Origin of the sequence: Bradyrhizobium sp. G127 (assembly GCF_021502575.1) — a bacterium.
In the GTDB taxonomy this organism is placed as follows: domain Bacteria; phylum Pseudomonadota; class Alphaproteobacteria; order Rhizobiales; family Xanthobacteraceae; genus Afipia.
Genome location: NZ_JAKFGN010000003.1, coordinates 1 through 227,030, shown reverse-complemented (window position 1 = coordinate 227,030; position 227,030 = coordinate 1). Strand labels below are relative to the sequence as shown.

226 protein-coding genes, 2 tRNA genes, 4 pseudogenes and 1 riboswitch are annotated in these 227,030 nt (G+C 61.6%); of the genes and pseudogenes, 88 read left to right on the top strand and 144 right to left on the bottom strand.

Annotation, left to right across the window (positions count from 1 at the left end):
- Positions 1-53: 53 nt before the first annotated feature.
- Positions 54-692 carry a GNAT family N-acetyltransferase gene (locus tag LVY71_RS20650; protein ID WP_235101798.1) on the bottom strand — a complete coding sequence of 213 codons (639 nt, stop codon included), beginning with the start codon at positions 690-692 and terminating at the stop codon, positions 54-56.
- An 83-nt stretch (positions 693-775) separates the two neighbouring features.
- Positions 776-988: a DUF1127 domain-containing protein gene (locus LVY71_RS20645; RefSeq protein ID WP_235101797.1), complete on the bottom strand. Its 213-nt coding sequence runs from the start codon at positions 986-988 to the stop codon at positions 776-778.
- 115 nt (positions 989-1,103) lie between these two features.
- Here LVY71_RS20645 and LVY71_RS20640 point away from each other — a divergent pair, with 115 nt between their 5' ends.
- The 6 genes from LVY71_RS20640 (at position 1,104) to LVY71_RS20615 (ending at position 12,052) form a co-directional block, all read left to right on the top strand.
- Positions 1,104-2,054, top strand: a complete 951-nt coding sequence (locus LVY71_RS20640; protein ID WP_235101796.1) for a transcriptional regulator GcvA — start codon at positions 1,104-1,106, stop codon at positions 2,052-2,054.
- 187 nt (positions 2,055-2,241) lie between these two features.
- A complete protein-coding gene (locus LVY71_RS20635; RefSeq protein WP_235101793.1) occupies positions 2,242-4,389 on the top strand; it encodes a methyl-accepting chemotaxis protein in 2,148 nt (715 codons plus the stop codon).
- 275 nt (positions 4,390-4,664) lie between these two features.
- Positions 4,665-5,750 (top strand): biotin synthase BioB, encoded by a 1,086-nt coding sequence (gene bioB, locus LVY71_RS20630; RefSeq protein ID WP_235101792.1) that lies wholly within the window; start codon positions 4,665-4,667, stop codon positions 5,748-5,750.
- A gap of 130 nt (positions 5,751-5,880) precedes the next feature.
- On the top strand, positions 5,881-6,945 hold the full coding sequence (locus LVY71_RS20625; protein ID WP_235101791.1) for an MBL fold metallo-hydrolase: 1,065 nt from the start codon (positions 5,881-5,883) through the stop codon (positions 6,943-6,945).
- A gap of 186 nt (positions 6,946-7,131) precedes the next feature.
- Complete coding sequence (hemA, locus tag LVY71_RS20620; RefSeq protein ID WP_235102192.1) at positions 7,132-8,358, top strand: 5-aminolevulinate synthase; 1,227 nt, start codon at positions 7,132-7,134, stop codon at positions 8,356-8,358.
- A 184-nt stretch (positions 8,359-8,542) separates the two neighbouring features.
- Positions 8,543-12,052, top strand: coding sequence for a hybrid sensor histidine kinase/response regulator (locus tag LVY71_RS20615; RefSeq protein WP_235101790.1), 3,510 nt, complete (start codon positions 8,543-8,545; stop codon positions 12,050-12,052).
- Between the two features lie 48 nt (positions 12,053-12,100).
- Here LVY71_RS20615 and LVY71_RS20610 read toward each other — a convergent pair whose 3' ends face one another.
- A complete protein-coding gene (locus LVY71_RS20610; RefSeq protein WP_235101789.1) occupies positions 12,101-12,775 on the bottom strand; it encodes a response regulator transcription factor in 675 nt (224 codons plus the stop codon).
- 279 nt (positions 12,776-13,054) lie between these two features.
- On the opposite strand from LVY71_RS20610, the gene LVY71_RS20605 reads away from it, so the two are divergent.
- Positions 13,055-14,716: an MFS transporter gene (locus LVY71_RS20605; protein ID WP_235101788.1), complete on the top strand. Its 1,662-nt coding sequence runs from the start codon at positions 13,055-13,057 to the stop codon at positions 14,714-14,716.
- Positions 14,717-14,809: 93 nt separating this feature from the next.
- Here the strand turns inward: LVY71_RS20605 and LVY71_RS20600 are convergent, their stop codons facing one another.
- Positions 14,810-15,322 (bottom strand): hypothetical protein, encoded by a 513-nt coding sequence (locus LVY71_RS20600; RefSeq protein ID WP_235101787.1) that lies wholly within the window; start codon positions 15,320-15,322, stop codon positions 14,810-14,812.
- A gap of 48 nt (positions 15,323-15,370) precedes the next feature.
- Complete coding sequence (locus LVY71_RS20595; protein ID WP_235101786.1) at positions 15,371-15,994, bottom strand: 2-hydroxychromene-2-carboxylate isomerase; 624 nt, start codon at positions 15,992-15,994, stop codon at positions 15,371-15,373.
- A gap of 279 nt (positions 15,995-16,273) precedes the next feature.
- Between LVY71_RS20595 and LVY71_RS20590 the strand changes: the two genes are divergently transcribed.
- From LVY71_RS20590 to LVY71_RS20570, 5 genes are all read left to right on the top strand, one after another.
- Positions 16,274-16,657, top strand: a complete 384-nt coding sequence (locus LVY71_RS20590) for an AtpZ/AtpI family protein (protein ID WP_235102191.1) — start codon at positions 16,274-16,276, stop codon at positions 16,655-16,657.
- A 131-nt stretch (positions 16,658-16,788) separates the two neighbouring features.
- Positions 16,789-17,538 carry a F0F1 ATP synthase subunit A gene (locus tag LVY71_RS20585; RefSeq protein ID WP_235101784.1) on the top strand — a complete coding sequence of 250 codons (750 nt, stop codon included), beginning with the start codon at positions 16,789-16,791 and terminating at the stop codon, positions 17,536-17,538.
- A gap of 64 nt (positions 17,539-17,602) precedes the next feature.
- The gene (locus LVY71_RS20580; protein WP_006022884.1) at positions 17,603-17,830 is read left to right on the top strand and encodes a F0F1 ATP synthase subunit C; all 228 of its coding nucleotides are present in this window, start codon (positions 17,603-17,605) and stop codon (positions 17,828-17,830) included.
- A 65-nt stretch (positions 17,831-17,895) separates the two neighbouring features.
- The gene (locus LVY71_RS20575) at positions 17,896-18,453 is read left to right on the top strand and encodes a F0F1 ATP synthase subunit B family protein (protein WP_235101782.1); all 558 of its coding nucleotides are present in this window, start codon (positions 17,896-17,898) and stop codon (positions 18,451-18,453) included.
- 5 nt (positions 18,454-18,458) lie between these two features.
- Complete coding sequence (locus LVY71_RS20570) at positions 18,459-18,941, top strand: F0F1 ATP synthase subunit B family protein (RefSeq protein WP_235101780.1); 483 nt, start codon at positions 18,459-18,461, stop codon at positions 18,939-18,941.
- Positions 18,942-19,016: 75 nt separating this feature from the next.
- Here LVY71_RS20570 and LVY71_RS20565 read toward each other — a convergent pair whose 3' ends face one another.
- The 13 genes from LVY71_RS20565 to coxB all read right to left on the bottom strand — a co-directional run bounded on the left by LVY71_RS20565 (position 19,017) and on the right by coxB (position 30,289).
- Positions 19,017-19,685: a hypothetical protein gene (locus tag LVY71_RS20565; protein WP_235101779.1), complete on the bottom strand. Its 669-nt coding sequence runs from the start codon at positions 19,683-19,685 to the stop codon at positions 19,017-19,019.
- A gap of 94 nt (positions 19,686-19,779) precedes the next feature.
- Positions 19,780-20,367, bottom strand: coding sequence for a GNAT family N-acetyltransferase (locus LVY71_RS20560; protein WP_235101778.1), 588 nt, complete (start codon positions 20,365-20,367; stop codon positions 19,780-19,782).
- A gap of 104 nt (positions 20,368-20,471) precedes the next feature.
- Positions 20,472-20,825, bottom strand: coding sequence for a YbaN family protein (locus tag LVY71_RS20555; protein ID WP_235102190.1), 354 nt, complete (start codon positions 20,823-20,825; stop codon positions 20,472-20,474).
- A 70-nt stretch (positions 20,826-20,895) separates the two neighbouring features.
- Entirely contained in the window at positions 20,896-22,185 is a 1,290-nt protein-coding gene (locus LVY71_RS20550; RefSeq protein ID WP_235101777.1) for a M16 family metallopeptidase, read from the bottom strand.
- Positions 22,182-23,600, bottom strand: coding sequence for a threonine synthase (gene thrC, locus LVY71_RS20545; protein ID WP_235101776.1), 1,419 nt, complete (start codon positions 23,598-23,600; stop codon positions 22,182-22,184). Before thrC ends, LVY71_RS20550 begins: the two co-directional genes overlap by 4 nt.
- A gap of 133 nt (positions 23,601-23,733) precedes the next feature.
- Positions 23,734-24,516 (bottom strand): SURF1 family protein, encoded by a 783-nt coding sequence (locus LVY71_RS20540; protein ID WP_235101775.1) that lies wholly within the window; start codon positions 24,514-24,516, stop codon positions 23,734-23,736.
- Positions 24,513-24,902, bottom strand: a complete 390-nt coding sequence (locus LVY71_RS20535; RefSeq protein ID WP_235101774.1) for a DUF983 domain-containing protein — start codon at positions 24,900-24,902, stop codon at positions 24,513-24,515. Before LVY71_RS20535 ends, LVY71_RS20540 begins: the two co-directional genes overlap by 4 nt.
- 76 nt (positions 24,903-24,978) lie before the next feature.
- Positions 24,979-25,836 carry a cytochrome c oxidase subunit 3 gene (locus LVY71_RS20530; RefSeq protein ID WP_235101772.1) on the bottom strand — a complete coding sequence of 286 codons (858 nt, stop codon included), beginning with the start codon at positions 25,834-25,836 and terminating at the stop codon, positions 24,979-24,981.
- A 62-nt stretch (positions 25,837-25,898) separates the two neighbouring features.
- On the bottom strand, positions 25,899-26,513 hold the full coding sequence (locus LVY71_RS20525) for a cytochrome c oxidase assembly protein (protein ID WP_235101771.1): 615 nt from the start codon (positions 26,511-26,513) through the stop codon (positions 25,899-25,901).
- A gap of 19 nt (positions 26,514-26,532) precedes the next feature.
- Positions 26,533-26,715, bottom strand: a complete 183-nt coding sequence (locus LVY71_RS20520; RefSeq protein ID WP_235101770.1) for a cytochrome c oxidase system small membrane protein — start codon at positions 26,713-26,715, stop codon at positions 26,533-26,535.
- Positions 26,712-27,653: a heme o synthase gene (locus tag LVY71_RS20515; RefSeq protein WP_235101769.1), complete on the bottom strand. Its 942-nt coding sequence runs from the start codon at positions 27,651-27,653 to the stop codon at positions 26,712-26,714. The genes LVY71_RS20520 and LVY71_RS20515 overlap by 4 nt, the downstream gene beginning before the upstream one ends.
- A gap of 76 nt (positions 27,654-27,729) precedes the next feature.
- Positions 27,730-29,346, bottom strand: coding sequence for a cytochrome c oxidase subunit I (gene ctaD, locus LVY71_RS20510; protein ID WP_235101768.1), 1,617 nt, complete (start codon positions 29,344-29,346; stop codon positions 27,730-27,732).
- A gap of 97 nt (positions 29,347-29,443) precedes the next feature.
- Positions 29,444-30,289, bottom strand: a complete 846-nt coding sequence (coxB, locus tag LVY71_RS20505; RefSeq protein WP_235101767.1) for a cytochrome c oxidase subunit II — start codon at positions 30,287-30,289, stop codon at positions 29,444-29,446.
- Positions 30,290-30,753: 464 nt separating this feature from the next.
- Between coxB and LVY71_RS20500 the strand changes: the two genes are divergently transcribed.
- The 3 genes from LVY71_RS20500 to lepB all read left to right on the top strand — a co-directional run bounded on the left by LVY71_RS20500 (position 30,754) and on the right by lepB (position 33,593).
- Positions 30,754-31,293, top strand: coding sequence for an invasion associated locus B family protein (locus tag LVY71_RS20500; protein WP_235101766.1), 540 nt, complete (start codon positions 30,754-30,756; stop codon positions 31,291-31,293).
- Positions 31,294-31,382: 89 nt separating this feature from the next.
- Entirely contained in the window at positions 31,383-32,822 is a 1,440-nt protein-coding gene (gene tldD, locus LVY71_RS20495; protein WP_235101764.1) for a metalloprotease TldD, read from the top strand.
- Positions 32,823-32,825: 3 nt separating this feature from the next.
- Positions 32,826-33,593, top strand: a complete 768-nt coding sequence (gene lepB, locus LVY71_RS20490) for a signal peptidase I (protein ID WP_235101762.1) — start codon at positions 32,826-32,828, stop codon at positions 33,591-33,593.
- A gap of 26 nt (positions 33,594-33,619) precedes the next feature.
- Here the strand turns inward: lepB and LVY71_RS20485 are convergent, their stop codons facing one another.
- The 5 genes from LVY71_RS20485 to LVY71_RS20465 all read right to left on the bottom strand — a co-directional run bounded on the left by LVY71_RS20485 (position 33,620) and on the right by LVY71_RS20465 (position 37,233).
- Positions 33,620-34,111, bottom strand: a complete 492-nt coding sequence (locus LVY71_RS20485; RefSeq protein ID WP_235101760.1) for a hypothetical protein — start codon at positions 34,109-34,111, stop codon at positions 33,620-33,622.
- Entirely contained in the window at positions 34,111-34,467 is a 357-nt protein-coding gene (locus LVY71_RS20480; protein WP_235101758.1) for a DUF6152 family protein, read from the bottom strand. The genes LVY71_RS20485 and LVY71_RS20480 overlap by 1 nt, the downstream gene beginning before the upstream one ends.
- A gap of 75 nt (positions 34,468-34,542) precedes the next feature.
- Positions 34,543-35,115, bottom strand: a complete 573-nt coding sequence (locus LVY71_RS20475; RefSeq protein ID WP_235101757.1) for a PAN domain-containing protein — start codon at positions 35,113-35,115, stop codon at positions 34,543-34,545.
- A gap of 141 nt (positions 35,116-35,256) precedes the next feature.
- The gene (locus LVY71_RS20470) at positions 35,257-36,627 is read right to left on the bottom strand and encodes a glutamate--cysteine ligase (protein WP_235101756.1); all 1,371 of its coding nucleotides are present in this window, start codon (positions 36,625-36,627) and stop codon (positions 35,257-35,259) included.
- A 99-nt stretch (positions 36,628-36,726) separates the two neighbouring features.
- Positions 36,727-37,233, bottom strand: coding sequence for a MarR family winged helix-turn-helix transcriptional regulator (locus LVY71_RS20465; RefSeq protein ID WP_235101755.1), 507 nt, complete (start codon positions 37,231-37,233; stop codon positions 36,727-36,729).
- A 140-nt stretch (positions 37,234-37,373) separates the two neighbouring features.
- Between LVY71_RS20465 and gstA the strand changes: the two genes are divergently transcribed.
- Positions 37,374-37,988: a glutathione transferase GstA gene (gene gstA, locus LVY71_RS20460; RefSeq protein ID WP_235101754.1), complete on the top strand. Its 615-nt coding sequence runs from the start codon at positions 37,374-37,376 to the stop codon at positions 37,986-37,988.
- A 75-nt stretch (positions 37,989-38,063) separates the two neighbouring features.
- On the opposite strand, the gene LVY71_RS20455 is transcribed toward gstA, so the two are convergent.
- The 3 genes from LVY71_RS20455 to LVY71_RS20445 all read right to left on the bottom strand — a co-directional run bounded on the left by LVY71_RS20455 (position 38,064) and on the right by LVY71_RS20445 (position 43,369).
- Entirely contained in the window at positions 38,064-40,277 is a 2,214-nt protein-coding gene (locus tag LVY71_RS20455; RefSeq protein WP_235101753.1) for a 3-hydroxyacyl-CoA dehydrogenase NAD-binding domain-containing protein, read from the bottom strand.
- Positions 40,278-40,287: 10 nt separating this feature from the next.
- Entirely contained in the window at positions 40,288-41,496 is a 1,209-nt protein-coding gene (locus LVY71_RS20450; RefSeq protein ID WP_235101752.1) for an acetyl-CoA C-acetyltransferase, read from the bottom strand.
- 79 nt (positions 41,497-41,575) lie between these two features.
- The gene (locus LVY71_RS20445; protein WP_235101751.1) at positions 41,576-43,369 is read right to left on the bottom strand and encodes an acyl-CoA dehydrogenase C-terminal domain-containing protein; all 1,794 of its coding nucleotides are present in this window, start codon (positions 43,367-43,369) and stop codon (positions 41,576-41,578) included.
- A 121-nt stretch (positions 43,370-43,490) separates the two neighbouring features.
- On the opposite strand from LVY71_RS20445, the gene LVY71_RS22995 reads away from it, so the two are divergent.
- The 4 genes from LVY71_RS22995 to LVY71_RS20425 all read left to right on the top strand — a co-directional run bounded on the left by LVY71_RS22995 (position 43,491) and on the right by LVY71_RS20425 (position 49,596).
- On the top strand, positions 43,491-44,261 hold the full coding sequence (locus LVY71_RS22995) for a TetR/AcrR family transcriptional regulator (RefSeq protein ID WP_235101749.1): 771 nt from the start codon (positions 43,491-43,493) through the stop codon (positions 44,259-44,261).
- Between the two features lie 183 nt (positions 44,262-44,444).
- Entirely contained in the window at positions 44,445-47,687 is a 3,243-nt protein-coding gene (locus tag LVY71_RS20435; protein ID WP_235101748.1) for a tetratricopeptide repeat protein, read from the top strand.
- A 203-nt stretch (positions 47,688-47,890) separates the two neighbouring features.
- Entirely contained in the window at positions 47,891-48,817 is a 927-nt protein-coding gene (locus LVY71_RS20430; RefSeq protein WP_235101747.1) for a sulfite exporter TauE/SafE family protein, read from the top strand.
- Positions 48,814-49,596: a TIGR02186 family protein gene (locus tag LVY71_RS20425; protein WP_235101746.1), complete on the top strand. Its 783-nt coding sequence runs from the start codon at positions 48,814-48,816 to the stop codon at positions 49,594-49,596. The genes LVY71_RS20430 and LVY71_RS20425 overlap by 4 nt, the downstream gene beginning before the upstream one ends.
- Here the strand turns inward: LVY71_RS20425 and LVY71_RS20420 are convergent.
- On the bottom strand, positions 49,593-50,924 hold the full coding sequence (locus tag LVY71_RS20420; RefSeq protein WP_235101745.1) for an Nramp family divalent metal transporter: 1,332 nt from the start codon (positions 50,922-50,924) through the stop codon (positions 49,593-49,595). The genes LVY71_RS20425 and LVY71_RS20420 overlap by 4 nt on opposite strands.
- Positions 50,925-50,990: 66 nt before the next feature.
- Complete coding sequence (locus LVY71_RS20415; RefSeq protein WP_349629916.1) at positions 50,991-51,545, bottom strand: DMT family transporter; 555 nt, start codon at positions 51,543-51,545, stop codon at positions 50,991-50,993.
- 193 nt (positions 51,546-51,738) lie between these two features.
- On the opposite strand from LVY71_RS20415, the gene LVY71_RS20410 reads away from it, so the two are divergent.
- From LVY71_RS20410 to pdeM, 3 genes are all read left to right on the top strand, one after another.
- Positions 51,739-52,956, top strand: coding sequence for an ABC transporter substrate-binding protein (locus LVY71_RS20410; RefSeq protein ID WP_235101744.1), 1,218 nt, complete (start codon positions 51,739-51,741; stop codon positions 52,954-52,956).
- Between the two features lie 70 nt (positions 52,957-53,026).
- A complete protein-coding gene (locus tag LVY71_RS20405) occupies positions 53,027-55,588 on the top strand; it encodes a ligase-associated DNA damage response DEXH box helicase (RefSeq protein ID WP_235101742.1) in 2,562 nt (853 codons plus the stop codon).
- A gap of 6 nt (positions 55,589-55,594) precedes the next feature.
- A complete protein-coding gene (gene pdeM / locus LVY71_RS20400; RefSeq protein ID WP_235101741.1) occupies positions 55,595-56,287 on the top strand; it encodes a ligase-associated DNA damage response endonuclease PdeM in 693 nt (230 codons plus the stop codon).
- A gap of 3 nt (positions 56,288-56,290) precedes the next feature.
- On the opposite strand, the pseudogene LVY71_RS20395 reads toward pdeM, so the two are convergent.
- Positions 56,291-56,716, bottom strand: a pseudogene (locus LVY71_RS20395) (LysR substrate-binding domain-containing protein); the annotation flags it as partial.
- A gap of 11 nt (positions 56,717-56,727) precedes the next feature.
- On the opposite strand from LVY71_RS20395, the pseudogene LVY71_RS23095 reads away from it, so the two are divergent.
- Positions 56,728-56,873, top strand: a pseudogene (locus tag LVY71_RS23095) (EamA/RhaT family transporter); the annotation flags it as partial.
- On the opposite strand, the gene LVY71_RS20390 reads toward LVY71_RS23095, so the two are convergent.
- On the bottom strand, positions 56,857-57,798 hold the full coding sequence (locus LVY71_RS20390; protein WP_235101740.1) for a class I SAM-dependent DNA methyltransferase: 942 nt from the start codon (positions 57,796-57,798) through the stop codon (positions 56,857-56,859). The pseudogene LVY71_RS23095 and the gene LVY71_RS20390 overlap by 17 nt on opposite strands.
- Positions 57,799-57,880: 82 nt before the next feature.
- Between LVY71_RS20390 and LVY71_RS20385 the strand changes: the two genes are divergently transcribed.
- The 4 genes from LVY71_RS20385 to LVY71_RS20370 all read left to right on the top strand — a co-directional run bounded on the left by LVY71_RS20385 (position 57,881) and on the right by LVY71_RS20370 (position 62,329).
- Positions 57,881-58,930: a ligase-associated DNA damage response exonuclease gene (locus LVY71_RS20385; RefSeq protein WP_235102189.1), complete on the top strand. Its 1,050-nt coding sequence runs from the start codon at positions 57,881-57,883 to the stop codon at positions 58,928-58,930.
- Complete coding sequence (locus LVY71_RS20380) at positions 58,927-60,603, top strand: cisplatin damage response ATP-dependent DNA ligase (RefSeq protein ID WP_235101739.1); 1,677 nt, start codon at positions 58,927-58,929, stop codon at positions 60,601-60,603. Before LVY71_RS20385 ends, LVY71_RS20380 begins: the two co-directional genes overlap by 4 nt.
- Before the next feature lie 67 nt (positions 60,604-60,670).
- Complete coding sequence (locus LVY71_RS20375; protein WP_235101738.1) at positions 60,671-60,976, top strand: DUF6460 domain-containing protein; 306 nt, start codon at positions 60,671-60,673, stop codon at positions 60,974-60,976.
- 57 nt (positions 60,977-61,033) lie between these two features.
- Positions 61,034-62,329: an MATE family efflux transporter gene (locus LVY71_RS20370; protein WP_235102188.1), complete on the top strand. Its 1,296-nt coding sequence runs from the start codon at positions 61,034-61,036 to the stop codon at positions 62,327-62,329.
- Here LVY71_RS20370 and LVY71_RS20365 read toward each other — a convergent pair.
- A complete protein-coding gene (locus tag LVY71_RS20365) occupies positions 62,304-63,398 on the bottom strand; it encodes a quinone-dependent dihydroorotate dehydrogenase (protein ID WP_235101737.1) in 1,095 nt (364 codons plus the stop codon). The genes LVY71_RS20370 and LVY71_RS20365 overlap by 26 nt on opposite strands.
- Positions 63,395-63,739: a DUF952 domain-containing protein gene (locus LVY71_RS20360; protein WP_235101736.1), complete on the bottom strand. Its 345-nt coding sequence runs from the start codon at positions 63,737-63,739 to the stop codon at positions 63,395-63,397. Before LVY71_RS20360 ends, LVY71_RS20365 begins: the two co-directional genes overlap by 4 nt.
- Positions 63,740-63,957: 218 nt before the next feature.
- Between LVY71_RS20360 and LVY71_RS20355 the strand changes: the two genes are divergently transcribed.
- Positions 63,958-64,584 (top strand): S24 family peptidase, encoded by a 627-nt coding sequence (locus tag LVY71_RS20355; protein WP_235101735.1) that lies wholly within the window; start codon positions 63,958-63,960, stop codon positions 64,582-64,584.
- A gap of 9 nt (positions 64,585-64,593) precedes the next feature.
- Here LVY71_RS20355 and ybaK read toward each other — a convergent pair whose 3' ends face one another.
- From ybaK to LVY71_RS20335, 4 genes are read right to left on the bottom strand one after another with little or no spacing between them, the layout of a single operon-like run.
- The gene (gene ybaK, locus LVY71_RS20350; RefSeq protein ID WP_235101734.1) at positions 64,594-65,067 is read right to left on the bottom strand and encodes a Cys-tRNA(Pro) deacylase; all 474 of its coding nucleotides are present in this window, start codon (positions 65,065-65,067) and stop codon (positions 64,594-64,596) included.
- Between the two features lie 25 nt (positions 65,068-65,092).
- Positions 65,093-66,730, bottom strand: a complete 1,638-nt coding sequence (locus LVY71_RS20345; RefSeq protein ID WP_235101733.1) for a lysine--tRNA ligase — start codon at positions 66,728-66,730, stop codon at positions 65,093-65,095.
- A gap of 25 nt (positions 66,731-66,755) precedes the next feature.
- Positions 66,756-67,406 (bottom strand): Pr6Pr family membrane protein, encoded by a 651-nt coding sequence (locus tag LVY71_RS20340; RefSeq protein WP_235101731.1) that lies wholly within the window; start codon positions 67,404-67,406, stop codon positions 66,756-66,758.
- Positions 67,407-67,421: 15 nt separating this feature from the next.
- The gene (locus tag LVY71_RS20335) at positions 67,422-68,345 is read right to left on the bottom strand and encodes a transporter substrate-binding domain-containing protein (protein ID WP_502797613.1); all 924 of its coding nucleotides are present in this window, start codon (positions 68,343-68,345) and stop codon (positions 67,422-67,424) included.
- A gap of 93 nt (positions 68,346-68,438) precedes the next feature.
- Here LVY71_RS20335 and LVY71_RS20330 point away from each other — a divergent pair, with 93 nt between their 5' ends.
- On the top strand, positions 68,439-70,484 hold the full coding sequence (locus LVY71_RS20330) for a glycosyltransferase family 2 protein (RefSeq protein ID WP_235101727.1): 2,046 nt from the start codon (positions 68,439-68,441) through the stop codon (positions 70,482-70,484).
- On the opposite strand, the gene LVY71_RS20325 is transcribed toward LVY71_RS20330, so the two are convergent.
- Together LVY71_RS20325 and LVY71_RS20320 are read right to left on the bottom strand one after the other, a co-directional pair.
- Positions 70,468-71,058, bottom strand: a complete 591-nt coding sequence (locus LVY71_RS20325) for an SCO family protein (RefSeq protein WP_235101726.1) — start codon at positions 71,056-71,058, stop codon at positions 70,468-70,470. The genes LVY71_RS20330 and LVY71_RS20325 overlap by 17 nt on opposite strands.
- A gap of 170 nt (positions 71,059-71,228) precedes the next feature.
- Positions 71,229-71,702, bottom strand: a complete 474-nt coding sequence (locus tag LVY71_RS20320; protein ID WP_235101725.1) for a hypothetical protein — start codon at positions 71,700-71,702, stop codon at positions 71,229-71,231.
- A 271-nt stretch (positions 71,703-71,973) separates the two neighbouring features.
- Between LVY71_RS20320 and LVY71_RS20315 the strand changes: the two genes are divergently transcribed.
- Positions 71,974-73,632 (top strand): FAD-binding dehydrogenase, encoded by a 1,659-nt coding sequence (locus tag LVY71_RS20315; RefSeq protein ID WP_235101724.1) that lies wholly within the window; start codon positions 71,974-71,976, stop codon positions 73,630-73,632.
- Positions 73,633-73,672: 40 nt separating this feature from the next.
- Here LVY71_RS20315 and LVY71_RS20310 read toward each other — a convergent pair whose 3' ends face one another.
- Positions 73,673-74,035 carry a PRC-barrel domain-containing protein gene (locus tag LVY71_RS20310; RefSeq protein ID WP_235101723.1) on the bottom strand — a complete coding sequence of 121 codons (363 nt, stop codon included), beginning with the start codon at positions 74,033-74,035 and terminating at the stop codon, positions 73,673-73,675.
- A gap of 140 nt (positions 74,036-74,175) precedes the next feature.
- The gene (locus LVY71_RS20305) at positions 74,176-75,780 is read right to left on the bottom strand and encodes an AMP-binding protein (protein ID WP_235101722.1); all 1,605 of its coding nucleotides are present in this window, start codon (positions 75,778-75,780) and stop codon (positions 74,176-74,178) included.
- Positions 75,781-75,849: 69 nt separating this feature from the next.
- Between LVY71_RS20305 and LVY71_RS20300 the strand changes: the two genes are divergently transcribed.
- Positions 75,850-76,419 (top strand): PadR family transcriptional regulator, encoded by a 570-nt coding sequence (locus tag LVY71_RS20300; RefSeq protein ID WP_235101721.1) that lies wholly within the window; start codon positions 75,850-75,852, stop codon positions 76,417-76,419.
- Here the strand turns inward: LVY71_RS20300 and LVY71_RS20295 are convergent, their stop codons facing one another.
- From LVY71_RS20295 to LVY71_RS20285, 3 genes are all read right to left on the bottom strand, one after another.
- Positions 76,420-77,427: a 2-dehydropantoate 2-reductase gene (locus tag LVY71_RS20295; protein WP_235101720.1), complete on the bottom strand. Its 1,008-nt coding sequence runs from the start codon at positions 77,425-77,427 to the stop codon at positions 76,420-76,422.
- 34 nt (positions 77,428-77,461) lie between these two features.
- Positions 77,462-78,640 carry an NADH:flavin oxidoreductase/NADH oxidase gene (locus LVY71_RS20290; protein WP_235101718.1) on the bottom strand — a complete coding sequence of 393 codons (1,179 nt, stop codon included), beginning with the start codon at positions 78,638-78,640 and terminating at the stop codon, positions 77,462-77,464.
- Positions 78,641-78,681: 41 nt separating this feature from the next.
- A tRNA-Gly gene (locus tag LVY71_RS20285) sits at positions 78,682-78,755 on the bottom strand.
- Positions 78,756-78,891: 136 nt separating this feature from the next.
- On the opposite strand from LVY71_RS20285, the gene LVY71_RS20280 reads away from it, so the two are divergent.
- From LVY71_RS20280 to LVY71_RS20265, 4 genes are all read left to right on the top strand, one after another.
- Positions 78,892-79,482, top strand: a complete 591-nt coding sequence (locus tag LVY71_RS20280) for a methylated-DNA--[protein]-cysteine S-methyltransferase (RefSeq protein ID WP_235101717.1) — start codon at positions 78,892-78,894, stop codon at positions 79,480-79,482.
- Positions 79,483-79,491: 9 nt separating this feature from the next.
- Entirely contained in the window at positions 79,492-80,343 is an 852-nt protein-coding gene (locus tag LVY71_RS20275) for a helix-turn-helix transcriptional regulator (RefSeq protein WP_235101716.1), read from the top strand.
- A gap of 25 nt (positions 80,344-80,368) precedes the next feature.
- Positions 80,369-80,728 carry a VOC family protein gene (locus LVY71_RS20270; RefSeq protein WP_235101715.1) on the top strand — a complete coding sequence of 120 codons (360 nt, stop codon included), beginning with the start codon at positions 80,369-80,371 and terminating at the stop codon, positions 80,726-80,728.
- 338 nt (positions 80,729-81,066) lie between these two features.
- Positions 81,067-82,278 carry an EAL domain-containing response regulator gene (locus LVY71_RS20265; protein ID WP_235101714.1) on the top strand — a complete coding sequence of 404 codons (1,212 nt, stop codon included), beginning with the start codon at positions 81,067-81,069 and terminating at the stop codon, positions 82,276-82,278.
- A gap of 9 nt (positions 82,279-82,287) precedes the next feature.
- Here the strand turns inward: LVY71_RS20265 and LVY71_RS20260 are convergent, their stop codons facing one another.
- From LVY71_RS20260 to LVY71_RS20250, 3 genes are all read right to left on the bottom strand, one after another.
- The gene (locus tag LVY71_RS20260; RefSeq protein WP_235101713.1) at positions 82,288-83,721 is read right to left on the bottom strand and encodes an MATE family efflux transporter; all 1,434 of its coding nucleotides are present in this window, start codon (positions 83,719-83,721) and stop codon (positions 82,288-82,290) included.
- A gap of 127 nt (positions 83,722-83,848) precedes the next feature.
- Positions 83,849-85,639 carry an acyl-CoA dehydrogenase family protein gene (locus LVY71_RS20255; protein ID WP_235101711.1) on the bottom strand — a complete coding sequence of 597 codons (1,791 nt, stop codon included), beginning with the start codon at positions 85,637-85,639 and terminating at the stop codon, positions 83,849-83,851.
- Positions 85,640-85,795: 156 nt separating this feature from the next.
- On the bottom strand, positions 85,796-86,902 hold the full coding sequence (locus LVY71_RS20250) for a 2'-deoxycytidine 5'-triphosphate deaminase (protein WP_235101709.1): 1,107 nt from the start codon (positions 86,900-86,902) through the stop codon (positions 85,796-85,798).
- A 98-nt stretch (positions 86,903-87,000) separates the two neighbouring features.
- Positions 87,001-87,080: riboswitch (SAM riboswitch) on the top strand.
- 70 nt (positions 87,081-87,150) lie between these two features.
- On the opposite strand from LVY71_RS20250, the gene LVY71_RS20245 reads away from it, so the two are divergent.
- Complete coding sequence (locus tag LVY71_RS20245) at positions 87,151-88,368, top strand: O-succinylhomoserine sulfhydrylase (RefSeq protein WP_235101707.1); 1,218 nt, start codon at positions 87,151-87,153, stop codon at positions 88,366-88,368.
- Positions 88,369-88,497: 129 nt separating this feature from the next.
- Here LVY71_RS20245 and LVY71_RS20240 read toward each other — a convergent pair whose 3' ends face one another.
- The 3 genes from LVY71_RS20240 to LVY71_RS20230 are packed head-to-tail and all read right to left on the bottom strand — an operon-like array spanning position 88,498 to position 91,426.
- On the bottom strand, positions 88,498-89,394 hold the full coding sequence (locus LVY71_RS20240) for an SGNH/GDSL hydrolase family protein (RefSeq protein ID WP_235101705.1): 897 nt from the start codon (positions 89,392-89,394) through the stop codon (positions 88,498-88,500).
- Positions 89,395-89,426: 32 nt separating this feature from the next.
- On the bottom strand, positions 89,427-90,197 hold the full coding sequence (locus LVY71_RS20235) for an SGNH/GDSL hydrolase family protein (protein ID WP_235101704.1): 771 nt from the start codon (positions 90,195-90,197) through the stop codon (positions 89,427-89,429).
- Positions 90,194-91,426: an OpgC domain-containing protein gene (locus LVY71_RS20230; RefSeq protein WP_235101703.1), complete on the bottom strand. Its 1,233-nt coding sequence runs from the start codon at positions 91,424-91,426 to the stop codon at positions 90,194-90,196. Before LVY71_RS20230 ends, LVY71_RS20235 begins: the two co-directional genes overlap by 4 nt.
- Positions 91,427-91,674: 248 nt before the next feature.
- Between LVY71_RS20230 and apaG the strand changes: the two genes are divergently transcribed.
- Entirely contained in the window at positions 91,675-92,067 is a 393-nt protein-coding gene (apaG, locus tag LVY71_RS20225; RefSeq protein WP_235101702.1) for a Co2+/Mg2+ efflux facilitator ApaG/CorD, read from the top strand.
- Here the strand turns inward: apaG and LVY71_RS20220 are convergent.
- From LVY71_RS20220 to LVY71_RS20210, 3 genes are all read right to left on the bottom strand, one after another.
- Positions 92,064-93,071: an Hsp33 family molecular chaperone gene (locus LVY71_RS20220; protein WP_235101701.1), complete on the bottom strand. Its 1,008-nt coding sequence runs from the start codon at positions 93,069-93,071 to the stop codon at positions 92,064-92,066. The genes apaG and LVY71_RS20220 overlap by 4 nt on opposite strands.
- Before the next feature lie 171 nt (positions 93,072-93,242).
- Entirely contained in the window at positions 93,243-94,169 is a 927-nt protein-coding gene (gene argF, locus LVY71_RS20215) for an ornithine carbamoyltransferase (RefSeq protein WP_235101700.1), read from the bottom strand.
- Positions 94,166-95,389 carry an aspartate aminotransferase family protein gene (locus tag LVY71_RS20210; protein WP_235101698.1) on the bottom strand — a complete coding sequence of 408 codons (1,224 nt, stop codon included), beginning with the start codon at positions 95,387-95,389 and terminating at the stop codon, positions 94,166-94,168. The genes argF and LVY71_RS20210 overlap by 4 nt, the downstream gene beginning before the upstream one ends.
- Positions 95,390-95,944: 555 nt before the next feature.
- On the opposite strand from LVY71_RS20210, the gene LVY71_RS20205 reads away from it, so the two are divergent.
- Entirely contained in the window at positions 95,945-96,454 is a 510-nt protein-coding gene (locus LVY71_RS20205) for a GcrA family cell cycle regulator (protein ID WP_235101697.1), read from the top strand.
- 127 nt (positions 96,455-96,581) lie between these two features.
- Here the strand turns inward: LVY71_RS20205 and LVY71_RS20200 are convergent, their stop codons facing one another.
- The 5 genes from LVY71_RS20200 to LVY71_RS20180 form a co-directional block, all read right to left on the bottom strand.
- The gene (locus tag LVY71_RS20200; RefSeq protein ID WP_235101696.1) at positions 96,582-97,907 is read right to left on the bottom strand and encodes an ATP-binding protein; all 1,326 of its coding nucleotides are present in this window, start codon (positions 97,905-97,907) and stop codon (positions 96,582-96,584) included.
- Between the two features lie 106 nt (positions 97,908-98,013).
- Complete coding sequence (locus LVY71_RS20195) at positions 98,014-99,075, bottom strand: lysylphosphatidylglycerol synthase domain-containing protein (protein ID WP_235101695.1); 1,062 nt, start codon at positions 99,073-99,075, stop codon at positions 98,014-98,016.
- A 162-nt stretch (positions 99,076-99,237) separates the two neighbouring features.
- Positions 99,238-99,744: a DinB family protein gene (locus LVY71_RS20190; protein WP_235102187.1), complete on the bottom strand. Its 507-nt coding sequence runs from the start codon at positions 99,742-99,744 to the stop codon at positions 99,238-99,240.
- Positions 99,745-99,755: 11 nt separating this feature from the next.
- A complete protein-coding gene (locus tag LVY71_RS20185; protein WP_235101694.1) occupies positions 99,756-100,058 on the bottom strand; it encodes a hypothetical protein in 303 nt (100 codons plus the stop codon).
- A 142-nt stretch (positions 100,059-100,200) separates the two neighbouring features.
- The gene (locus LVY71_RS20180) at positions 100,201-101,595 is read right to left on the bottom strand and encodes an OmpA family protein (RefSeq protein ID WP_235101693.1); all 1,395 of its coding nucleotides are present in this window, start codon (positions 101,593-101,595) and stop codon (positions 100,201-100,203) included.
- 204 nt (positions 101,596-101,799) lie between these two features.
- On the opposite strand from LVY71_RS20180, the gene LVY71_RS20175 reads away from it, so the two are divergent.
- The 5 genes from LVY71_RS20175 (at position 101,800) to atzF (ending at position 108,270) form a co-directional block, all read left to right on the top strand.
- On the top strand, positions 101,800-102,858 hold the full coding sequence (locus LVY71_RS20175; RefSeq protein ID WP_235102186.1) for a polysaccharide deacetylase family protein: 1,059 nt from the start codon (positions 101,800-101,802) through the stop codon (positions 102,856-102,858).
- 197 nt (positions 102,859-103,055) lie between these two features.
- Positions 103,056-103,859 carry an SDR family NAD(P)-dependent oxidoreductase gene (locus LVY71_RS20170; RefSeq protein WP_235101691.1) on the top strand — a complete coding sequence of 268 codons (804 nt, stop codon included), beginning with the start codon at positions 103,056-103,058 and terminating at the stop codon, positions 103,857-103,859.
- A gap of 251 nt (positions 103,860-104,110) precedes the next feature.
- Positions 104,111-104,806, top strand: a complete 696-nt coding sequence (locus tag LVY71_RS20165) for a cysteine hydrolase family protein (RefSeq protein WP_235101690.1) — start codon at positions 104,111-104,113, stop codon at positions 104,804-104,806.
- 9 nt (positions 104,807-104,815) lie between these two features.
- Positions 104,816-106,396 carry a regulator gene (locus LVY71_RS20160; RefSeq protein WP_235101689.1) on the top strand — a complete coding sequence of 527 codons (1,581 nt, stop codon included), beginning with the start codon at positions 104,816-104,818 and terminating at the stop codon, positions 106,394-106,396.
- 74 nt (positions 106,397-106,470) lie between these two features.
- Positions 106,471-108,270, top strand: coding sequence for an allophanate hydrolase (gene atzF / locus LVY71_RS20155; protein WP_235101688.1), 1,800 nt, complete (start codon positions 106,471-106,473; stop codon positions 108,268-108,270).
- 190 nt (positions 108,271-108,460) lie between these two features.
- Here atzF and LVY71_RS20150 read toward each other — a convergent pair whose 3' ends face one another.
- Positions 108,461-109,141: a Fe2+-dependent dioxygenase gene (locus LVY71_RS20150; RefSeq protein ID WP_235101687.1), complete on the bottom strand. Its 681-nt coding sequence runs from the start codon at positions 109,139-109,141 to the stop codon at positions 108,461-108,463.
- A gap of 118 nt (positions 109,142-109,259) precedes the next feature.
- Positions 109,260-111,515 carry a TonB-dependent receptor gene (locus LVY71_RS20145; protein ID WP_235101686.1) on the bottom strand — a complete coding sequence of 752 codons (2,256 nt, stop codon included), beginning with the start codon at positions 111,513-111,515 and terminating at the stop codon, positions 109,260-109,262.
- A 242-nt stretch (positions 111,516-111,757) separates the two neighbouring features.
- Between LVY71_RS20145 and LVY71_RS20140 the strand changes: the two genes are divergently transcribed.
- From LVY71_RS20140 to LVY71_RS20090, 11 genes are all read left to right on the top strand, one after another.
- On the top strand, positions 111,758-112,945 hold the full coding sequence (locus LVY71_RS20140; RefSeq protein WP_235101685.1) for a PepSY-associated TM helix domain-containing protein: 1,188 nt from the start codon (positions 111,758-111,760) through the stop codon (positions 112,943-112,945).
- Between the two features lie 280 nt (positions 112,946-113,225).
- On the top strand, positions 113,226-115,295 hold the full coding sequence (locus tag LVY71_RS20135; protein ID WP_235101684.1) for a TonB-dependent receptor: 2,070 nt from the start codon (positions 113,226-113,228) through the stop codon (positions 115,293-115,295).
- Positions 115,296-115,557: 262 nt separating this feature from the next.
- Positions 115,558-116,469, top strand: coding sequence for a tonB-system energizer ExbB (exbB, locus tag LVY71_RS20130; protein ID WP_235101682.1), 912 nt, complete (start codon positions 115,558-115,560; stop codon positions 116,467-116,469).
- Between the two features lie 4 nt (positions 116,470-116,473).
- Positions 116,474-116,905: a TonB system transport protein ExbD gene (gene exbD, locus LVY71_RS20125; RefSeq protein WP_235101681.1), complete on the top strand. Its 432-nt coding sequence runs from the start codon at positions 116,474-116,476 to the stop codon at positions 116,903-116,905.
- A gap of 30 nt (positions 116,906-116,935) precedes the next feature.
- Positions 116,936-117,685 carry an energy transducer TonB family protein gene (locus tag LVY71_RS20120; RefSeq protein ID WP_235101680.1) on the top strand — a complete coding sequence of 250 codons (750 nt, stop codon included), beginning with the start codon at positions 116,936-116,938 and terminating at the stop codon, positions 117,683-117,685.
- Positions 117,686-117,959: 274 nt separating this feature from the next.
- The gene (locus LVY71_RS20115) at positions 117,960-119,366 is read left to right on the top strand and encodes a cytochrome ubiquinol oxidase subunit I (RefSeq protein WP_235101679.1); all 1,407 of its coding nucleotides are present in this window, start codon (positions 117,960-117,962) and stop codon (positions 119,364-119,366) included.
- A 10-nt stretch (positions 119,367-119,376) separates the two neighbouring features.
- Positions 119,377-120,387: a cytochrome d ubiquinol oxidase subunit II gene (gene cydB, locus LVY71_RS20110; protein WP_235101678.1), complete on the top strand. Its 1,011-nt coding sequence runs from the start codon at positions 119,377-119,379 to the stop codon at positions 120,385-120,387.
- On the top strand, positions 120,384-120,515 hold the full coding sequence (locus LVY71_RS20105) for a DUF2474 domain-containing protein (RefSeq protein ID WP_235101677.1): 132 nt from the start codon (positions 120,384-120,386) through the stop codon (positions 120,513-120,515). Before cydB ends, LVY71_RS20105 begins: the two co-directional genes overlap by 4 nt.
- Positions 120,516-120,677: 162 nt before the next feature.
- Positions 120,678-121,937 carry an amidohydrolase/deacetylase family metallohydrolase gene (locus tag LVY71_RS20100; protein ID WP_235101676.1) on the top strand — a complete coding sequence of 420 codons (1,260 nt, stop codon included), beginning with the start codon at positions 120,678-120,680 and terminating at the stop codon, positions 121,935-121,937.
- 224 nt (positions 121,938-122,161) lie between these two features.
- Positions 122,162-122,758, top strand: a complete 597-nt coding sequence (locus LVY71_RS20095; protein WP_235101675.1) for a L,D-transpeptidase — start codon at positions 122,162-122,164, stop codon at positions 122,756-122,758.
- A gap of 57 nt (positions 122,759-122,815) precedes the next feature.
- Positions 122,816-123,865 carry an amino acid ABC transporter substrate-binding protein gene (locus LVY71_RS20090; RefSeq protein WP_235101674.1) on the top strand — a complete coding sequence of 350 codons (1,050 nt, stop codon included), beginning with the start codon at positions 122,816-122,818 and terminating at the stop codon, positions 123,863-123,865.
- A 36-nt stretch (positions 123,866-123,901) separates the two neighbouring features.
- On the opposite strand, the gene LVY71_RS20085 is transcribed toward LVY71_RS20090, so the two are convergent.
- The gene (locus LVY71_RS20085; RefSeq protein WP_235101673.1) at positions 123,902-125,041 is read right to left on the bottom strand and encodes an acyl-CoA dehydrogenase family protein; all 1,140 of its coding nucleotides are present in this window, start codon (positions 125,039-125,041) and stop codon (positions 123,902-123,904) included.
- Between the two features lie 144 nt (positions 125,042-125,185).
- Positions 125,186-126,370, bottom strand: a complete 1,185-nt coding sequence (locus tag LVY71_RS20080; protein WP_235101672.1) for an acyl-CoA dehydrogenase family protein — start codon at positions 126,368-126,370, stop codon at positions 125,186-125,188.
- 181 nt (positions 126,371-126,551) lie between these two features.
- Here LVY71_RS20080 and LVY71_RS20075 point away from each other — a divergent pair, with 181 nt between their 5' ends.
- A complete protein-coding gene (locus tag LVY71_RS20075) occupies positions 126,552-127,100 on the top strand; it encodes a carboxymuconolactone decarboxylase family protein (protein WP_235101671.1) in 549 nt (182 codons plus the stop codon).
- 63 nt (positions 127,101-127,163) lie between these two features.
- Positions 127,164-127,685 (top strand): VOC family protein, encoded by a 522-nt coding sequence (locus LVY71_RS20070; protein WP_235101669.1) that lies wholly within the window; start codon positions 127,164-127,166, stop codon positions 127,683-127,685.
- A 75-nt stretch (positions 127,686-127,760) separates the two neighbouring features.
- On the opposite strand, the gene LVY71_RS20065 is transcribed toward LVY71_RS20070, so the two are convergent.
- The 3 genes from LVY71_RS20065 to LVY71_RS20055 form a co-directional block, all read right to left on the bottom strand.
- Positions 127,761-129,017 (bottom strand): MFS transporter, encoded by a 1,257-nt coding sequence (locus LVY71_RS20065; RefSeq protein ID WP_235101668.1) that lies wholly within the window; start codon positions 129,015-129,017, stop codon positions 127,761-127,763.
- Between the two features lie 224 nt (positions 129,018-129,241).
- The gene (locus tag LVY71_RS20060) at positions 129,242-130,381 is read right to left on the bottom strand and encodes a hypothetical protein (protein ID WP_235101667.1); all 1,140 of its coding nucleotides are present in this window, start codon (positions 130,379-130,381) and stop codon (positions 129,242-129,244) included.
- Between the two features lie 288 nt (positions 130,382-130,669).
- Positions 130,670-131,323 (bottom strand): glutathione S-transferase family protein, encoded by a 654-nt coding sequence (locus LVY71_RS20055; protein WP_235101666.1) that lies wholly within the window; start codon positions 131,321-131,323, stop codon positions 130,670-130,672.
- Positions 131,324-131,505: 182 nt separating this feature from the next.
- Here LVY71_RS20055 and LVY71_RS20050 point away from each other — a divergent pair, with 182 nt between their 5' ends.
- On the top strand, positions 131,506-132,729 hold the full coding sequence (locus tag LVY71_RS20050) for a polyhydroxyalkanoate depolymerase (protein WP_235101665.1): 1,224 nt from the start codon (positions 131,506-131,508) through the stop codon (positions 132,727-132,729).
- 27 nt (positions 132,730-132,756) lie between these two features.
- On the opposite strand, the gene LVY71_RS20045 is transcribed toward LVY71_RS20050, so the two are convergent.
- From LVY71_RS20045 to LVY71_RS20030, 4 genes are all read right to left on the bottom strand, one after another.
- Entirely contained in the window at positions 132,757-133,926 is a 1,170-nt protein-coding gene (locus LVY71_RS20045) for a mandelate racemase/muconate lactonizing enzyme family protein (protein WP_235101664.1), read from the bottom strand.
- 114 nt (positions 133,927-134,040) lie between these two features.
- Positions 134,041-134,397, bottom strand: coding sequence for a DUF1496 domain-containing protein (locus tag LVY71_RS20040; protein WP_235101663.1), 357 nt, complete (start codon positions 134,395-134,397; stop codon positions 134,041-134,043).
- A gap of 144 nt (positions 134,398-134,541) precedes the next feature.
- Positions 134,542-135,738 carry an ABC transporter substrate-binding protein gene (locus LVY71_RS20035; RefSeq protein ID WP_235101662.1) on the bottom strand — a complete coding sequence of 399 codons (1,197 nt, stop codon included), beginning with the start codon at positions 135,736-135,738 and terminating at the stop codon, positions 134,542-134,544.
- Between the two features lie 140 nt (positions 135,739-135,878).
- Positions 135,879-136,151, bottom strand: a complete 273-nt coding sequence (locus LVY71_RS20030) for a DUF7662 domain-containing protein (RefSeq protein WP_235101661.1) — start codon at positions 136,149-136,151, stop codon at positions 135,879-135,881.
- A gap of 238 nt (positions 136,152-136,389) precedes the next feature.
- On the opposite strand from LVY71_RS20030, the gene LVY71_RS20025 reads away from it, so the two are divergent.
- The 3 genes from LVY71_RS20025 (at position 136,390) to LVY71_RS20015 (ending at position 138,954) form a co-directional block, all read left to right on the top strand.
- Positions 136,390-137,265: an SDR family oxidoreductase gene (locus LVY71_RS20025; RefSeq protein WP_235101659.1), complete on the top strand. Its 876-nt coding sequence runs from the start codon at positions 136,390-136,392 to the stop codon at positions 137,263-137,265.
- Between the two features lie 335 nt (positions 137,266-137,600).
- Positions 137,601-138,236 (top strand): class I SAM-dependent methyltransferase, encoded by a 636-nt coding sequence (locus LVY71_RS20020; protein ID WP_235101658.1) that lies wholly within the window; start codon positions 137,601-137,603, stop codon positions 138,234-138,236.
- A gap of 82 nt (positions 138,237-138,318) precedes the next feature.
- On the top strand, positions 138,319-138,954 hold the full coding sequence (locus tag LVY71_RS20015) for a TetR family transcriptional regulator (protein ID WP_235101657.1): 636 nt from the start codon (positions 138,319-138,321) through the stop codon (positions 138,952-138,954).
- Positions 138,955-139,054: 100 nt separating this feature from the next.
- On the opposite strand, the gene LVY71_RS20010 is transcribed toward LVY71_RS20015, so the two are convergent.
- Positions 139,055-141,388: a xanthine dehydrogenase family protein molybdopterin-binding subunit gene (locus LVY71_RS20010; RefSeq protein WP_235101656.1), complete on the bottom strand. Its 2,334-nt coding sequence runs from the start codon at positions 141,386-141,388 to the stop codon at positions 139,055-139,057.
- Positions 141,389-141,594: 206 nt separating this feature from the next.
- Between LVY71_RS20010 and LVY71_RS20005 the strand changes: the two genes are divergently transcribed.
- Positions 141,595-143,700, top strand: a complete 2,106-nt coding sequence (locus tag LVY71_RS20005; RefSeq protein ID WP_235101655.1) for a molybdopterin-containing oxidoreductase family protein — start codon at positions 141,595-141,597, stop codon at positions 143,698-143,700.
- A gap of 23 nt (positions 143,701-143,723) precedes the next feature.
- On the opposite strand, the gene LVY71_RS20000 is transcribed toward LVY71_RS20005, so the two are convergent.
- Genes LVY71_RS20000 through LVY71_RS19990 form a run of 3 tightly spaced genes read right to left on the bottom strand, consistent with a single transcriptional unit; the run spans position 143,724 to position 145,434 of the window.
- A complete protein-coding gene (locus LVY71_RS20000) occupies positions 143,724-144,500 on the bottom strand; it encodes a sulfite exporter TauE/SafE family protein (protein ID WP_235101654.1) in 777 nt (258 codons plus the stop codon).
- A 41-nt stretch (positions 144,501-144,541) separates the two neighbouring features.
- Complete coding sequence (locus tag LVY71_RS19995) at positions 144,542-145,078, bottom strand: rhodanese family protein (protein WP_235101653.1); 537 nt, start codon at positions 145,076-145,078, stop codon at positions 144,542-144,544.
- Positions 145,079-145,098: 20 nt separating this feature from the next.
- A complete protein-coding gene (locus LVY71_RS19990) occupies positions 145,099-145,434 on the bottom strand; it encodes an ArsR/SmtB family transcription factor (RefSeq protein ID WP_235101652.1) in 336 nt (111 codons plus the stop codon).
- A 93-nt stretch (positions 145,435-145,527) separates the two neighbouring features.
- On the opposite strand from LVY71_RS19990, the gene LVY71_RS19985 reads away from it, so the two are divergent.
- Positions 145,528-146,412 carry an MBL fold metallo-hydrolase gene (locus LVY71_RS19985; protein ID WP_235101650.1) on the top strand — a complete coding sequence of 295 codons (885 nt, stop codon included), beginning with the start codon at positions 145,528-145,530 and terminating at the stop codon, positions 146,410-146,412.
- Between the two features lie 13 nt (positions 146,413-146,425).
- Here the strand turns inward: LVY71_RS19985 and LVY71_RS19980 are convergent, their stop codons facing one another.
- The 3 genes from LVY71_RS19980 to LVY71_RS19970 form a co-directional block, all read right to left on the bottom strand.
- A complete protein-coding gene (locus LVY71_RS19980) occupies positions 146,426-147,946 on the bottom strand; it encodes an acyl-CoA synthetase (RefSeq protein WP_235101649.1) in 1,521 nt (506 codons plus the stop codon).
- Between the two features lie 66 nt (positions 147,947-148,012).
- On the bottom strand, positions 148,013-149,197 hold the full coding sequence (locus tag LVY71_RS19975; protein WP_249788624.1) for an ABC transporter substrate-binding protein: 1,185 nt from the start codon (positions 149,195-149,197) through the stop codon (positions 148,013-148,015).
- 134 nt (positions 149,198-149,331) lie between these two features.
- Positions 149,332-150,306: an NAD(P)H-dependent flavin oxidoreductase gene (locus LVY71_RS19970; protein ID WP_235101648.1), complete on the bottom strand. Its 975-nt coding sequence runs from the start codon at positions 150,304-150,306 to the stop codon at positions 149,332-149,334.
- 110 nt (positions 150,307-150,416) lie between these two features.
- Between LVY71_RS19970 and LVY71_RS19965 the strand changes: the two genes are divergently transcribed.
- Entirely contained in the window at positions 150,417-151,316 is a 900-nt protein-coding gene (locus LVY71_RS19965; protein ID WP_235101647.1) for a LysR family transcriptional regulator, read from the top strand.
- Between the two features lie 55 nt (positions 151,317-151,371).
- Here LVY71_RS19965 and LVY71_RS19960 read toward each other — a convergent pair whose 3' ends face one another.
- From LVY71_RS19960 to LVY71_RS19935, 6 genes are all read right to left on the bottom strand, one after another.
- Positions 151,372-152,088: an outer membrane protein gene (locus LVY71_RS19960; protein ID WP_235101646.1), complete on the bottom strand. Its 717-nt coding sequence runs from the start codon at positions 152,086-152,088 to the stop codon at positions 151,372-151,374.
- Positions 152,089-152,354: 266 nt separating this feature from the next.
- Positions 152,355-152,444 (bottom strand) — tRNA-Ser (locus tag LVY71_RS19955).
- A 154-nt stretch (positions 152,445-152,598) separates the two neighbouring features.
- Entirely contained in the window at positions 152,599-154,047 is a 1,449-nt protein-coding gene (locus LVY71_RS19950) for an alpha,alpha-trehalose-phosphate synthase (UDP-forming) (RefSeq protein ID WP_235101645.1), read from the bottom strand.
- 355 nt (positions 154,048-154,402) lie between these two features.
- Positions 154,403-156,241, bottom strand: coding sequence for a glycoside hydrolase family 15 protein (locus tag LVY71_RS19945; protein WP_235101644.1), 1,839 nt, complete (start codon positions 156,239-156,241; stop codon positions 154,403-154,405).
- A complete protein-coding gene (gene otsB / locus LVY71_RS19940; RefSeq protein WP_235101643.1) occupies positions 156,238-157,050 on the bottom strand; it encodes a trehalose-phosphatase in 813 nt (270 codons plus the stop codon). Before otsB ends, LVY71_RS19945 begins: the two co-directional genes overlap by 4 nt.
- 3 nt (positions 157,051-157,053) lie before the next feature.
- Positions 157,054-158,541, bottom strand: a complete 1,488-nt coding sequence (locus LVY71_RS19935) for an MFS transporter (RefSeq protein ID WP_235102184.1) — start codon at positions 158,539-158,541, stop codon at positions 157,054-157,056.
- Between the two features lie 615 nt (positions 158,542-159,156).
- On the opposite strand from LVY71_RS19935, the gene LVY71_RS19930 reads away from it, so the two are divergent.
- The 3 genes from LVY71_RS19930 to LVY71_RS19920 all read left to right on the top strand — a co-directional run bounded on the left by LVY71_RS19930 (position 159,157) and on the right by LVY71_RS19920 (position 162,900).
- On the top strand, positions 159,157-159,642 hold the full coding sequence (locus tag LVY71_RS19930; RefSeq protein WP_235101642.1) for a (2Fe-2S)-binding protein: 486 nt from the start codon (positions 159,157-159,159) through the stop codon (positions 159,640-159,642).
- 88 nt (positions 159,643-159,730) lie between these two features.
- Positions 159,731-162,082, top strand: a complete 2,352-nt coding sequence (locus LVY71_RS19925) for a xanthine dehydrogenase family protein molybdopterin-binding subunit (RefSeq protein WP_249788622.1) — start codon at positions 159,731-159,733, stop codon at positions 162,080-162,082.
- A gap of 17 nt (positions 162,083-162,099) precedes the next feature.
- Positions 162,100-162,900 carry an FAD binding domain-containing protein gene (locus LVY71_RS19920; protein WP_235101640.1) on the top strand — a complete coding sequence of 267 codons (801 nt, stop codon included), beginning with the start codon at positions 162,100-162,102 and terminating at the stop codon, positions 162,898-162,900.
- A gap of 65 nt (positions 162,901-162,965) precedes the next feature.
- Here the strand turns inward: LVY71_RS19920 and LVY71_RS19915 are convergent, their stop codons facing one another.
- Positions 162,966-163,382, bottom strand: a complete 417-nt coding sequence (locus tag LVY71_RS19915) for a DUF1236 domain-containing protein (protein ID WP_235101639.1) — start codon at positions 163,380-163,382, stop codon at positions 162,966-162,968.
- 262 nt (positions 163,383-163,644) lie between these two features.
- Here LVY71_RS19915 and LVY71_RS19910 point away from each other — a divergent pair, with 262 nt between their 5' ends.
- Positions 163,645-165,711, top strand: coding sequence for a DEAD/DEAH box helicase (locus LVY71_RS19910; protein ID WP_235101638.1), 2,067 nt, complete (start codon positions 163,645-163,647; stop codon positions 165,709-165,711).
- A 22-nt stretch (positions 165,712-165,733) separates the two neighbouring features.
- Here the strand turns inward: LVY71_RS19910 and LVY71_RS19905 are convergent, their stop codons facing one another.
- The 7 genes from LVY71_RS19905 to LVY71_RS19875 all read right to left on the bottom strand — a co-directional run bounded on the left by LVY71_RS19905 (position 165,734) and on the right by LVY71_RS19875 (position 174,293).
- Positions 165,734-166,177 (bottom strand): PTS sugar transporter subunit IIA, encoded by a 444-nt coding sequence (locus tag LVY71_RS19905; RefSeq protein WP_235101637.1) that lies wholly within the window; start codon positions 166,175-166,177, stop codon positions 165,734-165,736.
- A gap of 54 nt (positions 166,178-166,231) precedes the next feature.
- The gene (locus LVY71_RS19900; RefSeq protein ID WP_235101636.1) at positions 166,232-166,921 is read right to left on the bottom strand and encodes a response regulator transcription factor; all 690 of its coding nucleotides are present in this window, start codon (positions 166,919-166,921) and stop codon (positions 166,232-166,234) included.
- Positions 166,918-169,635 carry a DUF4118 domain-containing protein gene (locus LVY71_RS19895; protein ID WP_235101635.1) on the bottom strand — a complete coding sequence of 906 codons (2,718 nt, stop codon included), beginning with the start codon at positions 169,633-169,635 and terminating at the stop codon, positions 166,918-166,920. Before LVY71_RS19895 ends, LVY71_RS19900 begins: the two co-directional genes overlap by 4 nt.
- Positions 169,636-169,672: 37 nt before the next feature.
- A complete protein-coding gene (locus LVY71_RS19890) occupies positions 169,673-170,275 on the bottom strand; it encodes a K(+)-transporting ATPase subunit C (protein WP_235101634.1) in 603 nt (200 codons plus the stop codon).
- Positions 170,276-170,286: 11 nt separating this feature from the next.
- Positions 170,287-172,407: a potassium-transporting ATPase subunit KdpB gene (kdpB, locus tag LVY71_RS19885; protein WP_235101633.1), complete on the bottom strand. Its 2,121-nt coding sequence runs from the start codon at positions 172,405-172,407 to the stop codon at positions 170,287-170,289.
- Positions 172,408-172,431: 24 nt separating this feature from the next.
- Positions 172,432-174,135 carry a potassium-transporting ATPase subunit KdpA gene (kdpA, locus tag LVY71_RS19880; RefSeq protein ID WP_235101631.1) on the bottom strand — a complete coding sequence of 568 codons (1,704 nt, stop codon included), beginning with the start codon at positions 174,133-174,135 and terminating at the stop codon, positions 172,432-172,434.
- Positions 174,136-174,203: 68 nt separating this feature from the next.
- A complete protein-coding gene (locus tag LVY71_RS19875; protein ID WP_235101630.1) occupies positions 174,204-174,293 on the bottom strand; it encodes a K(+)-transporting ATPase subunit F in 90 nt (29 codons plus the stop codon).
- A 480-nt stretch (positions 174,294-174,773) separates the two neighbouring features.
- Between LVY71_RS19875 and LVY71_RS19870 the strand changes: the two genes are divergently transcribed.
- Complete coding sequence (locus tag LVY71_RS19870) at positions 174,774-175,235, top strand: hypothetical protein (protein WP_235101629.1); 462 nt, start codon at positions 174,774-174,776, stop codon at positions 175,233-175,235.
- 45 nt (positions 175,236-175,280) lie between these two features.
- Here LVY71_RS19870 and modD read toward each other — a convergent pair whose 3' ends face one another.
- A complete protein-coding gene (gene modD, locus LVY71_RS19865; protein WP_235101628.1) occupies positions 175,281-176,138 on the bottom strand; it encodes a ModD protein in 858 nt (285 codons plus the stop codon).
- 151 nt (positions 176,139-176,289) lie between these two features.
- Here modD and LVY71_RS19860 point away from each other — a divergent pair, with 151 nt between their 5' ends.
- A complete protein-coding gene (locus LVY71_RS19860) occupies positions 176,290-177,003 on the top strand; it encodes a DUF2478 domain-containing protein (RefSeq protein ID WP_349629915.1) in 714 nt (237 codons plus the stop codon).
- On the opposite strand, the gene LVY71_RS19855 is transcribed toward LVY71_RS19860, so the two are convergent.
- Positions 176,972-177,178: a TOBE domain-containing protein gene (locus LVY71_RS19855; protein WP_235101627.1), complete on the bottom strand. Its 207-nt coding sequence runs from the start codon at positions 177,176-177,178 to the stop codon at positions 176,972-176,974. The two genes, LVY71_RS19860 and LVY71_RS19855, sit on opposite strands and share 32 nt — an antisense overlap.
- Positions 177,179-177,203: 25 nt before the next feature.
- On the bottom strand, positions 177,204-177,374 hold the full coding sequence (locus LVY71_RS19850) for a hypothetical protein (protein WP_235101626.1): 171 nt from the start codon (positions 177,372-177,374) through the stop codon (positions 177,204-177,206).
- 23 nt (positions 177,375-177,397) lie between these two features.
- Between LVY71_RS19850 and LVY71_RS19845 the strand changes: the two genes are divergently transcribed.
- Entirely contained in the window at positions 177,398-177,952 is a 555-nt protein-coding gene (locus LVY71_RS19845) for a peroxiredoxin (RefSeq protein ID WP_235101625.1), read from the top strand.
- A gap of 7 nt (positions 177,953-177,959) precedes the next feature.
- Positions 177,960-178,505: an alkylhydroperoxidase, AhpD family gene (ahpD, locus tag LVY71_RS19840; RefSeq protein WP_235101624.1), complete on the top strand. Its 546-nt coding sequence runs from the start codon at positions 177,960-177,962 to the stop codon at positions 178,503-178,505.
- 45 nt (positions 178,506-178,550) lie between these two features.
- On the opposite strand, the gene LVY71_RS19835 is transcribed toward ahpD, so the two are convergent.
- From LVY71_RS19835 to nifH (LVY71_RS19790), 10 genes are all read right to left on the bottom strand, one after another.
- Positions 178,551-178,847, bottom strand: a complete 297-nt coding sequence (locus LVY71_RS19835; RefSeq protein ID WP_235101622.1) for a ferredoxin family protein — start codon at positions 178,845-178,847, stop codon at positions 178,551-178,553.
- Between the two features lie 45 nt (positions 178,848-178,892).
- Positions 178,893-180,200 (bottom strand): FAD-dependent oxidoreductase, encoded by a 1,308-nt coding sequence (locus tag LVY71_RS19830; RefSeq protein ID WP_235101621.1) that lies wholly within the window; start codon positions 180,198-180,200, stop codon positions 178,893-178,895.
- A gap of 11 nt (positions 180,201-180,211) precedes the next feature.
- Entirely contained in the window at positions 180,212-181,318 is a 1,107-nt protein-coding gene (locus tag LVY71_RS19825; RefSeq protein WP_235101620.1) for an electron transfer flavoprotein subunit alpha/FixB family protein, read from the bottom strand.
- Between the two features lie 12 nt (positions 181,319-181,330).
- Positions 181,331-182,176, bottom strand: a complete 846-nt coding sequence (locus tag LVY71_RS19820) for an electron transfer flavoprotein subunit beta/FixA family protein (protein ID WP_235101619.1) — start codon at positions 182,174-182,176, stop codon at positions 181,331-181,333.
- 279 nt (positions 182,177-182,455) lie between these two features.
- Entirely contained in the window at positions 182,456-182,806 is a 351-nt protein-coding gene (nifW, locus tag LVY71_RS19815) for a nitrogenase stabilizing/protective protein NifW (RefSeq protein WP_235101618.1), read from the bottom strand.
- A gap of 15 nt (positions 182,807-182,821) precedes the next feature.
- The gene (gene cysE, locus LVY71_RS19810) at positions 182,822-183,613 is read right to left on the bottom strand and encodes a serine O-acetyltransferase (protein WP_235101617.1); all 792 of its coding nucleotides are present in this window, start codon (positions 183,611-183,613) and stop codon (positions 182,822-182,824) included.
- A 7-nt stretch (positions 183,614-183,620) separates the two neighbouring features.
- Positions 183,621-184,823, bottom strand: coding sequence for a homocitrate synthase (gene nifV, locus LVY71_RS19805; protein ID WP_235101616.1), 1,203 nt, complete (start codon positions 184,821-184,823; stop codon positions 183,621-183,623).
- Positions 184,824-185,132: 309 nt separating this feature from the next.
- The gene (irr, locus tag LVY71_RS19800; RefSeq protein ID WP_349629914.1) at positions 185,133-185,639 is read right to left on the bottom strand and encodes a Fur family transcriptional regulator Irr; all 507 of its coding nucleotides are present in this window, start codon (positions 185,637-185,639) and stop codon (positions 185,133-185,135) included.
- A gap of 5 nt (positions 185,640-185,644) precedes the next feature.
- On the bottom strand, positions 185,645-186,334 hold the full coding sequence (locus tag LVY71_RS19795; RefSeq protein ID WP_235102181.1) for a nitrogen fixation protein NifQ: 690 nt from the start codon (positions 186,332-186,334) through the stop codon (positions 185,645-185,647).
- 133 nt (positions 186,335-186,467) lie between these two features.
- Entirely contained in the window at positions 186,468-187,373 is a 906-nt protein-coding gene (gene nifH, locus LVY71_RS19790; protein WP_235101570.1) for a nitrogenase iron protein, read from the bottom strand.
- Between the two features lie 436 nt (positions 187,374-187,809).
- Between nifH (LVY71_RS19790) and LVY71_RS19785 the strand changes: the two genes are divergently transcribed.
- Complete coding sequence (locus LVY71_RS19785; RefSeq protein WP_235101614.1) at positions 187,810-188,244, top strand: response regulator; 435 nt, start codon at positions 187,810-187,812, stop codon at positions 188,242-188,244.
- An 11-nt stretch (positions 188,245-188,255) separates the two neighbouring features.
- Positions 188,256-188,639, top strand: a pseudogene (locus tag LVY71_RS19780) (ArsC/Spx/MgsR family protein); the annotation flags it as partial.
- A gap of 138 nt (positions 188,640-188,777) precedes the next feature.
- On the opposite strand, the gene LVY71_RS19775 reads toward LVY71_RS19780, so the two are convergent.
- The 3 genes from LVY71_RS19775 to LVY71_RS19765 form a co-directional block, all read right to left on the bottom strand.
- Complete coding sequence (locus LVY71_RS19775; protein ID WP_235101612.1) at positions 188,778-189,134, bottom strand: (2Fe-2S) ferredoxin domain-containing protein; 357 nt, start codon at positions 189,132-189,134, stop codon at positions 188,778-188,780.
- Positions 189,131-189,466 carry a Grx4 family monothiol glutaredoxin gene (gene grxD, locus LVY71_RS19770; RefSeq protein ID WP_235101611.1) on the bottom strand — a complete coding sequence of 112 codons (336 nt, stop codon included), beginning with the start codon at positions 189,464-189,466 and terminating at the stop codon, positions 189,131-189,133. Before grxD ends, LVY71_RS19775 begins: the two co-directional genes overlap by 4 nt.
- A 71-nt stretch (positions 189,467-189,537) precedes the next feature.
- Entirely contained in the window at positions 189,538-189,771 is a 234-nt protein-coding gene (locus LVY71_RS19765; RefSeq protein ID WP_235101610.1) for a BolA/IbaG family iron-sulfur metabolism protein, read from the bottom strand.
- 263 nt (positions 189,772-190,034) lie between these two features.
- On the opposite strand from LVY71_RS19765, the gene LVY71_RS19760 reads away from it, so the two are divergent.
- From LVY71_RS19760 to LVY71_RS19735, 6 genes are all read left to right on the top strand, one after another.
- On the top strand, positions 190,035-190,883 hold the full coding sequence (locus tag LVY71_RS19760; protein ID WP_235102180.1) for a xanthine dehydrogenase: 849 nt from the start codon (positions 190,035-190,037) through the stop codon (positions 190,881-190,883).
- Positions 190,880-191,383: a tetratricopeptide repeat protein gene (locus LVY71_RS19755; protein WP_235101609.1), complete on the top strand. Its 504-nt coding sequence runs from the start codon at positions 190,880-190,882 to the stop codon at positions 191,381-191,383. Before LVY71_RS19760 ends, LVY71_RS19755 begins: the two co-directional genes overlap by 4 nt.
- A 121-nt stretch (positions 191,384-191,504) precedes the next feature.
- Positions 191,505-191,801, top strand: a complete 297-nt coding sequence (locus LVY71_RS19750) for an iron-sulfur cluster assembly protein (RefSeq protein WP_235101608.1) — start codon at positions 191,505-191,507, stop codon at positions 191,799-191,801.
- Positions 191,802-192,010: 209 nt separating this feature from the next.
- Complete coding sequence (locus LVY71_RS19745; protein WP_235101607.1) at positions 192,011-192,781, top strand: dienelactone hydrolase family protein; 771 nt, start codon at positions 192,011-192,013, stop codon at positions 192,779-192,781.
- Positions 192,782-193,248: 467 nt separating this feature from the next.
- Positions 193,249-193,494, top strand: a complete 246-nt coding sequence (locus LVY71_RS19740) for a hypothetical protein (protein WP_235101606.1) — start codon at positions 193,249-193,251, stop codon at positions 193,492-193,494.
- A gap of 29 nt (positions 193,495-193,523) precedes the next feature.
- Positions 193,524-193,763: a hypothetical protein gene (locus LVY71_RS19735; protein ID WP_235101605.1), complete on the top strand. Its 240-nt coding sequence runs from the start codon at positions 193,524-193,526 to the stop codon at positions 193,761-193,763.
- A 45-nt stretch (positions 193,764-193,808) separates the two neighbouring features.
- On the opposite strand, the gene LVY71_RS19730 is transcribed toward LVY71_RS19735, so the two are convergent.
- The 4 genes from LVY71_RS19730 to LVY71_RS19715 form a co-directional block, all read right to left on the bottom strand.
- Positions 193,809-194,237, bottom strand: a complete 429-nt coding sequence (locus LVY71_RS19730) for a group II truncated hemoglobin (RefSeq protein WP_235101604.1) — start codon at positions 194,235-194,237, stop codon at positions 193,809-193,811.
- Positions 194,238-194,321: 84 nt separating this feature from the next.
- Complete coding sequence (locus LVY71_RS19725; RefSeq protein ID WP_235101603.1) at positions 194,322-194,489, bottom strand: hypothetical protein; 168 nt, start codon at positions 194,487-194,489, stop codon at positions 194,322-194,324.
- Between the two features lie 25 nt (positions 194,490-194,514).
- Positions 194,515-194,823 carry a DUF6156 family protein gene (locus LVY71_RS19720; RefSeq protein ID WP_502797609.1) on the bottom strand — a complete coding sequence of 103 codons (309 nt, stop codon included), beginning with the start codon at positions 194,821-194,823 and terminating at the stop codon, positions 194,515-194,517.
- A gap of 55 nt (positions 194,824-194,878) precedes the next feature.
- Complete coding sequence (locus LVY71_RS19715; protein WP_235101601.1) at positions 194,879-195,325, bottom strand: Rieske (2Fe-2S) protein; 447 nt, start codon at positions 195,323-195,325, stop codon at positions 194,879-194,881.
- A 252-nt stretch (positions 195,326-195,577) separates the two neighbouring features.
- Between LVY71_RS19715 and LVY71_RS19710 the strand changes: the two genes are divergently transcribed.
- Positions 195,578-195,862, top strand: coding sequence for an aldehyde dehydrogenase (locus LVY71_RS19710; RefSeq protein ID WP_235101600.1), 285 nt, complete (start codon positions 195,578-195,580; stop codon positions 195,860-195,862).
- Between the two features lie 109 nt (positions 195,863-195,971).
- Here LVY71_RS19710 and LVY71_RS19705 read toward each other — a convergent pair whose 3' ends face one another.
- From LVY71_RS19705 to LVY71_RS19620, 18 genes are all read right to left on the bottom strand, one after another.
- Positions 195,972-196,196 (bottom strand): hypothetical protein, encoded by a 225-nt coding sequence (locus LVY71_RS19705; RefSeq protein ID WP_235101599.1) that lies wholly within the window; start codon positions 196,194-196,196, stop codon positions 195,972-195,974.
- Between the two features lie 17 nt (positions 196,197-196,213).
- Complete coding sequence (locus LVY71_RS19700) at positions 196,214-196,522, bottom strand: 2Fe-2S iron-sulfur cluster-binding protein (protein ID WP_235101598.1); 309 nt, start codon at positions 196,520-196,522, stop codon at positions 196,214-196,216.
- 23 nt (positions 196,523-196,545) lie between these two features.
- On the bottom strand, positions 196,546-197,736 hold the full coding sequence (locus tag LVY71_RS19695; protein WP_235102179.1) for a DegT/DnrJ/EryC1/StrS family aminotransferase: 1,191 nt from the start codon (positions 197,734-197,736) through the stop codon (positions 196,546-196,548).
- A gap of 21 nt (positions 197,737-197,757) precedes the next feature.
- Positions 197,758-198,015: a DUF6129 family protein gene (locus LVY71_RS19690; protein WP_502797608.1), complete on the bottom strand. Its 258-nt coding sequence runs from the start codon at positions 198,013-198,015 to the stop codon at positions 197,758-197,760.
- A gap of 55 nt (positions 198,016-198,070) precedes the next feature.
- A complete protein-coding gene (locus LVY71_RS19685) occupies positions 198,071-198,430 on the bottom strand; it encodes a DUF3024 domain-containing protein (RefSeq protein ID WP_235101596.1) in 360 nt (119 codons plus the stop codon).
- Positions 198,431-198,444: 14 nt separating this feature from the next.
- Positions 198,445-198,684 (bottom strand): nitrogen fixation protein NifZ, encoded by a 240-nt coding sequence (locus tag LVY71_RS19680; RefSeq protein WP_235101595.1) that lies wholly within the window; start codon positions 198,682-198,684, stop codon positions 198,445-198,447.
- Positions 198,681-199,001 (bottom strand): nitrogen fixation protein NifZ, encoded by a 321-nt coding sequence (locus tag LVY71_RS19675; RefSeq protein ID WP_235101594.1) that lies wholly within the window; start codon positions 198,999-199,001, stop codon positions 198,681-198,683. The genes LVY71_RS19680 and LVY71_RS19675 overlap by 4 nt, the downstream gene beginning before the upstream one ends.
- Complete coding sequence (locus LVY71_RS19670) at positions 198,998-199,771, bottom strand: 4Fe4S-binding leucine-rich repeat protein (protein ID WP_235101593.1); 774 nt, start codon at positions 199,769-199,771, stop codon at positions 198,998-199,000. The genes LVY71_RS19675 and LVY71_RS19670 overlap by 4 nt, the downstream gene beginning before the upstream one ends.
- Positions 199,761-200,300 (bottom strand): hypothetical protein, encoded by a 540-nt coding sequence (locus LVY71_RS19665; RefSeq protein ID WP_502797607.1) that lies wholly within the window; start codon positions 200,298-200,300, stop codon positions 199,761-199,763. Before LVY71_RS19665 ends, LVY71_RS19670 begins: the two co-directional genes overlap by 11 nt.
- Positions 200,301-200,314: 14 nt before the next feature.
- Positions 200,315-200,629 (bottom strand): HesB/IscA family protein, encoded by a 315-nt coding sequence (locus LVY71_RS19660; protein ID WP_235101592.1) that lies wholly within the window; start codon positions 200,627-200,629, stop codon positions 200,315-200,317.
- A 10-nt stretch (positions 200,630-200,639) separates the two neighbouring features.
- Positions 200,640-200,864: a 4Fe-4S binding protein gene (locus LVY71_RS19655; RefSeq protein WP_235101591.1), complete on the bottom strand. Its 225-nt coding sequence runs from the start codon at positions 200,862-200,864 to the stop codon at positions 200,640-200,642.
- A 35-nt stretch (positions 200,865-200,899) separates the two neighbouring features.
- Positions 200,900-202,462 (bottom strand): nitrogenase cofactor biosynthesis protein NifB, encoded by a 1,563-nt coding sequence (gene nifB / locus LVY71_RS19650; protein ID WP_235101590.1) that lies wholly within the window; start codon positions 202,460-202,462, stop codon positions 200,900-200,902.
- Positions 202,463-202,743: 281 nt separating this feature from the next.
- On the bottom strand, positions 202,744-203,610 hold the full coding sequence (locus LVY71_RS19645) for an SIR2 family NAD-dependent protein deacylase (RefSeq protein ID WP_235101589.1): 867 nt from the start codon (positions 203,608-203,610) through the stop codon (positions 202,744-202,746).
- Entirely contained in the window at positions 203,610-203,831 is a 222-nt protein-coding gene (gene nifT / locus LVY71_RS19640; RefSeq protein WP_235101588.1) for a putative nitrogen fixation protein NifT, read from the bottom strand. The genes LVY71_RS19645 and nifT overlap by 1 nt, the downstream gene beginning before the upstream one ends.
- The gene (gene nifS, locus LVY71_RS19635; RefSeq protein ID WP_235101587.1) at positions 203,828-205,036 is read right to left on the bottom strand and encodes a cysteine desulfurase NifS; all 1,209 of its coding nucleotides are present in this window, start codon (positions 205,034-205,036) and stop codon (positions 203,828-203,830) included. Before nifS ends, nifT begins: the two co-directional genes overlap by 4 nt.
- A gap of 23 nt (positions 205,037-205,059) precedes the next feature.
- Entirely contained in the window at positions 205,060-205,350 is a 291-nt protein-coding gene (locus LVY71_RS19630) for a NifU family protein (protein ID WP_235101586.1), read from the bottom strand.
- A gap of 75 nt (positions 205,351-205,425) precedes the next feature.
- On the bottom strand, positions 205,426-205,746 hold the full coding sequence (locus tag LVY71_RS19625) for a HesB/IscA family protein (RefSeq protein ID WP_235101585.1): 321 nt from the start codon (positions 205,744-205,746) through the stop codon (positions 205,426-205,428).
- A gap of 158 nt (positions 205,747-205,904) precedes the next feature.
- A complete protein-coding gene (locus tag LVY71_RS19620; protein ID WP_235101584.1) occupies positions 205,905-207,608 on the bottom strand; it encodes an ATP-binding protein in 1,704 nt (567 codons plus the stop codon).
- A 144-nt stretch (positions 207,609-207,752) separates the two neighbouring features.
- Between LVY71_RS19620 and LVY71_RS19615 the strand changes: the two genes are divergently transcribed.
- Entirely contained in the window at positions 207,753-208,367 is a 615-nt protein-coding gene (locus LVY71_RS19615) for a hypothetical protein (protein ID WP_235101583.1), read from the top strand.
- Here LVY71_RS19615 and LVY71_RS19610 read toward each other — a convergent pair.
- Both LVY71_RS19610 and LVY71_RS19605 read right to left on the bottom strand, forming a co-directional pair.
- Complete coding sequence (locus LVY71_RS19610; RefSeq protein ID WP_235102177.1) at positions 208,364-208,816, bottom strand: Rieske (2Fe-2S) protein; 453 nt, start codon at positions 208,814-208,816, stop codon at positions 208,364-208,366. The two genes, LVY71_RS19615 and LVY71_RS19610, sit on opposite strands and share 4 nt — an antisense overlap.
- An 11-nt stretch (positions 208,817-208,827) precedes the next feature.
- Entirely contained in the window at positions 208,828-210,468 is a 1,641-nt protein-coding gene (locus LVY71_RS19605) for a flavin monoamine oxidase family protein (protein WP_235102176.1), read from the bottom strand.
- Between the two features lie 229 nt (positions 210,469-210,697).
- On the opposite strand from LVY71_RS19605, the gene LVY71_RS19600 reads away from it, so the two are divergent.
- From LVY71_RS19600 to LVY71_RS19585, 4 genes are all read left to right on the top strand, one after another.
- Positions 210,698-211,153, top strand: a complete 456-nt coding sequence (locus LVY71_RS19600) for a hypothetical protein (RefSeq protein WP_349629922.1) — start codon at positions 210,698-210,700, stop codon at positions 211,151-211,153.
- A gap of 86 nt (positions 211,154-211,239) precedes the next feature.
- On the top strand, positions 211,240-212,097 hold the full coding sequence (locus tag LVY71_RS19595; RefSeq protein ID WP_235101581.1) for a sulfurtransferase: 858 nt from the start codon (positions 211,240-211,242) through the stop codon (positions 212,095-212,097).
- A 24-nt stretch (positions 212,098-212,121) separates the two neighbouring features.
- Positions 212,122-212,385 (top strand): hypothetical protein, encoded by a 264-nt coding sequence (locus LVY71_RS19590; protein WP_235101580.1) that lies wholly within the window; start codon positions 212,122-212,124, stop codon positions 212,383-212,385.
- A gap of 2 nt (positions 212,386-212,387) precedes the next feature.
- The gene (locus LVY71_RS19585) at positions 212,388-212,702 is read left to right on the top strand and encodes a hypothetical protein (RefSeq protein ID WP_235101579.1); all 315 of its coding nucleotides are present in this window, start codon (positions 212,388-212,390) and stop codon (positions 212,700-212,702) included.
- Between the two features lie 58 nt (positions 212,703-212,760).
- On the opposite strand, the pseudogene hspQ reads toward LVY71_RS19585, so the two are convergent.
- The 10 genes and pseudogenes from hspQ to nifH (LVY71_RS19535) form a co-directional block, all read right to left on the bottom strand.
- A pseudogene (gene hspQ / locus LVY71_RS19580) lies at positions 212,761-212,931 on the bottom strand (heat shock protein HspQ); the annotation flags it as partial.
- Positions 212,932-212,946: 15 nt separating this feature from the next.
- A complete protein-coding gene (fdxB, locus tag LVY71_RS19575) occupies positions 212,947-213,234 on the bottom strand; it encodes a ferredoxin III, nif-specific (RefSeq protein ID WP_235101578.1) in 288 nt (95 codons plus the stop codon).
- A gap of 19 nt (positions 213,235-213,253) precedes the next feature.
- A complete protein-coding gene (locus LVY71_RS19570) occupies positions 213,254-213,454 on the bottom strand; it encodes a CCE_0567 family metalloprotein (protein WP_235101577.1) in 201 nt (66 codons plus the stop codon).
- Between the two features lie 8 nt (positions 213,455-213,462).
- On the bottom strand, positions 213,463-213,933 hold the full coding sequence (locus tag LVY71_RS19565) for a NifX-associated nitrogen fixation protein (protein ID WP_235101576.1): 471 nt from the start codon (positions 213,931-213,933) through the stop codon (positions 213,463-213,465).
- A gap of 8 nt (positions 213,934-213,941) precedes the next feature.
- A complete protein-coding gene (gene nifX, locus LVY71_RS19560; RefSeq protein ID WP_235101575.1) occupies positions 213,942-214,337 on the bottom strand; it encodes a nitrogen fixation protein NifX in 396 nt (131 codons plus the stop codon).
- 18 nt (positions 214,338-214,355) lie between these two features.
- Entirely contained in the window at positions 214,356-215,744 is a 1,389-nt protein-coding gene (gene nifN / locus LVY71_RS19555) for a nitrogenase iron-molybdenum cofactor biosynthesis protein NifN (protein WP_235101574.1), read from the bottom strand.
- A gap of 8 nt (positions 215,745-215,752) precedes the next feature.
- Positions 215,753-217,429 (bottom strand): nitrogenase iron-molybdenum cofactor biosynthesis protein NifE, encoded by a 1,677-nt coding sequence (gene nifE, locus LVY71_RS19550; RefSeq protein ID WP_235101573.1) that lies wholly within the window; start codon positions 217,427-217,429, stop codon positions 215,753-215,755.
- Positions 217,430-217,551: 122 nt separating this feature from the next.
- Positions 217,552-219,111 (bottom strand): nitrogenase molybdenum-iron protein subunit beta, encoded by a 1,560-nt coding sequence (nifK, locus tag LVY71_RS19545; protein ID WP_235101572.1) that lies wholly within the window; start codon positions 219,109-219,111, stop codon positions 217,552-217,554.
- 76 nt (positions 219,112-219,187) lie between these two features.
- Positions 219,188-220,690, bottom strand: a complete 1,503-nt coding sequence (nifD, locus tag LVY71_RS19540) for a nitrogenase molybdenum-iron protein alpha chain (RefSeq protein ID WP_235101571.1) — start codon at positions 220,688-220,690, stop codon at positions 219,188-219,190.
- 83 nt (positions 220,691-220,773) lie between these two features.
- Complete coding sequence (gene nifH / locus LVY71_RS19535; protein WP_235101570.1) at positions 220,774-221,679, bottom strand: nitrogenase iron protein; 906 nt, start codon at positions 221,677-221,679, stop codon at positions 220,774-220,776.
- 405 nt (positions 221,680-222,084) lie between these two features.
- Between nifH (LVY71_RS19535) and LVY71_RS19530 the strand changes: the two genes are divergently transcribed.
- A complete protein-coding gene (locus tag LVY71_RS19530) occupies positions 222,085-222,504 on the top strand; it encodes a response regulator (RefSeq protein ID WP_235101569.1) in 420 nt (139 codons plus the stop codon).
- Between the two features lie 54 nt (positions 222,505-222,558).
- Entirely contained in the window at positions 222,559-223,011 is a 453-nt protein-coding gene (locus tag LVY71_RS19525) for a SufE family protein (RefSeq protein ID WP_235101568.1), read from the top strand.
- A gap of 10 nt (positions 223,012-223,021) precedes the next feature.
- Here the strand turns inward: LVY71_RS19525 and LVY71_RS19520 are convergent, their stop codons facing one another.
- The 5 genes from LVY71_RS19520 to LVY71_RS19500 all read right to left on the bottom strand — a co-directional run.
- The gene (locus LVY71_RS19520) at positions 223,022-223,372 is read right to left on the bottom strand and encodes a nitrogen fixation protein NifZ (protein WP_235101567.1); all 351 of its coding nucleotides are present in this window, start codon (positions 223,370-223,372) and stop codon (positions 223,022-223,024) included.
- Entirely contained in the window at positions 223,369-224,610 is a 1,242-nt protein-coding gene (locus LVY71_RS19515) for a cysteine desulfurase (protein ID WP_235101566.1), read from the bottom strand. Before LVY71_RS19515 ends, LVY71_RS19520 begins: the two co-directional genes overlap by 4 nt.
- A gap of 4 nt (positions 224,611-224,614) precedes the next feature.
- A complete protein-coding gene (sufD, locus tag LVY71_RS19510) occupies positions 224,615-225,946 on the bottom strand; it encodes a Fe-S cluster assembly protein SufD (RefSeq protein WP_235101565.1) in 1,332 nt (443 codons plus the stop codon).
- Positions 225,947-225,951: 5 nt separating this feature from the next.
- A complete protein-coding gene (sufC, locus tag LVY71_RS19505) occupies positions 225,952-226,710 on the bottom strand; it encodes a Fe-S cluster assembly ATPase SufC (protein WP_235101564.1) in 759 nt (252 codons plus the stop codon).
- Positions 226,711-226,747: 37 nt separating this feature from the next.
- A partial coding sequence (locus LVY71_RS19500) for a SufD family Fe-S cluster assembly protein (RefSeq protein WP_235101563.1) occupies positions 226,748-227,030 on the bottom strand: 283 nt, incomplete at its 5' end.

Below are 227,030 nucleotides of genomic sequence, written 5' to 3'. Positions count from 1 at the left end.
TCCGCGACACTATTCGATCCAGCCAACAGCACACAAGCGAGGCGGCGCGGCGATCAGCCAGCAGCCTGCAACGCGCCCTTCAGCGGCCAGCCGGCGGCAGCCGCCTGTTTCCAGCTTTCGCAGGGGATTTCAGCCGCACGATGCAGCGGCTTCTCGAAACGAGCCAGTCGCCAATCATTCGGCGCCTGCGCGAACGAATAGCCGAGCTTGCGCGCGAGACCGATCATCTGATCGTTGTTGCGTAGCGTCTCTCCGAACAGCCGTTGCGCGCCCAGCGCGGCCGAGCGGCATTCGAGATTCGCCATCATCGCCGCACCGATCCCCTGGCCCTGCCAGCGGTCGCCGATCGACAATCCCATTTCGCCGTCTCCCGTTTCCGCGTCAAAGCTGTAACGGGCTTCGCCAACGATGGTGTCGACGCCATCGACCTTCATATCGGCAACGACGGCGAAGCTATTGCCTTCACCCACATGCAGCGCCTTGTCGAGTTCGGACGGCGGCAGCTCGCTCGCAGCCCCTAACAGGCGATTGTAACGCGAACGCGTCGACAGCGACCGGAAATAATCCAGCAGCGCATCCGCATCGCGCAACTCCAGGAAGCGCACAGCCAGCGTCTTGCCGCCTTTCAGCCGAAGCACATCGGTATAGCGGCCAAGGTTACTCAGAGTGAAGCGATCCGCAGCGGCGAGCATGGCACGGCTCCGTCGATAAGGTGTGAGGATCATGAGAAAAATGCGGGCCCGATTCGGAGGAACGGATCAGGCTCGCGCGCAGTTCACGCCTGCCAGAACGGCTTGTTGGCCTCACAGGCGAAATCACTCCAGCTTGCACCGACATCGTGGAAGTCCTTGTCGGAGAGCTGGGTCAATTCCACGCGGCGCTGGTAGCGCTGCCGCCAGGTGTGCAGCACATCCGCAATCGAGGTGAGCGGGTGAGCGAAGAAATCATGATGATGATTTGTCATCAGATCGTTGGTGCAGATGGACATGATAGCCTCCTAAAAACGAATTCGATGCTTGCAATATCGGAGTGAAAAGGCTTGTTGACAAACGACAGCTTGTCCTCCTTATTATGATATAATCTCATGTATAGAGGGGTATCAAATGACCGCCAGACTGCCCTCCCTGAACGGCTTGCGCGCCTTCGAGGCCGCCGCGCGGCACTTGTCCTTCACCAAGGCGGCAGCGGAGCTGAACGTTACCCAGACCGCCATCAGCCATCAGATCCGACGGCTGGAGGAAGAACTCGGCCTCCGGTTGTTCGTCCGCCAAAGCCGCGCGCTGGCGCTGACCCCGCAGGCCGCCGAGTACCTGCCCAGCATCCGTGCTGCATTTCAGGACCTGCGCACCGCCACCGACCGGCTGCTGCGCACCGGCAACGACCGCGTGCTGACGGTGAGCACGCTGACCTCGCTTGCGGTGAAGTGGCTGCTGCCGCGGCTGTCGCCGTTTCAGGAACAGCATCCGGAGATCGACGTCCGCATCACCACCTCGACCGAACTGGTCGACTTCCGCAGCAGCAATGTCGACGCCGCGATCCGCTATGGGCGCGGACAATGGCCCGGGCTGCGCGCCGAGTGGCTGATGGCCGAGGATCTGTTTCCGGTGTGCAGCCCGAAGCTGATGACCGGCGAGCGCGCGCTGTTGAAACCGGAGGATCTCTCACGCGTCACGCTGCTGCATACCGCGACGACGCGGGACGACTGGCGCATATGGTTGACCGCGGCTGGTCTGCCGGTAGAGATCGCGCAAAGCCCGGGCATGACATTCGATCTGGCGTTCATGACCGTGCAGGCCGCCATCGACGGCCTCGGCGTCGCCATGGGTCACACGGCCTATGTCGCCGACGATATTGCCAAAGGACGTCTCGTCGTCCCGTTCGACATCGTGACGCCGTCCGCGGGCTACTACTTCGTCACGCCGCAGGACCAGGCCACGACGCCAGCCATCGGCGCATTCCGTGAGTGGCTGATCGAGACCGCAAAGATGCGGCCGGTGCCGGACGCGATCCGCACGGGCGGAATGATCTCAGGTCAACCTGTCGCAGCGCCTTAACGAAACGTAAACACCGCGCGGCGCGGATCGCGATCTGCTGCACATACTGCGCTGCGGGCGGGCGTCTGCATTGCAGATCTGCGCGAAATTTTTGGCAGAAAACTCCCCCGGTTCCCGAAATTTTTAACCAGCCGTCCCGATACTGCCGCCGCATGTACATCTGCGGAATGCGGGGGCTAGAACAGCTATGGGTTGGAAACTTGGTTTCGGAAAAAAAATGTTTCGCTTCAAGATGCCGAGCCTCGCGCTCGGCGTTCGGGGAAGCCTTTTTCTTGCCTTCGCGGTCATCGCGGGCATGGCGATCATCATCAGCGTCAGCGCCAGTGTGATGCTGGGCCAGCTCGGCGGCATGATGAATACCCTCAGCGGACATGATATTCCGCGCCTCGCAGCCAGCCTTCAGCTCTCGGCGCAGAGCACCAGCCTCTCCAATCAGGGCCAGGCCCTGCTCGGCTCAGACAGCGATGCAACGCTGAAAGAGCGTACCGCTGAAATGCAGAACACCCAGCGGATCGTTGCGGAGAAACTGGCCGAGATCGCGCGGCTCGGAGCCGACAAGCCGGTCATGGACGCGATGACCGAAACCAGCAAGAGCATCGGCGATATGGTCGGCAGCATCGGAGCCGCCGCGAAGGAACGGCTCGAGGTGGCGGCAATGCGTGAGACCCAGGCCGCCGCCTTGCGCAAGGCGCATACCGAATTCCTGTCCGCAGCAACCCTTGCCATGCTCGATGCGCAGACCCAGATGAACGCCATTCTGGGGTCCGCCAACTTCTCGCAGAGCGATGCACTGGATGCGGCGCGGGCGATCGACCTGCTCGGTAACGTCATCACCGACAGCAACCTGATGGCATCCGACCTGACCGCGGCTCTTGCCGCGCCGAGCAGCGATGCTCTGGCAGCGCTTCAGGAAGCTTTCGAGGCGAAGAAGAAAAGCGCACTCTACAAACTCGGCAATATGAAAAAGGATGATCCCGGCGAAACGATCCGTGAGCCGCTGCTCAAGGTTATCGCGCTGTCGGAAGGCAAGATGGGTGTCTTCAAGGTTCGCCAGAAGGAGATGGACACCAACGAATACGGCCAGCTGATCGTTGACGAAACGCGCAAGCTGAATCGCGGCCTAGAAATGAGCGTCAAGAAGCTCGTCGAGGACGTGCAGGCCCATACCACCGAGGTCACCACCCAGGCTGGTAGCCAGATCACGCTGGCGACGATGGTGATGCTGGCACTCGGCGCACTTACGCTGGTCGGATCCGCGGTGTTCGTCTGGCTCTATGTCGGCCGCAATATCCTGGGCCGCATCCGCAACCTGCAAGATGTGATGCGCCGGTTGTCCGAGGGCGATCTGGAAGCCGAAGTCCGGCGCAGCCGCCAGCAGGATGAAATCGCCGTCATGGCTGGCTCGCTGGAAGTGTTCCGCGAAAGCATGATCCGCTCACGCACCCTCAGCAGCGAACAGGATCTGGATCGCGCTGCCAAGGCCGAACGCGCCTCGCGCATCGAAACCCAGATCATGCACTTCGAAGACAAGGTCCGTGCGGCGCTCGACAGCCTGATGACGTCCGCCAACACCATGCAGTCGACAGCGGAAAGCATGTCCACCAGCGCCGAGCATTCCAGCGCGCTGGTAAGCACCGTCGCGTCCGCGGCGGAGGAGACTTCGGTCAACGTGCAGACCGTGTCGGCCGGCACCGAAGAGCTGTCGTCGTCGATCCAGGAGATCGGCCGTCAGGTTTCGAACTCGACCAAGATCGCCGCCAACGCCGTCAGCGAAGCGGGCAAGACCGATGCGACCATGCAGGGCCTCGCCGAAAACGCCAACCGCATCAGCAGCGTCGTCGACCTGATTCAGGAAATCGCATCGCAGACCAACCTGCTCGCGCTCAACGCCACCATCGAGGCGGCCCGCGCGGGTGAAGCCGGCCGCGGTTTCGCGGTCGTTGCATCCGAAGTGAAGAGTCTCGCCGAGCAGACGGCGAAAGCGACCGACGAAATCCGCGCGCAGATCTCCAGCATGCAGAACGTCACGGCGTCCGCGGTCGGCGCGATCCGCAGCATCGGGTCCACCATCGGCGAGATCAACGAGGTCACCACCGCCATCGCCGCCGCCGTCGAGGAACAGGGTGCGGCAACGCGCGAGATCGCCCGCAACATTCAGCATGCCGCGAGCGGCACCTCGGAAGTGTCGAGCAACATCGTCGGTGTCAGCCAGGCCTCGATCGAGGCGGGCACCGCGGCGACCGAGGTGCTCAACGCATCGGGCGAGCTTCGCCGCGAAGCGGATATCCTGCGCGCCGAGGTTGATGCCTTCCTGCTCAATATCCGGGCCGCGTAGTCGTCCACACGCGGAACATCAGCATTTTCCGGCCGGGCCACACCCGGCCGGAAACTCCAGAACACTCACGAATCCTGCTCGCAAATCACTGCCCGTTCTTGTGGTTACACGCTGCATGGCGGCCTCGCATGGCAGGCGCAGCCGGTCAGATTGACTCTTTTTGGCCTCCATGCTCCCTGCTAGAGTCTTACAAGCGGAACAATCGGGATTGCTATCGTGGTCGCGCTGTTCCTGACGAAACGGGACTTGATGTCCCGCATGCAAGGGGTTAGCGCATGAGCATAGTGCCGGGTTCGGATGTGAAAGGTGGAACGATCGGGCGCGATGCGCTGACCGAGCCGCGCAACGACTGGACGCGCGCCGAAGCACAGGCGGTCTATGATCTCCCCTTCTCCGACCTGATCTTCCAGGCGCAGAGCATTCACCGCCGCAACTTCGATCCCAATCATGTCGAGACTGCGAGCCTGCTGAGCATCAAGACCGGCGGCTGCCCGGAAGATTGCGGCTACTGTTCGCAAAGCGCCAAATATGACACCGGCCTCAAGGCCACGAAGCTGATGGAACACGACGACGTCGTCGAGACCGCAAAGCGCGCAAAGGAAGCCGGCGCGGAACGCTTCTGCATGGCGGCGGCGTGGCGCAATCCGAAGGACAAGGATCTCGACAGGGTTTGCGAGATGGTCAGCGCCGTGAAGGATCTCGGCATGGAGACCTGCGTGACGCTCGGCATGCTGACCGACAGCCAAGCGAAGCGGCTGCACGATGCCGGCCTCGATTTCTACAACCACAACGTCGATACCTCGCCGGAGTTTTACGGCAACATTATCACCACGCGCACCATGCAGGATCGCATCGACACGCTGGCGCATGCCCGCGAAGCCGGCCTCAAGGTCTGCTGCGGCGGCATTATCGGCATGGGCGAGCAGGTCGACGACCGGCTCGGCATGCTGGCGCTGCTGGCCAACCTGCCCGAGCATCCGGAGAGCGTTCCGATCAACATGTGGAACGAGGTCAAGGGCGTGCCGGTCAACGACACCGCCGAGCGGCCCGATCCGATCGCGCTGGTGCGCATGATTGCGGTCGCGCGCATCATGATGCCGCGCAGCGTCGTTCGCCTGTCGGCCGGCCGTCAGTACATGACCGACGAGTTGCAAGCGTTGTGCTTCGTCGCCGGCGCGAATTCGATCTTCATCGGCGACGTGTTGCTGACCACGAGAAATCCACAGACCGAACGCGACGCCAACCTGCTGGATCGCCTCGGCATCAATTCGAAGCTCGACGACGTGAAACACGACGGCCATAGCCATGCCGCCGCAAAGCCTGCCGCTGCCGTATCGGTCAGCGGCGCAGCCGCGTCCTGAGCTGTTTCAAACGCCGGAACTGGTTGCCTGCATGGCAACCATGCCGCTGTAACTCGCAATTCGCCAATTTCAGCTAGCGCGGCGGGATTTGCCGCGTTAAGCCGGATCAGAAAAACGCGATTGCGAGACGATGAACAGCAGCACCGCCACATTGACCGCAGCCTCCGACGGCTTGCGCTATCCGGTTGAAACGCCGCCCAGGCCGGACGAAGCGATCGAACTCGCGCCCGGCTTGATCTGGGTGCGGCTGACATTGCCGTTTCGCCTCAACCACGTGAACATCTATCTGCTCGCGGACGGCGACGGCTGGACCATGGTCGACACCGGCATCGGCAATGACGCCACTATCGCGGCATGGACGACGCTGTTCGACGGTCCGCTCAAGGGCTTCAAGATCACACGGCTGATCGTTACCCACGCGCATCCCGATCATGTCGGACTGGCGGGATGGATCGTCGAACGTTTCGGCTGCGCGCTCCACATGTCGCAAGTCGAATATTTGCAGGCTGCCTATCATCAGCATCGCGGGTCACCCGAACGCAAGCTGGCGCAGCGGATGTTCTTCCGCCGTCACGGTATGGACGAAGAAATCACCGAGGCGCTGCTCGGCCGTGGCCAGGATTACCTGACGCGGGTGTCAATCCTTCCCGCATCCTATAGCCGCCTGTCCAAGGGCGACGACATCACGATCGGCTCGCGGCACTTCAAGGTCATCACCGGCGGCGGCCACGCCCTCGATCAGGTGATGCTGTATTGCGAAGCCGACAACATCTTCCTCTCGGCGGATCAGGTGCTGAGCAAGATCTCGCCGAACGTCAGCGTATGGGCGGTTGAACCGGACGCGAATTCACTGGGCGAGTATCTCACCTCGCTGGCGGAGCTTGAACAACTGCTGCCGGACGATGTGCTGGTACTGCCGGGTCACGGCGTTCCATTCTACGGCGTCACCACCCGCATCCGGCAGTTGGCCGATCATCACGAAGAGCGGTGTCAGTTGATCGCCGAGGCCTGCCGCACATCGCCGAAGACATCGGCCGAACTGGTGCCGGTCGTCTTTCACAAGCACGTGCTGGACGCCCACCAGACCGGCTTCGCCGCCGGCGAGCTGATCGCCCACGTCAACCACATGCTGGCGCACCGTCGCCTGAAGTCTAGTCTCGGCGCGGACGGCGTGCTGCGCTTCTCGGCCACATGACTGGAACGACAAGCTGATTGACTGCAATTAATCGCGCGTTGATCTGGATCAGCGTTTTGCAGCATACGAGACCGGCGAAAACGGCCTCGACACCCAACCTGGAAAAGCTCTAAAAAGAGCCCGCGCGCGACAGAAGACCCCCCGGGCCGGCTGCCGTAATCCGGTCCCTTATCCAGGGTTTTCATGATGGATTACAATAAGTTCTTCGACGACGCCCTCGGACGCCTGCATGACGAGCGTCGCTATCGCGTTTTTGCCGATCTGGAACGCATCGCAGGCCGTTTCCCGCATGCTGTGTGGCACTCGCCGAAGGGCCAGAGCAACATCGTGATGTGGTGCTCCAACGACTACCTCGGCATGGGCCAGCACCCGAAGGTCGTCGGCGCGATGGTCGAAACCGCGACCCGCACCGGCACCGGTGCCGGCGGCACCCGCAACATTGCCGGCAACAACCATTCACTGATCCAACTCGAGCAGGAATTGGCCGATCTGCACGGCAAGGAAGCTGCGCTGGTTTTCACCTCCGGCTACGTCTCCAACCAGACCGGCATCGCCACCTTGGCGAAGCTGATTCCGGACTGCCTGATCCTGTCCGACGCGTTGAACCACAACTCGATGATCGAGGGCATCCGCCAGTCCGGCGTGCAGTACATCGTGTTCCGCCATAACGACGTCGCGCACCTTGAAGAATTGCTGCGCGCAAATCCGGGCCGCCCGACGCTTATCGTGTGCGAAAGCCTCTACTCGATGGACGGCGACGTCGCGCCGCTGGCGAAGATTTGCGATCTCGCGGAGCGCTACGGCGCAATGACCTATGTCGATGAAGTTCATGCGGTGGGCATGTACGGCCCGCGCGGCGGTGGCATCGCCGAGCGCGACGGCGTGATGCACCGGATCGATATTCTCGAAGGCACGCTGGCCAAGGCGTTCGGCTGCCTCGGCGGCTACATCGCGGGCAACGCCAAGATCATCGATGCGGTGCGCTCTTATGCGCCGGGCTTCATCTTCACTACCGCGCTGCCGCCTGCGATCTGCTCGGCCGCGACCGCCGCGATCAAGCATCTGAAATCATCGTCGTGGGAGCGCGAGCGTCATCAGGACCGCGCAGCGCGCGTCAAAGCCATTCTCACGGCGGCCGGCCTGCCGGTGATGTCGAGCGACACGCATATCGTGCCGCTGTTCGTCGGCGATCCTGACCGCTGCAAAAAGGCCTGCGATCTCTTGCTGGAACAGCACGGCATCTACATTCAGCCGATCAACTATCCCACCGTGCCAAAGGGCTCCGAGCGCCTGCGTATCACGCCATCGCCCTATCATGACGACGGCCTGATCGATCAGCTTGCCGAGGCCTTGGTCCAGGTCTGGGAGCAGCTCGATCTGCCGCTGCACGCCAAGGCGCTGGCGGCCGAATAAAGCCCAAGCCGGACGCGCAGCGCATGGGCCGCAAGTCCGAATAACCGATACAGCCAATACAATCATAGGTTGCATTGGCTGATTCTCAAAATCCCCCTGCGGCCGCCAACGGCGCATGGATGCACCTAACAGCAGACCGGGCTAAGGTCTCCGCCGAGGGCGCTTGCCCGCGAGGGAGCAATCGATGCTGCATGACTGGGGCGTGATCGCAGCCGCGTTCGGCTACATCGGGCTTCTGTTCGTCGTCGCCAGTTATGGCGAGCGGCTAACGCAGGTTCAGCGCGGCCGTCTCGGGACGTTCATCTATCCACTGTCGCTGGCGATCTATTGTACCTCGTGGACGTTCTTCGGCTCGGTCGGATTGGCGACGCGGACCAGCGTCGAATTTCTCGCGATCTATGTCGGGCCGATCCTGATGATCGCGTTCTGCACGCCGCTCCTAATGCGCGTCATTCAACTGGCGAAATCGCAGAACATCACCTCGATCGCCGACTTCATCGCCGCCCGCTACGGCAAGAGCCAAGCCGTCGCCGCGACCGCCGCCGGCATCGCTATCATCGGCTCGGTGCCCTACATCGCGCTTCAGTTGAAGGCCGTTGCATCCTCGCTGGAAACGATCCTGAATCAGGATCAGGACGTCTCCAGTATTCCCTATATCGGCGACATCGCCTTCATCGTCACCATTACCCTCGCCGCCTTCGCGGTGCTGTTCGGCACGCGGCAGACCGACGCCACCGAACACCAGCACGGGCTGATGCTGGCGGTGGCGACGGAATCGCTGGTCAAGCTGGTGGCATTCATCGCGGCGGGCGTCTTCGTAACCTTCATCATGTTCGGTCCCACCGACTTGTGGGAACGCGCAATGAAGACGCCGGAGGCGGTGCGCGCCATCGAAGCCACGCCTTCGGTCGGCAACTTTCTCGCCATGACGCTGCTGTCGTTTCTGGCGATCATGCTGCTGCCGCGGCAATTCCACGTCAGTGTCGTCGAGAACTCGACTGAGGCCGAGGTGCGCCGCGCGCGCTGGCTGTTCCCGCTCTACCTGATTGCGATCAACCTCTTTGTGATTCCCATCGCCATCGCCGGCCTTGTGACCTTTCCGTTCGGCGCATCCGACAGCGACATGTACGTGCTGGCGCTGCCGATCTCGGCGGGCGCGACAACACTTAGCGTGATCGTGTTCGTCGGCGGCCTGTCCGCCGCCACGGCGATGGTCATCGTGGAATGCGTGGCGTTGGCGATCATGGTGTCGAACGACATCATCGTGCCGCTGGTGCTGAAGCGGCGGCCGGCTTCGCAGGGCGGCAAGGCCAATTTCGGCGGCTTCCTGCTCAAGGTCCGCCGCGTCGCGATCTTCGCCATCATGGCGATGGCATATCTCTACTATCACGCGCTGGGCAACGCACAGCTCGCAGCGATCGGGTTGCTATCGTTCGCCGCCGTGGCGCAGCTTGCGCCGGCATTTTTCGGCGGCCTGTTCTGGCGGCGCGCCACCGCGCGCGGCGCGATGGGCGGCATGCTGATCGGCTTTGCGGTGTGGGCCTACACGCTGTTCCTGCCGAGCTTCGCCGACGTCGATCCGCTCGGCGCGATCTGGCTGAAGCAAGGGCTGTTCGGCATCACGGCCCTGCGGCCGCAGGCGCTGCTCGGCACCGAAATGGCGCCGCTGATTCACGGCGTGCTGTGGAGCCTGTCGCTCAACATGCTGACCTATGTCGTGCTGTCGCTGTGGCGCCAGCCGACTTCGATCGAGCGGGTTCAGGCCGACCTGTTCGTGCCCAACGAACTCGCGCCGATCGCGCCCAATTTCCGGCGCTGGCGAACCACGGTGACGGTGCAGGATCTGCTCAGTACGGTGGCGCAATATCTCGGACCCGAGCGCGCGCTGCTATCGTTCGAGACCTTCGCCACGACCCATCACATCGACATCGACCGCGCGGCCCCCGCCGACTTCCGCCTGCTGCGTCATGCCGAACACCTGATCGCTTCCTCAATCGGCGCTGCTTCGTCGCGGCTGGTGCTGTCGCTGCTGCTGCGCAAGCGGGCGGTGTCCGCAAAGGCCGCACTGAAGCTGCTCGACGATGCCCACACCGCGCTGCATTTCAACCGCGAGATGTTGCAGACGGCGCTCAATCACGTCCGTCAGGGCATCGCGGTCTTCAACCCCGAACTCCAGCTCATCACCTCGAACCGGCAGTTCGGCGAGATTCTCGATCTGCCCGCGCAATATGCCCAGATCGGCATTCCGCTGATCGAGATCATCGAGTTCATCGGCAGCAATGGACAGGCCATTCCCGATGCCGACCGATCCGTGCTGCAACGCCGGCTCGCTGCCTATACCACGGAGGGCGAACCCTATCTGGAACGGTTGAGCGACCGGAACATGGTGGTCGAGGTCCGCGCCAATCGTATGCCGGGCGGCGCGCTGGTCATCACGTTCTCCGACATCACGCCGAGTTTCGAGGCGGCGGAAGCCCTCGAGCGCGCCAACGCGACACTGGAAAAGCGCGTCCGCGAACGCACCGAGGAACTGACCCGGCTCAACAGCGAACTGGCGCTGGCCAAGAGTACCGCGGAGGAAGCCAATATTTCCAAGACCCGCTTCCTCGCCGCGGCCAGCCACGACATTCTGCAGCCGCTCAACGCGGCGAGGCTATACGTCACCAGTCTGGTGGAGCGGCAGGACGGCGGCGAAGACGCCCGCCTTGTCGGCAATATCGACGACTCGCTGGAGGCCATCGAGGAAATCCTGGGCGCGCTGCTCGACATCTCGCGGCTGGATTCCGGCGCCATGACGCCGTCAATCTCCAGCTTCCGCATGAGCGACCTGATGCGCTCTCTCGAAGTGGAATTCACGCCGATCGCGAAGGCCAGAAAACTGAAGCTCACCTTCGTGCCCTGCTCGCTGCCCGTCACATCGGACCGCGTGCTGCTGCGGCGGTTGCTGCAAAACCTGATTTCAAACGCCATCAAATATACGCCCAAGGGCCGCGTCCTGGTCGGCTGCCGCCGCAAAGGAAAATCCCTGCAAATCAGCATCTACGATACCGGCCTCGGAATTCCGGTCCTGAAGCGCACGGAAATCTTCAAGGAATTTCACCGTCTCGATCAAGGCGCCCGGATCGCGCGCGGCCTTGGGCTCGGATTATCGATCGTGGAACGCCTCGCCCGCGTGCTGAACCACGGCATCGCTGTGGATTCAAACCGCAGTGGCGGATCGCGCTTTTCCGTGACGATGCCGATCGCCAAGACCGTCACCCATACGGCGGCGCTGTCCGGCGCGAACATCTCCACCAAGGCACCGATGAGCGGCACGCTGATTGTCTGTATCGAGAACGACCGCGCCATTCTCGACGGCATGAAGACGCTGCTGACCGGCTGGGACGCCAAGGTGATCGCGGCGGTGGATCCAGCCTCGGCCGCGGAAGCCATCGCCGCCACCGACGAACGCATCACCGGTCTGCTGGTCGATTATCATCTCGACCGCGGTAACGGCATCGCCGCGATACGCGACATCCGCCAGCGTTTCGGCGAAAACATTCCGGCCATTCTGATCACCGCGGACCGCAGCCCCCATGTCCGCGACGCGGCGCGCGAGGACGGCATCGTGGTGCTCAACAAGCCGGTGAAACCGGCAGCCTTGCGCGCGCTGCTTGCACAATGGCGAGCGCAGCAGATGGTGGCCGCGGAATAGCATATCGCCGCCATTGCCGTTCATCCTGAGGTCACAACGCAACAGCACTCACTGCGTGGTGTCGGCCTGATTCCACTGCCCGCCGGAGATTTTTGCAGCGGCGATCACGGCCTGCGTCCGGCTTTCGACGCCGAGCTTTTGCAGAATGGCGGAGACATGCGCCTTGATGGTGGCTTCCGAGACGCCAAGCTCGTAGGCGATCTGTTTGTTGAGCAGGCCTTCCGACAACATCATCAGCACGCGCACCTGCTGCGGCGTCAGTGTCACGAGACGGTCGCGCAAACGTGTCATGTCGGGGTCTGCGGCCGCGGCAAGATCAATGTCGTCGGGCACCCAGACGTCACCATTCATCACCTTGCCGATGGCCTCGCGCAGCGTCTCGACGCCGAACCGCTTGGGGATGAAGCCCGACGCGCCGAAATCCATCGAACGGCGGATGGTGCCGACATCGTCGCTGGCCGAGACGATGACCACGGGAATCGCCGGAAACTGCGCCCGCAGGTAGATCAGTCCGGAGAAACCGCTGATGCCCGGCATCGACAGATCGAGCAGGATCAGATCGACGTCGGATTCGCGATCGAGCAGCGCCGTCAATTCCTCGAACGATCCGGCCTCGTCGATGCGCGCGGACGCAACAACGCTCGCGACAGCTTGTCGCAGAGCGTCGCGGAAAAGCGGGTGATCGTCGGCGACGACAAGATGCGTGCTGGAAACGATGCTCATCTATCCTGCTGGCAAGAGCTGATTGTGCCCAAAGGCCGCGTGGAGTTTGAGTGTTTACCGTAGCGGTAAGTCTTGCAACCCCAAGACGGAAATGACCTTAACGGACGGGGATTGTGCACTGCAAGGTACATGCAGCAGATCCTGTGCGCTGGCCGAAAGTCTTATAGGGCGATGTTTCACGCCGATGTTACCGTATTTGCGAACTCTCGTGCTTTGGAACCGGCGAAAGAACGGCGCGCAGGAGCGAATTTTTCAGCAACACGTTTGGGGAGCATTGAAATGGCCACCATGACTACGACCTCGCCGCGCACGGGGGGCATGACGAAGGACGAACGTTTCGTCATCTTCGCCTCATCGCTCGGCACCGTTTTCGAATGGTACGACTTCTATCTTTACGGCTCACTGGCCGCGATCATCGGCGCGCAGTTCTTCAGCGCCTATCCGCCGGCCACCCGTGACATCTTCGCGCTGCTGGCATTCGCCGCCGGCTTCCTGGTTCGTCCGTTCGGCGCCATTGTGTTCGGTCGTATCGGCGACATCGTCGGCCGCAAGTACACCTTCCTCGTCACGATCCTTATCATGGGTCTGTCGACCTTCATCGTCGGCCTGCTCCCGAACGCGGCTACCATCGGCATCGCGGCCCCGATCATCCTGATCGGCCTTCGCCTGCTGCAGGGCCTCGCACTCGGTGGCGAATACGGCGGCGCCGCGACTTACGTCGCCGAGCACTCGCCTCCCGGCAAGCGCGGCTACTACACCTCGTTCATCCAGACCACGGCAACGCTCGGCCTGTTCCTCTCGCTGCTCGTGATCCTGTTCACCCGCACGATCCTCGGCGAGCCTGAATTCGCCGCATGGGGCTGGCGCATTCCGTTCCTGCTTTCGGTGGTGCTGCTCGGTGTGTCCGTCATCATCCGCCTCAAGCTGAACGAATCGCCGGTGTTCCAGAAGATGAAGGACGAGGGCAAGGCGTCGAAGGCGCCGCTGACCGAAGCCTTCGCCAACTGGAGCAACGCCAAGATCGTGATCATCGCGCTGCTCGGCGGCGTGATGGGTCAGGGCGTGGTCTGGTACACGGGCCAGTTCTACGCGCTGTTCTTCCTGCAATCGATCCTCAAGGTCGACGGTTACACCGCCAACCTGCTGATCGCCTGGTCGTTGCTGCTCGGCACCGGCTTCTTCATCGTGTTCGGTGCACTGTCGGACAAGATCGGCCGCAAGCCGATCATTCTGGCAGGCTGCCTGATCGCGGCTCTCACCTTCTTCCCGATCTTCCGCATGATCTCGAGCAACGCCAACCCGGCGCTGGAAAAGGCCATCGAGACGATCAAGGTTGAAGTTGTGGCCGATCCGAAAGGCTGCGGCGATCTGTTCAATCCGGTCGGCACCCGCGTTTTCAGCGCGCCGTGCGATACCGCACGCGCCTTCCTCGCCCAGTCATCGGTCAAATACTCGACCACAGCGGGTGCGGCTGGCTCGGGCGTGAAGGTGACGGTAAACGGCAAGGAAGTGCCTTACACCGACGCCAAGACCTCGAACCCGGCAGTCGCTGCTGCTGTCGCGGACGCTGGCTATCCCAAGGCCGGCGCGGCTGGCATTGTGAAGATGTCGAATCCGTTCGATATCTTCCGGCCGCAGGTCGCTGCACTGATCGGGCTTCTGTTCATCCTCGTGCTCTTCGTCACCATGGTGTACGGCCCGATCGCGGCAATGCTGGTCGAACTGTTCCCGACCCGCATCCGCTACACCTCGATGTCGCTGCCCTACCACATCGGCAACGGCTGGTTCGGCGGTTTGTTGCCCGCGACATCGTTCGCGATCGTGGCATCGACCGGCGATATCTATGCAGGTCTCTGGTACCCGGTGATCTTCGCACTGATCACGGTGGTGGTTGGCTTCTTCTTCCTGCCGGAAACCAAGGACGTCGACATCACCAAGTAATGGTTTGAGGATCAGACGGCTCGCGCCGCCTGATCCTTTCCTTCCAAATCAGAACGGCCGCGGGGCAATCCGCGGCCGTCTTTTTTGGGCTTGTCAAATTCCTTCAGACAACCGTTTCTGAAGGCGCAGGGCCATCTCGATCAGCCGGTCCCATACGCGATCCATCAGAGCGAGCAGCTTCTCGTGCTCCGGCGGCAACTGCAGCTCGACCTTCTTGTCCGGTGACGCTTTGCCTTCGGGCGTTGCCTGCGCGCTTTTCTTCGAATCTTCCTTCGCGAGCGGCGCCTCGGTCTTGCCGCTCACGGTGTCGCGCCGAGCAAGTTCGTCCGTCAGCCGTTTGTTGTCGATCTGAAGTCGGCCGATCTCGGCATCGAGCGCCGTGCGCTCGTCGGGCACAACACGGCAGGTCCAGCCATTTTTGTTGGCGCAGGTGGATACCGTGCCGGTGCGGGTATCGAGCCGCAGGAATCCGTCGGCGACCGGCGACAGCGTGAAGCGGCCGTTGTCGGTGTCGGGCGCCGCCTGCGCGCGCGCTTCAGCGCTGAACATCAGCGCCGTCAACGCGGTTGCGGCGACGCCTTGAACAATCATCGTCCTGGGATGCATTGCTCCCTCATCGCGATAAGCCGCATTGCGATAAAGCTGCGCGTTGGCCTACACGTCAGATGTGTAGGCTTTGCGTCCGGATTTCAACGCGTCGGCCAGCAATTCGATCCTGTCCTGTCCCCAGAAAACCTCGCCGTCGAGCACCCAGGCGGGCGAGCCGAACACGTCGGCCGCGATCGCATCCTGACGATTCTGATCGTAGAGCTTCTCGATCTCATCGGATGGCGAGCGCGCCACCAGTTTTGCACCGGGCAGACCTGCTTCATCCGCCACGCGTGTAATGGTCGCCGCATCCGCCAGATCGAGTTGCTGTTCCCATATTCCGATGAAGGCGCGGCGCACGAACGGCTCGGGGTCCAGCCCCGCCAGGATGGCGGCAATCACCACGCCGTCGGCCAACCGCGCGTTAAGCGGCCAATATTGCGGCCTGATATGAAAATTCAGGCCGCGCTTATCGCGCCAGCGCTGCAATTCCATCAGCCGATAGCGCTGCCGCGCCGGATGGCGCTTGGCCAGCGGCAATCCGCCGGTTTCGGAAAACAGATCGACCAGAACCACCGGCTTGTAGTTGACCTTCAACTCCTGCGCGGTGGCAACGTCATGAAACAGTGCGTGTCCGATATAGGCCCATGGCGACTGAAGCGAGAAATAGTAGTCAATCTGGCGCGCCATCGGCCCTCCGGCTGCAAAGATTCGGTGAATTGAGAAACCAGCATAGCGGACCCAAATGGCGTCTGCGAGCATAGCAGTGCACATCGCATTTATCGCAGTGCGGCGAGTGCGCGCAGCGGATGAAATTTTTCCGGAATTTCATGCAATATTTCAATATGATACATAGCAATCAGGCAATCTTGACTTGACCACAGGCCGTCAGTATGGTCCGCGCGGTTTCCGTGGGTGGCGGGGCGTTTTTCTCTGAAATCGCGCGACGGGGCATGGGTGTCGACAGCAATGGCGAACGGCACACGTGAAAATGGTCGCAGCGAAGGGGAACGAGACGAACCGCCAGCCGACGAAGCTGCGCTCTCCGCAAGGCTCGACCGTCTGAATCATCGGCTTTCCGAAGTCCGGAAAGATCGCAAGAACCAGACCGATCAGTCAGGAAGCGGGGCTGCCTCCTCCAACGCATCCGCGATGGCACGGGGGTTTCGCCTCTCCTCCGAATTGATTGCAGGCGTCCTTGTCGGAGCGGTCATCGGCTGGGGCATCGACCGTCTGTTGTCGACATCCCCTTGGGGTCTGATCGTGTTTTTTCTGCTCGGCTTCACCGCCGGCGTAATCAACGTGATGCGGGCAGCCGGCGTTGCCAATCGCGACGCGTCCGACCGCTCCTGACAGGATCCGGCGTCCGATCCGGGAATCGCTCTTGGAATTTCAGCCAGTTCCCGCTGGCGGATACGAATGGCCGGCCTTGCCGGTAACGATGCAAAGCCGGCTTGCCGGCAAACGATGAAAGACGAACGCGGATGGCCGATCCGATCCATCAATTCGAGATCCACAAGATCTTCACCCTTGGCCATATCGGCAACCAGGAGATCGCGTTCACTAATTCATCGGCCTACATGCTTGGCGCAGTCGCCATCATTTCGCTGTTGATGTTGGGGGGCAGCGCAGGCCGCCGCCTCGTTCCGAACCGCTTCCAGTCTCTCGCCGAGCTATCCTACGAATTCGTGGGCAATACCCTGAAAGAAAGCGTCGGCGCAGAGGGCATGAAGTTCTTCCCCTTCGTGTTCTCGCTGTTCATGTTCATCCTGACCGCGAATCTGATCGGCATCATTCCCTACACCTTCACCGTGACCAGCCACCTCATCGTGACGCTGGCGCTGGCGCTGATGGTGTTTCTCACCGTGCTGCTCTACGGCCTGTACAAGAACGGCTTCAAATTCTTCAAGCTGTTCGTCCCGTCGGGCATCCCGATGTACATCCTGCCTCTGATCATGGTGATCGAGGTGATCTCGTTCCTGTCGCGGCCGGTGTCCCATTCCGTGCGTCTGTTCGCAAACATGCTGGCGGGTCACATCACCCTCAAGGTGTTTGCGGGCTTCGTCACATCGCTGAGCGCACTCGGTGCTCTCGGCATCTTCGGTTCGGTGTTGCCGCTGGCGATGACGACCGCGCTCACCGGCCTCGAGCTTCTCGTGGCTTTCTTGCAGGCCTACGTCTTCACCATCCTGACCTGCATCTACCTCAACGACGCACTTCATCCGGGCCACTGACATCAAGACATTGACCGGGTTTCACTCATCCACTGACACCAACACCCCTAGAAGGAGTTTTACTATGGATCCAGTTGCAGCAAAGTACATCGGCGCCGGCATTGCATGTCTCGGCATGGGCGGCGCAGGTATTGGCGTCGGCATGATCTTCAGCCAGTTCCTCAACGGTGCGCTGCGCAACCCCTCCGCTTCGCAGGGCCAGTTCGCCAACCTGATCTTCGGCTTCGCCGTGACAGAAGCGCTCGGCATCTTCTCGCTGCTGATCGCGCTGCTGCTGCTGTTCGCCGTCTGATTTCAGATGACGTGTTCGCCGCGGCCCTGTTGATGCGCCGCGGCTAACACTTACAGGAGACGCTCATGGCGACGGGTCAGGGCACTGCAAAGGGCGCGACCGCCCACACCGAGGCAGACGGTCATGGCAAGGCGGGTTTCCCTCCTTTCCAAAAGGAGACGTTTGCCTCGCAGCTGGTGTCGTTCGCGATCGCCTTTGCGCTGCTTTACTTCATCGTGTCGAAGTTCGCGCTTCCGCGCGTCGGCGGCATCATCGCTAACCGCGAAGGCGTGATCGAGAACGATCTCGCCCAGGCGCAGAAGCTGAAGGACGAGTCGGATGAGGCCCTGAAGGCTTATGAAACCGAGCTCGCCAATGCACGCGCACGGGCTCAGGCCATCGGCTCCGAGACCCGTGACAAGCTGAATGCGCAGGCCGAAAGCGACCGCAAGGCACTGGAAGCCATTCTGGCCGCCAAACTCGCCGATGCGGAAAAGACCATCGCCGCAACCCGCACCACGGCGATGGGTAACGTCCACTCGATCGCATCGGACGCGGCTGCGGCCATCGTTCAGCGCCTCACCGGCGTCGCACCCGACAGCAAGACCGTCGATAGCGCGGTCGAAGCGTCCTTGAAGGGATAACGACGATGTTCGAAGCAGAATTCTGGGTCGCCATCGCCTTCCTGATCCTGATGGGCGTGTTCGGCTATTTCGGCGTTCACCGCACCATCCTGACGGCGCTCGACCATCGCCGCGACCGCATTCAGAAGGAACTCGACGACGCCCGCCGCCTCAAGGACGAGGCGGCGAAGCTGGTCGAGGAATATCGTGCGCGCCGCGCCAGCGCCGAACGCGAAGCACAGGACATCGTCACCAGCGCCAAGGCCGAGGCAGAACGTATCGCAGCCGAAGCCAAGGCGAAGATGGAAGATTTCGTCGCGCGCCGCACCAAGACCGCGGAGAGCAAGATCGCCCAGGCCGAAAACCAGGCGATCGCCGACGTCCGCGCCGCCGCGGCCGAAGCCGCCGTAACTGCTGCGTCCTCGATCATGGCGCAGTCGGTCAAGGGTTCGGTCGCCGACGACCTGATCGCCAAGGGCATCCAGGACGTTCGCGGCAAGCTGAACTGACACCTCGCCCTTCAACAAAAAGCCGGCCGCATTCGTTGCGGCCGGCTTTTTGTTTGGGCCGGAGAATGTTCGGGCTTATTTCTTCTTCCTGCCGCGCGCCGGCTCGGGTTTCAGTGCAGCCGGATCGAAACCGATATAGAACACGTATTTGTCGTTCGCAGTCTCGGTGGGCGTCGGATAGGTAATGTCTTCGGCGACAAGGCTGAACTCGGTGTTCTCGCCTTCCATCGTCACGGTGGTCCGGATCGCCTTGGTGGTGATGACCTTCTCCGGCGCTCCATCCTCCACGACGGCAACGCGCATGGGAACGTCGACGGTGGGCGGCGCGCCCGCAGGCCCGGCAATGATCCGGCCAACGATTCCAATCCGCGCCGTGATCTGTCCGCCCTGCAGATTGCAGTCGCGCGCCGTGCGCGTAATCGTCCCCTGATAGCGCAGATCGCTGCCGGAGGCCGGTTTGCCCGGCAGCCCGACCGAGAGAGTAGATGCGCCGAACCGGATCGCCACACTGGGACAGGTCAGATCGCTGTTCTCGGTCGCCTGCGTCGACGGGCTGGATGCCGTGCTGGCTTCCTGGGATTTCGAGCCGAATAACTGGCTGAACCTGCTGCCGAACGAGGATCCCGACGAACTCCCGCCCGACGAGCCGAACATGCTGCCGCCGCCGCAACCCGACAGCGCAGTGCTTGCCGCGACCGCCAGCGCAGCCACCGCTGCGCGCTTCAAACGCCTGTCACCCGCCATCATATGTCCCGTCGATCCCCGCCGATCCGTGACGGCCTTATAGCAGGGCAAAGACGGCGAACCAAAGGCGCTGCATTGCCTGGTGACGCGCTGGTTAACCGCGAAAATCCTCGTCCAGCAGGCCATAGAGATAATGGTCCTGCCAGACCCCGTTGATGCAGAGATAGCGCCGCGCCAGCCCTTCGCGGGCGAAGCCGCATTTCTCCAGCACGCGGATCGACGACTGATTGGTCGGGATGCAGGCGGCCTCGACACGGTGCAGGTTGAGTTCACCGAACAGCGTGGGCAGCAGCACGCGCAGCGCCGCGGTCATGTAGCCCTTGCCCGCATGGGGCTGACCGATCCAGTAACCGACCGTGCCGGCTTGCACGATCCCGCGCCGCACATTGGCGAGGGTCACGCCGCCGATCAGCGCGCCATCGTCTTCACGAAACACCACGAAGGGATAGGCCCGGTCCTCGGCGACATCTTCTGCGTAGCGGCGCAGGCGGCGGCGAAATCCCGAACGGGTCAGATCGTCGGATGGCCAGATCGGCTCCCACGGCGTCAGGAACGCCCGGCTGATCTCGCGCAGCTCACTCCACTGAGCATAGTCAGCCATTTGCGGCGCGCGCAGCAGCACGCCGTGTCCGCGCGGCGCGAGTGCGGGTGCCGTCGTCGAGGGTAAGCGAAACAGGGCCATGCCGGACCCTCCTTCCCGTATCCGGGCGCAGATGACGCGTCCGGTCAGTTCCCTTTACCACAATTCGCCGCTCAATCCGAGCCAGGCTGGGGACCCGCTGTATTCTAGGAAGGCCTTGAAAACACATAAGCGAGGCCCGCCAGCATCAGGGCGGCAACGGCCGCCGTGAGCGGGAGGCCGGGACTGCCCGCTATCTGAAACAAAGTGAAACCCAAAATCATGCCGGCCAGTGCGGCCAATTTAGCCTTGCGGGGAATGGCGCCCCGGGACCGCCAAGCCGACAGGAGCGGCCCGAAGCGGCGATGAGCCAGCAGCCAATTTTCAAACCTGGGAGAGGAACGCGCGAAACATGCCGCCGCCAGGATCAGGAACGGCGTGGTCGGCAACACCGGCAGAAACGCGCCAATGAAGCCAAGCGCGACAAAGAAAAACCCGAGACCGAGGAAGAGGGCCCGCATAAAACGCGGGGAACGAGAACCGTTGCCTGGGGGATCGCTGCTCACGCCATCACGTGCCAAAGCGGTGGCGTCAGTGCAGCAACGCCTTGGCCTTCGGACGCGCCAGTCCTTCGGCGATGCTCACCGCGGTGTCGAGGCCACGGCCGCTGCCGAGCGCGACCACCGCCGGACGGCTGCGGCTGAGCAGACCGCGCGCTGCATGGCGCGTCGATTCAATAGTTACCGCATCGATCCGCGCCACCAGTTCTTCCGACGTCAGCGGGCGCCCGTAAGCCAGAATGTGCCGTGCCATCTGCTCGGCGCGGGTGCTGCAGCTTTCCAGCCCCATCAACAGGCCGGCCTTCATCTGCGCCTTGGAGCGAGCGATTTCCGCTTCGGTCAGAGTCTCGACCGCGTTGTTCATCTCGTCGACGATGACCTCCACCATCTCCGGTGCGTCTGAGGGATCGGTCCCGGTATAGAGTCCAAAGAAACCGGTGTCGGAATAGGCCGCGTGGAATGTGTAAATTGAATAGCAAAGCCCGCGCTTCTCGCGCACCTCCTGAAACAGCCGTGACGACATGCCGCCGCCGAGGATGTTCGTAAAGACCTGAAGGCTGAACAGCCCGAGATCGGACTGCGGCAGGCCTTCGAGCGCCAGCGTCAGGTGCGCCTGTTCGAGATCGCGGTGAATGACGCGGGTGCCGCCTTTGCCGAACATTGCAGGCGTCGGCTTCGGCGCGGGCGTGCCATCGAAACTGGCGAAGCGCCGCTCGGCTTCGGCAACCACCTGCTGATGATCGACGGCACCGGCGGCGGCGACCACCATATCGGGGCCGCGATAGTGCCGCGACAGATAGCCATGCAGATTGTCGCGATCGAACGCCGCCAGCGTCTGCGCCGTGCCCAGCAGCGAGCGGCCCATCGGCTGATCGGGGTAACACATTTCACTGAGGTGCTCGAAGATCACATCGTCCGGCGTATCCTGCGCCGCGCCGATCTCCTGCTCAATCACGCTCTTCTCGCGTTCGAGTTCATCTGCGTCGAACGATGGGTTGGCGAGAATGTCGGAGAGCACGTCGAGCGCCAGCGGCACATCGTCCCTCAGCACGCGCGCGTAATAGGCGGTAGTCTCGGTGGAGGTCGCTGCGTTGAGGTCGCCGCCCACGGCCTCGACCTCTTCGGCGATCTCGCGCGCGGTGCGGCTCGTCGTGCCCTTGAAAGCCATGTGTTCCAGAAGGTGCGACATGCCGTGCTCGTCCGGCTTCTCGTCGCGGCCGCCGACGCCGGTCCAGACGCCGAGTGCCGCAGTCTCGAGATGCGGCATGGTGTCGGTGACCACCGTCAGTCCGGAGGGCAATTTGGTAATGTTGACGCTCATCCGGCTATTCCCTGCTTCGCGGCCCGGCTCACCAAGAGAATGAACCGTTCGACCTCGGTCTGATCGTTCTTCATGACCTTGATGTGTTCGGACTTTGTCATCAAGCCATCGAGCCACGCCGGCAGCGCCGGACGCACCCCGCAGGCCGCCTCGACGGCATCGGGGAACTTGGCCGCATGGGCGGTCGAGAGCACGATGTTGGGCACCGTGGACACCGGCTTGTCCTGATCGGCCACCGCCAGCGCAACCGCAGTGTGCGGATCGACCAGTTCGCCGGCTTCGCGCCATGCGGCGCGGATCGCAGCGCTGGTCTCTTCCTCGTCAGCGCGGCCGGCGTCGAAATCCTCGCGCACCTGTTTCAGAACGGCATCGCTCAGCACGAAGCGTCCCGACTGCGCCAGCGAGCCCATCAGCGCGCGCACGGCAGCGCTGTCGCGGCCGGTGGCCTCGAACAGCAGCCGTTCGAAATTCGACGAGATCTGAATGTCCATCGATGGCGACGTGGTGGCGTGAACCTGCTTCACCTCGTAGATGCCGGTCTTGAGCGTCCGCACCAGAATGTCGTTGACGTTGGCGGCAATGCGCAGATGCCGAACCGGAAGCCCCATCCGCTTGGCGACATAGCCTGCGAAGATGTCGCCGAAATTTCCCGTCGGCACGGTGAAGTCGACTTCGCGCGCCGGCGCTCCGAGTGCCACCGCCGAAGTGAAATAATACACCACCTGGGCCACAATGCGCGCCCAGTTGATCGAGTTCACACCGGACAGCGACACCGAATCGCGGAACTTGTGGTGATTGAAAAGGCCCTTCACGATGCCTTGGCAATCGTCAAAGGTGCCTTCGATCGCGAGTGCATGAACATTCGCCGCGCCGCTGGTGGTCATCATGCGCCGCTGCACATCGGAAATGCGCCCATCAGGAAATAGCACGATGAGATCGGCGTTGTCGCGGCCGGCAAACGCATCGACCGCGGCGCCGCCGGTGTCACCCGAAGTTGCGACAACAATGGTGGTGCGCTGGCCACGCTTGGCCAGCACATGATCCATCAGCCGCGACAGCAACTGCATCGCGACGTCCTTGAACGCAAGCGTCGGGCCGTGAAACAATTCGAGGACGAAGCGATCCGGCGCAATCTGGCTGAGCGGCACCACCGCCGGATGGCGGAACGTGGCGTACGCTTCGACCGCCATGCGGCCAAGATCGGCTTCGGAAATCTCATCCGCAACGAAGGGGCGGATCACCTCCACGGCGACTTCCCAGTAAGGACGCCCAAAAAATCCGGCGATGGTCTCCCGGCTGAGCTGCGGCCAGACCTCCGGCACATAGAGCCCGCCGTCACGGGCAAGCCCGGTCAGCATCACGTCGCAAAAGCCAAGCCGGGGAGCCTCGCCCCGGGTCGAAATATAGCTGGTCAAGCGATCCTCCAAAGGCGGGAGCCTTACTCAAGCCTTTGATAATGATGGATTAATAACTTCACCGAGGTGAAATCGAGCTGCACCATATCGGCTGCGATCCGGCTTCACAAGGAAACCGACCCGCCCTTTTCGCTCAGGCTAAATCCCGGCGGCGGCCTCTGACCCAGAATCCGAAGGCAATGGCCACCACCAGCGCGAGGCCGAACCACGTAATCGCATACTGCAGGTGATCGTCCTTGAGGTGGATCTGCAAGGGCCCGGGCTTGGGCACACCTGACGCGGGGACGGGCGATTCGAGATCGATGTAGAACGGCGCGACCTCGCCGTCCCGGCTCCAGCCGAGCGCCTCCCCCATGGCAAGATGATCGCGCGAGAACCACAGGCGCTTCGTGGTGTCCGGCTGTGGCGTGAACCAGCCGGGGCGTTCTGAAAAACGGATGTAGCCGGTCAGTTCAACCGGCGCGCCGGTCACAAGCCGCGTCACCGCACGATCCTGCTGCGCGCGATCCTGCATTGTGTTCTGCACGAAGCCCGCATTGATGACGACGATACGGCCGTCCGCCAGCCGCGCCGGCATAAACGCCCAAGTGCCCGGTCCGGCGACGTCGTCCCGCACGGCCGAGCCGGAACTGTAGACCATCACATCCAGCCTGGACTCAAAGGTCGCGCTGAAACGAACCCGCAGAAATTCGTCTTGTGCAGGCGTGAGTGCAGACCAACGGGCGGGAGGCGGCAATGCAGCGGGCGCGCCTGCGAGTCGCTCGGTCAGGGCAGCGATCAGGGCGCGCTTCTCGTCCTTGCGGCGAAGCTGCCAGACGCCGAGGCTCGCCAGCACCGACACCATGATCAACGCGATCACCGCGAGACCGAAGATGCCACGCGAGCGCGGGGGCTTGGCTGCCGTCGCCGGATTCATTTCGGTTTACGCGCGACGAGTTGCCCTTCGGCAGCCTTGTGATGATATTGCAAGGCGATCAGAAGCGCCTTCATCGATCGCAGCGGCAGCAACGTCGTAGCCAGAATCAGCGGCCCCCACAGCGCCGCATGCACCCAGAACGGCGGCTGGTATTTGATTTCCACGACCAGCGCCGAACCGACGACGATGAAGCCGGCAATCATGATGATGAAGACCGCGGGGCCGTCGCCGGCATCGATGAACGCGTAATCGAGACCGCAGACTTCGCAGTCCGGCCGCAACGTCAGAAAGCCGGAATAGAGCCTGCCCTCGCCGCAGCGCGGGCATTTGCAGGTCAGACCTCGCATGGCCGTCTGCGATAACGTCGCGGGAACGTGCTCTGTCATACGCGTCACTCTCTTCCAAGAAAAAGGGCGGCACGGTGGCCGCCCTTCCGAACATCATGAGCAGCCTGCACGCACGTCAGTGCGCGCCATGCGCCATGGTCGATGCGCCGTGGCCCCAGACGTAGATGCAGATGAACAGGAACAGCCAGACCACGTCGACGAAGTGCCAGTACCAAGCGGCAAATTCGAAGCCGAGGTGCTGCTTCGGCGTGAAGTGGCCCGCATAGACGCGGAACAGGCACACCAGCAGGAAGATGGTGCCGACCAGCACATGGAAACCGTGGAAGCCGGTCGCCATGAAGAAGACGGAGCCGTAGACATTGCCCGCGAAACTGAACGCAGCGTGGCTGTACTCATAGGCCTGCACGCAGGTGAACAGCGCGCCGAGCACCACGGTAATGATCAGGCCCCACTTCAGGCCCTTGCGATCATTCTCAAGCAACGCGTGATGCGCCCAGGTCACCGTGGTGCCCGAGGTGAGCAGGATCAGTGTATTGAGCAGCGGCAGATGCCACGGATCGAACGTCTCGATGCCCTTCGGCGGCCAGACGCCGCCGAACAGGGCCTCGCGCGTGGCGTGAACCGGATCGGCCGGGAACAGCGCGGCGTTGAAATAGGCCCAGAACCACGCCACAAAGAACATCACTTCGGAGGCGATGAACAGGATCATGCCATAGCGATGGCTGAGCTGGACCACGCGGGTGTGATCGCCCTTGTGCTGGGCCTCCCGGATGATGTCGCCCCACCAGCTCGCAAAAGTGTAAAGAACACCGATGGTGCCAATGCCGAACACGATCGGTGCGCCCGCGAACATGTGATGCATCCATGCGACCGCACCCAATGCCATGACGAAGGCCGAGAGCGAGCCGACGGCCGGCCACGGGCTCGGATCGACGAGATGATAATCGTGGTGTTTGGCTTGGCCCGTTGCCATGTGGTCTCTCCGTGATGCCGGTATCATCCGGCGCGTGTCGCAGTTATAGCCGAAAACTCAGATCAAAGGTTGCCCTTGCGCTTGTCCGCCTCCGTCGCCGCGAGCGGCTTCGGCGCAGGCTCCTTCACAGGGTAGAACGTATAGGACAAGGTGATGGTGTTGAGATCGTCGTACTCGCGATCAGCCGCCAGCGCCGGATCGACGTAGAACACCACCGCCATCTCGCGCTTCTCGCCGGGCGCGAACGACTGCTCCGTGAAGCAGAAGCAATTGATCTTCTGGAAGAACGCGCCGACCGTCAGGGGCGCAACATTGTAGGCGGCAACGCCCGAGGTCGAGCGGGCGGCCTGGTTGGTCACGGTGTAATAAGCGGTGACTACTTCGCCGATCTTGACGCTGATTTCGGTCTGCTCAGGCTCGAACTTCCATGGCAAGCCGCCGCTGACGTTGGAATCGAAACGCACCGAAATCCGGCGCTCCAGCGACGCCGCCGGCGCCGAGGTCGCGACCTGCGTGGTGCCGTTGAATCCGGTGGCGCGGCAAAACCAGTCATAAAACGGAACAGCCGCATAGGACGCGCCAACCATCAGCGCAACCACGAAGCCGCAGATCGACGCGACGAGGATGTCGCGGCTGATGCGAGGCGTCTTGCGTGGGCTGGCGGGCTGCTGCGTCATCTGGCGGTAAGGCTCCCGTTCAGATCGGCCGTTGAAGGACCGCCGGGCCCTTCACCAGGGTGACGGCGAAAAACAGGATCACCAGCACACCCAATGCAAGTGCAATGGCGATGGAGCGCTCGCGCTGCCGCTTCTTCTGCTCCGGCGTGAGAACGATGCCTTGCTGCGGCTTCTTGCTGTCCATGACAATCCCCGCGCTCATGACCAGATCATCCGCGCGGCTGCGGACACCATAACTTCACACAGCAGCACGGCAAACAGCGCGAACAGGTAAAGGATCGAGAACTTGAACAACCCGCGCGTGGCGCGCAGCGCCGCGCTGCCGGTGCGATCGCGATAGACGCGGATCGCGTACCACATCATGCCCGCGCCGAGGACGATCGACGTCACGCCATACACGGCGCTGAAATATCCCAGCGGCCACGGTGCGATGGCGACCGCCACCAGCACGATCGTATAGAGCAGGATCTGCAGCCGCGTCGCATCGGGACCGGCAACATTGGGCAACATCGGAATCTTGGCGCGCGCGTAATCGTCGGTACGGAACAGCGCCAGCGCCCAGAAGTGCGGCGGCGTCCACAGGAAGATGATGAGGAACAGCAGGATCGGCTCCGGCGACAACGAGCCGGTGGCCGCAGCCCATGCCACCACCGGCGGCAGCGCGCCGGCGGCGCCGCCAATCACGATGTTCTGCGCAGTATAGCGCTTCAGCCACATCGTATAGACCACGGCGTAGAAGAAGATGGTGAAGGCGAGCAATGCGCCGGCGAGCCAGTTCACCAGAATACCGAGCGTCATCACCGAGAAGAAAGCCAGCGTCAGGCCGAAGGCCAGGGCTTCGCCCGGCAAAATCCGTCCGCGCGGAATGGGCCGGTTTGCGGTGCGCGACATCAGCGCGTCGAGGTCGCCCTCGTACCACATGTTCAATGCGCCAGCCGCGCCGCCGCCGACGGCGATGCAGAGGATCGAGGTAATCGCCAGCACCGGATGAAAATGACCCGGCGCGATCACAAGTCCGACCAGCGCGGTGAACACCACCAGCGACATCACGCGCGGCTTCAGCAGCGCGACATAGTCCGCGACCCCCGCCTCGGAAATCCGGGGCGACAAATCGATGGTGTGATGGTCGACAATCGACAAGGCCTGACTCACTCCCTGAACATCTCACCCGCCGCGGCCATTCGGCCGGGGCGGATGTCTCAATCAACCTGCCGCGTCACTGCACGCGGGGCAGAACCTCGAACTGATGGAACGGTGGCGGCGACGACAGCGTCCATTCCAGCGTGGTCGCACCGGGACCCCACGGGTTGTTGGGAGCCGGCACCTTGCGCGCGAAGGCCTGGATCACGCCATAGAGGAAGATCAGCACGCCGAACGCAGAGATGTAGGAGCCGATCGACGACACCAGATTCCAGCCGGCGAAAGCGTCGGGATAATCGATGTAGCGGCGCGGCATACCCGACAAGCCGAGGAAATGCTGCGGGAAGAAGATCAGGTTTACGCCGACGAAGGTTACCCAGAAGTGCAGCTTGGCGATGGATTCCGAATACATGTAGCCGAACATTTTCGGAAACCAGTAATACCAGCCCGCAAAGATCGCGAACACGGCGCCCAGCGATAACACGTAATGGAAGTGGGCGACGACGTAATACGTATCCTGCAGCACGCGGTCGACGCCGGCGTTGGCCAGCACCACGCCGGTCACGCCGCCAAGGGTGAACAGGAAGATGAAACCCATCGCCCACAGCATCGGGGCGCGGAATTCGATCGAGCCGCCCCACATGGTGGCGATCCACGAGAAGATCTTCACGCCGGTGGGCACCGCGATGACCATGGTCGCAGCGACGAAGTAAGCCTGCGTCGCCGAAGACATGCCCACGGTGTACATGTGGTGCGCCCAGACCACGAAGCCGATGCCGCCGATGGCGACCATGGCGTAGGCCATGCCGAGATAGCCGAACACGGGCTTGCGCGAGAAGGTCGAGACGATCTGCGAGATCATGCCGAAGCCCGGCAGGATCAGAATGTACACTTCGGGATGGCCGAAGAACCAGAACAGATGCTGGAACAGCACCGGATCGCCGCCGCCGTCGGCCGCGAAGAACGTGGTGCCGAAGTTGCGATCGGTCAGCAGCATGGTGATCGCGCCGGCCAGAACCGGCAGCGACAGCAGCAGCAGAAACACGGTGACGAGGATCGACCACACGAACAGCGGCATCTTGTGCAGGGTCATGCCCGGCGCGCGCATGTTGAAAATGGTGGTGATGAAGTTGATCGCGCCGAGGATCGACGACGCGCCCGCGATGTGCAGCGACAGAATGGCGAAATCGACAGCCGGGCCGGGGTGACCCGAGGTGGAGAGCGGCGCGTACATCGTCCAGCCCGCGCCGACGCCGTTGGCGCCCGGCTCACCCTCGACGAAGGTGGAGATCAGAAGCAGCGCGAACGAGGCTGGCAGCAGCCAGAACGACACGTTGTTCATGCGCGGAAAGGCCATGTCCGGCGCGCCGATCATCAGCGGCACGAACCAGTTGCCGAAACCGCCGATCATCGCCGGCATCACCATGAAGAAGATCATGATCAGGCCGTGGGACGTCACGAACACGTTGTAGGTGTGAGCCTCGTGGAACAGCTGCACGCCGGGATACATCAGCTCGATGCGGATCGCGACCGACATTGCCGCGCCAATGATACCCGCCACGATCGCGAAGATAAGGTACATCGTGCCGATGTCCTTATGGTTCGTCGAATAGACGTAACGCCGCCACCCGGTCGGGTGATCGTGCGCATGGTCGTCATGAGCGTGATCATGTGTTGCAGCGGAGGTGGCCATTTTCAAATCCTTTGAGCCTCGTAGTGCCGTCAGCTAGTCCCGTCAGCCTTGCGGCCGTGAGCGTGATGCGCCCGGCCGCCCTTGTGCGTCGATGCGCTTACTGCGCAGCAGCCCCGATCGATGCATAGGAATTCGCCGGGGTGCTTGCATACTTCTTCTTCGCCGCCTCGACCCACGCCGTGAAGTCGGTGTCGCTCACGACCTTGATGGCGATCGGCATGTAGGCGTGATCCTTGCCGCACAGTTCGGAGCACTGACCGTAGTACATGCCTTCCTTGGTCGCCTTGAACCAGGTTTCGTTGAGGCGGCCGGGAATGGCGTCGATCTTGATGCCGAACGACGGAATGGCGAAGGAATGGATGACATCGGCGCCGGTGGTCTGCACGCGGATCACCTTGTTCACCGGAACGACCACTTCGTTATCCACTGCCAGCAGCCGGGGCTGCTTGTCAGCGACCATCAGCGAGTCGAACTCGAACTTGCCGTTGTCGGGATAGGAATAGCTCCAGTACCACTGCTTGCCGGTGGCCTTGATGGTGAGGTCGGCCTTCGGAATGTCGAGCTGCTGGAACAGCAGGCGGAACGACGGCACCGCAATGCCGACCAAAATCAGGACGGGCACGATGGTCCACACCACTTCGATCAGCGTGTTGTGGGTGGTCTTGGACGGGACAGGGTTGGCCCGGGCGTTGAACTTGAAGGCCACGATCGCCAGCAGGATCGCGACGAAAATTGTGATCGCCGATATGATCCAGAGCAAGAAATTGTGGAACCATGTGATGTTATCCATCACCGGCGATGCAGATGGCTGAAGCGTATATTCCCATGGAGAGGGCTGACCCGGCGTCCCCGCGGCGAAAACGGCCCCGGCCGCAACCAGCGCGGTGGCCGCCACCGCAAAACCCAGAATTCGGCGGCCGTTTTGGCCCTTCGACATCTTCATGCCGCTCTCGCTCCTGCTCTCGTCACCCCAGCGATCCCGCCGGGCGGCAAGATCTGCTTCTAAGCCCGCTCTCGCGGTCGCGCTCCGGATTCCGGCTTAAAGCCGAAGGTTAGAACGCGTCAAATTTCCCGTTCCTCAAACCATAATTCCATGCATACCGCAATGCACGTAATAAGGTGCGTGTGAACAGCGAATCCCGTTGTCAAACGGGCTAAAACTGGCCGTCCCAAAGTCCGAGACGCTTGACACTTGGATTGCCCGTTGTACCCACCACGGGCAGGATAGGCAGCGAAAGCCCGATTCGCGGTGGTGAGGCGTATCCGGCGGCAGGCTTTGCCTCCACCGGGGCTTGCCCTCAAGACGCCGTCATTGCCCTGTCAATCCAGCCACAGGCAGGTGACGCTGGGGAAACTGCCGGGAAATCATCTGGAATTGCCGAGATCATTGCCGAGGAATTGAGCCTGATGGGCCAGCGAAACCAGTTTTTTTCAGTTTTGGGTCTTGCTGTCCGGCCGTTTCGGCTGGCGATCGTCGCGGCCGCGGCTTTTCTGGCCGCATCCGCCCCGGCCGTCGGGCAAGGCGCGGTGAAGTCGGTCCATGGTGACTGGCAGATCCGCTGCGATACCCCTGCCGGTGCGCAGGCCGAACAATGCGCCCTGATTCAGAGCGTGGTGGCCGAAGACCGCTCCAATGCAGGGCTGACCGTCATTATCCTCAAGACCGCCGACCAGAAGAGCAAGCTGATGCGCGTGGTCGCACCGCTGGGCGTGCTGCTGCCGTCGGGCCTCGGCCTCAAACTCGACGACAAGGACGTCGGGAGAGCCGGCTTCGTGCGCTGCCTGCCCAACGGCTGCGTTGCCGAAGTCGTGATGGAAGACACCCTGCTCAACCAGTTGAAAACCGCCAAGACGGCGACTTTCATCATCTTCGAGACGCCGGAGGAAGGCATCGGCTTCCCCCTCAGCCTGAAAGGGCTCGGCGAAGGCTACGACAAGCTGCCCTAGCCACCCCTCGCCCTCCGGCAGGATCATCCCTATCTTGCAGGTCTGATCCGGTTGCGATTGACCGCGAGGCCGGAATTCGAGGAGTTTTCATGAGTCAGCCGTCCGACGCCGTATCCGCCAGCGCTTCCCTGCTCGAGCGCGCGGGGCTCGACCGCAACGAGGTCCGCGGTCAGATTGTGCGGGGATTGGCCGGTGCCGATGACGGCGAACTGTTTCTCGAATATCGCCAGTCCGAGGGGCTCGGCTTCGACAACGGCCGCCTCAAGCAGGCGACCTATGACACGGCGCAGGGGTTCGGCCTGCGCGCGGTCAAGGACGACGCGGTCGGTTACGCTCATTCTTCAGACGTGTCGCTCCCGGCATTGATTCGCGCCGCTGATGCGGTCCATGCCGTGCGCAGCGGCTATTCCGGCACGTTCGCGTCTGCGCCGATGCACACCAACACCCGGCTCTATGGCGACGAGAACCCGCTCGACGGCCAGAGCTTCGAATCCAAGGTCAAGCTGCTGGCCGAGATCGACGCCTATGTGCGCGACAAGGACCCGCGCGTGCGGCAGGTGTCAGTCTCGCTCGGCGCGACATGGCAGGTGGTGGAAATCTTGCGGCCCGATGGCGAAAGTTATCGCGACGTCCGCCCGCTGGTCCGCGTAAACATTTCCGTCGTGGCCGGCAGCGGCGACCGGCAGGAAACCGGCAGTCATGGTTATGGCGGGCGCGAAGGCTATGCGCGCTTCATCGAGACCAAGGCGTGGCGCTCGGCCGCCGACGGCGCAATCCGTCAGGCAATGATCAATCTCGAATCGGTGCCCGCCCCCGCCGGTGAAATGGACGTGGTGCTCGGACCCGGCTGGCCGGGGGTGATGCTGCATGAAGCCGTCGGTCACGGGCTTGAGGGCGATTTCAACCGTAAGCAGACCTCGGCCTTCTCCGGCCTGATGGGCCAGCAGGTCGCGGCCAAGGGCGTAACCGTTGTGGACGACGGCACCATTTCATCGAAGCGCGGGTCGCTGTCGATCGACGACGAAGGCACGCCGACCAACCGGACCGTGCTGATCGAGGACGGCATCCTGGTCGGCTACATGCAGGATCGCCAGAACGCGCGGCTGATGAACATGAAGCCGACCGGCAACGGCCGGCGTGAAAGCTACGCCCATGTCCCGATGCCGCGCATGACCAACACCTACATGCTGGCCGGCGGACGCGATCCCGCGGAAATCCTCGCCTCGGTGAAGAATGGAATCTTCGCGGCGAATTTCGGCGGCGGCCAGGTCGATATCGTGTCCGGCAAGTATGTCTTCCAATGCACGGAAGCCTACAGGATCGAAAACGGCAAGCTGGGCGCGCCGCTGAAGGGCGCGATGCTGATCGGCAACGGCCCAACCGACCTGCATCGCATTTCGATGGTCGGCAACGATCTGCAGCTCGACGACGGCATTGGCACTTGCGGCAAACAGGGTCAGGGCGTGCCGGTCGGCGTCGGCCAGCCGACCCTGCGCATGGATCGCATCACTGTCGGCGGGACGGGCTAGGACATGAGCGAAATTCCGCACACCGCGAAACAGTCGCGAGGCTGGACTCGCTCGCTGGTGGAGATCGCCGCAGCCTTTTTGGTGGTCATGGTGGCCAAGGGCGCACTGGCCGAGCCGTTTTACGTGCCGTCAGGCTCGATGGAGCCGACGCTGCTGATCGGTGACGCGCTGCTGGCCTCTAAATATCCCTACGGTTACAGCGCAGCATCACTGCCGGTGAATGTCGCAGTGCCGGCGACTGGACGCGTGTTCGGCGCCATGCCCGATCGCGGCGACGTTGTGGTATTCCGCTGGCCCGGCGACACGTCGCAGGTCTGGGTCAAGCGTGTGGTCGGCCTTCCCGGCGATCACGTGCAAATGCGAGAAGGCCGCCTCTGGGTCAACGGACAGCCGGTCGGACTGCGGCCGGACGGCGTCGGTCAGGCCGAGGAGGAAGACGGACGCAACGCGCCGGCGGCACGTTTCGTTGAAACGCTTCCCGGCGGCCACGAGCACACACTGTTCAAGCAGCGCGAACACGGCTTTCTCGACAACACCCCAGAGGTGACGGTGCCGAAGGGCCGCCTGTTCGTGATGGGTGATAACCGCGACAACTCCGCCGACAGCCGCGTGCGCGTTTCCGACGGCGGCGTCGGCTTGCTGCCGATTGAAAATCTTGTCGGCCGTGTCGATGCCATCGTCGGCTCCTGGGATCTCGGCATCAGGAGCCAGCCGATCTGGACCTGGCTGTCAGGCTTCCGGATCGCGCGATCCTTCACTTCGGTGCATTGAAGCCGGCACGACGCACGAACCAGCACTCAGAAATAAGCGATCGACCGCCCGGAGATTGCGACCGCGATCCAGATCATCAGGGATGCCACGGCCGTCCCGCGCGCGCCGGATGGAAGCGGCGCCAGCGGTGGCAGATCCTTCACCTTCGGCGCGATGAGAATTTCAAACAGCGCGATATTGAGCAGACCAAGCGCAATCAGTCCGAGTTTGATCTGGAATACGCGGTTCACGATGACGTGGCTGGCTTCCGCCGTGAACAGAACTGCGCCTGACATCACAAGCCCGGCGAATCCAATCAGCGCAACACGGCGTGACGCCTTCAGCACATAACCTGGCGATGTCGCGGCCAGCGCGCCCGTCATCCGCACGTCCATCACCGCGATGGCGCCCGCGAATATCATCAGCGAGACGATATGACCGATATTGGCGATCATATAGAGCCAGCGCGACTGCCGGATCGCTGCGCCGAGTCCCGATGCTTCGATCGCAGCGAAGATCGCAGGCGCGGACTCCGTCATCAGCGCAACTCGTAGGTCTTGCCGTCCACCGAAATCCGTTCGGCGCGCATTTCATTCATCTCGACGGTCGACGGATAACCATAGGCCGACACCTTCTTGCCGACGGCGACGACCTCGGCCGGCGCGCCGCGTGCGATCATGCGCGACGTCGGCGCGAGCGTCACGGTCCAGACCTTGTCGGCGCCCTTGATGGCAATGGTCGCGTGCGGATTCTCAAAGGTGCTGGTGATGATCGGCCCCTCCACGGTGACCGGCTTGTTGGCATCGTAGCTTCCCCAGCCGTGATGTGCGACCGCAGCCATTGTCGTAGCTGCGAGCATGGAAACTCCGGCGATTGCGGCGCGGGTGTGCTTCATCGGAACACTCCGTTGGATTCGGATCCTGATCATCCTACCCCAACGCGCGAACCGGAAAATCGTTTGCCGGCGGATTTATCGCACCACGCCGGAAATGAACCCCGGTTTGCGGCGCGGCGGCTTGACGTGGTCCTTGAGAAAACAGCGCGCGGATTTGCCGAGATAGCCGGGCCGTGCATAGGTCCACGCTCGGCACTTGTTGTCGGCATCGCAGGCTGCCTTGCAGGTTTCTCCCCGGGGATCGGTGCCAACCTCGATATTGCGGTAGTCTCCCCCGAGCCGGTCGATCTCGACTTCAAAGGCGCTGTTGCGCGGCTCGACGACGCCTGCGCCGCGCACGCCGGAGACGCAGCAGGTGCTCGCGACGCGGGGCGGCACCGCGTTCTTGAGCCAGCAGATTGCGCCTTCATCGCTCACGGCCGGATAGTTGAAGCTCCACGCGCGACACCGGCGGTCGCGCTCGCATTGCAGTGCGCACACCGCGGGGTCGCCCGATGGCAAGAGCGTTCGCGAATAATCGCTGCCGGGCCGGTCGAAATTGGCCTGCGCGAAAACCGGCTGAAGGAATACCAGCGCCGTCAGCACCAGCGCCGCCGCAAACGCAAGACATGCACTCAAGCTTGATCTGAAATTGCAGATTCGAGGCATGCCATCGCTTTCAGCGGGAAACGGACCATCAGGCCGGTGTCCGGTCGGATCAGGCCTATTCAATCGCCGGACTGATGTATGGCAGATGAACGGCAGATAAATGCCGGAACAACATTCTCGTGAGGGACTTAAGAGCCTGACCTAGAATGCGTATTCGGTATAGGCCGGATCGACGGAATGCCCCCAGGGGCCGTTGAATTTCTCAAGCAGCCGTTCCGCCGGGGTCTGTCCCGAATCCATGATGTGATCCAGCGGCTCCAGATACCGTGTCTCGTCGCGCCCGAGATGATCGATCCGACCGCGCCGCGCCAGCCCCTTGTGAGCAAGCACCATGCAGTCCTTGGCGACCTCGAACAGATAGCGGTTGCCGATTTTCGCCTTGAAGCCGAATCGCGGCACATCGTCGCGCAACGCCTGACGCTCATGCGCGGTCCACCGCTTGGCGAGATCCCACGCCGCGTCCAGACTCTCGTCGTCGTAGAGCAGCCCGACCCAGAACGCCGGAAGCGACGGCAGCTGTTGCCACGGCACGTTGTCCGAGCCGCGCATTTCGAGATAGCGCTTCAGGCGCACCTCGGGGAAAATCGTGGAGAGATGATTGGCCCAATCGGAGAGCGTGGGTTTCTCGCCCGGCATCATCTTGTTTTTGCCATCGAAGAAATCGCGGAACGACGATCCCGACACGTCGATATAGTCATCGCCCCGCTTGACGAAATACATCGGCACATCGAGCGCGTAATCGACCCAGCGCTCGAAGCCCATGCCGTCCTCGAACGCCCAGGGAATCATGCCCGCGCGCGCGTTGTCGGTATCGCGCCAGATCTCGGAGCGGAACGACAGGAAGCCGTTCGGCTTGCCTTCGGTAAACGGCGAATTCGCGAACAGCGCGGTCGCCACCGGCTGCAGCGCCACCGACACCCGCAGCTTCTTGACCATGTCGGCTTCGGAGCAGAAGTCGAGATTGGTCTGCACCGTGCAGGTCCGGTACATCATGTCGAGACCGAACTGGCCGACCTTCGGCATGTAGCTGGTCATGATCTTGTAACGGCCCTTCGGCATCACCGGAATTTGCTGGCGCGACCATGATGGCGTCATGCCGAGTCCGAGGAATCCGATGCCAAGCGGTGTCGCGACCTCGCGCACCTGCGCCAGATGCGCCATCAGTTCGGATGTCGTCTGGTGCACGGTTTCCACCGGCGCGCCGGAGAGTTCGAACTGACCGCCCGGCTCCAGCGAAATCGCGCCACCGCCGGTCACATCGTACAGGCCGATGATATTGCCGTTCTCCATGATCGGCTCCCAGCCGAGCAGGAGCTGCATGCCTTCGAGAACCGCACGAATACCGCGGGCGCCCTCATAAGGAACGGGATTATGGCCTTCCAGCGTGAACGGCGTTTTCTCGTGTTCGGTGCCGATGCGGAAATCGGATTTCGGCTTTACGCCCGCTTCCAGCCACGCAACCAGTTCGTCGCGCGATTGCAGCGGCGTCATATCAATCTGATCACGCGCCATGAAAAATCCGGATAAGAGGTCTTGCGTGACGTGTCAGGGCACGATGCAGAGGGACGGTACGGACGCAAGCATCCGTAGCCACGAGGGGTAAAGAAAGATTCATCGTGACGACGCGGTTTCTTTGGCAGTCTCTTTGGCGGAAACAGCCGTCGCCTGCGTTGCGCCGGCGCAACAACCGAGACGATCGAGCAGGCCGCTCAACTTGACCGCGTCGGCGTCGGCGAGTTTCGAGCCGATATGGCGCTCGATGGCGGCGGAATAGGAATTCCACATCCGCTTCTGCAAGTCGCGTCCGGCCTCGGTGATCTCGACGAACAGGCCGCGCTTGTCCATCTTGCACTCGCGGCGCGCGGCAAGACCTTCCTCGACCAGACGGTCGATCAGCCGCGAGGTGGAGTACTGCGGCAGCAGCATCTGCTTTTCGAGTTCCACCGGGCGCAGTTCGCCGCCCGGCGCACGCGACAGTTCAAGCAGCGCGTCGTACCAGGCCAGGGGTGGAAATCCGGCCTTCTTCAGGTCGTGCTCGACAGCGCCGAGCACCTTGCTCTGGACCCGCATCAGGCGAATCCAGACTTCCGTCGCCTCAGTCGAGGGTTTGCGTTTCATGGCATCGTCCGTAGCGGTGGGCCGCCGAATTTAACCCAATAAATGCAGATGCATCAATCTTGACATACGACAGCATTTAGTGGACCGCCAGAGGTGTTGCCAATGCCCTTGCGATCAAAATCCCACAAAGGATACCTCCCATGAAACTGTATTACTCGCCCGGAGCCTGTTCGCTATCGCCCCATATTGCTCTGAAAGAGGCCGGTATCCCGTTCGACCTGGTCAAAGTGGACCTGAAGGCGAAGAAGCTCGAGGACGGCCGCGACTATAATGCGATCAATCCGAAGGGCCAGGTTCCGGCGCTCGGACTCGACGATGGCGACCTGCTGACGGAAGGCGCGGTGATCGTCCAGAAGATCGCCGACAGTGCGCCGCAAAAGAACCTTGCGCCCGCCAGCGGCTCAAGTGAGCGTTACAAGCTGCAGGAATGGCTGAATTTCATCGCCAGTGAGCTGCACAAGAACTTCAGCCCGCTGTTTCAGCCGGCCCTTTCGGACGAGACCAAGGCGTTCTTCAAGACCCGTCTTCAGAGCAAGTTCAAGTACATCGATCAGGCGCTCTCCGGCCGGGATTATCTGATGGGCAGCCAGTTCACGGTGCCCGACGCCTATCTGTTCACGATGCTGGCCTGGGCGGAGCGGATGGGGCTCGACATTTCCGGGTTGCCTAACCTCCTCGCTTACAGGGCGCGGGTTTCAGCGCGGCCGAAGGTGCAGGAAGCGCTGGCCGCCGAAGGACTGCTGAAGGCGTCGTAAAACGCGATCACGTTTTCGCGAACATAAAAGGCGGGATCAATGATCCCGCCTTTTTCGATGTCATGGTGTGAAGACTTACGCCGCCAGTTTCTTCGGCGGGAAGCGGCCGTAGAAGGTCTCGCCCTTGGCGGCCATGTCGATCAGAAGCTTCGGCGGCGTGAAGCGCGAGCCGTACTTCTTCTCCAGCTTGTGGCACAGCTCGACAAAGTTCTTCGTCCCCATGAAGTCGATGTAGGACAGCGTGCCGCCGGTGAACGGCGCAAAGCCGAATCCGAGAATCGAGCCGACGTCGGCTTCGCGCGGATCGGTGATGACATGATCCTCCACAGTGCGCGCGGCTTCCACCGCCTGCACCACGAGGAAACGCTGCTTCAATTCCTCCACGTCCAGGGTATCCGGATCGAGATGCCTGGACTGCAGCGTCGTCAGCTCCGGCCACAGCTTCTTCTGACCCTTGCCCTTCTCCGGATAATCGTAGAAGCCCTTGCCGTTCTTCCGGCCAAAGCGTCCACGCTTCTCAACCATCTCGACCAGAAGCGCCTTCTGCTCCGGATCGACGGCCTGCGGACCAATGTCGGCTTCGGTAGCCTTGAGGATTTTCAACGACAGGTCGATAGCAACCTCGTCGTTGAGCGACAGCGGGCCGACCGGCATGCCGGCCATCTTGCCGACGTTCTCGATCATCGCGGGCGGCACGCCCTCCTTGAACATCTCATAGCCTTCCGAGATGTAGCGCAGCACGCAACGGTTGGCGAAGAAGCCGCGCGAGTCATTGACGACGATCGGCGTCTTCTTGATCTGGCGGACGTAATCGAGCGCGGTGGCGAGCGCCACGTCGCCGGTGTTCTTGCCGACGATGATTTCCACCAGCATCATTTTCTCGACCGGCGAGAAGAAGTGAATGCCGATGAACTTCGACTGGTCCTTCCATTCCTCGGCCAGCGAATTGATCGGCAGCGTCGAGGTGTTGGAGGCGAAGATCGCGCCGTCGCGCAGCAACGGCTGCGCCTTGGCATAGGTCTCAGCTTTCACCTTGCGATCCTCGAACACGGCCTCGATGACGAGATCGCAATCCTTGATCGCATTGTAGTCAGGTGTCGCAGTGATGCGCGACAGGATCGCATCGCCGTCGGCCTGCTTCATGCGGCCCTTGGAGACAGCGGCGTCGACTGCGGTCTTGGCGTGGCCCTTGCCCTTGTCAGCGCTCTCCTGATCGCGGTCGATCAGCACCACCTCGATACCGGCCTGCGCCGAAACGAATCCGACGCTCGCGCCCATGAAGCCCGCACCGATCACGGCGAGCTTCTTCACCTTGGTGGCGGGCACGTTCTGCGGACGGCGCGCACCCTTGTTCAATTCCTGCATCGACACGAACAGCGAGCGGATCATCGCCGCCGCCTCCTTGGAGCGCAGAATCTTCGAGAACCAGCGCGACTCGACGCGCAGCGCCGCATCCATCGGCAACTGCAGGCCTTCATAGACGCACTGCAGGATGGCGCGCGCCGCCGGATAGTTGTCGTGGGTCTCGCGGCGCAGGATCGCGTTCGCGGGCGGGAAGAACTGCATGCCGGCCTTGGAATAGACCGGGCCGCCGGGCAGCTTGAAACCCTTCTCGTCCCAAGGCGCGACGGCCTTGCCGCCGGCCTTGATCCACTCCTTCGCGGTCTTGATGAGATCGGCTTGCGGCACAACGGCGCCGACAATTCCCAAAGCCTTCGCTTTCTTCAGATCGATGGCGTCGCCCTTGAGCAGCATCTGCAAGGCGTCCATCGGCTGGATCATGCGCGGCAGCCGCTGCGTGCCGCCACCGCCCGGAAACAGGCCGACCTTGATTTCAGGCAGGCCGAGGCGGGTCTTCGGATTCTCCGCCGCCACGCGGTAATGACAGGCCAGCGCGAGTTCGAACGCGCCGCCAAGCGCGAGGCCGTTGATCGCCGCGACCCACGGCTTGCCGCAGGTCTCGATCTTGCGCAGGTTTTGCGACAGCTTGGCGACTTCCTCAAACACATACCTGTTCGCGGCTTCCTCGCCCTTGCTCGTGAGCATCTCCAGATAGGTGCGGTTCATGCCTTCGAGCATGGTGAGGTCAGCGCCGCCGGAAAACGCTTCTTTGCCGGAGGTGATGACCACGCCCTTGACCGCCGCATCCTTGGTGGTCGCGTCGACGATCGCGGCGAGTTCGGTGCCGGTGGTCTCGTCCAGCACGTTCATCGACTTGCCGGGGATGTCCCATGTCACCAACGCAATGCCGTCGGCGTCGGTTTCAACCTTGAAATTTTTGTACGTCATGTGTCGATCCTCAAACGCGCTCGATGATGGTCGCGGTGCCCATGCCACCGCCGATGCACAGCGTGACGAGAGCGGTGGATTTGTTGGTGCGCTCGAGTTCGTCAAGCACGGTGCCGAGGATCATCGCGCCGGTCGCGCCGAGCGGATGGCCCATGGCGATCGCTCCGCCGTTGACGTTGATCTTGTCGTTGTCGATCTCGAACGCCTGGATGTAGCGCAGCACCACCGAGGCGAACGCCTCGTTGAGTTCGAACAGATCGATGTCCTTGAGCTTCATGCCGGATCGCTCCAGCACCTTCTTTGTCACATCGACCGGTCCGGTCAGCATCATCGCCGGCTCGGACCCGATATTGGCGAAGGCGCGGATTTTCGCACGCGGCTTCAGGCCATACTTCTTGCCGGCTTCCGCATTGCCGAGCAGAACGGCGCCCGCACCGTCGACAATGCCGGACGAGTTGCCGGCGTGGTGCACATAGTTCACCGCCTCGATCTCGGGATGCGACTGCACGGCCACCGCATCGAAGCCGCCCATCGCACCCATCGCTGCAAACGACGCCTGCAACTGCCCGAGCGACTGCATGGTGGTCGATGGACGCATATGTTCGTCCTTGTCGAGAATGGTGAGACCGTTGATGTCCTTCACCGGAATGACCGAGTTCTTGAAACGGCCTTCATCCCAAGCCTTTGCAGCGCGCTGCTGGCTCTGCACGGCATAGGCATCGACGTTGTCGCGCGAGAAACCGTACTTGGTCGCGATCAGGTCGGCAGATACGCCCTGCGGCATGAAGTAGGACGGCACTGCCATGGACGGGTCCATCGGCCACGATGCGCCCGAGGACAGAATGCCGACGCGGCTCATGGATTCCGCGCCGCCGCCAATGGTCAGTTCGTGCTGGCCGGACATGATCTGCGCCGCGGCGAAATTCACCGCGTCGAGACCCGAGGCGCAGAAGCGGCTGATCTGGATGCCGGGCACGGATTCGCCGAGGCCGGCATTCATCGCGGCGAAACGCGCGATGTCACCGCCGGCTTCGCCGATCGGATCGACCACACCGAGGATAACGTCATCGATGGTATCGACCTCGATATTGTTGCGCTCCTTGAGCGCCTTGAGCGGCGCGGTGGCCAGCGCCAGCGCCGTCACCTCGTGCAGGGAGCCGTCGGACTTGCCCTTGCCGCGCGGCGTGCGGACATGATCGTAGATAAATGCTTCAGGCATGACGCCCTCCTTCAAATCCCGGTTGTTGTGTGTTTGGGCCGGAGCCCGCGCCGGAGCTCGGCGCGGGGAAACTGAGATCTCAGAACGCTTCGGCAGGCAGTTCCATCATCGCGCCGGCACCCGACTGGATGCGCGACAGGCGCAGCGCTGTTTCCGGCAACATCCGCTCCATGAAGAACTTTCCCGTGACGAGCTTGGACTTCAGGTAGGGCTGCTCGCCGGATTCCGCCAGCTTGTCCTGCGCAACTTTCGCCATCCGCGCCCACATGTAGGCGAGCGTCACCAGACCGAAGAGATGCAGGTAGTCCGTGGACGCCGCGCCCGCGTTGTCGGGCTTCGCCATCGCATTCTGCATCAGCCACATGGTCGCCTGCTGCAAGTGCTGCAGCGATGTGGAGAGCGGGCCGAGATACGGCTTCAGCGCCTCGTTCGCGCCGTTCTCCTTGGCGAAAGCGGAAACCTCGTTGAAGAACGCGGTGATGGCGCGGCCGCCGTCGCGGCCGAGCTTGCGGCCGACCAGATCCAGTGCCTGAATGCCGTTGGCGCCTTCATAGATCATGGCGATGCGCGCATCGCGCACGAACTGCTCGACTCCGGTCTCGACGATATAGCCGTGACCGCCATAGACCTGCTGCGCGGCGACCGCATTGGCGAAGCCGACATCGGTCAGCATGCCTTTGACCACCGGTGTCAGCAGGCCCATGTGATCGTCGGCCGCCTGACGCTCCTTCGGATCGTCGGAGCGATGCGCGAGATCGCTCTTCAGCGAGGTCCACACCACCAGCGCGCGCGCAGCTTCGTTGAAAGCGCGAATCGACATCAGCGTGCGGCGAATATCCGGATGCACGATAATCGGATCAGCTGGTTTGTCCTTGGCTTGCGCGCCGGTCAGCGCGCGGCCCTGCAAACGGTCCTTCGCGTAGGCCGCGGCATTCTGATACGCGACTTCGGATTGCGCGAGGCCCTGAACACCGACGCCGAGCCGCGCCTCGTTCATCATGACGAACATCGCCGCCATGCCCTTGTTCTCTTCGCCCACCAGCGTGCCGACCGCGTTGTCGAAATTCAGCACGCAGGTCGAGTTGCCGTGAATGCCCATCTTGTGCTCGATCGAGCCACACACCACGCCGTTAGGCTCGCCGCTGATGGAGCCATCGGATTTCAGTTTGACCTTCGGCACAACGAACAGCGAGACGCCCTTGATGCCCGCAGGTGCGCCCTCGATCCGCGCCAGCACGAGGTGGACGATGTTCTCAGTGAGATCCTGCTCGCCACCGGAGATGAAAATCTTGGTGCCGGTGATCTTGTAGGTTCCGTCGGCCTGCTTCACCGCCTTGGTGCGCATCAGGCCCAGATCGGTGCCGCATTGCGGCTCGGTGAGATTCATGGTGCCGGCCCACTTGCCGGCCATCATGTTCGGCACGAACGTGTTCTTCTGCTCGTCCGAGCCATGAACGAGCAGTGCGGCCATCGCGCCCATGGTCAGGCCGCCATACATGGAGAACGCCATGTTGGCTGAGATCAGGAATTCGTTGACCGTCTGCGACAGCGTCACCGGCAGACCCTGGCCGCCATATTCCGCCGGACCCGACAGGCCGAGCCAACCGCCGTCCGCGAGTTGTTTGAAAGCATCCTTGAAGCCGGCCGGGGTGGTGACGCGGCCGTCATCATGGCGCGTACAGCCTTCGAGATCGCCGGAATGATTGAGCGGCTGGAGAACCTTTTCAGAAAACTTGGCGGCCTCGTCGAGGATCGCTGCGCGGACATCGGCCGTAGCGTCGCTGAAGCCGGGAAGGTTGTTGTACTTGTCGATCTGAAAGACGTCGTTGAGAAGGAAAGTCACGTCTTCGACGGGTGCTTTGTAGATCGTCATGGAATGTCTCTCGGTTCACAATGGGCGTGGTTTGCACGAATTGCCTGGCGATGGTCGCCTCAGCACATGGACCGCCTTCAATGACCTCACCATGACATTGGAACGCGCAATGCGCGCCGTCGTGGGCGAGCGCGAGGATGTCGACGCCATTCATACTGACGCCTTCGCTCTCGTTGTTGAAGTCAGCCACCGCAGAATTGCGTTGCCCATTCACCGACAAGACCTGCCAGTTCACGAACCGTATTCTGCCAAGGCATCCATACACCTCTGTACGGAGCCTAGCGCGCGGCTGGATTTTGTGTCAATACACTTGTGTATGGTCGAAGCTGCGGAATCGTCACAATCAAAAGACCGCCTCACCCGCGAGCAATGGATTGCCCACGGGCTGCGGACGCTTGCCCGGCAAGGCTCCGCCGCCCTGAAGACCGGAATGCTCGCCGAAGGGCTGCAGGTCTCGCGCGGCAGCTTCTACTGGCACTTTGAAAGCATTGCCGATTTCCGCACCCAGCTTTTGGCCACATGGCAGGAGCGCGCGACGGATGGCGTGATCCGTGAGATCGATTCGTCGATCATTGGGCCGGCGCGACTTACCTACCTGATGAAGCTGGCTTTCAAGGAAGACCGAAGCCTTGATCGCGCCTTCCGCGCTTGGGCTGCGACGGATGCCGATGCCGCCAAAGTCGTTGCGGCTGTCGATGCGGGGCGCGTGGCCTATATCGCCAAGCTTCTTCGCGAATCCGGCGTCGACGCCCGGACATCGGTCCCCCGCGCCGAGTTCATTTACTGGGCCTATATCGGGCAGTCGTCTGTCATGAACTCCGCTCACGAAACGATCACCGAAGCGGATCTCGGCGATCTCAGCGGCCTGTTCACGCGGCCGGCCTCAAGCTGACGTTTCAGGCCTGAAAACCAATAATCGTAGGGCCGCCGACGTTTATTAACCGGGTATTTACCGTAACGCGAAAAAGTCAGCGCTGGAAACAGACGTCTCGCGTCGAAATTTGATTGTCTCTTCAAGGGACGCGGGGGGTCTGAAACGCGCTGGCAGGAGCCCGCGCTGTGACCGGACCTAGGCATGACAGCGCGCGTATCGTGGAGTGTTGACGGAATCGAGCCTTCGGTCCGAGAAAGGGCTGAGGCTTCCGCGCGACGTGCCGGTATGTCCTTGGGGGATTGGCTGAATTCCGCGATCGGTAGTCCCGACCCGACAGCCCGCGAAGCCCAGGATGTCGCCGAAATCCACAAACGGCTGGATTCCATCGCCCGCCAAGTCGACCATATTTCACGGACGCCTGGTGGCCCCAAAGGCGATCCTGCCGTCGCCCGGCAGTTAAACGATGCAATTTCACGGCTGGATGCCCGGCTGTCGCAAATCTCTGACTCCCCCGCCCCTTCCCGGTCTGCGCCGGCCCGTACCCCACAGGGCAACCCGATGGGCATGTCGCCCATGGACTTCTCGATCGCGGAAATTGTTGCGCGGCAGGGCGAACTCGATGGCTTGCTACCCCGCGCGCGGACCTCCGCTGCGCGGATGCCGCCCCCCTCTTTCGTCGATCACACTCCGCCGATCCAGCCGCAGGCCGATTATTCCGGGCTGGAGCGGCAGCTCTCGCATATCACCAGCCAGATCGAGACACTGCGGCGTCCCGACGGAATCGAACAGTCGATCAGCGCATTCCGCAGCGAACTGGCGGAAATCCGTCATGCCATCACCGAAGCATTGCCACGGCGCGCGATCGAATCGCTCGAAGGCGAGATTCGATCGCTGGGGCAACGCATCGACCAGACCCGCTCAAGCGGAATCGACTCGACGGCGCTCTCCGGCATCGAGCGCGCGCTGTCGGACATCTACAGCGAACTGCGCACGCTCAAGCCCGCCGAGCAATTGGCCGGCTTCGACGAGGCCATCCGCAATCTCGGCAGCAAGATCGACAGCATCGTGCGATCCAGCACCGATCCGGCCACGGTCCGCCAGCTTGAGGACGCCATCGCGGCGCTCAGGGGGATCGTATCCAACGTTGCATCGAACGACGCGCTGAACGAGCTCGCCGGTCACGTCCAGACGCTGTCGATCAAGGTCGACCAGCTCTCGCGGGCCAGCGGTAACGGCGATATTCTCTCGGCGCTGGAACAGCGCATCGCCGTACTGACCACGGCGCTGGAGCAGCGCGACCGCCCGCCCGCAGGCGATACCGTTTACTTCGACAACGCGGTTCGCACGATTTCGGACCGGCTCGACAATCTGCAGGTCGGGCATGACAGCGCGTCGTCGCTGAGCCATGTCGAGCAGCGCGTCCAGCATTTGCTCGAGCGGCTGGAAATGTCGGAGCCGCGCGGCGGCAATCTCGGACGGGTCGAGGAAGGCCTTTCGGACATTCTGCGCCATCTGGAGCAGCAGCGCGTCCATAGCGCAGCGGCCGACCAGAGCTCCCGCTCGCCGACACAGACGGATGGCGATCTAGTCGACACCATCAAGCGCGAGTTGTCCGATCTTCGTTTCAGCCACTCGGAAACCACCCGGAATACACAGAGTTCGCTGGAAGCCGTTCACAATACGCTCGGTCATGTGGTCGATCGACTGGCGCAGATCGAGGGCGATTTGCGCACCGCGCGAGCCGCTCCGGCGACACGCGAGATGCCGCCGTCCGAGCCTCGCGCCCGTGAAACCTACGCACCGGAGCCACCGCGTGCGGCGACCTCCTTCGCGCCGGTGCCACGTCCCGAAATGCCGAATCCTGCTGCGGCGCAGGCTCCGATTGCCCGTGCGCCGGCCATGTCCGATTCGTCGACCGCCCGCGCGCTCGACATCGCGCAGCCCTTGGCCCGTATGGAAGAACCTGCGGCGGCGCCATCGCCCGCGTCAGTTCGGCCACCGCCATTACCGCGCAGCCCGATCGATCCGAGCCTGCCGCCCGACCATCCGCTTGAGCCGGGCACCCGCCTGCAAACGGCGCGTGGATCGACACCATCCGAGCGCATTGCCGCGTCGGAAGTCGTCCTGAACGAAATCTCCGGCAGCGCGCCAGCGCCCGTCAGTTCAACCAACTTCATTCAAGCCGCGCGCCGTGCCGCGCAGGCGGCCGCCGCAGCCCCTGCCGCTCCGGGCACAAAGCCGAATCGCGTCACCGCGCTGAATGAGGCTGCCCGCAGCGCGGCCAAGGCCGCGACCAGCGGCGATTCCGGAATCTCATCGAAGATCCGCGCCCTCCTCGTCGGCGCAAGCGTGGTCGTGATTGTGCTGGGCACGGTGAAGATGGGCATGAACCTGCTCAGCAGCCATGACAGCGCGAACCCGTCGCTGCCTGCAGAATCGAGTGTCACGCCCCCCGCATCCCCGCCTGCCGGTGAAAACGGGCCGCGATCCGACATCGCACCTGCGATGCCGTCGATCACATCCCCAACTCCGCTCAATCGCCAGCCGATGACGGCGCAGCCGGCAATCCCCGCAGCAATTCCGCAGATTCCTGCCTCCACGCCGTCTGAGCCGGCAGCGCGGCCCGCGGCTCCTGACGTGACCGGGTCCATTGCGACGCCAAACGAACGAATCTCCGCTGCGATTCCGCCGGCCGTAAAGCCGAAGACCAAGCCCGTGCTGATCCCGATTTCGGACCCGCTGCCTGAATCGATCGGCAGCGCGACGCTTCGCGCCGCCGCCGGCAAGGGCGAGCCGGGCGCGGCTTTCGAGATCGGTGTTCGCTATGCCGAGGGCAAAGGCGTTGCACCGGACTATGCCGCCGCAGCGAAATGGTATGAGCGCGCTGCGCAGGGCGGTGTCGTGCCGGCAACGTTCCGGCTCGGCACCCTTTATGAAAAGGGCCTCGGCACCAAGAAAGATCTCGATGCCGCCCGGGGCTATTACTTGCAGGCCGCGGAAAAAGGCAGCGCCAAGGCCATGCATAATCTGGCCGTCCTGGACGCGGATGGCGGCGGCCTCGGACCGAACTACAAGAGCGCCGCACAATGGTTCCGCAAGGCCGCCGAACGCGGCGTCGCCGACAGTCAGTTCAACCTCGGAATTCTCTACGCGCGCGGCATCGGCGTCGAACAGAACCTCGCCGAGTCCTATAAATGGTTCAGCCTCGCGGCCGCACAGGGCGACACGGATTCCGCGCGCAAACGTGACGATGTCGCCAAGCGGCTCGACCCGCAGTCGCTTGCGGCGGCGAAACTCGCGACCCAGACCTTCACGGCCGAGCCGCAGCCTGATGAAGCCACCGCGGTCGGCGCGCCCGCCGGTGGATGGGATGTCGCAACGGCTGTCAAGCCCGCGGCAAAACCTGCCGCCAAGCCGGCATCCGCCAAGAACGTCGCGCGCTAGCGCGGGCGCTACGCGTTAAGATTAACGCGTGACGCAATTCCGAAAACCACGTCACACATTTTTCAGCGCGCCGCTCCGATTCCTTAGCGCAACCCTGAACGATTTCGGCTAAGCAGAGGCGCGGCGCATGACCCGCGTCGCGGCATATTCACTGCTGCGAGGAGCTTGACTGCGGCCTCGCGCCGAAACCCAAGCGAATCCGCGTGCAACTGTTCCTCCCGATCGCCGATATTCCGGTCAATGTCTTTCTCATCCTGGCGATGGGCGCGGCGGTCGGATTCGTGTCGGGCATGTTCGGCGTGGGCGGCGGCTTCCTGATGACGCCGCTCCTGATCTTTATCGGAATCGCGCCGGGGGTCGCCGTCGCATCTGTCGCCAGCCATATGGCCGCGTCGTCGTTCTCCGGCGCGCTTTCCTATTGGCGCAAGCGCGCCATCGACCCCATGCTGGCGCTGGTTCTACTCTGCGGCGGCGTGAGCGGGACTGCGCTCGGGGTGTGGGTCTTCGCGCTGCTGCGCTCTGTCGGACAACTCGATCTCATGATTGCGCTGTCCTACGTGGTGCTGCTGACCGCCGTCGGCACGCTGATGTTTCTGGAAGGTCTGCGTGCTATCATGCGCGCACGGACCGGCGCCACAACAATCAAGCGACGGGCACGCGCTCAAGGCTGGGTTCTCAGCCTGCCGCTAAAAATGCGCTTCAAGCGCTCCAAAATCTATCTGTCGGCGATTCCCATCGTCGGCATCGGACTCCTGGTCGGGTTTCTCGGCGCCATCATGGGCATCGGCGGCAGCTTTCTGCTGATTCCGCTGATGATCTACATCCTGCGTGTGCCGACCTCCACCGTGATCGGCACCGCGCTGGTGCTGACGCTGACGACGATGGTAGTCGCGACCGTGCTGCATGCCGTCACCAATCATCTGGTCGATGCTGTGCTGGCACTGGTGCTGATGGTGGGCGGCGTGATCGGCGCCCAGTTCGGCGCACAGGCCGGCCAGCGCATCCGCGGTGAACACCTGCGTTTGCTCCTCGGGCTGCTGATCCTGTCGGTCGGCATTCGCTTTGCCGTCGAACTGGTGATCCGGCCGGATGAACTCTATTCCATTCGCGATCTCGGAGGCGGCGGATGATAGCGCGCCCCGCACTCGCCTTCGCCTGTCTTCTGGCGGCGCTTGCACCGGGCGGGGTGGCGCGCGCCGAAAACCTGATTGTCTCGGTTTCCAACCATCGCATTACTGTAACGCCGAACTATTCCGGCGACGAACTTGTGCTGTTCGGCTCGATTGAGCGCGACAGCAAATCACTGCCGACGGGAACGAGCTACGACATCGTCGTCACGGTCAGCGGGCCACGCGCCGACATGGTGACACGACGCAAGGAGCGCAAGCTTGGGATCTGGGTCAACGTCGACTCGCGTCAGTTCATTCAGGTGCCGGGCTATCTTGGCATTTTCGCCAACCGGCCCATCGACAACATCGCCTCGCCGGACACGCAACGGCGGCAGCAAATCGGACTGGCGGGCTTCCCGTTGCCGCAACGCCTGGGACCCGATGTCGCCAATGTGGTTGCGAGCGATCCGTTCCGCTCCGCTTTCGTGCGGCTGCGCACCGAGCACGGGCTTTATCGCGAAGAAACCAATGCAGTGACTTTTCTGACACCGACGCTGTTCCGCACCGGGATTCCGCTGCCGGCTGAAGTGCCGATCGGCACCTATGACATCGACATCAAACTGTTTGCAAATGGCGCCTTCGTGACCAAGGCCGAAACCGCATTCGATATCGTCAAGGTCGGCTTCGAGCAATTCGTCGCCAATTCCGCACGCCAGCACGGATTGCTCTACGGTCTTGCAACGGCATTGATGGCGATCATGACTGGATGGCTGGCCTCCGTGATCTTCCGCAAGGACTAGATAAAAAATCCAACGCCCATCGCCACGACGCAGACTGCCATCGCCGCCGTCGACAGCCATCCCAGCCAGTACAGCGGCCCGGCGATCACGAACTTGTTCATTACGTCGCTACGCCGCACCATGATCATCAGCAGCACCATGACGGGCACAGCGAGCACGCCGTTGATGACGGCGCTCCAGTACAGCGCCGAAATCGGACTGATCGGCGTGAAATTCAACAGAATGCCAATGCCCGCCGACAGCGCCAGTACGCCATAGAACGCCGCAGCCTCCCGGGGCTTCCGGGCGAGACCAACAGTCCATTTCCGGCCCTCGCCAATGGCGTAGGCGGCGGACCCCGCCAGCACCGGGATAGCAAGCAGCCCCGTGCCGATAATGCCGAGTGCGAAGACGAATTCTGCGAAGACGCCGGCGATCGGCTTCAACGCTTCGGCAGCCTGCGCGGAGGTCTCGATGTCAGTCTTGCCGGTTGCGTTCAGCGTCGCCGCGGCAGTGATGATGATCGAGATCGCGATCAGGTTAGAAAACCCCATGCCGACGATGGTGTCGGCGCGGATGCGATGAAATTCCTTTTGCGCGCCATAATGCTTTTCGGCGAGCGGCTGCTTCTTCGCATCCACCCGCTGGTCTTCGGCCTCCTGCGAGGCCTGCCAGAAGAAGAGATAGGGGGAGATGGTGGTGCCGAGGATCGCCACCAGGGTCGTGAGGAATGCGGATGTCCACTGAATCTGGGGGACGGCTATACCGCGCAAAGCATCACTCCATGAAACTTTCGCAAACAGCAGCGCCGCGACATAGGCAAACAAGCTCAGCGTCAGCCATTTCAGCACCGCGCTGTAGCGCTTGTAGTCGAGGAATATCTGCGCCACCACCGAGGTCACACCGAACACCAGAACGTAGAGAAAACCCGGACCGCCGATCAGCAGCTTGAGCGCGTCCCCCATCGCCGCAAGATCGGCCGCGATGTTGATCGTGTTGGCGATGAACAGCAGCGTCACAATGATGTTGAGAACCCAGGCCGGGTAATGCCGGCAAACGTTGCCGGCAATGCCGCGTCCGGTAACGCGGCCGACCCGGGCCGAGATTTCCTGAATCGCCACCATCAGGGGAAACGTCAGCAGCATAGTCCAGCCGATGCCGTAGCCAAGCTGGGCGCCGGCCTGACTATAGGTACCGATACCGGACGGATCGTCATCCGACGCGCCGGTGACGAGACCGGGGCCGAGGGTTTTCAGGAAGCCGCGCAGGCTGAACGGATCAGGCGCCTTTTTCGGTGCCGGATGGGTCACCTCCGGCGTCTTTCGATGATCGATCTTGCTATGCGTCATACTCGCGTCCAGCCGCGCCGGACAACGGAAATGGCGCGGTTCAGTTCCATACCGAACCGCGTGGGATCAGGGAAGCATGAAGCGGTTACGCGTCTGTGTCACCAAATAGACGCCGGCCGCGACCGGCATGATTCCCAGCAGACCCCATGCCGCGACGTATTCGCCAAGCATCATCCAACCGAACAGCATGCCCAGCGGCGGCATCAGGACGTGAAACACGCTCAGCGCCGTGGCACCCGCCACGGTCAACAGGTGAAACCACAGCACATAGGCCACGATGGAGCCGAACAAGATAAGATAGGCTAGGGCCCATAACAGCCGGGCGCTGGGCACGATGTCGCCGACGTTTGAGAACATCAGCGCGAACGGCAGCAGCACCAGACCATCGGAAATATTCTGAACCCCATTGCCGACCCAGAGACTTCCCGTGGGAGCCAACACCTTGAACAGGATGGTGCCGGCCACGATCGACACCAGCGCGCCCGCCGAGAACGCAATGCCGATCGCACTATCCGGGCCTGACGCCATGCGGTGCGCGACGATCAGCGCGACACCGACGACGCCAAGCAGCAAACCCGCCACCTTGCGCCACGTGATCTGCTCACCCAGCAACGCTGCCATTGCGGCGACGAGGCGCTACTGCGCTGTTTAGCCGCCGTCGCAAAATCCCGGCGCAACGACTAAACGCAAGACAGGCATTTCGGCCCTGCCAGCATACCATTTGGCATAGCGCCACGATCCGGGGTGAATGCATAATTCGATTTCAAAGGCATCACAGAATGCCGCTGGAACGGCTCAGGGAGACGACACAACAATGAATACAAAAATTTCGTCATTCGCCGCTGGAGCGGTGCTCGCCGCCGTGGTTCTGGTTACGGCAACCACCGCGCACGCCCAGAAGAAATACGATCCCGGCGCCAGCGACACCGAGATCAAGCTCGGCCAGACCGTTCCGCATTCGGGGCCGGGTTCGCTCTACGGCGTGATTGGCCGCACGCAGGCGGCGTATTTCCAGATGCTGAATGAAAAGGGCGGCATCAACGGCCGCAAGATCACGTTTCTTACGCTGGATGATTCCTACAGCGCGCCGAAGACCGTCGAGGCGACGCGGCGTCTGGTTGAGCAGGAAGAAGTGCTCGCGCTGTTCGGCTCGCTCGGCACCGGACCGCAGACCGCGGTGCAGAAATATCTCAACGGCAAGAACATCCCGCAGCTTCTTCTCAACACCGGGGCTGGGCGCTGGAACGATCCGAAGAATTTCAAATGGACCACGCCGGGCCTGCCGCTCTATCCGACCGAGGGACGCATCCTCGCGCGCTATCTGTTGCAGAAGAAGCCAGACGCCAAGGTCGCTATCCTGTTTCAGAACGACGAGTTCGGGCGCGACTACATGAATTCATTCAAGGAGGTCCTAACCACCGCCGGCGGTAAGGCAAAGGTGATCGCGGAAGCCTCCTACGATCTCACCGATCCGACCATCGATTCCCAGATGATCAATCTGTCGAAATCCGGCGCGGATGTTTTCTACAATATCTCCACCGGCAAAGCGACGTCGCAATCGATCCGCAAGGTTGCTGAGCTTGGCTGGAAGCCGCTGCACCTTCTGGTCAGCACGTCGAGCGGCCGATCGATTCTCAACGCAGCGGGCGCCGAGAACGCTATCGGGATCGTGGCTGCGAGCTACACCAAGGAGGTCGGTAGCGCGAAATGGGCGGACGATGCCGACGTGAAGGGATTCCAGGAATTGCGTACCAAGTATCTGCCGAATGTCGATCAGGACAATACCATCGCCTTCCAAGGCTATTCGCAGGCGGTGACCATGGCGCGCATTCTGGAAAAATGCGGCGACCAGCTTACCCACGACAACGTTCTGAAGCAGGCCACCTCGCTTGCCGGCTACAAGGCGCCGATCTTCCTGCCGGGCATTACCTACGCAACGTCGCCGGATGATTACTCGCCGATCAAGACGCTGTTCATCGGAACTTTCAACGGCAAGGACTGGGATCTCGATACGACGCCGGTCAGCCAATAAAGCATCTCACGCGGAGGCGATTTTCGCCTCCGCCCTCGACCCCGGCGTTGTGACGCCTTACCTGTAGGGCGTGGACACCAAGACTCCGATATCGCCAGGTCTGCTGCCCGAAAACTTCCTGCGCTGGTTTGAGGCGCGGGGCTGGTCGCCCCGCGCGCATCAGCTCGACCTGCTTGCCAAGGCGCGTGACAACCGCTCGGTGCTGCTGATCGCGCCGACCGGCGCGGGCAAAACGCTCGCGGGGTTTCTGCCGACGCTGGTGGAACTGGGCGCGCCCGGATCGCAACCATCCGCAAAGACCATATCCACAGGCCGGGGCGTAACCCGCAGCGGCGGTCTGCACACGCTCTATATCTCGCCGCTGAAGGCGCTGGCGGTGGATATCGCCCGGAATTTGGAGCGTCCCATCGCCGATATGAAGCTGCCGGTCCGGGTCGAGACCCGGACCGGCGACACGCCGGTGTCGCGGCGGCAGCGCCAGCGCAAGTATCCGCCTGATATTCTGCTGACCACGCCCGAACAGCTCGCGCTGTTGCTGTCGTCCGATGACGCGCCGTATCTGTTCTCGTCGTTGAAACGTATCGTGCTCGACGAGTTGCACGCGCTGGTGACGTCGAAACGCGGCGATTTGCTGTCGCTGGGCCTCGCGCGGTTGTGGCGGCTTGCCCCGCAGGTGACCACGGTCGGTCTGTCGGCGACGGTCGCCGAGCCCGATGACCTGCGCCGCTATCTGATGCCTCAGATTGGCGGGGCGCAGAACACGGCCGATCTCGTTATCGCGGACGCCGGGGCCGCGCCTATCGTCGAAATGCTCGATACCAAGGAGCGCTTGCCGTGGGCCGGCCATATGGCCCGTCATGCGCTCGGCGAAATCTACGATCTCATCAAGGCCAACAAGACCTCGCTGATGTTCGTGAATACCCGCGCGCAGGCCGAGATGCTGTTTCAGGACCTATGGCGTATCAACGACGACGGCCTTGCCATTGCGTTGCATCACGGCTCGCTCGACGTCGCGCAGCGCCGCAAGGTCGAGGATGCCATGGCGGCGGGCAGGCTGCGCGGCGTGGTCTGTACATCCTCCCTGGACCTCGGCATCGACTGGGGTGACATCGATCTCGTCATCAATGTCGGTGCACCGAAGGGGGCGTCGCGGCTGATGCAGCGGATTGGCCGCGCCAATCACCGCCTCGACGAGCCGTCGCGCGCGGTCCTGGTCCCGGCCAATCGTTTTGAAGTGCTGGAATGCCGTGCGGCCATCGATGCAGTGGCGGAGAATGCGCAGGACACGCCGCCCCAGCGCACCGGTTCGCTCGACGTGCTGGCGCAGCATGTGCTCGGCTGCGCCTGCGGCGCGCCATTTCTGGCTGATGCGCTTTATGCGGAAGTGCGCAGCGCCGCATCCTATGCGGATTTGCCGCGCACGGATTTCGACGATGTGATCGATTTCGTCGCCACCGGCGGCTACGCACTGAAGAGTTACGAGCGCTTCGCGCGTATCAAGCAGGATAAAGATGGGCGCTGGCGCGTCACCAATCCGAAGGTGCGTCAAAGCTATCGCCTCAATGTCGGGACCATCGTCGAAGAGCCGATGCTGAAGGTGAAACTGGTGCGCGGCCGCAGCAAGGGCTCGGGCTCCACCGGCGCCATCGCGCGGGGCGGGCGCATGCTCGGCCAGATCGAGGAGTATTTCATCGAGGGCCTGGTGACTGGCGACACTTTCGTGTTCGGTGGCGAGGTGGTGCGTTACGAAGCATTGATGGAAGACGAGGTCTATGTCTCGCGCAGCAATGATGCCAACGCCAAAGTACCGTCCTACATGGGCGGCAAGTTTCCGCTCTCAACATATCTGGCCGAGCGCGTGCGGCTGCTGCTGGCGGACCAGCGCGCTTGGAAGGGTTTGCCCGATCAGGTGCGCGAATGGCTGTCATTGCAAGCGGCATTCTCCCGCGTGCCCGGTCCGCGCGAGCTTGTGGTCGAAACATTCCCGCGCGCCGACAAGCACTATCTCGTCTGCTATCCGTTCGAGGGCCGTCTTGCACATCAAACGCTCGGCATGCTGCTGACACGGCGGCTGGAGCGTGCGCGTGCCAAGCCGCTCGGCTTCGTCGCCAATGAATACGCGCTGGCAGTGTGGTCGCTCGGCGATATGTCGTCGATGATCCGCAACGGGCGGCTTGATCTGAATGCGCTGTTGGACGCCGACATGCTGGGCGACGATCTTGAAGCTTGGCTCGCTGAATCCGCGCTGATGAAGCGGACGTTTCGCACCTGTGCCGTGATCTCGGGCCTGATCCCGCGGCGGTTCACCGGTGAGGAGAAATCGCGGCGGCAGGTCCTGTTCTCGACCGATCTGGTTTATGACGTGCTGCGCAAGCACCAGCCCGATCATGTGTTGCTGCGTGCGGCGCGGGCCGACGCCGCCACCGGGTTGCTGGATATTCGCCGCCTGAGCGATATGCTGACCCGGATCAAAGGCCGAATCACCCACAAGGAACTCGAACGGGTTTCGCCGCTCGCGGTGCCGGTGATGCTGGAAATCGGCCGCGAAGCGGTTTATGGCGAAGGATCGGACGAGTTGCTGGCGGAAGCCGCCGAGGAACTCGTCAAAGAGGCGATGCCCGATCAGGATTGATGCAAGATGCAAGCGGCGCAGGCCACAGATCGAATTCCGGTCGTCACCGTCGCGGGTGTCACCTTTGCCGCCGACCTTGCCGGTGCGCTTTACTGGGAAGACGAGTGTCTTCTCATCGTCTCCGACCTGCATCTCGAAAAAGGGTCCAGCTTCGCGCAGCGCGGGGTGTTGCTGCCGCCGTTCGATACGGCCGCGACACTCGCACGATTGGGCGCGGTGATCGCGCGCCACAATCCGCGCGCGGTGATTGCGCTCGGCGACAGTTTCCACGACCGCAATGCTCATGAACGCCTCTCGCCCGATGATCGCGGCGCGCTGTCGGCCTTGCAGGCGCGGCGTGACTGGATCTGGATCTCCGGCAATCATGATCCCGCGCTGCCGCGTGATCTCGGCGGCGTGGTGGCCGATGAAGTCGCCATCGGACCGATCCTGTTTCGCCACGAGCCCACCGGCGCCGTCGGAGAGATCGCTGGTCATCTGCATCCAAAGGCGCGGGTCGCGACGCGAGGGCGCTCGGTCGAGCGGCGGTGTTTCGCCAGCGACGGATTGCGCGCGGTCATGCCGGCGTTCGGCGCCTATACCGGTGGCTTGAGCATTCGCGATGTCGCGTTTGCCGCGATCTTCGAGACGCTGGCCTTTACGGCGCATGTGCTCGGCGACCGCCGCGTTCACACCATCGCGGCATCGCGCTGTTATTAAAATCTACGCAGCTTTCGCCTGCACGCTGCTGCAAAACTCCGCGAGCCGGTCGGCAAGACGCAGTGTGGCCCGACTTGCATCGGGCGACGCCACCAGCGCGACCTCGGTTTTATCGATGGGTGCAAAACCGTCCTTCGCCGTCAGCACGCGGTGGTCGGCCTGGATGGCGATCTGCGGCAGGATGCTGAGCCAAGCCCGGCGGCGACTGCGGCCTGAATGCCGAACAGGCTCGAATTGGTAAAAGCCATGCGCCAGTTGCGCCCGGCGGCTTCGATGGCGTGGATCGCCCGGGTTCGGTAGAGACACCCGGCCACGAAGAACACCAGCGGCAGCGATTGCGCCTTTCGTATCGATCGGATTCTTCTTGCTGGTCCGCCAGTGAACGCGCTCCGGCCACACCGCGATGCCGCCCTTTTCTCCGGCGTCGCGGCTTTGCGCGGCGCGATGTCATGGCATTCGCGTTGATCGGCGTGGCAAACAACGCGCTCTATCTCGGGCTGGGCTATGTTGGACTGCGCACCATCTCGGCCGGCCTGAATGCCCTGATCGTCAGCGCGCCAATCCGGTCTTCACGAGCATGCTGGCCACGCCTTGCTTGCAGTCACAACGAAACCCGGCACAGGCTCCCCTGCCTCGGTGCGGGTGGACGCCGGGGTTATCGCGCAGAGTTTCAATCCCGCACCGGCGACGGCATCGCGCAGATAGTCCGCCGCGTGCGCGTAGCGCAGCCCCTGCCCGAGAACGACCCCCTTGCCCGGATTCGTCTCCACCGTGAAAGCGAGCAAGCCTTGCGGCTTCAAGACGCGCGCGACCTCTCGCAGCAGCGGATCAAGCTCCGGCACATAGACAAAAGCATCGGCCGCCATCACCAGATTCGCACTCGTCTCATCTTCTGCGCGCAGGCCCTGCAGCATGTCGGCCACATCCAGCAGCGCATAGAGCCCCGTGGCCCGGGCGCGATCGATCATGCCCGGTGACAGATCGATGCCGATGAACTCATCGGCCAACGAGGCGAACGCGCGCGCCGCAAGCCCGGTTCCGCATCCGAGATCGATCACGCGTTTGAAATGGGCTGGCTGCTTGGCGGCATGACGTGCCGCGAGGACCGCTTTCAGCAGAACCTGCGGACCGCAATAATCCAGATCCTGCACCAGCGTCTTTTCGAACCGCGGCGCGTATTGGTCGAACAGGGCGCGCACGTAGCCCGGCGGCATGGCGGAGAGATTTTCCGCCCCGAGCCGCATCAATCGCAGCTTCGCGCCGTGGCGATCGTCAGGATCGGCGTCGCGCGCGCGCAGGTAAGCGGCGACGGCGTCATCACGCTGGCCCATTTGCTCGCGCAGGTCGCCAAGCGCAAACCATGCCGAGGCAAAGCCGGGCTCGAGTTCCGCCGCTTGCACCATCAGGTCCGCGGCGGCGGCAAGATCGCCGCGCAGTTGCAGGTCGCGTCCGAAATCATAGCGCCGGTCGGCGATCAGGTTTCCCGATGACAGGAACAAGGACGCAGGCATGGACTTGATCTGAACCTCGATGAGACAACCGCGCAGGATGTACCAGACTCCAACGGGCTTCCGGAGCGACTATATAGCGCAGATGATTACGCAGAAGCGTCCACAGGACATATTGATGCCCATCGCCGCCGGGCTGTGCTGCAAGCCCGGCGACTTTTACATCGATCCGGTGCGGCCGGTCGAGCGAGCGCTGATTACCCACGGCCATTCCGATCATGCCCGCCCGGGCCACAACGCTGTGCTGGCGACGCAGGAAACTCTCGACATCATGCGGCTGCGCTATGGCGACAATTTCGCCGGCAGCACACAGGCGATTGCCTATGGCGAGACCATCAGGCTCGGCGGCGTCAGCGTCACATTTCATCCGGCGGGCCATGTGCTGGGCTCGGCGCAGATCGCGGTGACGGGCGGGACAACCCGAATCGTCGCATCGGGTGACTACAAGGACGCGCCCGATCCGACCTGCGCACCCTTCGAGGTTGTGCCGTGCGACGTGTTCATCACCGAGGCCACGTTTGGGCTCCCCGTTTTCCGCCACGGCGATGCGGCGGCCGAAGTCGCAAAACTGCTGTCCTCCGTAGCGCTGTTTCCCGACCGCGCGCATCTGGTTGGGGCCTACTCGCTCGGCAAGGCGCAGCGAGTCATCGCCATGATCCGCGCCGCCGGCTACGACGCACCGATCTACCTGCATGGCGCTATGGAAAAGATCACCCGCTACTACGAGAGTCGCGGTATCGGCCTCGGCGACCTCCGGATGGCCAGGGGTATGAAGAAAGCCGACCTCACCGGCACCGTTACACTGGCGCCGCCCACCGCCATCACCGACATCTGGACACGGCGGTTTCCCGACCCTGTCGCAGCCTTTGCGTCGGGCTGGATGCGGGTGCGTGCCCGCGCGCGACAGAAGGGCATCGAACTGCCGCTGGTGATTTCCGATCATGCCGACTGGGACGGTCTCACCGCGACAATCGATGCGACCGGCGCAGGCGAGATCTGGGTCACGCACGGGCAGGAAGACGCATTGATGCACTGGTGCCAATCGAAGGGACTAAAAGCGCGGCCGCTCGATCTGGTCGGATATGGTGATGAGGACGGAGATTCAGCGCTGGCGGATGAGGCGGCGGCGCCATGAACCGCTTCGCGCATCTGCTCGACCGCCTCGCCTACGAGCCGGGACGCAACAACAAGCTGCGGCTGATCACCGGTTACTTTCGCGAGGTGCCGGACCCGGATCGTGGCTGGGCACTGGCGGCGCTCACCGGCGCGCTCTCTTTTCGCCACGCCAAGGCTGGCCTGATCCGTAACCTGATCGCCGCGCGCACCGACCCGGTGCTGTTCGCGCTGTCCTATGATTACGTCGGCGATCTCTCGGAAACCGTTGCGCTGATGTGGCCGGCGGACAGGCGCGCGAACAATTCGCCGCCCCCGCCAACGTTGACCGACGTCGTTACCACTTTCAATACGCTGGGCAAGACCGAAATCCCGGCGCAGCTTGTGCGCTGGCTCGATGAACTTGACGAGACCGGCCGCTGGGCGCTGCTCAAGCTCGTCACCGGAGGATTGCGCATCGGTGTCTCGGCGCGGCTGGCAAAGACCGCCGCGGCGGCGCTTGCCGAGAAAGACGCGCACGACGTTGAGTTGATCTGGCCCGGGATCGCGCCACCCTATCTCGATCTGTTCGCGTGGCTGGAGGGCCGCGCCGACAAACCGGTCAACTACGATCCCGCGCCGTTCCACCCGGTGATGCTGGCACATGCCATCGAGGATACAGATTTCGCCAATCTCTCGCCGGAGGATTTCACCGCCGAGTGGAAATGGGACGGCATTCGCGTGCAGGCCGTCTGTGGACGCGATAACGGTGGCAACATCCTCACGCGACTCTATTCGCGGACCGGCGAGGACATCACCAAAAGCTTTCCGGATCTGGCACCGTCGCTGCACGTCCCCGGCGCTCTCGATGGCGAACTGCTGGTGCTGCGCGACGGACGGGTGCAGACCTTCAACGTATTGCAGCAGCGGCTCAATCGTAAAAGCGTCACGCCGAAGCTGATGAAGGATTATCCCATCCATCTGCGAGCTTACGATCTGCTCAGCGATGGCGAGAACGACCTGCGGATGCTGACCTTTATCGAGCGGCGCGCAAAACTCGAGGCCTTCATCGCGCAGCTTGCCGATCCGCGCATCGATCTCTCGCCGCAGATACCGTTCGCGTCATGGAATGATCTCACCGCCGCCCGCGCCAATCCCGGCAGCGCAGGCGCGGGCGACGATGCCGATGCGGTCGAGGGCGTGATGTTGAAACGCAACGACGCGCCCTATCTGCCCGGTCGCCCAAAAGGGCAGTGGTGGAAATGGAAACGCGATCCGCACATCATCGACGCCGTGCTGATGTACGCCCAGCGCGGCCACGGCAAGCGCTCGTCGTACTACTCCGATTATACTTTCGGCGTCTGGACCAAGGGCGACGATGGCGACCAGCTTGTGCCGGTCGGCAAGGCCTATTTCGGATTCACCGACGAGGAGCTGATTCAAATCGACCGCTTCGTGCGCCGCCATACGACCGAGAAATTCGGCCCGGTGCGTCATGTGGTTCATGAGCCGGATCAGGGGCTGGTGTTCGAGGTGGCTTTCGAAGGGCTGGCGCGTTCGGCCCGGCACAAGTCCGGCGTGGCGATGCGATTCCCCCGCATTAGCCGCCTGCGGTGGGACAAACCGCCGCGCGACGCCGACCGGCTCGAGACACTTGAACGGATGTTAATCTCCGAGGAGACAATTCCGTCTCCGGCGACCGCTGAAAGCCATTGACGGAGGGGAGACGATCTCCCATGTGCGTGCTAGTGTGCAATGAGCACACGACATTGAGGAGACGACGATGCCGGACGACGTGAGAGAAGTGCCAGTCAGGAACGACGATACCCTGTCGCGCTTTCTCGGCGGCTCGCCGCTGGCCGTATTTCTGCGGCTGGTGCTGCTGTCGCTGCTCGTCGGCGTGGTGCTCGCCGCGATCGGGTTCGATCCGTGGAATATCGTCTACAGCATTCGCCGCCTGATCGACTGGATCTGGAATCTGGGCTTTGACTTCATCAACGGCGTGTGGCGCTACTTCCTACTGGGCGCGGTGATCGTGATCCCGGTATGGCTGATCTCGCGACTGTTCAACACACAGCGGCCTCGCTGATTGAGCGGATCGTTCCAGGTCACCAGCGGACGCGTTTTCGCCATCGCCGCACCGGCAATGCTGGCCAATCTGACAACGCCGTTCCTCGGCGTCGTCGCGACAGCCGCCGTGGGGCGTCTTGGCGAGCCCTATCTTCTCGGCGGCGTCGCCATCGCCTCCATCGTCTTCGACTGCATGTTCTGGCTGTTCGGTTTTCTGCGCATGGGAACGGTCGCCTTCACGGCGCAGGCAGTGGGCGCGGATGACCGGCTCGAAATTCGCGCGGTTCTCGCGCGGGCGCTGCTGATCGCACTCTTCGTCGGCGTTCTTTTAATCGCCCTGCATGCGCCTGTCTCTGCGCTGATTTTCAGCCTGATGGGCGGCAGCGAAGCTGTAACCGGTGCGGCGCGCCAGTATTTCGCGATCCGGCTGTGGTCGGCGCCTTTCGTGCTGGCGAATTATGTCCTGCTCGGCTGGCTGGTGGGACAGGCCCGCACCGGAACCGCGCTCGCGCTTCAGGTGATCATCAATGTGGTCAACATGGCCACAACGGCCTGGCTAGTGCTCGGCCTCGGGACAGGAATCGCCGGCGCGGCGATCGCAGCCGTCATCGCCGAAGGGATCGGACTGATCGCGGGTGCCGCCGTTGCATGGCGAAGCCTGGGCGGGCGCATCGGCGTCCCGCGCGATGTGCTGCTGGATCGCAGCAAGCTTCTGCACATGCTGGGGATCAACCGCGACATCATGATCCGCACGGCGGCGCTGATTGCTGCATTCCTGTTCTTCACAGCGCAAGGCGCGCGCGCAGGCGACAACGTGCTTGCCGCCAACGCGGTGCTGAACAACTTCATCCTGATCGGTTCATTCTTTCTCGACGGGCTGGCCAACGCAGCAGAACAGTTGTGCGGGCGAAGTGTCGGCGCGCGCGACCGGCACGGCTTCGCGCAGGCCGTCAAGCTTGTCACGCTCTGGGGTTTTGTATTCGGCGCTACGGTGACGCTAATTTTCCTCTTGGCGGGCGGGCCGTTAATCGATGCCATCACCACCAGCCCGGAGGTTCGCGCCGCCGCGCGCAACTTCATGTGGCTTGCCGCCCTTGCGCCGGTCTGCGGCGTGATGGCGTACAGCTTCGACGGAATCTATATCGGTGCGACATGGGCGCGGGACATGCGCAACCTGATGGTGGCGTCCTTCATCATCTACCTTGCGGCATGGTGGCTGCTGCAGCCGCTCGGCAACAACGGCCTCTGGGGCGCGCTTCTGGTGTTCTTCATGGCGCGCGGCCTGCTGCAGGCCTGGCGCTATCCCGCGCTGGCGCGCAGTACGTTCGCTGACACCGCGCCGCAGCTTATTCCGGCCAGGGCTCCGCAGTAATCGTCGCCGCATCTGCGCCGACAATTTCGGACAGACTCTCGCGTCCGGTCCGCCGCAGCGTGGACACCAGATCAGCCTTGATGTCCTCGACGAGCCCAAGACCCTTGTAGATCAGTGACGAATAGAGCTGGATCAGGCTGGCACCGGCACGAATCTTCATCAGCGCAGCGCCGCCGGAATCGATCCCGCCGACGCCAATCAGCGGGAATGCGCCCTCGGCGCGTACATAGGTTTCCGCCACCATCCGCGTGGAGAGTCTCAGCAGCGGCCGTCCCGACAAGCCGCCCTGCTCCTTCGCCCGCGCCTGATCACGCAAAGACACCGGCCGCGACAACGTGGTATTGGCAACGATCATACCATCGACCCGGCGCGAGCGCGCGATGTGAACGACGTCGTCGAGTTCTTGCAATGTCAGATCGGGCGCGATCTTCAACAGCAGCGGCGAATCGCCCGCGTTCTTGCGTACGCGCTCGCGCGCATCGACCACCCGCGCCAGCAGATCGTCCAGCGCCGCCGCCTGCTGCAAGTTGCGCAGACCCGGCGTGTTGGGCGACGATATGTTGATGGTGAAGTAACTCGCCACCGGCGCGAAAAGTTCGATCAGCCGGACATAATCCGCTGTGCGATCAGCCGAATCCTTGTTGGCCCCGACATTGACGCCGACGATTCCGCCAAGGCGTGCGCGCGCGGCCATGCGCCGGAGCACGGCTTCCGCGCCGTCATTGTTGAAACCCATGCGATTGATAACGCCGGAATCCTGCTCCAGACGAAACAGACGCGGGCGCGGATTGCCCTCTTGCGGCTTCGGCGTCACCGAGCCGATCTCGACAAAGCCGAAACCCAGCCGCAACAGTGCGTCCGGCACCTCGGCATTCTTGTCGAAGCCCGCCGCCATGCCTACGGGATTGGGAAAATTCAGGCCGAACGCCCGCGTGGCGAGCCGGGGGTCGTCTGCGCGCGGCTTCATGGCGGGAAGCAGCCGCAATCCGCCGATCGCCAGCCGGTGTGCGTCCTCGGGATCAAGCCGGCGCAGCAGCGGCAACGTGAAGAGATCGAAGGCACGGATCACGAGACCAACTCCGGAATATCGTGCGAGCCGTCGGATCGGGCGCGCAGGTCGAGAATATTGGTCACAGCGCCGATATCGAGTTCGCCATAGAGATGCGGAAACAACTCACCGCCGCGCGATGGCTCCCATTTCAACGCCTCGCCCAGAGCTGCGGCGTCGATGGCGATCAGGAACAGGCCGATCTGCCCGGCAAAATGCTTTGCCGCCGTGCCCGCGACCTGGGACGCCGCCGAAAAATGAATAAACCCGTCGCGCCGGTCGTCAGCGCTGCCGCGAAAGACGCCCTGCCGCTCGGCCTCGCGCCAGGCGGACGCGGGGCAAATCTTGTAGATCGTGGTCACGCTGGCGGATTCTCGTGAGCTGTTGAATTATTTCATGATTTTTCGGCACTCGGCCGAAAGTCCGGCAGACCGTATCGGCGCGCTCCAGTCACTTCAAGGGCAGCATTTGGAATAGCAGCCGATTGCAGACGCCCGCGATTCAAGGTAATAATTCCTAGATTTCCGATAAAATTCACCGCCCGGTCTCCCTTGGCCGGCCATTCATCCGGCCAACGTCCATGCTCACTCACGATCAGATCTGGAATGCGCTCGATCGCCTCGCCGAGCGTGCAGGACTATCGGCATCCGCGCTTGCCAAGCGCGCCGGGCTCGACCCCACCACGTTCAACAAATCGAAACGCGTCACGCCGGACGGGCGCGAACGCTGGCCTTCCACCGAATCGGTGGCCAAGGCGCTGGCAGCAACCGGCACAACCATCGATACATTCGTCCACCTCATCGAGGATACCGCGCGCACTGTGCAGGCTGTGCCGCTTTTGGGATTCGCCGAAGCCGGCACTGGCGGCTATTTTGACGATGGCGGCTTTCCCGTCGGCAAAGGCTGGGACGAAGTCGGTCTTCCGTCGGTCAACGACGAGCATGCCTATGCGCTGGAAATTTCCGGCGATTCGATGAAGCCGGCCTATCGCGATGGCGACGTCATCATCGTCTCGCCGGAATCGCCGATCCGGCGCGGCGATCGCGTCGTCGTCAAGACAAAGGACGGCGAGGTCATGGTCAAGGAACTGAAGCGCCGGACCGCGAAAGTCATCGAACTGCAATCGCTCAATCCGGCGCACAAGGACCGCGTCATCGACGCCAAAAACGTCGAGTGGATCGCCCGCATCGTGTGGGCAAGCCAGTAACGCGCCGCATCAGGCCACGAGCGGCGCGACGAGTGCGTTCAGCACCTTGACCGCGTCGCGCGGATCAAGCCGCACCTGCAATCCGCGCTGCCCGCCATTGATGAACACCAGATCGTTCACCATCGCCTCTTCCTCAATGGCGGCGCGAGGCGCGCGCATCTGCCCGAATGGGCTGATGCCGCCAACCTTGTATCCCGACAGGCGCTCGGCATCCGCCGGCTTCATCATCTGCGCAGATTTCCCGCTGAATGTAGCCGCCAGTCTTTTCATCGAGACTTCGCGGTCCGAAGGAACGATCACGCAAACCGGCCTGCCATCGACCAGCGCCATCAGCGATTTAAGCACGCGCGACGGCGGCTCGCCGAGCGCCTCCGCGGCCTGCAATCCGATCCGGTCGGCGTCGCCGTCGTAATCGTAGGTATGGACCGTGAAGGCGATCCCTGCCTGCTCCAGCATCTTCGTTGCGCGCGTCACTTTGGACATTCGTGGCTCCGGAACCGCGCGACGGCTATCCTGTCCGCGCCAGCGCGCCGTCGATCATCGCAATCGCGTTGGCGATGCCATAGACCGCGACGAACGATCCGAAGCGCGGGCCTTTCTCCTGCCCGAGCAGCACCTGATAGAGCATGTTGAACCAGTCGAGCGACACGCCCGGCCGACCGTCCTTGCCCTTTTTTACCTGATCGAGGAACGGCTCGCGGCGGCCGATTTCATAGACTACATTCTGGATGTCTTCGGCGGACGCTTCCGGCGGTAACTGCGATAGCGCATCGCGCAAATCCTGAAGCGCCACCCGCTCGCTCTCCGTCGGCTGACGGAACTTTTTCGTCGGCGCGACGAAGTCGCGATAGTAGTTGATCGCGTAGCCGACCATTGCGTCGAGCTTCGGATGGGTCTTCGGCGTCACGCCCGGACGATAGCGGGCGATGAAGCCCCACAGCGTCTCGGCGTTCTCAGCGTTCGATGATGACACCAGCGTTAGCAGCAACTGGAAGGTCACCGGCATGTCGGCCAGTGGTGGATGGCCCGCATGGATGTGCCAGACCGGATTGCTCAGGCGCTGCTTGGCGTCCTGACGCGGGTAGCCATCGATGAACTGCTGATAGTCATCGACGTTGCGCGGGATGACATCGAAATACAGCCGCTTCGCCGCTTTCGGTTCACGATACATGAACAGCGACAGCGATTCCGGCGAGGCATAACGCAGCCACTCGTCGATGGTGAGGCCATTGCCCTTCGACTTGGAAATCTTCTGGCCCTTGTCGTCGAGAAACAATTCGTAGTTGAAGCCTTCCGGCGGCGTACCGTCGAGCGCCGAGCAGATCTTGCCGGACAGCTTGACTGAGTCGATCAGGTCCTTGCCCGCCATTTCGTAATCGACGCCGAGCGCCACCCAGCGCATCGCCCAGTCTGGCTTCCATTGCAGCTTGCAGTGTCCTCCGGTGACCGGAACGGTGACGCGCTCCTGGGTGTCGGGATCGTCGTAGGAGACCGTGCCAGCCTTGGTGTCATGGGCTACGATCGGCACCTGCAACACAATTCCGGTGCGCGGCGAAATGGGCAGGAACGGCGAATAGCTCGCGGCGCGCTCTTCGCGTAGCGACGGCAGCATGATCGCCATCACCTTGTCGATGTTTTCCAGCATCTTGAGCAGCGTCGCGTCGAAGCGTCCGGACTTGTAATACTCGGTCGAGCTGGCGAATTCGTAGTCGAATCCGAAGGTGTCGAGGAAGGCGCGCAGCCGCGCGTTGTTGTGTTCGCCGAAACTTGGATGCGTGCCGAACGGATCGCGCACCTGGGTCAGCGGCTTACCGAGGTCCTGTTCCAGCATCTCCTTGTTGGGCACGTTGTCCGGCACCTTGCGCAGACCGTCCATGTCGTCGGAGAACGCCAGCAGTTTCGTCTTGATCTTGTCCTCGGTGAGCACGCGGAACGCATAACGCACCATGGTGGTGCGCGCCACTTCGCCGAAGGTGCCGATATGCGGCAGGCCCGACGGACCGTAACCGGTCTCGAACAGCACCTCATCCTTCGGTTTTTTCTTCAACCGCGCCACAATCTGCTTCGCCTGTTCGAAGGGCCAGGCGTTGGATTGTTCGGCAAGAGCGCGCAGGTCGCTCGCGGTTGCAGGCATTTCACTCGACATCAAGGATCTCCGCGCAAAGACACATTCAGGCCGGCTGACGGCGCGCGAGCCGCAAGCCAATCACCACCAGACAACCGCCGAGCGCAGCGCAGACGATCAGCAAGCCGGCTGTATTAGCCGCAACGCCTGCATAACCCAAGGTCTTGGCGTCGATAAAGGGGTACGGATAGAACCCGGACATCTTTCCGCGTACCAGCACGAAGCCGAGATAGAACAGCGGATAGATCAGCCACAGCAGCGGATCGTACCAGCGCAGTCCCGTCTTGCGAACACAGGTCAGCCAGAACGCCAGATAGCCGACCGGCATGACGTAATGCAGCGCCACATCCGCGATCCACTGCGCGCCGGTGAGCGCCCAGAGGTGACGCAACAGCACGACATACACCAGACCGACCATGGCGATATATGCCGCCACGGCCGAGCGCACGAAGGGGTGCACCAGCCATTCATCAGGGCCGCTCTTGATGGCAAAGGCCGTCAGCACCAGCGCGACGAGGATATTGGCCTGAATCGTGAAGTAGGAGAAGAAGCGGACAATGCCCTCGATCTGCGAAAGACCCATCACTCCGCTGGTCTTCATCGTGAGGTAATATTGAAGCCCAATCGCCGCCCAGCCGACGAGCGCGAGAAGCGCCGCGGCGGCCCGCTTGAGTTTCGCCGTTGGCATGACCGTCATGTGCCTGACCGCAAACTAGAAGGGACTGACCGAAAAGTAGCGCAGCCACAAATCAGTGTAGCGGCCCTTTTCCCAAAGTCGGAACATCGCCCAGTTCAGCGCCTGTCTCAGCAGGTCGTTGCCCTTTTTGACACCGATACCGACGCCTTCGCCGAAATAACGGCTCTCTGTAAAGGGCCCGCCGCTGAACGCACAGCAGTCGCCGGAATCGGTGCCGTTGATCCAGAACGCCAGCGAAATCGCGTCCCCGAAAATGAAATCGACTTCGCCCCGTCGCAGCGCGAGGCGAAGCGCGTCGTCATTGGGGAAACTGACCAGTTGCGCGTCGGTGAATAGCGTCTTCAGGTAGGCCTCGTGAGAGGAGCCGGCGATGGCGCCGACCTTCTTGCCTTCGAGATATTCGGGGCGAACCTCCGCCATCACCGCGTCGCGCCGCGAAACGAAGCGCGCGGGCGCACGGTAATACGGATCGCTGAAATCGAGCTTGGCGCGAAGCTGTGGCGTGACGGCCAGTGACGCGATGATCGCATCGCCGCGGTTGCCGTTGATCGCATCCACCAGCGTCTCAAACCGGCGCATCTGGATGGTGCAGGCCACCTTGATTTCTTCGCAGATCATCCGGGCGAGATCGACGTTGAAGCCGGCCGGATTGCCGTCGGGACCGGTGAAATTGAAAGGCGGATAGTCCGTCTCGGTCAGAAACCGGATGACCGTCAAACGTGCCAGATCGGGCCGGTCGGGGCGCCGCCGTGGATCCCAGAAGCCCGGCACCGCCTGCGGCGCGGCAGGCTGCGGAATGACGGCCGGAGCGGACGGCTTTGCCGGAGCCGGCCCACCTTGGGCGAATGCAGGCGACGTCACCGCGAGGCCGCACAGCGCAACCCATCCAACGGTTGTAAACACCGCAGAGCGCAATTGCTTATTGAAGAAAAATGCCATCTGTGGTTGCATCTATTGGGGTCCGCGTGTCGGGTCTTATAGACCATCCGCGGACGGATTCGAGTGCCGTTTGTAGCGTGGGGTGGCGGTCGGATGGCCGTGGCTGGGCGGGCGAACGAGTCAGACGAAAGCGCCTGGCGGCTGCGTTTTGCCGACCTGGCAACGTCTGCACGAAATGTTACCTCGGTTCTTGCCGGCTTCCTTGGATTTCCGCAGTCGCAGAATGACAATCGGCCCCGGCAGCGCGAGCCCGGCCCCGCCGTGGAACTCGATTGCCTGCGTCATGTGCTCGCTCCCTCGCTGCTGGCAGCAGCGGAACAACGCAGCGACGAAATCGGCGTCGGAGCTGATCAAGTGCTTATCCAGTGGGGCGTGATCGAGGAGAGTGTCTATCTTGACCGGCTCGCCGCTCACAGCGGCCTGCGAGTCGAGACGTTGAGCAACACCAGCCGCGCCGATTGCCTGCTCCCGGACGACCAGGTTCATCTGATCGCGCGCCACGGAATGCTGCCGATCCGAGGGCAGCACGGTCTTGTCTTGGTATCGGTCCCGCGCGGATACACCGTGCGCCGTACATTGCGGCGGATTGCGCAGGCTCCATCCTTGCGCGAACGGCTGCGGCTCACCTCGACCGCGCACCTCAATGAGTTCCTCGAAGCTGAATCCGGAGGCTTGCTGGAGCGCGTCGCGGCCGATGGTCTCGCGGCGCGGTTCCCCGAACTATCCGCCGCGCCAATGCCGGTTTCGCGGGGGCGCATGATGTCGATTGCCCGCTCTTTGGCGCGGCTCGCAGGCCCAATCGTACTGCTGACCTTGGCGCCGCTGACCGTCATCGACGTGTCCAGCGTCATTCTCGCGATTTGGTTTCTGCTGTTCACGAGCCTGCGGCTCGCGGGATGTTTCTCACCTCGCAAACGGCACCCGCGCCTCCCTCGGCTGCACGACAGCCAGCTCCCCGTCTATACCGTGGTCGCGGCGCTCTATCGCGAGGCGTCCTCCGTCGCGCCGCTGATGCGGTACATCGACGAACTGGATTACCCGCGCGAGAAACTCGACATCAAGTTCGTCATCGAGCCGGACGATCTTGGTACCCGCGCGGCAATCGCCCGGTTGGGGCCGATGCCGCACGTCCAGGTCATCATCGCGCCCGATGCCGGACCGCGCACAAAGCCGAAAGCCCTCAATTGCGCGCTGACCTTCGCGCGCGGCACCTTCATCACGGTGTTCGATGCCGAGGACCGGCCCGAACCCGGCCAGTTGCGCGCGGCGCTCGACGTCTTCCGCACCCACGATCCGGACGTCGTCTGCGCGCAGGCGAGCCTTTGCATCGACAACACCGCCGACGGCTGGCTGCCGCGCATGTTCACGGCCGAATATGCCGGACAGTTCGACGTCTTCCTGCAAGGGTTCTCCAATTTCGAGATGCCGTTGCCGCTCGGCGGATCCTCCAATCATTTCCGCACCTGCGTGCTTCGCGAGGTCGGCGGCTGGGATCCATACAACGTCACCGAGGATGCCGATCTCGGCTTCCGGCTGGCGCGTTTCAAGTATCGCAGCGTGATGTTTCCCTCGACGACCTTCGAGGAAGCCCCGGCACGATTTGGAGCGTGGCTAAGGCAACGTTCGCGGTGGATGAAAGGCTGGATGCAAACATGGAGCGTCCACATGCGCTCGCCGCGGCAACTCTGGCGCGACGCCGGAGCGGGCGGCTTCTTTACCCTCAACATCATCGTCGGCGGAAACGTCCTGACCGCGCTGGCACATCCATTGCTGCTCGGCGAAATTCTGGTGCGAGGCGTTCTTAGTGCATTCGACAGCAGTGTGTCGTCGTTCTTCACAAAGCCATTCATCGAACTTTATCTGGCAACGATTGCCGCAGGTTATCTCACCACTGTCGTAATCGGATTGATGGGGCTGGCCAGGCGGGGCCTGCTGCACGAAGCATGGGTTCTGGCGCTGACGCCGATCTATTGGGTCTGCCTGTCCATCGCCGCGTGGCGTGCGCTCTATCAGCTGCTGAAAGAGCCCTATCGCTGGGAGAAGACAGAGCACGGCCTCGCGCGAACGTCGCGCATCTCACGACGACCTCAGTCACGCCGGATGCGCGGTGCAAAGAGCTGGATCAAAGATAGCGCTTGAGATCGGCGGCAGCTTCTTCCGGCTTTCGCTTCAAGTCGAACGGACGCACAAAGACACCTTTCCGATCCATCAGATAGATCAGCGCGGTGTGATCCATCGTGTAGTCGCCTTCCTTCAGCGGAATTTTCTTGGCATAGACGCGGTAGGCCTTGATCACGCGCTCGACTTCTTCCGGACTTCCGGTGAGGCCTTTCAAATTCGGATCGAAACTCGAAAGATAGTCCTTCATCGCGGCGGCCGTGTCGCGTTCCGGATCGACCGATACGAAATACGCATTCATCTTGCCCGCGTCCGGGCCCAGGGCGCGAAGGACTTCCGACATCTCAAACAGCGACGTCGGACAGACATCGGGACAATGCGTGAAACCAAAGAAGATGATGGTCGGGCGGCCGATCAGGCTTTTCTCGGTGACCGCCTGGCCATTCTGGTCCGTCAGGCGGAATGGCCCGCCGATCGCGGCCGGCGCGGTCACGCCGCCAAAACCGCCCAACAGCCATAGTGTCACAAGAAGACCAATTGCGAGGCTGCCGGCAAACGCCGCGATGATCACGAGCGGCCGTGTGGTCTTGTCCATCGCAATCCGGTCCTTGATCGTTGATGTCGCAGGCGCGCGGCGGGAATGTCGCGGCTTCAGCTGCAACGGTCTTGAGATAGAGCGGTACGCCCATGCGGGCAAGCACCGCACTCCCATGCAGGATCACATGACAGCGAGCGAAATCCAGAAAACCGGGGACCCGGTCGAACTTACCGGTGCGCCGATGGCGTGTGAGCGGAGGCCTGTGCGTCCATGTAGCAGGGACGATACATGCTGGCCAGTTCACGCCCGCGCAGAAAGATCATGCGCTGCTTGAGACCGCCGCGGCGTGAAATCCAGCTACGGATCGACGTCGGATACATCTCGTACAACATCCGCGTCGCTTCGAGATTCGTCACCGGCCGGCCGCTGGCCCCAATGTCCCATGCCGCATGGAATCCCAGACTGGCGCGCGAGGTTACGCAGATTTTGTCGTGAGGAACGGCGCCCAGCACGATAGTGCAGGCCGATGCACAAAGGCCGTCAATCATGACAGTCTCGCCGGATCCCTTGAGACCCTGATATCTGTCCACGTAGGTGCCGATGCGACCGCCCCGGTCTTCGGAAATCCTGATGACGGCGTGGCTCGCGCCCATTCCGCCAAGGAAAAGCACCGCCGCGAGAATCCCCGTCACAATCTTCATTGCCGGCCCCGTCGCCCCCTGCCTGTGGATCGTCGGGGCATAGTCAGCGTGTTGCGACTCAGCGATTTTGTCCAGATCGGCCAACCGGGTGAAGATGGATTCTGTTGTAGTGTTGCTGGCTTGCTGCACCTGCGTCACATGATCCCGATTTGGAACATCGCAGCGTGGTCCATTGGACGACCTAAGGCGCGCGGAAGCGCGTCCGCTCGCAATTTTCGTTGACCGCGCTTCGCGCGCCGCGTTTCAATCCCGGAACTGGGGGAAACAAAAAATGGCGAACGATGCGGACGTAATCATCGTCGGCGCAGGACTGGCGGGCCTCGTGGCGGCCACCGAACTGGCCGATGCAGGCAAACGGGTGATTGTGGTCGATCAGGAAGCCGAGCAGAATCTCGGCGGGCAGGCCTTCTGGTCGCTCGGCGGGCTGTTCCTGGTCGATACGCCTGAGCAGAGGCGGCTCGGCATCAAGGATTCCCACGACCTGGCGCTGCAGGACTGGCTCGGGACCGCAGGTTTCGACCGCGAGGAGGATCATTGGCCCCGAAAGTGGGCCGAAGCCTACGTGGCGTTCGCGGCGGGGGAGAAGCGCGGCTGGCTACAGGCGATGGGACACCGGATCTTCCCCGTGGTCGGCTGGGCCGAGCGCGGCGGTTATGACGCCATGGGTCACGGCAATTCAGTTCCCAGATTCCATATCACCTGGGGCACCGGCCCCGGCATTGTAGAGCCCTTTGAGCGGCGCGCCCGCGAACATGCCAGGACCGGCCGCATCGTCTTCAAATTCCGCCACCGCGTCGATGCGCTCGACATGACGGGAGGAGCCGCGACCGGCGTGCGCGGAAAAATTCTCGAACCGGCATCCGAATCGCGCGGCATGAAGACCTCACGCATCGAGACCGGAGATTTCACGCTCAAGGCGCAGGCCATCATCGTCGCCTCCGGCGGCATCGGCGGCAACCACGATCTGGTTCGCGCCAACTGGCCGAAGCGTCTTGGCACACCGCCGAAGCACATGGTGAGCGGCGTTCCGGCCCATGTCGACGGCCGCATGATCGGCATTACCGAAGCTGCGGGCGCACGCCTCATCAATCGCGACCGCATGTGGCACTACGTCGAAGGCGTTCACAACTGGAGCCCGATCTGGCCCGGTCACGGCATCCGCATTTTGCCGGGACCTTCATCGATGTGGTTCGACGCCACCGGCAAGCGCCTGCCCTCGCCGCTCTATCCCGGTTACGACACGCTCGGTCAGCTCGAATACATCATGAAAACAGGCCACGACTATTCGTGGTTCATTCTCACGCAGGCCATCATCAAGAAGGAATTCGCACTATCAGGCTCGGAGCAGAATCCGGACCTGACCGGCAAGAGCTGGCGCATGACCCTCCGCCGCGCCTTCAACAAGGGCGCGCCAGATCCGGTGGAGGCATTCAAGGCGAAAGGCGCCGACTTCATCGTGCGCGATAACCTCGATGAACTCGTCGCAGCCATGAACAAGCTGAGCGGCGCGAACCTGCTCGACATCACATCGATCAGACAGCAGATCGAGGCGCGTGACCGCGAGATCGATAATCCCTATGTGAAAGATACCCAGGTGATGGGCATCCACAATGCGCGGCGCTATCTCGGCGACAAGCTGATCCGCACCGCCAAGCCGCACAAGATTCTTGATCCGGCCTACGGGCCGCTGATCGCAGTGAAGCTCAACATCCTGACGCGCAAGACGCTCGGGGGCTTCGAGACCGACCTCGACTCGCGCGTGTTCGGCAACGACGGGCAGATCATTCCCGGACTGTACGCCGTCGGCGAAGCCGCGGGTTTCGGCGGCGGTGGCGTGCACGGCTACCGCGCGCTTGAAGGAACGTTCCTCGGCGGCTGCCTGTTCTCGGGGCGCAACGCCGGCCGCGCCGCAGCCAAGGCAGTGCTGTAGTGCGACCGCCTCGCTGACAGGGACTCTCAGGTCGCGTGTGTCAGAAGCCGATCCAGTAGGCATCGACCTCGCGCACGCGATTGCCCCAGTCGAACTCTTTCTCGGTGCCGAAAGACGGCGCCTTCGCCAGTTCCTCGTCGGTCATCAAGGTCAGAAGCTCATAGGCTTCGATGGCCGGATTGTACTTCATGCTCGTCCATGGAAGCGGGCGATAATCCTCGCCGACCCCGAGAAAGCCGCCGAAGCACAGTACGGCGTAAGCAACGTTGCCGGTGGTTTTGTCGATCATCAGCCGCTTGATGGCGCCGATTTTCCTGCCATCGGCGTTGAAGACCCGGGTTCCCTCCACCCGATCGCTGGCGACAAGACGATGAGGTTTCAGATTGATTGTGTCCGCATGCATGTAAGCCTCCTGTGGGTGAGGAGCCAGGCAGAGCAAATATCGAAACGCCGCCGCGCCCGGCAGCACCATCAGCACTCGCAGAATATACTACAAATCGCGGACCTCAGACAGCACCGATGAATTTCGCCGCATTGCGGCCGTCAGATTTTTCCGGCGAGGTACTGGTCGCGCAGCACGAATTTCTGGATCTTGCCGGAGGCCGTCTGCGGGAATTGCGCGACGAAGCGCCAGATGCGCGGAACCTTGTAGGACGCCAGCCGCTCGCGGCAAAACGCCGTCAATGCGGCTTCATCGGCTGTGGCCTTGGTCTGAACGAAGGCCACGACGATCTCGCCCCATTCGCGATCCGGCACCCCGATCACAGCTACGGTAGCGACAGCCGGATGCGTGAACAGCACATCCTCGACCTCGCGCGGGTAGATGTTCTCACCGCCACGAATGATGAGATCCTTGAGCCGGCCCTGCACCCGGCAATAGCCGTACTTGTCCATGCTGCCGAGGTCACCGGTATGCAGCCAGCCGTCCGCGTCGATGGCGCCAGCGGTCGCGCCGGGATTGTCGAAATAATCTCTCATGACGCCGTAGCCGCGCGCGCAGATTTCACCGATTGTCTCCAGCGGAGACGTATCGCCGCTTTGTGGATCGACGATACGGACTTCGGTTTGTGGCATCGGGCGGCCCACCGTCGCGATCCAGTCGGGATGCGGATCATCCGGCAGCGTATGCGTGAGATAGGGCGAGGACTCGGTCTGGCCGAAGCCGATCGCCACTTTCAGACCCGGCACCAGTTGCGCCGCTCGGCGCACCAGTTCGGGCGGCACTGGTGCGCCGCCCATCAGCGCCAGACGCCATGATGCAACATCGCGTTGCGGCAGGCTCGGATCGTCCAGCATCCGGATCACCATGGTCGGCACGCCGAGCATGATGGTGCCGCGTTCTTCCTCGCACAGTTGAATCATCAGTTCGGGATCGAAGCCCGGCGGCATCACGTGAGTGCCGCCGGTCTGCAATGCGCCGAGGGTGACGAGCCCGCAACCGGCGGTGTGAAACATCGGCATCGGATTGATCCAGACATCGTCGGCCCCCGCGCCGACGGTGCGCGCGAAGAAGCGGCCGTTGTTGCCAAGGCCGCGATGGGTCAGCCGCGCGCCTTTAGGGAATCCGGTGGTACCCGATGTGTATTGAATCTGCGCAATGTCGTCCGGACCGACGGCAGGCAATGCCGCATCCGATGCGGATTGCAGGAACTCGCTCCATGACGACAGCGGGATCACCTCGCGCAAGCGCGGCAACTCCGAACGGACCCGCTCGACCACCGCGACAAGATCGCGATCGCGATAATGCGGTTGCACGAAAATGCCGACGGCCTGCGATTGCTTGAGCACGAACGCCAGTTCGTTGGCGAGATAGGCCGGATTCGCTGTCACCAGCGTGACGCCAGCCAAGGCCGCGCCGAATTCAACGAGCGCCCATTCCGGACAGTTGGCGGCCCAGACCGCGACATGCTCGCCGGGAGCGAAGCGTGCCGCGATGGCGCGTGCGACTTGCTCGGATTCCGCAAGCAGGGATGCAAAAGTCCAGCGGCGCCGCTTCGTCCGATCGGGAAGACCCTCGACCAGCGCGGTGCGATCCGGCCAGATTGCGGCCGCCGCACGGAGCGCATCGCCAATGGAGCGTTCAAGTACCGGCTCCGAGCGATCCGGCGGATAATGCGACAAGGCAAGTTCACCTGCCAAGGCAGCCATGTTCACTCCCTGTGAATGCCGTCATTGCAGCACTTTTGTTACTCCTATTCGTATGGTACGAAACAGACTATGTCAACGCATACCAAAGCCAAGCTGCTGCCCGTGGCCGTCCGCCTGAGCCCCACGTCGTATCTGGTGCTCGGTCTGATCGGACTGCGTGGCGCCTCGACGCCCTACGACCTCAAGCGCGCCGTCAGCCGTTCGGTCAGCTATTTCTGGCCATTTCCCCATTCTCAGCTTTACGGCGAGCCGGAGCGGCTGGCCGAAGCGGGATTGCTCTCATGCAAGAGCGAGAACGGCGGCCGCCATCGCAAGGTCTATACCCTGACGAAGGCGGGCCGGAGCGCATTGCAGGGCTGGGTGAAATCACCGCCCGGCGAAATTTTCGAAATGCGGGACATTGCGGTGCTGCAATTGTTCTTCAGCGAATTCATGAGCGAGGACGATCTCGTCACCCTCGCTCTCAATCAGGGCCGCCTCTATCGCGAACGCCTTGCGACCTATCAGGGTATCGCGAGCACCGCGGGGGAAACTCACATCAAGCAACGCCGCATGGCGTCGGTGCATCTCGGCATTCGCATGATGAAAGCCTGCATCGATTTCTGGGACGAGGTTGCGAAGAACCCGCCGGCGCCCTGATCAATCCACTTTGCGGATTTGCTCCGGCGTCAACGCGGGCGAACCCTTGCCCGCCTGTTCGACGTTCCGGATCAGCGCAACGATGCGGGCGGAGAGCGGCGCATTCAGCCCGTGGCGCTTGGCAAGCCCGACAATAAGGCCTTGAAGATGATCGATCTCGGTGCGGCGTCCGCGCTGCAGATCCTCCCACATCGAGGAACGCGCTTTCGGATCGATCTTCACCATCGACGCCGCAATCCTTTGGAACAGAAAATCCGGCAGCCTCAGGATGAATGGCGTGAACGACGCGGGCAGTGGCGTTGTTGAAACTGGATCGATGCCCTCCGCGTTGATCACACGCAGCGCTTCCCGCCACTGATCCGCAAACAGAACGCGCCAGGGCCGCTGCGACAGTTGCTCCCGTAACGGCAGATCGGACAAGGCGACCAGCGCATTGTTCAGATTGACCAGCAGCTTGCCCCATTGCACGCCGGCGATGTCGTCCACCGCGCGAAAAGCAAGCTCCGGCTGCGAGAGCCACTTCGCGGTATTGGCTTCGTCTCTCTCCAGCAGAATGTCGCCTGAGGTGGCGCGATGAAAGTGACCGCCGCCCATCGAGACCACATTGAACGGCACCATGCCCGCAAGCACATCGTGATCCGGCAGCGCTTCGCGCAGCACCGCCACATTGCCGATGCCGTTCTGCAAACTGACAATCACGGCATCCTTCGCAGCGTGTCGTGCGATCAGGTCGGCGATCTCCGCGGTATCATCGCTCTTGACGGTGACCAGAATGATCCCAGCATCGGCCAGGATCGCCGAATCGTCGGACAGCGTGATTTCCGCAAGGGTCAGGCGATGTTCGAGACCTTCAAAACTGGTGATCGTCAATCCATTCCGCTTGATCTCATCGATCACCCGCAGCCGCGCCAGCAGCGAGACCTGATGACCGCCGGCGCGCAACATGCCGCCGACGAAGCAGCCGATGCTGCCTGCCCCTGCCACGCAGATGGTTTTCGAAGACGCCATACCCTGTCCGCTCCACGACAAACTGGAGCGTCGCCTAAACCTTGCGAAATGGCAACGCGTGGCCAGCAAGCTTGCGCAGGCCAGGCTCGCGCCGTTCCAGCCACCAGCCATACTGCTTGGGCCAGGAATCGAACGTGCCGTCACCGATCTCCCCCTTGGTGTCGCTCAGGGCGAGTTCGGCATGGAGCGGCCAATTCGGATCGAACAACGCTTCGCGCCCGACGGCCACAAGGTCGGTCTTGCCTTCGGCAACGATGTCCTCCGCCTGCTGCGGATGCAGGATCAGACCGACAGCCATGGTGGTCACCTTGGTCTCATTGCGGATCTGCTCGGCGAACGGTACCTGAAAGCCGTAGCCGCGCGGGATGCGCGCCGCGGTTGCCGATCCCATCAAGCCGCCGGACGAGCAGTCGATCACGTCCGCGCCCCGCGTGCTGGCCTCATTCACGAAAGCGACAGAGTCGGAAATATCGATGCCGCCGTCGATGCCATCGACCGATGAAATGCGGACGAACAGTGGCCGGTCCTTGGGCCATGCGGCGCGCACGGTTTCAACGATCTCCAGCGGAAACTTCATCCGTCCGGCGCGGTCGCCGCCATAGGCGTCGTTGCGCTTGTTGGACAGCGGCGACAGGAATTCGTGCAGCAGGTAGCCGTGGGCACAATGCAGTTCGAGCAGCTCGAACTGCGCATCCACTGCGCGCAGTGTGGCCAGGCGAAAATCCTCACACAGCTGCTTCAGTTCTGGCACGGTCAGTTCGTGCGGCATCAGCCAGCCGTCGTCCATGGGAATGGCGCTGGGCGCGACGATGGTCCACGGCTTGTCGCCGCGCGCCACATCCTCCGCGGTCAGCGCGGCGTTGCCGTACCACGGCCGCTGCATGCTGGCCTTGCGTCCGGCATGGGCCAACTGGATTGCAGGCACCGAACCATTGGCGCGAAGGAAATTCGCGATGCGCTTCAGCGGCGCGATCTGAGCGTCATTCCACAGGCCGAGGTCGCCGTGGGTGATGCGCCCCTCTGGATTAACCGCGGTCGCCTCCGTCATCACGATTCCGGCACCGCCCTGCGCGAACTTGCCGAGGTGAACCAGATGCCAGTCGTTCGCCAGACCGTCGTCGGCCGAATACTGGCACATCGGTGAAATCACGATGCGGTTCTTCGACGTGACGCCACGTAGCACAATCGGCGTGAACAATCGGGGCTGCGACATCAGACCTCTTTAGATTGATGCGGGGATAATCCGGGAAAAACTGGAGCGGGCGAAGGGAATCGAACCCTCGTATGCAGCTTGGGAAGCTGCCGTTCTACCATTGAACTACGCCCGCGCAGACCTGACCTTAGCCATACCCGGCGCGCAGCCGCAAGGTGGTTCCGACCGCAGAATTCGGGTGGCAGGCGACGTTGAAAAGAGCAAGATTCTCCAAGTTCGGCTTATGAGGTTGTGAGAGCTTGGGGCGCAGAATGACAGCCGGTCTTGCATTGTTCGACACCGACATCGGGCGTTGCGGCATCGCGTGGGGCGACCACGGCCTGCTGGGCGTGCAGTTGCCCGAAGCCACCGAAGCCCGGACGCTGTCGCGTCTCGCGCAGAAGGCCCCCGGGGCACGGGAAGTCGCCATGCCGGACCATGTCCGGCAGGCCTGCGACGCCATGGCCGAACTGCTGCGCGGCGCGGCCAGGGATCTGACGTTCGTCGCGGTCGATATGGAGCAGGTGCCAGCATTTAACCGCAGCGTCTACGACATTGCCCGCACCATCGCGCCCGGCGAAACGCTGACCTACGGCGACATCGCCACGCGGCTCGGCGACAAGCTGCTGTCCCGCGCGGTCGGCAAGGCGCTGGGCGAAAACCCGTTCCCCATCGTCATCCCCTGCCACCGGGTGCTGGCCGCGAACGGCAAGACCGGTGGCTTTTCCGCAAATGGCGGCGTCGCCACCAAATTCCGGATGCTCGCCATCGAGCGAGCCCGGATCGCGAGCCACGCATCTGAGGACGCCCCGATGCTATTCGATCCCGGCCTGTCGATTGCTCCGCAACGGCGGCGGCGATAGACTTCGATCATGCAGATCAAGCCGTTGCTTAAGAGCGAAGCGCTCTCCGTGATCGCATACCGGTGCTCGATGGGGCCGGACGACAAGCCGTTCCTTGAGCAACACGCGTGTCATTCGCTGTCTTACGTCCGCAAGGGCAGCTTCGGCTACGACACCCGTGGGCGCGTTCACGAGCTGGTAGCCGGATCGGTGATGGTTGGCCACGCCGGCGACGAATACACCTGCTCCCATGACCACCATATCTGCGGCGACGAATGTCTGTCGTTCCAGCTTTCGCCCGCGTTTGCCGACGGCATGGGCCTGCGCAGGGATGCTCTGCGCATCGGCTGTGCACCGCCGCTGCCTGGACTGATGGTCTACGGCGAACTGGCGGAAGCCGCCGGGCGCGGCGATAGCGACATCGGGATCGACGAAGCCGCAATGCTGTTCGTGAACCGCTTCATCGAAACGACATCGGACAAAACAACGAAGAGACAAGATGTCACCGTGCGCGACCGCCGCCGCGCCGTCGAAAGCGCGCTGTGGATCGATGCCCATGCCGACAGCGAGATCGATCTCGACATCACCGCGAAGACAGCTGGCGTCAGTTCGTTTCATTTCCTGCGACTTTTCTCCAGCGTGCTGGGCGTGACGCCGCACCAATATCTGGTCCGCTCGCGGTTGCGCCATGCCGCTCGGCTCCTTGCCGACGATGCGCGATCGATCACCTCGATTGCCTTGGACGTGGGATTCGGCGACCTGTCAAATTTCGTGCGGACATTTCATCGCGCGGCAGGCGTCTCTCCGCGAGGCTTCCGCAATGCCGCGCGCGGCGACCGCAAGATTCTCCAAGAACAGTTGTCGGCAGCCTCACTAGGATGATCTCCATACTCTCAAGGAGATCATCATGTACGATCATATCGGACTGAAAGTCAGAGACCTCGACGCCAGCGTGCGATTCTATACAGCGGCGCTTGCGCCCCTCGGCCATGTGCTGTGTTCGCGCGACGACACCGGCGCGGGATTGGGGCCGAAGGATGCACCGGCGCTGTGGCTGCATCTGTCGAAAGTGCCGGAAGGCGCCGGCGCACATGTTGCGTTCCGCGCCAACGATCACGATGCCATCAAGGCATTTCACGCAGCCGGCCTCAAGGCTGGTGGCCGCGACAATGGCGGCGCGGGACCGCGCAAGGATTACAGTCCGACTTATTATGCCGCCTTCCTGATCGATCCGGACGGCAACAACGTCGAAGCCGTTTGCATCTGACGCGCGACAAACGAAATCGCGCCACAGATCAGCACGCAAATCGCCGAAGTTGTTATCGAAGTGAAGCGCACGCGCGGTGTTTGAGTTCGCCGAACGTGCTGCTTTCATTTTGAGCAAGCGACGAAATGAACAACCGCGCCCGATCTCCCGTTCAGGACGGCAAAATCGCTTGGAACAAAATGCGATGCCAACACATCGCTCGCATTTATTGAGCAAATTTGAATCACTCTCGCGGCTTTAACCTTACCAAACCTTACAAGTGGACGGTTCAACAATTCCACATTTGCGGCCGTGCCCTGACGCTAAGACTTTCGCCTCTGGGGAAACGGAGATGATTCATGCAGAACTTGAAACCGGCGGAATTGGATACGATCGCGACGTTCGGTCAGCGCAAGGTCGCACCACGCGTCTGTATCGTTGACGAAAAGCGGCATATCCGTACGTTCCTGAACGAAGCTCTCGAAGAACTCGGCTTCATCGCCTGCGAATGCGCGACAGCCGGCGAGCTTCCGATGCTGCTCGATCTGCAATTGCCGGATCTTGTCGTGCTCGGAATGCCGCGTGATGGCACCGAAACGGGACATATTCTGAAAACTCTCGTCAGGCGGCAGTTCCACGGCAAGGTTCTGCTGATCGGCCCGCGGGATTCGATTATCGTGAACGCGGTGCGGCAACTTGGAGAGGAATTTGGAATCCAGATGCTGCCGCCGCTTGCCACCCCGTTCAGCGCGGACGGCCTGCGCGCCAGCGTCGCCATGCTGCTTCCGGCGAAGGCGCCGCCGAGTCCTCCTGTCGATGTGGCGGAAGCGCTCAAAGCTGACTGGCTCGAGCTGTGGTATCAGCAGAAGATCGATGCACATACGCTCGCGCCGCGCGGTGCGGAAGCGCTGATCCGCCTGCGCCATCCGGCATGGGGCGTGGTGCCTCCCGCATCTTTTATTCCCGACGAAAAGGATCCGCAATTCAAGGGACTGTCGGAGTTCGTGATCAGCCGCGCGCTTGAGGACTGGCACTATTTCGTCGGCCAGTATGGCCCCGTCGACATCTCCATCAATCTGCCGATCGGCTTTCTCAAGGACCCCGCATCCGTCAGAGGGCTGTGCCGGCAGATTCCGGATCATCCGGCTTTCGGAGGGTTGATCGTCGAGATCAAGAGCAGCGACATCATCCAGAATCTCGATCTCGCTATCGACGTCGCCAAGCGCATGCGATTCCACAACATCGCCATCTCGATCGACGATGTCGGCACCGACTGGCCGTCATTTGCAGAACTGTCGAGTTTTCCATTCACCGAGATCAAGATCGACCGGGAATACATCACCGGCTGCGCCGACAACCGGCTACAGCAGACGGTTTGCCGCAGCATTCTCGAACTTGCAGACCATTATGGCGTTCGCACCGTCGCCAAGGGTGTGGAAACCCGATCGGATCTCGTCGCCACCCATGAAATGGGATTTGATCTTGTGCAGGGCTATCTGTTCGGAAAGCCGGCCAACGCAAAAAAATTCGCCCGCGCCACACTGGCTCGCCCGGTCACGGCGCATGCTTGACCGCCCCGCTCACGCTGCAGCGGCTGGTATGCCTCGCGGCCCCCAGTTGGTGAAGCGCACCGCCGCGGCGGCAAGACCGCCGAGCAAGATCATCGAGGCCGCCGCCAGCCAGAAGAAATGCGTACCGGTGGCGCCTTGCGCCATCAGCCACCAGCCGCCCACCACGACGAAGGCCAGCCTCGCCGTCTGCGCCAGTACAGGCCCCAGCACTTTCGCGGCGCCCTGCGAGGAGAAGTAGAGCGAGATCGAAAGGCCGACAAACGCAAAGAAGGGCGCGGCGGTCGAAAGATACTGCCGGCTCGCGGCGCGGACAGCGGCGTTGTCGGTAAAAAGATTGACCCAGATATCCGGAAAGACCGCGAAGAAGCCGCCGAATACGCCGACCATCGCGAACGAGACGCCTCCCGCAGTCCATGCGATGCGTCGCGCCCGCGCAATACGTCCGGCGCCGATCGCCATGCCGATCATCGGCACCGACGCAATACCGACGGCGAACGCCAGCGACGTCAACATGAACTCGAGCCGCGCGCCAATACCGTAACCCGCCAGCACTTCGGTGCCGAAATTCGCCAGCAAGTGCGTGAAGATCGTCACCGTCAGGACGACTTGTAGCGGCGAGAAGCAGGCCACCGCCCCGACCTTCAGGATGTCGTAGAACATGGCGCGCTGAAACCGGAAGCCTTTGAACTTCAGTTTCACGCGGCTGCGGCCGGACAGCAGATACCACCCCATGATGATGACGCCGATCGAGAACGCGATCAGCGTGCCGGCAGCGACGCCGCGCATGCCGAATTGCGGCACCGGCCCGAAGCCCAGGCCGAGAACGCCTCCGAGCAAAACCTGAAACAGCGCGGAATTGAGAATGATCGCCGATGGCAGCCGCATGTTGCCGGTGCCGCGGATCAGCGCTGCCAGTGTGTTCATGATCCAGGGGATGACCGCGCCGGCAAAGAATATCTGCGAATAGCCGATGGCCTCGCTCAGCACGCGGCCCTGTCCGCCGAGGGTCGCCAGCAGGAACGGTCCGAACACCAGCATCAGGGTCATGAACACCAGCCCGAAGCACAGGCCGATCATCAGCGCGTGGAGCGCCAAGGTGGATGCGCGCGCAGTGTCGTTGGCGCCCAATGCGCGCGCAATCGCCGAGGCGACACCCCCGCCCATCGCGCCACCGGACATGGTCATCATCAGGATCACAAGCGGAAACACCAGCGCCATCGCCGCCAGCGGCTCCACGCCGAGGCGGCCGATATACGATGTCTCTGCAATGGCGACGCAGGTGCCTGCGGTCAGCGCGACGACATTGGGCGCCGCCAGTTTCAGCAGCGTCGACAGGATGGGACCATCGAGCAGCGGATTCCTGATCGGATCTTTGGCCGGCGGCTGCGGCGGCTTCTGGTCCGCCTGCACCACAGGAATTTCGGCAACTCCGAGTTCGGACATTCGCTCCCCCGGGCGGCTATGCTCTTGTGTGAGAGCGCGCCGCCCCGTTAAAAATCCATAACAGCAAACCTTCGCGCCACAAGGCATGTACCGCGCATGGCGCCTATCCAGCCCAAAAAGCTGCGGTTTACGCAGAAGCCAGCAGATCCCCGGCTTCGGTCATTGTCAGTGGCCGGTCGCCCAGCAGCCGGTCAGCAATCGCATCGCCACGCCCGTCCGACAGAACGGCAAACGGATCTTGCGCCGTGAGGCGATGATCGACCACAAGTCGCGACAACAACAGCCGGCGAGCATCACCGCGCATGGCATGGATGCGGCTGCCTTCCCACGCAAAGGTGACGGCGCTGGCGACGTGATACAGCGCGCTGGTGGCACGGCGGGCCTCGGCCTCATTCTCGGATTTGGCCGCAACATCGCGCGCAAAGCCGATGGCCTTGTCGGTCAGGCCGTGAAGACGATCGCGCCAGCGTTGCGGAACACCCGCGACATCATCGATCCGTGCATGCAGGTCGGCGCCCAGCGCGGCCTCCGCGCCGTGGCGACCGACTGCGCGCTTCAACGTGTCGAGCGCGACGATGTTGCCGGTGCCTTCCCAGATCGACCCGAGATGCGCGTCGCGCAGCAGTCTCGGTGTGGCAAACTCCTCGACATAACCGATGCCGCCGCGCATCTCGAGCGCGTCGCCGCAGACCTTGCGCGCATCCCGCGTTGCGCGATATTTCAGCGTCGGTGTCAACACGCGCAGCAGCGCCGCCGCGTCCTGACTCCCGGCCTCGGCGCGATCCAGCGCGTCCGCTGTGACGAAACTCATCGACACCGCCTGTTCGGTCGCCAGCATGATCTTCATCAGTTGCCGCCGCGCCAGCGGCATATCAACGATGCGACGGCCGAACACCACGCGGTTGCTCGCCACCGTGTTCGCATCGTGATGCGCACGGCGCATCAGCGCCGCCGATTTGACGCCGTTGGACAGCCGCGACCAGTTCACCATCTCGGCCATCTGCACAAAGCCGCGATCGAGCCGCCCCACGGCGTAGGCGATCGCGCCTTCCAGTTTGATCTCGCCCGACGCCATGGAACGGGTACCGAGTTTGTCCTTGAGACGCACGATGCGATAGTGATTGGGCGATCCATCGTCGAGCCGCCGCGGCATCAGGAACAACCCCACACCCTGCGTGCCACCGACCGCACCCTCCGGCCGCGCCAGCAACATCACGACTTCCGCATCCGCATTGGAGCAGAACCATTTCTCGCCATGCAGCCGCCAGTGATGGCCTTCCTGGACGGCTCTGGTAGTCAGCTTGCCGACATCGGAACCGCCCTCTTTTTCCGTCATGAACTGCCCGCCCTGTGTGAGCTTCGCCATGTCGGTCTGCGTCAGGCCATCCAGATATTTTGCCTTCAATGTCTCGTCGCCGAAACGCGACAACAGCCGTGCTGCGCCATCGGTGACGTTGATCGGACAACCAAGCCCGAACTCCGCCTGATTAAACAGAAACGTGAAGGCATGCTTGGCTACCGCCGGATAGGTATCGGCCCAGCCGAGAATGCCCTTGCGATGCGACATCGCGTGGATTCCGAATTCACCATAGGCCGCGCGTTCAAGCTCGCGATACGCGGGATGATATTCGATCCATTGCCGGTCGTTGCCGAAACGATCCCGCTGATGCAGTACCGGCCCGTGCCTGTCGGCAAGACGCGCGCAATCATCGAGATGACCGCCGGCCAGCGCACCGAGCCGATCGAGATGCGGCTCGATATGTTGAAACAGCGCAGCGGGAAGATGGACGCGCAGCAGGTCGGCGAGGATTGGATCGGCGCGATAGAAATTCATGCCCGACGTATCGGGTGCGATCAGGCCGAACTCAGATGTCAGCGCGGAAGCAGGCGCGCCCAGAGGCTTCGCTGCAGCGGTCATGGCGTTCTCCCGAACGGTCCTTGTTTTCAGGAATGATCCGGCATTTGGTGCGCAACGGCAAGCGGCCCCGAGGACTCCGATGGCATGGGAGACCAGTGCCGCGTGAAGATATAATCCGCAGAGCGAAATGAACTCTAAAACCTGGCGCGAAAGTGCTCAGGTACGAAAGTGCTTCGACAGCTTGAGGCCCTGGCCCTGATAGTTCGATGCAATCTTCTGACCATACAGCGCGGCGGGACGCGACAGCATCTTTTCATAAACCAGACGTCCGACAATCTGGCCGTGTTCGAGAATGAACGGCACTTCACGCGAGCGCACTTCCAGCACTGCGCGCGAGCCCTGCCCGCCCGCGCCGGCATAGCCAAAGCCGGGATCGAAGAAGCCCGCATAGTGAACGCGGAATTCGCCCACCAGCGGATCGAACGGCACCATCTCCGCTGCGAAGTCCGGCGGCACCTGCACCGCTTCTTTTGAGGCCAGAATATAGAACTCGCCGGGATCGAGGATCAGGCTGCGGTCCGGTCGCGCCCGGATCGGCTCCCAGAACTCGCCGACCGTATATCCGGAACGGCGATCGACATCGACCACGCCGGTATGACGCTTGGCACGATAGCCGACAAATCCGTCGGAGCCTTCGCCGCTGAGATCAACGCTGAGCGCCACGCCACCGGCGAGATCGGCCTCGTCGCTGTCCACCAGCCGCTCGGCCGCATGCAACGCTTGCAGTTCATCGGCATTGAGCAGCGGATGTCCGGTGCGGAAACGGATCTGCGACAGCCTCGATCCTTCACGCAGCAGCACAGGAAATGTCTTGGGACTGATCTCGGCATAGAGCGGGCCGTGATAGCCAGGCGCGATCATATCGAAGCGGCGTGTGCCGTCGGCGATTACGCGGGTAAACACGTCGAGCCGCCCGGTGGAGCTTTTCGGATTTGCCGCAGCCTGAATCGAAGGCGGCAGCGCGAGACTTTCCAGCAGCGGCACGATGTAAACGCAGTTGGTTTCCAGAACTGCGCCATCGGACAGATCGATCTCGTGCAGCTTCAGTTCGTCGATACGCTGCGCCACCGTGATGTCCGGTCCCGGCAGGAAACTGGCGCGCACCCGGAATGCCACCTCGCCAAGACGCAGATCGAGGCTGGCCGGCTGGATCTGGCTCTCGACGAAAGGATATTCCGGAAGGATCAGGCCGGCGTCGGCCATCGCCGCGATCATGCGGTCGGGCAAAATTCCAGTCGCGCCGGGGGGCAGAGTGAAAGGCACGTGGGTGTCCTCGGTCGCCGGCTAATCCAGCAAAATGTGCATTTTACCGGTTATCCGATGGGGCGCTTGACGGAAAGACCATGCGGGATTAAGCCTACCACTTATCCCGTGGTCATTTGAGCCGGCCGGCTTGCAGCCACGTTAAATAACTCGCTAAACAGGCCGGGGACAGTGTGATCCCGGCTTGTGGAAATATTTTCCAGGCCGGTTTTTTGTGACCATCGCGAGGTGGTCACGATGGAGTGCACATGTCCGAGATCAAAACACCTGCGGCCAAGCCGCCATCTTCCACCCGCAACTATCGCCCCGAAACCCGCCTCGTGCATTCCGGCACGCTGCGCTCGCAATATGGCGAAACCTCCGAAGCACTGTTCCTGACGCAGGGGTTTGTCTACGACACCGCCGAGCAATGCGAAGCCCGCTTTACCGGCGCCGATCCCGGCTTTCTCTATTCACGATTTTCCAATCCGACGGTCGCGATGTTCGAACAGCGGATGGTCGAACTCGAAGGCGCGGAAGCTGCCCGCGCCACGGCCACCGGCATGGCCGCTGTCACCACCGCGATCCTCGCGCCGCTTAAATTCGGTGATCACGTTGTCGCGGCCAAGGCGCTGTTCGGCTCGTGCCGTTATGTCGTGGAAGATCTGCTGCCGCGCTACGGAATTGAATCCACGCTGGTTGATGGCCATGACCTCGACCAGTGGCAGAAGGCGATGCGGCCAAACACCAAGTCGTGCTTCCTCGAAAGCCCGACCAATCCGACCCTCGACGTGGTCGACATCGCAGCCGTGGCCGAGATCGCCCATCGCGGCGGCGCGCGCCTGATCGTGGACAACGTGTTCGCGACGCCGATCTGGCAGAGCCCGCTCGCGCTCGGCGCGGATGTCGTGGTCTATTCGGCGACCAAGCACATCGACGGTCAGGGCCGCTGTCTCGGCGGCATCATCCTCTCGTCGGAAGCCTTCATTCAGGAACACATCCATACGTTCCTGCGCCAGACCGGACCCGCGATGTCGCCGTTCAACGCCTGGGTGCTGCTGAAAGGACTTGAGACACTGAGCATTCGGGTCAAGGCGCAGACCGAAACCGCCGGCGCGATCGCCGATGTTCTCGCGAAGCACCCCAAGATATCGCGGCTGATCTATCCGGGCCGCGCCGATCATCCGCAGGCCGCCATCGTGAAGAAACAGATGCGCGCCGGATCGACGCTGATCGGTTTTGAGATCAAGGGCGGCAAGGCCGCGGCCTTCCGCACGCTGAATGCGTTGAAGCTTGCGCGGATTTCCAACAACCTCGGCGATTCCAAGAGCATCGTCACGCACCCGGCGACCACGACGCATCAGCGCCTGACGCCGGAGGCGCGCGCCGAACTCGGCATCAGTGAAGGCTTCATCCGCTTCTCGGCAGGGCTCGAGCATCAGGACGATCTGATCGAGGATCTGACGGCGGCGCTTGAGAAGGCGTGAGGTTTTCTTGCCTCACCCTGAGGAGCCGGAGCGAAGCGAAGGCCTCGAAGAGCGACGGCGTCTCGCCTTCCACTCCGTCATCTTTCGAGGCTCGCAAGAGATCGCGTCTCAGGATGACGATATCGCCGCTCACATCGGCCGGTAGGTCATGACGTTGCCCGGCACGTCGACGCCTGCCTTTACCTGACCGACCGACTTGATGATGGTGTCGCCGAGCAACTGGGCGAAACAGGCATAGCCCCAGTCGTTCATATGCAGGCCGTCACCGATCACAAACTTCTCGAATGGCATTTTCTCGTCCTCATGCCATTGCCGCATGACTTCGAAGCGAGGGAACAGCGCCACGTTCTTGAGCTTCGCGACCTCACCGATCAGCTTCACCATCTTGCTGGCGTTTTCGGTCTTCGAGGCGACGGCGGGCACATACTGCGGATCGATCAGCACAACGTCGATGCCGCGGGCCTGAAGGCGCGCGATGCCGTCCTCCACCAGCGCAGCCGTCGCTGCGACATCGCTGACGCTTCCCTTGACCACCGTGTTGGTGCCGAGCTGCCAGATCACGAGATCAGGATCGGCGGCGAGCACGGCGGCGTCGAACCGCTTCATCATCTCGGGTGCATCCTGCCCGCCCATGCCGCGATTGATGATGCTGATGTCGGCGGTCGGAAACTTGCGGCGCAACTGGTCCGCGAGGCGGTTCGGATAGGTATAGGCCGGCGACGACGTGCCGTAGCCGACCGTGGTCGACGATCCAAACGCGACGATAGTGACCGGCTCGCCCGCCGCGATCCGCCGCGCGACGCGCGGCAGCGAACCTGGAACATCCTTGATCCCCTTGGCGGGCAGGCACGGCACGCGGGTGAGAATGTCTCCCGCCGCACTGGCCGCGCTCTTGGCGGCTTCAATGGCTTTGGTGGCAAGCCCCTTTTGCGCAGGCACGTCGGATTTTGCCGCTGCAGCGGGGGGCACGGCCTGTGCGACGGCGGGGCGCGCGGACGGCCATCCGCACAGTGTTGCCGCGGCCATGACGGCAACCGCAAAACGACAATCAAAACGCATCAACGTTGAATCCTGAACTCCGCTGGATTGAGACGCGACGCCTCGACGATCAGCGCCGAAAGTGAGCGGCCGATACAATCGTGAACGCGCTTTGCCATTCCATATCCATGCGCCGAACCGAACAGGTCGAAATCGCCGACATCGTTCCAGTGCCGCATGATCGAGAAACGGTCGAACATCGGAATCTGGTGATCCTGAGCGACGACGCGGATCGTGTCATTGTAGGGCGAGACGGCAAGCATCGTCTCCATACGTGGGTTGTATTGAAGATTCATCAAGAGCACATCGGCGCCGGACTTTTGCAATGCACCCACGCCACCGTCGAGCGCGCTGCGAAAATCGTCAGGATCGACGGACTTGATGGCGTCAACGGTGCCGGTCTGCCAGATGACCAGATCCGGCTTCCGGTCAGCCGGCAGTTTCTCGACCAGGTCACCAAAGTTCGCCGCCGCTTCGACGGCGGTTTTCTTGCTCCGCAGATCGGTCCTTACACTGACCGCCACGCCGGGGAATGTCTCCCGCAGCGCCGTCTCAAGCCGTGCCGGATAGGAAGTGCTTGCGCCGTCGGGACCGGCAAGCGCGGAAGAGCCGCTGCCGATGACGAGAATATCCAGTTTCTTCTTTGTCTTGACCGCCTCGGCCACCTTGGGAAGCGCGTTCTCCGTCGCCAGAAGATAAGCCGGCACAGCGCAGCCGGGACCGTCCTCCGCACGCGCGAAAGAGCCGATCAACACACCCGCGACTATCCCTGCAACCAGCAACACTCTCATGACCCGCCTCCGGCGAGGTCGGCATCGGCGTCGGCGCTTTTCGCGCGCTTGTCACCCTTGCCGACTTCGGTCTTGTACCATGAAAATACCCATGCAGCGGCGGACATAATAACGATGCCCGCGACGCTGACGAAGAAATGCATCCATGCGCCGCCGGATACTTCCGCCAGAACGAAATGCCCTGCGAACGCCAGGAAGACGCCGAGACAGAATATCTCGAGCGAGTGCTGGCCGCACCGGATCACCGGACGCAGCCAGGGCGATTTCAGACCCGGCCAGTCCTTCGGAAGAACACGAACGGTGATCGCCGCCAGCGCCAGAAAATGCGCGAAGCGAAGCACATCGAGATCGGTCTTGTTGATCGGATACATCCAGCTTTCCAGCCAGCGTGGCATGAACACATTGAGCTGCGGCACATGCCAGGTCAGCGTGACAGCGAACGCAAACACCAGATAGGCAATGCAAAGCCATAGCGTAATGGGCGAAGCGAGAATGCGGGTCATGCGCTTCGCGCCGCCGAGCGCGCACCATGCTCCAAACACGAACAGCAACTGCCAGGCGAATGGATTGAAAGCCCAGAACCCGTTTGGATAGGCCGGCAGGTACCAGTCGAATTCCCATGTCAGCGCGTAGAGCAGGACTGACAGCCCCAGCGCGATATCGGCCTTGCGCTGCATCAGCCAGATGATCCCCGGCAGAAAGATCATCAGCACGATGTAGAGCGGCAGCACGTCCATGTTGACGGGCCGGAATTTCAAGAGCAGCGCCTGCACGATCGTGACATCGGGCTGCTTGAGAAAATCAAGGATGCCCATTTCCTCGGCATAGAGCGGATTGTCGAACCGCGTCGCGATATAGGAAATTTCCGCCAGATAGATCGTGAACAGGAAAACGTGCGCCACATAGATCTGCCAGACACGCTTGAAGATGCGCGCGCTCGCAACCACGAAACCGCGATCCAGCATCGCGCGGCCATAGACAAACGCGGCCGTGTAGCCGGAGATGAAAATGAAAATCTCGGTCGCGTCGCTGAAACCGTAGTTGCGGATAGTGAACCAGGTCAGGATGTTCGGCGGCAGATGATCGACGAAGATCAGCCAGAGTGCCATGCCGCGAAACAAATCAAGACGCAATTCACGCTCGCCCGCGGCAACGGGAAGCGCGACCGCCTTGGCGGCCGCCGCGGCCGCGGTCACCTGATCGGTCATTTCAGTCGTTACCAACGTCATTTCATTCCCGGCCAGTTCGAAACTGGCGAATATACCCACTCGTTTTAGGGAAGATCGCGGCGACCGGCAAATGAACGGCATTCCAGGAGACAGCCGCGCCGGATAACCGATAAAACGGTATGGAACGATGGTCGTTCCGGTGCGTATGCCGCGTCGTAGATGACCTGGACGGGCCACTCGAAACCCCGATAACAGTGCCTAGCTGACGGAAAGGTCTGTTATCATCCGACTCGAACTGGACGGACCCCATGTATCGCGCCGTAACTCGCCAGATAGAAGTCATCGTCGAACCGAATTTCCTCCCGGAGCGTTCCTCTCCGGAAGACGGTCGGTTTTTCTGGGCCTACACGATTGCTATCGTCAATGCCGGAACCGAAACCGTCCAGCTTAAAACCAGGCACTGGATCATCACCGATGGAACCGGCCGGAGCCAGGAGGTACACGGCGAAGGCGTAGTCGGAGAACAGCCCGTGCTGGAGCCCGGCGAGCGGTTTGAATACACCAGCGGCGTGCCGCTTCAGACACCATCCGGATTCATGTCGGGCAGCTATCAGATGGAGACGGAGGACGGCGAGCCGTTCGACATCGACATCCCCGCCTTCTCGCTCGACAGTCCCGACTCCAAGCGAACGCTGAATTAATTATCAGACGCTCCTTGTTCGGTCGCCGGAACGACGCCCGCTTCATCCGGCGTGAACTCATAAACCGAGCTACAGAACTCGCAGGTCACGACCACCTTGCCGTTCTCGACCATCTCGGCGCGATCTTTCGGATCGAAACTTGCGAGCATCCCCGCCACCGCGTCGCGCGAACACGAACACCGCGCATGCATCACCTGCGTCGAAAACACCCGCACGCCTCGCTCGTGAAACAGCCGGAACAGCAGCCTCTCGCCGGACAGATCCGGATCGATCAATTCGACATCCTCGATGGTGCCGAACAGCGCGCGGCTTTCGGCCCAGGCGTCGTCGTCCGGAATCTCGTGCACAACAGCGCCTTCCGGCGCATCGCCGGGATGCAGATCGGGCTGACGCGCGCGCTCCGGCGCCTTGGGCAAAAACTGCATCAGCATGCCGCCGCCGCGCCACCGATGCTTGGGACCACCGCCGCCGCCGCGAAATTCCTCGCCAACCGCCAGCCGCACCCGCGTCGGGATTTGCTCGGAGCGCAGGAAGTATTCATGCGCGGCGTCTTCCAGATTGCCCCCCTCCAGCGCGACGAGGCCCTGATAGCGGCTCATGTCGGCGCCCTGATCGATGGTCATGGCGAGATGCCCGAGACCGAGCAATGCCGCGGAGTCCTGCCCCGCCTCAAGCCGGCTTGCATCGAAACGCGCGTAGGCGCGCAACCGGTCCGGCGCGTGGAAATCGACCACGATCAGCGACACCGGCCCGTCGGTCTGGGTTTGCAGGATGAAGCGGCCATCGAATTTCAGCGTCGAGCCGAGCAACGTCGTCAGCACAATGGCTTCGCCGAGCAGCTTGCCGACGGGGGCGGGATAATCGTGCTTGGTCAGAATCTCGTCGAGCGCGGGGCCCATCTTCGTCAGTCGGCCGCGCACGTCGAGCGCACTGACCTCGAAGGGCAGCACGGCATCGTCCACCGGCGTTGCGGACGGGGCGCGAATTTGGCTTTCAAGCGTCATGTCAGAGCATCTCGGATCGAAAGGACGTGAATTGAACGGCGAAATGCTCAAACCGCTTCCGGCCTGATTGTCATCCGCAGGGCAATGGTGGGTCTATGGCAGCGCCAGCCCAATATAGGCCGTTTGATCCGGCAGAAAAGGACCGGGTCGGGAACCGGATGACTCTGGAAGCTACCCGATCGCGTTCAGGCACCAGGCCAGAATGCCCTTTTGTGCATGCAGGCGATTTTCTGCTTCATCGAACACCACCGACTGCGGACCGTCGATCACCTCGTCGGTGACCTCCTCCCCGCGATGCGCCGGCAGGCAATGCATGAAGATGGCATCGGGGTTGGCCAGCGACATCAGCTTGCCGTTGACCTGATAGGGCTTCAGCAGGTTGTGGCGATGTTCGCCGTCCTTGTCGCCCATCGACACCCAGGTATCGGTGACAACGCAGTCTGCACCGCGCACCGCCTCGTCCGGCTTGGTGCCGAGCACGATCGGCGCCCCCGTGGCCTTGATCCAGTCCTTCAACAGCTTGTTGGGGGCCAGTTCCGGCGGCGTCGCGACGCGCAGATTGAACCCGAACCGCTCCGCCGCGTGCGCCCACGACGCCAGCACGTTGTTGTCGTCGCCGGTCCACGCCACCGTACGTCCCTTGATCGGGCCGCGATGCTCTTCGAAGGTCATGACATCCGCCATCACCTGGCAGGGATGCGAGCGGCGGGTGAGACCGTTGATGACCGGCACCGTGGCATGCGCGGCAAGTTCGGCCAGCGCCTCGTGATTGAGAATCCGGATCATGATGGCGTCGACAAAGCGCGACAGCACACGCGCGGTGTCGGCGATGGTCTCGCCACGTCCGAGCTGCATTTCCGCGCCGGTCAGCATAATGGCTTCGCCGCCGAGCTGGCGCATGCCGACATCGAACGACACGCGGGTGCGGGTCGAAGGCTTGTCGAAGATCATCGCCAGCGTCTTGCCGTCGAGCGGCTTGTCGGAGATATCGCCGGCCTTGCGCTTCTTCTTCATCGCCACGCTGGCATCGAGAATGGCGCGCAGCTCCTTGGTCGGAACATCGAACAGATCGAGAAAATGACGCGGAGACTTGCTCATCTTGCCGCCTCCCGCCGCGCAGGAATACGCGTCATCTTTGCGCAAACGCGCTCCAGCCGCGACACGGCATCCTCGATCTCGACTTCGGTCACGATCAGCGGCGGCAACAGCCGCACCACGTTCTCGCCCGCGCCGACGGTAAGCAGCTTTTCGTTGCGAAGCGCGGCGACAAGATCGCCGGCTGGCACCACCGCTTTCAGGCCGATCAGCAGACCGTCGCCCCGGACTTCTTCAACGACATCGGGATAGCGATCGACGATGGAGGCGAGCTTTTGTTTCAGCACCAGCGAGGCGCGCTGCACGTGCTCGAAGAATTTCGGTGCCAGCATCACATCAAGTGTGGCATTGCCCGCAGCGGCGGCAAGCAGATTGCCGCCGAAGGTCGAGCCATGAGTACCCGGCGTCATGCCGGCTGCGGCCGCGACGGTCGCAAGACACGCGCCCATCGGAAACCCGCCGCCCAGCGCTTTCGCCAGCGCCATGATGTCCGGCTCGACGCCGGTCTTTTCATAGGCGAACAGCGTGCCGGTGCGGCCCATGCCGGTCTGCACTTCATCGAACACCAGCACGAGCTTGTTGTCGTCGCACAACTGCCGCAGCGCGCGGAAGAACGCGGGCTCTGCCGCGCGCACGCCGCCTTCGCCCTGCCACGGCTCGATGATGATACCCGCCGTCTCCGGACCGATCGCCTTCTTCACGGCTTCGAGATCGCCGAGCGGCACCTGGTCGAAGCCTTCGACCCGCGGTCCGAAACCTTCGAGATATTTCTGCTGTCCGCCCGCGGCGAGCGTCGCCAGCGTGCGGCCGTGAAACGCGCCCTCAAATGTGATGAGCCGATAGCGTTCCGGTCTGCCGTTCACCGCCTGAAACTTGCGCGCCATCTTGATGGCGGCTTCCATGGCCTCCGCGCCGGAATTGCAGAAGAACGCCACGTCGGCAAAGCTCGCATCGCACAGCCGCGTCGCCAGCCGCTCGCCTTCCGGAATCGTGAACAGATTGGAGACATGCCACAGCTTGCCGGCCTGCTCCTGAATCGCCGCAACCAGATGCGGATGCGCATGGCCGAGCGCGTTCACCGCCACGCCGCTGGTGAAATCGAGATAGCGGTCGCCGTTGGTTGCGATCAGCCACGGGCCTTCGCCGCGCTCGAAAGCAACGTCGGCGCGGGCGAAAACCGGCAACATGTGAGAGTCGAGATGCGGCTTGGCAGTATGACTCATGGCGACCCGATCGATGGTAGGGGACCAACAGCCTTGCGAGCGCATACGCGCGTGTTGCTCAGTTGCCTGCCCCGGAAACGAAACGTGCCGCCCGAAAAGGCGGCACGCGGTGGTCATTCTATTGTGGGGTCCTGCGGTGTCAATCCACGCGGGCCATCGTTCGGATCGTTCCTCGGCGCGAATATCCCTGCCGCAACGGCATAATCCGGCCTTTTCAGAGCCATTCCGGCGGTCAGGCGGCCTGTCCGGAACAGAAAGACCGGCATTTTGACGCCGCACAATGATCGAATTTATTTGCTTTCTGATCAGAACATGTGGACGGCAAATGCCGACTCTTGCGCGTGAGTCACGCCATATTGTAGCATCCTTGGCGTTGGGTACGACATCTCGTGCGGCAGTTCTGATCCTCGATTGTCTTCTGTGCGGCGTAAACGCCCGGTCGCTTTTTATGCAACCGGCGAGGGCTAAGGGATTCTGCCGGCAGGGATTTTGAGAAGTTTGCAAGCGCGACGCCGGACCGGAAATGGCCGGTGCGAGATCAAAAGGAAGATTGCGATGACGGTAATGAGCTGGACCGACGATCGCGTTGAACAGTTGAAGAAGCTCTGGGAAGCCGGACTGTCGGCAAGCCAGATCGCCGCCGAACTCGGAAATATCACCCGGAACGCCGTGATCGGAAAGGTTCACCGGCTCGGCCTGTCGGGCCGCGCCAAGAGCCCATCCTCGGCGGCCCCGCGGCAGCGCAAGGTGCGCCCCGCGCAGCACATGATGCGGATCAACCGTCCGGTGTCGCGCGGCAACACCGCGCTCGCCCATGCCTTTGAAGTCGAAGCCGAACCAGATCCGATCGCCTTCGACAACGTGGTGCCGATGAGCCAGCGGCTGAGCCTGCTGGAACTGAACGAGAGCACCTGCCACTGGCCGGTCGGCGATCCCGGCAGTGCGGATTTCTTCTTCTGTGGCGGCAAGGCCCTCAACGCGCTTCCCTATTGCGCCCATCACTCGCGCATCGCTTACCAGCCGGCGAGCGATCGCCGCCGCGCCGCGCGGCCCAACACCAAATAGGCCAAACGCCAACGCCCAAATGACGGAAAAGCCCCATCGAAACGATGAGGCTTTTTTGTTGCGAACTTCGGCGCAAAAGGCGGTTTGGTGACCGTGCGGCCAAACTGCGGCCGCCGCTCTTTCCGCTTTATTCCTTCGCCGGGACCTTCTCACCGGCGGAGGGCTTTTCGGCCGCCTTCGCCGCCGGGAAGCACGCCGTGAATGTCGCGCCGTGACCGGGCATGCTTTCGATGAGAAGGCGGCCGCGATGGCGATTGAGGATGTGCTTGACCAGCGACAGGCCGAGACCCGTGCCGCCCTGCGCGCGGCTGTCGCCGACATCGACGCGATAGAACCGTTCGGTGAGGCGCGGCAAATGCTCCGGCGCGATGCCGGGACCAAAGTCGCGCACCGCGAGACGAACCTCGCCCCCGGCGTCGCCCGGCGCCGGCTCGCTCAGCGTCACCACCACGCGCCCGCCGGAAGCGCCGTACTTGAGTCCGTTCTCGATCAGGTTCTCCAGCAGCCGCAACAACTCTTCACTGTCGCCCGCGACATTGACTGCACCGTCCGGCAGTTCGACCTCGATGGCGACCTGACGCTCGCTTGCCAGCGGCTCCAGCCCGTCGACCACCTGACGCACCAGCGGCACCACGTCGACCATTTTTTCCGGACGAACATGGGCGCTGAGTTCGACCCGCGACAGCGACAACAGATCGTCGATCAGCCGCGCCATGCGAGTGGCCTGCGCATGCATGATGCCGAGAAAACGCTCGCGCGCCTTCGGATCGTCGCGCGCGGGGCCTTGCAGCGTGTCGATGAAGCCCGACAGCGCCGCCAGCGGCGTGCGCAGTTCATGGCTGGCATTGGCAACGAAATCCGCGCGCATTTCCTCGACCCGCCGCAGCGGCGTCTGATCATGGAACGTCATCAGGATGCAGTATTCACTGCCGCCGAACGCGGTCGGCAGCGACAGCGGCGTGACGATCAACTCCATCCAGCGGTCGATGGGAACATGGTCCACGTAACTCGCGCGCTGCGGCTCGCGGGTGGCGATGGCCTCGCGCAATGCCGCGATGATCTCGGGAGAGCGTAGCGCGAACAGCGCCAGTTCGTTCTTGCGCAGCGCCGGAGCCAGTTGCGAAGCGGCGACATTGAAATGCAGCACGCGCCCGGCGCGATCCAGCAGCACGGCTGCATCCGGCATGCCGCCGACCAGCGCCTGCACCACCGGCGTTTCCGCAGGACGCGCGCCGACCATGTCATCAGTTGCCGGAACGGACTGATGCAGATTCCACGGCACCAGCGCAGCACCGGCAATCGCGAGAAAGATCATCCCGGCCTGCGGCAAAGTCAGGCCGCCGAACATCATCGACGCCGCAAGACCCAGCGCCGTCGCGATCAGGATGATCGCCGATCGCCGCAGCCTGTCGGACCACGGCGCAAAACCTGAATTCGGAGACGTCATCGTCATGCGTCGTACCTGTTTCGCGCGCTTACCGCTTTCCGAAGTTCGCAGTCTGTTTCAGCACCACCGTTCACGAGATTCGGAAAGGGATACGCACCGATACAAAGCTGCACTAGGCGACCGGAGAGCGCGATCCCTGAGCGGATCCCTGCGTGCCGTTGGGCTTCGCCACATCGTCGAGCCGCTGCAAGGCCGCTGCGACCCGTTTCGCCCGGAGGCCGACAATAAGCTCGCGAAGCGAGAGCAAGATGACAGAAATAAAGAACGGGACGAGATAATAAAGCACCCGGAACAGCAGCATGCCCGCCAGCAGTTCCTCGCGGTCGAACTGAAACAAGCCCACCAGCATCGCGGCATCGAACACACCGAGACCGCCGGGCGAATGGCTGGCGAAGCCGAGCAGCGTCGCCGACACGAAGATCACCGCCACGACAACGAACCCGACATGAGGCTCATCGGGCACCAGAATGTACATCGCCAGCGCGCAGAAACCGAGATCGACGATGCCGATGACGATCTGCAGCAGCGTCAGCGGGCCGCCGGGAAGCGTGACGGTCCAGCTTCCGCGACCCACTTCGCGCGGCTTGGCCCAGACCCACATGACATAGGCCACAAGGCCGATGAGGATGCAGATCGCTGCAAGACGGTTGAGCCAGATCGGCAGCTTGTCGATGGAAGCAGCCGCCTCGGGATGATAGGCGACGCCGAGGCCGAGCACGGCGGCGTTGCCGAGCCAGAACGTCAGGCCGGCGAGAAAGCAGACCTTGGCGACATCCACCGCCGTCAGATTCCAGGCGGAGTAAATCCGGTAACGCACCACGCCGCCGGTAAAGACGCTGGCGCCGACGTTGTGTCCGATCGAATAGCTGGTGAAACCGGCGAAGGCGGCGATGCGGTACGGTACCTGGCCGCGGCCGATGGCGCGCAGCGCGAACAGGTCATAGAACGTCAGGGTGAAATAACCGGCGGCGACGCAAAGACCGGCAAGGAGGATGGTGCGGAACTCGGTTTCGCGCAACGCCTCGTAGAGGTCGTCAGTGTCGAGACCTTTCAGCATCTCATAGAGGATGAAGCAAGCGATGGCGATGATCGCGATGCTGATCAAAACACCTAGCTTGTGCAGGATTTGCTTCTCGCGCATGTACGCGATGGTCCCGCGTAGTGTCTCCAGCATCCAGACCTCAAAATTCGATCAACCACATCGTCCCCGGCGTTTGCTGTCCTAGCAGACCGCCGTGGCGACCGCGAGACCGGCTTGGCCGATTTGAGCCCCTTTATAAGGCGGAAGTCACGTTAAGAATTAAGTCCACCGCACCGCACACGCGTCATATCGATGTCACGCCGCAGCGACCTGCTCGCGCTGAAAGAATAACAGGTCCAGTTCGGTGGATGGCTGGCCGAGGCCAGTCAAAAGCACGTGCGCCTGACCGCGATGATGGGTTTGGTGATTGAACCAGTGCGCCAGCGCAGGGGCCAATTGCTGTACGAATTGCTCGGGGCTGGATACGCGCCGGTAGGAAATAGTGCCCGCAATACGCGTATCGTCGAGCCCATCGACATAAGCCACGATCCGGCCGTCCTCCGCGACACGCGCGGCGCGCAGCGCATCGAGCGTCTCGAACAGGATCGCGTCGAGCCGGGCCGGCGCCTCGCCTTCGCCCGTAAAGCGCTGCATCCAGATGCGATCGGTGACCAGCAGATGATTCAGCGTGCCATGGACCGACTTGAAGAAAGCGCCGCGGTCGGCCTTGTACTGGGTTTCATCGAGACCCGCCGCGGCATCATAAAGTCGGGCGTTTGCCCAAGAGTTATAGCGGGCCATCATCCTGAAATGCGAGGTCAGACCGCCTGCCATTACGCCTTGCTCGCCGACGCATGCCGCGAGACCACCAGATAGCGGAGCCATGACCCTACCGCACAGCCGGCAACATAGACCGCAAACATCACAAGACCGAGATCGAGCCAATAGCCCACGCGGCCAGGGGCAAGATGAAACACGGAGGCGAGGATCAGCGCCGCCACGAAGACCGCCACCTTTTGCATTGTGATGGCCGTCCAGCCCTGCCCGCGCTGAACCACGGCGATCCATCCCATGGCCAGGCCGATCAATCCCGCGCCCAGCAGCCAGCCCCAGTTGAATGTCGCGAGGTAGATCATGGAGTCCCGTCCTTATGATCCGATGCCGTCACCCTGAGGTGCCGGAGCGAAGCGAAGAGCGACGGCGCAACCACGCGCCATCCTTCGAGGCTCGCAAGAGCTCGCATCTCAGGATGACGCATCCGCCGACCGCATATCATGCTCATTTCACCACGAAATCGATACGCCGGTTCCTGGCCTTGCCCTCGTCGGTGTCATTGGCGGCGATAGGCTGCTCGCTGCCGTAACCCACCGCCTGCAGGCGTTCGATCGGCAGTCCGGCCTTGACCAGATAGTCCGCCACCGCCTGCGCGCGCTTCTCCGACAGCGTCTTGTTGGAATTGCTGTCGCCGTCGCTGTCGGTATGACCGGCGACCTCGATATTGGCATTCGGGCAGCGCAGCGCGGTTTCGATCAGCCGGTCGAGCAGGCCCATGGAATCCTGATCGATGGTTGCCTTGCCGGATTCGAACCTGATCCGCGCCTTGCCCAGCAGTTCGTAAAACAACTGCTGGCAGACGGTGGGATCGACACTGCTGGCGACCGGCTTCACCGAGACCTCGGCCTTGTTGGTCCAGCCCTGCGGCAACCGGCCGCCGAGACTGTCGCGAATCTGGTCCGCTGCGACAGCATAAAGTGCGTCGCCCGACAGTTTGACCTCGCGGTCCGAGATCACCAGCGAACCGGTCGAGACCCGCGACAGCGCGCCGAGCGCGGCCACGGCGGCATTGGTAAATCCCTGCGGCGCGCCAACGCTGGCCTTGAGATTGTCCACCAGCTTTTCGGAGAAGAACTTGCGGCCGACCGCCGCGACGATGGCCGCATGGACCGCGTTGTCCGGCACATATCCCGCGAGCGTCACGGTGTTCGCCACCGGATCCTTGGTGGCCTGGAAGATGTAGGGCGGCGCCTTGATGGCATTTTCCTTCACCGAATAACCTTCGGGCAAATTCCGCAGCGCCGCCAAAATCGCTTCGCGGCTGCCGATTTCCCGCGCCATGCCAGACAGGCTGACGCCGGTGTCGCTAAGCGTGATCTTGCCGTCCTTGAGCTTGCCGATCTGATCCACCAGCAGCAGCGCCGCGGTATCGAAGCGCGGCGGCGCGCCTCGCGCCATGCCCATACGATCCGACACTTCGGTGCCGCCGGCCACCGCGCGCGCGGCTTCCGCCAGCCGCGCCTTGCTGGCTGGCAGCGGCGCATTACCGCCAAGCGTGATCCGGACCACGTCGCGCTCCACCGACCAGACGAAGGGCTTGGCTTCCGCGACCAGACGGGTGTCGTCATTCAACAGCCGCACGCCGGAGACGGCCTCGACCTGCGCGGTGGCGCTGCGCCGGCCGTCTTCCGAAAAGGCCTCTGCCGAGAGGCCGACGTCGCGGCCGGCCACGGAGATACGGGTCTTGTCCAGAACGGTGTCCTTGAGCGCGGCGGTCGACCGCGCAGCTAGATCGGCCTCGAGCGGGGCGGTGCCGGTCCAGATCGCAGCGATCCAAAGAGCGCCCAGGGGAATCAACCCCGGCCACCATTTACGTGCCCAACCTGATATGCGGCTCATCCCGGACCTTCACTTGACAGAATGCTGACAAAACAAACCCTTGCACGGGTGTCAAACGCGAAATGGACAGAGGCATTGAACCGGAACATGCCGGGCGGAAAGCCCCGCCGAATGCTGTTTCAGCCATCCGGATAACCGTTTGTTCAACGGTTCCGGCCCAATCTGAAGGTTCCGGACAGCATGATCGGCCCCCGAACCATCGCCATGAAACAACTTCGCAATAACGTCATCCGCGTCGGCCTCGACGCGCTGTATTTCACCGGCGCGCATCATGTGCTGCGGCCGTGGCTTTCCGGCGTCGGCGCCATCTTCATGCTGCATCACGTTCGCCCGGCCCGCGACGATATGTTCCAGCCCAACCGGCATCTCGAAATCACGCCCGACTTCCTGCGCGCGGTGCTGGCGCATGTCCGCGCCCTCGATATCGATATTGTTTCGCTGGACGAAGCACAGCGCCGGATGAGCGAGCGCGATTTCGCGCGCCGCTTCGCCTGCTTCACCTTCGACGACGGTTATCGCGACAACCGCGACCATGCGCTGCCGTTGATGCGCGAACAGAACGCGCCGTTCACGGTCTATGTCGCCAGCGATTTCGCCGAAGGAACGGGACGACTCTGGTGGCTGGCGCTGGAGCGCGTGATCGCCCGCGCAGAGGCCCTCGAGATCGTGCGCGACGGCGCGAAGGTGCGGATCGAGGCGGGCGACGCGGCTGCCAAACAGGATGCCTTCAATCAGATCCAGGACTGGCTGCAGACATTGCCGGACGACACCGCCGTGCAGCGCGAAGTCAGCGCATTGTGCGCGCGCTACGGGATCGACGACGCGGCGATAGCACGCGAACTGTGCATGTCATGGGACGAGTTGCGCGGCTTCGCCGCCGATCCGCTGGTCACCATCGGCGCGCACACCATCAGCCACTGCAACCTGGCGCGGGAAAGCGATGCCGAGGCGCGGCGGCAGATGGGCGACAGCCGTTCGCGCATCGAGAACGAACTGCACATGCCCGCGCTGCATTTTGCCTATCCGTATGGCTATAAAGCTGCCGCCGCCGCGCGCGAATTCAAGTTGGCGCGTGGACTTGGATTCAAGACCGCGGTGACGACGCGCCCCGGCATGATCTTTCCGGAGAACGCCGCGCACATGACGGCGCTGCCGCGCATCTCGCTGAACGGCAATTACCAGACCGCGCGGTTCCTGTCGGTGCTGACCTCCGGCGCCGCCACCGCGATGTGGAACGGCTTCCGCCGGGTCGATGCGGCGTAGGACGAACTGCAAATTTCTTCGCAAGCAACGTCGCTGGAATCGTCATCCTGAGGTGCGCGCTCTTGCGAGCCTCGAAGGGCGACGGCACCTCAGGGTGACGGCAACCCCGTTTCAAACAGACGTCCGCATTCCCGCCATTCCTTGACTCAGGCTTTGCCGCAGGGGCTATATCGCCGCCAATCAACATTGGAGGCACCATGTTCAAGGATCTGTTTTCACTGAAAGGCCGCGTGGCACTCGTCACCGGCGGATCGCGCGGCATCGGCAAGATGATCGCGGCGGGATTTCTCGCGCAGGGCGCGGCGAAGGTCTACATCACCGCGCGCAAGGCCGGCCCCTGCGAGGAGACGGCGAAGGAACTGACCGCCGCCTATGACGGCGAGTGCATCGCGCTTCCCATCGACATGTCCACGGTGGAAGGCTGCAACAAACTCGCCGACGAGATCATCAAGCGCGAGCCGAAGCTCGACATCCTCGTCAACAACGCGGGCGCGGCATGGGGCGCGGCGTTCGATGAATTCCCGGAGGCCGGGTGGGACAAGGTGATGAATCTCAACGTCAAGTCACTGTTCTTCCTGACCAAGGCGCTGGCGAAGCCGCTACGCGCCGCCGCCACGAAGGCCAAGCCGGGCAAGGTCATCAACATCGCGTCGATCGACGGCCTGTCGGTCAATCCGCTGGAGACCTATTCCTATCAGGCGAGCAAGGCGGCGGTGATCCATCTGACCCGCCGCATGGCCGCGAAGCTCATCCAGGACAACATCAACGTCACGGCGATCTGCCCCGGCGCGTTCCAGTCCGACATGAACACGGCGGCGCGCGACCACGCCGACGCCGTCGCCAAGGCGATCCCGTCGAAGCGGATCGGCGAGCCGGAAGACATGGCCGGCATCGCGATCTATCTCGCCTCGCGCGCAGGCGATTATGTCGTCGGCAATGCGATCGCGGTGGACGGCGGCATCGTCTATGCCAATCTGAGCCTGCCCGTCGCAGGCGAATAACAAAGCCGCGGATGGCACCGACGGCGGATGCAAGACATCCGCCGTCGGTGCCTTTGCCCGTCGTGCAAGCGTGATGAATTATTCATCATTCTGGATTCGGAATCAGCGCGGGGCGGCTGCAAAAAACATCGGCTGAAAATAGCTAATTATTTGATTTCAAAAAATAATATGAACGTGGCGACGTCGCGTTCAGCGTTGTACACAATGGCATAGGCTTTGCACCTCTCTCCGATTAACGCGGGGAGATATCGATGCAGATCGCAAGCCTGCTTTCAGCCGAACCGGCACCGGTCGAGGTGACCTGGCCGAACACCGCTCTCGTCATCATCGACATGCAGCGCGACTTCCTCGAGCCGGGCGGCTTCGGCGAGACTCTCGGCAACGATGTCTCGCAACTGGCGAGCGCGGTGAAACCGTGCGGCGACGTGCTGGCGGCGTTTCGCAAGGCCGGACTGCTGGTGGTTCACACCCGCGAAGGCCACCTGCCCGATCTGTCTGACGCGCCGCCTGCCAAAATCGAGCGCGGCGCGCCGTCGCTGCGCATCGGCGATCCCGGCCCGATGGGACGCATTCTCATTCGCGGTGAAGCCGGCCACGACATCGTGCCAGCGCTCTATCCGGTCAAGGGCGAGATCGTGATCGACAAGCCGGGCAAGGGCGCGTTCTACGCCACCGAACTCGGCGACGTCCTGAAAAAACACGGCATCGAAAATCTTCTGGTGTGCGGCGTCACGACGGAAGTCTGCGTCAACACCACCGTGCGCGAGGCCAACGACCGCGGCTACCGCTGCATCGTGCTGGCCGATTGCTGCGCGTCGTACTTTCCAGAATTCCACGAGATGGGCCTGCGCATGATCAAGGCGCAGGGCGGCATCTTCGGCTGGGTCAGCAATTCCAAATCCGTTTTAGCAGCGATGAATTCCGAACCTTCAAAAATGATCGCATAGGGGCACCAGATGAGCACAGCAGCGACAACAACAACCAGCAAACCCGTTCTGTGGTCGCCGGGCGACTGGAACGCCTTCTTCGGCTTCGGCACCAATATCCTCGTCAACATGCTGACGCTAACGGCGCTGTTGCGCTTCGTGCTCAAGATGCCGGACTCGCTGGTGTTCGGCCGGATCCTGCCCGCACTCGGGCTGATGATGTTCCTCTCGACGATGTACTACGCGTGGCTGGCCTACCGCCTCGCACAGAAGACAGGCCGCACCGACGTCTGCGCGCTGCCGTCCGGCGTCAGCGTACCGCATATGTTCATCGTCACCTTCGTCATCATGCTGCCGATCCTGCTCAAGACCAGCGATCCAATCAAGGCATGGGAAGCGGGTCTGACCTGGGTGTTCATCCAGAGCTTCATCCTGATGATCGGCGGCTTCATCGCTCCGGTGATCCAGCGCATCACGCCCCGCGCAGCGCTGCTCGGCACGCTGGCCGGCGTCTCGGTCGCCTTCATCTCGATGCGCCCCGCGTTCGAAATGTTCATGACGCCGGTGATCGGCCTCACCTGCTTCGCCATCATTCTCGCAAGCTGGTTCGGCGGCGTGAAATATCCGAAGGGCATTCCGGCGGGGCTGATCGCCATCGCGGTGGGCGCGATCATCGCCTGGGGATCGACCCTGTTCGGCCTCAGCATCGGCGGCATGAGCCTCGCCAAGCTGACCGGCTCGTTCAGCAACATCGGCTTCTCGCTGCCGATTCCGGCCATCGGCCATGTGTTCTCGGGCTTCGAGTTCATCGGCATCATCCTCGTCACCGCCATTCCGTTCGGTGTCTACGATCTGGTCGAGGCGATGGACAATGTGGAAAGCGCGGAAGCGGCCGGCGATCACTATCCGACCAACCGCGTGCTGACCGCCGACGGCGTGGTCAGTCTGATCGGCGCGCTGATGGGCAACCCCTTCATCAACGCGGTCTATATCGGTCATCCCGGCTGGAAGGCGATGGGGGGACGGATCGGCTATTCGGCTGCGACCGGCTTCATGGTGATCGTGCTGGCGTGGTTCGGCGTCATCTCGCTGCTGCTGAATCTCATTCCCGTCGTGGCGATCCTGCCGATCCTGCTCTACATCGGCATGCTGGTCGGCGCGCAGGCGTTCCAGACCACGCCGGCAAGTCACGCCCCCGCCATCGTGCTGGCGCTGACGCCGCATCTGGCGGCCTGGGGCAAGACGCTGGTGGACGGCGCGCTGACCGCAGCCGGCACCAGCGCCGCAGCCGTCGGCATGGACAAGCTCGGCGCCACCGGCGTGCTCTATCAGGGCCTCGAGATTCTCGGCGAGGGCTCCATTCTCTCCGGACTCGTGCTGGCCGCGATGGCGGTATTCGTGATCGAGCGCGACTTCGTCAAGGCGTCCGCCTTCGCCGCGGCCGGTGCGGTGCTGACCTTCTTCGGCTTCATGCACGGTCCGGCGGTGGGGATCGGGGTGACGCCCGGCGTGGCGCTGGCCTATGCGGTGGTGGCCGCGGGCTTCTTCGCCTATGCACGGTCGGGCGCGGTGATGCCGATGCCGAAGCCGACCGCGGTGCCTGCTGAATAGCTCCGGCAGATAGGTTATACATCAAGGTGCGCTGTGCTCGCAGGCACAGCGCGCCTTCTTGAACTGGAGAGACCGTGACCGAGACTGTTGCCGAGATCGTCGCCGCGCATCGCGCCGGGACAACTTCACCTGCCAAGACCGTTGCCCGCAGCTTCCGGCGCATCCGCGATCACGGCGATCCCGCCATCTTCATCAGTCTGCGCGAAGAATCCGAAGCCACCGCCGAAGCCGAGGCGCTGACAGCAAGGGGCGACACCTCGCTGCCGCTCTATGGTGTGCCGGTGGCGGTGAAGGACAATATCGACGTGGCGGGACTGGCCACGACCGCCGCCTGCCCCGCATTTTCCTACAACGCAAAGCAGGACGCCAACACCGTGGCGCGGCTGCGCGCCGCCGGCGCCATCGTGATCGGCAAGACCAACCTCGACCAGTTCGCCACCGGCCTCGTCGGCGTGCGCTCACCCTACGGCATTCCGAAAAATCCGGTGCGCAGCGATCTCGTCCCCGGCGGATCGAGTTCGGGATCGGCAGTCGCGGTTTCCGCCGGGCTGGTGCCGCTGTCGCTCGGCACCGACACCGCGGGCTCGGGACGCGTCCCGGCGATGCTCAACAACATCGTTGGCCTGAAACCTTCGCTGGGCCTGATGTCCACCTTCGGTGTGGTCCCGGCCTGCCGCACGCTCGACTGCGTCTCGATCTTCTCGCTCAACGTCGACGACGCCGTCACCGCGCTGAATGTCATGGCCGGGCTCGACGCCGCCGATCCGTTCTCGCGCGACCGCACCGTCGGCCCTCTGACGGAATTTCCCGCCGGGGTCAGGATCGGTGTTCCGCGCAAGGGCCAGCTGGTTTTCTTCGGCGACCGCGAATCGGAAAAATCCTATGGCGACGCCGTGGCCCGTCTCGTCGCGCTCGGCGCCACCATCGTCGAGATCAATCTCGAGCCGTTCTACGAGACCGCGCGGCTGCTGTACGAAGGACCGTGGGTGGCCGAGCGCTATCTGGTCATCCGCGACCTGCTGGCCTCCAATCCCGACGCGATCCATCCGGTGACGCGCGAGATCACCATCGCCGGGGCGCGACTGAGCGCTGCCGATACCTTTGCCGCGTTGTACCGGCTCGAAGGCCTGCGCTACACCGCGCGGCGCACATTCGAATCCATCGACGCGATGGTGCTGCCGACCGCGCCGACCGCTTACACCGTCGAACAGGTGCTGGCGAACCCGATCGAACTCAACAGCCGCAACGGCACCTACACCAATTTCGTCAACCTGCTCGATCTGTGCGGCCTCGCCGTTCCCGCCGCGATGCGCGCCGACGGCATTCCGTTCGGCATCACGCTGCTGGCGCCCGCGGGACATGACGCGCAGCTCGCCAGCATCGGCCGAGTGTTCCACGCCGACACGAAACTTGCGGTGGGCGCGAACGGCCTCAAGCAGCCGCCGCTGGCACCGCTCTCGAAAGCGCTCGCCGCCGACGAGGTCGCCATCGCTGTGGTCGGCGCGCACCTGTCGGGCATGGCGCTCAATCACGAACTGCTGGCGCTGGGCGGGCGGCTGATCGCGGCGGCGGACACTACGCCCGACTACAAGCTCTACGCATTGCGCGGCACCGTCCCGCCGAAACCGGGAATGCTGCGCGTCGAGGCCGGCGGCGCTGCCATCGCGGTGGAAGTCTGGGCGTTGCCGACAAAGGCATTCGGCGCATTCGTCGCCGCCGTTCCGTCGCCGCTGTCGATCGGCACGGTGCATCTCGCCGACGGCTCCAGCGTCAAGGGCTTTCTGGCCGAGGCCGCAGCGATCGACGGCGCGCGCGACATCACCCATTTCGGCGGCTGGCGCGCCTTCATGGCGGCACAGACCAAATCAGCGTAGCACGTCCCCCTCATCCTGAGGAGCGCGCTCTTGCGCGCGTCTCGAAGGATGAGGGCATGAGGCAAAGACCCGCCAAACCAGCTCATGGTTGGAGACGCGGGGCTGACGCTTCGCTCCTCACCATGAGGATTTCCGCTTTCGCGGGGACGACCGGACGAAAGATCACACCCGGCCTGCTGGAGTTACGAACTTACAGCTCGGCCCACTGCCGCAGCAGGTTGTGATAGACCGCCGTCAGTGAGACGATCGACTTGTGGCCGGGATGGTCGTTGGACAGCCGCATGATCGACATGTCGAGGTCGAACAGCATCGCCCGCTGGCCCTCATCGCGAATCATGCTTTGCGTCCAGAAGAACGACGCGATCCGCGCCCCGCGGGTGATCGGCGTCACGCGGTGCAGCGATGTCGACGGATAGACGATCATGTCGCCCGCCGGCAGCTTGACCGAGTGAGCGCCATAGGTGTCGTCGACGATCAGTTCGCCGCCGTCGTAATCCTCCGGCGACGAAATGAACAAGGTCGACGAGACGTCGGTGCGAATCCGCATTCCCATCCCGGGAATGCCGCGCACCGCATTGTCGACGTGGTTATCGAATTTCATTCCGGCATCGTAGCGGTTGAACATCGGCGGAAAGACCTGCTTCGGCAGCACGGCGGACATGAAGAGGCTCGAGCGCGCGAGCGCATCGATCACCATGTTGCTGAGTTCGCGGGTCTCCGGCGCTTCCTCGGGAAGCTGCAAGTTATGCTTCGCCTTTCCCGCCTGATGCCCCGCCGTGATATTGCCGTCCACCCACGCCGCGCGCTCCATCGCCTCGCGGCAGCGGGCGACCTGTTCGGGCGTCAGAACGTTGGGAACGTGAACCATCATGGCTTGGCACTCCTGGCGGATGGGCTGTGTGACAAAAAGATCGGCAGCGCGAACGGTTCATCCGATCGCGCCGCCGTAACATTCCGGAAACAAGGCGAGTTTAGCCGTTGCCCCGCGATCAGAACTTCGTCCGCAACGCCAGCGTCATGGTCCGGCCTGCGGCCGGCGTGGCCCAGTTCGTATAGGCGGAGTCGTAGTAGTACCTGTCGGCAATGTTGTAGATGTTGAACTGCAAGGTGGCATTCGGGGTCAGCCTGTAGCTGGCCATCGCATCGAAGCGCCACCAGTCGGGAACGCGCGTGGTGTTGTTGGTGTCACCCCACACGCCATCCATGTAGTAAGCGCCGCCGCCGATCGTAAAGTCCTGCGTGATCTTGTACGTCGTCCACAACGAGAAGGCGTTGTTCGGCGTCATGATGAGCTCTTTGCCGAGCTGCGCGGCCGTCGTCGTCGATACGATCTCGGACCTCAGGTGCGTATAGCTCGCCATGATCTCCCAGGCATCGGTAACCTTGCCTTGGGCACTCAGTTCGATGCCCTCAACCCGCGCCACGCCGTCAAGGATATTGACGGCGGTGTTGTCCGGGTTCGGCACGCGCATGTTGGTCTTCTCGGTGCGGAAGACTGCGGTGGCGAGACTGAGACGTCCGCCCAGCACATCGGCCTTGGCGCCGATTTCCGTGGTCTCGTTCGATTCCGGACTGAGATTGGCGTTCGCTGCCGACAGCGTCAGGAACTCAGCCGACGGATTGAACGATGTGCCATGCATCACGTAGATGCTGCTGTTCTCGGTCGGATGGAAGATACCGCCGACGCGATAGCTCCACATGTCGTCGGTTTGCGAAAAATTCAGCGGGTTGGGAGCCGCTGTCGTGGGCTGCGCCCTGGACGATGCCCGGTAGTTTTCAAACCGGACGCCGCCCATCACTTCGAACCAGCGGTTGATCTTGATCTGGTCCGCGGCATAGACGGCAGCCGAACGACCGTCGGCGCTTGCAGCAGGAGAGAGCGCTGGCGCGAGGGACCCCGGATTAACCGGATACGGGTCGGGATTGAGCAGGTTGTACGCGCTCAAACCGCTGATCGTCTGCCGGAACTGCGAGCGATTTTCACCGCTGAATTCGACGCCGGTCGCGAGCGTGTGCAGCAGACCCCAGGTCTGGAATTTGCCGACCACATCGGTCTGGTTCGCCCACAAGTCGTTGTGAACGTCGAGCTGCCAGCGATTCCGGTTGACGTTGATGTTCACGTTGGTCGGCGTGGATCCCGTGCCTGCCGGCTGGTTAATTCGCATGAAGCGATCAACATTTGAGTAGCGCGTCGTATTGGTGATCTTCCACTGGTCGTTGATGTCGTGCTCGACCTTCAGCGTCGCGATATGCGCGTCGTTGGTTTCTACGTCGGAGAAACCGGGCGTCAGCACGTTGTAGATGTTGCCGCGCGGCACCGGCACCGGATAGCGCACGCCGCCGGGCGCCGAGGCGACGAACGGAACGCCGAATTCCGGAACCTGATTGGTGTGCTGGTAGATATAGCTTGCGGTGACCTTGGTCTGGTCGTTGACATCGACCCGCAACGAGGGCGCAACGCCCCAGCGCTTGGACTCGATGTCCTCCCGGCCGGCTTTCGGCAGATCCTGACCCATGACGGCGATACGCGCCGCGACGTTTTCGTTGAGCTGGCCGTTGGCATCGAGCGTGGCGCGAAGTCCGCCGGGCGACTGAACGATCAGTTCGTTCTCGACGAACGTCCGCTTTTCCGGTGTCTTGGTGGTCGCGTTAATGACGCCGCCGGTCGAGCCGCGGCCGAACAGGAAGGACGAGGGCCCCTTCAGCACTTCGATCTGCTGGGTGGCGAAGGTGTCGCGCGTGTACCAGCCCGGATCGCGCACGCCGTCGCGGTAGATATCGTTGCGCGCGTCGAAGCCGCGGATGTAGGGATTGTCGCCGCCATTGCCGCCTTCGCCGGCGCGGAACGTGATGCCGGCCACGTTGCGCAGCGCTTCCACATAGGACGTTGTATTCTGTTCCTGTAGCACCTGCTGCGGGATGACAGTGATGGACTGCGCCGTGTTGAGCAGCGGCACGGGCGAGCGGGCAATCGTCGATTGCGTCGCCTGATAGCCGTCGCCGCCGGTACCAGCGGATTCCTGCACATCGATGGTCGGCAGTGTGCCGCCGCCCTGTGGGGCGGTCTGCGCGGTCGCGGCCGTCGTCGCCAGCATCATCGACGCCAGGCTGAGCATGGCCGGATGGGGCCTGCCCATCGTCGAGCGGATGAAAGATGACTCGGCGCCAGCCAGCGCGGCTGTGGCAAGAACTCCGTGCGTCTCGTTGTTCCCCGCTTCGATGGTGTTGATTTCGTTCCGATCCATTAGCCTAAGCCCCCAAGCACTCTCTGCCGCGCATTCATCTGAACGGCGAATTCAAGGCAGCGTTTTGAAAACTAAGGGCGCGCAGAGCAACCCTTCGAACTTAGAATTGCTTCAGAGTGCGGCGTCTCGAAGCATTCGCGATTGCGTGGATATGCGCTGTTTGACTAAACAACTTGGCGATGCGCGTCGTGGCGCTACGTTTTTAGAATCGGTCGAAATCAACCTCTTTAGAACGAGTCCAAATGTCGGCAACAATTTCCACACCTCGGCGCGGAGCGCTGAAACGGCTGTGGCGCAACATCCATTTGTGGCTTGGCGTCGGACTCTTCGTTCTGCTCGTGCCGATCGCGTTGTCTGGTGCGATCCTCGTCTATCATGACGACATCGAAGAATTCATGCGCACGCCGGCAGGCGCTGTCGCGCCCGCAACACCGACCGACCTCACCAAAGCCGTGGCGAATGCAAAGACCGCCGCCGGCACCGGCTTCCAGCCGGTCAACATCCGTATTCCCGACGACGCACGCGTGCCGCTCGGGATTCTGCTGCGCGGCCAGGCGCGCCAGCAAGGCGAGCGTCCCCCGTTTCTCATGGCATTGATCGACCGCCACGACAGCCGCGTGCTGAAAATTTCCGATTTCCGGAACACGTTCTTCGGCTTCATGCATGTGTTTCACGAAAACCTGACGATCCCGTTTTATTACGGCCGTGACATCGTCGGCTGGGGCGGCGTCGCCATGCTGATCCTCGCATTAACGGGCCTCTATCTCTGGTGGCCCCGACGAGATCAGTGGTCGCGGGCCTTCGCGTGGCGGCGCAGTCCGGCGACGTCGTCCAACCTGCATTACCTCACCGGCTTCTGGATCTGCTTTCCGCTGGCGCTGGTGTCCCTCACCGGCATCTATCTCGCATGGCCGCAGCAGGGCCGCTCGGTGCTGTCGTCGATGGCGGCGATGACACCGCAGCCGGCGCGCGGCGCCGGTCCCGGCGGCGGACCTCTGATCGCAGAGCCCGCACGCTCACCGTCCGATGTTTACGCCATGGCTTCAGGTCTCGGCCGCGGACAGGTCGATATGATCGGGTTTCCGAATGCGCAGGGCGCGCTGTGGCGTGCGCGCCTGAACGCGGAAGATCGTACCGAGCCGGTCACGATTATGATCAACGATCGCAGCGGAGCTATCACGACCGTCGAACCGCTCCCCGGCGACCGTGTCACCTTCTGGATTCGCTGGCTGCATGAAGGCAGTCACGCCGGCGAGATTTGGCGTTTCATCGTGTTTCTCAGCGGCGTGATTCCCGCTGTCCTTGGCGTTACTGGAATCCTGATCTGGCTGCGGCAGCGCCGTCAGCGCAAGCTGGTGAAGGCGGGGACGCCTTCCACCGCCGTGAAGACGTCGGCGCAAACGGTCGGCAGCGCCAGCCCCGCAGAATAATCATCGCGCATCGGATGAGGGTCTGGTGGCCGGACCGCATCGCGCGCCGATGCGTCTGGCACCGCTGGACCGGACACCTTGCCCGACTTAGTCGGTGCGTACCCGTGCGCCGACTCCCTCTTCTCCCATCCTCCCCTCTGCTTTGCCGATCGAACCTTATCCAAACTTCAAAACTCTTATTGCGAATAATTCGCATTTGCATTATCAACAGAACGGTTGAGTTTTGGGTTGAGGAAAAATGCGTTTGAGATCATGGGCATCTGCGACAGGGATCGCATGCATGACGGCCGGTTTGGCCGGGACCACCGGCATCAAAGCGCAGGAAGTACTCCCGGAAATCGCCGTATCCGCTCCTGCGGACGCACCCTCAGCCTCGGGCGACGGCCTGCAGCGCGGGCCGGTCAACGCCACCGACACCACCTTCCAGTCGACCACCACCGTCACGGGACGAGAGATCGGGCGCAGCAGTGCGGCGTCGCTCGCCGATGTGCTGTCGACCCTGCCCGGGGTGTCATCATCGACCTTCGCGCCGGGCGCGAGCCGTCCGAACATCCGCGGACTCGACGACTACCGCGTGCGCGTTCAGGAGAACGGCATCGGCTCGCAGGACGCATCGGATTTCAGCCAGGACCATCAAGTACCGATCGATCCGCTCAGCGCCGACAAGATCGAGGTGATCCGCGGTCCGGCGACGCTGCGTTATGGATCGCAGGCGATCGGCGGCGTGGTGAGCGCCACCAACAACCGCATTCCCGAAGCGCTGACGCCGGGCGGATTCAGCGCGCGCTTCAAGGGCGGCGCGTCATCGGTCGACAACGGCCTCGACGGCGCGGTCAGTCTCGATGCCAGCGGCAGCAATGTCGCGTTCCATGCCGACGCCTATGGGCGGCGCGCCGGCGACTATCGCATTCCCGGCGGCGTGCAGACCAACACACGGCTGCAATCGGAAGGACAGTCCGTCGGCGGCTCATACATTTTCGACGGCGGCTATATCGGCACCGCGATCCAGCACATTACCAGCCTGTATCACATCCCCGGCGTCATCGACACGCGCGAGAATACGCGCATCGATCTCGAACAAACCAAGTGGACCAGCAAGGGCGAATGGCGCGCGCCCACCGACGGCATCGATGCCGTGCGCTTCACCTTCGGCGCCAGCGACTACAGGCACAACGAACTCGGCATCGGCAGCAACGGCATCGATGGCGTGCAGAACGTCATCAAGAACCGCGAACTGGAAGGCCGCTTCGAGCTCGATCACGCCGCCGTCGCGACCGCACTGGGCGCGCTGACCGGAACATGGGGCGCGCAGGTCGGCCATCGCGAACTTGGAACGGCAGGAAGTCTCGGGGGCCTGCTGGCGCCGACGAAAACCGATACCGCCGCGATTTTCGGTTTTGAGCAGATCAAGTTCACCGACACCTTGAAGCTGCAAGTGGCAGGACGGATCGAGCATCACCTCGTCAAGGGACTGGCACCGTCGTTTCCGGCGGACTTCCTGCCGCCGCCGAACACCTTCACGGAGGAAGCAGGCCGCCGCTCCTTCGCGCCGAAGAGCGTCAGCGTCGGCGTACTGAAGGATCTGCCGTGGGACATGGTGGCGACGCTCACGGCGCAGCGCGTGCAGCGCGCGCCGGCGGCTCCCGAACTTTACTCACGCGGCTCCGACGATGCCTCCGGCACGTTCGTAATCGGTAATCCGAACCTGAAGATCGAGACCGCGCAGACCGCGGAAATCGGCCTCAAGCGCGCCAACGGGCAACTGCGGTTCGAGACCAGCCTCTACTACACCTATTATCAAGACTTCATCTTCAAGCAGGTGACCGGCAACTTCTGCACCGATGCCTTTATCACCTGCGGCGCGACCGGGCCGCTGATCCAGGTCGCCTACGGCCAGCGCGATGCGATCTTCAGAGGCGCGGAACTGGCGGCGCAACTCGACGTCACGCCGCTTGGCGACGGCATGTTCGGCGTCGATGGGCAATATGATATCGTGCGCGCGACATTTACCGATGGAACCAACGTGCCGCGCATCGCGCCGATGCGGCTTGGCGGCGGCGTATGGTGGCGCAACGCCGAATGGTATGCCCGCGTCGGAGTGCTGCATGCCTTCACGCAGAACGAGGTGTCCCTCAACGAGACGCCAACTGATGGGTACAATTTGCTCAGGGCAGAACTGAGCTACACGCATGCGTTCAGCCGCAGCGACACCGGGCCGCGCGAAATCACGGTCGGGCTCGCCGGCGACAACCTGCTGAACGAAGCCATTCGCAATCATATTTCGTTCAAGAAGGCCGAGGTTCTGCAGCCGGGCCTCGGCGTGCGACTGTTCACGAATGTGAGATTCTGAAGGCCATGCAATCTGGAATCGTTCCATTTTCGGCCAAATCCAAGGTCGCCGGTGGCGACAAGAACATCGCAGTGCACTATTCTGAAAATGAAAATTGCCTCTCGAGGGAATGGCGACGCTGCGATGCCTCATCGCGGATTTTTATCGAGAGTTCGAACACAACTGCTGGATCACACCTGCAAAACAACAAGCCATCCGGCGTTGAACTTCCGGCGTTGAATTGATGTCGGCTACGAATACGATTTGAAGAAGCGGAGAGCACATGACCACCATCAAGAAGGCTGCCGGATCCCTGGTCTTGCTCGCCGCGGCGACGCTGCTGATCACACAGACTTTTGCGCAAGCTCCGGCCGCGCCAACTGCCCCCGCTACGGCGGCACCTTCACCGTCGGCCCAGATCCCTGCTGCACAGACACCTGCTGTTCAAACCCCAGCAGCCCAGGCTCCGGGCGTCCAGGCAACCACCACGCCGGCGAAGAACCCCGCACTGCCGCACAATCTGTCCCCGTGGGGCATGTTCATGGGCGCCGACATCGTCGTCAAAGTCGTGATGATCGGACTGGCGTTCGCCTCGCTGCTGACCTGGACAATCTGCGTTGCCAAGATGCTTGAACTGCGCAGCGAGACCTCGCATGCCAAGCGGCGCATCGAGGTGCTCGGCAACGACATCTCGCTGGCGGATGCCGAACGGGATTCACGCAACGGCAAGGACGCGGTCTCGCTGCTGGTGCAGTCGGCCGCGACGGAAGCGGCGCTGTCCGATACGGTCAACGACGAAGGTTTCAAAGAGCGCGTCGAACTGCGGCTCACGCGCGTTGAGGCGGCGATGTCGCGGCGGATCGCGCGCGGCACTGGCATGCTCGCCACCATCGGCGCCACCGCGCCGTTCGTCGGTCTGTTCGGCACGGTGTGGGGCATCATGAATTCCTTCATCGGCATTTCCGAAGCGCACACCACCAACCTCGCGGTCGTGGCACCCGGCATCGCCGAGGCGCTGCTCGCCACCGCGATGGGACTCGTCGCCGCAATTCCAGCGGTCGTGATTTACAACCATCTCGTTCGCATGATCTCGGCCTATCGCGCGCTGCTCGGCGACGCATCGGCGCAGGTGATGCTGCTGATCAGCCGCGACCAGGGCCGCCGCTCACTGCGCATCGCGCGCGCCGCGGAGTAACGTCATGGGCGCGAAGCTGGGCGGAAAAGTCGCCGGGGCAGATGACGATCTGACCGAAGCGCACGAAATCAACGTCACACCATTCATCGACGTAATGCTGGTGCTTCTCATCATCTTCATGGTGGCGGCGCCGCTGGCCACCGTCGATCTCGGCGTCGAGCTTCCGGCCTCGACCGCAACGCCGCCGCCGCGCCCGGACAAGCCGGTCTTCATCACCGTGAAGCCGGATCTGTCGCTCGCGATCGGCGAAGACATCGTTCCGCGCGCGACGCTGTCGAGCGCACTCGACACCGCCACCAGCGGCAAGAAGGGCGATCCGGTCTATCTGCGCGCCGACAAGAGCGTGCCTTACGGCGATCTCATGGATGTGATGAACCTGCTGCGCAACGCGGGCTATCTCAAGATCGCGCTCGTCGGACTCGACGCCAGAAACTGACCAGAGACTGACGGCAAAGAACCTGTTGCAATGAACACCCTCGTCCTGCACGGCCCGCCCGATCAAACCGACGTTCGCCGCTGGGCCATGTCGGCTGCGTTGGTCGTCGCGGTCCATATGGGGGCGATCGCCGCTGGACTGAACTGGTACACGCCGCCCGACGTCCTCGGCACCGCATCCGAGCCGATCATGCTCGATCTGGAGTCCGCGCCCGACACGCCGGAGCCGCAACAGCTCGATATCGCGCCCGGCCCGCAGATGCAGGAGGCCGAACCGCCACCGCCCGAACCCGAGACGCCGCAGCAGGTCGTCGAGGAACAGGTTCCACCCACGCCTGTCCAGGAGAAGGCCGAAGTCGTCGCTCCACCGGAAAAGCCGAAGCCGGAACCAAAGCCGATCGTCAAGCCGAAGCCCAAGCCGGTCGAGCGGCCGAAGAAGCCGACGGAAGCACCCGCGCCGCGCACCACCGCGACCCCGCAGGCCGCGCAGGCCGCGCGCATGAGCTACAACGGCCTGCTGTCGGCGCATCTGCAGCGCTACAAGCAGTATCCGTCCGGCGCGAAGGCCGCCGGCGAACAGGGCGTGGCGATGCTCAGCTTCACGGTCAATCGCAACGGACAGGTGCTGGGCGCAAGTCTTGCGCGATCGTCCGGCTCGTCGGCGCTGGACGGCGAGACCATGGCGATGATCCGCCGCGCACAGCCGCTGCCATCATTCCCGCCCGAGATGACGCAGAGTTCCGCGAGCTTCACCGTGCCGGTGCGCTTCTTCCTGCGCTGACGGCATCGATTCTCCTGCTTCAACCGTCGCGGCCGGGTTCGTCCCAGCCATTGCCGTTTCGGCGTTTGGCGACACTCGCCGCAGCACGCACAACGCGAATTGACCGCATCATTGATCGTTGACCGCACGATTGACCGGCGACGTCAGACTCAAGGATCAATTGCCGCAGGGGTGATCGCGTCCGAGCCATGCACCATTGCACGCCATGGCGGATTATCAACGCCGCGATTTGCGTGCTATAGCGTTCGCGGATTGGAAATACCGGAGGCCCGCGATGTTCGACGGTTTCGACGCAATCACCTTGGCCCGCCTGCAATTTACCTTCACGATGAGCTTTCACATCGTGTTTCCGGCGTTCTCCATCGGCCTTGCAAGCTATCTTGCCGTTCTCGAAGCGCTGTGGCTGTGGACCGGCCGCGAGGTCTTTATCAACCTCTTCAATTACTGGCTGAAGATCTTCGCCGTTGCCTTCGGCATGGGCGTTGTCTCCGGCATCGTGATGTCTTACCAGTTCGGCACCAACTGGTCGGTGTTCTCCGACAAGACCGGCCCGATCATCGGCCCGCTGATGGCCTACGAGGTGCTGACCGCGTTCTTCCTTGAGGCAGGATTCCTTGGGGTCATGCTGTTCGGCCTCGATCGCGTCGGTCACAAGCTGCATTTCCTCGCGACGCTGATGGTCGCCATCGGCACGCTGATTTCGGCGTTCTGGATTCTCTCGGCGAATTCATGGATGCAGACGCCCGCGGGCTTCGCCATGAACCCGGCGGGACAATTCGTCGCCGCGGACTGGTGGAAAGTCGTGTTCAATCCGTCCTTCCCCTACCGTCTCGTGCATATGGTGCTGGCGGCCTACCTCACCACAGCTTTCGTGGTCGGCGGCGTCGGCGCCTGGCATCTGTTGCGCGACACGCGGCTGGAAGGCGCGCGCGTGATGTTCTCGATGGCGATGTGGATGGCCGCGCTGGTTGCGCCGATCCAGATTTTCGCCGGTGATCAGCACGGCCTCAACACGCTGGAACACCAGCCGGTCAAGGTGATGGCGATGGAAGGCCATTTCCAGAGCCATCCGAACGGCGCACCGCTGATCCTGTTCGGCATCCCGGATCAGGACGAAGCGAAGGTGAAATATGCGATCGAGATTCCGAAGGCGTCGTCACTGATCCTCAAGCATTCCCTTGATGCGCCGCTGAAGGGCCTCGACACCGTGCCGCGCGAGAACTGGCCCAAGGTCGGCATCGTATTCTGGTCGTTTCGCATCATGGTCGGCCTCGGCTTCCTGATGCTTGGCATCGGTCTCTTGAGCCTGTGGGCGCGCTGGCGCGGCACACTTTATCAATCGAAGCTGCTGCATCGCTTCGCGTTGGCCATGGGTCCTGCGGGATTTATCGCGGTGCTGGCGGGCTGGGTCACCACCGAAGCCGGACGTCAGCCGTTCACGGTCTACGGCCTGCTACGAACGGTGGACTCCGCATCGCCGCTCGCTGCCCCCGCCGTGGCGTCGTCGCTGATCGCCTTCATCGTCGTCTACTTCATCGTGTTCGGCATGGGCGTGTTCTACATCATGCGGCTGATGCACCAGCCGCCACATCACGGCGAGCAGGGCCCGCGCGACGACGCACCCGCGCGTGCCGCCGGCATCACGCCTGCGGCTGCACTCGCCTCGCGCGGACACCGGTAAGGAGACCGCCATGCCCTTCGACATCGCAACGCTCTGGGCTTTCATCATCGCCTTCGCGGTGTTCATGTACATCGTGATGGACGGCTTCGACCTGGGACTCGGAATGCTGTTTCCGATGTTTCCGAAGAAGGAAGACCGCGACGTGATGATGAACACCGTCGCGCCCGTGTGGGACGGCAACGAAACCTGGCTGGTGCTCGGTGGCGGCGGACTAATGGCAGCATTTCCGCTGGCCTATGCGATCCTGATGCCCGCGATCTACACGCCGATCATCGCCATGCTGATCGGCCTCATCTTCCGCGGCGTCGCCTTCGAATTCCGCTGGCGCACGCAAAGCGAGCGCAACCGCTGGGACATCGCCTTCGCCGGCGGCTCGCTGATCGCCGCGATGGCGCAGGGCATCGCACTCGGCGCGATCCTGCAAGGCGTTCACGTCGAGGGACGGCACTATGCGGGAGGCTGGTGGGACTGGCTGACGCCTTTCAGCATTTTAACGGGCTTCGCCGTGGTCGCCGGCTATGGCCTGCTCGGCGCGACCTGGCTGGTGATGAAGACCACCGGCGAGTTGCGGACGCAGGCCTATCGCCTGAGCCTGTGGCTCTTGATTGCCACACTGGTCGCCATCATCGCGGTCAGCCTCGCGACACCGTTCCTGCAGGCCGACTACTGGCGACGCTGGTTCGAATGGCCGAACATTCTGTTCACCGCGCCGATCCCCATTGCAGTGGCCGCCGTTGCGCTGCTGCTGTTAAAAAGCATTGCCGACAAGCAGGACTACCGGCCGTTCGTGCTGTCGCTGGTGCTGTTCGGGCTGTCCTATGCCGGGCTCGGCGTCAGCATGTATCCCTACATCGTGCCGCAGAGCGTCACCATCTGGCAGGCCGCGGCGCCGGCCAACAGCCTCAACTTCATGATCTTCGGCGTCGCGGTGCTGGTGCCGATTATCCTTTGTTATACCGCGTGGGCCTACTGGGTGTTCCGCGGCAAGGTGCATGCCGACAGTGGCGGCTATCACTCATGACGGCATCACACGACACCCCGCGGCCGTTTGCTCAAAAGCTGTTGTGGTTCGTGGCGCTATGGCTGCTCGGCACCGGCAGCGTCGCCGTGCTGGCCTATGTGCTGCGGCTGTGGATCGCGCCGCACTGAACGCGCGATCAGCACGCCGCGCATGGACCTTGCTATCGCCGCGCGATTGCAGGGCATAAAGCCATCGCGTCCGTTCTATCAACGCAAAATAAATACAGGCGCTCTGCGCTATAGCTGCCTCCGATGAGCCGCCATACGGCCGGCCAACACGCGGGGGCGATCTTGGACAATCCGACACGGCGAGATTTTCTGATGAAGACCACGGCGCTTGCGGGCGCGGCGGTTCTTGGCGGCACCGGCGGCGCGCTCGGTCAGGGCGCTGCGCCATTCGATCTGGTGATCCGCGGCGGCGAGGTGATCGACCCGAGCCAGAAGCTGCGCGGCGTGCGCGATGTCGGCATCCGTCTCGGACAGATCGCGGCGATTGAGCCGTCTATCGCTCCGGCACAGGCCAAGCACACCATCGACGCCAAGGGCAAGCTGGTCACGCCGGGCCTCGTCGATCTGCACACGCACATTTATCCTTATGGCTCCGCCATCGGCATTCCGCCGGACGAACTGGTGCCGTATTCCGGCACGACCACGTACGTCAGCGCGGGCGACGCAGGCGCGAACAATTTCGCCGGCTTCAAGCGGCTGGTGGCGGCTCAGTCGCGCAGCCGCTTGTTCGCCTTCGTTCACATCTCGACCATCGGTCTCGCCGGCTTCCCGATCGGCGAATTGCTGAACATCGACTACGCCAATGTCGATGCCGCCGCGCGCACCATCGCGGAAAATCCCGACATCGTGCTCGGCGCCAAGGTGCGCGAGACGCTGGCCTTTGTCGGTAACAACGGTATCGAGCCGCTCAAGCGCGCCATCCTCGCGGTGGAGCGCTCCGGCACCAAGGGCCGCGTGATGTGCCATATCGGCAATGCGCCCGGCGATCTCTCGGTGCTGGTGGATACGCTACGTCCCGGCGACATTCTCACTCATCCCTACTCCAGCCTCGGCAACAACACGGTGCAGAACGGCAAGGTGCTGCCCGCGCTGCTCGAGGCGAAGAAGCGCGGTGTCATCATCGATGTCGGCCACGGCGCGGGAAGTTTCAACTACGACATTGCCGAGGCGGCGATCCAGCAGGGCCTGCTGCCCGACACGATTTCCAGCGACGTGCATGTCGCCGCCGCCAACACGCCGAGCAAGCCTTACCTGCCCTGGGTGCTGAGCAAATTCCTCGCGCTCGGATTCTCGCTCGAAGACGTGATCACCGCTGCAACGAACAGGCCGGCCGCCATCATCGATCGCGTGCCGAAGCTCGGCACCTTGCAGGTCGGCGCGCCCGCCGATATCTCGATCCTGGAATTGATCGAAGGCCCGGTCGAACTGCTCGACACCTCGAACAAGCCGCGGACCGGAAAAGCCTATCTCCAGGCGGTGCAGACCGTGCGCGGCGGTGTCCCCTTCGGCCGGCCCTATACGCTGCCGTTCTCGGCGAACTGACGGCTCACATATCGCAGATGGACGTGACAGACCCGACTCTGACCGCCAGGGCCGGGTTTTTCCGTTTGGCCCGCGCCCGGTCCCCGCGGACATTTAAGCCGCTGTGTTCAGATGAATTTTAAGGATTTGTGTCACGACACGGTCGTCCGGCCCACTCCCCGACGCCTTGCCAGCGGGACACGGCTGGGGTTTTATGGCGCGGGGCTTATTACGGGATTTTCGACATGAGCATCATCCGATCTCTCGGTCTGGCGACATTGGTCTGCTTGGGCCTGCTGGGCGGCGCGACCCATGCCTCCGCGCAGGGTCGCGAGATGAACATCGGGGATCAGCCGGGCTACATTCCCGACGACGAAGAGATCTCGCCGGAATACAAGCGCACCGCGGTGTTCTACCGGACCACCGAACCGCCGGGCACTATCGTGATCAGCACCTCCGAACGTTTCCTCTACCTGATCCAGGGAGGCGGCCGCGCGCTGCGCTACGGCATCGGCGTCGGCCGCGAAGGTTTCCAGTGGCAGGGGCTGCAGAAGATTTCCCGCAAGCAGGAATGGCCGGACTGGACTCCGCCGCCGGAAATGATTGCGCGCCAGCCTTATCTGCCGCGCTTCATGGCGGGCGGCCCAGGCAACCCGATGGGCGCGCGCGCGCTGTATCTTGGCGGCACCGTGTACCGCATTCACGGCACCAACCAACCGCAGACCATCGGCAGCGCCGTGTCGTCCGGATGTTTCCGTCTGGTCAACGCCGACGTGACCGATCTTTACGAGCGCGTTCCGGTTGGCACCAAGGTCATCATCCGGCAGCGGCCCGAAATCTGATCTCGGACGGCGCTTCCTTTTCCTTTTGCACGCATTCGTCACCAGCGAGAATCATTCATGGCTCTTTTTCCGCGCACCTTCGCCTCCGGTCTCACGCTCGGCGTCATCATTGCGGTCGCCGTCGCGGCAGGCGCGATCGCTTATGAGCGATATGACACGCGGACCCTGAAGCGCACGGTGAAACGCGATGCCGTGCTGTGCGGCGTCAACACCGGCCTGCCCGGTTTCTCGATGCCCGACGACAAGGGCAACTGGTCCGGCTTCGACGTGGACGTTTGCCGTGCCGTAGCCGCCGCGATCTTCAACGACCCGAACAAGGTGAAGTACGTCCCGCTCGATGCCAACGAGCGCTTCAGGGAATTGCGCAACCGCAAGGTCGATATCCTGTCGCGCAACTCGACATGGAGCATGTCGCGTGAAACCGAATACGGCTTGAACTTCGCCGCCGTCGCCTATTACGACGGCGAAGGCTTCATGGTGCGCCAGTCGCGCAACATCTCCTCCGGCCTTGAACTCGACGGCAGCAAGGTCTGCGTTCAATCCAACACCACGACGCAGCTTAATCTCGCGGACTACTTCCGCGCCAACAATATCAAGTATCAGGAACTGAACTTCCCGAAGCTCGATGACGTTCTCAAGGCCTATGACAGCGGCGAGTGCGACGTGCTGACCACCGATGTCTCACAGCTCTATGCGCTGCGCCTGCGGCTGACCAAGCCCGGCGAACACACCATCCTGCCGGACGTGATTTCGAAGGAGCCGCTGGCCCCGGTGGTGCGGCAGCGCGACGACGAATGGCTGCTGATCGTGAAGTGGACGATCTACGCCATGATCAACGCGGAAGAACTCGGCGTCACCTCGAAGAACATCGACGAGGCGCTGAAGTCGAAGAAGCCCGACGTCATGCGCCTGGTCGGCACCGAGGGCGCCTATGGCGAGGAAATGGATCTGACGAAGGATTGGGCAGCGCGCATCATCCGCCACGTCGGCAACTACGCCGAAGTCTACGACCGCAACGTGGGCGAAGGCTCCAAGCTGAAGATTCCGCGCGGACTCAATCAGCTCTGGAGCGCCGGCGGCATCCAGTACGCGCCGCCGATCAGATAAGTTTTCGCCCTCTCCGACAAGGTGAGAGGAAAGCATTCAATATCCCTTCAGCTCCGCCAGTTGCTCGGCGTGGAAGGCGCTGTCGCCGAACAGTTCCTGGCATACCCGTGCGCGCTTCATGAAAAAGCCGATGTCGAACGCGTCGGTCATGCCGACGCCGCCGTGCATCTGCACCGCTTCCTGAACCGCCAGCGTCGCGACCGATCCCGCCTTCGCCTTCGCCACGGCGACCGCCGCTCCCGCATTGTCGAAATCCGTGTCGAGCACCTGCAACGCCTTCAGCGTGGCAGCCTTCGCGATCTCGATCTCGGTATAGAGATGCGCGGCGCGATGCTGCAGCCCCTGGAATTCGCCGATCAATTTGCCGAACTGCTTGCGCTCCTTGAGGTAGGTCACCGTGCGGGTGAAGGCCTCATCGCTCAATCCCACCATTTCCGCCGCCACCGCAGCACGGCCGACATTGAGGACGCCATCCAGCAATGCGCCGCCCTGATCGACTTCGCCGAGCACGCTGTCCGCCGTCACTTCCACATCGTTGAACACAATGCGCGCGGCGTTATGCGCATCGACCATCGCGGTGCGTTCGATGGCGATGCCCTTGCTCCCGGGATTAACCAGAAACAGCGTCAGCCCGTCGCGCTCGCCGGGCTTGCCTGCGCTGCGGGCCGCGACGATCAGCAGGTCCGAGACGTGACCATCAACGACGAGGGCCTTGGCACCGTTGAGCCTGAAGCCGTTGCCGGAGCGGACGGCCTGCATCGCCGTCTTGTTAGGGCGGTGCTTGGCACCCTCGTCCACCGCGAGCGAGGCGATGAGGTCGCCCTTGGCGAGCCTAGTGAGGTATTCCGATTTCTGCGCGGCGCTGCCGCCGCGTGACAGCGCGGTCGCAGCCACCACGCCAGTCGACAGAAACGGCGAGGGCATCAGCGTGCGGCCGATTTCCTCCATCACCACGCCGGCCTCGACAGCGCCCAGTCCGCTGCCGCCGAATTCTTCCGGTACCAAGAGGCCGGCGAAACCCATCTCGGCAAACGTCTTCCAGAGATCGCGCGAGAAGCCATCGGCGTCCTTGGTGTCGCGCAGCTTGCGCAGATGCGCCACCGGAGCCTTGTCGCTGATGAGGCCGCGCGCGCTGTCGCGCAGCATAGTTTGTTCTTCGTTGAGGACGAGGGCCATAAGTGTTCCAATAATTCCAGATGAATTTCAGTTGTTGCTCGCCGTCATTGCGGAGAGCGAAGCGACGAAGCAATCCAATCCTTATTTCCGAACCAAGAGTGGATTGCTTCGCTGCGCTCGCAATGACGTTGTTATAGCGCGCCTTTACGCCCCCGGCAGATCGAGAATCCGCTTGGCGACGATCCCGAGCATGACCTCGCTGGTGCCGCCCTCGATCGAATTGGCCTTGGTGCGGAGCCATGTCCGCGCGGCGAGCCCCTCGCGCGAGCGCGGGCTTTCCCACTCCAGCGCATCGATGCCGCCGGACGACATCAGGATTTCGTGGCGGCGCTTGTTCAACTCGGTGCCGTAATATTTCAGCGCCGACGAATAGGCTGGATGACCTTGCCCCGCTTTCGCCAGATCCACCGCGCGCTCGGCGGCGCAGGCCATCGCCGCTTCATCGATATCGAAGGCCGCGATCTGCCCGCGCAGCATCGGATCGTCAAGCCGCCCCTGCTCGTCGGTGCCGACGGAATTCGCCGCCACCTGACCGAGTGGACGCGCGCCGCGGCGCTCGCCGACTTCGCTGATCATCGAGCGTTCGTGCTGCAACAGATACTTCGCAACGTCCCAGCCCCGATTGACGGTGCCGACCACATGAGAGCGTGGCACGCGGACATTGTCGAAAAAGGTTTCGCAGAACGGCGACTTGCCGGAGATCAGTAGGATCGGCTTGGTCGAGACGCCTTTCGACGCCATGTCGAACAGAATGAAGCTGATGCCGTCATGCTTCTTGGCGCTGAAATCGGTGCGCACCAGGCAGAAGATCCAGTCGGCGAAATTCGCCATCGAGGTCCAGATTTTCTGGCCGTTGATGATGTAATCGTCGCCGTCGATGTCGGCGCGGGTCTGCAGCGAGGCAAGATCGGAGCCAGCGTTGGGCTCGGAATAGCCCTGGCACCAGCGGATCAGACCCGCGGCAATCTTAGGCAGATGCTCGCGCTTCTGTGCGTCGGTGCCGTACTTCAATAGCGCCGGTCCCAGCATCCAGATGCCGAAGCTCGACAGCGGCAGCCGCGCCGAGATCGCCGACATTTCCTGACGCAGGATTTTCGTCTCTTCCAGATCGAGACCGCCGCCGCCGTATTCCTTCGGCCAGTCGGGCACGGTCCAGCCCTTGTCACGCATGCGCTCGAACCAGACCCGCTGCGCTTCCGATGAGAACGTGGTGTTGCGGCCGCCCCAGAACACATCGGCGTCGCTGACCACCGGCTTGCGCATCTCGGGCGGACAATTGGCTTCCAGCCAGGCGCGCGTCTCGGCGCGGAATTTCTCGGGATCGGCCATAGGGTTGTTCCTCGCTCTGGGGGCCGCGGCGTATCGCGCACGCGCAGCCTTGTTCATTTTCTGGGCCGGACTGTACTGCCCGCTTGGCGGATTTCAATATCTCCCGCGCGCGCAGCTTGCGCGATATGGTAGCCATGCATACCGGCCCGCGCCGCAACGATGAGAAAAGCAGAGGAAACCCATGCGCCTGAGAGAGCTTTCGCCTGGCGAAATGAGCGACGACCAGAAAGGCATCTACGCGGAATCCGTCGCAGGCAAGCGTGGCACCGTGGTGCCGCCGCTGCGCGCCTGGATTCACGCGCCGGACATGGCACGGCACGCCAGCCGGCTCGGCGCGTTCCTGCGCTATGACACCACGCTCGGGCCGCGGTTGTCGGAACTGGCAATCCTCGTCACCGCGCGGCACTGGAGCGCGCAGTTTGAATGGTACGCGCACAAGAAGATGGCGCTCGCCGCCGGACTCGATCCGAACATCATCGACGCCATCAATCATCGTCACGTACCCGACTTCAACGACGAGAAGGCACAGGTGGTCTACGAGTTCAGCGAGTCGCTGCACGAAAATCACACCGTGCCGAAGCTGCTTTACGACAAGGCCATCGAACTGCTCGGCGAGACCGGCACCGTCGAACTGGTCGGATTGCTCGGCTACTATTCGCTGGTGTCGATGACACTCAATACATTCGAGATGGGACTGCCTGAAGGTGAAGTCTCCGACCTTGTGCCGTGAACGGTGCATCCATACATCGGTACGGACACCCGCAATGTGCCGATATCATTGGAGAAACCAGGTATGGCCGGAGAAACCATCAGAGCCGCGTCATCGCCGTTCAGACCGATTGCCGCAGGTACCCGTATCGGCCATGTTCATCTGAAGGTGGCCGATCTCGACCGCGCGCTCGGCTTTTATCAGGACGTGCTCGGCTTCGAACTGATGCAACGCTACGGCGACCAGGCCGCGTTCATTTCGGCGGGCGGCTATCATCACCACATCGGCCTCAACACCTGGGAAAGCAAAGGCGGCCAACCGCCTGCTCCCGGCACCACCGGCCTGTTTCACACCGCTATCCTTTATCCAACACGGGCGGCGCTGGCCGACGCGCTGCATCGCGTGCTGGAAGCCGGTATCACGCTCGACGGCGCGAGCGATCACGGCGTCAGCGAAGCGCTGTATCTGCGCGATCCGGACCAGAACGGCGTCGAGCTTTATCGCGACCGGCCTGAAGTCGAATGGCCGCGCCATCCCGACGGCACGCTGGCGATGTTCACGCACCGGCTTGATGTCGAAGCACTGCTGCGCGAGCGGCAGGTTTAACTCGTCATTGCAAGACGCACTGGCGATGACGCAATACAGCTTGCCCTTGTTGCTTCGCTTCGCCCGCAATGAGGGCTACATTTGCGGCGCCTTCGCCCGCACCAGCACGATCGCGGCGGCAAGCAGTTCGAGCGCGGCGCAGACATAGAACGGCACGCTGTAGCCTCCGGATGCATCCCGCAACAGGCCAATGATCCCCGGACCGAACGCATAGGTGAACTGGCAAATCGCACTCACCAGACCGACGATTACCGCGAACGCTGCCGCATTGAACTCGCGCTGCACGATCAGCGACGGCAGCGTAATGACATTTCCGACGGAAAACCCGAAGACCACACATGCCGCGAACAGCACGGCTTCATTGTGAATGTTGATGATGACGACCAGCGCGGCGGCCTGACTGATCGCCGAGATGCTGGACGCAGTCCGCTGATTGAGCCGGTCCGCGACAAGCCCGAACAGCACACGCCCGATCACCGCCATGATCGTCATGACCGACACGGCGATGCTGGCCCGATCCCTTCCGATCATCGGATCGAGATAGGAGATCAGATGAACGATGAATCCGACCTGCGCCAGCAGCAGCAGCGCGAACGGTACAGTCACCGTCCAGAATGACAGGCTGGCGAAAGCCGCACGGCGAATCTCGGTGATCGACTGCGCGACCGGCGGCGGCGCAAGGCCTGAAGCCGCCACCGGATGAGCGCGCCGCGGTGGGCGGCCAACCCAGATCAGGATCGCCGGAATCGCCAGCGCAATCATGACCGCCCCGGCGCCGATGGTGGTCGCGGGAAAGCCGAATCTGCCGGCGGCCCCCACCAGCAGCGGCACGCCGATGATGCCGCCGCAACTTGCGCCGTTGAGCGCGAGGCTGATCGCCATGCCGCGCTTTCTGTCGAACCACAGTCCCAACGTGCTGTTGATCGCGGCGATGCTGGTTCCGGCCCAGCCGAACGCAAGCAGCGCATAAACGACGTAGAGCTGAAGCAACGACGTCACTTGCCCGACCAGCGCGGTGCCGGCCGCCATGCAGAGAATGCCGGCGATGAGAAGACGCCGCGGGCCGAGCGCGCGGATCGCCTCGCTGACGAACACGACCAGAACAGCGCTGAACAGATAATAGCAGGTGGTTGCGGTCGAGATCAGCGACGCCGGCCAGCCGTGCAGGCGTTGCAGTTCGGCAAGATAAACGCCTTGACCATAGAAACCTCCCGCCCACGCGCAGGTCGCGATCAGAAAGCATACCCCGACGACGGGCCAGCCTTCATAGCGGATCGAGGTTTCGTCGATGGCTTTCTCATCCGCGGCGGGTTCCGCGTGAGGCGCATTCATGGTCCGGCGTTTCCTTCACGGCGCTTGCGCGCTCTTTCCTGCCGATTCCATAGGCAGGCACGCCATCTGTCAGGACGCGGATTGCGGCGTCAAGCGAGACGTCGTCACCCAACGTATGACGGTTCGTCATGCGCGGGGTGCGGTGAACGGATCGTTCGGAAAAAGTGCCCGGCGAAGAATGAGACTCGCGGCATCATGCCCCGGGACACAGGTCGGACAGCGGACTACTTGTACAGGTACCCGACCGGCTGGCCTTCGGTGCGCAGAGGACGAACGTCCTTCCGCGTGATGATTTGACCGGCGAGGCCGTCAATCTCGTCGCGCTGCGTCGGCGTCCACTTGCGAAGGTTATCCATGCCCTTCAGAAGGCCGAGCCGGAGGACCTGGGTATTTTCGCCCACACCGACGAGTTCGATCGTGTTCTTGCTCGCGGTCACCACATCGCCGGTCGCAAGTTCAAAGATCTTCCCCGCGCTGTCCTTGAATTCGGCGGTGCCGCGAATGACGCGGTAGATAACAACCTCGCCTTTCGCGAAAGAGCTGGCGTCTGCTGCCGCCGAGGTGCTCTTCGGCAACAGCGACTGGCCCCGCGGGTCGGTTGCGATGATGTGACCGGTGACGAGATGACCGCTCGGAACTTCGATTCCGATATCGCGCACATAAACCGGCGCGGCTGACTTGATGGGACTATCGGTCAACGGCTTGAAGAGCGCATCCAGCGCCAGCGGATCCTGAAGCCAGAAGCCTGCATCGGCCGGGCGATCGTGCAAGGGATGGGTCCAGGCAATCCGCGGCGTTTCAGCCTCGTTGATCTGATCCGGACCGACAATCGTCGGGTTCGGGAAGGTCGTCGGATCGGTAATGAAGGCTTCGAGAAACTTTCCGGAGTAGCCCATGGACATCGCGTCCGGCACCACCGTCTGCGGCGTCTTGAGATTCTCTTCGGTCGACAATCCTGACCATGTGTAAAACAACTGGCGATGCACGATCGCGCTTTGCAGCATCACCGCGCCGGGACCGACGTAGTAGAGCCGGCCATCGTAGTCGAAGGTGAACATACCGGACGTGACCAGCACGAGTTGGAAGCCGCCCGGCGGCAGATGAAGATGAAAATCGGTGGGGCCTGTATCCTCGCGGTAGATCGGCAGATTTGTCGCAACCTCGTGGAGGAGAAAGGCTTCGTTATTCGCATGGAAGCCTTTGTTGGCGCGATTGTAGAGCGCCTGTGGTCGATAAGTCGCCTCGTATTTCGCATCCTGGTAGCGATCAATGGCCACGAAATTCTGAGCGTTCAGGCGGATGGGGTCACCATTCGGGCGCGTGAGCCCCGTGGATTTTGAATCGACCGCAGCATGTACGTTCATGGCATCCTCCGATCCAGGCGGGGCAATCGGCCCAATCGCTTCTGCAACGCATCATGCGAATTCCACGCCAGCGCAGGCATCGAACGCGGACTTCATGTGACGAAGTTTTACGCAGGGAAAGATGTAGCTGAAACCGTGGAGGATTCGGCCATGCGGCGAGCCGTCCGACGGCGCTCTGCCATCCTCTCCCCGGCATGCCGCCCTTGGCATCCCGGCGAAGCCTGATTTCAGGCAAGTACGGACCACCGCAATCGGCCCAGCGATCAGGCAGTTGCGTGCGGCCGTTGCCTAATATTCGACCTCAAGCTCCTCGATCTCGGCCGGCTCCAGCCGCGCGGCGTCGACCCATTCCTGCATTTCGGGAAGGCTCATGATCCGCTTTGCATAGCTCGCCAAGGCCGGGCCGAGTTGCACGTCATAGGTCATGAAGCGCGTCACCACCGGCGCGTACATCGCATCCGCCATCGTGCGATGCCCGAACAGGAACGGCCCGCCGGATTTTTCCAGACAGTCGCTCCAGATCGCGCAGATCCGGTCGATGTCGGCCTGCGCCCGCGACCAGACCTTGAAGCCGGGAAAATGTCCCTTGATGTTGACCGGCAGCGACGCACGCAGCGTCGTGAAGCCGGAGTGAATCTCGCCGCAGATCGAGCGGCAATGGGCCCGCGGAATGCGCTCGGAAGGCAATAAACCCGCGTCCGGCAGCAAGTCGTTGAGGTATTCGCCGATGGCCAGCGTGTCCCACACCGTTGCTCCGTCGTGGCGCAGACAGGGCACCAGAATCGACGACGACAGCAGCAGGATTTCCGCGCGCGCCGAGGCGTCGTCCGCTGCGGTAACGATTTCGTCGAACTCAAGTCCCGAGAACTTGGTCAGCAGCCAGCCGCGCAGCGACCATGACGAGTAATTCTTGCTGCTGATGGTCAAAGTGGCCTTGGCCATGGTCCCGCTCCCTACGCCTGCACATCAAAGAGGCGGACCGGCTACCCGCGCGGTCGCGCCGAGCCTGCCTGTTGTTTAAGCGCCTGCTCTTTTTACACACAGCAAACGACATGCCAATTTCCAAGGCCGGTTGACGGCGCTCTGGCTTCAAGTTTGCATGGGGTAAACGGGAGACCGCCTGGATGTCGCCGATGATGTATCAGACCTATCAGAACACCATGGACTTCACGGCGCCGTGGCGCAGTGGGGCGTCCTCGGCGCTGGCCTACCTCAAGATGCTGCCCGATGGCTGGTCGGACAAGGTGTTCGGCCGCGTCGCTGCGGCGCTCGAATTGGTGTCGCGCAGTTCGCTGACCTACAAGCGCCCCCCCTACGACATCAAGCCCGTCGCGGTCGGCAACCGCGAATGGCCCGTGGTCGAGGAAGTTCCGTTCGCGACGCCATTCGGTTCGCTGCTGCATTTCAAGAAGGAAGGCGCGCCGGATCAGCCGAAAGTCCTGCTGGTCGCGCCGATGTCCGGGCACTTCGCGACGCTGTTGCGCGGCACCGTGCAGACGCTGTTGCAGGACCACGACGTCTACATCACCGACTGGCATAACCCGCGCGACATTCCGGTCAACCAGGGCAAGTTCGGTCTGGACGAATACACCGAACACCTCATCACCTTCATGGATCAGCTCGGGCCGAAGTCACACATGATCGCGGTATGCCAGCCGTCGGTGTCGGCGCTGGCTGCCTGCGCCATTATGTCGGAGGACAATCATCGCGCACGGCCGGCAAGCCTCACTTTGATGGCGGGGCCGATCGATACGCGCATTCAGCCGACCAAGGTCAACGAATTCGCTACATCGAAGCCGCTGAAATGGTTCGAGGACAATCTGATCAACTATGTGCCGGTGCAGTGCAAAGGCGCGTTCCGCAAGGTCTATCCCGGCTTCATTCAGGTGACCGCGTTCGTCTCGATGAATCTCGAACGCCACGTCAAGTCGCACAAGGATTTGCTTGAGCATCTGGCGAAAGGCGAAGTGGAAAAAGCCGACACCATCAAGACATTCTACGATGAATATTTCGCGGTGATGGATCTGCCGGCGGAGTTCTACATCGACACCATCCGCGACGTGTTTCAGGAGCATCTGCTGCCGCAGGGCAAACTGACTTACAAGGGCCGCACCGTGAATCCGGGCTCGATTAAAAAGATGGGCCTGATGACGGTGGAAGGCGAGAAGGACGACATCTGCTCGATCGGACAGACCCTTGCCGCGCAGGACCTCTGCACTGGCGTGCGCGCCTATCGCAAGGTGCATCACATGCAGGCCGGCGTCGGCCACTATGGCGTATTCAGCGGCCGCAAATGGAATAACGAGATCTATCCGCTGCTGCGGGATTTCATCCACGTCAATTCCTGACGGCCCCCGCCGGAGTCGTGCAACACGTTACTCCGCCAGCGCCTTCATCTCGGCATAGAGATCGGATTTGCCCTCGAAGCCGATACCCGGCAGATCCGGCATGGTAATATGGCCGTTCTCGACGCGTACGCCGTCAGGGAATCCGCCATAGGGCTGGAACAGGTCCGGATAGCTTTCATTGCCGCCGAGGCCGAGACCCGCCGCGATGTTCAGCGACATCTGGTGCCCGCCATGCGGGATGCAGCGCGACGGCGACCAGCCGTGAGTTTTCAGAACATCGAGCGTGCGCCGATATTCGCACAGCCCGTAGGACAGTGCGCAGTCGAACTGCAGCCAGTCGCGATCCGGCCGCATGCCGCCGTAACGAATAAGATTGCGCGCGTCCTGATGACTGAACAGGTTTTCGCCGGTGGCCATTGGCCCGGAATAGAATTCCGCGAGCGCCGCCTGCAACGCAAAATCAAGCGGATCGCCGACTTCCTCGTACCAGAACAGCGGATAGTCGCGCAGCATCTTGGCGTAGGCGATGCCGGTTTCCAGATCGAAGCGTCCGTTGGCGTCCACCGCAAGCTGAGCCTGAGTACCGATCTCCTTCAGCACGGCCTCGATGCGCTCCTGATCTTCTGCGATCGTCGCGCCGCCGATCTTCATCTTCACGACGTTGTAGCCGCGGTCGAGATAGCCGCGCATCTCGCCGCGCAGCGCCGACAGATCCTTGCCGGGATAATAGTAGCCGCCCGCTGCGTAGACGAACACGCGGGGATCGGCGGTGCGGTTATGGCGCTCCGCCAGCAGGCGAAACAGCGGCTTGCCTGCGATCTTCGCCACCGCATCCCAAATCGCCATGTCGATGGTACCGACCGCAACAGAGCGTTCGCCGTGACCGCCGGGCTTCTCATTCGACATCAGCGCGGCCCACGCCTTGTCGGGATCGATGTTGTCACCGGTCGCATCCAGCAGCGTCTTCGGATCGGCCTCCAGCAGCCGCGGCGCGAAGCGTTCGCGGATCAGGCCGCCCTGTCCGTAACGGCCGTTGGAATTGAAGCCGTAGCCGACCACGCGCTTGCCGTCGCGCACCACGTCGGTGACCACCGCGACGAGGCTGGTCGTCATCTTCGTGAAGTCGATATAGGCGTTGCGAATCGGGGACGAGATCGGCTTGGTGACCTCGCGGACGTCGACGATGCGGACGGACATGACGGACGGGATTCTCCGTTGAACGAAGCGCCCCTTTAGCAGAAAATCGCTGCCGAAGTTACACAGCCATGCGCCGGAGCCATGCTTATTCGCGTTAGCGGGGGTCCTGATACTTCAGCCCGGCGGCATGATTTCCCTGGCGATGTTCCGCCGGTTCCAGCGCGCGCGCTGCTGATAGATGGTGCCCCGCGCCGCAGGTGCCCGGCATTTATCGCCGAGATCCTTGTCGGCGACGACACTCCACGCCGCCTTGGCGTCATCCACCGTGCATTTCAGCATCAGCGATTTCTCCACGCAAACGAACGCGCCGTCGCTGTAGGACTTGCTGCTGTATGTGCAGGTGGGAGACGCGGCCCGGTTCGGCTGCACTGCAGATGTCTGAGGCGTCGGCGTTTGCGCAACCGCCGATGCGGTCATCGCCAGCGAGACAACCAGCGGCGCCAGCAGAGACGGCAGGGGCAAACGGATCATCTCAATCTCCTGAACGCACAAGGCCGGCAGCTGAGCCGAACGACGGGAGAATAGTATCAGCGCTTTGCACAGAAGATCAAAGCAGCAGAACGCACAAAAAATCCGGCCCGGCGGATCAGCGCCGGGCCGGATCTGTGTCGTCGCTTACTTCGTCAGCGGACAGCCCGACTCCTTGGCGGTCGGGAACGCCTTGTCACCCGGCACCACTGCGAGCTGCTTGTAGTAGTCCCAGGGCTTCTTCGATTCCGACGGCTTCTTGACCTCGAACAGATAGAGATCGTGCACCATGCGGCCGTTTTCGAGAACCTTGCCGCCCTGCGCGAAATCGTCATCGACAGGAAGCTCCTTCAGCTTCTTCGCCACCGCTTCGGTGTCCTTGGTGCCCGCGGCCTTGACGGCCTTGAGATAGGACAGGGTTGCCGAATAGGTGCCGGCCTGAATCATGTTGGGCATCCGGCCGGTGCGCTTGAAGAATTTTTCACCGAAGTTGCGCGACCTGTCATCGCGATCCCAGTAATAGCCTTCGGTCAGCACAAGGCCCTGCGCTGCTTGCAATCCGAGGCCGTGGACTTCCGCCAGCGTCAGCAGAAGACCGGCGAGCTTCTGGCCGCCGGCAACGATGCCGAATTCCGCCGCCTGTTTGATCGAGTTGGTGGTGTCCAGACCGGCATTGGCGAGACCGATGACCTTCGCCTTTGAGCTTTGCGCCTGCAGCAGGAACGACGAGAAGTCCGAGGTGTTCAGCGGAATGCGGACCGCGCCCAGCACCTTGCCTCCCTGTTGCGTGACGAAGTCGCCGGTGTCCTTTTCGAGCGCATGGCCGAAGGCATAATCGGCCGTCATGAAGAACCAGGAATCCCCGCCGGCCTTGACCAGCGCGCCGCCAGTGCCGTAGGCCAGCGCGCGGGTGTCATAGGCCCAGTGGAAGCCGTAGGGCTGGCAGGCATCGCCGCTCAAGCGTGAGGTTGCCGCGCCGACAACGATGTCGATCTTCTTCATCTGCTTGGACAGGTCGTGGATCGCGAGCGCGACCGAAGACGTGGTCAGCTCGGTGATCATGTCGACGCCTTCGACCTCATACCAGCGGCGTGCAATGCTGACGCCGAGGTCTGGCTTGTTCTGATGGTCGGCGGAGACCACTTCGATTTTCTGGCCAAGCACCGTGCCGCCGAAATCCTCGACCGCCATCTTGGCTGCCTCGAACGACCACTTGCCGCCGTAGTCGGCATAGACGCCGGACTGATCGTTGAGAATGCCGATCTTCACGCCTTGCGCCGCAGCCGGCAGCGCCGTCGTCAGGCCGAAGGCCGCGACAGCGGCTGCCAGAAATTTCGATGTCATGTACTGCTCCCAGTTATTTTTGTTGAGACGCCTTTATAGCGGCATCCCACAGCAGCAGGGCATTGAACTTTCGCATCGGCAATGTGCGGCCCGCGCAAAAATTTTTGCGGCGCACAAGGAATATTCGAACCGACGCGTTTCTAGCGGTTTGGCCTGTACCGGTCCGCGGACAGCTTCCGGAACCGCACACCCTTGCCGTCAGCCAGACGCGTCGCCTCATAGCCGCCGTCGCGGATCGCGTCGCGCTGCGGCCGGGCGTTTTCAGGATTGCGCTCCTTCTCCCACCACGACGCCCGCTGCGACGCACGCGGCAGCGCGAAGCCAAGCAGGTCCTCGATCTGATCGAAGCTCAGGACAAGTTCAGGCAGGGTCTGGCGCGCGAGATAGTCGCGAAGCGGATCATAGTCGCCCAATCCGGCGCTCCGTTGTGTTGAAGGTCACTCTGTGAGCCACTAGTGCCCGAATCCGAAGTTCGCCTCGTTTCGCGGCACGTTCCATGGCGAACTTCGGATTCAAAAGGGCACTAGAAACCTATAATTCTAGTGTGGTTTTGGTTCGCAAGTCCGCAAATGGACCGGATGAGAAAATGTTGCGGACTTGCGAACCACCATACTAGGTACGTCGCATCGCTCCTCTTGAACAGGGCCTTTCGTGAACCTCTTTGTTTTCGGCCTCGGCTTCAGCGGCAAAACCTTCGCCGACCGGCGGATCGCGGGCGGCGATCATGTCAGCGGGACCGTGCGGTCACGCGACAAGGCGCAGGTCCTGTCCACCGCAGGGATCGCGGCGCGTGTGTTCGGCCCGGACGGAGGCGACAGCGCCATCGAAGCCGATCTTGCGGCTGCGGATGCACTGCTGATCTCGGTGCCGCCCGGAGCTTGCGGCGATCCTGTTCTGAAAACCTACGCCCCCCAGATCGCCGCTGCGCCAAAGCTGCGCTGGATCGGCTATCTCTCCACAATCGGCGTTTATGGCGATCATGGCGGCGCATGGATCGATGAGCAGACTCCGGCAACGCCGACCAACGCGCGCTCCATCGAGCGGGCCGCCGCAGAGCAGGCCTGGCTGGCCTTCGGCGCGGCGAACGATATCCCGGTCCATGTTTTCCGGCTGGCGGGAATCTACGGTCCCGGCCAGAGCCAGCTCGTGCAACTGGCGCGCGGAACAGCGAAGCGGATCATCAAGCCCGGTCAGGTATTCAATCGCATCCATGTGGAGGACATCGCACGCGTGCTCGATGCCTCGCTCGAACGGCCGCGCGCCGGCGCGATCTACAACGTCACCGACAACGAGCCCGCGCCGCCACAGGACGTGGTGGCATTCGCGGCATCTGTGTGCGGCGTCGCACCACCGCCGGAAATCAGCCTCGACGATGCCGGTCTGACCGAGATGGGACGCTCATTCTACGCCGAAAGCAAACGCGTGCGGAACGATCTGTTGCGCAATGAGCTTGGCGTCACGCTGGCCTATCCAACTTATCGCGAAGGCCTGACCGCGCTGCGCACAGCAGACGAAGGCCCGCGCTAGAATTTCCTCGATTCGAACTGTGCCAGTGATATCGATCACGCGGCGCGGAGGATTGGGGTGAGGAGCGCCTGCTTTTCCCATTGAAACAGTTGCCCCTCACCCGGTTCGCCATAGCGCGCCGCGGGCGCACATACGCGTTTCTGGCGATCTGTCCTCTTCGCACCGGAGATACCCGCGCGGCAATCTGACGCGCACGAAGCCTTGATTGCGCGGCACGCCAAAGATATATCTGCATCAAGTGCATATTTGCAATAGATACATAAACGCAACAGATGCACATTTTACCGTCGCCCGTCTGGGCAAAGGCTGAGCTTGTGTCATGACCGGAGCCCGCGATGACAAATGCAACCACGAATGAATGCGCCGATATATTTCGATTCTTCTGGTCGTGGACCAGCGACCCGATGCGGGTCGCGGCCATCGCGCCATCGAGCGAATCGCTCGCCCGCGTCATCACCCGCGAGATCGGCCCTTCCGACGGCCCGGTGATCGAGCTTGGCGCGGGCACGGGCGTGTTCACCCGGGCGCTATTGGCGCAGGGTGTGCGCGAACAAGACCTGACGCTGATCGAATACGGCTCTGACTTCATGCGTGTGTTGCAGCTTCGCTTCCCGCAGGCGCGCGTACTGTGGATGGATGCGTCGCAACTCGCGCAGTACAAATTGTTTCCGGAAGCAACCGTGGGCGCGGTGGTGAGCGGCCTTCCGCTGCTGTCGATGTCGCCGCGCAAGATCATGTCGATCCTCAACGGCGCATTCAGCTATCTGCGCCCCACGGGCGCGTTCTACCAGTTCACCTATGGGCCGCGATGTCCGGTGCCGCGGCCGATTCTCGACCGGCTTGGATTGAAAGCCACCCGCGTCGGCGGAACCGTCCGCAATCTTCCGCCCGCCGCGGTCTATCGCATCACCCGGCGGCAGCCCCTCGGTGCGCGCCGTACATCGGATCCATCATTCGCCGAACCATCATGAGGGCGGCCGCAACGCAAAAGCCCTTGCCTCGACCTGCCGCGAATGATGTATCTGAGCCGGACATCTCCGGCAGCTGAGACACATGCGCGGTTCGAAGAACGAAACCAGGAAACCTGCGGAAGGGCTGCGCGAGCGCAAGCGCCGACAGACCCGTGAGCGCATCGCGCAAGCCGCGATGACGCTGTTTCTCGAACAGGGCTTCGACGCCACCACGATCGACCAGATCGCCGACGCAGCGGACGTGTCGAAGCGGGGATTCTTCGACTATTTCCCGGCCAAGGAAGATGTCGTCGCCGCTTGGCAGGACGAATTCGCCGACTCACTGCTGGAGGAGGTGGCATCACGCCCGACGAAAGAGCCGATGGCCAAGACCGTCGAGGAAGCGCTCATCTCCACCATCGTCGCGGCGGTCAATCCGCAAACGCTGGCCCTCGGCAAGCTCATCAAGAATACACCGGCGCTGCGCGCACGCGATCATCTGAAATACGCCAAGCTCGAACAGAAGCTGGTGGAGGCTCTGACCGCCCGCGCCAAGGGAAAAGCCGATCAACTGCGGATCCGGCTTCTCGCCATGAGCGCCATCGGCGCATTGCGTGTGGCCGGACAGACTTGGGATCTGGATCAGTTCCTCAACAAGCCGCCGGCGCATATCCGCAAGATCGCCAAGACCTTGTGGTCCACATTGGGCGAACTGGGCGCCGAGGGCAAAGGCAAATAGGGCGTCGTTTGCACGACCGTCATTGCGAGCGAAGCAAAGCAACCCATAATCAAAGCTGGATTGCTTCGTCGCTGCGCTCCTCGCAATGACGGCTTGACCCTTACGCCGCCTTGTTCGCTTTCGCGGCGCGGATCGCTTCCCAGATCTTCACCGGGGTCAGCGGCGTTTGCAGCGATGTGATGCCGAGTTCACTCAACGCATCCATCACGCCATTGACGATACAGGGCGGCCCCCCAATGGCGCCGGACTCGCCGCAGCCCTTTGCGCCCAGCGGATTGGTCACGCACGGTGCGGAATCGTCCAGCGTCACCTCGATGTTTTGCGGCATGTCGCTGGCGCGCGGGATGCAATAGTCTTGATAACTCGCGGTCAGCAATTGCCCAGACGCGTCATAGACCACGCCTTCATACAGCGCCTGCCCGATGCCCTGCGCTACACCGCCATGCACCTGACCCGTGACCAGCATCGGATTGATGGCAACACCGACATCATCCACCGTGGTGTAGCGCACTACACGGGTCACGCCGGTGTCCGGATCGATCTCCAGTTCGCAGATGTGGGTGCCGTTCGGCCAGGTCGGTCCATCGACATCGCCCTGGCTGTCGACAGTGAGCCGGGCATCCTTCTCGTCCTTCGCCAGATCGAACAGGCTGACACGGCGGTCGGTGCCGACCACGGTCAGGACACCGTCGCCATATTCGATGTCGCCCACCGAAGCCTCCAGCACGTGCGAAGCCTTCTCGCGCGCCTTCTGGATCAGATCACCCGCCGATACAACCGCTGCGGTGCCGCCGACGAACAGCGAGCGCGAGCCTACGCTGCCGCCGCCCGTGGCCTTGTCGGTATCGCCCTGAATGACGTCGATGCGATCGACAGGAATGCCGAGCGCGGCTGCGACCATTTGCGAATAGCTGGTCTGAAGTCCCTGCCCCATCGCCTGCGTGCCCGATTGCAGTACCACGCGGCCCTCGGCCGTGGCATGCAGCGTCACCTTCTCGGTGTGCACGCGGCCGCCGGTCCATTCGATGTAGCTGGTGAGGCCGCGGCCGTAGAGCAGACCCTTTTTTCTGGCGGCCTTCTTGCGCGCGGCGAAGCCGTCCCAGTCCGCCAGTTTCGAGGCACGATCAAGCATGTGCGCGAAGGCACCGCTGTCATAAACCTGACCGACCGCGTTGGTGTAGGGAATCTGCGCCGGCTTGATGTAGTTGACCTTGCGGATCTGGCGAGGGTCCATGCCGATTTGCCGCGCAGCGGCATCCATCAGCCGCTCGACGATGAAGACCGCCTCCGGCCGTCCGGCACCGCGATAGGGTCCGGTCGGCGCGGTGTGGGTCATCACCGCCTTGATGTCGAAGTGAACCAGCGGAAGATCGTAGACGCCGGTGGCCACGAACGGCCCGAGCACCAGTGGAATGATCACGCCCGCGCCGGTGAGATAAGCACCGACGCCGCCCAGCGACCGCACGCGGAAAGCGAGCACGCGGCCTTTCTCGTCGAGCGCGAACTCGCCGGTGGAAGTGAGGTCGCGGCCATGGGAGCCGCCGACGAAGTCATCGATGCGATCACCGCGCCAGCGCACCGTCCGCTTCAGTTTCGTCGCGGCATAGGCGACGAGACCGTCTTCCGGATAGAGATTGACCTTATGGCCAAAGCCGCCGCCGATGTCGCCGACCAGCACATGCACGCTGTCCTTGGGACGCTTCAGCACGACATCCGCGAGAATGTCGCGTGTCGCAGTCGGCGTCTGGGTCTGGACATGAAGTGTGAGGCGGCCGGTCTTTTTATCGACTTCCGCCATGGTGCTGCGCGGCTCCATGGCGGAGGGCACCAGCCGCTGGCTGGCAAGATCGAGCGAGACCACGTGCCTTGCCTGGGCGAAGGCGGCCTCGGTTGCCGCTGCGTCGCCGTAGCTCATGGCGGCAGCGATATTGTCGGGCGCATCGGGCCAGACCGCCGGCGCGCCGGGGGCAAGCGCATCAACCGGACTGATGACTGCAGGCAGGATGTCGTAGTCGATGGCGATGGCTTCGGCCGCGGTCTGCGCATCAGCGCGCGACGACGCGAGCACCGCGGCGACCGGCTCGCCTGCAAAGCGAACGACGTCATGCGCCAGCAATCGCCGCGGCGGCGCAGCCATCGGCGAGCCATCGGGCCGCTTGAAGATCGGCAGGGTGGGGATGGTGCCGATGTCGTCGGCGACCAGATCGGCCCCGGTGTAGACCGCCGCGACGCCCGGTACGGCCAATGCCGCGCTGGTGTCGATGGCCTTGATTTTCGCATGTGCGTGGGGCGAACGCAGCACGTAGAGCCACAACATACCATCCAGCGGCTTGTCGTCGGTGAAATGTCCCTGCCCAGTGAGCAGCCGCTGATCCTCAAGACGCTTGACGGACTGGCCCGCGCCGAAGCGCAGGTTGGAGGGCAGAATGTTCATCGATGTTCCTTCAAACCAGATTGGACGGAGCGAAATCGCCGGGCAGGCGGAATTCCGGTCCCGATGCGGGTTCCCGCATAGCACATCCCGCCACGCAAGGTTGAGTCTATGGAACGACTTTCCGCCATGCGCCGGAAACGGGCCTTGGAGGTTGCACAGGGCCGCCATGCCTTGCATGTCGGGCGGCTGTGATTAAGGTCGGGACAATGAACGAGATGCCCAGCCCCAAATCGCTGACCCGCCGAGTCGCCGCAACCGTGTGTCCGCACGATTGCCCCTCGACCTGCGCGCTGGAAGTGGACGTGCTCGACGAACGCACCATCGGCCGGGTGCGCGGCGCGCGGGACAACGGCTACACCGCCGGGGTGATCTGCGCCAAGGTCGCGCGCTATGCGGAGCGCATCCATCATCCCGACCGCCTGATGCGGCCCTTGGTCCGCACCGGCGCCAAAGGGTCCGGCACGTTCGCACCGATTTCGTGGGACGACGCACTCGATCTGGTGGCCGACAAATTCCTCCAGGCCGAAGCGCGCTACGGCGCCGAATCCGTCTGGCCCTATCAGTATGCCGGCACCATGGGCCTCGTGATGCGCGATGGCATCAACCGTCTGCGCCACGCGAAGAAGTACTCCGGTTTTCATTCCACCATCTGCGTCAATCCGGCATGGACCGGATTCGTCGCGGGAACGGGCAGGCTCGCCGGTCCGGACCCGCGCGAAATGGCGAAATCCGACTGCGTTGTGATCTGGGGAACCAATGCCGTGAACACCCAGGTCAACGTGATGACCCACGCGATGCGCGCGCGCAAGGAACGCGGCGCGAAGATTGTCGCGGTCGATGTCTACATGAACGGCACCATGGAGCAGGCCGATCTCGCCGTCCTGCTGCGCCCCGGCACCGACGGCGCGCTTGCCTGTGCGGTGATGCATTGCCTGTTTCGCGACGGCAAGGCGGATCGCGAATTCCTCGCGCAGCACACCGATGCGCCGGGCGAACTCAAGGACCATCTGCGCAACCGCAATCCGGCATGGGCCTCGGCGATCACGGGCTGCCCGATCGAGACCATCGAGGAGTTCGCGCGGTTGGTGGGCAACACACCGCGCACCTACTTCCGCCTCGGCTACGGTTTCTCCCGATCGCGCAACGGCGCAGCCAACATGCATGCGGCAAGCTGCATCGCGGCGGTGACCGGCGCGTGGCGCCATGAGGGCGGTGGCGCGTTTCACAACAACGGCGCGATCTATCACTGGGATCGCTCGCTGATCGAGGGACTCGATGTCGCCGATCCGTCGGTGCGCGCGCTCGACCAGTCCCGCATCGGGGCCATTCTCTGCGGCAACGCCGAGGCCCTCTTCAACGGCCCGCCGGTCACGGCAATGCTGATCCAGAACACCAATCCGGTGTCGGTCGCGCCCGACCAGACCCGCGTCAAGCAGGGTTTCGCACGCGACGACCTGTTCGTCTGCGTGCACGAGCAGTTCATGACCGAGACGGCGAAGGCGGCGGACCTCGTGTTGCCAGCGACGATGTTCATGGAGCATGACGACGTCTATCAGGGCGGCGGTCATCAATACGTTCTCGCCGGCCCGAAGCTGATCGAGCCACCGGGCGAATGCCGCTCCAACCACGACGTGATCACAGAACTGGCAAAGCGACTTGGCGCCGAGCACCGCGGCTTCGCGATGACGTCACGCGAAATCATCGACTGGACGCTGCAAAAATCCGGCTGGGGTACGCTTGAGAATTTGGAGCGGGAACGCTGGATCGATTGCCAGCCGGATTTCGAGACCGCGCATTACACCAAGGGCTTTGATTGGCCAGACGGCAAATTCCGCTTCAAGCCGGACTGGCCGACGGTGCCGTTCCGCAGTCCGGGGCTTTCGGGACCGGTGGAGGGGCTGCCGCAGCTGCCCGACCACTGGACCGTGATCGAAGACATCGACGACCAGCACCAGTTCCGGCTCGCCACCTCGCCGGCGCGCAACTTCCTCAACTCGACCTTCAGCGAAACGCCGACGTCACTCGGTCGCGAGCAACGGCCCACCGTGATGATCCATCCCGATGACGCATCGGCTTTGTCGATCACGGACGGCAGCAAGGTTGTCCTCGGCAACCAGCGCGGCGAGGTCCGCCTTCACGCCCGGCTGTTCGAGGGTGTGCGGCGCGGCGTGCTGATCGCGGAATCGATCTGGCCAAACGACGCCTACGAGGATGGCCGCGGCATCAACACGCTGACCGGTGCGGACCCGATCGCGCCTTATGGCGGAGCTGCGTTTCACGATAATCGTGTGTGGATCAGGCTCGCGGAATAAACGCGCGGTCGGCTCTGGCGCGATTACCCGCTCCAGCTTCGTATCAGCATGTAGATCGCCACGCAGATGATCACGCCCACGAAAATGTCGTTGAGCAGGGTTCTGCGGTTCGCGAACAGATGCGCCGACCGGACGCCGATCCATCCTCCGGCCAAACCTCCGGCGATGAAAATTCCGGCCAACGGCCAGTCAATGAGGCCGGAAAACGCATAGCTCGCCGCCGTCGTCAGCCCGAACGCCAGCACTGCCACCAGCGACGAACTCACGGCATAAACCAGCGGCATGTCGGTCGCGAAGACAAGGGCGGGAACGATCAGGAAGCCGCCTCCGATTCCGAAGAAACCCGAAAGCAGGCCCGTTGCCAGTCCGAGACCAGCGAGCTTCGGCGCATTCGCCTTATTCAACTGCACGGTATGATCGCCGGCATAGTCGCGACGCAGCCGCATCAACGCGGCGATCACCAGCATCAGCAGAGCGAACAGCACAAGCAGGCGCTGCCCGTCCACCATCTTTCCGATCAGTGAGCCGAGCAGCGCGCCGATAACACCGGCCGCGGCGAGCACGAACGCACATGCCCATTTCACCGTTCCGGCGCGCGCATGAATCGAAAGCCCGAATGCCGCGCTCACGGCAACGGCGATTGAACTGGTCCCGATCGCAATATGTGCATTCGGGATGCCGACCAGATACACCATCAACGGCACCGCGAGAACGGAGCCGCCGCCGCCGATCAGTCCGAGAGTAAAGCCGACCAGCGTCCCGGATGCGCCCCCGAGAAGCCCCTGCGCCAAGGACATCATATTCACTATCTCGCTTGCCGCAGGGACACTGACCCGCCCGATCAGGCGGAACGCATTATGCCGCGATTCCATGGCGCGAACTTCAGCACCCGCGCCATTCCACAGGTTCCGGTAAGGCCCGCGAACAGAAGCCCAGCGCCGATGAACCCCGGGACGATGAAAAACCCGGGCGAGACGAAGACGCCGAGCAGCACCCCCGCCAGACCCATGCCGCCGGCGGCGATCTGCACCTGACGCTGGATCTCAAGAGGCTGACGGCGATCGGTCACGACGGGCAGCCCCGCCTTGCGCCAGGCATCAAGCCCGCCTTCGACGACGAAAGCCTCACAATCCTGGCCGGCATAGGCCTCAAGCCGCAATGAGTTGGCCAGCGTCCGGTGGCCGGAGCGGCAATGGAAAATGACGGGCTTGCCGCGATGAAGCTCCGCGTCAGCCTCCTCCAGTTTCGACAACGGCAAATGGCGGGCGGCAGCGATGCGCTCGCGCGCGTGTTCATCCGCCTCGCGGATATCGACCAGAATCGCGCCGTCGCTCAACATTTGGCAGGCCTTCTCGGGACTTACAGTTTGAAGTGTCATGATGTTCTCCGCAGTAGCAGTCAGCGCCGCCCACGGCGCTTGGGAGGTGGGCAAAACAGGGTATGGAGAGTTGCCAGAAGCTGCTCGATGCGCGGATCGGCGATCCTGTACCAAAGCACCTGTGACTCCCGGCGAAAGGTGACGATCTTCTCGTCGCGCATTTTGGCGAGATGCTGCGACAACGCCGACTGGGTCAGCCCCACGGCCTCCGCCAGCGCCGTCACGTTAGCCTCGCCCCACTCGACGAGCTTGCACAGGATCATCAGCCGCCGCTCGTTGGCGAGCGCACGTAAAGTGCCTGCAACCTCGGCCGCCTGGGACTCGAAGGCCGTAAGATCGAACTGTTTGGCGCTCATTGTCATCTCTATATATATTAGATATTGCTTATTTAGCATCATCTAATATTATAAGTCAACCTTCTGAACGAACAATTTGAAAAGAGACGAGCCATGACCGACAAGCCGACCATCAAGGCGTTTTTCGACGAACCCACCAACACCATCAGCTACCTGGTGACGGATCCCGCCACCCTGCAAACGGCCGTGATCGATCCGGTTCTCGATTACGATCCCAAATCGGGCGAAGTGGACACCAGATCGGTCGAGGCTATCCTGAAGGTCGCGTCGGAGCGTGGATTGACCATCGCATGGGTTCTGGAGACTCACGCCCATGCCGATCACCTCTCAGGTGCGCCATATATCAAGGCGAAAACCGGCGCCAGGATCGGTATCGGCGAGCACATCAAGGACGTACAGCGAATCTTCCGCCCGATATTCAACGCCACCGACCTAAAAACCGACGGCAGCGATTTCGACCATCTGTTCAAGGATGGCGAGATTTTCAAGATCGGGAATCTGAACGTCGAGGTGCTTCATACGCCAGGCCATACCCCCGCCGACATCAGCTATAAAATCGCAGATACGGTCTTTGTCGGCGACACCCTGTTCATGCCGGATTACGGCACCGCGCGTGCGGATTTCCCCGGTGGCGATGCCCGCCAGCTTTACCGGTCCATCCAGCGGCTGCTGGCATTGCCGCCCGCCACTCGCCTGTTCATGTGTCACGACTATAAGGCGCCGGGACGGGACAACTATGCTTGGGAGACCACGGTTCAGGAACAGTGCGACGGAAATGTCCACGTCGGCGCGGGGAAGACCGAGGAAGAATTCGTGACCGCGCGAATGAAGCGCGACGCGACGCTATCGGCACCGACGCTGTTGCTGCCATCGATCCAGGTCAACATCCGCGCGGGGGCGTTTCCGCCCGCTGAAGACAACGGAGTGCACTATCTGCGTATTCCTGTAACTTTCAAATCGGCATCTCCTTCTCCTTGAAGGAGGACGCCGCTCAGGACACCGGCCTGTTTTCCCAGTACGGATCGCGCAGCTTGCGCTTGAAGATCTTGCCGCTGGCTTCGCGCGGCAACTCGGCGAGGAACTGGATGTCCTTCGGCACCTTGAAATTCGCCAGCCGCTTGCGCAGGTAGTCCTGCACGGCCTGCGGCGTCAACTCTGCGCCCGCGTCCGGCTCGATGCACGCCATCAGCCGCTCGCCGAATTCATCGTCGGGGATGCCGAACACCGCGCAGTCGCGCACGCCTTCCATGCCGATCAGCGTATTCTCGATTTCGGCGGGGTAGATGTTGACACCGCCGGAGATCACCATGTCGCGCTTGCGGTCGCACAGGAACAGATAGCCATCCTCGTCGAGATAGCCGACGTCACCGACGCTGATGAGGCCTTCGCGACCCGCTTCGGCGCGCGCGCCGGGCTTGCGATGATAGTCAAAGTCCGCCATAGCGGCCTGCCGCATATAGATCTCGCCGATTTCGCTGACGCCGCAGGACTCGCCATTCGGGCCAAAGATTTTCACGACGCCACCCTCGATGGCGCGGCCGACGGTACCGGGTTTTGCCAGCGCCTCCTGCGACGAATGCCAGATCGGAATGCCGGTCTCGGTCGAACCGAAGTATTCGTTGATGACCGGTCCCCACCACGCGATCATCGCCTGCTTCACCGCCACCGGACAGGGCGCCGCGCCATGCACGACATCACGCAGCGACGATACGTCGTAACGCTTCCTCATGTCATCGGGCAGCCGCAGCAAGCGCACAAACATGGTCGGCACCATGTGCATGTGGGTGACCTTGTGTCGCTGGACGAGCTGCAACAGGTCTTCCGGATCGAAGCGCGGTTCCAGCACCATGGTGCAGCCGTGGCGGAATGCCAGATTGCCATAGGAGTTCGGCGCCGAGTGATACATCGGCCCGTTCATGAGAATGACCTGATCTTCGTTCGGCTTCACGCCATACGTGATCGCGCCGACACGCTCGGCCGCCGCCATCTGGTCCGGCTGCATCGGTTGACGCCGCACGCCTTTCGGGCGTCCCGTGGTGCCTGACGTATAGAACATGGGCGAGGCACGGCCCGGCGTCTCGCGCGACGGGGCATGACCGTCGCGCCAACTGTCCCAGTCGGTATACCCGTCGGGTACCCGCACGAGATCGGGCGGCACCTGGAACGCTGCGGCAATTTCCGGCGGTGTCTTCACCACCAGCAGCGGCAGCCGCTTCGGCAGGCCATCCTTAATTTGCGGCAGGAGATCCGCGTGGCAGACCAGCGCCTGCGCGCCGCTATCCGCCAGGATGTATGCGACCTCCTCCGCCTTCAGATGCCAGTTGATCGGCACCACCGGCGAGCCGAGCATTGCTGCGCCATATGACGCCTCGAAGAACGCGAAATCGTTGCGCAGCATCAGGCCCACCGGCGCGCCGTCGCGAACGCCGAGCGCCCTGAAGCCGTTCGCCACGCGCGCGATGCGCTGATGAATGTCCGGATAGCTGATCCGTCGTTCGCCGCTGATAATCATGAACGCATTCCAGTTAGAAAGTACACGCGCGCCGCCGGATCATACCCGGCGGCGCGCTTTTACCGCCTATTGATCGTCGAGAACCTTGCCGAAGCCAACCCAGCTTTTGCCGTCGAAACGGCGCAGCAACAGTTGCTGGAACGGCAAGTAGTCGTCAGGGCCCGTGGTCACGGTGATACCGGGCAACAACAGCGGCAACTGAACATCTTTGATCGATGCGGCCTGCCGCTTGATATTCTCGCTGCTGAAATCGTCCTTGCAAGCCCTCAGGACAACCTCCAACAGCGTGGCGTAGTGATAGCCGGCGGAATAGTTGGAGTTATTCAGGTCCGCATTGGGCATGTACTGCTTCATGAAGGCGAAGAACTCCTTCACGCCGGGATCGTTGGCCCACTGAACGTCATTGACGTCCTTCTGGTTGCTGGACGAAATCATGCCGACAGCATTCTCGAGACCTGCCGGCGCCAGAAATGAAATCGACGACGACGACGTCGGCAGGAATGTCAAATCCGGCTTCCACCCCAGTTCGGCGATTCCCTTGATCAGCTGCGACGTAAATTTCCCGAGGGTTACGCCGAACAAAACATTCGCACCCGAGGCTTTCAGGTTTGCGAGTTGAGAACTGACGGTCGGTGCACTGGTTTCATAGTTCGCTTCAGAAACGATCATCGTTGCCGCCTTGGCACCGAGCGCGCGCTTGAAGCCGGCGACATAGTCCCGCCCGAAGTCGTCGTTCTGCGACAATATCGCGATCTTCGCATCGGGCTTCGTCTGGAGGATGTACTTGGCGTAGATCACGCCCTCGGACTCGTAGGCCGCCATGCCGGGCATGGTGTAGGGAAAATTCTTCGGATCGGCCCATTTGGTCGCGCCGCTCAGCACAAAGAGCTGAGGAATTTTCTTGCCATTGAGGTAGCGATGCACGGCATTGTTGGTCGCTGTACCGAGCGAGCCGAACAGCACGGTGACCTCATCCTGCTCCACCAGTTTGCGGGTCTGCTCCACCGTTTTGGGCGGCGAATAGGCATCGTCGAGGCTGATAAACTTCACCTTGCGCCCGTTGATTCCGCCCTCGGCATTGACCTTCTCGAAATACGCTTCCTGAGCGCGGCCGATAACGCCGAAGCCCGACAGCGGTCCGCTGTACGGCAATGTTTGTCCGATGCGGATGTCACCCTTGCTGTCGGCATGCGCAACGCCGCAAGCGGCCAGCGTCACCAATGCCATCACACGCAGTGATACGGCTCTCATGATTCTCTCCCTTTGGTTTTTGATTGGCTTTTTGTTTTGTTTCGAAGTGTCAGCAGCGCAATCCTGGCAAAGCGCCGCTGCTTTATTTTGTCATGGTCCTTTCCGAAAACGAGCTGCCGCGCACACTGTTCGTCTCAAGCGCTTGCGCGCATCACGAAATCCCCACGCGCTTCATCGAATTCACGTTTCAACCGCTCGACCAGTTCCGCTACCGGCGGCACGTCCTTGATCTGGCCGATGCCCTGTCCCGAACCCCAGATATCGCGCCAGGCCTTGACCTTCATGTTTCCGCCAGAGCCGAAGTTCATTTTCGATTTGTCGGCCACCGGAAGGTTTTCCGGATCGAGGCCCGCAGCCGCTATCGAAGGGCCGAGATAGTTACCATGAACACCGGTGAACAGGTTGGTGTAGACGGTGTCATGCGCCGCGTATTCAGTCAGCGCCTTTTTGTAAGCCGGCTCGGCGTTGGCCTCGACGGTGGCGATGAAGCGCGTGCCCATGTAGGCCATGTCCGCGCCGAGCGCGAGCGCAGACGCGATGCCCCAGCCATCGGAGATCGCGCCCGACAGCAGGATCGTTCCCTTGAACCACTGCTTGACTTCGCGAACGAGCGCAAAAGGCGACAGCGTTCCGGCATGACCGCCGGCTCCGGCGCAAACCAGGATCAACCCATCCACACCCTGCTCCGCCGCCTTGCGCGCGTGCTTTACATTGATGACGTCATGAAACACCACGCCGCCATAGGAATGCGCCGCATCGACGATTTCCGACGGCGGACGCAGCGACGTGATGATGATCGGCACCTTGTGCCGGGTGCAGGTCTCCATGTCCTGCATCAGGCGATCGTTCGAGGCGTGGCAGATCTGGTTCACCGCATATGGCGCAACCTTCTTGTCCGGATTCTTGGCCTTGTAGTCGCCGAGTTCGTCTTCGATCCGCGTCAGCCATTCGTCAAGTTTCGCGGCCGGCCGCGCATTCAGCGCCGGAAACGAACCGACAATACCGGCCTTGCACTGCGCAATGACGAGTTCGGGACCCGACACGATGAAAAGCGGCGATCCCAGAACGGGCAGTTCGAGTGTGCCGGTGAGCGAGGCTGGAAGCGGCATTGACGAATGCTCCTTTGTTGAATGTGAGCAACGATAACATCTTGACCCGGCGCCCCGAATGTCCAATTTTGAACAATAGCAATATCATAGTTGAACAGTAGTGGATCGACATGGACTGGGACCTGTGCCGGACGTTTATCGCGGTCGCCGAATCCGGCAGCTATCTCGGCGCGGCGCGCCGCCTGCGCTCAAGCCATCCCACCGTCGGCCGCGAGATCGCCGCGCTGGAAGCCCAGCTCGGGGCCAAATTGTTCGTCCGTTCCAATGAGGGGCTGACGCTGACCGCACAAGGCCGCCGCTTCCGGGACCACACCGCGACCATGGAAGCCGCCGCCTTGCGCGCGGAGGCCGCAGTCTCGGCCAAGGGCGAAAGAGCGCGCGGCATCGTCAAGTTCTCGATCGGGCCGACGCTGGCGGCCTACTGGCTGATGCCGCACATGGCGTCATTCATCGCAACACATCCCGACGTCCAGATCGAATTCGTCACGCATCCATTTCCGGTCAGCGTGCGCAAGCGTGAAGCTGATATCGTGCTGCGCATCTATCAAAGCGGCGACGAAAATTTGATCGGACGCAAGATCGCACGGCTTGGCGTCGGCTTTTATGCCTCGCGCGGCTATGCCGCACGCTATCCACTCCCCGCGCATCGCGACGACTGGAAACAGCACAGAGTCATCGGCTTCGCGGACAGGGCCTCCAACGCCGAACTCGGCCGCTGGAGCGACCATGTCGCTCGGCATGCCTCCGTGGTGATGCGATGTTCGTCGCAGTCCGACATGCTGGCGGCGGTGCGCGCCGGCATCGGTATTTGCGCCATGTCCTGTATCGTCGGCGATGCGCATGACGATCTCGTTCGCGTTTCACCGCAGAAGCTCGCCGGTATCTCCGACATCTGGTTGCTGGCGCATCCGGATCTGATCGACCTTCCGCCGCTGAGGGCGGTGATGGACTTCGTCACCCGGCGCTCGCGCGAAGATCGCGATCATCTCAGCGGCGCGGTGAAGGCGTAACGCAACAAAAAAGGCCCCGGACAACCGGGGCCTTGAGTTTGTCTGGAGAGAATTCTTAGTATTTCGCCATCACCGGGCCACCCCAGTTGAAGTGATAGTTCACGCCGACCTTCACAGTGTGGAGGTCGTCCTTGTAGGAGAGCGCGCCCGCAGGGCTCGCGACGTTGGTGGTGTCGAAGTTGTAGTACTGGTATTCAACCTTCGCCGACCATGCCGGAGCGAACATGTATTCAAAGCCGCCGCCGACGGTGTAGCCGGTCGAGTTGCGGTCGGTCACAGCCGGCAGGAAGCCAGCGGTTGCAGCGAGGCCAGCATCGTCACGGAACGCGACACCGCCCTTGGCATAGACCAGACCCGGGCCCCAAGTGTAGCCGAGGCGGCCGGTGACCGAAGCAAGCCAGTCGGAACGGTCACGGAACGAATCAATTCCGTTGGTGAAGGTGCGGTCGCTGTTCGACAGGCCGCTGATCTGGCCTTCGATACCAACCAGCCAGTTCGGAGCGAACTGGTAGTCAGCGCCGATCTGGCCGCCGCCGAGGAACGCCGCGTCGCGGTTGCTGCCGGCGAGGCCGGGGATCGTGGTTGCATAGCCGTTGTCACCGCCGAAGGCTGCGCCGATGTGCGCGCCGACATAGATGCCGGTCCAGTTGTAGATCGGCGCGGCATAAACCGGCGCCTTGGTGTAGGTGCGCGCCGGAAGGTCGGCAGCGAAAGACGCCGTTGAAACCAGCGAAGCGGCGGAAAGCGCCAGAAGAGCAGAACGGATACGCATTGTTTTTTCCCCGTGTTGAAGTTGGGCGAACCCTATTGGCTGCCCAGTTAATGAAAAATGGACAACGGGGCGGATGGTTTCAGAGGGAGCCGATCGTCCGCGGCTTTATCTTCAAGCGTGATAAAATAGACACGCTAACGGTCAAAACCGAAAGGTGCTGTTAAACATAATGCGTCCCGCGCGCTCGAATCGCGCTTCACCGGCACGCCTCGACAACTTGCTGGGCACACGGGCGGGCTGGGACGTGAGAGAACTGGGAAATTCACTGGCGGAGAGAGCGGGATTCGAACCCGCGATACGGTTTCCCGTATACACACTTTCCAGGCGTGCGCCTTCAACCACTCGGCCACCTCTCCAGCGCGCCTGTCATGAAGGGGTGCGCGGTGATTTGCAAGGGAGTGCAGGCGCCGCCGGGAAATATTCCATAAATATTTGAAGTTGCTAGATTATTTGACGACCGCGAGGGCGGCAAACCCGATTCGCTCGACAGCCGGGCGGCCATCACAGCTTCTAATTATAAAGCCTCGCGCCGGCCGCGCGCAGCGGACGGACAATCGCGGACGGCAGGGCCGCCCCCGCAGCCATATCTCTCGAATTCTCGAGCGCCTCAATAAAGTCAGCGAACCAGCTATGGATGGTCCCGGCGCGGAGCTTCACCATCATTGCCTCCCAGCGCATCCGCCGCTCGGTCGCCGGCATCGACAACGCCGTCGCGATGGTGCGCGCCATACCATCGATATCGTGCGGATTGACCAGCAGCGCCGTATCGAGCTCGTTAGCAGCGCCGGCGAATTTCGACAGCACCAGCACGCCGGGATCAATCGGGTTCTGCGCGGCGACATATTCCTTGGCGACGAGATTCATGCCGTCATGCAGCGGCGTCACCACGCCGACCTGTGCTGCGCGGTAAAATCCCGCGAGCACGGTCTGACTGAAGCCTTTGCTGAGATAGCGGATCGGTGTCCAGTCGACTTCGCCGTGACGCCCGTTGACTTCGGTCACCTGCTTCGACAATTCGTCCTGCAAGTTGCTGTAGGCCTCGATGCCTCCGCGCGACGGCGTGGCGATCTGCAATAGAGAGACCGACCGCTTCAACGACGGCTGCATCTCGAACAGCCGGTCGAAGGCGCTAATGCGGTTGACGAGCCCTTTGGAATAATCCACGCGATCGACGCCGATGGCGAGGCGCTCGCCGTGCAAACTCTTGCGCAGACGCGAGACGTCCGGATGCGACGCTGCGCGTTGAGCCTGCGCCGAGAAGCCATCGACATCAATGCCGATGGGGAAGGTCGCAATGCGTGACGTACCGAAGCGCGAGGTGACGAGACCTCCGTCGACCTCTAGGCCGAGATCGGTGCGCAGATAGGTCGCGAAATTCTCACAATCATCATCCGTCTGGAATCCGATCAGATCATAGGCGAGCATCGCCTCGATCAATTCGCGATGATGCGGCACGCCCGCGATGACACGGCGCGACGGAAACGGCGTATGCAAAAAGAAACCAAGCGGATTCTGGACGCCCAGATCACGCATTTCCGCGCCGAGTGCGAGAAAGTGATAATCCTGAATCCAGAACATCGCGCTCGGCTTGCGAAAACGCATCAACGCACGCGCCATGAAGGTGTTCACCTCGCGATAGGACTGATAATCGTCACGCGAGACCCGGATGAGATCGGTGCGGGAGTGCAGCGCAGGCCACAGCGCCGAATTGGCGAAACCTTCATAATAGCCACCATAATGAGCGGCCGGAAGATCGAGCAACGCCAGCGCACCGGCGCCGAGCGATTCGATTTCAGCGAAAGAGTCCTTGGTCGCGTTGTCGCGCACACGCCCGGACGAGCCAACCCAGATCGCACCCGATTTTTCTACGACCGGCAGCAACGCTGCTGCGAGTCCGCCTGTCATAGGTTCATTTGCTTTGGCGCGCGCGACGCGGTTGGAAACAACAACGAGATCCACAGGGGGCCCTCCCTAGCTTCGCGATCGCAAAACTAACACCTGTTCATCAATATGGTTCCTTGCCACCCTTCAGACTGATTGATGTCGAATTTTGGCGAGCAATGGAACCAGGTTCCTTGATACAGAGGGTGGCCGATTAAAACTGCCTTGGATAGTCTTGACACATCCGGAATCGCGCGGTGCGTTTTGAAAGAAAATACCGGCACACGCTGTGATGAAGAGCGCATTTCCGCGACGACGAACTCATCGCAGACTCGCTATCGCCGAATGAAATCGCCGCGCCTCGATGCCTGGATTAACTTTTCCGCAAAGCGGTTCCATCTAGCACAGGCAAGTCACCGAGAACGATCAGGTTCTAGCTGCGCCAATAGCGATCCTCCCAGTTCCGCGAGAGTTTCATGCCGGTGAGAATCAACCCCGCCATCGAATAGGTCTGCGGAAAATTTCCAAACAGTGCGCCGGTTTTCGGATCGACGTCTTCGGACAACAGGCCGTAGCGATTGCGGTGCGCCAGTGCATCTTCGAAAAGATCGCGCGCCTCGTCGCGACGCCCAAGCTGCCACCATGCATCGATCAGCCAGAACCGGCAGATCATGAATGCCGTCACGGGCAATCCGAAATCATCTTCCGCGGCATAGCGCATGACATGCTTTTCGCGCAGCAACTCGCGCTCCATAACTTTGACAGTCTTGACGAAGCGCGGATCGTCGACCTCGCAGACTCCAAGATCGGGCAACAACAGCACACTGGCGTCAAGATCGTCCGATCCGAATGCCGCCGTGAAAGCTTCGCGTTTCGGATTCCACGCCTTTTCGAGAAGCTCTTTGTGAATCGGATCGGCCAGCGAATTCCAGTAGGATGCTCGCTCATGCAGGCCAAGACGCGCGGCGATCGCGCCAAGCCGGTTGACACCCGCCCAGCACATCGCCGCCGAATGAGTGTGAATACGCTGCCGCCCGCGATACTCCCAGATCCCGGCATCCGGCTGCAACGCGACGGCAGCGGCTTTCTCGCCGAGATGTTCGAGAAGGCGGAACAGTTTTTCGCCTGCAGGCGTCGGCAGGCGACGGTCAAAGAACAACGGCAATGCCGCGAGGATCACGCTGCCATAGGTGTCGTGCTGAATCTGATCGACGGCAGCGTTGCCGATGCGCACCGGGCCGTCGCCACGATAGCCTTTTAGATCGGTCGCAATCCACTCGTCGAGCGGCAGATTCGGCACCACGCTGTAGACCGGCTTCAGTGGCCCATCCGCGTTGGTAGCAATCGACAGCGTAAAGCCGATGAAGTCCTCCATCGTCTGCGTCGCGCCCACGCGATTTAGTGCTTTCACCACAAAATACGCATCGCGCAGCCAGCAGAAGCGATAATCCCAGTTGCGGCCCGAACCGGGCGCTTCCGGAATCGACGTGGTATGCGCGGCGATGATGCCGCCGGTCTCCTCGAAATTCGACAGTTTCAGCGTGATGGCGGCGCGAATGATCGCTTCCTGCCAGTCGTATGAAATATAGAGACGGCGCACCCAGTGCAGCCAGTACGCCTTGGTTTGCTCGGCGAACGACATCGCAGTGGCCGCGAGATCGCCGGGATATGGCTCGTCGTGACCAAACACCATATGGACAGGCCGCGTCAGCACGAACGGCGTTTCATGCTCGATCATGGCAATCGGCGCATCCGTGGTGACACGGACGGTAGATTCATCCTCGACGTAGCGGATGTGGTTGCTGCCCAGCGAGCTGCTCTTCAACGGCTTGCCATAGGCATGCGTCGGCCGCACGCGAATGGTGATGCGCGGCAATCCGGCTATCGGCTCGATGATGCGAAACAACTGCGGCGGCCGGAACATGCGGCCATATTGCCGGAAGCGCGGCGCGAAGTCGGTGATCCGGACCGCGTTGCCCTGGGCGTCCGTCAGCACCGTTTCGACCAGCGCCGTGTTGCGGACGTAGCCGGACTTGAAATCCACCATGCCATCCAGCACGACGTCGCTGAACCCCTTCTCTTCGTCGCCTGTCAGCAAACGTGAAAAGACGGGATCGGCGTCGAAGCGCGGAAAGCACCACCACACCAAGCGCGACGTCGGGTCGACCAACGCCGCCGTCTTGCAGTTTCCGATCACCGCCAGATCGAGGCCGTGATCGATCTTAGCGCCCGTCTCAATCTGCGACTTCGTTATTGCCTTCGAAATGTTCATCGCACCGCCATTGTTTCGTCATCGAGCAAATGCGTGAGCCACGCGCGGACATCCTTGGGGGCCTTGAAGAACCCGTGGACGCCATGAGCGCGGCGGCTCACCGAAAATGAAACGCCGCTAAACGACGGCATGATGGCGAACACAGACTCATCCGTGACATCATCGCCAATAAAAATGGGACTTCGCCCGACGAAAGGCGCATGAGTCATCAGTTCGCGAACGCCCGTCGCCTTGGTGAATCCGGCGTGCTTGATCTCGCACACGAACTTGCCCGGAAGGACGTCGATCGGAGCCTGCGGCAGATCGGCCCGGATTACGGACACCGCTTCATAGATCGCACGCTCGAACTCGGGCGCGAGCCGATAATGCAGGGCGACCGAATAACCCTTGTCCTCGTAGATGATGCCCGGACTGAGTTTCGAGATCGCAATGAAGCGACGCTTCAGATCGTTGTCCATCGGCGGCGCGTGCGCGGCGACGGCTTCGTTCTCCGTGGAAAGCCGCATTTCCGCGCCGTGACCGCCGACGGCGGGAAACTGCAATGGCGCAAAGATCACATCGATATCGGTCAGTGAGCGACCGCTCACCAGCGCGAGCGCGCCATCGAGGCGATCATGCAATGCCTGCAAGATCGGGCCCAGCTTCGGCGGCACCACCACATCGCGCGGCGTCGGCGCAAGATCGATCAGCGTGCCGTCGATATCGAGCAGCAGCGCGGTCCGGTCAAGATCCGGCATAATGCCGGCGGGAGCGGGTAACACGTCTCCCGCGCTCGTCGCCGCGGGAATATCAACTACACCATGATCCATCAGCTATTCTTGCGCGGCCAGCGGCCGTGCAACCTCCTCAAGAGACTTGCGCTCGGCGTCCATGCAATAGCGCCACGCGATAAACGCAGCTGCGATCATCAGGAACGATCCGAGCAGATACCCGGCGAACACGCTGTCGCGCGAACCGGTGTCGATCAGTATTCCAAACAGCGCCGGCCCGGCCATCCCGCCAATGGCGGTGCCGATCGCGTAGAACAGCGCAATAGCCAAAGCGCGAACCTCGAGCGGGAACGTTTCGCTCACCGTGAGATAGGCTGCGCTGGCCGCCGGCGAGGCGAAGAAGAAGATCACCATCCAGGCGATTGTCTGGGTCTGCGCGCTGAGGGCACCGATCGAGAACAAATAGCCGGACGCAGCCAGCAAAAGGCCCGACACCCCATAAGTCAGCGCAATCATCGTGCGCCGTCCCAGCGTATCGAACAGCGAGCCGAGCACCACGGGTCCAAGAAAGTTGCCGGCCGCGAACGGCAGGATGTACCAACCGACATGGCTTGACGGGATACCGAAGAAATCTGTCAAAACCAAAGCATAGGTGAAGAAAATCGCATTGTAGAAAAACGCCTGCGCCACCATCAGCGATAGCCCCACCAGGGAGCGGCCGCGATAGTTCCGGAACAGGGTGTTGGCGACCTCCCGCAGCGGCGTATGGGTTCGCATTTTGAGTTTGATTTGAGGCAATGAAGAACCACGTTCACGGCCGCCGGGAAGCACCGAACGTTCGATGTCCGCAACAATCTTCAGGGCCCGCTCCGGCTGACCGTGAATCATCAGCCAGCGCGGGCTTTCCGGAATCCATAACCGCATCACGAATACGACCAGACCAAGGCCCGCGCCGATCAGAAATGCGAGGCGCCAGCCAAGCTCCGGATCCATCACCCGGGCATCGAGCAAGATGATCGCACTCACCGCGCCAATCGCGGCTCCGATCCAGAAGCTGCCGTTGACAATCAGGTCGGTGCGGCCGCGATAACGGGCAGGCACCAGCTCCTGGATGGTCGAGTTGATCGCGGTGTATTCACCGCCGATGCCCGCGCCCGTGAGGAAACGAAACAACGCAAAGCTTGCCAGATTCCATGAGAATGCGGTTGCAGCTGTGGCAGTGAGATAGACCGCAAGCGTCACGAAGAATAATTTCTTTCGCCCGATACGATCTGTCAGCCACCCGAAGCCGAGAGCACCCAGCACGGCACCAGCGATATAGGCACTGGTGACAATGTCAGTGTTGGTGAATTTAAGAACCGGGCTGTCCTTCAACGCACCGGACAATGCCCCCGCCAGCGTCACCTCAAGCCCGTCGAGAATCCAGGTGATGCCGAGGGCTGCGATAACGCGTGTATGAAAATTACCCCATGGCAAAGCGTCGAGCCGAGCGGGAATATCAGTCTGGACAGTACCGGTGACCGATATGGCAGAGACCGTGCCCGGCGCGGCCTTTGCGGGGGACAGCCGGATGTTGGTCAAAACTGACATCCCGTCCCTTTCACTGGTTTCACTCTCGACCCTTCGACGGACGCCGTCACCGGCAGAACGATGGCGGGGCAAATCGAGGCGCAGCACATCCTGAACGAATGTGGATTTACCCAAATGGCAACGATTCCAGCAGGGAAGGCCCTGAACTAACTTCCAATCGATCGACATACATCCGCTGCAGCTCACAAAGACAACATCCACGTTGGGCAGAGGTTCCGTCGGGAACCCGGTTATGCTGCACTGCGATGATGGGGCGGGAGCCGCGGGGACGGCCAACATCGAAATATCACCCTTCATTTATGCGACCGGGCACGGGAAGCTACCGCCTTCAAGTGCAGGCCATTTTCTCAAGCTCTCTGCACGCCCATGTCGCCGTCCAGCCGGCGACCGGTGCTTCAATCGCATCCATGGATCGCTGAACGCGGATTTCTTCGCAACTGCGAGATCAGCAACACGCTTCGGTTTTCACACTACGACACATGGTGAAGGCGGCTTCACACGCAGATGATCCCGCGATGACAACTTCGACGAAAATCGACGTTGCAAAGTTTCGCGCGCCGGATGTTAATTGGAACAATTCCAAAAAGCGTTTCGGAAATAACCTGGGAGGTCCATGTGTCTTCAGTCAAGTTAACAGTCAACGGCAAGGCCGTGTCCGCCGACGTAGAGGACCGTACACTTCTCGTCCATTTGCTGCGCGATCATCTCGGCCTTACCGGCACACATGTCGGATGCGATACCAGCCAATGCGGCGCCTGCATCGTCCATATTGACGGCCGCGCAGTAAAATCCTGCACCACACTGGTCGGCCAGGCCAATGGCGCCAACGTCACCACCATCGAGGGCATCTCTAAGGGTGATACGCTGCATCCGATGCAGGCCGCGTTCCGCGACAATCACGGACTTCAGTGCGGCTACTGCACGCCAGGCATGATCATGTCGGCCATCGACATCGTGCATCGCCATCAGGGTGACCTCGATGAGGCCACGGTGCGCCACGAGCTGGAAGGCAACATCTGCCGCTGCACGGGATACCACAACATCGTCAAGTCGGTGCTCGACGCCGCCGGACGCATGAAGGTTGCTGCCGCCGCGGAATAGCTTTGCGACGACAACTCATCGGCCAGATTGAACGTTGCCCGCATTGTCCGTGCGACCAAGGCGACCATTATGAAAAAGGGTCAGGATTATGAGTGAAGGTATCGGCGCGCGCGTTGTGCGCAAGGAAGACAAGCGTTTCATCACCGGCAAGGGCAAATACACCGACGACGTCCGCCTCCACGGCATGACCTATGCCTCGTTCGTCCGCAGCCCGCACGCCCACGCAAAAATCAAAAGCATCGATGTCGAAGCCGCCAAGGCCATGCCGGGTGTGGTCGATGTGCTGACCGGCCAGCAACTTGTCGACGACAAGATCGGCAATCTCATTTGCGGCTGGATGATCCATTCCAAGGACGGCACGCCGATGAAGATGGGCGCATGGCCGGCGATGGCGCCGGAGACCGTGCGCTTTGTCGGCAACGCCGTGGCGGTCGTCATCGCGGAGACCCGTAATCAGGCGCGTGACGCGGCGGAAGCCGTCGAGGTGGCCTACGAAGAATTGCCCGTTGCCGCCGACATTCGCGCCGCGATTGCGCCCGACGCACCGCAGATTCACCCCGAAGCCCCCGGCAATGTCATCTACGACTGGACCATCGGTGACGAAGCCGCGACCAACGAAGCCTTCAAGAAGGCCGCCAATGTCGTGGCGATGGACATCGTTAACAATCGCCTGTCGCCGAATGCCATGGAGCCGCGTGCAGCCGTTGCCGAATACGATCCCGCCGAAGAGCATTTCACGCTCTATACGACATCGCAGAACCCGCATGTGGCGCGTCTCGTGCTGTCGGCGTTCTACAATGTGGCCCAGGAGCACAAGCTGCGCGTGATCGCGCCGGATGTCGGCGGCGGTTTCGGCTCCAAGATCTTCATCTATCCGGAAGAAATGGTGGCGCTGTGGGCTTCGAAGCGCACCGGCCGTCCGGTGAAATGGACGTCCGACCGCACCGAGGCATTCCTGACCGACGCCCATGGCCGCGATCATCTCACCAAGGCGGAGATGGCGTTCGACAAGGACAACAAGATCATTGGCCTCAGGGTCAAGACCCACGCCAATCTCGGCGCCTATATGTCACTGTTCTCGTCGTCGGTGCCGACCTATCTCTATGCGACGCTGCTCTCCGGCCAATACAACATTCCGAACATCTTCGCCGAAGTGGTCAGCGTTTATACCAACACCGCGCCGGTGGACGCATATCGCGGCGCGGGCCGTCCCGAAGCCTCGTTCGTGATGGAACGGCTGATGGAAACGGCCGCGCGGCAGCTCAAGGTCGATCCCGCCGAACTGCGGCGCAAGAATTTCATCACGCAGTTTCCGCACCAGACGCCGGTCATCATGGCCTACGACACCGGTGACTTCGGCGCGTCGCTCGATGCGGCGCTGAAGGCCGCCGACTATGCCGGCTTCCCCGCCCGCAAGGCGAAGGCCAAGGCGGAGGGCAAGCTGCGCGGCATCGGCTTCTCCTGCTACATCGAGGCTTGTGGCATCGCGCCGTCAAAAGCGGTCGGCAGCCTCGGCGCCGGCGTCGGCCTGTGGGAATCCTGCGAGGTCCGCGTCAATCCCGTCGGCACCATCGAGATTCTGACCGGCTCGCACAGCCACGGCCAAGGCCATGAGACCACGTTCGCGCAGGTGGTCGCCGACCGTCTCGGCATCCCCACCAGCCAGGTATCAATCGTTCATGGCGACACCGACAAGGTTCAGTTCGGCATGGGCACTTACGGTTCGCGCTCCGGCGCAGTCGGCATGTCCGCCATCGTGAAGGCGATGGAGAAGGTCGAAGCCAAGGCGAAGAAAATCGTCGCGCATCAGCTCGAAGCGTCGGAAAACGACATTGTTATCGAGAACGGCGAGTTCAAGGTGACCGGCACAGACAAGAAGATTGCACTGCCGATGGTGGCGCTCGCCGCCTACACCGCGCACAACCTGCCCGACGGCATGGAGCCGGGCCTGAAGGAAACTGCGTTCTACGATCCGACCAACTTCACCTTCCCGGCCGGCGCTTACATCTGCGAAGTCGAGATCGATCCCGGCACCGGCAAGACGGAGTTCGTCAACTTCGTCGCGGCCGATGACTTCGGACGTCTCATCAATCCGATGATCGTCGAAGGACAGGTCCATGGCGGTCTGGCGCAAGGTATCGGTCAGGCGCTGCTCGAACACGCGGTCTACGACAAGAGCGGCCAGTTGGTCACGGCATCCTTCATGGACTATGCCATGCCGCGCGCCGACGACCTGCCGTCGTTCAAGCTGTCGCACACCACGACGCTCTGCCCGGGCAACCCGCTCGGCATCAAGGGATGCGGCGAAGCCGGCGCCATCGGCTCGACGCCCGCGGTGATCAACGCCATCACCGACGCGATCGGCCACGACCGGATCACAATGCCGGCCTCCCCCAACGAGGTGTGGCACGCCATTCATCAAAAGCAGGCAGCGGAATAAGGACGGGGAAAACGATCATGTACGAGACAACCTATCATCGCCCCGCAACCGTCGACGACGCCGTCGCACTGTTCAAGAAGGGCTCGGATTCGAAATATCTCGCCGGCGGCCATACGCTGCTGCCGGTGATGAAGCAGCGGCTGGCGGGACCATCTGATGTCATCGACCTCGCGCGGATTCCCGCACTGGTCGGCGTGTCGGCCACTGCCGATGCGCTCATCATCAAGGCGGCGACCACTTACTACGACATCATGACCAGCGCGGCCGCGCAGAAAGCGATTCCCGCCATCGTGCATCTGACAGCGGTGCTAGGAGATCCCGCAGTTCGTTACCGAGGCACCATCGGCGGCTCTATCGCCAACAATGATCCCGCTGCGGATTATCCCGCCGCGGTCGTCGCGCTCGATGCCACGGTGAAGACCAACAAGCGCAGCATCAAGGCTGACGACTTCTTCCAAGGCCTGTTTTCGACCACCCTGGAAGACGGCGAGATCATCACCGAGGTCTCGTTCCCGATTCCGGCGAAGGCCGCCTACGCGAAGATGCGGCACCCGGCGTCGCGCTTCGCCCTCACCGGCGTCTTCGTCGCCAGGACGAAGTCAGGCGAGGTTCGCGTCGCCGCCACTGGGGCCTCGCAGAACGGCGTGATGCGCGTTCCGGCTATCGAGGCGGCACTCAAGGCCAGCTGGTCGGCAGGCGCCATCAATGCAGTGAACATCTCCGCCGACGGGTTGATGGAGGACATCCATGGCTCGGCAGCGTATCGCGCCAACCTCATCAAGGTCATGGCGCAGCGCGCAGTCGCTGACGCTGGATAAAACCGGCCTGATCAACGTCAAAGGCCGCCCGTCGAGGGCGGCCTTTGCATTTTATATGTGTCGATTTACTCGACGATCTGAACCACGCGTCGGGTTCGCGGATCAACCAGCACCGTGCGATCGTTCACGACGGTGTAGCGATAGTCACGAACGCCATATTCTTCCGGAACGTCGTAATAAGTCACACCGTCCTCGGGGAGCACCACGCCAACGGCAAGATCGTTCTGATACCGATAGGACGGACGACGCTGCTCAACAACGTAGCTCCGGAAACGCGGACGCTGGTCGACGCCGAGAACGCCGGCGACGCCACCAACAACACCGCCAACGGTGCCTCCGACAATGGCTCCCACAGGACCAGCGGCGCGTTCGCCTTCACGCGCGCCACGTTCGATTCCACCCGGCACACCCTGCGCCGATGCCACTGCAGGAATGAGAGCCCCGGTCGAAATCATAGCAAAAGCGATCAAAGTCCGTTTCATATTCAAAACTCCCGATTGATGATTGTCGGGGAACACAAGTGGCCGGCGGGAGAATGGTTCCTCAAAACACCGCAAAGACGCTGAAAGTAGCCTTTTGTGAGGCACTTCAGACAGTATTCATTGGCGCTTTCGGCCAAAGTGGCCTAAAGCACCCGTAAATCACCGATCCCGTGAAGCTGCCAAAGCGTCCGCATATCAAGCGCGCTTATTCAATCCATTTGATTGCATTCTGGCGGTAGCGCCAACCAAGGTCTCGAAGTCCGTGAAAACCCTGTCTGCAAGCCCGCCGCTCGCCCGCGCTCTGGCCGAGCGCAATTACAATGACGCAACCCCGGTCCAGACGGCCGTTCTTGCGGCGGATGCCGTCGGCCGCGATCTGCTGGTGTCGGCGCAGACCGGCTCGGGCAAGACTGTCGCTTACGGGTTGGCGATCGCCCACGACCTGCTCGGCGATGCCGAACGTCTGCCCCGGGCAAGCGCGCCGCTGGCACTGATCGTCGCGCCGACGCGCGAACTCGCCCTGCAGGTTCATCGCGAACTCGAATGGCTTTACAAGCACGCAGGCGCGCGCGTTGTCTCGTGTGTCGGTGGCATGGATCCGCAGCGCGAGAAGCGCGAACTCGAGGCCGGCGCGCACATCGTTGTCGGCACACCGGGCCGCCTGTGCGATCATATCCGCCGCAAGCGGCTTGATGTTTCCGAATTGAAGGCCGTGGTGCTCGACGAAGCCGACGAAATGCTCGATCTCGGCTTTCGCGAAGACATGGAATTCATCCTGAAGACCACGCCCGATACGCGGCGCACGCTGCTGTTCTCGGCGACCCTTCCGCGAACTATCGTCAACATGGCGAAGCAGTATCAGGAAGATGCGTTTCGCGTCGAAGTGACCGCCGGCGAAGGCGGCCATGCCGACATCGAATACCGCGCGATCCGCATCGCGCCCGGCGACATCGAACATGCCGTTGTCAATGTGCTGCGGTTTTTCGAATCTCCAACCGCCATCGTGTTCTGCAATACGCGCAACGCAGTGAACCATTTGCAAGCGGCGCTGCTCGAACGCGGGTTCTCCGTGGTCGCACTGTCCGGCGAACTGACTCAGAACGAACGGACCAAGGCGCTGCAATCCCTGCGCGACGGTCGCGCCCGGGTTTGCGTCGCCACCGACGTTGCGGCGCGCGGCATCGACCTGCCGAATCTCGGTCTCGTTGTTCATGCTGACCTGCCGAATGATCCCGAAGTGCTGCAACATCGCTCCGGTCGTACTGGGCGGGCGGGCAAAAAGGGCGTCAGCGTCATGCTGGTGATTCCCGCACGCAAGAGGCGCGCGGAATTGCTGCTGAACCTCGCAGGTATTGAGGCGGTGTGGGGCACCTCGCCGACCGTGGAGGAAATTCGCGCGCTCGACCAGCAGCGCATGTTGCAGGACGCGCTGTTCGGTGAAGCGACCACTGAGGACGATCTGGTGCTGGCGCACGCCCTGCTGGCGGAGCGGTCGGCCGAAGACATCGCTGCAGCACTGGCGCGGCTCTATCGTTCGCGGCTTCCCGCGCCAGAAGATATTCTCGATCCCGGCCAGGGCGGACGATCGCGTGATGAGCGCGGGCCGCGGGAAAATCGCAATGCGCGACGCGACGGCCCGGATTCACGTGGCGATGAGCGTGCCCCAAGATCGAAACCCGCGCGCGGCGGGATGACAGAGGGCAGCGTATGGTTCCGCGCCGCCATCGGGCGCAACAAGAATGCAGAAGCGCGCTGGCTGCTGCCAATGATCTGCCGCCGCGGCGGCATCGGCAAAGGCGACATCGGCGCCATCCGGATCTTCGATGCCAGCACCGAGTTTGAGATTTCGGCGAATGCCGCCGACGAATTCGCGCAGAAGATCAAGCGGCCCGACAAGGAAGACAACATCCGCATCGAAGCGCTGCCGAACGGCCCGCAGGGTGATGCACAGTCTGCCAAGCGCGAGAAGCCTGACTATAAAGGCAAGAACAACGGCAAGCCCGCCTATCAGGGCAAACCATCTCATGACGACAGGCCTGCGCGCGACAGCAAACCTCGCTTCGAAGGCAAACCGCGGTACGAGGGTAAAGCAACTTACGAAGGCAAATCTTCTTACGAACGAAAGCCGCCTTACGAGGGCAAGTCTGGACTACATACAGAATCAAGGCGCGAGGACACATTCCGCACCGAAAGCGCGCCCGCGCGCAGCAAGAAGCCCAAACACGGCAAGGGACCGGATCAGCGGAGTTGGCCGGAGGTCGGCGAGCGGGGTAGTTTCAAGAAGCCCGAGTTTGCGAAGAAGCCGAAGAAGAAAAAGAGCCGAAACTGACGCAATGTCCGTTGGCTTATTTCTATCCGGTCATTGCCGCATAGAGATCGAATGCACTTTTTGCCTGCCGCAAGCGATCGAGAGTGCCGGGAGCTTTCAACGTTCGCGCAACCAGCGCCAGCGCGGTCAGTTGATCGGGCTCCGGCGGCGCCGGCAGCAACAGCAGAAAGACCAGATCGACCGGCTGGCCGTCGATCGCCTCGAAATCGACGGGTGGCTTCAGCCGCGCCAAGACGCCGTGCGGCCGCTTCACCATCGGCAGCCTCGTATGCGGGATGGCAACGCCGCCTCCCATACCGGTGGAGCCGAGAGCTTCGCGCTTGAGAAGTTCGGACGCGACGTAGTCCGCCTGCAACCCAAGACTTGCAGCCGCTTTCCGCGACATCTCCTGCAATATCTGCTGCTTCTGCGGCGCTCGCACATCGATGGCCACGTCGGCCGGTATGAGAAAGTCAGAAATTTTCATGGAGACTCCGGAACGCAGTGGCACGCGGATTTTGGATAAGAAACAACCGCTGTTCTAATCCGGCGCGCGCAGGCGATAGCCAATACCCGTTTCTGTGAGAACGTATTGCGGCCGTTCCGCATCGCCTTCGATCTTCTGCCTGAGTTGCCGGACGTAGACGCGCAGATATTGCGCGTCGGTCAGATCGTCCCACAATTCATGCAGCAGAAACTTGTGGGTCAGAACCTTGCCGGCATGCTGCACCAGCACGCGCAACAGATCGTATTCCTTGGGCGACAGCTTGATGTCCTTGTCACCGACCTTAACCAGCCGACGGACCAGATCGACTGACAGATCGCCGGTGCGAAACACCGGCCGCTCGCCGTGTACCTGCAACTGATGGCGCAACGCCGCCCTGATGCGCGCCAGCAGTTCGTCCATGCCGAACGGCTTGGTGACATAATCGTCGGCGCCGAGATCCAGCGCCTGCACCTTGCCCGCTTCATCGCCGCGGCTGGACAGTACGACGATCGGCACGCTGTCGTTGCGTGCGCGGATCATCCGCAGGAGATCGTGCCCCTGAATATCGGGAAGCCCGAGATCGAGAATCACGAGGTCGGGCTTGTCATCAAGGAGTGTCAGCGCGGCCTTGCCATTGGGCGCATCGAGTATTTCATAGCCCTGCGTGCTCAAACCCATCCGCAACAGCTTGCGGATCGGCGGCTCGTCATCAATGACTAGAATCTTGAGCGGGGTGGCGCTCATGCGGCGGTATCCAGCGTTTCAGTGTTCTTCGGAATCGGCAACCGGATCGTGAGGATCGCACCGGCCCGGTCTGCCCGGTTCGCGGCCGTGATCGTTCCGTGCATGGCTTCCACGAAGCCGCGCGAGATGGCAAGTCCGAGACCGGTGCCGGGCCGGACGTGATCGCCCTTCTGGACGCGATAGAATTTGTCGAAGACGTTGTCCAGTTCGTCGGCCGGGATGCCGTTACCCTCATCCAGAATCTGGAGACACACGGCATTGGTTTCCCTCCAGCTTTGAATCCGGATCAGGCTGCCGGCTGGCGCATACTTCGCCGCATTGTCGAGAAGGTTGAACAACACCTGCTCGAACAACACCGCGTCAAGCTCGAGCATCGGCATGCCGGCCTGCAATTCCAGTTCGACACGGTGCTGCATCAGGATCTTGCTTGCCCGCCGTAGCGCGCTGCCGACCACCTCGCTGAGATCGTGCGGCGCGGAATTCGGCACGATCGCGCCGGATTCTAGCTTGGTCATGTCGAGAAGATTGGCAATGAACCGGTTGAGTCGCTCGGACTCATCGATGATCGTCGTCAGCAGATCGCTCTTCTCCGCATCGGTCAGCCGGCCCGACAGATCGCGCAGGGTGCTGGCCGACCCCAGCACTGACGACAGCGGCGTCTTCAGATCGTGCGAGATCGATGTCAGCAGGGCGGAGCGCAACCGGTCGGTTTCCACCACCCGTTTGACGTGATCGATGTCTTCCACCAGACGAACACGCTCGATCGCCAGCGCGCCCTGATCCATCAGGGCATCGAGCAGCCGCGTCTGATCTGCTGTGAGAATGGGACCCGTTCGATCATCATCGATGCCCATGACACCGATCGGTCCGCGCCCGGTACGCATCGGAAGAAACAGCCGCTTCGCGCCGGGAAGAGTGTCCGAGCCGCGGCCGGCGGGCCGATCGTTACTCCAAGCCCAGTTGGCGGCCGCAAGGTCAGCGTGATCGAGTTCATCTTCCGGCGGATAGCCCGCCTTGACCGCAATCGCGCCGTGTTCAGGCAGCAGCAGCACAACCCGCACCTTCAGCATCAATGCGGTCTGATACGCCGTCGCCCACAGCACATCGTCGAGAGTCGCGGTTCCCGCGAGCTTGCGGCTGAATGAATAAAGATATTCCGTGGTCCGCGCGCGCTCCATCGCAGTCAGCGCCTGCCTGCGCACGCGCGCCGCAACGTTGGAAACGATCACGGCGATGAGCATAAAGAAGAAGAATGCCGCAACGTTAGTCGGCTCGGTGATCGTGAATGTGTAGGTCGGCGGCAGGAAGAAAAAATTATAGCAGAGCGACGCTGCGACGCTGGCCAGCAAGGAAGGCAGCAGGCCGAAGCGGGCTGCCACACCGACAACAGCGGTCATAAATACAAGATCTACATTCTCAACTCCGAACAGCGGACGAATCAGGAGACCGATGCCGAGCGCCACAGCCACAAGCACCAGCGCCATGATATAGGGGAGCGGATCGAACGCCACGGACGGTTCCGCGGTCCGCACGCCTTTGCCGGAAGCCGCCTCAGCAGCCAGCTTGTCGCCCGCGATGACGTGGACGCTGATATTGCCGGCGCGCCGCACCAAGTCATGCACCACCGAACCGCGTACCAGTTCGAACCACCAGGATCGGCTTGCCTTCCCGGTGACTATCTGGGTCACGTTGTTTCCACGCGCGAATGTCAATACGTCGTCAGCGATCCGCCGTTCGATGGCCGGAATCGTCAGCGCCTCGCCCCCGAGCGACTCGGCAAGCCGCAACGTGGCAGCAAGCCGGTCGCGCTCGGCATCAGTGAGTTGCAGACTGCGCGGCGTTTCAATGCAGATCGCTGTCCACGGCGCATGCAAACGATCCGCCAGACGTTTAGTGTAACGCACCAGACCCGCCGCGCGCGGATCTTCGCTGACGCAGACAAGAATACGCTCGCCCGCCGCCCACGGCCCCGTGATAGCATTGGCCTGCATGTGGTTGAGCAGTTGCTCGTCGACCCGCTCCGCGGTCCGGCGCAACGCAAGCTCTCGCAGCGCGGTGAGATTGCCCGGAGAGAAATAATGCTCCAGCGCACGCTCGGCCTGCCTCGGCACATAGACCTTGCCTTCCTTCAGGCGCTGTATCAGGTCGCCCGGCGTCAGATCCACCAGTTCGACGTCGTCCGCGCGATCGATCATCGAATCCGGAACGGTCTCGCGCACACGCACATGGGTAACCTGCGTGACGACATCGTTCAAACTCTCGATGTGCTGGATGTTGACGGCTGTATAAACGTCGATGCCGTTATCGAGCAGTTCCTGAACATCGAGATAACGTTTCGGATGACGGCTGCCGGGCGCGTTGGTGTGCGCGAGTTCATCGACGATGGCGAGGACTGGCCGCCGGGCCAGCAGCGCATCCAGGTCCATCTCCTCTATGATCTGGCCCTTGTAATCAAGCTGCTTGCGAGGAAGAACTTCAAGTCCCTGCAGCAGAGCCTGGGTTTCCAGCCGGCCATGGGTTTCGACCACGCCGACCACCACATCCACACCCGATTTCAGTTTAGCGTGGGCACTTTGCAGCATCTCATAAGTCTTGCCGACGCCCGGCGCGGCGCCAAGAAAGATCTTGAGATGGCCACCGCCGTTTTCCCGGCGGGCCGCCTCAAGCAGCGCCTCCGGTGATGGCCGCTGGTCACTGTCGCGAATGATTGCCATCCGACATTCAAGCCCTCACGCCGTTTAGGCGTCGATATTACTTTGTCGTGCGATCCAGCGCCAGATTGAGCGCCAGCACATTGACGCGCGGCTCGCCCAGCAGCCCTGCGAAGCGGCCCTCCACGTTATCGTTAACCAGTTTCCGGACGCTGTCTTCCGGCAGACTGCGCGCTTTCGCCACGCGCGGCACCTGGAACAGCGCGCCTTCCGGCGAAATGTGGGGATCGAGACCGCTGCCCGTGCTGGTCACCAGATCGGCTGGCACCGGCATCGAGGGATTCTCCGCTTTCAGTTTCGCCACATCTTCCGTCATGCGGTCGCTCAGTGCTTTGCTGGTCGGGCCAAGATTGGAGCCACTGGAGTTCGCGGCATTGTATGGCGCCGGCACCGTCTTTGTCGCGTCGTTCGGATCGGCCGCCGTGGTGACGGACGGACGTCCGTGGAAGTATTTATCGTCCTTGAACTCCTGGCCGATCAGGCTGGAGCCGACCACCGTGCCATCGCGCACGATCAGACTGCCTTGCGCCTGCGTTGGAAAGAGAGCACCGGCGACGCCGGTCATGGTCAGCGGGTAAGCGAGACCGGTGAGAAGCGTCAATCCGATAAGAATGACAAGCGCGGGGCGGATTTCTTTCAACATGACTAATCTCCTCAAGCGAGATGCAAGGCGGTAACAATCAGGTCGATCGCCTTGATGCCGATAAACGGGATGATAATGCCGCCGACGCCATAGATCAGCAGGTTGCGGCTCAGCAGCGCACCGGCGCCAATGGGGCGATAAGCGACTCCCTTCAGCGCCAACGGGATCAGCGCGATGATGATGATCGCGTTGAAGATGATTGCCGACAAGATCGCGCTCTGCGGGCTTGCAAGGTTCATGACGTTGAGCGCCTGCAACTGCGGATAGAACGCGAGGAAGATCGCCGGGATGATGGCGAAATACTTCGCCACGTCGTTCGCAATTGAGAACGTGGTCAGAGCGCCACGAGTCATCAGCAGTTGCTTGCCGATTTCGACCACTTCGATCAGCTTGGTCGGGTTGGAATCGAGATCGACCATGTTGCCGGCTTCGCGCGCCGCCTGTGTGCCGGTGTTCATCGCCACACCGACGTCAGCCTGTGCGAGCGCGGGCGCATCGTTAGTGCCGTCGCCGCACATGGCGACAAGCTTGCCCTTGGCCTGCTCGTCGCGAATGAGCTTCAGCTTGTCCTCCGGTGTCGCCTGAGCAAGGAAGTCATCGACCCCTGCTTCGGCCGCGATGGCCGCAGCAGTCATCGGATTGTCGCCGGTGATCATCACCGTGCGGATGCCCATGCGGCGCAGCTCGGCGAAGCGCTCACGGATACCGCCCTTGACGATGTCTTTCAGGTGAACCACGCCGAGCAGCTTGCCGTCGCGCGCGACAGCTAAAGGCGTTCCGCCCGATGTGGAGATGTCATCCGCGATCGCTCGAATCTCCCGCGCAGCCTCACTGTCGATGGATGGAATCACGCGGACCGCGCTTCCCGCCGTCACCAGCGAACGCGATTCCGGTCCCGTGACGTAGGTCAGCATGGCGTCGATCGCGCCCTTGCGGACCGACGATCCGGCTGCATCAACACCGCTCATGCGGGTCTGTGCAGTGAATGGGATGAAGGTCGCGCCAAGCTCGGCCATGTCGCGGCCGCGAATACCGTACCTCTCCTTGGCAAGCACCACGATGGAGCGGCCTTCCGGCGTTTCGTCGGCCAGGGAGGCCAACTGCGCCGCATCGGCGAGCTCTTGCTCCGTGACGCCGCTCACCGGACGAAACGCTGTGGCCTGACGATTGCCGAGTGTGATGGTGCCGGTCTTGTCGAGCAACAACGTATCGACGTCGCCCGCAGCCTCCACAGCGCGGCCCGACATGGCGAGCACGTTGAAGCGCACCAAGCGGTCCATGCCGGCGATGCCGATGGCCGACAGCAACGCCCCGATGGTGGTCGGAATCAGCGTCACGAACAGCGCGACCAGCACGATCACCGACACTGAACCACCGGCATAAGCCGCGTAGCTTGGGATCGTCACCGTCGCGAAGACAAAGATGATCGTCAGACCAGCGAGCAGGATATTGAGCGCGATTTCGTTCGGCGTCTTCTGCCGCTCAGCGCCCTCCACCAGCCTGATCATGCGATCGATGAAGGTCGCGCCTTGCGCCGCGGTGATACGTACGCGAATCCAGTCGGACAGCACCTGCGTGCCGCCGGTGACTGCCGAACGATCGCCGCCCGACTCGCGGATCACCGGCGCCGATTCACCGGTGATCGCCGCCTCATTGACGGAGGCAACGCCTTCGATGACCTCGCCGTCGGACGGGATATTGTCACCCGCCTCCACTAGGACGATGTCGCCGACTTTCAGGGCGGTGCCAGGCACCATGCGGTAAGTCCTGTCCGATCCGGAACCCGTCAGCAGCTTGGCCTGGCTCTCGGTGCGGGTCTTTTTAAGCGACTCGGCCTGGGCCTTGCCGCGGCCTTCGGCCACCGCTTCGGCGAAGTTTGCGAACAGCACGGTGAACCAGAGCCACAGGATAATCTGGAAAGTGAAGCCGATATCTTCGCCTCCCGTCACCAGCGTGCGCAGGAAGATGACCGTCGTCAGCGCGGCGACGACCTCCACCACGAACATGACCGGGTTCCTGATCATCGCCCTCGGATCGAGCTTGACGAAAGCGGAACCGATCGCGGGACCGACGATCTTGGGATCGAGCATGGCCGAGACCGGCACCCGCTTTTGCAGTTTCAACGTTTCCATGACAATCACTCCGAATGAGATCGATCAGAACAGGGTGTTCGCGTTCATCGCGAGATGCTCGACGATCGGCCCCAGCGCGAGCGCGGGAAAGAAGGTGAGACCGCCGACGATGAGAATCACGCCGACGACAAGGCCGACGAACAGGCCACCCGTGGTCGGCAGCGTGCCTGCGGACGGCGGGATCGATTTCTTGGCCGCGAGCGATCCCGCCAGCGCCATCGCAGGCACGATAATGAAGAAGCGGCCGACGAACATGGAGGTGGCGAGCGTGATGTTGTAGAACAGCGTGTTGCCGGTGAGACCGCCGAAGGCCGAGCCGTTGTTGCCGGTCGCCGACGTGAAGGCGTACAGCACCTCGGTGAAGCCATGCGGTCCGGCATTCGCCATCGACGCGACTGCCGAGGGCAGCACCACGGCCACCGCCGTCCAACCCAGATACATCAAGGGCAGGATCAGGATGGCGAGCATCGCCATCTTGACCTCGCGGGCCTCGATCTTCTTCCCGACATACTCCGGCGTGCGGCCGACCATCAGGCCCGCCACAAAGATCGCAAGCACGACGAACAGCAGCATGCCATAGAGGCCCGCGCCGACGCCGCCGACGATCAGTTCGCCGAGTTGCATGTTGATGAGCGGGATCATGCCGCCGAGTGCAGTGAACGAGTCATGCATGGCGTTGACAGCACCGCAGGATGCAGCAGTCGTGATCACGGCAAACAGCGCGGAGGCGACGACACCGAAGCGGACCTCCTTGCCTTCCATATTGCCGCCAATGAGGCCCAGCGCATGCATGGCCGCGGTGCCGTTGGCCTCGGCCCAATAGGTAACTGTGACGCCCGCGATGAACAAAATGCCCATGGCGGCGAGGATCGCCCAGCCCTGGCGCTGGTTGCCGACCATGCGGCCAAACACGTTGGTGAGCGCGGCGCCGATGGCGAAGATCGAAATCATCTGGACGAAATTCGACAGCGCGGTCGGATTCTCGAACGGATGGGCTGCGTTGGTGTTGAAGAAGCCGCCGCCGTTGGTGCCAAGCATCTTGATCGCGATTTGCGAAGCAACCGGACCCACCGCGATGGTCTGCTTGGCGCCTTCCAGCGTCGTCGCATCGACATAGGCACCGAGCGTCTGCGGAATTCCTTGCCAGACCAGGAACAGCGTGTAGACGACGCAGATCGGCAGCAGCACATAAAGCGTGGTGCGCGTGACGTCGACCCAGAAGTTGCCGATGGTCCGGACCGACGAACGCGCGAAACCACGGATCAGCGCCACCGCGAGCGCGATGCCCGTCGCAGCCGACAGGAAGTTCTGGTGCGTCAGCCCCAGCATCTGCGTCAGGTATGACAGCGTGCTCTCGCCGCCGTAGTTCTGCCAGTTGGTGTTGGTGATGAAACTGATCGCCGTATTAAACGACAGATCGGGCGCAACCGCCGATTGTTCCATTGGATTGAAGGGCAGACCGGCCTGAAGGCGCAGCAGCGCATAGAGAATGACAAAGCCACCGGCATGAAACAGCAGCATGGCAACCGTGTAGGTCAGCCAGTGCTGCTCACGCTTCTCGTCGACACCAGCGATTCGGTAAAGACCGGCCTCGACAGGGCGCAGCAGAAACGAGAGGAATGTGCGCTCACCGTTAAAGACACGCGTCATGTAGCCGCCGAGCGGCTTCACCAGCGCGACAACGACCGCGCAGAACAGCAGAATTTGAATCCAGCCAATGAATGTCATGGTCATGCGCCTTTAGATTGTGCGTAATGCCGTCCGAAAAGCCGGTTTTGGCGCCTTCGGACTCTGGGTCAGAACCGCTCGGGCCGCAGCAGAGCGTAGGTCAGGTAAAACAGCAGGCCTGCGGAAACGATGCCGGCGAGTGCGTAATCGAAGATCATGATCGTTTTCCTCAGAGCCAGTCACAGGCATAGGCGTAGGCCACAGACGACGCGAAAAAGCCCAGACCAAGGGCCAGCAAGACGAAATCCAACATTTGAATGCTCCTTGGCTGCGCGACGGCCATCACGGGCGGCCGGTGCTCTCTCGGACGTGTCTCAACGTATTTCCGAAGCGTGGGAGAACCCGCGCTTCTGTACAGGGATGGAATGACACCCGCGCCGTAGGTTTTCGAGATAGGAAGCAGAGCGACGTTATAGGAATTCTATAAAGATCCGCGATTTCGAGCGCCTTGATAGAAGCAGCAGACGCGCCTGCGGGGATTGATCTGGCGCAACATATACCTCCTGTCACGATGGCCGCCGGCACTTATGGAATCACTACATTTTCGGGATTTCTTCCGTCTGGCATTCAAATGCCATCTTGCTCACCTTGGGCCGGTCAACGCGTTCGCGCGCTCTATCGTGTCACAGGAGCAAGTCATGTTATTTCGCCCTGACCGCCTGGAACGTTTGGCCTGGATCGCAGATCAGGTGCGTTTCGCCACTCGCCCTTCAACGGATCTCGTGTCCGCGATTGCTTCGGAGATATCTCACGACGACACCAACGGTTCAGTGCGGATACCTGCAGAGATCGCGAGACTGATTGCAGCCGATGCATGGATCGATACAGCGCTGGGTCTCATCGCCCGCGAGATGCCGCAGTGGAAGCTGCGCCGCCTCGCCTATGATGACGGCGAATGGCACTGTACGTTGTCACACCTGCGCGAGTTCCCCGAATGGCTGGACGACGGAATTGAGACCCATAATCAAGATATTGCGCTCGCGCTCTTCCACGGGCTAGTCGAGGCGGCGCGGCAGCAGCCGGTAAAAGCTCGCCCGCCGACCGCGCCACGCATCCGGATCAACCCACTCAATCCGATATGGTGCGATAACTTCGCTTGAATCCGCACCGATTGGCAATCATCCGTCCAAGCAAAGGCCGGCGGACTAACCCTCCGTCGCGCGCGGGCCGATCCGCACCTGAACATCGCGCGGCTTGGCCAGATATGGCGATGACGTCACCACGACATCGGCCCCGGCCTGCGCATAGACAGCAACGTTGCCTGCGTTGATACCACCCGCTGCTGCGATGATCGGCCGATGTTGCATGGTCGATAGTTGCGCGGCCAGGGAGACAATTTCAGTTGGCGCAAATTTCTCCGCCTGGATCACGTCGAACCCAGCCTCAGCGGCGGCGAGCGCCGCCTCCACTGTCGTGATTTCGATGACAAGCCGCTTTTCCGGCGCTGCACGGCGCAACCGCGCTGCCACAGCTGCAAGAGGTTCATCGCCAAGAAACGCGCGATGCTCCGGAAACACCAGCACCGTCTCCGATAGGCCGAGACGATGCATCACCGCGCCGCCTGCTTTCACCGCGGCGACCGCAAAGTGTTTCGTGCCTGGTGTGTTCTTGCGCGTGCAGGCCACCACGACCCAAGGTGCCACGGCTGTCGCCGCATCAACGATCGCGCGGGCGTCTGTCGCGACACCCGACCATATTTCAATCAATGTCTGCGCCACCTTCCAGCTCCGCAGCAAGGCGGCCGCCGAGCCATGTGCGGTCAGGATCGGCGAGCCTCGGTCCAGCGCGCTTCCCGAACCGGCATGAAGGTCCACCCGGCCCCCGGCGACCTCGATGATCGCCGCTGCATCCTCAGCCAGCGCGAGGATCATCGGATCCCGCGCAGTGAATTGCATTGAGCCGGGCGCAACGCCGATGCCGAGCGCGTCGGTTGTCAGGTCTCCATAAGGGACGTCGTCAAGGAGGAGCGCCTCGAGCTCCGCGCGCGATGCAATTGTTGGCATGGGCCCCGTCCGCTTTGGCTATGACTCTGAATGTGCGCCCCGCTAACGAAATGGCAAGCCACCGTACTCGCCTGCTGGCCGCGTCCAGTTAGGGACATTGATGTCGGCCTTGCGACAAAACCAGGCGAACACGGCGGAGCCATCCGCAAGAATGCCCATCGACTTGCTGATAAGCAATCCGCAGACCATCACAGCGGCGGCACGTTGCTTGCTGGGGACAAGCCACCGTAAGATGATTTGCAGACCACCCGTGAGAGACGCCATGACATCTGATTTTCAGGACATCAATCTGAATCATCTGGCCGCAATTCTCTATCGTCCTGCAGACGACGTTGACAGATTGCTCGCCGACTTTGCCGGCGCCCTGTTGCGAGACGGCCAACGCGTCGGCGGCATTGTGCAGCGGAACCTGAAGGATGAAACCGGCCGTTCAAACGGCATGCATGTCGTCGATCTCATGACTGGCGGCGAGATCTCGATTTGCCAGCCGCTCGGCAGCGGTGCCATGGCATGTAAGCTCGACCCCGCGGGTCTTGCTGACGCGTCTCTCGCTGTTTCACGCGCAATTGCTGGGGACGTCGCACTCATCATCGTCAACAAGTTTTCGAAGCAGGAAGCCTCCGGACAAGGCCTGCGGGATGAACTCGCCGAGGCGATCATTGCCGGGGGGCCCGTGCTGACAGCGGTTCCGGAAAAATGCTTCGACGCCTGGAAGAATTTCACCGGAGACCGCGGCACGACCCTGTTCTGCGCGCCGCATGTCGTCGAACAGTGGTGGCGGGAGGTGTCACTGCGACGAACGGGTGTGCAAGCCGCCATGCAATATCCGGGTCCTATTTCCCAATCATCACATCCGACGACTTGATCACCGTCGAGACACTGTCGCCGACTTTGAGGGCGAGCTCATCAACTGCCTCGTTGGTGATCGACGATGTGACGGTCAGCCCCGACGCAAGCTCGACCTTCACATGCGCGGTGGTCGATCCCTTGGTCAACGCAACGACCTTGCCGGGTAAGATATTACGTGCGCTGAGCTTCATGTTTGCAATCCTGTTTCTTCCATCGCTATTCATGCAGGGGCGATAATATCGTATTGCGAACGGCTGAACCCGCCAAGCCGTTTTGAACATCAATGTTTTCCCGCGAAACAAGCATTGTTGCATTTCCGACAAAGCGGAAATTGCCGAATATATTCGATGGCATATCGCTTGCATCCTCGTGGATGAAGCCCGCCAAGCGCATATCCCATGGAGTCGAAGATGCTCGGAATTGGAGACAAGCTGCCATCATTCACCATTGTCGGTGTCAAGCCCGGCTTTCACCAGCAGGAGGAAAAAGGACAAAGCGCCTTTGAAACACTGACGGAAGAGAGTTTCCCCGGAAAGTGGAAGATCATTTTTTTCTATCCGAAAGACTTCACATTCGTCTGCCCAACCGAGATCGCCGAGTTCGCACGGTTGTCCAAGGATTTTGCCGATCGCGACGGCGTTGTGCTCGGCGGTTCGACCGACAATGAGTTTTGCAAGCTCGCCTGGCGGCGCGAGCACAAGGATCTGCATCACTTGCCAATCTGGCAGTTCGCCGACAGCAAGGGATCACTGGTCGATGGGCTGGGCGTCCGCTCTCCCGACGGGGTCGCCTATCGCTACACGTTCATTGTCGATCCTGACAACGTCATCCAGCATGTCTATGCGACCAATCTGAATGTCGGGCGGAGTCCGAAGGACACCTTGCGTGTGCTCGACGCGCTGCAAACCGACGAACTCTGCCCCTGCAACCGCGAAGTCGGCGGCGAAACCCTCAAGGTCGCGTGAGGCTCGCATGCCGATCGAGGCACTAAAGAACAGAATTGCGGATTTCGCCAAGGACGTCAGGCTTAACCTGACATCCATGGCAGCCGACGAAACCCTGTCTGAGCAGACCAAATATGGGCTCTTCCTCGCCTGCGCCATCACGACACGCAATCCTGCTGTCATTGCCGCCATGGAAGCAGCCGCCGCCGACAAGCTCACCCCTGCGGCCATTACGGCCGCGAGATCGGCCGCGTCGATCATGGCGATGAACAATATCTATTATCGTTTTGCGCATCTGGCATCGAACAAGGAATATGCCACGATGCCCGCGCGGTTACGTATGAACGTGATCGCCAATCCCGGTGTCGACAAAGCTGACTTCGAGCTGTGGTCGCTGGCGGTTTCAGCGATCAACGGCTGCGGCGCCTGCATCGATGCCCATGAGAAGGTCTTGCAAGAATCCGGCGTCGTATCAACAATGATCCAGACGGCTGTCCGCTTCGCCGCCATTATTCAGTCGGTCGCCATCGCTATCGAGGCTAGTCCTGTTGAGCTGGCCGTCGCGGCAGAGTGACCGCAAATACTCCGGGCGCACCAACACCGGGACATTGCAAAACAATCAACCGAACTTGAACAGCACGCCATAGCCACCGCGCGGATAGCTCCATTCGATATCGCCACCCGGCTCGCCGATCACTCGGCAGGTGCCGCATTCCACACAGCCATCGACCGTGACTTCCACCTGCCCCTTGTCGTTGAGTTCATAGCAGCGCGCCGGGCAAACCTTAAGCAGGGTGAGAAGCGCGGGCGTCGGGGCGGTATGAGGCCGCACCTTGATATGAGCGCGGCCCGCATCGACGAGATAGCGGTTGTAGAACAGTTTGTCCTCGACACGCACTGACGGTTCGGTCGTCATTTCGATCTCCTTCGCTAGGGCCCGGTCAGAAGTCCGCCTTGCCGTTCATCGCCATGCCCGGGCGAGGCGGAACGCGTCGCCGAACAAACCCGTCCATGACCGCGCTTTGACGAACGAGCGCAGCGTGGTCTTCTCTTTCTCGGTCTTTGGCGTACCGTCGACCCGCACGAAATTCTGCATCGCCTTGGAGACAAGCTGCGGATAGGTGAGAAAGAAGTTCTGCGACTGGATATGCATCAACTGCGGCATATCCTTGTACTTCTTCAGATCCTTGATGACGAAGGAATCGTCCAGCATCTTCTTATAAAGTGCGAGATTCTGCGCTGTCATCGGATCTCGCCGTGACTTGATCTGGAAGATAGCTTCCGCGGCAATACGGCCGGAGGTCATGGCGAGATTCGAGCCCTCGCGATGAATGGCGTTGTTGAGCTGGGCCGCGTCACCGACCACAACCCAGCCTTCGCCATAAAGTTGAGGGATCGCGTTGTAGCCCCCTTCCGGGATGAGATGAGCGGAATATTCCTTGACCTCGGAACCTTCAATCAGCGGTGCCACGGAAGGATGCGTCTTAAATCGCTCCAGCAGTCCATATGGCGTCTCGCCGGTGCTCTGGAAATCGGCCACAAGACATCCAATGCCGAGCGACACGCATTCCTTGTTCGCGTAAATGAATCCCATGCCAGTCATGCCGCGCGAAATGGTGCCGGCCGCCTCGATCACCGTGCCTTCATCGCCCTTGAGGTTGAAACGCGCTTCAATGGTCTCGCGCGGCAGGAAGTGCATTTCCTTGACCGCAAGCGCGACATTGTCGGGCCTTGGAATATTTCGCAGATGTGCCCGCGTGCCGAGCAGCCCGTTGACACCTTCCGCCAGCACAACGACATCCGCATGCACTTCGCCGTCGTGCCGATCGGTGCGCACCCCGATCACCCGGCCGTAAGCGTCCTGCACCAGCTCCGTCACGGTGGTTTCGCACAACACGACCGCGCCTGCCTCCCGCACTTTGGAGGAGAACCACTTATCGAACTGCGCGCGGATAATGGTGTAGCGGTTGGGCCGCTCCTCGTTGAAATCCTCGGAGCGATAATGCAGCCCGACATGGGCGCGATCGTCCATCATCCAGAAGCGCTGCTCCACCAGGTGACGTTCGAGCGGCGCGTCCTCGCGGAAATCCGGAATCAATTTTTCCAGCATATCGGCGTAAAGGATCGCGCCCTGGACGTTCTTCGATCCGGAATACTCTCCACGCTCAAGTTGCAGCACTTTCAAACCGCGCTGGGCGAGCGTCAGCGCGGCAGCGTTTCCGGCCATCCCGGCGCCGACGACGATCGCATCGAATCTTTCCTCGATCATGGTACGCTCCTTTAGCTGGCGATCCGGTCGCGCGAATGCGGTGACAGGCGCGCACGGAATGCCTCAGTCAGCGCCGGCAGCAGCCGGATCGCGTCGGTGATGATTCCGACATGGGCGAAATCAAAAATCGGCGCATTCTTGTCCGTGTTGATCGCGACGATGAGGTCGGCGCCTTCCACGCCGACCCGGTGCTGAATCGCTCCCGAGATTCCGGCGGCGATGTATAGTTTCGGCCGGATGGTCTTGCCGGTTTGACCGATCTGCCGGTCGGATGTGACCCAGCCCTTCTGTACCAGCGGACGCGAACAGCCATACTCCGCGCCGAGCACAGTCGCGAGCTGACGCACCAGCTGGAAGTTCTCCGGCGATCCAAGCCCAAGGCCGCCTGCGACCACAACGTCCGCGTAGGCAAGGTTCGAATTGGCGGATTCACGATCCGGCAGGAACGACAGCACCTTGGTGACGATATCTGCCTCGACGAGGCCCAGCGGATGACTGACGATTCGCCCGGCCGGGCGCTCGACGCGCTCCGGCATCTGCATCACGCGCGGACGCACCGTCGCCATCTGCGGCCGGTAGTTCAGCGTGTAGATCGTGCACATCAGCGACCCGCCGAAGGTCGGACGCGTTGCCGCAAGTGAGCCGTCGGCATCGACGTCGAGCGCGGTGCAGTCCGCGGTCAGGCCGGTAAGCAGCGTAGTTGCCACCGAGCCGGCAAGATCGCGGCCGAGCGTGGTGGCGCCGAGCAGCAGGATCTCCGGCTTGTAGGCGTTGACGACGTCGGTCAGCGCCTTGGTATAGGACTCGTTGCGGTAGTCGGCGAGCAAATTGTCGGCGACGACATATGCGAGATCGGCCCCGTAACAGAAGGCTTCCGCCGCGGCCTGTCGCGTGGCCTCGCCCTCCGGCCCGATCACCACGGCGGCAAGTTCGACCTTGAGCTTGTCGGCGAGCTGGCGGCCCGCGCCCATCAGCTCCCACGAGACCGGATGAACCTGACCGCGCTCCTGCTCGATGAACACCCAGACGTGCTTGTAGCCTTTGAAGTGCTCCGGCAATTCCTTCTTGGTAGCCGCGCGGCCTGCTGTGGATGCGGGTGCCTTGGTTGGTTCGCTCATCTTCGTTTTCCCTCAGAAACCGCGTGCCAGCGCGACCAGTTCCGCTTCAAGCTTGGGCTGCCGTTTGAAGATGTCATCGATCAGCGCCTCGGCCGGCGGCCGGTTGCCAATGTCGATCATGAACGCCTTCTCAGCGCGCGGCGCCGGGGCGAACACCCGTTTCACAATGGTCGGCGACCCCCGCAATCCGCATTTCGAAATATCTTCGACACCCGCGTCCTGCGCGCTCCATTTGACGATCTCGGATCGTGCAGCACGCAAAGCGTCGGCCATTGCGCCGCGCCGGATATCGTTGGTCGCTTCCAGCATGCTGATCAGACAGGGCAGCTTGGTGCGCAGCACCTGCACGCCGCCTTCGGAGCGCCGCTCGGCCTCGATGGTGCGGCCTTCGAGGTCGAGCGCGCCGATCTTGGCGACGTAGGTGAGTTGCAGCAAACCCAGGCGTTTGGCGATACCGGGACCGACCTGGGCGGTATCGCCATCGATCGTCTGCTTGCCGGTGAAGATGATATCCGCCGCGCCATAGGTCTCGGAGATTTTCCGGATGGCCGTGGCCAGCGCGTAGGTCGTCGCCAGGGTATCGGCACCGGCGAAGAAGCGATCCGTCAAGAGCACGGCGCGATCGGCCCCAAAGGTCAGCGCCTTGCGTAGACTGTCCTCAGCCGATGGCGGCCCCATGGTCAGCACAGTCACTTCACCGCCGAGCTTGTCGCGGAGTTCAAGCGCCGCTTCGAGGGCAAATAGATCGTACGGATTGATGATCGTCGGCACGCCCTGACGCATGATCGTATTGGTAACCGGATGAACGCGGATCTGCGCCGAATCCGGAACTTGCTTGATGCAGACGACGATGTGCATTCGATTGCTCCGAGCCTGCCTGATGGCCCCGAGAAGAGATTAGCAAGTGTCGTACCAATCCCATTCGCGGTGAAATATTGAAGTTCACACAACGACTTGGAAGAGTGGCGCAATCACTTCGACGGGTCGCCGACAGAACAAGTGCGACGTGCGTCGGAAATGCGACAGATGCGCAATGTTTGACGACAACGACAGTCGCCACATGTCGTTTGATATAGGTCAAACGCCACAGCACCAGCAGCGGTGCAGCGAAAGCTGCGCGCTTATCTCAACGCGTACCTATTTCAATGTGGAGAGTGGAACGAAGATGCGAGGCTTTGGCGGCGCAACGGCATCCTTCAGAACCTTGAACACGCGCTGATCCAGAGGGGAAGATGCGATGAAATCGGCATAGGCCTGTTCAAGGAATACTTTGCATCGCTGAGCGACGTCTGCGTCGGACAGTCCGGCAAAATCCTCGCTGACGAGATACTGACCCATGCGGCGCAGAATATGCAGCCGTACCACGTTGACATGTTTGGGATCGTAGTCAACGCCAAGGATCGCGAAGAAGTCCTCGGCGGAGGACGCCTTGTTCAGTTGTTCAAGCGTGCCGACAGGCGCGCTGCCAGATACCGGAGAGTCATTCATCTCTAATCCCCTTCATCAAGCTCGTTCGGCGGCGCGGAGGCCGGAGCCGACCGCATCCTTGTCGTCCCCGGCCGGACCACGACCATCGCGCAAGCGCTTCTGCAAATGCGCGAGCCGCGCCTCGAGAAATTCAACACGATCCAGCACAACGGAGATCGCTTCGCCGACCGGATCCGGCATCAGATGGTGGTCGAGATCGATGTGCCCCACAACGCGGCGATGGCTCAGTTGCGGCCGCACCACCTTGGCGGGAATGCCGACCACGGTCACTTCCGGCGGCGTACTCTCGATCACCACCGAATTCGCCCCGACCCGGGTACCCTGCCCGACGGTGATCGGTCCGAGAATTTTTGCACCTGCCCCCACCACGACACGATCCTCGAGGGTGGGATGGCGCTTGCCCGGGAACCACGATGTCCCACCCAGCGTTACGCCGTGGTACAACGTGACGTCATCGCCGATTTCAGCGGTCTCACCGATGACAACGCAGGCCCCGTGATCGATAAAAAACCGGCGCCCGATTGTTGCAGCCGGATGAATATCGACATTGCTCAGAAAGCGACCAACCCACGACAACAGTCGCGCCGAAAACCGCCAATCGGCCCTCCAGCAACGATGGGCGATACGATACCAGATCAGGGCGTGGACACCAGGATAGGTCAGCAGGGTTTCCAGTTCGCTGCGAGCGGCGGGATCCCGCTGACGGACGCAGCCGACATCTTCCCTGATCAATTGTGACAGCGAATGCTCGGACAGCTGGGTGTCCGCTGCCGGACCGCTCACCGCAAAATCTACAACATCCGACATCTTCACCTCACGCGCAGTTTGGAAGGTGCCGGCCGCACACTTCACGCCAGATTTGCGCAACGGTTTCGCGTGCAACAGGACCCTTGTGGGAAACCGCATACTCTCGCACGCGAGCAAGAATGCCCTTCATTTCGTCCGTGTTCGCAGGCAAATGCAGATCGGAGAGCAACGACGTGATCGCGGACAAGCCGGAATGCTTGCCGATGACAATGCGATTGGATCGGCCGAACAACAACGGGTCGAGCGACTGATAGGTGCGCTGGTCCTTCAGCAGGCCGTCGACATGGATACCCGATTCATGAGTAAAAATATGGTCGCCCACGATCGCCTTGTTGGGCGGGATGCTACGTGCCGCAGCCGCGGCGACAACGGCGGCAACGTTGCCGAGTTCAGACAGCACGATACCGGTGTCCCGCCCATACAACTGCCGAAGAGCGACCGCCACCTCTTCGAGTGGCGCATTGCCGGCGCGCTCGCCCAGTCCGATCACCGTGACCGAGGCATGGGTGGCTCCCGCCTTGATAGCCGCAAGAGTATTGGCTGTGGCAAGCCCGAGATCGTCATGGCCGTGAAACTCGAGTTCGAGGTCGCTCGTCGCGCGCAACGCCGCCATCAGCGCGTAGCTTGAATCCGGATCAAGCACGCTGAGCGTATCGGCGACACGAAACCGGCGCGCCCCGGCAGCCTTTGCGGTGGCGACGATCTGGATGAGAAAATCGAGATCGGCGCGAGACGAATCCTCTCCGCCAACCGCAACGGCCAGGCCCTTACTACGCGCGTATGCGACGACGCGTTCGACCATCCCGATCACCGTCGCGCGTTTGCCGCCGAGTTTCGCTGCGATCTGTATATCGGAGACGGGGACGGAGACGTTGACCATGGACACGCCTGCCTCGATCGCGGCATCCACATCTTCCGTCCGCATCCGGCACCATGCGATCGTGGTGAGCGGCAACTCCGCTTCGACAATGGCCCGGATCGCCGCGATTTCATCTCGCCCCATCGCAGGCGTACCCGCCTCAATCTCCGGAACGCCGGCGTGCGCCAGCGCACGCGCGATGGCAACCTTTTCAGCCATCGTGAACGCAACGCCAGGAGCCTGTTCGCCATCGCGGAGCGTCGTATCGTTGAGGACGACCGGCGTGGCTCCTGCCGTCCCGAGAGGACGGCCGACGTAGACTCCATCATCGGGTGGCGGCTGCACGATCATTCAATCCTCGCCACGGCAAAGGCTCCATTGGAGACGGCGATACGGCAATCGCGAAAAATGGTTCGCGATACCCGCTTCGACATCTCATGCAGAGCAACCCGCGTGCCATCCACTTGACCGTACTAAATCGATGATAAAACGGGAGAATCCTCAAACATTACCAATTGTCGGAATCACGACAGCGTCGCAAAGACGACGCCCCTGCCAGTGGATTCCCAAAGCCGATTGCAAGCCGGTGCGGCGATTCTGACTGGATCGGATTATTGGCCGTGACGAGAGGCGAGCAAGCCAGATACGGAAGCACGCAAATCAACTCTGCTTGCGGCGCAGGTGGACGACAATATCGACCCGCGAGATTTCGTGACCGGGCAAGGGCTCCGGCAAATTTTCGATCACAGTGTCCGGTCCCGGAATGTCGAGCAGGCGATCCTCACCATCAACGAAGAAATGGTGATGAGCGGTCGGGTTGGTGTCGAAAAACGATTTGGAGCCGTCCACGCCGACCCGGCGCAGCAAGCCGGCGCACGTGAACTGATTCAGCGTGTTGTAAACGGTCGCCAGCGAGATATGCATATTGGCTTCGGTCGCCTCGGCGTGAAGCATTTCAGCGGTGATATGACGTCCGCCTTGAGCAAACAGAATCTCGCCCAGCATCAGGCGCTGACGCGTCGGCCTCAGACCGGCTTGGCGCAGCACATTCTTGCAGTCATGCTCGGAGCAGGACTCACATGCCTCAAAGATGAGATCGGATGCTATCTCGGCCCCGGCCCCACCGGGCCGGGAAGGAGCATCAACAAGAGGCATTGTCATCGTCATATCCATCACTCCGCACGCGAGAACTGCGCAGCTCCAGAGAGGTCCGACGCTGGCACCTGCAAGGAAACGTCCCGGCGGCGTTCCGCCATCCGGCTCTCACCGCTTTCGTCACCGAAACAAAGATCGAAGTCGTTGCAATTGGTGCAGACCGGCGTTCTGCACATGACCAAGCCGTCGTCCTCGCACAGCATGCGATAGAAGAAACGCTTCCATCGCATGTTCCTGGTGTTGCGGGCGGCGAGCGACCCGAAGTGGCGCGCAAGCAGCCGCGACAATTCGGAACGGTCGCGCAAACCGAGATCTTCCCAAAGATGGTTCGGTTCTATCGCCCGCCGGGCAATCATCGCGGCAAGCCAACGTCCCGCGTCGCCCTCGCTTGAACGCTGAGCCAGCAGAAGGTCGCGCACCATGATGACCTCGTCATCATCGATTTGACCAGCTTGCGCGACCCATGATGCCACAGCCTCATGGGTCAAGGGAAACCACTGTGCGATCAATGCTCCAAGATCGCCGACAGCGAGACCCGCACGCTCGGCAACAGAACCACCTTCCATCGCGGCGACCGAGAGAATCGAAGCGAGGACATGCCGGTCGAAACTTTCGTCGTCTTCAATGATTGCGTCGGCCGGATCGCTTCCGGTGAGCATGCGATAGGCTGCGGCTGCATTGCAAAAAATATTTTCCGGCTGCACCATCGGAAAGACCGAGGCCGATAGCGGGTCGATTGAATGTTCGCGCGGTGTCGGACTGATCACGATGCGCTCCAAACACTTTTCGCCTGCCCCCTGACGCCGGCCCTTGAGGGCCGGCGTCGGTGGCAAGTTCGGATCACGCCGACATAGCGGCGAGTTTGTCTGCGGCGAGTTCTGCGGCGGTTTTTCCGACCACGGATTCGTCCACCGGCTTCATGATGCCGTGCTCCATCAGCATGTCCTCGAGCTCGTCCATGGTGATCGGGGTCGGGATGATGCCCTTGCCCTGGTTGGCATGGATCCGCGTGGCCAGCGTGCGGTAATGCTGGGCCTGAACCGAGTCCGGCGCATATTCCAGCACCGTCATGCGCCGCAGCTCGGCATGCTGCACGATGTTGTCGCGCGGCACGAAGTAGATCAGGTGCGTGCCGAGCTTCTTGGCCATCGCCTCGGCCAGTTCCAGTTCCTTGTCGGTCTGGCGTTCGTTGCACACCAGCCCGCCGAGGCGAACACCGCCCGAATTGGCGTACTTCAGAATGCCCTTCGAGATGTTGTTGGCGGCATACATCGCCATCATCTCGCCGGACATCACGATGTAGATCTCCTGCGCCTTGTTCTCGCGGATCGGCATCGCGAAGCCGCCGCACACCACGTCGCCCAGCACGTCGTAGGAAACGTAGTCGATGTCCTCATAGGCGCCGTTCTCCTCGAGGAAGTTGATCGAGGTGATGACGCCGCGGCCGGCGCAGCCGACGCCGGGTTCCGGACCGCCGGACTCGACGCACTTGATGTCGCGGTAGCCGACCTTCATGACCTCTTCGATCTCAAGGTCCTCGACGCTGCCGGCGGCAGCCGCCAGGCTGAGAATGGTGTCCTGCGCCTTGGCATGCAGGATCAGCCGGGTCGAATCCGCCTTCGGGTCGCAGCCGACGATCAGGATGCGGTGACCCATCTCCGCCAGCGCCGCCAGCGTGTTCTGCGAGGTGGTCGACTTGCCGATCCCTCCTTTGCCGTAAAATGCGATTTGTCGTAATGCCGCCATCTTGCTCTCCATGAACCGATTGCCAATGAGTCCGCGTGTCTGCGCGAGACTGTTTCTGTTACAGAACCGGGCACATGGGTTACGGGAAGGAGCGCATCACTCGTCAAAGCGTCTGCGTGCACTCAGCCCTCACTCCTTGTTCCGCTAAGCTATTAGCAACCCCCGTGCCACTCCACTAAGCGTATGATTCGGCTTCTGAAACGCTCTGCTTTTCCAGACCTGCAATATGTTTCAAATCTGACAGCAGCGGCCGGGCTGTCCGATGCCTGTTCGAAATCAGACAACGATTGAGCCAGTCTCCGTGCTCAGGGAGCCGCATTCGCGCAGGCCGCGCTGCTTTGGGCGCAGGTGCACATCCCGGCATACGGAATGGAAATTGCTAGCCGTCTCGGAGGCTGCACAATGAACCGTGGCCGGCAAACGCGAGGAGGCTGAAATGCAGATCGGCGTCGAAACATCGAAAGCTGTCGACCAGCGCCGTGTGTTCGTGATCGACGATGATGAAATCACCCGCGCCGCATTACAGTTCATGCTGCATGATGAAATCGAGACCCATGAGTTGGAGACCCCCGAAGAGGCCTATAAGAAGGGAATCGACTGGCTGAAGCCGCATGTCGTGCTGCTTGGCATTTCGTTTCTCAAACAGAGAGGCAACGCGCTGATCGGAGAACTGGCATCGAAGTTTCCGGGCGTTCGCATCCTCATCGTCTGCGAGAAATCCGACGAGCCGGTCGCCGTGGATGGCTTGAAGGCGGGCGCGCACGGCGCCATGGTCAAACCGCTTACTCTCGAAGCCGTCCGCAAGAAGGTCGATACGATCCTGGGCCGGGGCGGCGCGTCACCGCTGGTCCAACTCAGCGTTCTCAAATAGGGCACACTCTCTTGGCGATGATCGTGTTCTATCAGAAGCCGGGCTGCCAGACGAACGGTCGTCAGAAGCGGATGCTCGAAATTGCGGGTCATACCGTCATTGCGAAGAACCTGCTTGCAGAACCGTGGACCGCCGACGGCTTGCGCAGGTTTTTCGGCGCCACACCGGTAGCAACCTGGTTCAATCCCGCGGCGCCTCGCGTGAAATCCGGCGATGTTATTCCTGCAACGCTCGATGCCGCAGCGGCGCTCGCACTCATGCTCGATGATCCACTACTGATCCGGCGGCCGCTGGTGGAGATGGAGGGACAGAGATGCGCGGGCTTCGACCGCGAACCCGTCATGTCGCTTCTCGGCAATCCAGTGGATCAGGAGGCCGAGGGTTGCAGCCGCCCGGTCGGTCCGTTCTGCACGACCCATAGATTCGTAATCCAACGACATCGAATTTCAGCGGAAGAAGATCTCCCAGTCGCCGGAACCAGCCTCACGCTCCAAGGGTTAGCCCGTTTACAAATCCCTGCGAAGCGGAGTCGCTCAACGCCGCGTTAGCACCATGACAAGGCGATCGACCCGCTTGCCGCCCTTGAAATGGGATTCGACGATTTCGTCGATATCTTCAGGTGCGGTCGGGCGATACCAGACGCCATCCGGATACACCACCATCAGCGGACCGACGCTGCAAAAGCCGAGACAGCCAGACGCGGTAAAACCGATATTGGTGAGCCTCTCCGCTTCGAGCCTTTTGCTCAGGCGATCCCACAGCGGCTGCGCCCCCGCAGCGCCGCAGCTGCCGCGCGGATGACCCGACGGCCGCTGGGTATGGCAGGCGAATACGTGGTTCTTGTAAACTTGCGGCAGATCGAACTCTGCTTCCACTGAAGCGTTACTCATGTCGCAACCGCCTCGATGCCCCTGTCGCTCAAAAGTCCCTTTAGCTCTCCGGCCTGAAACATTTCCCGGACGATATCCGCACCTCCAAGAAACTCACCCTTGACATAAAGCTGCGGGATTGTCGGCCAGCTCGAGAACGTCTTGATGCCTTCACGGATAAACGGGTCGGACAGGACGTCGACGCCCTTGAACGGCACGTTGAGCACGGACAGAATCTGAACCACGGATGCGGAAAAGCCGCATTGCGGTGCCGCCGGCACACCTTTCATGAAAAGCACCACATCACTGCTGGCAATAATATCCTTGATGCGCTCGGCCGTTGAATTCGACATTCGCTGTCCTTCTGAAGATCAAAATGAGCTTTGCATGCGGTGATGCAAAAGGCGGTCCATTCGCTCAAGGATCACTTGGGTACCGAGGTTTCGAGCGCGAGCGCGTGAAGGGCTCCGCCCATCTGCCCCTGAAGAGCGTCGTAAACCATCTTGTGCTGCTGCACCCGGCTCTTGCCGACAAATGCTCCGGAGGTCACACGAGCACCAAAGTGGTCGCCGTCTCCTTTGAGGTCCACGATGATGACCTGCGCGTCGGGAAAAGCCTGCATGATAAGGCGTTCGATTTCAGATCCGACCATTGCCATCGCGTTCGCTCCCTGATGCCGTGTCTGCCTTCATGCAAGGTCCAAACCAATTTGCAAAAACCCCACAGGCCTCGCGTCCAGCGACCCAAACCGCATCAACCAATGTCGGGTTTCCGACATGCCGGACACGTCCTGTTTCAGAAATGACTTGGCTGGCGGGAGATTTCAGACACGGCTTGATATCCTTGGCCTTTCTCGTGTGTTCAGTCCGGCCCGGCTCTTGCTTTGCTGGGCTCAAGCCTCAGACAGGAGAAGCGCAGAATATGCGGGCCGACCGTCCTTTCCGATTCGCCGTCATCCTGGGTACGAATGAAATCGCTTCCGCCGTTGCTGTACGGCTTCACCAGGCCGGATTCAGGGTCGTGCTGTCTCATGATCCGTTGCCGCCGGTGATCAGGCGGAAGATGGCTTTCCATGACGCCCTCTTTGACGATGCCGTCACGGTCGAAGGCATCCCTGCAGAGCGTGCCGACTCCGGCCTGCAAATCCGCTCAAGACTCGCGCAAGCGCCCGGCATCATCATCACCGAGCTTGGATTGCTGGATCTGATCGTCATTCAGACCATCGATATTCTGGTAGATGCGAGAATGCAGAAGTATCTCGCGACACCCGATTTGCGTCGGCTTGGCAGTTTGGCGATCGGACTCGGTCCGGGCTTTGCCGGGGAGGTCAATTGCGACATCGCCATCGAAACACGACCTGGCAAGGCGGGGCAAATCGTCCGGCAGGGTTACGCGGATCAACCGGACGGCATATCACGCCGTCTGGGCAGTCACTGGGGCGAACGTTTCGTTCGTTCGGAATCCGCCGGGAGGTGGAATACAGCTATCGAGATCGGCACCCGCGTCTTCAAGGATTTCGTTGTCGGTCATCTGGGAAATACGCCGATCCGCGCACCGTTTGACGGAATATTGCGAGGCATCATTCGTGACGGGACCGAGGTACCGGCGGGCGTGAAACTTCTCGAAATCGATTCCCGCGGGCGGCGGGCGAACTGGGCTGGCACCGATAGCCGGGGGCAGGTTATTGCGAGCGCCGTAATGGAAGCGGTTTCACTTTACAAGCCGGGTGGCATCGAAAAGGCCGGGCATTCGCTTCATCTCGTCAAATGAACTCGCCCGCCCCACAACGCGTAACCGACCTTCTCTCCGAACGCGATCCGATCAACTTTGGAGACCTGCCCGATGACATCAACATCCTGCTCCAGCAGGGTGTAGCGGCCTATCGTCAAGATTGGTCGCAAGCCGACAGGCTGTTCCGGCAAGCGCTTGCGATCGCGCCGAAAGAGCTTCCGATCTACTTTTGCCTCTATAAAATTCACACCTATCAAGGCAATCTCGACGAGGCACAAGTCGTCGCCGAGAGCGGCCTGAGGGAAGCGACGACCCAAGCGGGATGGCCGACGGATTGGCGGGCATGGCAACCTCAAACCTTATTATCCGATGGCCCCGGCCGCTTCGCTCTCTACACCCTGAAGGCGCTCGCTTTCATCCATCTCAGGCAAAACAATACGGATCAAGCTCGCCAAATGATCGTGGTGTTGCGGGAACTGGATCCCACGGGCGCGGTGGGATGGCCGGTTGTGGCGGCGATTGCCGATGGCATTGGTTGAACGCCACGCGGCTCATGGCATCGGACTTGCAGAAAGTCTGTTAGAGCAGATCAATCAGTTGTCGGCTCCGCGCCATGTTTTGTCGAATTCGGCGTCGGAAATCTGACATGGGGATAGCACGATGCACGACGCCATTATTGCCGCGCTGCGTACGGTGCAGGATCCCGAGATACCGGTGAATATCTATGATCTCGGGCTGATATATCGGATCGAGGCGAACGGACAGGGATTTGTCGAAATCGACATGACGCTCACCGCGCCCGGATGCCCCGTCGCGGGCGAAATAATGAGCTGGGTCAAGAAGGCAGTGAACGACGTCGAAGGCATCGACAGCGTGAAAGTCAATCTTATCTTCGATCCGCCATGGGACAAGTCAAGGATGTCGGAAGACGTTCAACTCGAGCTTGGCCTGATATAGCCACCGGCCGATTTCCAAACCTTGTCTACTTCAAAACAATGTCTTGCTCACGGCCCTTCCGCTCATCGAAGGCTGTCTCCAATTCTGTAGCATACGAATCGGATTCTTATCCTGGACTGTCACCTGATTCGAGAGTGGCACCTTATCTGCATACGTTTCCTTGACACAGGGCGGAGCAATTTTTGCCCACGTCAGGAACTGAGGGCGCGATGATAGAGCTGACAGCCGGCGATGGACACAAGTTCTCGGCATATCGCGCCGATCCTCCTGACGCACCCAAGGGCGCAATCGTCGTTCTTCAGGAAGGGCTCGGCGTCAATCCACATATCCGGGCCGTTACCAACGCCTTTGCGGCGCAAGGCTATCTTGCGATTGCGCCCTCACTTCTGGATTCGGTGAAGCCGGGCGTCGAGCTTGGCTACGACGAAGCCAGTTTGTCGGAAGGCGCAAACCTCATTCGGCAGGTCGATAACGCGAACGTGCTCGGCGAGATTCAGACGACGATCGATGCTGCCAAGAGCGCGGGCAAAGTCGCTTTAGTCGGATACGGCTGGGGCGGTTATCTCGCCTATGCCGCGGGCAATCGCGTCAACGGGCTGGCCTGCGCCATTGGTTACTACGGTGGAGGAATTGTCAGCAACTACGGCGAGAAGCGCAAGATTCCGACTTTGCTTCATTTTGGCGAGAATGATCCCATCATTCCGCTGGAAGAGATGAGTCAGTTTCGCGCCCATCGACCGGATGTCAGCGTGTTCTCTTACCCCGGCGCGGCGAGCGGATTCAACTGCGACGCATGCGGCAGCTATCAGGCGGATGCGGCGCAAGCGGCGCTTGAGCGGACCCAGGCCTGGATTTTTCAGTACGTCGAGGGCCAGCCGCCGATTGCGCTGAAGAATTCCGGAGCCTACGCTCAGGCGAAAGTCGACAAGAAGAAAAAGAAGAAAGAAGCGGCGGATGATCTTGGACCACAAATGGATTGATGCGGCGGTGATGCGGCGCAAGCGTCGTGCTTCTGCCAAAGCGGACGTCACTACCTAGAAGAGGATAGCCCCGTACTGCGTTGCAAGGAAAAACATGGGCGTGGTCAGATACAACTTTGGCATGGAGGGCCGCAGAATTGCGCGGCGCTCCGCATCGCTTCTGGGATTGAATGCCTTGCACGAGGCGAACGTCAGCTCCAATCCTCTGCCGTATCTTGAGCGGGCCGGCGAACGAATCTATCAGCTCGAAAAGGTTCTGTTCGAGGCGGTTGATGCCGCGACACTCCGGCCGGGGCAACTCACGTCGCCTGCATGGAAGTCAACAAGTCGGATTACGAGAGTCTTCTGGCATGCCGCGCTATTGTCGAAAACGGATTCCAGAAACTGATCGCGGGCGACGCGGAAACCCAAGCGCCGGGCGATGAGTAAGTTTTACTCCTGATCAAGGGCATTGTACGGAACATTCCATGTCTATCGCAGAAGGTTTCTTTGTTGACTGGGACGGCAACGCGCGCAGCACGCTCGACCCTGGCGGCGGCTATCTTTGCGAAGCAGACCCGGCGGCACGCTACGTCGCAGTCACCACCAAAAACGGCACGCTGGTCCATGAGGCTACGTTCTACAGGAGCGCGGCCGATATCGAGAAGACTGGCATCAAGGCGCCGCTCGTCTCCGGTTCGCATCCATGGGGACGGCGGGAAGACGGATTCTAGGATGGGAACAAAGCGGAAAGGAGAGCGCGATGCTTCCGACCACCATTCTTGTCAACGAAGCGCCGCGATGCGTCGTGCGCCCGACAGACATCAAAGATCTCAATCGCTTCATCCGGAACGGAAAGACCTACCTGCTTGCCGATAATCCCGAAGGCAAGATTACCCATCGCAATGCCGATGACATCGAAGCTGTCAGATGGCGGAATGCTCTGGCGCTGCACAAAGCATGGGGCGGCAACGAAGAGGATTTTTTCGGCACGCCGCTATAACCAACGGCGATCACGATTCGCCCGTCGACTTTTCATACAGCGGCATCAGGATCGGCGTGCTCCGGCATCATGAGGATTACCGGCCTGATTGCGCATCCAGTCGGCCAGCTTGGTCAGCGCGATATCGATTTCCTGCCGCGCATCGGCATCTGCGACGGACTCTTCCAGCGCGCCGCGCATGCAGAGCAACCATGCGTCACGTTCCGCATCGCCAATCGGAAATCCGATATGCCGCTGCCGCAAACGCGGATGACCCTTCTCCGGAGAATAGAGTTGTGGCCCACCCGTCCACTCGCTCAGATAGCGCTTGAGGACACTTTTGACCGGCGCGAGATCCCTCCCATGCATCGCCCGGATCACCCTTGCTTCCGGCAAAGCATCCATTCTCCTGTAGAATGCCTCGACCAGCCGATCGACAGAAACCGCGCCACCGATCCGGTCGAACATCGACAGTTTTACATCAACCTCAGACATCACTCTTCTCCAGCTTGTTCGCATCGGCGCCTGTACGAAATGACGACATGGACCGCCGCCGCATCTGGACGAATTGACGCGAGACTATTCATCCATGCTCGGCAGCAAGATAACTTCGGCGGGAGCTCCCGGTCCCTGATCCTCCACGAAATCGAGCGCATCGATTCGCGACAATCCACCGCCAGCTTCAATCAGGACCACGGCCTCTTTCGGCATTCTCGATAACGCCTCGAGCAATTGAGCGACTGTCATGGCTCGTTATGTCCTATTGCGACGTTCATGCGCCTGAAATCAGCACTCCGGCTTCGTCGAAGCTCAGTGTGGCAGGCTCTTCATCCAGCATAACGATCTCCGCGCGACTCAAATGGCCGTTGCCGTGATACTCGTAACGGTGCAAGAGCTCGACTTCACCGTAAACCATCTTATCAAAGCCGCTCAGCACTCCCGCTTTATCGAAATAGGCGCGGATGAAGGTGTTCCGGTTCGACAGTGCTTCTGCAGCGATGGCGTTCACAAGGTTGAACGGCAGCTTCACGCCGCTATACGACACAAAGAATCGGCATTCCAGATCCTCCTCGGCCGCCATTCTCATCCTCGCTCTTATGATGTCGTCACGGATCGCGATTGGATCGCTGCCCTCATCATTCCGGATGAATCATGATTTCCATGGTGTCGTCGCCGTCGTCGAACGGATCCTGATATCCGCTTTCCTCGAGTTCGATGCCGCAAATGCAGACATCTCCGTCGACAACAGCAAGTGCGATCGGCTCCAGGCTCTGGCCCTTGCACGGCCCATCGATGCATAGCCCGGTATCAATCTCGAAAATCGAGCCATGCCGGCCGCATCTGAGGAAAGACCGATCCGGCGTGAAGAAACCTCCTTCCCCGAAATTGAGCCAGATATGTTCGTGCGGGCAGGAGTTGACATAGCCGAAGTAGTCGTTCGCATGGGTCCGGATGACGACAATTGGAAACGGCCGGCCTTCGCCGCTCTCGTTGATGCGCGACAGGCTGAAAGCCTTGGCGTTGCTTTGCTCAAGGCTATCAGCCGCGCAGATGACAAAAACGTCCATTTTGTCCGACGACATCTTTCAACCTCGCCTGCAAAATCCGAGGCACGACCGGCGCGCGGCAGGATCAATCGTTCTCGATGACCGACTGCAAATTTTGCCTTTGTCGTGAACACGACACTGCTGTCAGACTCGCCTCATCGGCAAGCCCATAAAGCCCTATGACCGGATAGTGCATGAAGTATGCCGGGCCGGGCACTCGCTGCTTTCACATGCATGATTCTTGCAGAGTAAACGCAGGGCAAGCGACAGAAGCGCGAAGGAAAGCCGATGACCGCAATGATCGTGGTGGAGAACCGCAATCAGGACGACATGTCGCGCAAGGCGGGCTGCTATCTCTATACCGACACGCAACTCTGGCTAGAGGACAATGTCGTGCATCGCAGCGACGGGCCGGCGGTAGTATCACCGAACGGTGCGGAGCGCTGGTACATCCGGGGGAAAGAGGTGACGCGAGACGTCAATACATTCTTCTTCCGGAACAAATGGCCGGTGCAGCAAGGGCTCGATACACTAGAAAAAGTGATCCTATTCCAGGCTCAATTCATTTGCTGAAGGCTATAAGGCTGCGGGATCAATACGCGCCCGCAGTGAATGGCCTGCCCAAGCGCGGCATCGGGATTTGACGCAGCCAGACTTCATTACGCAGCAGTGGGCGCACTGTTTACGCTGCAGTGGGCGTACTGTCGGCCTTGAAGGAATCTGCCTCCCCTCGCGTTACCCGAAACACGCCTCGGCCGCCGGCAAGCGGTTGATAAGCGTCAGCAGCCTTCTCGCTCAGGTAATAATACCACTCCTGAGGGCTCATCGCTTTGGGCCGTTCACTGATCTCGACAACCGTTCCGTTCGGCGCGAAGCGCACATGGATGATCACATTCTGGATTTCCATTGACCTCTCCTCGAATGTTAGACGCCGGAGCCGAAGCTCAGCAATTCGATCTTGATATTCTCGGTGCCTAGCACGGTTGCCTGGCAGGCGAGGCGCGATTTCGAGCCGATACCGACGATGGTGTCGAGCCGTTCGTTTTCCTCACGAGCGATCTTGGACAAACCCTTCCGTCCTTCGTGCACGTAGATATGGCAGGAGCCGCATTTGGCTTTTCCCTCACATTTGTGAGCTATAGCCATTTCCGCGCCCAGAAGGGCAGCCAGCAAAGTGGTCCCCTGGGCGACTTCGAACGATTGTCCCGATGGCATTACGGTAAGTATCGACATGTGTTCATTCCTCGTCTTGTTGCTCAGTAAATCGCCGCCCCGGCTCCGACATTGATCGAAGCCTCCTTCATCGTCTCGACGATGAAGGAAATCTGGTCCTCGGTGAGATGGGTGTGAAACGGTAACGCAACCGTGCGATCCGCCACCTTTTCGGTGACGAGATATTCGCCGCGACGGTAGCCGAGTTCGAAATAATGCCGTTGCAGATGAAGCGGATTGCAATAGGCCGCGGCCTCCACCCGTTCCACCCGCAGATCATCCACGATGGCATCGCGGCTCGATCGGGAGAAGCGCGTACCGAGATGGACTAGATACAGAAACCAGTTCATCTCGGTGACGTCGGGCCCTACGTAAGGGTCCTTGATTCCCTCGAATGACTGGACGTACTTGTAGTAAAGATGCTCGATCAGCCGGCGGCGTTCGAGAATTTCGTCCAACCTGCGCAATTGGGCCAGACCGAGCGCCGCGGCCAGGTTGCTCATCCCCGCCTGATAAGGCGGGGTCGCGCTGACAACAACAGACGCGCGCTCTTCCAGGCGATGGGAACGATGACGCCGCAACGCCACGGCAACATCGACGTCATCTGTCACCACCATGCCGCCCTCGCCGCAGGTCAGTGCCGAGGGCTGGGAAAAATCGAACACCGCAACGTCACCGAAGGAACCGACCAGCGCGCCCTGGTATCTCGAGCCGATCGCCTCGGTAGAATCCTCAAGCAGCAACAGACCGTGCCTCTGCGCCACAGCACGCAGTTCCGACCATTGCGCCGGATGTCCGTTGGTATTTCCTGCGACGATCGCACGCGTATTTGCGGTGATGCGAGCCTCGACTTTCGCCGGCACCAGCGTACCGGCCCAATAATCAATGTCCGCGAAAATCGGCTTCGCACCTGCGATGCTGATGGCGTGGGTCGTCTCCCGAAACGAATAGGGTGATGCGATGACTTCCTGGCCTGGACCGATCCCGTAGGACCTGAGAGCGATCAGAAGACCAATCGTGCCGCTCGGAACAGCAACCGCATAGGCACGACCGACATAGGCGGCAAAGGCGGCTTCGAAAGTCTCCACCATTGACCCGCTCGAAAGCCTGGGCGAACGCATGATTGAATCGACGGCGTCGATCTCAGCCAAGGTGATATCTGGATCGGACAGGGAGATGAAGCTTTCATCCACATCGGCCACGGCAACATCGTCCATCTGATCTGCATCTTGCATGAGGATGGATCCGGCCATGATTTACTTCCTGTCCGCCAGCACGATGCCGGTCGCGCACGCCGGATCCATGGTGATCTGCACGCAATGATCGGCGCTATCCAGAAGATGAATGTCGAATCGCGAAAAGCTGCGGAAGGGAGGTTCCGTCACATCAGAGGCATCGCATCTGGTCCATGACAGATGTGGAAACCGACTACGCAACGTCGCCACGACCCCCGCATCGGCATCCGAAGACAGCACCGCCTCAATCTCCATCAGGACGTCTGGACCTAACGCCATGCTCAATGACTCTGTGCTTGAGAACGAACAATCATCACGCTTATCTCATGCAAGTTCATTGCCAGAACGTTCGCTCCGGATCGGCATTCAGGCGATCCAGAACGGGAAGCAATCCATCGTAGGTGCTATGAAGCTCCCATGTTCCTTTCACATGATCCTTGCGAAACAATTGCCATATCGCCTGGCCGGAATCGTGAAGCAGCAGAGCCACATCGATGACTCCACCGTCGGGATCGATATTCCGCGAGCAGCACGGACTCTCGATGCGATAGCCATTGGTAACGACCGTGACATCGGGAGAGACATATCGGTAGCGCTTGCGCCGCTTCAGCGAACGCTCGATCCTTTTTCGATCGAGATCGTTCGGATGCGCCGAGAAGCCGATGAGGGTGTGGTCCAGAGCTGTCAAATTCACGCACCAGCCCTCCTTTAGAGCGGCAAAATCTCTTCTTCTAAACAGCCGACCACCAGGCGTTCGCCGAACTCAACAAGGTAAATCGGCATGTTCGCCTCGGTATGCGTTCCAACCTGGACGATCTCTCCGGTATCACCCACGCTGACCAGCAAGGCTTCGAGCGGCGTATCCGGAAACGTTCCGTCATTGTGAAGATCGATCAGGGCCTTCACGCGCTGCCCCCATTGATAGCGAGGAATCCGGGGCTCAATCACAACCGCGCTCCTTCCGGAAGCGGCAAGTCCTCCATCTCGTCCCGCGCAACCACCGCATCCAGTTCCTTCCGCTTCATGCCGACACGATTGCCGCTCTCCAGAAACTCGACGCCATAGATGTAGAACTGTTGCAGGAACGTGCCGATGCTGACGACGTAGCCCTCCTCGCCCTTCTTCGCGAGAATCTCGCCGATCTCCTTGCCGGCGTAAGTGCCGTCGTTGCGGATGGTGCGCTTGGCTCTCACTTTTTCGCCAAAACTGAAGTAGGGCGGCGCGGAGATCTCAACCACATCGCTGTCACGGACAATGTTGCTCATCGCGGGATCTCCCCTGATCGCTCCAGTCTGCCGGTGAGGCGCGAGCGCGCCATATCCTGCACGAAGCCATCGCTGTCTTCGGTCAGATCGGCAATCTCGCCAGCCCCGATCCGACTCGCGACTTCGTAACGTAGCCGCCAGTCCGGATCGTAACGAAACCGCGAAAGTTGTTCTGGCGCCATCCGCTGCGCAATTTCCAGTCTGACGGCCGCGTCCGGATCGCCGGCCATCCGAAGCAGCCATTCCCGGGGAATGCGGCGCGCCACGACGCGCCGAACCTCGGGCTCCGAATCGTCGATCATGCGCCCCAACAGGGACGGAGCGATGCGTCGCGCAATCACAAGCCGCACGTAATAATCCGAATCCGCAATCATCGGCATCAGTTCAGCATCGTCGAGAACAGATGCGATTCGAATTCGCACTTCGCGATGAACATCCGTTCGCAGCCGCAACACCAGCCGCTTGGGCAGACGCCGCGCAGCGTTCCAGCGTACCGTTTCCTCCGGATCGTCGAGCAACGGCGGCAAGAGGAAAATGCTGGCGTGCTTGGCTGCGATCGCGCGCACCTCGAAATGCGAATGCCCGATGCAGGAATTCGCAAGCTCGGGATTCCAGTTGAAGAAACGATCGATGCGCCTGGCGTAGCGGTCGTTGACGCAGGCATGTTGAACACGGCACCGCTCGGCGGCCTTCAGCTCCAGATGTGGGCAGGAACTGCAATCGATCTCGTGCCCTAGCCAATCGCGTGCTTCGTCGATGTCATCCTTCATCGTCCAGCCCCACGCGTTCAAGAACCTCGAACAACACGCGCGCACCAATCTTGTCGCTGGGGTCCAGCTCCAGCAGCTTCGCGACGGCGGCGCGGCCTTCATCGAGATCGCCGAGCCGCATCTGCAGGTAGGCGTACCCTTTCAGGGTGAAGAGATAGAAGCGTGGCAAGATATTTTCATAGTCGCTAAACGCGGTATCCCCGGCGGCGACATCCTGCCAATCGGGAGCCAGTTTGTTCTCGCGCGCCGCCTTGTCCAGGCACAGCTTGGCGATCACGAGGGCATCAGCCAGCCGCCCCTTGTAGAAATAGAACCGATAGAAGCCGATTAGGACTGCCGCGTGTCCTGGCGCAAGCGCTTGCGCTTCCCGCAGATGATGTTCCGCGACATCATCCAGATGGTATGAAAGTCCGGCCTCCCACAAATGGAATTCCGCTTCGGGCGGAAGGCCGCCGCCCAAAAGCGCATTTGCCAGCACCGCCGCGTCCATGACGGATTGCGGCTCGCCTCGATCCGCAGCTTCCATCATCGGACGTCTCTCCTCTAGTGAGCGTGACTCGAGCAGGACACCTGCTTCGGATCATGGAAGACGAGGCCCGTTTGCGTCGCCGTGTCGGCGAAATCGATCGTCACCCCTTCGAGCAGGATACGGCTCTCGGCGGGTAGAAACAGCTTCACGCCGTTTCGCTCGACCACGGCCTCCCCCGCCGCCGGTTCACGCTTGACACTGATATCAGCGCTTAGCCCGGAACAACCCCCGGGGGTGACCGCAAGCCGGAAGCCGCTGGACGCATCGCCGTCCGCGCGGATCATGAGGCGAATGAATCTCTCTGCCGCCGGAGTGATGGTAAAATTCATCGCCGTCTCCTTATGCCGGTGCCACGTATCGTGGATAGGACGTGTCGATCACGCAGGTATTGTCGACCGGACAGACGGCGGTGCATTGCGGTGAGTCGAAATGACCGATGCATTCGGTGCATTTCTTCGGATCGATGACGAACGTGCCGTTCTTTTCCGTGATCGCGACATTCGGACATTCCGGCTCACAAGCCGAACAGCTCGTGCATTGTGAGGCTATGATCTTCAGCGCCATCGGTAACTCCCAAGCGGCATTCGGGTTTCTTAAGCTTAGGCCGCCGTGATCAGCGCGCCCTGACGGATTTCCGCATCGCCGCGTTCGACGTGCTGGATCTCGCCGCTCCTGACCTTGTCCAGATAAGATTTGAACCAGGCAATCGCCGACTTCTCGATAAACTCGTGGGCGAACTGATCGACCGGCTCGATCCCGGCCTTGAGCAGGTCCGCCTTGGGGCAGCCGCCGATCTTGGCGACGAACACCGCATGACAATCGTTGATCGCACGGATCACGGTCTCGAGGCTGTCCTCGTCGCCATATCCAGCCTGGCAATAAAGATCGACACGGCGATGTCCGACGAATTTGGCACCCGCCGTGGACAGTTCGTAAACCTGGAATTCCTTGGCGTGACCGAAGTGCTCGTTGATCAGTCCCGAGCCCTTGGTGGCGACCGAGACCAACAGCTTAATATCGCTCATTTCACCTGCGAGCGTCTCAAGTTCTTCCTGCTTGGCCGCCACCTTGGCGACCCGCTCGTCTTCCACCTTGGCCTGATAGGCCTTGCGGCTGTCGAGATCGTAGTTGACCTCCATCGCCATGATCTTGTCGGTGGTGAACTCGGCGCTGCGATCCTCGCCCAGCAGTCCCACCGCGTCCGCGCGGCACTGGCGGCAGTGGCGCATCATGTTCATCTCGCCTTCGCAGCTATCCTGTAGCGCCTTGAGCTCCTGGGCGGTCGGGCCGCGCTGGCCGGTGAGACCGAACACCGTGCCGTGTTCCGGAGCGGAGATGAGCGGCATGATGTTGTGCAGGAAGGCGCCGCGCGATTTCACCGCCTTGTTAACCTCGACGAGATGCCTGTCGTTGACACCGGGAATCATCACCGAATTGACCTTGCAGAGAATGCCGCGCTCGGTGAGCATCTCGAGGCCCTGCAACTGGCGATCGGTCAGCAGCTTGGCGGCCTCGACGCCGGTGTAGCGTTTGTGCTTCCAGAACACCCACGGATAGATCTTCGCACCGATTTCAGGATCGACCATGTTGATCGTGATCGTCACGTGATCGACATTGAACCCCGCAATGGTGTCGACATGATCCGGCAGCGCCAGTCCGTTGGTCGAGAGACAGAGTTTGATGTCGGGCGCGGTCTTCGAAATGAGCTCGAACGTCTTGAAGGTTTTCTCGGGGTTGGCAAGCGGATCGCCCGGACCCGCGATGCCAAGCACGGTCATCTGCGGAATGGTGGACGCGACCGCCAGCACCTTCTTGGCGGCCTGTTCCGGGGTCAGCTTTTCGCTGACCACGCCGGGGCGAGATTCATTGGCACAATCATATTTGCGATTACAGTAATTGCACTGGATGTTGCAGGCGGGCGCGACCGCCACATGCATGCGCGCATAGTGATGATGCGCTTCCTCGCTGTAGCACGGATGGTTCTTGACCTTTTCCCAGATCTCGGTCGGAAGATCGCCTTGGCCTGCCGCCGAACCGCAACTCGCCTTGCCGCTGCCGCCGGTGGTTCCGCAACCCTTGTGCTCGGCGATTTCCTGCATCACGCCGTCGAGTTGGGCGATGCTTGTGGGCGCGGTACCTTCGTGCGGTGCTATCGCTTGCATGTCCGTTCCTCGTTCCTGTCCAGGAGACTGAAAGTCTTGAAAGGAGGAATAGCAACTCGCGTGCCATCGAAAACGGGACGGCATTTTCGCGCCTTATCAATGAGTTATGGAGCTGCTGTCCGCTGTCGCTTTGCTAACACCATCGGCGACATCGCGGGCCGTATGTTAGAAACGTTACAGATGTGGCGACTTCGCTCTGCGTCGCTGATGCCGCCGACGGTAGAATGCAGGACGTCCCCGATCGCCCTGCAGCGCCGAGAGCAGTCACCCATAAAGCCAATTCAGGCAGCGAGCAGGATTTCGATCGCCCGATCGAGCGAAATGGCGATCGGCGTCAAGCCCTGGTCGATGAAGAAACGGATTTCGTTCTTCGAGAGCTTGTCAGGTTCAACAATCACGTAGTGCGTCGCCGCAGAGCGCTTGGTGATCTGCCGCGCATAGGTTCTCAAGAGCTGGTCATTGAACCGGCAGCCAATGAAAACAAAGCTCCGCTCGGTACGGCGATCCTTGACGACGTCGGGGATCGGTGTCTGGATATCGATCTCCGTCAGAACCTCGACATAGTCGGCGTCGGAGATCAGAAAATTCTTGGCGGGCACTACGCTGCCGTGCGGCTTGTAGAGGATGGTCGTCCACGTGCCGGCTGCCGCGCGATCCGCTTCGGCACCGGCGGCATCATAAAAGCGATACCAGCGGTCCTCGCCAATCCCGGCGCGGGTAATGCCCTGGACTTCGCCCCAATCGCTGCGCTGCCCCAGCGCCGAGCGCATGGCGCCATCGTACCAGGTGTCGACAATCATGGGCAGGCGCAGTGAGGCCAGATAATGATGAAACGGCGCTGGCCCCACGGGTGTTGCAAACGCTTCGTTCATCAAAGCCGTGACCGTGGACCGGTGCTTCATGCTTTCGATGTGCTGCGCGGACGCCCACGCATTGCCTTTCGCACGGCGCGGCAGCGCGACCTTCGTTCCGAAGAACGCTGCGAGCGCTTCCGGATTCATTGGGACATCGGGCTTAGACAATTCCGCGAGACCCGGCCCGAGATAAGGCACAATTGCTCCCGCCCGCAGCCGCACGGCAATGTCAGCCAGCGACGCCTCGGCATCAACGTGCTTCATAAATTCGATATGCGGAATGGGAGCGTTCATCAATCTTCTCCCTCTTGGCCGCGCTTGCGAGCATTGACCGTGATGGGAAGCGATGTCCCTGCCGCCATTTCCGGCAGATCGAGCACCCACCCGTTCGCAATGCGAATCCAGCCGCCCCACAGCGACTCATGTTCGGTCTCAACGATCGGTTCCTCAAGATCCTTCTTCGGCACGTAGATCGAGAGACCCGTTTCCGGAGAACGTCGAATCATAACTTTCATGAGGTCAGCTCCGCGGATCGGGATGGACTTGCCGTGACATGAGCGTGCTCCTGCCACGATGGCGATGAGACCCGCAGCTTTGGGATGATCTCCGGCAGAACTTGCAAAGCCCGCTCGATGTCGTGGACGGTGTTTTCACGCGACAGTGAAAAGCGGATGGCACCGCGCAGGGCTTTCATTGGCACGTTCATCGCCAGCAGCACATGAGACGGCTCCATCGATCCGGAGGCGCAGGCCGAACCCAACGAGGCGGCAACGCCTGCCCGGTTCAGATGATGAATGATGGCTTCACCTTCGAGATGCTCGAAGGCGATATTGGAGGTATTCGGCAGACGGTTCTGCTCGTCGCCAAGCACAAAGCAATGTCCGATTCCAAGAATACCTTGTTCAAGACGGTCGCGCAGGGCGCGAACCCGAGTCTGCTCCTCGTCCATCAGGGAGACCGCCAGTTCCGCCGCCTTCCCCAATCCGACGATCCCCGGCACATTCTCGGTGCCGCCGCGCCGCCGCCGCTCCTGCGGGCCGCCGCGGATCAGCGGATTGAAACGCGTGCCTTTGCGGACATAGAGCGCGCCGATGCCCTTCGGGCCATGCAGCTTATGTCCCGACAACGACAGCATGTCGATTTCGGTCGCTTTCAAATCGAGTGGAATCTTGCCCACCGCCTGAACCGCGTCGGTGTGGAACAGCGCGCCGGTCTCGCGCGCCATCCTGGCAAGCTGCGCGACGGGAAACAGCGTGCCAGTCTCATTGTTAGCCCACATCACCGATGCAATGGCGGTGCGCGGGCCAAGCGCGCGCCGGTAGGATTCAATGTCCAGCCGCCCTCTTGAATCGACACCGATGAGGTGCGTCTTGATCCCTCGCGACGTCCGGAGATATTCCACCAGAGCAAGGATGGCGGGATGCTCGACGGCGGTCGTGACAATCTCGTCGCGGCCGTCCTGATTATCAAGAGCCGAAAGAATGGCTGTGCTGTCGGATTCGGTGCCGCCGGATGTGAACACGATCTCATGATCGAAAGCAGCGCCCAGCAACGCCTGCAGGCTCTTGCGAGCCTGCTTCACCGCCCCCGCGACTTCACTGCCGAAAGCGTGAGCCGATGAGGCATTTCCGAATTGCTCAAGAAAATACGGCAGCATCGCAGCGACAACGGCTGAATCCGCGCGCGTCGTCGCATTGTTGTCGAGATAAATCGGCCGCACGGAACGCCTCTTTCACTGTCGCTTCAATGCCGCGCTTTCGCTGCTCCAGCGACCGGGATAATGCGGACGAGTTCACCAAGCCGTTCCACAACGCGCGCCTGGATGCCTTCGAGTGTCGCGCTGGCCAGCTTGCAGAACACGCAAGCCCCTGTCAGCTTGACCATGACCTTGTTGCCATCGACCTCGATCAATTCGCAATCTCCGCCATCGCGTTGCAGCGCCGGTCGGATCTCCGCGATGGCAGCCTTGATGATCTCGACACGGTCTGTGTTCCCGGCTGGAAGTTGCTTCAAATGCTCAGCTTCAGTCAGCATGACTTGATTTCTTTCCATAACGGGATTTGACCTTTCCGAAACATGCGAAGTGCCATCCGCAGAAGGCGGCCAGCCTCAGGCAAACGATTTTCCGCAACCGCAACTTGCCTTCGCGTTGGGATTCTCGAAGGTGAAGCCCGACCCTTCGAGCGCCACCACGAAGTCGATGGTCGTGCCGGCGAGATGCTCATGGCTTTGCATATCGATGAAAACCCGGACGCCATCGCGCTCGATCACCGTATCGTCGGGATCGATCTGATCGACGAGACCCAGATTGTATTTGAAGCCGGCGCATCCGCCCGCTTCGACCATGATACGCAAGCCATCGACGGGCTTGTCCGCGGCAGAAATCGCATTGCGCACCGCATTGAGCGCGCTGTCGGTCAGATTGATCATTGCTCGACCTTCGTTTGTCAGAACCGTTGAGCAATGAACTGGCAAGTCTTATGCCACGCCTCAATATATTGATAAGTCTGATCTTTAAGCCGCCGGCTGTTGCTTTTCCGACGAGTGTCGGGTTTGCGACAGGACAGCTTGGCCCCGCACGCCGTGCTTCAGGCGTGGCAGGAAGCGTTCGGATCGATCCCGCGAAAGATCGCGCAGCGTTCGAACACGTCCAGCGTCGGCGGCACTTTCTTATGGCGGCAATACTTGGCAACGAGCTTTGCCAGTCCCTTGATGTCGCGGCCCGACGTTTCCGGGAAGGTCCCGACTAGGGTATCCAGCAGCGCGGAATCGACCGCGAGGCCGAACTGTCCGGTCATAACTCCCCATATGCGCCGCCGTGCGTCATCATTCGGCGGATGGAATTTGATCAGTGCGATGCACCGCGAGACGATCGCCTCGTCAATGTCATCGATGCGGTTCGTGGTAAGGAACAACAGGCCGTTGAAGTATTCCAGCACGCGCAGGAATACGCCAACCACAGCATTCATCGCAATATCGTCGTCACGGCGCTTGATATAGACATCGGCTTCATCGATTAGCATCACCGCGCCCCAGCGCTGGGCGCGCATCAGCGCATCCTTGAGCGCGGTTTCCATCGCCGCGACATTCAATCCGAGCTGACCGGAATGCACGCGGTAAAGCGGTCGCTGGATGATTTCGGCGTAGACCTCGGCTGTCAGCGTCTTGCCGACACCCGGAGGCCCCGCGCACAGAACAGTCGTTCCTCCGGATTTCCCGGCAACGATGTCATCTATCAAGACATCCATTTCAGCTGTCAGGATGTCGATGAGATCGGTCTGCTCCTCTGGCAGGATCAGCTTTTGCTTCAGATCGGGCTGATAGACATAAGGCGTCATGTCATCGACGTGAACCCAGAGATGATGATGCAGCTCAAGATGAAACATCAGCATGTAGGGATGGACGGGAATCCGGCAGAACAAGCCGTCCGGAATCGAAGCCTTGGCACCCTCCATCTCGCTTTCGGCGTCGTAGAGATTGCTTTTGGCGGCCTTTCTCAAATACTGGCCGAGAATATCACCGGTCACTTCAAGCGTGAGCGAACGCGTGGTCAGAATACCTTCGTCATTGACGAGGCGCGCCACGCCGCCACCCGACGATAACACCACCACGTCCTTGCGGGACCAGTCCGTGTCACAATGGGATGAATTCGGATCTTCGGTATAGAAGCCAGTGCCCCTGCCGGAAAACTGGAGGCCATACCGCCCCCGCCACGCGAAGTAACGCTCCTCGGTATCGTCGTAAGCGGCGATCAGTTCGGGCGTTTCCTTCAGAAATCCTTTTGCCGCAAGAATTTCAGGCACCGTCTTTCCAACGATGTCCCCCGCGGAAATCCTCAGCGTTGTCGATGTGATCGCGCCCTTGGCGTTGGCCTTCAATTCGATGAAGGCCCGGCCGGTCTCGTCATTGGAAGGCGGCGTATAGTCGAGCTTCGTAACAACATAAGGCAGCGGCCGGCTGGCGGCGCTCGCGGTGAACATCCAGCCGCGGATTGCATCCGTCACCAGATAGCGTGCAACCGCCGGCAACAAGGATTCCAGATCCGCTGCGATGAACCTGATGCTCTCTTCGCGGAAGGCACGCTGAAGAGTTACGATCTGAGCCAGCCGGACCTGCATGTCAGGTCCGGCCTTGCGATAAAGCTCTCGCAGAAAACCAAGTTCGGCGTCCGAAAGCTGACTGAACGCCACCTCCACCTTTTCGCCAAAGCGCAATTGCTCCTTGAGTGACGTCAACCCCGGAAAATTTGCGATCATTGTCTCGAAATCGGGCCGCTCTATCTGAAGCTTCATGCGCGTGTGCCGTATGACCTAGATCAATTGTTCCGCCGAACCGGGTATGCACGGTTCGCGCCACACGCAAACCGGCAGACAATTTGCATGGGAGGCAGGAGCGGCGTTGATACGCCGGACTTTGTCGGGAATCGGAGAAATGACATGACGACGCTTGAGAAGACTGCTCTGACCGGATTTGAGGCGACCGCCCTTGGCCGGCTCGACCGCGAGGGGCGCCTGCTCAACGCCGTCTTCAAAGGGCCGACAACGAAGCCGGGCCGGTTTGGATTCCGGGGCGATATCGCTCTCAAGTTCCAAACTCAGCTCGCGGATGAAAAGCGGCCGCCGGATTTCTCGATCGAACAGGTGTTGACCATCGTTCGGGAGGGTGACAGCACAATCCCGATTCTGGTGGGATACATCCACTCCTTCGCCTACCTGAGCGTGGTCTCCGAAGTTCTGGACGGCCTCCTCACGCCGGGCGGCACATACTTTATCTTCTGCAACAACATCGACCTGCTCGCGAAATACCGCGTGGCCCTCCGAGACATCACATATTTTGTCCTGCCTTGCGATGAATCGACAGTGTGGAAGGAAATGATGGACCTGATGAGCATCGACAAGAATGACGTCAAGAAACTCAACACGGCCGGCAAGCTCGATCACCTTCTCGACGCGGCGATGGGCTTCGATGAGAAATACGACATCATCACCTTCGAGGAAGGCGTGGCCCGGATGGAGCCGGTGAAGAACCGGAACGAAAATCGTCCCGTTTAAACGCGCCATCCGGTTTTACCTGACACGCCGCCATTGCCCTCACACTGGCGTGCTTCGTCGGCGCCCGTGTCTTCGTCCTCGACAAGTCTTACGCCTACGACGCAAATGTCGTCGTCAAGCACGGCCAGCGCCACCGGCGTGAGGCTCTGGCCCTTGCACGGTCCCTCGACGCAGCTGCCGGTGCCGAGTTCGAACAGCGCTCCGTGCTTTCCACACATTAGACGAATTCCGTTGGGATCCAGAAACTGATTGCGCTCCCAATCGAGATTTACCCCGTCATGGGGACATTTGTTGAGATAGCCGAACACCTGCCTGCCCCATCGAACCACAATGATCGGCCAAGGCCGCGGATTTCCATCGTCTCCGACGATCATCAAATGGAATCCCCTTGCCTTCTGGCTCGGGATTTCGTTCATCCTGCAAATTGCATAAGCTACATCGGCTTCCATCTTGTCCTCGTTCATGACGAAACGCTTGTCAGCCCTCCTGCTGGAAAGCGGCGATCCGTAGCATCCGCCTTGGCCAAAAGCATGCGGTTGGCGGACAGCGAGAACGCCTGCCAAGCGGCGGCGATGTCACGTAAAATCACCTGGGTATATTCCTCCGATAAGCGATGCTCATCGGGGAAATTCGACAACGCACACGATGTCCGGTTGAAAGCGATAACGTCATCCATAAGGGACTGCATGAGTTCGCCGAACGGCCGCTGCACATCCGGAGTGAGCGATGAACGGCCGCGCTCAACCGTAACACCGCTCATATCGAAAGCCAGGCCGCCGAGCACCGCTAGCGCGCTGTCGAAAATCTCTTCCATCGATTCGAGAATGGCCCGCTGTGTGAGTTGATCTCTCTGCTGGACAGCAAGGCTGCGATTGAGGCGATGACGGTAATCGTCGAACGCCGCATCTCCTTGCGCTGCGACCCATGCTCTGAACCGGGCGAGGCTCACGGCATTGATTGAAGCAGCACCATCGTTCACGGCGCGAGTATCCGATACCCCGATCTCCATGCGGCCGCGGACGCGGCTAAGCGCGCCCTCAATTCGATGCGCCGCCTCAAGCGCGCCTTCAAGATAGCCGGCGCTGCGGTGCGCGGTTTCCGAACCGCCAAGGCACAGCTTCCCGTCCCACTGCGCCCGGCGCAGCATCGGGTTGGCGGCGCCGGCATGCTCTGTCCGGGAAGAGTTGCGATCGAGCGTGCTGCAGGTAAACGGCTCTATTGCCCAATCCTGATAATGCTGTTCGCCTTGTTCAAGCACCGAGCCGAAGACCTGCGCCATCTGATTGTCCATCAGCATCGGCAAGCCGTCGTTGAAACTCGCGCGCAACTCCGGCGACAAGGCGAGAAATCCTCCCAGCGCCGCCTTTGCTGAATCCATATCGCAGGCGTCGAATATTTCGCCGATCACCGCCTGTTCATGGGTCACGAATGCGTTTCCGGACTGGCCGGCCTCGCGCCATAACGGACGATCGTAACCGATCACCACCTTGGCCTGCGCCGCCATCCACGTGTCGGCGTCGCGCATGGCTTCCCGCGTCGCGTCGTCAAGCTCGGGTTCAAAGCGAACCTGCTCTGCCAACAACCGCGGCGGAACCGCAAGCACAACGCGACGTGCTTCAACATCAACAATGTCGTCTCCCGCAGCAAATGTCAGGACAACGTAATCGCCGCCATCGCCGACACGGGAGAGCACATGACCAAGATGGGCGAGGCCAGGCGGCAATTCGGCGGCAAGCGCATCGACAAGCTGCGCCATGCCACTCTGAAGGCGATGCGCTCCTTCGTGAATATTTTTTCCCTTGATGCGCTCCGGCATTTTTTCCGGATCGTTCAGGTGGAGCATTGAACCGTCGTCATGCTGCGGGATATCGACAAGTCCCAGCTCAGCAATCAAACTCTTCAGAAGCGGCTGGGTGTCCGGCCAGAACCAGGTGGGACCGAGATCCATCGCCAGGCCGGATCCCGCGCTTGCAACTGACAGGATGCGTCCGCCCAGCCGTTCACGCCCCTCGAACAGAGCAACGGCGCGGCCTTTCCGGTGCAGGTTCCTCGCCAGAACGAGACCACACAATCCACCGCCAATGATCGCCGTATCCAGCATCGCCCAACCTTCTTCGCGCCCATCGGACAGGGCTCTGCAAGATTCGCGCAAAATCCCGTCCGCGACGCAGATGTCGGAAAACGCCCAGCCCGGTTTGCGACAGCCTTTGGCATCGGCAAATGTCCCGCTGAAATCTGTTTTCCGACGTCTCCGGCCCCATTTTGGCCGGCGCTGAACTGGCACAGAACTTGATATCCCATACGTAACGCACTGGCGTATGGAGATTGACATGAATGTCACACAGGATTTCACCTCCTGTTCCTTGGATGAACTGAAGGCGTTGCTGGACGGAGGCAAGCTGACCGTCTATTCGGTCGCGCGTCCCATCACCGCGGATCAGCCTGTCGACCGCAGCGCGCCGCTGGCGACATTTACCTTTGCCTCCCCGGCCTTTGGCGCGGTGGCGGATGGTTTGGAAAATCCCGTCTTCGCTGCAAATCCCGTCAATGCAAGCAGCGTGGGCACGCCGGGCTTCGCACGGGCCCAGAAGGCGGATGGGACCGTCGTTGCCGATTTTTCCGCGGGTCCCGGCAATCGAGAGATCAAGTTCAGCGAGGTTTCCTTCTCGCAAGGGGCGCCGGTCAAAATCACAGCGTTTCGTTTTATCACCGAGGGCGGATGGCCCGAGCGGCCGGAATACTACGATACACGGCCACGCACTGGTTATCCGATGCCCGCCACATAACACCGATCCGGCCGCGGCGATCGCAACAGCTAAGTGGATGTCCCGTTGGCGACAGTTGTCGGGTTTCCGACATGGAGAAAAGTCATATGACCTTTGCAAATCCAGAAGCGCTGGTAAGCACCGAATGGCTTGCGGAGCATCTTTCAGAGCCGGATATCAAGATCCTCGACTGCACTTGGCATCACTCCAGCACCAATCTCGATGGACGTACCCAGTATCGTGGACGTCATCTTCCCGGCTCGGTGCATTTCGACATCGATCATGTGGCGGACAAGTCCAATCCGCTTCCACACATGCTTCCCAATGCGGCTGACTTTGCAAAGAAAGTCGGACTGCTCGGGATCGGTGACGGAGACCGGGTCATCGTTTATGACCGGTTGTGCGGAGGAGCCGCTGCAGCGCGGGTATGGTGGATGTTCCGGGTCTTCGGCTATCACAACGTTGCTTTGCTCGACGGCGGCTATGGAAAATGGATTAAGGAGAAATTGCCGAGCGATATGGCCATGGTGCGGCCAGAACCAAAATCATTCTCGGCAACCTACAATTCCATGCTGGTTCGCGACCTCGGCGACATGCGGGACAATCTCGCGACCGGCGCGGCGCAAGTGATCGACGCGCGCGGCCCCGGCAAATTCGATGGAACTCAGGAAGACGTCTTTCCATTCAAGAAGCTCGGCCACATCCCGAACGCCACAAACATTCCGTGGGCCGATCTCATTCACCCCGACACGGGCGCATTCCTTACCCCGGACGCGCTGACCGCACGATTTGCGGCAGCCGGGATCGATCTTGAGCGTCCGGTCGTGACGACATGCGCCTCCGGCATTAGCTCATGTGTGGTGACGCTCGCGCTCTATCTGCTCGGGCACAAGACCGCTGCCGTCTACGATGGATCCTGGGCGGAATGGGGGCTGGCCGAGGATACGCCGGCAGTCGCTGCTTAAGAGAATCGACGGAGAGGTATGCTGATGAGCGTCACGCGAACATCGGACAGCCTGATCTGCGAAGGTGAAGACTACAAGCTTTTGACAGCGGACGATGGCGCCTCATTCGTCTTGCGGTCAAAGGCCGATCGCGTTGCCGCGCATTTGCGCGGCGAGGATGCGCTACGTTTTCGCGCCGACTATGATGCAATCAGAACTCAGTATCCTGACTGGAAGCCGGATCAGACTCTCGCCCAACTCTGGGATCAGGGCGGCTATAGCTGGCTCGCCGCACAAGACGGAGAATAACGATGCCGACACTCGTGAAGATCACGCAGGACGGACGAAAGCTGGAAGTGATCGGACTGGCCATCTGCCTCGAAGGACAGCTCGAGGCCTTTGAACTTATCGAAGTGAAGCTGCACCCCAACAAACGTGCGATCTGGGTGGTGCTGCCCGAAGCGACTCACATGGCCGGCCGCGTCGCGCTGACGCGCGAGGAGGCTGAAATCGTTACAAATGCATTCAAGGAAGCGGAAGCTCAAATTCTGGCTAGTCCGGCCGCCATCAATGAACGGTTCCGGATTGCCGCCATGTGGAAGGCGCGAGAACAAGGAATCGAGTAGTTCCCAACATCGCTCCCGAGCAGGCGACCACGGAATTCCTTGGGAACCAATCACCGACTCAGTTCATCGTGATATTACGCCGTCGATAGCAACCGCTTTCATCGCGTTCGAAGATATCGTCGATTTGCGGATGAGTAACAGGCTCGTCGGAAATATCGGCCAGCAAATTCTGCTCCGGGACATAGGTAACATAGGACGCTTGGTCGTTTCCGGCAAACAGATAATAAAATGGCTGATCCTTGCGCTACTCCGCCGCGGCATGGGTCTGACAATTTGTCGGGCACACGCGGGCGCAGGCACCGCAGCCGATGCAGGCGCCCTGATCGTTCATGACCATGATTTTTTTCTCGATCTCATCGTCCTCGTCGTCATCCAGATCGACGAACTCACCTTCGTCGGTGAGGCCCTTGAGGGTCATCACGTCGCGGCCACACACCTTGAAGCATCGGCCGCACCCGATGCACTTCTTCTCGTCGATTGCGAGCAGATACTCGGGCTTCCAGTCACGGCCGTCTCGGGTGGCATTCGTCATGATTGCAGAAGCCTCTGAGCTAGGCCGATTCAAGACTCTTCAGGACCGCACGCTTCTCCTCGAGAACCGCGAAGGCATCGTGAGCCCGCTGCGCGACATCCAGGATCGACTGCCAGTTGATGGGCAGCTCCTCCGACAAGTCGTGCAGATTCATCTTGGCATCCATTGCCCTTGCAGACAGCTTCTTGATTTCGGCCTTCAGGGTTTCCAGATCACTCATCGCTCACCTCAGTATTCTGCAACGGCTTTGAATTTTTCGATCATCTCGATGCCGGCGTTGACGTGCTTCTCGCCTTCCTGCGCCAGCTTGGCGAGGCTATCGAAACCAAACCGGTGAACGTCACGAAGCTGCTTGTTGACGACGATCAATCGCCCCCCGATCAGAACCATGCGCCCGAAGCCCTCGTGGCTCATCTTCAGCATTGGCGAAACCATCACGCCCGTCGCCCGCTCGATGGACAGCGCCACAGCATTGAAAAACAGTTCAAGCCGCCAGATCGTCTCCGGATCAGGATCGCCGATGATGGGGAGCGCCCGGCGGGCCTCCTTGTCCAGAATATAAGGCTCAAGAAGAACGAGATCTGCCTTGCTCTCCCATGCGCCGTGACTGTCCTGGGCGCGCCAGACCTTGACGAGCTCCTTGATGAAGGGCGCTTCCGCAGCGGGATTTTCTTCGATTACTGTAGCGAGCTCAGCCATGTTTTTCACTAGTCCTCGAAATCGAGAGTTCGTTCCTGGTCCTTCGACAGCGCCTTGCGCAGCCAAGGCGGCGGCGTTCCCTTCAACACGTCCTCCAGCTTGAGAAGGAGATCCGTGATCTCTTCCGGCTGATTCACCTTCATGGGATGAATGTTGCTCGCAACCACCCGCGCCGCGCCCGAGCCACCGATGGCTGCGACATAGAGAATGGCGCAATCCTTGATCGCCTCGATCTTCGGGGCGAGCTTGTCTTCGTTGCCGTCTTCCTTGAGATCACCATCGAACTGGATGGCCTCAAGAAAGCGGTGTCCTTGCGGACCGATCTCATAAATCGCGATGTTCTTCGCCCAACCGAAATGAGCGTCCACGCGTTTCAGGTCCTGGGTTGCGAATGCGATTTTCATGGTTCTCTCCGCTCGGCGTCAATGCGTTGCAGCTGCGGGCACGGCATCTTGCGACGCGGTGCCATTGAGGCGCCAGGTATCGGGTGTCGGCTGGCGATTCTCTTCTTGATCAGCAAGGATCATGTTGGCGATATCAAAAATCAAATCGCGCGTGCCGCGATAGCCGACCAGAAGCTGATGACCTGCGCCGAGCCGGTCGAACATCGGAAAGCCCGCGCGGTAGAAGGGGATATTCAGCCTCGCCGCGGCCTGCCGGCCATGCGAATGCGTGATCAGCAGATCGCATCCCTGTGCCGCCGCGCGCTTCTCAAGATCTTCGAGGTCTCCGATCAAGACTTCGTCAGCCTTGAGGCGCTCCAGCACCGGTGACTGGGTCGTCGTCACGGCAGCAGCCACGGTCATGCCCATCTCCTGCAACACGCTGCCCAGATCGTACAAGAGGTCCGGCTCGGCGCCGATCGCGAGCTTGCGGCCACCGGTGTGGAAATGCGCATCCAGCATCGCGTCCGCCAATTGTCCGCGCTGGCGGCGATATTTCAGCGGCACCGGCCGGCCGCTGATCTCGCTCAGGAATATGATGAATTCATCATTTGGAATGAGGCCGCAAAGGCGCTCGAACAGCCTGAACGGAACACCCGTCTTTTTCTTCAGCGCCTCGGCTGCGCGCTCCATCTGGGCACCGATAGTAATCGTCCATGACGCCTGCCCCATGGAGGCGATTTCCTCAAGGCCAATGCCGCCGATCGTCGTCGGACTGAAGTCTTCGGGGATATGTCCATCAAGCGAGCCCGCGATATCCGGCAGGAAGGACGGCTTCAATCCAAAGTCCTCAATGATGATGCGCAACTCGTCGAGATCGCCCGGTGTGAGATGACATCCCGGAAGAACATTGACCCGCGCCGGATCGCGCGGTGCATCAGCCTTCGGCTCTTCGACCAGCACCTCGACCATGCGCGCGACGGCCTTTTCCCAGCCGTCCTGAAACGCGTCCTTGAAATCTGGCGTCGAGATATAGACCAGCGGATACTTCGCGAGTTGAGGATGCTTCTCGCGGATCAGCTTGATGTAGCCTTCAACGTCATCGCCCTTGGTTTCGGTGACGCCGGTGGAGCAAATGCCGATGATTTCAGGCTTCTGCTTGTTGTAGATGTTCAGGACAGCCTGCTCGACATTTTCATAGCCGCCGAGCACCGTCGCCACTTCGCTCATGGCCGTCGTCTGCATCGGCACGTTTTCCTTGAAGTGCCGCACGAACAGCGTCAGTCCGAAGGAGGTGCAGCCTTGCGAACCGTGCAACAGCGGCATCGATCCGCGCAGACCAAGAAATGCAAATGCAGCACCGATCGGCTGACTCATCTTTAGCGGATTAACCGAGCAAGCCTTCTTGCTGACGGTGACGGTTGCCATCGCCGCCCCTATTCCGCCGCAACAAGCATGGGTGCGGATACTGGCGGCATCGTTGCGAGGATCTCGTCAAGCCGGATCGAACAGGCGCCACAGCCGCCCGAGGCGTTGGTTTGCTCACGTATGCCATCCACCGTCGTCAGCGCATGCGCGTGGATCGCATCCTCGATCGTTCCAAGATGGACAGTCTTGCAGTTACAGATCTTCCTGGCCCGCCGGACCTGCTCGGCACGCTCCGGGTCGGCGGCCAAGGCAGCAGCCTCGGCGGCCATCTGCACCATCGCCCTGGTCTGCCAGCTATTTGCTTCATCGTCCCATGGCGCCGGCCGACGAAGCTGCTCCCACATTGGGTTGAACAGCGCCTTGTCGATCTCCTGCACCAGCTTCACCATGCCCACGTAACCCATGTAGGCGTGGCTGCGCTCCTGATTGATATCGAGCCAGGGCATCGCCGCTTTCAAGGCGACGAACTGCGACTTGCCGCCCGAGAGCATGATGTCTGCCTTGGCGTCCTTGAGCATCTTGTACATTTCACGCGGCGCCATATCGTCGATCATGTGGGCGTCCTGGCCCATCAGTTCCTTGATGCGCTCCTTGTCCTCCTTGGTGGACTTCTTCACGCTGGTCCCGACCAGTTCGAGACCGGCTTCCTGAAGAGCCGCAACAACCGACCACGACTTGACGCCGCCGGTGATGAGCAGAACCTTCTTGTCCTTGAAGCGCGGCTTGTAAGGCTCGATCGCGGCCCAGGCCCGCGCCTCTTCGCGCGCGATCACTTTCTCGGTCCGCTCCATCAATTCGGCAGGCGCGCCGCGCTCGATCAGAAGCCGCGCGATTTCCCGCAGCGAATCGCTGGAATCCTCGATGCCGTAGAACGATCCTTCGAAGAACGGGATGCCGTAGCGCTCTTCCATCTTGCGCGCCACGTTGATCATGGCCTTCGAGCACACCATCATCGCCGCGCGTGCGCGATGCGAATAGGCCACCTCGCGATATTTTCCATCGCCCGAGATGCAGGACAGAATGCGAATGCCAAGTTCGTCCAGCAGCGGCTTCACCTGCCACAATTCGCCCGACAGATTGTATTCCCCGATGATGTTGAGGTCGTAGGGCGTGGTATAATCCGGCTCTTCCGTTCCGATCACATGCTCGAGCAAAGCTTCGCCGGCAAGCTTGTTGCCGAGATTCTTAGGACCGACAAAGCCGGGGGAATTGACCGGAATGACGGGCTTGTTGAATTTGACTGAGGCCGCCTTGCAGACCGCATTGATATCGTCGCCGATCATCGCGGGAACGCAGGTCTGATAAACAAAGACCGCCGGCGGGTCGTACTTCTCGATGATTTCCTTGACCGCCTTGTAGAGGCGCTTCTCGCCGCCGAACACAACATCGGTTTCATTGATGTCGGTGGTAAATCCCGTGCGCCAGATATCGGAGCCAGACGATCTGGCGCCGCGATTATCCCAGGAATTACCTTCGCAGGCGATCGGACCATGGACGAGATGGGCAACGTCGGTCAGCGGCTGGAGTGCGATTTTGGCACCGTCAAAGGCGCAGCCGCCCGCAGCACCGCCCGGCTGAAGCTGCTTGGTGCAACCCTTCTTGCGCTCGGCCTCCGATTTGTTCGCATTCTTGCCGCAGCCCGGCTCGTTGAAAACGTCCTGAATGGTGGCCGACAGCGAGCTCATGCGTCTCTCCTACGGAACGGGATATCTGGGCATGCAAACGAATTCTTCTCTGGTCAGTCTGCCCGCCGCCGCTCCCGGCAACACGTGTCTGGAGCGGCGGCAATGCAGCATCAGGCGTGACCTCAGCGAATGATGTCGAAGCTGAAGTCGGTCTTCGCCGGAACATTGGTGTTCCTGTCGATCTCGTCGAAGATCTTGTCGAGGATCCGCACCAGAACATTCATGCCGCCCTGATAGCCCCAGACCGGATAGCGGTGATGATGATGGCGATCGAAGATCGGAAAGCCGATCCGGATCAGCGGCGTGCCGGTGTCGCGCTCAAGATACTTGCCGTAGGTGTTGCCAATCAGGAAATCCACTGGCTCGGTGAACAGCAGCGAACGCATATGCCAGAGATCCTTGCCGGGATAGACGTGGCAGTTCTGACCGAACGGCGAGCTGTCGAACACAGCCTGAACCTGTTCCGCCCAGGCCTTGTTGCCGTTTGTCGCCAGCACATGGGTGGGTTCAGCGCCGAGTTCGAGCAGGAACGCCGCTAGGCCGAGGCAGAGATCCGGATCGCCGTAGATCGCGAATTTCTTGCCGTGGATATGCGCGCTGGAGTCCGCCATCGCATCGACCAGACGGCCACGTTCGACGGAGAGAGCTTCCGGGATCTCCTTGCCGCTGATCCGCGATAGCGCCATGATGAAGTCGTCGGTCGCCGAAACTCCGACCGGATGATTGAAAGCGACTACTTCCTGGCCGTGGTTGGCAACGAACGGCAGCGTCTTTTCCGTGGAGTACTGCTGCATGGAGATCGTCGCCTTGGCATGGATCGCGTTCGCCGCGTCCTCCAGGGTGGTGCCGCCGTCATACATACGGAACTCGCCGTCCGTCGGCGTATCGAACACGTCGCTGTTGTCGGCAAGGATGGTATAGTCAATGCCCATCAATTCGAAGATACGCTTGATCTCGCGGGTGTTTCCGACGGTATAGCCATCGAAGCCGCCGATAAAATTGATCTTCTCGCTCGGCTGGCGCTCGAGCTTGGGCGCGGTTCCGGCCTTGCCATCCCAGAAATGCTCGAGAATGCCCTTCAATGCATTGTCGTATCCGGTGACATGACTGCCAACGAAGGCGGGCGTATGGGCGAACGGGACGTCGTACTCTTCAGGCACGGAACCCTTCTCCTTCGCCGTTTTGATGAATGCATTGAGGTCGTCACCGATCACTTCCGCCATGCAGGTCGTGGAGACGGCGATCATCTTCGGCTTGTACATCGCATGGGTATTGGCGAGACCGTCGATCATGTTGTTGAGACCGCCGAACACCGCGGCGTCTTCCGTCATCGACGACGAAACGCAGGAACTCGGTTCCTTGAAATGCCGCGACAAGTGGCTGCGGTAGTACGCGACACAGCCTTGCGATCCGTGCACGAAAGGAATGGTGCCTTCGAAACCCACCGCAGCGAAGACGGCACCCAGAGGCTGGCAGGCCTTGGCCGGGTTCACCGTGAGTGCCTCACGCGCGAAATTCTTCTCGCGGTATTCCGGCGTCTTGGCCCATTCGCGAATGCGTTCGACTTCGGCGGGATCGCGGGGATTTTCGAACATCTTCTTTTTGTTCGCCAGCATCTGCTGGTATTCCGGTCCGCGGAAGAGCTCGAAGTGATCGAGCACGTGTTCTGCATTCTGCGTCATGGTGACACCCTTTTCAAAAATCGCATGTAATCGTGAGGCCCTGACTCCGCCCACCGGAGGAGCCAGGGAGCGCAGCTTATTCCGCGGCTATCAGCGTCGCTTTCGGCGCCGCCTTCCATGGCGCCTTGGCTTTATTCCAGATCGGCGAATTGATCGCCATGTCCATGTCGCGCGCGAAGATCGCGAAACCGTCATAGCCATGATAGGGGCCGGAATAGTCCCAGGAATGCATCTGCCGGAACGGCACACCCATCTTCTGGAACACGTACTTCTCCTTGATGCCCGATCCGACAAGATCGGGCTGGACCTTCTCGACGAACTTCTCGAACTCGTATCCCGTCACGTCGTCATAGATCAGCGTGCCGTCCTTGACATAGTGCTGGGCCGTTCTCTGATAGTCGTCGTTGTGGCCGAACTCGTAGCCGGTGCCGACCACCTCCATGCCGAGGTCTTCATAGGCGCCGATCACGTGACGCGGGCGAAGACCACCGACGAACAGCATCACGGTCTTGCCTTCCAGCCGCGGCCGGTATTTTGCGATGACCGCGTCCATCAAAGGCTGATACTTCGCGATGACGCGCTCGGCGCCTTCCTTGATCTTGTCGTCGAAGAAGCTTGCGATCTTGCGAAGCGACTCGGCGATCTTGCTCGGCCCGAAGAAATTATACTCGCACCACGGAATACCGTATTTCTCTTCCATATGACGCGAGATGTAGTTCATCGAGCGATAGCAATGCAGAACGTTGAGCTTCGCCTTCGGCGTCGCTTCCAGCTCGGCGAGGCTGCCGTCGCCTGACCACTGAGCGATGACGCGCAGGCCCATTTCCTCCAGCAGAATGCGGGAAGACCAGGCGTCGCCACCGATATTGTAGTCGCCAATGATCGCCACGTCGTAAGGCGACGGCTCGAACCGAGGCGCAGCATCTGCCGGGATCTTATCGAACACCCAGTCACGGATCGCGTCGTTGGCGATATGGTGGCCAAGCGATTGCGACACACCGCGGAAACCTTCGCAGCGCACCGGCACGATGGTCTTGCCTTCGTATTCTTTCGACTTCTGCTTGGAGACGGCCTCGATGTCGTCGCCGATCAGGCCGATCGGGCATTCCGACTGCACGGTGATGCCGTTGTTGAGCGGGAACAGCTCCTGGATTTCATCCATGATCTTGGCGAGCTTCTTGTCGCCGCCGAAGACGATGTCCTTCTCCTGGAAATCGGAGGTGAACTGCATGGTCACGAAAGTGTCGATGCCGGTCGTTCCGATGTAATAGTTGCGCCGGGCCGCCCAAGAATATTGCCCGCAACCCACCGGGCCGTGACTGATGTGAATCATGTCCTTGATCGGGCCCCAGACCACGCCCTTGGAGCCGGCGTAGGCGCAACCGCGGATGGTCATCACACCGGGAACCGACTTGAGGTTCGACTTGACGCCACAATCAGACTTGCCGGCTTCGTGCACATTCAAGTGCTTGGCGCGGCGCTTTGCGGTCTTTTCCGGATAGACCTTCAAGACCTCTTCGATCAGTTCCTTGTTGCGAGCCTTGATCTCCGCAACGCTCTGCGTTTTCGCTAAACTCATTTTGATTTTCCTCGCTATCCCATTTGCGGTGGCGGAGCCCGGCTCCTCGCGGGAGGGGCCGATGCCTTATCGAATGAAAAGTGTCACGCCGACATAGCGGCGAGTTTGTCTGCGGCGAGTTCTGCGGCGGTTTTTCCGACCACGGATTCGTCCACCGGCTTCATGATGCCGTGCTCCATCAGCATGTCCTCGAGCTCGTCCATGGTGATCGGGGTCGGGATGATGCCCTTGCCCTGGTTGGCATGGATCCGCGTGGCCAGCGTGCGGTAATGCTGGGCCTGAACCGAGTCCGGCGCATATTCCAGCACCGTCATGCGCCGCAGCTCGGCATGCTGCACGATGTTGTCGCGCGGCACGAAGTAGATCAGGTGCGTGCCGAGCTTCTTGGCCATCGCCTCGGCCAGTTCCAGTTCCTTGTCGGTCTGGCGTTCGTTGCACACCAGCCCGCCGAGGCGAACACCGCCCGAATTGGCGTACTTCAGAATGCCCTTCGAGATGTTGTTGGCGGCATACATCGCCATCATCTCGCCGGACATCACGATGTAGATCTCCTGCGCCTTGTTCTCGCGGATCGGCATCGCGAAGCCGCCGCACACCACGTCGCCCAGCACGTCGTAGGAAACGTAGTCGATGTCCTCATAGGCGCCGTTCTCCTCGAGGAAGTTGATCGAGGTGATGACGCCGCGGCCGGCGCAGCCGACGCCGGGTTCCGGACCGCCGGACTCGACGCACTTGATGTCGCGGTAGCCGACCTTCATGACCTCTTCGATCTCAAGGTCCTCGACGCTGCCGGCGGCAGCCGCCAGGCTGAGAATGGTGTCCTGCGCCTTGGCATGTAGGATCAGCCGGGTCGAATCCGCCTTCGGGTCGCAGCCGACGATCAGGATGCGGTGACCCATCTCCGCCAGCGCCGCCAGCGTGTTCTGCGAGGTGGTCGACTTGCCGATCCCTCCTTTGCCGTAAAATGCGATTTGTCGTAATGCCGCCATCTTGCTCTCCATGAACCGATTGCCGTTTCGCCCTTACCGCGCAGTTTGATCTTGGAAGATCCTCATTGCGCGGCGCGGTTACGGACTTTGCTCTTCCGCTTCGAGAGGCATCCAGCCAGCAACCATCGCCTTGCACAGACTGGGTTTGCAACGACTGTGCCAGCGCGCACGGCCGGCGAAACTCCCATTGATTCTAACGAGATAACGAAATCGAGCAGGCGCGAGACTCTTGTTGCAAACCCGACATCGCTGGGTGTCACCCGACGTCCAGACAGGAGGCTGTCTCAAACAAAACAACTAGCGATCCCGCCCCGATGAGTTGTTGCGAGAAAGCAGCGGCAACCACCGCGGCTGCTCGCGGTACGGTGTTTGCTTGATGGAGCAGACCAGATCAGTGAGGGCGACATGCGCATCCATCCCGAACCTTTCCGCCCAGTGGAGAACCGTCGGATCTTCGTGGTTGAAGACGATGAAATTATTCGATCGGCTCTCCAGTTCATCCTGGATGACCGCAACGAGGCGCACGCCTTCAGGAGCCTCGATCTGGCATTCGCCAAAGCCGCGAACGTGCGACCGGATGTCGTATTGCTCGGGATCGGCTTTTTACAGAGCGATGGCAAACGACGTTTGGCCGAGATCGCATGCCGATTGTCTGACGCAAAAATCCTGATCGTGGCCGATTCGCTCCGCGATCCGCTCGCACTCAGAAGCCTCGACGAGGGAGCTCACGGTGTGCTGGGCAAGCCGATTACTTTTGATTCCGTTCATGGCAAGGTCAACACCGTGCTCGACGAAAGCAGCCTGTCGCTGGTTTCACTTGGGTAACCGCCCCGAGTAACAGCCGGACCGCGGCAACAGAAAACAGGACGACAATCGCCAATGGAATCATTACCCGCGCCCAGCATCCCGTCGATCGATGAGATCATCGATAACTTCTCGTTACTGGAAGAATGGGACGATCGGTATCGCTATGTTATCGAACTGGGTCGCGGCATGAGCCCGTTATCCGAAAGTCAACGCACCGAGGTGAACAAGGTGCAGGGCTGCGCCAGTCAGGTCTGGCTCGCCACCATAGTGAGTCTTGCCGACAATCGGCCCTTCCTCACATTCCATGGTGACAGTGACGCACACATCGTGCGCGGCCTTGTCGCCATTCTGCTCTCCGCTGTGTCCGGCAAACAGGCCAGCGAGATTCTGGCGGCCGATCCTATTGCGCTATTCGATCGCCTGGGTTTGGGCGAGCATCTCACCCCGCAACGCTCCAATGGATTTCGCTCCATGGTCGGGCGCATCCGCAACGATGCCCGGGATGCGCTTGCGGATGGCGCTTGAAGCCAGCAGCTCAATATAAGGGACGGCAATTCCTCAGCTCTACGGCTCCCGTCATCTCCGGGCCGCGCATGATGACCGCTGTCGCGCAGGCGACAAACTCAACCGTGTAATAGACTTCCCCCAGAAAACTCCATCGCTCGCGAACGATCCCGGCATCCCCCGGATGAACAAGCGTCTCACCAATATCCTTGTGAGGATAAATTCCGTCGTTATTGACCCGGGTCAACGAGCGCACGGCGTCGCCCAACTTGAATTCGCGCTTGCTTGCGCCGCCGGAAGTTCGTGCAATATGCCGCCGCCGTCCATCATGGGCGACGCGGGCAATCGTGACAGGTCGTGAGGCGACAGTCTGGTAACTCATGCGAAGAACTCCTGCGCCTTCGTGAGGGCCTGAGCGAGAGCATCGACCTCCTCATGCGTGTTATATAAAGCGAACGAGGCCCGGCAGGTGGCCGTCACACCGAAGCGTTCCAGGAGAGGCATAGCACAATGCGTTCCGGCCCGCACCGCAACGCCCGCGCGATCGAGGACTGTCGCGAAATCGTGCGCATGAGCGCTTTTCATTTCGAACGATAGAATCGCACCCTTCTCGGCCGCCGTCCCAATAATCCGCAATGAATTTATCTCACCGAGCTTCTCCTGGGCATATGTCAGCAGCGCGCTTTCATGCGCTCTGACGCGGCTTTTGCCGATGGAGTCGATGTAGTCGATGGCCGCACCCAGCCCGATCGCCTGAACAATCGCAGGGGTTCCGGCTTCAAACCGATGCGGCGGCTGACCGTATGTAATGTAATCGCGATGCACCTCGCGAATCATTTCGCCACCGCCGTTGAACGGCGGCATCGCCGCAAGATGCTCGTGCTTGCCGTAGAGCGCGCCAATCCCGGTCGGCCCGTATAGTTTGTGACCGGTGATGACATAGAAATCGCAATCGATGTCCTGCACGTCCACGTCGAGATGAACGGAAGATTGCGCACCGTCTACCAGCACGGGGATTCCTCGCGCATGCGCAATCCGGACCACGTCCTTCACCGGGACCACAGTGCCCAGTACGTTCGACATCTGAGTGATCGCGACCATCTTCGTGCGATCGGTCAGCAGCTTCTCGAATTCATCAATCAGAAAGTTGCCTTCGTCGTCTACAGGCGCCCATTTGATGACAGCGCCCTGACGCTCCCGCAGAAAATGCCAGGGAACGATGTTGGCATGATGTTCCATGATGGAGAGCACGATTTCGTCGCCCGGTCCGATCCGTTCGCGGCCGAATGTCTGGGCGACGAGATTGATCGCTTCGGTCGCACCCCGGGTGAAAATAATTTCATCGCTGCGCCGGGCATTCAGAAAGCCTGCGACCTTTTCCCGGGCGCCCTCATAGCCTTCGGTCGCCGCATTGGCGAGATAATGCAATCCCCGATGAACGTTGCTGTATTCGGATGTGTAGGCCTGTGTCAGACGATCGAGAACTGCCTTCGGCTTCTGGGCGGACGCTGCATTGTCCAGATAGACCAGCGGCTTGCCATAAACCTGCATCGCCAGAATCGGAAAGTCCTCACGCACCCGGCGGACATCGTAGCTGCCGTTGCTTACCGCCGGGTGCATGGCTTCATCTCCGTCGTCCCAGCCACGCCAGCGTCGTGTCCATCAGCGCTTGGCGCAGGCCTTCATGCTCGACGGTCTCGAGCACTTCGGCGGCGAAGGCCTGAATCAACAAAGCCTCAGCATCTTTTTCCGGAATGCCGCGCGCCATCAGGTAGAACTTGAGCTGATCATCCAGAGCACCCGTCGTGGCACCATGCCCGCACTGAACATCGTCGGCAAAAATCTCGAGTTCCGGCTTGCTGTCGGCCTCCGCGCTATCGGACAGCAGCAACGCGCGAGACATCATCTTCGCGTCCGTCTTCTGCGCCTGCGGCCGAACCGAGATCTTGCCCTGAAATACGGCGCGGGCGTCGTCGTCGACGACCATCTTGAAAACCTCGCGGCTCTGACAATTGGCCGCAGAGTGATCGACGGTCAGGGTGGCATCCGCGTGCTGCCGCCCCGCCAGAAGACTCAGGCCGCGCAGATTCGTCTCGGTGCCTTCGCCCGCGAGCAGCATGAACATCTGATTGCGGACGACGGAGCCGCCGATCGTGAAGCCCAACTCGTTGAATTTTGCCCGGGCCCCGATATTGACCAGAAGCGTCGCGACGTGGATGGCCGCGCTTCCCTCGCACGTGACCTTGACATGATCGACCCGCGCTTCATCGCCAACCACCACCTGAAGCGCAGTGTTGACCTGATAATCCGATTGATCGGGACCTTCATGGGTCTCAATGAGAGTCGCACGCGCACCACCACCGGCCACCACCAGCGATCTGGTCACCATCGCCGCCGGCGTTGCAATCGTATTGACGAAAGCAAGCTGGATCGGCCGCTCGATGGCAACGCCTGGGGAAATTGTGATGACGACGCCGTCGCCCGCCAGTGCCGTATTCAGGGCGAGCGCCGGATCGCCGGCAGGAACGGTCGGACCAAGGCCCTGCGACAGCAAGGGCTCGTCCAGGGCCAGCGCTTCCGCCATTTGCCGAACGACAAGACCTGCTTCAAGATCCATAAGATCTGACAATTCCGCCACAAATGAGCCATCGACGATCACCAGCCGCCGAAAGCCGAGTTCCGTCAGCAAACCTTCCCCATCGCGCGCACGTGCCTTCGCGGCGGCGTCCGGCAGAGCCGCAAGCGGCTTGGCATCTCGCATCAACCGTCGCAGATCGGTATATTTCCAGGATTCAACGCGCGAATGCGGCAGCCCCGCGAGAACGAAATGATTGAAGGCAGCGGTGCGCACCGCGGCAATGTCGCTACCTCCCGGCAGCGACTGTCGCGACGTCGCATAGACATCGACCAGGCCGAGTTCGGCTTCTGTCCTGACCGGGCGAATTCCAACGTTCATGATCGTCAAGCCGCCTCGTTCTGATACCGAGCGTATCCAGTCGCCTCAAGTTCGAGAGCCAGATCCTTGCCGCCGGTTCTCACGATCCTGCCGGCGGAGAGCACATGGACGATGTCCGGCACGATGTAATCCAGCAGGCGCTGGTAATGCGTGATCACGATCATGCCGCGTTCGCTTGCGCGCAACTGGTTGACGCCATTGGCGACGACCTTCAAGGCATCGATGTCGAGGCCGGAATCGGTCTCATCAAGGACGCAGAGAAGCGGCTCAAGCAGCGCCATCTGCAGCGTTTCGTTCCGCTTCTTCTCCCCGCCGGAAAACCCGACGTTCAGTGGCCGACGAAGCATCTCGGCGTCGATGTTGAGTTTCTTGGCGATCTCGCGAACGCGCTTGAGCAAATCCGGAGACGACAGCTCCTCCTGGCCGCGCTTCCGGCGTTGGGCATTGTAGGCGGTGCGCAGGAACGTGATGGTAGCAACGCCCGGAATTTCCAGCGGATACTGGAACGCGAGGAACACACCCTTGGCCGCGCGCTCGTCCGGCGCCATCGCCAGCAGGTCTTCACCCTTGAACAGGATCTCGCCGCCGGTGATCTCGTAGCCTGGCTTTCCAGCCAGCACATAAGACAACGTCGACTTGCCTGCTCCGTTGGGGCCCATGATGGCGTGGATCTCACCGGCGTTCACCGTGAGAGCCAGACCGTTGAGAATCTTTCTCCCGGCGATTTCAGCCTGGAGGTTACGGATTTCCAGGAGCGGCGTCATCGCGAATTCCCTCCGTTGCGGATCTGATCCAGCACACTCATCCGACACTTCCTTCCAGCGAGATCGAGATCAGCTTCTGGGCCTCGACCGCAAACTCCATCGGCAATTGTTGCAGCACGTCCTTGACGAAGCCGTTGACGACCAGCGCCACCGCTTCCTCCTGCGACAGGCCGCGCTGCACGCAGTAGAACAGCATCTCCTCGGAGATCTTCGAGGTGGTCGCCTCGTGCTCGAACAGCGCCGACGAGTTCTTGGCCTCGATATACGGCACGGTATGCGCGCCGCACTTGTCGCCGATCAGAAGCGAGTCACACGCGGTA

Coding starts and splice junctions, on each gene's coding strand:
- LVY71_RS19870 (WP_235101629.1), top strand. CDS start 174,774: ATGTTATTTCGCCCTGACCGCCTGGAACGTTTGGCCTGGATCGCAGAT.
- LVY71_RS20200 (WP_235101696.1), bottom strand. CDS start 97,907: ATGACGATGACGTCTCCGAATTCAGGTTTTGCGCCGTGGTCCGACAGG.
- LVY71_RS19900 (WP_235101636.1), bottom strand. CDS start 166,921: ATGAGCGCCACCCCGCTCAAGATTCTAGTCATTGATGACGAGCCGCCG.
- LVY71_RS19670 (WP_235101593.1), bottom strand. CDS start 199,771: ATGAAGGATGACATCGACGAAGCACGCGATTGGCTAGGGCACGAGATC.
- LVY71_RS19675 (WP_235101594.1), bottom strand. CDS start 199,001: ATGAGCAACATTGTCCGTGACAGCGATGTGGTTGAGATCTCCGCGCCG.
- LVY71_RS19645 (WP_235101589.1), bottom strand. CDS start 203,610: ATGAACGCTCCCATTCCGCATATCGAATTTATGAAGCACGTTGATGCC.
- nifV (WP_235101616.1), bottom strand. CDS start 184,823: ATGATCGTGCAGCCGCCACCCGATGATGGAGTCTACGTCGGCCGTCCT.
- LVY71_RS19975 (WP_249788624.1), bottom strand. CDS start 149,197: ATGAGAGCCGTATCACTGCGTGTGATGGCATTGGTGACGCTGGCCGCT.
- LVY71_RS20195 (WP_235101695.1), bottom strand. CDS start 99,075: ATGCTGGAGACACTACGCGGGACCATCGCGTACATGCGCGAGAAGCAA.
- LVY71_RS20205 (WP_235101697.1), top strand. CDS start 95,945: ATGACGGTAATGAGCTGGACCGACGATCGCGTTGAACAGTTGAAGAAG.
- LVY71_RS19610 (WP_235102177.1), bottom strand. CDS start 208,816: ATGGAAGCCGATGTAGCTTATGCAATTTGCAGGATGAACGAAATCCCG.
- LVY71_RS20625 (WP_235101791.1), top strand. CDS start 5,881: ATGAACAGCAGCACCGCCACATTGACCGCAGCCTCCGACGGCTTGCGC.
- LVY71_RS20140 (WP_235101685.1), top strand. CDS start 111,758: ATGTCGGCAACAATTTCCACACCTCGGCGCGGAGCGCTGAAACGGCTG.
- LVY71_RS20370 (WP_235102188.1), top strand. CDS start 61,034: ATGCTGGCCAATCTGACAACGCCGTTCCTCGGCGTCGTCGCGACAGCC.
- grxD (WP_235101611.1), bottom strand. CDS start 189,466: ATGTCGAATTCAACGGCCGAGCGCATCAAGGATATTATTGCCAGCAGT.
- LVY71_RS20090 (WP_235101674.1), top strand. CDS start 122,816: ATGGCTCTTTTTCCGCGCACCTTCGCCTCCGGTCTCACGCTCGGCGTC.
- LVY71_RS19615 (WP_235101583.1), top strand. CDS start 207,753: ATGACGACGCTTGAGAAGACTGCTCTGACCGGATTTGAGGCGACCGCC.
- LVY71_RS19985 (WP_235101650.1), top strand. CDS start 145,528: ATGACCGACAAGCCGACCATCAAGGCGTTTTTCGACGAACCCACCAAC.
- LVY71_RS20600 (WP_235101787.1), bottom strand. CDS start 15,322: ATGCATCCCAGGACGATGATTGTTCAAGGCGTCGCCGCAACCGCGTTG.
- LVY71_RS20255 (WP_235101711.1), bottom strand. CDS start 85,639: ATGACCGCTGCAGCGAAGCCTCTGGGCGCGCCTGCTTCCGCGCTGACA.
- ctaD (WP_235101768.1), bottom strand. CDS start 29,346: ATGGCCACCTCCGCTGCAACACATGATCACGCTCATGACGACCATGCG.
- LVY71_RS20180 (WP_235101693.1), bottom strand. CDS start 101,595: ATGAGCCGCATATCAGGTTGGGCACGTAAATGGTGGCCGGGGTTGATT.
- LVY71_RS19605 (WP_235102176.1), bottom strand. CDS start 210,468: ATGCTGGATACGGCGATCATTGGCGGTGGATTGTGTGGTCTCGTTCTG.
- LVY71_RS19785 (WP_235101614.1), top strand. CDS start 187,810: ATGCAGATCGGCGTCGAAACATCGAAAGCTGTCGACCAGCGCCGTGTG.
- LVY71_RS20390 (WP_235101740.1), bottom strand. CDS start 57,798: ATGCCTGCGTCCTTGTTCCTGTCATCGGGAAACCTGATCGCCGACCGG.
- LVY71_RS20235 (WP_235101704.1), bottom strand. CDS start 90,197: ATGAGAGTGTTGCTGGTTGCAGGGATAGTCGCGGGTGTGTTGATCGGC.
- LVY71_RS20410 (WP_235101744.1), top strand. CDS start 51,739: ATGAATACAAAAATTTCGTCATTCGCCGCTGGAGCGGTGCTCGCCGCC.
- LVY71_RS19875 (WP_235101630.1), bottom strand. CDS start 174,293: ATGATCTTCGATTACGCACTCGCCGGCATCGTTTCCGCAGGCCTGCTG.
- LVY71_RS20520 (WP_235101770.1), bottom strand. CDS start 26,715: ATGAGCGCGGGGATTGTCATGGACAGCAAGAAGCCGCAGCAAGGCATC.
- LVY71_RS20185 (WP_235101694.1), bottom strand. CDS start 100,058: ATGATCTACCTCGCGACATTCAACTGGGGCTGGCTGCTGGGCGCGGGA.
- LVY71_RS20005 (WP_235101655.1), top strand. CDS start 141,595: ATGAACGAGATGCCCAGCCCCAAATCGCTGACCCGCCGAGTCGCCGCA.
- LVY71_RS19595 (WP_235101581.1), top strand. CDS start 211,240: ATGACCTTTGCAAATCCAGAAGCGCTGGTAAGCACCGAATGGCTTGCG.
- coxB (WP_235101767.1), bottom strand. CDS start 30,289: ATGAAGATGTCGAAGGGCCAAAACGGCCGCCGAATTCTGGGTTTTGCG.
- LVY71_RS19825 (WP_235101620.1), bottom strand. CDS start 181,318: ATGAGCGAACCAACCAAGGCACCCGCATCCACAGCAGGCCGCGCGGCT.
- LVY71_RS19935 (WP_235102184.1), bottom strand. CDS start 158,541: ATGTCAGTTTTGACCAACATCCGGCTGTCCCCCGCAAAGGCCGCGCCG.
- LVY71_RS20635 (WP_235101793.1), top strand. CDS start 2,242: ATGGGTTGGAAACTTGGTTTCGGAAAAAAAATGTTTCGCTTCAAGATG.
- LVY71_RS20340 (WP_235101731.1), bottom strand. CDS start 67,406: ATGACGGTCATGCCAACGGCGAAACTCAAGCGGGCCGCCGCGGCGCTT.
- sufD (WP_235101565.1), bottom strand. CDS start 225,946: ATGAACGTTGGAATTCGCCCGGTCAGGACAGAAGCCGAACTCGGCCTG.
- LVY71_RS19735 (WP_235101605.1), top strand. CDS start 193,524: ATGCTTCCGACCACCATTCTTGTCAACGAAGCGCCGCGATGCGTCGTG.
- LVY71_RS19820 (WP_235101619.1), bottom strand. CDS start 182,176: ATGCACATCGTCGTCTGCATCAAGCAAGTTCCGGATTCGGCGCAGATC.
- LVY71_RS20020 (WP_235101658.1), top strand. CDS start 137,601: ATGACAAATGCAACCACGAATGAATGCGCCGATATATTTCGATTCTTC.
- LVY71_RS20245 (WP_235101707.1), top strand. CDS start 87,151: ATGTCCGAGATCAAAACACCTGCGGCCAAGCCGCCATCTTCCACCCGC.
- nifE (WP_235101573.1), bottom strand. CDS start 217,429: ATGAGCTCGCTGTCGGCCACCATTCAGGACGTTTTCAACGAGCCGGGC.
- LVY71_RS20220 (WP_235101701.1), bottom strand. CDS start 93,071: ATGACGCTTGAAAGCCAAATTCGCGCCCCGTCCGCAACGCCGGTGGAC.
- nifX (WP_235101575.1), bottom strand. CDS start 214,337: ATGAAAATCGCATTCGCAACCCAGGACCTGAAACGCGTGGACGCTCAT.
- LVY71_RS19720 (WP_502797609.1), bottom strand. CDS start 194,823: ATGGCGGCCGAGGAGGATCTGGAATGCCGATTCTTTGTGTCGTATAGC.
- LVY71_RS20535 (WP_235101774.1), bottom strand. CDS start 24,902: ATGACAGAGCACGTTCCCGCGACGTTATCGCAGACGGCCATGCGAGGT.
- modD (WP_235101628.1), bottom strand. CDS start 176,138: ATGCCAACAATTGCATCGCGCGCGGAGCTCGAGGCGCTCCTCCTTGAC.
- LVY71_RS19860 (WP_349629915.1), top strand. CDS start 176,290: ATGCCCATCGACTTGCTGATAAGCAATCCGCAGACCATCACAGCGGCG.
- LVY71_RS19725 (WP_235101603.1), bottom strand. CDS start 194,489: ATGACAGTCGCTCAATTGCTCGAGGCGTTATCGAGAATGCCGAAAGAG.
- LVY71_RS20595 (WP_235101786.1), bottom strand. CDS start 15,994: ATGGCGCGCCAGATTGACTACTATTTCTCGCTTCAGTCGCCATGGGCC.
- LVY71_RS20270 (WP_235101715.1), top strand. CDS start 80,369: ATGTACGATCATATCGGACTGAAAGTCAGAGACCTCGACGCCAGCGTG.
- LVY71_RS20295 (WP_235101720.1), bottom strand. CDS start 77,427: ATGGCGTCTTCGAAAACCATCTGCGTGGCAGGGGCAGGCAGCATCGGC.
- LVY71_RS20000 (WP_235101654.1), bottom strand. CDS start 144,500: ATGATGTCCTTGGCGCAGGGGCTTCTCGGGGGCGCATCCGGGACGCTG.
- LVY71_RS20085 (WP_235101673.1), bottom strand. CDS start 125,041: ATGGCCCTCGTCCTCAACGAAGAACAAACTATGCTGCGCGACAGCGCG.
- LVY71_RS20445 (WP_235101751.1), bottom strand. CDS start 43,369: ATGACGATCTACAAAGCACCCGTCGAAGACGTGACTTTCCTTCTCAAC.
- LVY71_RS20570 (WP_235101780.1), top strand. CDS start 18,459: ATGTTCGAAGCAGAATTCTGGGTCGCCATCGCCTTCCTGATCCTGATG.
- apaG (WP_235101702.1), top strand. CDS start 91,675: ATGTATCGCGCCGTAACTCGCCAGATAGAAGTCATCGTCGAACCGAAT.
- LVY71_RS20530 (WP_235101772.1), bottom strand. CDS start 25,836: ATGGCAACGGGCCAAGCCAAACACCACGATTATCATCTCGTCGATCCG.
- LVY71_RS20135 (WP_235101684.1), top strand. CDS start 113,226: ATGACGGCCGGTTTGGCCGGGACCACCGGCATCAAAGCGCAGGAAGTA.
- pdeM (WP_235101741.1), top strand. CDS start 55,595: ATGCAAGCGGCGCAGGCCACAGATCGAATTCCGGTCGTCACCGTCGCG.
- exbD (WP_235101681.1), top strand. CDS start 116,474: ATGGGCGCGAAGCTGGGCGGAAAAGTCGCCGGGGCAGATGACGATCTG.
- fdxB (WP_235101578.1), bottom strand. CDS start 213,234: ATGACGAATGCCACCCGAGACGGCCGTGACTGGAAGCCCGAGTATCTG.
- LVY71_RS20170 (WP_235101691.1), top strand. CDS start 103,056: ATGTTCAAGGATCTGTTTTCACTGAAAGGCCGCGTGGCACTCGTCACC.
- LVY71_RS20590 (WP_235102191.1), top strand. CDS start 16,274: ATGGCGAACGGCACACGTGAAAATGGTCGCAGCGAAGGGGAACGAGAC.
- nifH (WP_235101570.1), bottom strand. CDS start 221,679: ATGGCGGCATTACGACAAATCGCATTTTACGGCAAAGGAGGGATCGGC.
- LVY71_RS19760 (WP_235102180.1), top strand. CDS start 190,035: ATGCGGGCCGACCGTCCTTTCCGATTCGCCGTCATCCTGGGTACGAAT.
- LVY71_RS20035 (WP_235101662.1), bottom strand. CDS start 135,738: ATGACATCGAAATTTCTGGCAGCCGCTGTCGCGGCCTTCGGCCTGACG.
- LVY71_RS19915 (WP_235101639.1), bottom strand. CDS start 163,382: ATGAAACGGACTTTGATCGCTTTTGCTATGATTTCGACCGGGGCTCTC.
- LVY71_RS20615 (WP_235101790.1), top strand. CDS start 8,543: ATGCTGCATGACTGGGGCGTGATCGCAGCCGCGTTCGGCTACATCGGG.
- LVY71_RS19740 (WP_235101606.1), top strand. CDS start 193,249: ATGTCTATCGCAGAAGGTTTCTTTGTTGACTGGGACGGCAACGCGCGC.
- nifD (WP_235101571.1), bottom strand. CDS start 220,690: ATGAGTTTAGCGAAAACGCAGAGCGTTGCGGAGATCAAGGCTCGCAAC.
- LVY71_RS20555 (WP_235102190.1), bottom strand. CDS start 20,825: ATGCGGGCCCTCTTCCTCGGTCTCGGGTTTTTCTTTGTCGCGCTTGGC.
- LVY71_RS19920 (WP_235101640.1), top strand. CDS start 162,100: ATGTACGAGACAACCTATCATCGCCCCGCAACCGTCGACGACGCCGTC.
- LVY71_RS19585 (WP_235101579.1), top strand. CDS start 212,388: ATGCCGACACTCGTGAAGATCACGCAGGACGGACGAAAGCTGGAAGTG.
- LVY71_RS20260 (WP_235101713.1), bottom strand. CDS start 83,721: ATGTCCGAACTCGGAGTTGCCGAAATTCCTGTGGTGCAGGCGGACCAG.
- cydB (WP_235101678.1), top strand. CDS start 119,377: ATGCCCTTCGACATCGCAACGCTCTGGGCTTTCATCATCGCCTTCGCG.
- LVY71_RS20120 (WP_235101680.1), top strand. CDS start 116,936: ATGAACACCCTCGTCCTGCACGGCCCGCCCGATCAAACCGACGTTCGC.
- LVY71_RS20065 (WP_235101668.1), bottom strand. CDS start 129,017: ATGAATGCGCCTCACGCGGAACCCGCCGCGGATGAGAAAGCCATCGAC.
- cysE (WP_235101617.1), bottom strand. CDS start 183,613: ATGTCGGATGTTGTAGATTTTGCGGTGAGCGGTCCGGCAGCGGACACC.
- LVY71_RS19835 (WP_235101622.1), bottom strand. CDS start 178,847: ATGACGACCGAACCGTCAGTGCGTGTCGAGGACAAACTGTTCTACAAC.
- LVY71_RS20420 (WP_235101745.1), bottom strand. CDS start 50,924: ATGACGCATAGCAAGATCGATCATCGAAAGACGCCGGAGGTGACCCAT.
- LVY71_RS20300 (WP_235101721.1), top strand. CDS start 75,850: ATGTCAACGCATACCAAAGCCAAGCTGCTGCCCGTGGCCGTCCGCCTG.
- LVY71_RS20455 (WP_235101753.1), bottom strand. CDS start 40,277: ATGACGTACAAAAATTTCAAGGTTGAAACCGACGCCGACGGCATTGCG.
- LVY71_RS20425 (WP_235101746.1), top strand. CDS start 48,814: ATGATAGCGCGCCCCGCACTCGCCTTCGCCTGTCTTCTGGCGGCGCTT.
- bioB (WP_235101792.1), top strand. CDS start 4,665: ATGAGCATAGTGCCGGGTTCGGATGTGAAAGGTGGAACGATCGGGCGC.
- LVY71_RS19775 (WP_235101612.1), bottom strand. CDS start 189,134: ATGAGTAACGCTTCAGTGGAAGCAGAGTTCGATCTGCCGCAAGTTTAC.
- LVY71_RS20325 (WP_235101726.1), bottom strand. CDS start 71,058: ATGGACAAGACCACACGGCCGCTCGTGATCATCGCGGCGTTTGCCGGC.
- LVY71_RS19530 (WP_235101569.1), top strand. CDS start 222,085: ATGCGCATCCATCCCGAACCTTTCCGCCCAGTGGAGAACCGTCGGATC.
- LVY71_RS20650 (WP_235101798.1), bottom strand. CDS start 692: ATGCTCGCCGCTGCGGATCGCTTCACTCTGAGTAACCTTGGCCGCTAT.
- LVY71_RS20450 (WP_235101752.1), bottom strand. CDS start 41,496: ATGCCTGAAGCATTTATCTACGATCATGTCCGCACGCCGCGCGGCAAG.
- LVY71_RS19845 (WP_235101625.1), top strand. CDS start 177,398: ATGCTCGGAATTGGAGACAAGCTGCCATCATTCACCATTGTCGGTGTC.
- LVY71_RS19565 (WP_235101576.1), bottom strand. CDS start 213,933: ATGGCTGAGCTCGCTACAGTAATCGAAGAAAATCCCGCTGCGGAAGCG.
- LVY71_RS20470 (WP_235101756.1), bottom strand. CDS start 36,627: ATGGCGCGTGATCAGATTGATATGACGCCGCTGCAATCGCGCGACGAA.
- LVY71_RS19590 (WP_235101580.1), top strand. CDS start 212,122: ATGAGCGTCACGCGAACATCGGACAGCCTGATCTGCGAAGGTGAAGAC.
- nifB (WP_235101590.1), bottom strand. CDS start 202,462: ATGCAAGCGATAGCACCGCACGAAGGTACCGCGCCCACAAGCATCGCC.
- hemA (WP_235102192.1), top strand. CDS start 7,132: ATGGATTACAATAAGTTCTTCGACGACGCCCTCGGACGCCTGCATGAC.
- LVY71_RS19895 (WP_235101635.1), bottom strand. CDS start 169,635: ATGGCAATCATTCGCGACAGTGACCAGCGGCCATCACCGGAGGCGCTG.
- LVY71_RS20045 (WP_235101664.1), bottom strand. CDS start 133,926: ATGTCCGTCCGCATCGTCGACGTCCGCGAGGTCACCAAGCCGATCTCG.
- LVY71_RS20055 (WP_235101666.1), bottom strand. CDS start 131,323: ATGGCCAAGGCCACTTTGACCATCAGCAGCAAGAATTACTCGTCATGG.
- LVY71_RS20015 (WP_235101657.1), top strand. CDS start 138,319: ATGCGCGGTTCGAAGAACGAAACCAGGAAACCTGCGGAAGGGCTGCGC.
- LVY71_RS19715 (WP_235101601.1), bottom strand. CDS start 195,325: ATGTCGTCGGACAAAATGGACGTTTTTGTCATCTGCGCGGCTGATAGC.
- LVY71_RS19755 (WP_235101609.1), top strand. CDS start 190,880: ATGAACTCGCCCGCCCCACAACGCGTAACCGACCTTCTCTCCGAACGC.
- LVY71_RS20095 (WP_235101675.1), top strand. CDS start 122,162: ATGAGCATCATCCGATCTCTCGGTCTGGCGACATTGGTCTGCTTGGGC.
- LVY71_RS19795 (WP_235102181.1), bottom strand. CDS start 186,334: ATGGTGCAGCCGGAAAATATTTTTTGCAATGCAGCCGCAGCCTATCGC.
- ybaK (WP_235101734.1), bottom strand. CDS start 65,067: ATGTCCAAAGTGACGCGCGCAACGAAGATGCTGGAGCAGGCAGGGATC.
- LVY71_RS20585 (WP_235101784.1), top strand. CDS start 16,789: ATGGCCGATCCGATCCATCAATTCGAGATCCACAAGATCTTCACCCTT.
- LVY71_RS19750 (WP_235101608.1), top strand. CDS start 191,505: ATGCACGACGCCATTATTGCCGCGCTGCGTACGGTGCAGGATCCCGAG.
- LVY71_RS20560 (WP_235101778.1), bottom strand. CDS start 20,367: ATGGCCCTGTTTCGCTTACCCTCGACGACGGCACCCGCACTCGCGCCG.
- LVY71_RS20380 (WP_235101739.1), top strand. CDS start 58,927: ATGAACCGCTTCGCGCATCTGCTCGACCGCCTCGCCTACGAGCCGGGA.
- LVY71_RS19990 (WP_235101652.1), bottom strand. CDS start 145,434: ATGAGCGCCAAACAGTTCGATCTTACGGCCTTCGAGTCCCAGGCGGCC.
- LVY71_RS20165 (WP_235101690.1), top strand. CDS start 104,111: ATGCAGATCGCAAGCCTGCTTTCAGCCGAACCGGCACCGGTCGAGGTG.
- nifW (WP_235101618.1), bottom strand. CDS start 182,806: ATGAATGACTCTCCGGTATCTGGCAGCGCGCCTGTCGGCACGCTTGAA.
- LVY71_RS19700 (WP_235101598.1), bottom strand. CDS start 196,522: ATGTCGATACTTACCGTAATGCCATCGGGACAATCGTTCGAAGTCGCC.
- LVY71_RS20160 (WP_235101689.1), top strand. CDS start 104,816: ATGAGCACAGCAGCGACAACAACAACCAGCAAACCCGTTCTGTGGTCG.
- LVY71_RS19525 (WP_235101568.1), top strand. CDS start 222,559: ATGGAATCATTACCCGCGCCCAGCATCCCGTCGATCGATGAGATCATC.
- exbB (WP_235101682.1), top strand. CDS start 115,558: ATGACCACCATCAAGAAGGCTGCCGGATCCCTGGTCTTGCTCGCCGCG.
- LVY71_RS20465 (WP_235101755.1), bottom strand. CDS start 37,233: ATGAAACGCAAACCCTCGACTGAGGCGACGGAAGTCTGGATTCGCCTG.
- LVY71_RS20240 (WP_235101705.1), bottom strand. CDS start 89,394: ATGGCCGCGGCAACACTGTGCGGATGGCCGTCCGCGCGCCCCGCCGTC.
- LVY71_RS20050 (WP_235101665.1), top strand. CDS start 131,506: ATGTCGCCGATGATGTATCAGACCTATCAGAACACCATGGACTTCACG.
- LVY71_RS19570 (WP_235101577.1), bottom strand. CDS start 213,454: ATGAGTGATCTGGAAACCCTGAAGGCCGAAATCAAGAAGCTGTCTGCA.
- nifH (WP_235101570.1), bottom strand. CDS start 187,373: ATGGCGGCATTACGACAAATCGCATTTTACGGCAAAGGAGGGATCGGC.
- LVY71_RS20010 (WP_235101656.1), bottom strand. CDS start 141,388: ATGAACATTCTGCCCTCCAACCTGCGCTTCGGCGCGGGCCAGTCCGTC.
- nifT (WP_235101588.1), bottom strand. CDS start 203,831: ATGAAAGTTATGATTCGACGTTCTCCGGAAACGGGTCTCTCGATCTAC.
- LVY71_RS20210 (WP_235101698.1), bottom strand. CDS start 95,389: ATGAGTCATACTGCCAAGCCGCATCTCGACTCTCACATGTTGCCGGTT.
- LVY71_RS20290 (WP_235101718.1), bottom strand. CDS start 78,640: ATGTCGCAGCCCCGATTGTTCACGCCGATTGTGCTACGTGGCGTCACG.
- LVY71_RS20435 (WP_235101748.1), top strand. CDS start 44,445: ATGACAGCGCGCGTATCGTGGAGTGTTGACGGAATCGAGCCTTCGGTC.
- LVY71_RS20525 (WP_235101771.1), bottom strand. CDS start 26,513: ATGACGCAGCAGCCCGCCAGCCCACGCAAGACGCCTCGCATCAGCCGC.
- gstA (WP_235101754.1), top strand. CDS start 37,374: ATGAAACTGTATTACTCGCCCGGAGCCTGTTCGCTATCGCCCCATATT.
- LVY71_RS20335 (WP_502797613.1), bottom strand. CDS start 68,345: ATGGCATTTTTCTTCAATAAGCAATTGCGCTCTGCGGTGTTTACAACC.
- LVY71_RS20115 (WP_235101679.1), top strand. CDS start 117,960: ATGTTCGACGGTTTCGACGCAATCACCTTGGCCCGCCTGCAATTTACC.
- LVY71_RS19520 (WP_235101567.1), bottom strand. CDS start 223,372: ATGAGTTACCAGACTGTCGCCTCACGACCTGTCACGATTGCCCGCGTC.
- LVY71_RS20345 (WP_235101733.1), bottom strand. CDS start 66,730: ATGTCGAGTGAAATGCCTGCAACCGCGAGCGACCTGCGCGCTCTTGCC.
- LVY71_RS20580 (WP_006022884.1), top strand. CDS start 17,603: ATGGATCCAGTTGCAGCAAAGTACATCGGCGCCGGCATTGCATGTCTC.
- LVY71_RS19515 (WP_235101566.1), bottom strand. CDS start 224,610: ATGCACCCGGCGGTAAGCAACGGCAGCTACGATGTCCGCCGGGTGCGT.
- LVY71_RS20075 (WP_235101671.1), top strand. CDS start 126,552: ATGCGCCTGAGAGAGCTTTCGCCTGGCGAAATGAGCGACGACCAGAAA.
- LVY71_RS20330 (WP_235101727.1), top strand. CDS start 68,439: ATGGCCGTGGCTGGGCGGGCGAACGAGTCAGACGAAAGCGCCTGGCGG.
- LVY71_RS19620 (WP_235101584.1), bottom strand. CDS start 207,608: ATGAAGCTTCAGATAGAGCGGCCCGATTTCGAGACAATGATCGCAAAT.
- LVY71_RS20310 (WP_235101723.1), bottom strand. CDS start 74,035: ATGCATGCGGACACAATCAATCTGAAACCTCATCGTCTTGTCGCCAGC.
- LVY71_RS19655 (WP_235101591.1), bottom strand. CDS start 200,864: ATGGCGCTGAAGATCATAGCCTCACAATGCACGAGCTGTTCGGCTTGT.
- lepB (WP_235101762.1), top strand. CDS start 32,826: ATGAGCGAAATTCCGCACACCGCGAAACAGTCGCGAGGCTGGACTCGC.
- LVY71_RS19710 (WP_235101600.1), top strand. CDS start 195,578: ATGACCGCAATGATCGTGGTGGAGAACCGCAATCAGGACGACATGTCG.
- LVY71_RS20610 (WP_235101789.1), bottom strand. CDS start 12,775: ATGAGCATCGTTTCCAGCACGCATCTTGTCGTCGCCGACGATCACCCG.
- LVY71_RS19830 (WP_235101621.1), bottom strand. CDS start 180,200: ATGATCGAGGAAAGATTCGATGCGATCGTCGTCGGCGCCGGGATGGCC.
- LVY71_RS20275 (WP_235101716.1), top strand. CDS start 79,492: ATGCAGATCAAGCCGTTGCTTAAGAGCGAAGCGCTCTCCGTGATCGCA.
- LVY71_RS19660 (WP_235101592.1), bottom strand. CDS start 200,629: ATGAATTTTACCATCACTCCGGCGGCAGAGAGATTCATTCGCCTCATG.
- LVY71_RS20060 (WP_235101667.1), bottom strand. CDS start 130,381: ATGAACGTACATGCTGCGGTCGATTCAAAATCCACGGGGCTCACGCGC.
- LVY71_RS20105 (WP_235101677.1), top strand. CDS start 120,384: ATGACGGCATCACACGACACCCCGCGGCCGTTTGCTCAAAAGCTGTTG.
- LVY71_RS20640 (WP_235101796.1), top strand. CDS start 1,104: ATGACCGCCAGACTGCCCTCCCTGAACGGCTTGCGCGCCTTCGAGGCC.
- LVY71_RS20230 (WP_235101703.1), bottom strand. CDS start 91,426: ATGACGTTGGTAACGACTGAAATGACCGATCAGGTGACCGCGGCCGCG.
- nifK (WP_235101572.1), bottom strand. CDS start 219,111: ATGACGCAGAATGCAGAACACGTGCTCGATCACTTCGAGCTCTTCCGC.
- LVY71_RS19855 (WP_235101627.1), bottom strand. CDS start 177,178: ATGAAGCTCAGCGCACGTAATATCTTACCCGGCAAGGTCGTTGCGTTG.
- LVY71_RS20040 (WP_235101663.1), bottom strand. CDS start 134,397: ATGATCCGTTTGCCCCTGCCGTCTCTGCTGGCGCCGCTGGTTGTCTCG.
- LVY71_RS19695 (WP_235102179.1), bottom strand. CDS start 197,736: ATGCAAGATGCAGATCAGATGGACGATGTTGCCGTGGCCGATGTGGAT.
- LVY71_RS20265 (WP_235101714.1), top strand. CDS start 81,067: ATGCAGAACTTGAAACCGGCGGAATTGGATACGATCGCGACGTTCGGT.
- LVY71_RS19965 (WP_235101647.1), top strand. CDS start 150,417: ATGGACTGGGACCTGTGCCGGACGTTTATCGCGGTCGCCGAATCCGGC.
- ahpD (WP_235101624.1), top strand. CDS start 177,960: ATGCCGATCGAGGCACTAAAGAACAGAATTGCGGATTTCGCCAAGGAC.
- LVY71_RS19690 (WP_502797608.1), bottom strand. CDS start 198,015: ATGGCGTTAGGTCCAGACGTCCTGATGGAGATTGAGGCGGTGCTGTCT.
- LVY71_RS20500 (WP_235101766.1), top strand. CDS start 30,754: ATGGGCCAGCGAAACCAGTTTTTTTCAGTTTTGGGTCTTGCTGTCCGG.
- LVY71_RS20305 (WP_235101722.1), bottom strand. CDS start 75,780: ATGGCTGCCTTGGCAGGTGAACTTGCCTTGTCGCATTATCCGCCGGAT.
- LVY71_RS20375 (WP_235101738.1), top strand. CDS start 60,671: ATGCCGGACGACGTGAGAGAAGTGCCAGTCAGGAACGACGATACCCTG.
- LVY71_RS19960 (WP_235101646.1), bottom strand. CDS start 152,088: ATGCGTATCCGTTCTGCTCTTCTGGCGCTTTCCGCCGCTTCGCTGGTT.
- LVY71_RS19665 (WP_502797607.1), bottom strand. CDS start 200,300: ATGATGGAAGCTGCGGATCGAGGCGAGCCGCAATCCGTCATGGACGCG.
- LVY71_RS19765 (WP_235101610.1), bottom strand. CDS start 189,771: ATGGCAATGGTCGGATCTGAAATCGAACGCCTTATCATGCAGGCTTTT.
- LVY71_RS19945 (WP_235101644.1), bottom strand. CDS start 156,241: ATGAACATTTCGAAGGCAATAACGAAGTCGCAGATTGAGACGGGCGCT.
- LVY71_RS20080 (WP_235101672.1), bottom strand. CDS start 126,370: ATGGCCGATCCCGAGAAATTCCGCGCCGAGACGCGCGCCTGGCTGGAA.
- LVY71_RS20175 (WP_235102186.1), top strand. CDS start 101,800: ATGAAACAACTTCGCAATAACGTCATCCGCGTCGGCCTCGACGCGCTG.
- LVY71_RS20645 (WP_235101797.1), bottom strand. CDS start 988: ATGTCCATCTGCACCAACGATCTGATGACAAATCATCATCATGATTTC.
- LVY71_RS20355 (WP_235101735.1), top strand. CDS start 63,958: ATGCTCACTCACGATCAGATCTGGAATGCGCTCGATCGCCTCGCCGAG.
- LVY71_RS19995 (WP_235101653.1), bottom strand. CDS start 145,078: ATGACACTTCAAACTGTAAGTCCCGAGAAGGCCTGCCAAATGTTGAGC.
- LVY71_RS19970 (WP_235101648.1), bottom strand. CDS start 150,306: ATGCCGCTTCCAGCCTCGCTCACCGGCACACTCGAACTGCCCGTTCTG.
- LVY71_RS19730 (WP_235101604.1), bottom strand. CDS start 194,237: ATGTCTGAGGTTGATGTAAAACTGTCGATGTTCGACCGGATCGGTGGC.
- LVY71_RS20320 (WP_235101725.1), bottom strand. CDS start 71,702: ATGAAGATTGTGACGGGGATTCTCGCGGCGGTGCTTTTCCTTGGCGGA.
- LVY71_RS20385 (WP_235102189.1), top strand. CDS start 57,881: ATGATTACGCAGAAGCGTCCACAGGACATATTGATGCCCATCGCCGCC.
- LVY71_RS20415 (WP_349629916.1), bottom strand. CDS start 51,545: ATGGCAGCGTTGCTGGGTGAGCAGATCACGTGGCGCAAGGTGGCGGGT.
- LVY71_RS20550 (WP_235101777.1), bottom strand. CDS start 22,185: ATGAGCGTCAACATTACCAAATTGCCCTCCGGACTGACGGTGGTCACC.
- LVY71_RS20145 (WP_235101686.1), bottom strand. CDS start 111,515: ATGGATCGGAACGAAATCAACACCATCGAAGCGGGGAACAACGAGACG.
- kdpB (WP_235101633.1), bottom strand. CDS start 172,407: ATGGAAACGTTGAAACTGCAAAAGCGGGTGCCGGTCTCGGCCATGCTC.
- LVY71_RS19705 (WP_235101599.1), bottom strand. CDS start 196,196: ATGGAAATCCAGAATGTGATCATCCATGTGCGCTTCGCGCCGAACGGA.
- LVY71_RS19625 (WP_235101585.1), bottom strand. CDS start 205,746: ATGATCAATCTGACCGACAGCGCGCTCAATGCGGTGCGCAATGCGATT.
- LVY71_RS20605 (WP_235101788.1), top strand. CDS start 13,055: ATGGCCACCATGACTACGACCTCGCCGCGCACGGGGGGCATGACGAAG.
- LVY71_RS20485 (WP_235101760.1), bottom strand. CDS start 34,111: ATGACGGAGTCCGCGCCTGCGATCTTCGCTGCGATCGAAGCATCGGGA.
- LVY71_RS19980 (WP_235101649.1), bottom strand. CDS start 147,946: ATGATTATCAGCGGCGAACGACGGATCAGCTATCCGGACATTCATCAG.
- argF (WP_235101700.1), bottom strand. CDS start 94,169: ATGAGCAAGTCTCCGCGTCATTTTCTCGATCTGTTCGATGTTCCGACC.
- LVY71_RS20070 (WP_235101669.1), top strand. CDS start 127,164: ATGGCCGGAGAAACCATCAGAGCCGCGTCATCGCCGTTCAGACCGATT.
- LVY71_RS20280 (WP_235101717.1), top strand. CDS start 78,892: ATGACAGCCGGTCTTGCATTGTTCGACACCGACATCGGGCGTTGCGGC.
- LVY71_RS20480 (WP_235101758.1), bottom strand. CDS start 34,467: ATGAAGCACACCCGCGCCGCAATCGCCGGAGTTTCCATGCTCGCAGCT.
- LVY71_RS20475 (WP_235101757.1), bottom strand. CDS start 35,115: ATGCCTCGAATCTGCAATTTCAGATCAAGCTTGAGTGCATGTCTTGCG.
- LVY71_RS20315 (WP_235101724.1), top strand. CDS start 71,974: ATGGCGAACGATGCGGACGTAATCATCGTCGGCGCAGGACTGGCGGGC.
- LVY71_RS19630 (WP_235101586.1), bottom strand. CDS start 205,350: ATGCTGACTGAAGCTGAGCATTTGAAGCAACTTCCAGCCGGGAACACA.
- LVY71_RS20150 (WP_235101687.1), bottom strand. CDS start 109,141: ATGATGGTTCACGTTCCCAACGTTCTGACGCCCGAACAGGTCGCCCGC.
- otsB (WP_235101643.1), bottom strand. CDS start 157,050: ATGGATCATGGTGTAGTTGATATTCCCGCGGCGACGAGCGCGGGAGAC.
- LVY71_RS19890 (WP_235101634.1), bottom strand. CDS start 170,275: ATGTTGAAAGAAATCCGCCCCGCGCTTGTCATTCTTATCGGATTGACG.
- LVY71_RS20540 (WP_235101775.1), bottom strand. CDS start 24,516: ATGAATCCGGCGACGGCAGCCAAGCCCCCGCGCTCGCGTGGCATCTTC.
- LVY71_RS19745 (WP_235101607.1), top strand. CDS start 192,011: ATGATAGAGCTGACAGCCGGCGATGGACACAAGTTCTCGGCATATCGC.
- kdpA (WP_235101631.1), bottom strand. CDS start 174,135: ATGACATTCATTGGCTGGATTCAAATTCTGCTGTTCTGCGCGGTCGTT.
- irr (WP_349629914.1), bottom strand. CDS start 185,639: ATGACGATGACAATGCCTCTTGTTGATGCTCCTTCCCGGCCCGGTGGG.
- tldD (WP_235101764.1), top strand. CDS start 31,383: ATGAGTCAGCCGTCCGACGCCGTATCCGCCAGCGCTTCCCTGCTCGAG.
- LVY71_RS20565 (WP_235101779.1), bottom strand. CDS start 19,685: ATGGCGGGTGACAGGCGTTTGAAGCGCGCAGCGGTGGCTGCGCTGGCG.
- LVY71_RS19925 (WP_249788622.1), top strand. CDS start 159,731: ATGAGTGAAGGTATCGGCGCGCGCGTTGTGCGCAAGGAAGACAAGCGT.
- sufC (WP_235101564.1), bottom strand. CDS start 226,710: ATGACGCCGCTCCTGGAAATCCGTAACCTCCAGGCTGAAATCGCCGGG.
- LVY71_RS19600 (WP_349629922.1), top strand. CDS start 210,698: ATGAATGTCACACAGGATTTCACCTCCTGTTCCTTGGATGAACTGAAG.
- LVY71_RS20575 (WP_235101782.1), top strand. CDS start 17,896: ATGGCGACGGGTCAGGGCACTGCAAAGGGCGCGACCGCCCACACCGAG.
- nifN (WP_235101574.1), bottom strand. CDS start 215,744: ATGGCAACCGTCACCGTCAGCAAGAAGGCTTGCTCGGTTAATCCGCTA.
- LVY71_RS19905 (WP_235101637.1), bottom strand. CDS start 166,177: ATGAAAATTTCTGACTTTCTCATACCGGCCGACGTGGCCATCGATGTG.